Origin of the sequence: Plantibacter sp. CFBP 8798 (assembly GCF_014841195.1) — a bacterium.
Classification (GTDB): Bacteria; Actinomycetota; Actinomycetes; order Actinomycetales; family Microbacteriaceae; genus Plantibacter; species Plantibacter auratus.
On the sequence record NZ_JACYTS010000004.1, the window covers coordinates 284,309 to 497,612 of the forward strand.

Genomic DNA, 213,304 nt, shown 5'->3' on the forward strand with positions numbered 1-213,304 from the left:
GTGGTGCTCGGCGTCTCGAAGGACTCCGTCGAGAAGCTCAAGGCCTTCCAGGAGGAGGACGGGCTCACGTTCCCGCTCCTCAGCGACCCGGAGCTGACGGTCCACCAGGCGTACGGAGCCTACGGTGAGAAGAACTCGTACGGACGTATCGTCACGGGGGTCCTCCGCTCGACGTTCGTCATCGACGAGACGGGCACCCTCACCCTCGCCCGGTACAACGTCAAGGCCACCGGCCACGTGAAGAGCCTCCGCAAGGCCCTCGGCCTCGACGCCTGACGCGTCGCTGCTGGACCATCACGACCGACGCGTTGCGCTCAGATCTCGCGTCGGGTCACGGCGGCGACCGCGGGCGTGAACAGGAGCCCGAGGACGGCCAGCGACGGCAGCAGCAGGAACCACCCGATCGCGGGTTGCGCGAAGACCCCTTGGAACGCGCCGACGGCGACGGCGATCTGCACGAGCTGCCAGGTGACCGCTCCCCCGCGGATCCAGCTCCGTCCGCGGATCGCGCCGAGCGCGAGCGCCGTGACGAACGCCGTGGCGATGAGCAGGATCACGAAGATCGCCAGCGCGCTCGTGAACGAGGCCGGCGTCGCCGCGACCAGCTCGAAGAGGAACCAGGCCGAGAGACCGATCATGAGCAGCGCCTCGGCGACGAGCAGGACGATGAAGGCCAACACCGCCGGACGACGACGCTCCTCCGGGTTCGGAGCGGAGGCGGCGTTTCGATCGGTACTCACAGGGTTCACCCAAACTTGACTATTGATTTGCTCTTACCGATATGAAACCATGTTTGAGGCCGACATGAGGTCCACGAGGGTGTGGACAGATCCCGAATCCCGGACGATCATCCCCCTCGCATTTCGGCTTTCGCTTCCCGAGACCCCTCACTCGGTTGAAGAAATCTCACCATGCAATAAAAGGAGCTCCCCTATGGATTGGCGCGATAAAGCTGCCTGCCTGACCGTCGACCCGGAATTGTTCTTCCCGGTCGGGAACACCGGTCCGGCGGTCGATCAGATCGACAAGGCGAAGGCCGTGTGCGCCACCTGCAGTGTCACGGAGCTGTGCCTCCAGTACGCGCTCGAGACCGGCCAGGACTCCGGCGTGTGGGGCGGCCTCAGCGAAGACGAGCGTCGCGCCCTCAAGCGTCGCGCTGCTCGCGCTCGCCGCGCCTCCTAGTCGCAGACGAGAACCCCGGGTGCCGAACGGCCCCGGGGTTCTCGCATGTCTGCGGCCGTTCGTGACCGACCAGGACCTCAGCTCTTGGCGACCCAGCGCATCGGGATCGCGATCGTGACCTCGGTTCCGCTCCCCATGAGCGTGTGCCAGTCGATGGTCCCGCCCAATTCACCCTGGATGAGCGTCCGCACGATCTGGGTGCCGAGACCGGACCCGACCTTCCCCTCCGGGAGCCCCACGCCGTTGTCGCGGACCTGCACGCTCAGCAGCTCGTCCGTGCGGTCGGCCGTGATCTCCACGTCGCCGTCGCGGCCGTTCAGTCCGTGCTCCACCGCGTTGGTGACGAGTTCGGTGAGCGCGAGGGCGAGTGGCGTCGCGTACTCGCTCGGGAGCACGCCGAACGAGCCGGAGGACTTCGGGCGGACCGTGGTGTTGTGCGAGCTCGCCACTTCGGCGATGAGCAGGAGCACGCGCTCGAAGACCTCGTCGAAGTCGACGTTCTGATTGAGCCCCTCGGACAGCGTGTCGTGCACGACCGCGATGGCGGCCACGCGCCGCATGGCCTGCGTGAGGGCGTCGTGGGCGTCCTCCGAGTGCGTCCGCCTGGCCTGGATCCGCAGGAGCGACGCGACCGTCTGGAGGTTGTTCTTCACCCGGTGGTGGATCTCGCGGATCGTCGCGTCCTTGGTGATGAGTTCCTGCTCCTGGTGACGCAGTTCGCTGACGTCGCGGCAGAGCACGATCGCGCCGACCCGCTCACCGCGGCTCCGCAACGGGATCGCCCGGAGGGAGACCGTCACGCCCTTGTCCTCGATGTCGGTCCGCCACGGCGCCCGACCGGTGACGACGAGTGGCAGGGACTCGTCGACGGTGACGGTCCCCGTCCCGGAGAGCAGATGGGTCGTGACGTCCGCGAGCGACTCGCCCTCGAGTTCTTCGGCGAATCCGATCCGGTTGAAGGCCGAGAGCGCGTTGGGGCTGGCGAAGGTGACGGTGCCGTCGACATCGAGACGGATCAGGCCGTCGCTCGCGCGCGGCGCACCCCGGCGCGGTCCGGTCGGCGCTCCGAGATCCGGGAAGTCGCCGACCGCGATCATCTCGAACAGGTCGCTCGCGCAGTCGTTGAACGTGAGTTCCTGGCGGCTGGGCGTCCGAGCCTCACCGAGATTGGTGTGGCGGGTGATGACCGCGATCGGTCCGTCGGCATTGGTCGTCTCGGTCGGAGATATCCGCCGGGCGACGGGTACGGCACGAACCCTGGTCGGGGTCTCTTCGTACCAGTCCGGTGCTGACGACTCGATGATCCGTCCACTCTCGAAACAGTCGGTGACCTGCTTGCGCCATTCCTGCTTGATGGATTGCCCGACGAAGTCGCGATAGAAGAGTGTCGCGGCACTCGACGGACGCGAATGCGCGACCGCTATGAAACTGCCGGAATCGGTCGGTACCCAGATGACGATATCGGCGAACGCCAGATCCGCGAGGAGTTGGCTGTCCGCGAGCAGCATGTGCAGCCACTCCACGTCGGCCGCACTGGAGCGGCCCTGGGCGAGAACGAGATCACTGAGCGTCGACACGATTCCAGTCTAGGCTCGGCCGGCCGACACCGAGTGCGCCGAGCGTGCCCTGACGACCACTGTCAGGCAGGCGTGGAACGGCGACGGGGCTCAGCGGCCCGTGGGGGGCCGCTGAGCGCCGTCGCCGGACGTGATGGGTCAGTTGGCTGCGCGGTAGGCGTCCTGGACCGCCTGAGGGATGCGTCCGCGCGACGACACGGCGTGCCCGTTCTTCGCGGCCCACTCGCGGATCGCGGCGAGGTTCTCGGCGCTGTTGCGGGTGCTGGTGCTCGAGGTGCGGCGCCCACGCTTGACCGGGCGTCCGGCTCCGATGTAGGGCTTCAGCGACTCGCGGAGGTTCTTCGCATTGTCTGCCCCGAGATCGATCTCGTATTCGGTTCCGTCGATCGCGAACCGGACGGTCTCTCCTGCACCGGAAGCGAGTTCGCTGCCGTCGAGATCGTCGATGTATGTGGTGATGACTTTCTGAGCCATGGGGGGTCCTCCTGAAGATATCCGTGGTGGGTCCGACGGTTATCCGATCATATCGAACACCACCAAGCGAATTTGAATACCGACACGATACCGAAGTAATTCATCACCCAACGGATAGCGATGCTTCGGAGAAGAATGCAGATGCATATATCGGCGGGCCAATGCATATTCGGTTGATCGCCCAATTGTATTGAGTGAATCTGTCGAGACTATTCCGCTCGGCGTGACCGACTCCGCGCACGACGCCCGCGTGCTCCACCCGCCGAGCGCCGCGAGCGGTCGCGCACCGGCGCCGGCTCCTGGTCCAGGAGGGTGGACACGAACCGCCGCAACGCGACGGGCAGCGCCCCGCGCGGGGCCTGGTCGCGGAGGCTCCTCCCCGCGATCACCGCGGCGTCCACCACCCGCTGGTCCTCCGGCAGGAGCGCGGCCGCCTCGATCCCGCCGAAACGGGAGAGCGTGGACGCCAATTGACCGGCCGGGCCGGTACCGAGCGCGACGCCACGCATCCGGTTCACCACCACCGAGATGCGCGACGGGTCGACGAGTTCGACGAGTTCCGCGTGGCCGCGGAGCAGCCTCGTGACCCCGACCGGGTCTGCCGCACCGACCTCGACCACCCGGTCTGCGGACCCGAGGACGGCGAACGCCGCCCCGTTCCGTCTGGGCGCGAACAGGTCGCTCGAGATCTCCTCGTCCGCCTCCAGGCAGAACGCCGTGTCGATCACGATGTCGTCCATCCACGCCCGGCACCGTTCGATGGTCGTCGCGACGCGTTCGGTCGACAGTTCCGTCCAGCGTGCCGCGCGCGAGATGCCGGTCAGGACCCGGAACGCGCCGGACGGCGACGGATGGACGACCGCGATCCGCTCGAGCTGCTCGATGTCGAGCGCCCCACTTCCGGCCAGTCGGCAGGCCGCGGCGAACCCGGGTGCCTCGTCGAGGAGGCCGAGCATGGCCGCGACGGATGACCCGTAGGTGTCCGCATCGATGAGGACGACCCGGCGGCCGCGCGCAGCGAGCTCACTGGCGATGCCTGCGGCGACGGTGGTCGTGCCGGGCGACCCGGCCGCACCCCACACGGCGATGACCCGCCCTGCGGCCTGGGCGACCGGACGAGGGCTGTCGCCGCCGAGGTCGAGCGGCGCGATGCTCCGATCGAGCTCCTCGGGATCGACCGGCAGGAGGACGATGTCGACGAGACCGAGCCCAGCCGCATGGCGCCGTTCGGACTCGCCGGACGCGAGCGCCACGACCCTCGTGCCCACGCGGTCCGCGAGGTCGATGAGTTCGGCGCGCAGGCGGTCGGCCCCGGGTGACACGAGCAGCACGTCGACGGGCGTACCGGCGCCGACGCGATCCTCGAGTTCGGCGCCGTCGTGACAGCGCCAGGCGACGCGGTGTCCGAGGTCGAGCATCGTCGCGAGGATCTCACCCTCGACCCGTGGATCGAGGGCGAGTCCGACGCGCAGCATCAGCGTTCGCCGGGCTCGGTGGGGACCACGGACAGTAGGTGCGCCGCCGCCGTCGCCGAGAGCACCGTCGCGACGGCGGAGCGCGGGACCGCGAGCTCGAGGGCGACCGAACCACGACCCGACAGGAGCCCTTCGTCCTCGCCGACCCGGACGACGGTCGCGGCCGAGACCAGCACCTCCGGGACACCGTACCCGTCGCCGTCCGGCGCGGCCGCCCAGAGGTCGACGACGGTCCCCGGCACGATGTCGGCGCCGAGCCGCCCGGCCGGTTCGACGACGAGCGTGGTCACGCCGACGGCGCTCGCCTCGCCGAGCGCGTCGAGCGGCACGAGCTCCCCCGCTGCGATCGTCCGCGTGACGACGATCCCCGGCGGCGGTGCCGCTCCAGCTCCGAGGTACCCGCCCTCGACCGACCCCAGACGTGCGTCGATCACCTGGAGTGAGGAGCGGTCGAGCCGCGTTCCGGGCGTCAGCGTCTCGGACGCCGCATACACCGGGGTCGTCCGACTCGAGGTCGTGACGAGCCACCACACTCCCAGGATCGACGCGACCACCAGCATGAGGCCCACCAGGAAGCGTGGGTCCACCCAGATGCGCGACCGGGACACCTGCCGTCCGCCGACACCATGACGCAGTCCGGCGAGACGGTCGGTCATCCGCTCCCCGCCGTCGATTCGCGCTCCTCCCGACTCCGATCCGTGTCCCCGCTCGATTCCCCGCACCGTCTCCTCCTTCATGGGCACCCCGTGCGCCGCCTCCGGTCCCATGCTGCCCGGGCTCCGGACATCGCGCCGAAGTTATCCACAGCCCGGCGGACGCCGCCCGCGCGAGAGGATAATCGAGGAATGGAATCGCAGCGCGATGCGGCCCCGCTCGGTCGCTTCCTCACCGTCGCCGATACGGCCGAGGTCTTGAACGTCTCGGCCCAGCACGTGGCCGAGCTCATCTCGAGCGGTGAGCTGCCCGCCATCCGGATCGGGCGCAGCGGACCGTGGCGCATCGAGTTCCCGGCACTCGAAGCCTTCATCAGCGGTCAGTACGAGGAGGCACGTCGTGCAGGCCTCTGGCACCAGGCCCAGCTCACCGAACTCGCCGAGTTCACCGGCGCCCCGATGCTCCGGCCCGTGCCGCCCCTCGGCTGAGCCCCGGTTCCGGCAAGCGTCCGACGCGCCGCCTCAGGCGGCACGCTCGACGACGACGACCTCAGCGAGCACGATGACGCGGATCTGCTCGATGCTCCGGCTGCGGCGCGGCGACCCTGGCTCGTGGACGGCCAGATCCAGATGGTCGCGGCCCACCCGGTCGACCGTGCCCGTCCAGCTCCCCGTCCGGGTCCGCACGATCACTGCTGCACGGCGTCGGCACAGATCACGGAGCAGGAACGAGACGGTGAGGCGGTCGAGCAGTCGCGGTTCGCGGACCGCGACGTCGTCGAGACTCCAATCGATCTGCGTCTGCGTCATGGCGATCGCCGCGATCGCATCGAGCGGGACGACCACCTCTCGGCCGCCCGGGGTACCGGAATCGGCCTGCAACCAGTCCTTCCCGATGCTCCGGACCCGCAGCCGCCAGGTCGTCCCGTCGACGAGTTCGACGACGAGCGGGCCTGGTGCGTCGGCGTCGCCGCAGAGGGCGACCAGCCGCTCGCGGAGGATGAGACGCCCACGCCGAAGCCGCTCGGCCTCGATGCGGACGGCGTCGTCGTCGACGGCGAGCTCGTCGTCGAGCTGACCGGCGAGATCGTCGAACAGGCTGTCCCAACGCATACGCCGACGGTAGTGCGCAGAGGGCGGCGACGTCCTGCGTTCTCCACAGACCCCTGGTCCTGGACACCAGGGAACTGACATGATGAGTGTGACATGTCAGATTCTGGTCGCCCGACTCGTGGCGACCGCTCACCCCTCGGAGGCCCCATGAGCACCGTTGCCCGGCACGACGACGACGAGCCCGAAGCACGCACGGCTCGCCTCCGGCCGGCGCCTCCGCTCCCCGAGCGACGCACGCCGGAGATGCGGGCGGCGGCGCGCACCGGCGCTGACGACTACTTCGCGCCGCAGCCGGCGCCCCGAGCCGAACTCCCTGATCCGCGACCACTGCTCGAGAACCTCACGCGGAGCGTGATCGAGGTGATCGCCGGAGCCCGCGACCTCACACAGCTCGCGCGGTGGATCACCGCCGACGTGCACACCGTCCTGCTGAAGCGCGTGATCCTCGCCGAACGGGCACGACGCGTCCGCGGTGTCCCGGGCACCGTCCCGGTCGTCTCCATCGGCACCGTGACCGTCTCCGAGCCACGCGACGGCGTCGTCGAGTCCGTGGTCATCGTCCACGGACGAGCACGGTCCCGAGCCGTGGCCATCCGGCTGGAGGGCTTGGACGGCCGCTGGCGGGCGACCTCGGTGAGCGTGCTCTGACCGCCGCTGCACATCCGCCCGCAACCGACAGACGGGAGCCCTCCGAACCGACGTCACCATGGTCCGGAGGGCTCCCGTTCGTTCCGGCGTGGGCCTACTTCTTCTTGCCCTGCTTCCGACGGTCCGAACGGTTGCTCGGAGCAGCCGCAGGCACCTCGGACTGCTGACCGAAAGCCCCGCGCGACGCCTTCGCGGCCGGGGCGGCCTTCGTCGCCGCAGCCGCATCGCCGGCGGGACGGTTCGTCTGCTGGAGCCGCTGTGCGCGTTCGGTGGCCGCCTTCTCGATCTGCCCGCGCTGGTTGCGGACCTCGACCCCACCCTGCTCACTCGGAGCGGAGTAACTGAGCTTCTCGGTGTCGGGGGTCTCCTGTGTCAGGCCCTTGGCCGTGATCGCCGGTGCAGCGGTGCCCGCATCGACCTCGCCGGCGACCTCGACCTCGAGGTTGAAGAGGAAGCCGACGCTCTCCTCGCGGATCTGCCCCATCATCTGCTGGAACATCGCGTAGCCCTCGCGCTGGTACTCGACCAGCGGGTCGCGCTGCGCCATGGCCCGCAGACCGATGCCGTCCTTCAGGTAGTCCATCTCGTACAGGTGGTCGCGCCAGCGACGGTCGATCACCTGGAGGACGACGCGGCGCTCGAGTTCGCGCATCGCCGGGGCACCGAGCGACTCCTCGCGGTTGGTGTACGCGAGCTTGGCGTCGGAGAGGATCTCGCGGCGCATGAAGTCGCGGTTGATCCGCCCCTTCGTCCCCGCCTCCTGGACGACCTCGTCGATCGTCAGGCCGACGGGGTAGAGCGTCTTCAGTTCGGCCCAGAGTGCGTCGAAGTCCCAGTCGTCGCCGTTGCCCTCGCCGGTGTGCTCGTCGAGGACGTCGTCGACGACGCTCTCCAGGAACTGCTGTGCGCGATCGTGGAGGTCGTCGCCCTCGAGGATGTGGCGGCGGTCGGAGTAGATCGCCTCGCGCTGCCGGTTGAGGACGTCGTCGTACTTGAGCACGTTCTTGCGGATCTCCGCGTTCCGCGCCTCGACCTGCGACTGGGCGCTGCGGATCGCGCGGCTGACGATCTTCGACTCGATCGCGAGGTCGTCCGGCACGTTCTGGCGCCCCATGAGGCTCTCCGCGGCTCCGGCGTTGAAGAGGCGCATGAGGTCGTCGGTGAGGGACAGGTAGAACCGGCTCTCGCCGGGGTCGCCCTGACGGCCGGAGCGACCGCGCAGCTGGTTGTCGATGCGGCGCGACTCGTGGCGCTCGGTACCGAGGACGTAGAGTCCGCCGGCGTCGATGACCTTGTCGGCCTCCTCCTTGACCGCGGCCTTCACCTCGGTGAAGACCTCGTCCCACGCGGCCTCGTACTCCTCGGGGGTGTCGATCGGGCTGAGACCCTTGGCGTTCATCTCCGCGACGGCGAGGAACTCGGCGTTGCCGCCGAGCATGATGTCGGTTCCACGACCGGCCATGTTGGTGGCGACGGTGACCGAGCCGAGTCGACCGGCCTGGGCGATGATCGCGGCCTCACGCGCGTGGTTCTTCGCGTTGAGGACCTCGTGCTTGACGCCCTTCTTGGCGAGGAGCCTCGACAGGTACTCGCTCTTCTCGACGCTCGTCGTGCCGACGAGGACCGGCTGGCCCTGCTCGTGGCGCTCGACGATGTCCTCGACGACCTGCGCGAACTTCGCCTCCTCGTTCTTGTACACGAGGTCCGACTGGTCGATGCGCTGCATGGGGCGGTTGGTCGGGATCGGGACGACGCCGAGCTTGTACGTCGACATGAACTCCGCCGCCTCGGTCTCGGCCGTACCGGTCATACCGGACAGCTTCTCGTAGAGACGGAAGTAGTTCTGGAGCGTCACGGTCGCGAGGGTCTGGTTCTCGGCCTGGACGGCCACGCCCTCCTTGGCCTCGATCGCCTGGTGGATGCCCTCGTTGTAGCGACGTCCGACCAGGATGCGCCCGGTGTGCTCGTCGACGATCAGCACCTCGCCGTTCATCACGACGTAGTCCTTGTCCTTCTTGAAGAGCGCGCGGGCCTTGATCGCGTTGTTCAGGAAGGAGATGAGCGGGGTGTTGGCGGACTCGTAGAGGTTGTCGATGCCGAGGTAGTCCTCGACCTTCTCGATGCCGGGCTCGAGCACGCCGACGGTGCGCTTCTTCTCGTCGACCTCGAAGTCCTCACCGGGCTCGAGTCGCACCGCGAGCCGGGCGAACTCCTGGAACCAGCGGTTCGCCTCGCCGGAGGCCTTCCCGGAGATGATGAGCGGGGTCCGTGCCTCGTCGATGAGGATGGAGTCGACCTCGTCGACCACGGCGAAGAAGTGACCGCGCTGGACCATGTCCTTGGCCTGCCACGCCATGTTGTCGCGGAGGTAGTCGAACCCGAACTGGTTGTTCGTGCCGTAGGTGATGTCGGCCGCATACTGCTCGCGGCGCTGCTCCGGCGTCTGACCCTCGACGATCACGCCGGTCGTCATGCCGAGCGCGCGGAAGACGCGCCCCATGATCTCCGACTGGTACGACGCGAGGTAGTCGTTCACTGTGACGATGTGCACGCCCTTGCCGGCGATGGCGTTGAGGTAGGCCGGGAGGGTCGCGACGAGCGTCTTGCCCTCACCGGTCTTCATCTCGGCGATGTTGCCGAGGTGCAGCGCGGCGCCACCCATGATCTGGACGTCGAAGTGGCGCATGCCGATCGTGCGGCGTGCAGCTTCGCGCACCGCGGCGAAGGCTTCGGGAAGGAGGTCGTCGAGGGTCTCGCCGTTCTCGAAGCGCTCGCGCAGCTCGACGGTCTCGCTCTTCAGCTCCTCGTCGCTCAACTCCGTGAAGTCGTCCTCGAGGGCATTGACCGCCTTCGTGAGGCTGGTCAGCTTCCGGAGGATGCGACCTTCGCCGACGCGAAGGATCTTCTCAAGTGGTGAGGCCACGAATTGCTCTCCATTACGTGTTCCTGATCTCCGTCCTGGTCGACTGACCGGGACGGACGGGGTGCACCAGAACGGGGCAGTCCTCTGAACATGTTAGCGGGGAGTCCCTTGAGTGGACGCTGTGTATCGAGGGGCGGACGGATGTCGACGGAGCGCCGCCGCAGCGCGGGACGGACGGGTCACTAGGCTGGCGACACCTACGGCGTAGGTATTTCATGGAGGTTCGATGTCGGTCAAGCACGGTCTGCTCGCGATCCTCGCGCTCGGCGACGACTACGGGTACCGTCTGCGCGGTGAGTTCGACCGGCGGACGACACCCGACACACCGCTCAACGTCGGCCAGGCCTATGCGACCCTCGATCGTCTCGAGCGGGACAAGCTCGTCGAGCGGGCCGCCGTGGATGCGCAGGGGCATGTCTTCTACCGCATCACCGCCGACGGGCGCGACGTCCTCGAACGCTGGTGGGCGACACCCGTCACGGCGAGCGCTTCGCGAGACGAACTCCCGAACAAGGTCGCCCTCGCGGCGTCACTCGACGGCGTCGACGTGTTCGGGGTCATCGCCGTCCAACGCGCGTGGGCGCTCGATCTCGTGCAGCAGCTCGACGAGGATCTGTCGACGCTCCCCGCGACGCCGCAGGGTGACATCGCGTGGATCGGGCTCGAAGCCAGACGGCGACGCTCCCTGGCCGAGCTCGACTGGCTCGAGGTGACCTCGGCACGCCTGCGGGTACACGACGCCGTCTTCGACGTCGCCACCGACATGCCACGACGCGGCCGCCCGGCGAACCGGGCGACCGCGTCGGTCGGGGTGCAGGACGCTAGTTCGAGCCGTCCTCGAGGCTGATCACGCCGTAGTCCCAGCCCTTGCGGCGGTACACGACGCTCGCCCGCTCCGACGAGGCGTCGATGAACAGGAAGAAGTCGTGGCCGACGAGTTCCATGCGGTCAACGGCGTCCTCGACGCTCATCCACTCCGCGGGGAACTCCTTCGTGCGGATGACGACGGGCGAGTACGCCTCCTGCTCCTCGTCCTCGTGGGTCAGCGTCGCGACGCTGCCGGTCGCGACCTGCTCGAGCAGCTCCGGCGCGGCAGGAGTGATGTCGACGCCGCTGAACCCCTCGCTGCTGGCGGCGTGCAGGGAGGTGCGGTGCTTGCCGCGGTGCTCCTTCTTGCGGTCCTTCGAGCGGCGGACGCGCTCGAGCATCCGCGCGATCGCGAGATCGAAGGCCACGTACTTGTCGGAGCCGGTCGACTCCGCACGGACCAATGGTCCGGGGCCGACGAGCGTCAGCTCGACGCGGTCCTCGCCCTTGCGTCCGTTGGCGTCGTGATGGCGGGACACCTTGATGTCGAGCGACTGCGCCTGCTCGACCAGATGGGCGACCTTCTCCGCCTTCTCGGTCGCGTACTCGCGGAACCGATCGGTGATGCCGAGTCCAAGTCCGACGATGTTGATATCCACGTTCGACCTCCTCATCCGGCTGACCACCCGGTCCCGGGCGGTCCTTTCACGCCGTTCTGCAACCGTAGTGCCCGAGCCTGCGGAAGTCATCAGCGGTGTTCAGGGAACGTTCATCTTCCGGCCTCGTGACCCACCGTCCGTTCACGGTCCGACCCTGGCGAGGGCCACGACGCCGACGACGAGGCCACCGCCGTCGTGCATCGCCCGGACCGCTTCCCCGACGGTCGCGCCCGTCGTGACGACGTCCTCCACGAGCAGGAAGCGGCGCCCGTCGAGCCGCCGTGGCGCGACCAGGGCCTCGGCGAGGTTCTCCAGACGCTCCGCCCGGCCGAAGTCCCGCTGGTCGGCGGGCTCCCGCGCCCATCGCAGCGGGCGCGACGGTCTGGCGCCGAGCCGGCGCACGAGCTGCTCCACCGGGTGGAAGCCCCGATCGCGGGCGGCGCGTCGTCTGGCCGGGATCGTCGCGATCTCCGGCGAGACGCCGCCCATCGCCCGGCTCGCCTCGAGCATGGCGGACCGGAACGCCGGTTCGAGTGCGGCGGCCAGCGGTCGGACGAGGCCGGTCCGGGCATCCTCCTTGTAGGCGAGGAGGATGGCGCCGACGAACTCGTCGTAGCGACGGGCGGCGAGACCGGGGGTACCGTCCGCACCGTTCCACCGCACGAAGTGGGCGTCGTCGTCGGGGGCCGCCGGTCGGACCAGACGCCTGCGGCAGTCGTCGCACAGCCCGCGGTCCGGCGCACCGCATCCGGCGCACGTGACCGGGACCACGAGGGCCCATGCGTCCAGGCAGGCCTCGCGGGCATGAGCGAGGGGCGTGCTTCGACTCGACGAGGATCGCATCATCCGATGGTCGCGCCCACGCGGCGCGTCCGGTGGCGCATCGTCCGAGACGCAGACGGCCCCGGCACTCCGAACGCGCTGTGGAGCGCGTTCACTCAGTCGGGTGATCCCAGCTGGGTCGCGATGAACCGGACGTCGCTGCCCGCCTCCTGCCAGCTCGACCCACGGGGCAACAGCAGCCGACCGTCACTCGTGAGGGCCCGCAGTTGCGTCGGTCCGTTGCCCCCGACCAGGTTCGTGACGTCCGCGAGCTTCGGCACGGGCGCGGAGCGGCCGCCGATCTGCTGCGTGACGATCGTCGTCGCGTCACCGCCGCCCAGCAGGACGGCGACGGTGATGTCGTCGACCCAGGTGACGGTCGTCGCCTCCGTGGACATGACGCGGAGCTCGACGGGATCGCCGAGTCGCAACGGCGCGTTCCGGTCACCGCGGATGATCGCGGCGGCCACGAGCCGCGACTGCGTCCCGTCCCGGAGCAGCGCGACGAGGCGCGTACCCTCCCGGGACACCTGGATCGAATCGATCGTGGACGCGCCGGTCCAACTCGTCGCGACCTGCACCGTGCCACCCGCGGCGTCGTGCGCGAGCAGCGCGGACGGCGCCGCCGCCGGCACGGTCCAGGTGAAGCCGAACGGGTCCATCGTCGGCGGAAGGAGTCCCGGGCGGTTGTCGACGAGCCGGATGTCGCCGTCGGCCTGGATCACCGTGACACCGGCGGCGGAACGGACCGCGGCCTGGTCATGGTCGGCGGACAACACGGCCGCGTCGGCCCCGGCCGCCACGACCGCCGTCGAGATCCCCGGCACGGCCTCGAGCCGGTTCTCCGAGGCGAAGCCGAACTCGTCCCCGCGCTGGACGAGCGCCCGGGGGTCGACCCGCGGTGCGGCGAGCGACAGCGGCGAGACCGTCTGCGTGGAATTGCCGACGACGGTGATCGCGACGTTCGAGACGGCGGCCACCCCGCCGACGCTGCCGGACAGCTGCACGAGGCTGCTGCTCAGCTGGAGCTGCATCCGCTGGAGCGTGACGGCGTCCGCCTGCAGGGCCGGTTTGGTCAGGTCCACGCGCGCGGTCCCGGCCTCGACCGGAACGGCGTCGCTCGTGAGCGAGGTCCCCTCGGGGAACGCCGTCGCCACCGCGCCCTTCAGCCACTCCGCCGGTCCGTCGAGCAGCGCCCCCACGATCCTCGTCGCGGTCGACGCCCGCGAGGGGAACCAACGTTGGTCGGGGACGAGTCGGGTGAAACTCGGGTCGAAGTAGCTCAGTGAGTAGGCCGCGAAGACGTCGGCGAAGGTCGATGACTCGAGGACGATGCCCGGCGGAGCGGCCGCGATCCGCCACTCCCCCCGCACCTGCTCGAAGGAGTAGGTCCAGCTCAGTGGCGACGAGTTCCCCGATTCGCGGTACTCACCCCGGTCGTCGACCGCCGCGACGGGGCTGACGGTGAGTTGCACCGTGTCGGCGACCGGGGCGAACGTGCGGCCGCCCTGGTCGATGGTCACTCCGGCGTCGGGATCCCAGTCGGACCGGAGCGCGGGTGCGAGGAACTCGCGCGCGATCTCGTAGTTGTTCTGCGGGCTCGCGGCGGCGTCGATGAAGCCCCGGAGGATCTGCTCCGGCGTCGCCCCCTCGGCGGGGCCCGGCGCGATGAAGTTGACGTCGACGTCGCCGCCGTCCCCCTCGACCGTTCCGCCGTCCTGCACGGAACCGCCCCGCGGGATGCCCACGCAGGCGCTGAGCACCACCACGAGGAGCATCGGCAGCGCCGCCGCAGCGATCCGACGTACTGCGGATCGTCGTCTCGGCGCTCGTGCGGGGACGTCAACCACGAGCATCCTCCTTGTCGTCGTCGGCCGATCGCACGGTCGGGAGTGAGCGGGTCGTCGGCGCGGTGAGCTCGTCGACGATGGACTCGATCGCATCGTCGGGCGGCAGGCTGATGGGCGAGCGGACGATCTCCGTCCCGGGTTCGCGTGGGATGGTGAGGCGGAAGGACGAGCCGGCGGCGGGCTCCGACCAGACCTCCAGCCACCCCTCGTGCAGGACCGCGTCCTCGAGGGAGATCGCGAGTCCGAGCCCGGTGCCGCCGATGGTGCGCTTGCGGGACGGGTCCGCGCGCCAGAAGCGGTCGAACACGCGCTCGGTGGCCTCACGCGTCATGCCCTGGCCGTAGTCGCGCACCGCGATCGCGACCGAGGACTCGTTGCTGTCCACCGACACCACGATCGGTTTGCCCTCGCCGTGCTCGATGGCGTTGCCGACGAGGTTGCGCACGATCCGCCGGATCCGCCTCGGGTCCATCGGGACCGCCGAGTAGCCACCCGGTGCGACGATCCGGAGGTCCGAACCGGTCGGCTCCGCGAGCGGTCGGAGCTCCTCCACGACCTCCTCCGCGAGATGGACGAGACTCGTCGGTTCCAGTTCGAGTTCGATGCTCCCGGCGTCGTAGCGGCTGATCTCCAGCAGATCGGCCAGCAGGATCTCGAACCGCCCGACCTGATCGTGGAGGAGCTCGGCCGTCCGCTCGGTGGCCGGTGGGAAGGAGTCGCGCTGGTCGTAGAGCACGTCGCCGGCCAGGCGGATGGTCGTCAGAGGTGTGCGCAGCTCGTGTGAGACGTCCGACACGAACCGCTGCTGCACGAGCGAGAGGTCCGCGAGTTCCTTGATCTGCTTCTGCATGCTGGCGGCCATCCCGTTGAAGGAGCGGGCGAGGATGGCGAGCTCGTCCTCGCCCTTCTCGGGCATCCGCACGTCCAGGTCGCCGCCGGCCAGACGCTGACTCGTCTCGGCGGCGAACCGGATCGGTGTCGCGACGAAGCGGACGATGAACCACGCGGCACCACCGACGAGGATCATGAGGCCGACGCCCGCGAGGAAGAGGGTCCGTTGGACGAAACCGAGCGTCTGCTCCGAGTCGCTCAGGTCGTAACCCAGGTAGATCTCGTATGACCCCGCGGTCGGCATCGACACCATGGAACCGACGACGATGCCGGCGGTGGTCGAGCCGTCGGCGGCCGTGAGGGTCACCGACTGCCACTGGAGGGTGTCCGGGTCGGCCCGGACCGCCTCGCTGAGCGCGTCCGAGATGACGCCCCCTCCCAGCCCCGGCGACTCGAAGCCCGGAGGCGTGACCTGACTGGGGTCCTGCCCGGGCGCCCGGTAGGCGGCGATGAGACTGCTGCCGGAGGTCGTCTGGAGATCGGTCCGGACGGTCCCCATGAGCTGCTGGAGGGCGACGCGCTCGCTGGCGTCGGACGCGTCGAGGATGCTCTGCGCGGACGCGATGGCACGACCGGAGCCGCCGAGCGCCTGCTGCAGTCGGGATTGGAAGAGATCGTTGCCGATGCTGAACGAGAGGTAGGCACCGGTCAGGAGGATGGCGAGTCCCGAGAGGCCGACCGTGATGGCGACCGTCCGGAACTGCAGCGAGCGCCGCCACTGCGAGCGCACCTGCTGCGGCCACCTCCGCCATAGCCGCCAGTCGGCCGCCCAGCCGGCGAGTCGGGAGGCCATGTCGGATCAGCCGGTGACCGCGCCGGCGCGGTATCCGACGCCACGCACCGTCATGACGATCTTCGGGTTGTCGGGGTCTTCCTCGACCTTCGCGCGGAGCCGCTGCACGTGGACGTTCACGAGTCGGGTGTCGGCCTTGTAGTGGTATCCCCAGACCTGTTCGAGCAGCATCTCGCGGGTGAACACCTGCTGGGGTTTGCTCGCCAGTGCGAGGAGGAGGTCGAACTCCAGCGGCGTGAGCCCGATGACCCCGTCGGCGCGACGGACCTCGTGGCCCGCGACGTCCACGGTGAGGTCGCCGATGCGGAGGGTCTCCGCGAGGTCGGCGGCCGGCGCGCGCAGCCGCGTGCGGATCCGGGCGACGAGCTCCTTCGGGTTGAACGGCTTCACCATGTAGTCGTCGGCGCCGGACTCGAGCCCCTTCACCACGTCCGCGGTGTCGGACTTCGCGGTCAGCATGATGACCGGGACACCGGACTCCTGACGGATCAGGCGGCACACCTCGATCCCGTCGATCCCCGGGAGCATGAGGTCGAGGAGGACGAGGTCGGGCTTGGTGTCGCGGAACGCCTGGAGCGCGCCGCCCCCGTCCGCGCAGAACGACGGCTCGAAGCCCTCGGTGCGCAGCACGATGCCGATCATCTCGGCGAGTGCGGTGTCGTCATCGACGACGAGAATGCGTGCGTTCATAGCTCCGTCTCGGGTGTGACCGGCCGGCCGCGCTGCCTGACCGGTGTCCTTACGTCTCGCCTCAGCGTAGTCGAAGTGTCCAGGAGAACCGCCGAACCGCCGGTCGCGGGCAGGCTCGGTGTGACAACATGGAGGGGTTCGAGACGGCGAGGGGGTGTTGCTGATGGACACGGAACAGCGAGCCGGGGGCGAGATGGGCGATCAGGATCCGAACCCGTGGGCGACCCCGCAGGGGCCACGACAGCCGGTGGCGCCGGAGCAGGCGACACCGCAGCCGCTGCCACCGCAGCAGGGGTATCCACAGCAGCCCGGGTATCCGCCACAGCAGGGATACGGCCAGCAGCTCGGGTATCCGGCGCAGGCGACGTACCCACAGCAGGGATACGGCCAGCATCCGTATCCGCAGCAGGTCCCGCCCCAGTACACCCAGCCGTACCCCCAGGCTCAGCAGCCCGGGTACGGGACCCCTCCTTCGGCTCCGACCGCCGCCTATGACGCGAACCCGTACGCGACCGGTGCGTCCTGGGCCCCGGGTCCCCAGCAGGGATGGGCACCGCCGCCGAAGCCGGGGCTCATCCCGCTCCGGCCGCTGTCCTTCAGCGACCTGTTCGGCGCCCCCTTCCTCGTCCTGCGACGCAACCCGAAGGCGACGTTCGGGAGCGCCCTCCTCCTGCAGGGTCTCACCGCCGTCCTCTCCCTCGTCATCGTCGGCGTCGTCACCTGGCTCTCGTTGAGCCGGCTGTCGCAGGCGGCCCCCGGCGAGGAGGACGCCATCAGCGCCGGGGCGATCACGGCCATCATCCTGTCCTTCCTGATCCCGGTGGCGGTCTCGATCGCCGGCAGCGCGATCCTGCAGGGCATCATCGCGCAAGAGGTCGCTCGCGGCACCCTCGGCGAGAAGTTGCCGCTCGGCGTGCTCTGGCGACGCACGAAGGCGCGGTTCCTGCCGCTCATCGGTTACACCTTCCTCCTGATCGGTGTCGTGACGGTGTTCATCGCCGTCGCGGTGGGCCTCGGATTCGTGCTGACCGGTCTCGGCGGGACCGCGGGCGTGGCCCTGACGGTGGTCATGGGCATCGGCGCACTGCTCGTCCTGATCGCCGCTTCCGTGTGGCTCGGGACGAAGTTCTCCCTCACACCGAGCATCATCGTCCTCGAGAACGGCAAGGTCTTCGCCTCGCTCGCTCGCTCCTGGCGCCTGACCGACGGCTATTTCTGGCGGACCTTCGGCGTCCAGTTCCTCGTCTCCTCGGTCGTCAGTGTCGCGTCGCAGGTCGTCGCGACCCCGATCAGCCTGCTCGCGAGCCTCGTCCCCGTGCTGTTCGTCGGGGTGGACTCGGAGGCGACCATGATCGTCGCCACCATCGCCGCGCAGGGCCTGTCCCTGCTCGTCTCCGTCATCATCGGTGCGATCACGGTCGTCGTCATCAGTGCCACGTCGGCGGTGATCTATGTGGACCTGCGGATGCGCAAGGAGGGGCTCGACCTCGACCTCGCGCGGTTCGTCGAGGCGCGCGCCGGCGGTCGCGAGACGGTCGACAACCCCTTCGACGTCGCGGCCGCCGGAGGCAAAGCGACCCGATGAGCCCGCTGTTCCTCGCGTCGCGCCTCGACGTCCCGCTCGTCCCGGATGCACCGGGCGCCCGGGACCTCCTGCAGCGTGAGCTGTCGAAGCCCGAGTACCAGACAGCGCAACCGTCGTTGTGGGACATCGTGTCGAAGGCGTTCTGGGACTGGGTGAACTCCCTCCGGGTGCCGGGTGAGGGCCCCTTCACCGGCCTGTTCCCGATCATCGCGATGACCGTGGTCGTCGTCGGGATCGTCATCGCGTTCATCGTGTGGGGCGTCCCCCGCCTCAACCGGCGGAGCGCCCGCCAGCTCGACCTCTTCGGCGAACGCGACGATCGGACCGCCGAGCGGTTGCGCCAGGACGCGAGGACCGCCGCCGCGGCCGGCGACTGGACCCTCGCGCTCCAGGAGCTGTATCGGGCGATCGCTCGTGGACTGTCCGAGCGGACGATCGTCGTGGTCACCCCTGGCACGACGGCGCACGGTTTCGCCGCCCGGGCGGCGGCCGCGTTCCCGCAGGACGGGCGCGCGCTCGCGGAGGCCGCGGACGTCTTCGACGCCGTCCGCTACCTCGAGGCGAGGGGTACCGAGGCACAGTACCGGGAGCTCGAAGCGCTCGACTCGCGGCTCTCTGTCGCCGCGCCGCAGCTCCTCGCCGACCCCGAGGAGCTGGTCCGGTGACGCTCACGACGAAGCCCACGGGGCATGGGCAGCCCGAGCCCGACGTCGCCACACCACGGCTGCGGACCCGGCTGCGACGGAACCGGTTCTGGATCATCGCGGCGGTCTTCGCCATTGGGATCGCCCTCGTGCTCATGTTCGCGACGCGAGGCGCGTCGATCGACGCGGCCCTGCTCAGCCCGGGCAACCAGACCCCGAACGGCGGACGCGCGCTCGCGCAGGTGCTCCGCCAGGAGGGCGTCACCGTGACGGAGACCACCACGCTCGACGCGACGCTCGAGGCGGTCGAGGACACCGACAGCACCGTCCTCCTGTTCGATCCCAGCGGACTGCTCGACGCCTCGCAGCTCGAGCGGTTGAGCGACGCCGACGCCGGACTCGTCGTCGTCACCCCGCGAGCCGCGGCGCTCCGCACCCTGTTCCCCGGCGTCTCGTTCGCGGGCAGCTCGGACACCGCCGACGTCCTGTCGTCCGACTGCGGCGACCCCACCGCCGAGCGGGCCGGGACGGTCACCGGTGGGTGGACGCTGTACACGACCACCGACGCCGACGCCGAGGGCTGCTTCACCGCCGACAGCGGCGGGAGCGCGGTCGTGACGCAGACGGACGGTGCACGGGTGCTACTCGGCTCCGCCGACGCCCCGACGAACGACGTCGTCGACCGTGCGGGGAACGCCGCCCTCGCGCTCGGCCTGCTCGGCTCCACCGAGCAGTTGGTCTGGTACCTGCCGAGCCTCGCCGACGTTCCGGTCACCGGTCCCCCGAGCCTCGACGAGCTGACGCCGAGCTGGGTCGCCGGAGTCACCGGCACCGTCGTCATCACGGCGATCCTGGCCATGTTCTGGCGCGGGCGACGCTTCGGCCCGCTCGTCATCGAGGACCTGCCCGTCGCGGTCCGCGCAAGCGAGACGATGGAGGGGCGCGCACGCCTCTACCAGCGGTCCGGCAACCGTCAGCGGGCGCTCGACGCGCTGCGGATCGGCACCGTGTCCCGCCTCGCGGTCGCCGCAGGCCTCTCGCGCCACGCCTCCGTCGTCGAGGTCGCCGACACGGTCGCCGGACTCGCCGGACTCGACCCTCGGCACGTGCGGTCCGTCCTGCTCGACGCCGTACCGACGAGCGACGCCGACCTCGTCTCCCTGTCCGATCACCTGCTTGATCTCGAAGCCGCCGTCGCGCGCGCCACGGACCTCACCGGAAGGAACCATCCATGACCGACGCCCCCGTGCCAGGATCCACCGCACCGAACCCCGACGACCTCCGGCGAGCACTCGCCCAGGTCCGCGTCGAGGTCGGCAAGGCCGTCGTGGGTCAGGACGCCGCCGTCACCGGGCTCGTCATCGCGCTCCTCGCCAAGGGCCACGCGCTCCTCGAGGGTGTGCCCGGCGTCGCGAAGACGCTCCTCGTCCGATCGCTCAGCCACGCGCTGAGTCTGGACACGAAGCGCGTGCAGTTCACGCCCGACCTCATGCCCGGCGACGTCACCGGCTCGCTCGTCTACGACGCCAAGACCGGCGAGTTCGAGTTCCGCGAGGGCCCGGTGTTCACGAACATCCTGCTCGCCGACGAGATCAACCGCACACCCCCGAAGACCCAGTCCGCCCTGCTGGAGGCGATGGAGGAGCGCCAGGTCAGCGTCGACGGCCGTTCGCTCCCACTCCCGGACCCGTTCATCGTCGCCGCCACGCAGAACCCGATCGAGTACGAGGGCACCTACACGCTCCCCGAGGCGCAGCTCGACCGCTTCCTGCTGAAGCTCGTCCTCGACGTGCCCGAGCGCGACGTCGAGGTGGAGGTACTCCGACGGCATTCCGCCGGGTTCAGCCCGCGCGACCTCACGGCCGCGGGTGTCAGGCCGGTCATGGGCGCGGCCGATCTGCGGGCGGCGCAGCTCGAGGTCGGACGCGTGGGTGCCAGCGCCGACGTCCTCGCCTACATCGTCGACCTCGCGCGCGCCACTCGGCGCAGCCCGTCCGTCCGGCTCGGGGTCAGCCCCCGAGGGACGACCGCCCTCCTCGCGTCGGCGAAGGCCTGGGCCTGGCTGAGCGGCTACCAGTCGATCACCCCCGACCACGTGCAGACGATGGTCCTCCCGGTGTGGCGCCACCGCATGCAGCTGCGGCCCGAGGCCGAGCTCGAGGGCGTCTCGGTCGACGCGATCCTGCGTTCGATCATGCAGCAGGTGCAGGTGCCCATCTAGATGGCCGTCACCGGGAGGTTCGTCGCGCTCGTCGCGTTCGGCATCGTGCCGATCGTGGTGCTCGGCGTGCTCACGGGCGACGCAGCTCCGGCGTTCATCGCATGGCTCGTGCTCGCCGCCGCGCTCGGAACGGTCGACCTCGTGGTCGCCGGTTCGCCTCGGGACATCGTCTTGCAACGGCAGCTGCCGTCCCGGGTCCGGCTCGGTGACTCGGCGACGAGCACTCTCTTCCTCACCAACCGCGGAGGTCGCCGCGTCCGGGCGCTGGTACGCGACGCCTGGCAGCCGTCCGCCGGCGCGCCCGCCGAGCGACTCCGCGTCGACCTCCCGCCCGGTGAGCGGCGGAGCGTCAGCCTGGTGCTCACGCCGTTCCGTCGGGGCGAGCGACGGGTGTCCCAGGTCACGGTGCGGTCGTTCGGTCCGCTCGGTCTCCTGGCTCGACAGGCGACGCTGAACAGCGCCGGGCACCTCCGAGTCCTGCCGGCGTTCAACTCCCGGAAGCACCTCCCGAGCCGGATCGCACGCCTCCGCGAGCTCGACGGCGCGACGAGCGTCATGGTCCGCGGTCAGGGCACCGAGTTCGACTCCCTCCGCGAATACGTGCGAGGTGATGACGTCCGTTCGATCGACTGGCGTGCCACGGCACGACGCGGCGACGTCATGATCCGCACCTGGCGGCCAGAGCGCGACCGCCGGGTCGTCATCGTCACCGACACCGGCCGCACCTCCGCCGCGCGCATCGCCGACGAGCCGCGCATCGACACCGCGTTCGAAGCCGCGCTCCTCCTGGCCGCGCTCGCCACGAGAGCAGGCGACCGCATCGACTATCTCGCCTACGACCGTCGCGTGCGTGGTCGCGTCCAGGGGGCGACCGGCGCCGAACTCCTCTCCAGGATGGTCGATGCGATGGCGCTCGTCGACCCGGAACTCATCGAGACCGACTGGGACGCTGTCCCCGGCCAGGTCAGGCAGATCACGAACCAGCGCGCCCTCGTCGTCCTGCAGACCTCGATCGACGCCCCCGGGGCCGCGCGCGGGCTCCTCGCCGTCCTCCCCCAGCTCACGCAGCGCCACACGGTCGTCGTGACGAGCGTCGTCGACCCGGCGACCCTCGAGGCCACGCGCGACCGCGGCGACCGCGAGACCGTCTACCGCGCCGCTGCGGCCGAACGCGCCCTGCTGGACATCGAACGCGTGTCGGCGGCGATCAGACAGCTCGGGGCCGACGTCGTCACCGGTTCGCCGGAGACCCTCCCCCCGGCGCTCGCCGACGCCTACATCGCGCTCAAGGCCTCCGGTCGGCTCTAGCCCGATCCGTCGCCGATCGAGCGGCTTCCTCCGAGTGCCGGCCGGAACCGGATCGACGGATCAGCGGCCCTTGCGCTTCTTGCGGCGTTCCCGCGCGAGTTCCTCCTGCTTGGCCTTGCGCGCGGCGAGCTGGGCGCCTCGGCTCGTCCCGGCGGCGGTGCCCTGGGTCGAACCGGCCTTCGGCTTCTTCCGTCGTCTCGCGGCCTGCTGCGGTGCAGGAGCGGCGGCCTGCTCGGTCGGGGCGGACCGTCGCGAGCTGTTGGCCGTGCGTCCGCGCACGATGCCGATGAACTCCTCCACGGCTTCGTCCTCGCGGTCCTGCGGCCAGACCAGCACGACCGGGATCGAAGGAAGATCGGCGATCGGACGGTACTCCACGTCCTTCCGCTGGTGCAGTCGCGCGACCGACTGCGGGACCACGACGATCCCGACCTCGGACGCGGCCAGTTCGACCGCTGCCTCCGGGTCGTCGGTCAACGGGGCCGCCGGGGCGTCGAACCCGAGCACGGCGGCACGTTCGGCCCACTCGAGGACGAGCGGCGTCATGATCAGCTGCTCGTCGGCGAGCGCGGCCATCCCGACCGTGTCCTCGGCTCCGAGTGCAGCGCCCTTGGCGAAGACGACGACGGGGAGTTCCTCGAACAGGGCGATCGTGTTCAGCCCGTCCTGGTCGATCGGGACCCGGGCGAGCACGACGTCCGCCGCACCGGAGGCCAGGACCGCTCGCTGCTCGTCGAGGTCCACTCGGATCAGGCGGAGTTCGTCGTCCGGACGGCGCTCGCTCCAGATGCGCGCCCACTTCCCCGGGTTCACGCCGCGCGCGTAGGCGACGGTCAGCGCCGGCGGGACGATCTCCGGCACCGTGTCGGCACCGATCCCGTCGTCGCCGACCTCGATCCCGTCGACCTGGTCGTCCTGCCTGTCCATCGAAGCCTCCACTGCTCGGCTTGCCACACTACTGCAGCTCAGTCGACGGGTGATCCGGCCGGTTGGGCGAGGACACCGCAGCGAGGTACGCTGAGCGGATGGGTGCGAGCGAACAGATCATGAAACCGGCGACCGCGGCGAAGAAGCTCGGGGTCTACCTGCCGGCGACCCCGGCGTCGTTCCAGGAGGAGCCGATCACGCGGTCGGCGTTCCTCGAACTGCAGGCGAACCCGGCGGACTGGCTCGTCGAGCTCCGCAAGAACGGACCGCACCCGCGGGACGTCGTCGCCCGCAAGCTGGGTGTGTCGACCTCCGGTCTGGCTCGCGCCGAGATCACCGAGGCGTTGACCACCGAACAGATTCAGGAGCTCCTCCGCACGCTGCCCGCCTGGCTCGTGCAGGAGCGCGCCGTCCACGCCGAGGTGAACGCCGAGAACGCCCGGGTCAACGCCAGGAACGCCGAGCGCCGCGCACGATCCGAAGCCGGCGAGTAGCCGTCAGCCGGCGACGATCCGCTTCGCGCCAGCCTCGAACTCAGCCAGATCACCCCGCTCGCCCGAGCGGTACGCGCGGCCGCCCCACCAGCACATGTACGTCAGGAATGCGGCGAGCGCTCCCCCGCCGATGATCATCTTGACCGCCCACGGCCACGGTGCCGGCGTCACGAAGCCCTCGACGAGCCCGGAGACGAAGAGCACGATGACCAGCCCGATGGCGATCGTGAACAGTGCTCGGCCTTCTTCCGCAAGCGCCTGGCCCCTCGTCCGTGGGCCCGGTGCCACCCAGGCCCAGAAGATGCGCAGACCCGCCGCGGCCGCGACGAACACCGCCGTGAGCTCGAGCATGCCGTGCGGGAGGATGTACTCGAAGAACACGTCGCCCTTGCCGTAGGCGAACATGACCCCCGCGGCCTGCCCGACCCCCTGGGCGTTGGTGACGATGATGTACGGGACCCAGACACCGCTGATGCCGAACGCGACGCATTGCGCTGCGATCCACGCGTTGTTCGTCCACACCTGGCCGGCGAAGCTCGCGGCCGGGTTGTTGGAGTAGTAGGCGACGAAGTCGTCCTCGACGTACTGCTTGAGCTGGGCGTCGGTACCGAGGTTCGCGAGGACCTGTGGGTTGCCGGCGATCCACACGGCGTACAGGGTCGCGATGACGACCGTCGCGACCGCGACCGCGAGGGTCACCCATCGGACCCGGTAGAGCGCGGCCGGCAGCGCCAGGACGAAGAACCGCGGGACACTCGACAACACGTTCGCGCTGGCCCCGGTGAACCGGAGGCGCGCCCGCGAGAGCGACACCGAGAGGCGGTCGCCGACGAGGGTCGATCCGGCCGTCGTCTTGATCGCGGAGAGCTGGGTCGCTCCGGCCTGGTAGCGGTCGATCAGCTCGTCGGCCTCCGGCCCGCTGAAGAACCGCTGCTTGCCGAGCGCGTCGAGGCGGTCCCATTCCTGGCGGTGGGCTGCGGAGTAGGCGTCGAGGTCCATCGCAGCCATGCTACGCGGTGGTGGCGCTCCATGGCCGGTCCCCCGCGCATCTGCTTGAATGGAGCACATGTCCGAACCGGCCCGGGTCCCGCTGCACGAGACGACGCTGGACGACGGCACCGAGCTGATCACCGGCGAGGCGGTCGCCCTCGACGTGCGGCCCACCGGATTCATCCTGCGCGCGGCGGGCGCCATCATCGACTACGTGGTGTCGATCCTCGTGTTCGTCGGCCTCATGCTCGCGATGTTCTCCTGGATCCTGTCCGGGGTCGCCATGGACACCGCGATGTTCACCGCCATCGTGCTCGGCCTGACGGTGCTCTGCCTCGTCGTCCTGCCTGCGGCGGTCGAGATCGCCACCCGCGGACGGTCGCTCGGCAGACTGGTCGTCGGTGCCCGCATCGTCCGAGACGACGGGGGTGCACCCGGCTTCCGGCACGCGTTCATCCGTGCCCTCACCGGGTACTTCGAGATCTACGCCACAGCCGGCGGCATCGCCGCACTCACCGGCCTGCTCAGTGCTCGCTCGAAGCGTCTGGGCGACGTGCTCGCCGGGACCTACAGTCAACGTGAGCGTCTGCCGCGGGTGGTGGAGCCCGTCGCGATGATCCCACCGCAGCTCGCCGCTTGGGCCGGCGGTGCCGACGTGGCCCGGCTGCCCGATCCGCTGGCGCGGCGCGTCACCCAGTTCCTCAAGCAGGCCGGATCGCTCACCCCGGCCACGAGGACCCGATTGGCGGCCGAACTCGCGGCAGAGGTGTCCCGATTCGTGTCGCCGCTGCCGATCGCTCCGCCGGAGGCGTTCCTCGTCGGGGTCTCCGTCATCCGCCGGGAACGCGAGTACCAGGCCCAGCTCGCGGCCCGTCAGCGCCTGTCGCTCCTCCAGCCGGTACTCAGCGGTCAGCCGCACCGGTTCCCCGACCGCTGAGGCGGGGAACCGGCGGCACCGCCTAGTAGCGGTAGTGGTCGACCTTGTACGGGCCCTCGACCGGCACGCCGATGTAGTCGGCCTGCTCGCCCGTAAGCGTCGTCAGCTGCACGCCGAGCGCGTCGAGGTGCAGGCGTGCGACCTTCTCGTCGAGGTGCTTCGGCAGCACGTACACGCCGATCGGGTACTCCTCGATCCGCGTCCAGAGCTCGAGCTGTGCGAGCACCTGGTTCGTGAACGAGTTGCTCATCACGAACGAGGGGTGCCCCGTCGCGTTCCCGAGGTTCATGAGTCGTCCCTCGCTGAGCACGAGGACGCTGCGCCCGGTGGGGAGGCGCCACTCGTGGACCTGGGGCTTGATCTCGATCTTCTCGGCGCCCTCGAGCGCCTCGAGGGAGGCCATGTCGATCTCGTTGTCGAAGTGCCCGACGTTCGAGACGATCGCGAGGTGCTTGAGCGCGAGGATGTGGTCGAGGGTGACGACGTTGAAGTTGCCGGTGCACGTCACGATGATGTCGACCTGGTCGGCGACGCTCTCGAGGGTCGCGACCTGGAAGCCGTCCATCGACGCCTGGAGGGCGCAGATCGGGTCGACCTCGGAGACGATGACCCGAGCGCCCTGCCCGCGGAGGGCCTCGGCAGCACCCTTGCCGACGTCGCCGTAGCCGGCGACGAAGACGACCTTGCCACCGATGAGCACGTCGGTCGCGCGGTTGAGGCCGTCCGGCAGCGAGTGCCGGATGCCGTACTTGTTGTCGAACTTGCTCTTCGTGACCGAGTCGTTCACGTTGATCGCGGGGAACAGCAGCTCACCCTGCTTGGCCAGCTCGTAGAGGCGGTGGACACCGGTGGTGGTCTCCTCGGTCACGCCGAGGATGTCGGCGGCGACCTTCGTCCAACGGTCGCTGCTGCCGGCGAGCGAGCGACGGAGCACGTCGAGGACGATGCTGTACTCGTGGCTGTCGGCGTCGGTCGTGTCGGGGACCGCTCCGGCCAGCTCGAACCGACGGCCCTGGTGGACGAGCATGCTCGCGTCGCCACCGTCGTCGAGGATGAGGTTGGGGCCGGTCCACTCGGCTCCGGCCATGGCCGCTTCGGTCGACCAGTCGAAGATCTGCTCGGTGCACCACCAGTACTCTTCGAGCGTCTCGCCCTTCCAGGCGAAGACCGGCACACCGGCCGGTTCCTCGACGGTCCCGTGCGGACCGACGGCGACGGCGGCCGCCGCCTCGTCCTGGGTCGAGAAGATGTTGCAGCTCGCCCAGCGCACCTGGGCACCGAGCGCGACGAGCGTCTCGATGAGCACCGCGGTCTGCACCGTCATGTGCAGCGAACCGGCGATACGGGCGCCGGCGAGCGGCTGGCTCGCGCCGAACTCCTCGCGGAGGGCCATCAGGCCGGGCATCTCGTTCTCGGCGAGGCGGAGTTGGTGTCGGCCGGCCTCGGCGAGCGACAGGTCGGCCACCTTGTAGGGCAGGGTGGTCGTGGGGGCAGACGGTGCGGAAGAACTCATGACGCCATTCTCGCAGACCGTCACGCGTCGTGGACCTTCATGTCGGCCCCGAGATCGGCACGGCGCGGTGGGATGCCGCTGGTCAGGAGCCGTAGCCGACGTCGCCGAGGACGCTGTGCTTCACGACGCTCCAGCCCTGCGGCACGCTCAGCCGCACGGCGTGGATGGAGCACAGGTCGTAGCTGTGCGGGCTCTTCTCGATGCTCAGCGGTCCGAGGACGGCCATCGAGTCACGGTAGTCGTAGGTCAGCGTCGCCACGGGCTCGCGCGAGCAGCCGACCTTCGAACACATCCTGTCCACCATTTGCCCCAGCGTAGCCCGCGGGCGACGGCGGCACCGTCCGGCTCGCCGGTCGAGCGGGTCTGAACCGGGCCGCCGACGACACCTAGACTGGACGCATGGCGCAGGCTGACGAGGAGACGCGAGGCGCCCTCTCGCGCCGCCGATCACGGCACGGTCGCAACGGTCGTTCGAGCGTCGTCGGACCGGACGTTCCACCGATCGACACCCGGATCGACCAGTTCGACCTGACGGTCGCCACCACCGCCGACTACCTCCGCGGAGCCTGGCCCGCCGAACTCGCCGACGTCCGGTTCGAGGTCGGCGCGATGCCCGCGCAGAACTCCGGGACGGACGGCGTCGACCGTTGGTTCGTCGACCGAGCACGCCGACGGATCATCCTGTACCGGTTGCCCATCCAGCGGATGAGCAAGCTCCACCGGAACGACGAGCTGCATCAGCGCATGATGGTGGAGAGCTGCGTGTTCCGCGCCGTCGCCGAGCTCCTCGGCAAGGACCCCTGGGACCTCGGGCCGGAACGCTACCGGTTCCTCTGACCCGAGGCCGCCGCGGTCAGCGCGGGTAGACGCTGATCGGTGCCGCCAGTGGGTTCGGCGGTGTGACCGGCAGCGACGTGAGCCGCCCCGCCGCAGCGAGACTGATCGAGGCGTGGAGGCCGTCGGCCCCGGCGAGGACGTAGCTCTGACCGGCGCCGACGCCGATCGTCACCGCCGCTCCGGCTCCGACCTTCGTCGTGGTCTCCTTGCCGTCAGCCCCCGTCAGCGTGAGTTCGGCCTCGGAGCCAGACGGGTTGAAGACGTGGAGCTTCTGCCCCGGCCCGGTGGGGACCGTGAAGGCTGCGGTGTCATCGAGAGCGGGTGTCGCTCCGAACCAGGCGAAGTCCTCGAGCGTTCCGCCGCGCGAGTTCGTCCTGGCCGCCGCGACCACGGGTCGGGTCGAGGTGACCTCCAGCGAGAACTCACCGGCCGGGAGTTCGGCGAGCGCGATCTCACCGGGAACTCCCGGCTGGATGGTCGCGTCGATGACGATCGGCTCGTCTTTCGCGTTCTCTCGGGTGGCGGTGATGACGACGTCGGCGGGCTCGGATCCCGGCGCGAACAGTCTGAGGGCCGTCGCCCGGTCGTCGACGGACGCCGTGTCGGAGCTCGCCCCGGCGGCCGCCGGGGCCGTGACGACGACGCCCGGGATCACGAGGTCGGTCGACGGCGACGCGGTCGGCCCCTGGACTTCGACACCACCGGGGGTCAGGACGCGGACCGTGCTCTGCTGGAGCGCGGCCACCACCTGGCCGCCCTCGCTCGTCACGTGCACGACCGGGGTCGGCTCGTTGGGTGCGAGGCCGGTGAGGGCGATCACGCGCTGCGTGCCGGTGGCGACGACGATCCCGGCGGCACCCGGAGCGTCGATCCGCCCGGCGGCACCGAAGACCTCGAGGGTCACGTTCGCGTCGACGGCCGACGGGTTGCTCAGGAGGATCAGGGTGGTACGACCGATGTCGCTCGAACCACCGACGAGCCAGCTCTCGGCCGATGCCGGCGTGCAGGCGGCGGCCGCCAGACCGGCGACCTCGGCTTCGGCGGCGATCTGCGACTGCGCGCCACTCAGGGGCGTCACCGTGCCGTCGGTCGCGCCGGGGACGGTGATCACCGTGGGTCCGCCGTCCGCCGCACCGCTCGTGTTGTCGGGTGCTGCCAGCTCACTCGTCGTGGGCGTCACCCCGTTCGCTCCGAAGTCGACACTCGCCGGGCCGAAGGAGCCGGCTGCCGTGGCGGCCGTCGCGTCCTGGGCCAGGGCGAGCAGCGGCCCCGGGCACACGACCGACTGATCGCCGGCCACCGGGGTGACTCGGATGTCCTGAGGGGCGATCTCGACCGTCGGGAGGGGCAGCTGCCCAGCCGCTGCGATCGTGACCGCGGCGATCCCGATCCCGACGAGGCCGGTGACGATCCGACCGGAGGTGATGGCGACTCCGCGCTTACTGGGCATGCGGCTGCTCCGTTCCCGGGGTGTCCCGGCGGGTGGTGTCGGGATCCGGCGTCGTCTCGGTGGAGTCGCTCGGATCCGGATCGGGCACGGCGACATCGCCCGTGGCGACCGCCGGTTCGTCGGGGACCTCGTCGGCTGTGGTGTTCGTGTCGGCGTCGGCGTCTGGAGTCGACCCGGTCACGTCGCGGTCCGTGTCGACGGTGTCGTCCGCGACCGGCACGGTTTCATCGCGAGCGACGGTGTCGTCGGCCGACCCGGTGTCGACGGTCGATGCACGGTCGTCGACGGACTCGGCGTCATCGGCTGGTTCGGCAGTTACCGCCGCGGGCGCGGGCGCCTCGGCGGAGGCCTGACCCCGACGCCACCAGCGCGGCTTGGGCGGGCGGGTCGACGCGTCGGCGGTGTCGGCCGACTCGGATCCCTCCGCCTCGTCGTCGAGATCGGCGGTCGGTTCCTCGTCGTCATAGGTGCCGGTCGCGTCGTCGTCGATCACCGCGACCGTCGCCCCGGAGGCGGCCGCCTTACGAGCGGCACGGCCCTTCAGCTTCGCCGGCTTCCTGGATCCCGCGCGGTACCCGTCGCGGGACGCACCGTTGGGGATGCTCAGGAGCAGGGTGATGAGGAACACGACGCCCAGGCCGACACCGATGAGGGTGCCGAGCACGTTGGACGTGGGGAGCTCGGGGCCGGTGCCGACGTCCGCGACGGTGCGCCAGAGCGTCCCGCTCGTCGTGTCGCCGACGGCGACCAGCGCTGCGTTGGCGTCGAGCGCACTCGTCGCGCGGCCGGCGGTCTGACCCGCCACCGTCTGCTCCTCGCCGTCTGCGACCGGCGACAGCAGCACGAAGGCGATGCCGTGCTCGACGAGGGTCTCCGTCGGGTCCAGTCCGCTCTGCGACGCGAGGTTGCCGGCGAGCTCGGCGACGACGCGGTCGTCCGAGGACACGCCTGGGGCCGTCTGGGCGATCGTCGACTGGCCGTCGAGTGTCTCCCCCTGGCCACGGATGACGACCGCGGTGATGGTCCCGTCGTCGCCGGGCGTGATGACGAGGGTGCCGAGCCGAGGATCGGTCTGCGTCGCGGCCGTCACGTAGGCGGGCAACTGGCGACCGGAGCTCTCGCGGACCACCGAGGTGCCGAGGGGCTGGGCGAGGGCGAGCGGGAGGGCGATCACCGCGGCGGCGAGGACCATGACGAGCGCCGGGACAGCCCGGAACCGCGGGATGCGGTCGAGGCCGAGGGTCGCAGCGCCCACGATCCCGAGCCAGTAGAGGCTGATCGCCGCGCCGGCCCAGACGGGGACGGCCGTTCCGGCGGCGGAGGCGAGGAGGAGATGCGTGGCGAACACCGCCGACACGAGTCCGAGGAACGCCGCGATCAGCAACGGGACGGCCCGTCTGGAGCCCGGGAGGAACAGGGCCAGCAGAGCGACGATCGCGAGTGGCGCGAGCAGCGCGGGTACCACGATGGCGGGAGTCGCACCCGGCAGCCCGAGCGCTGCGCCGAGCTGGCTCCATCCACCCAGGCTGCCGCCGGGGAAGCCGAGGGACAGTTGCCAGCCGGACGCCGCGGACCCGGGCGTCGCGACGCCCGGGTCGGCGAGGAGTCCGAGCCAGTTGTCGCGATGGAGCCCCTGCTGCCAGATGAGCGGGGCGAACAGCGCGATGGCGGGGATCGGGACGAGTCCGACCCTGGCGACACCTCGACCGGCGAAGACCATCGCCACGACCCAGATGACGAGCAACGCCGGGGCGAGGGACGGCGAGCTCGCTGTGATCGCTGCGAACAGGAAGGCGCTCGTGCCGGCTGCGGCCCACGACCGGGACGCGACCACACCCGCGTAGAAGAGCCAGGGCAGCAGGACATGGACGATGACGGCGGCGGGACGACCGTCGGCGAGCGCGGTCAGGAGCGTCGGGGCGAGCGCCCAGAGCAGCGCCGCCACCGCACGAGGACCGCTGCGCTCCGTGAGCCGGGTGGCGGCGAACCAGGCGCCGAGCGCCGAGAGCGGCAGCGCGAGCAGGAAGAGCAGGACCAGGGAGAACGAAGGCTGCCAGAAGGTGATGGTCCCGAGCACCGCGAGGACCGCACTGAACGGGTCGGCGGCACCGACGAAGCCGAGGCCGACGTCGCGCCACCCGAAGCCGATGTGCTGCCAGAGTTCGCCGACGGTCGCCGAGAGCGGGAGGAGTCCCCCACCGGTGAGGTACGTGGCTCCGAGGAGCGGAGCGAGGATCGCCGCTCCGATGACCGCCGTCGCGAGGACGACCCAGGCGCCTCCGCCGGAGAAGAAGCGGAGGTCGCGTTCCTCACCGATGAAGCCGATCTGCGTCGCCTCCCGCGCGAGCGCGCGTTTGCGTCGGACCTCGTCGAGTCGCATCCGCAAGCCGGCGATGCTCGACCAGCCCAAGGTGCGGTTCTTCGCGAGCTGGCGCCGGGCACTCCCGACCTTCGTTCCGGAGAACGCGACGGCGAACGCCGCCGAGAGCTCGCCCAGCACGAGCTCGGGTTGCTTCTTCACGAAGTGGCCGATGACCCGCAGGATGGCGAGGGGCACGAGGCTGAGCCAGTGCACGGGGACCATGATCCCGGGTGCATAGACGAGACGCCGGTGGAGCTGTGCGGCGCGGGCCTGGCGATGGCGACGACGACGCGCGCCGAGCCGGTTCGACCAGGAGGGCCCGGCGATGCCTTCGCCGGCGGAGGCGACCCGCGCCGTCGGCACGACCGCGACCAGGTAGCCCGCGAGGCGGGTCCTGATGCAGAAGTCGAGGGCGTCGTCCGCCACGAGGGCCTGGTCGAAGCCGCCCAACTGGTCCCACAGCTGATGGCGCACGAGCATGCCGGCCGGACCGACCGCCATCACGTCGTTCATCGTGTCGTGCTGGGCCTGGTCGAGCTCGTCCTCGACCACCGGGACCGCCGCCCCGAGGGTGGTGATGGTCTCACCGTAGCGACGGAGGAACGACGCGTCGTCCCAGTCGAGGATCTTCGGGCCGGCCACACCGACGGACGGCGAGACCTCGAGGGCGCCCAACAGGGCCGCGAGCGCCGTCGGCTCGGGAGCCGTGTCCTCGGAGAGCAACCAGAGCATCTGCTCGGCGTCCTCCGGCTGATCGGTGACGCGGACGCCGGCGGCCACAGCTTGCGCGAAGCTGAGGTCCTCGGTCGAGGTCACGAGCTTCATGCCGGGGACGCGACCGAGTTCCTCGATCGTCGCCTCACTCGCGCGGGTGGCGACGGCGATGATCCCGTCCGCCGGACGGGTCTGGGCACGGAGGGCGTCGAGCGTGCGTGCGAGCGGCTCTGAGCCGTCGCGCACCACGAGAATCGCCGTTACTCGGGGAGACATCGGATTCAGACTAAGCGGGTCCGGCCGGAAGAGCGGGAACCGAGCGGGCGCGCCCCGAATCGGGGGTGTTCCGGTGAGTCGGGAGCGGTTCGGTCAGCGTCCGGCGACGGGTCAGACGGCGCGTTTGCGGAGTTTGCGACGCTCGCGTTCGGACAGGCCGCCCCAGATGCCGAAGCGCTCGTCGTTCGCGAGTGCGTACTCGAGGCACTGCGACTTGACGTCGCAGCTGGTGCAGATCCGCTTCGCGTCGCGCGTGGAGCCACCCTTCTCGGGGAAGAACGCCTCAGGGTCGGTCTGCGCGCACAGCGCGTCGGTCTGCCAGGAGAGCTGGGTGTCGTCCTCGCCCTCGGCAGCGGGCTGACGGACGCCGGGGACTCCGAGATTGACCGGATCGACGAACCAGTCGTCGGGTACTCCGGCACGATACTCAGGAATCGCCATACCGTCTCCCCACCTAGTCGTACCCTGCGCCACGCGGCGCGATACATAATTACACCCTTGTAGTTATGGTCGAGTCAAGTCGCACATCGTAAAGCCTCAATCACGAGGTGAGGGTTCGCGACGCGCCGGGTGTGACCCGAACTGGGTGTCGGGGCCTGCCTGGGCGGATCATGCGGTCGCGCGACGTCAGTCGGCGGCGCGCCTGGCCCGCCATGCGCTCTCCACCATCTGGCGCAGATCGTGTCGCATCCGCCAGTCGAGATCGCGAGCTGCGAGCGCACCGGACGCGACGATCCGCGCGGGGTCGCCCGCCCTCCGCGGCATGATCTCGGGGGTGAAGTCGATCCCGGTCACCTCCGCCATCGCGGTCATGATCTCGCCGACGCTCGACCCGTCGCCGCTCCCGAGGTTGTAGGCGGCCTCGAGGGACTCACCCGCATCGAGCCGCTTGGCTGCGGCGACGTGCGCGGCCGCGAGATCCGCGACGTGCAGGTAGTCGCGGACGCAGGTGCCGTCCGGCGTCGGGTAGTCGTCACCGTTGATGCGGGGGGTGCGTCCGGCGAGAAGCGCGTCGAAGACGAGTGGGAAGAGGTTGTGCGGGCTCGTGTCGTAGACCTCGTCCGTCCCGGAACCGACGACGTTGAAGTACCGCAGCGAGGTGTGACGCAGCCCGGTGGCGACACCCTGGTCGCGGAGCAGCCACTCGCCGATGAGCTTGGACTCGCCGTAGGGCGACTCGGGCGCTTTCGGGGTGTCCTCGGTGACCAGGTCGACGTCCGTCGTCCCGTACACCGCGGCGCTCGACGAGAAGACGATGCGCTCCACCCGGTGCTCCTCCATCGCGGCGAGCAGCATCGCGGTGGCCGTGACGTTCTGGGCGTAGGTGTGGAGCGGGCGCTGCACGGAGACACCCGCGTACTTGTACCCGGCGACATGGACGACACCGCTCAGCTCGAACTCGGAGAAGGTGCGCTCGAGGACCGAGCCGTCGAGCAGGGTTCCGCGGACGAACGGCACCCCGGCCGGGACGAAGCGCTCGTGCCCGCTCGACAGGTCGTCGAGGACGACGACGTCGATCCCCTCCGCCTGGAAGGCCCGAACCACATGGGCTCCGATGTATCCGGCTCCGCCCGTCACCAGCCACGCCACGATGCTTCCTCCAGGGAGTCCTCCACCTGCCGTGCTGCAGACGGAGTGACCAGACTACTGGAGGCGCGTGCCCCGTGCGGCGGGGCGGACGGGGACGCGGCGATAGCCGTCCGTCAGGACGGCACGGATGGTCGCGGCGGAGGCGACGACCGCGACGAGGACGATGAGGAAGCCGACGACGAGTGCGATGATGGACATGTCTGAAACTCTAGGAATAGCGAAAAACTGCCACCAGTGGCAGGATGGACGCAAAGCAGCACATTCCTGCCAAATCGATCATCCGGAGGTCCCATGCTGTCGAAGGTCGCCCTGCTCGCCATTCCGGGGCTGCAACCGTTCGAGTTCAGCGTCGTCTGCGAGGTCTTCGGCATCGACCGGTCGGACCAGGGCGGTCCCGCCTTCGACCTCCGCATCGTCACGAAGGACCCAGGTCCGGTCCGGATGAACCTGAGCGACGACGGTGCGCGGGGCTTCGACATGATCGTCGACGACGACCTGTCCTTCGCGGCCGAGGCGGACCTCGTGGTGATCACCGGTCGTGGCGGATCGCGTGGCGGAGCGGTCGACGAGGCCTACCTCGGCGTCCTCCGAGCGGCGGAGGCGCGGGGTGCCTGGGTCCTCAGCGTGTGCAGCGGGTCGTTCGTCCTCGGTCAGGCGGGGCTGCTCGACGGTCGCCGCAGCACGACCCACTGGATGTACACCAGCGAGCAGCAGACCATGTTCCCGGGAACCACCGTCGACCCCGACGTGCTGTTCGTCGAGGACCGCAAGGTCATCACGGGCGCGGGGACCGCTGCCGGCATCGACGCGTGTCTGCACCTGGTACGACAGGAGTACGGCGCGGCGAGCGCCAACGTCATCGCCCGCCGGATGGTCGTCCCGCCACAGCGCGACGGCGGTCAGGCCCAGTACGTCCTCTCCCCCGTCGCGGCGCAGCAGTGCGAGTCGCTCGCCCCGGTCGTCGACTGGATGCTCGACCACCTCGCCGAGGACCTGCCCATCGGGCGTCTCGCGCGGCAGGCGCACATGTCCGAGCGGACCTTCGCGCGCCGCTTCCGCTCGGAGCTCGGCAGCACGCCGGCCGCTTGGTTGAACCGGCAACGCCTGTTCCGAGCGCAGGAGATGCTCGAACGCACCGACCACGGTGTCGAGCGGATCGCTGCGGACACCGGGTTCGGCACCGCGGCGGTCCTCCGTCATCACTTCGACCGCGTCCTCGGCACCACGCCCGCCGCCTACCGGCGGAGTTTCGGGATGCGGGAGAGCGCCTGAGCTGCGTGGACCGGACCAGTCGGCCGGGCGGTCAGCCCTGGGTCGTCGCGAGGAAGAGGGTCCCGGTCCCGGAGAAGCGCAGTTCCGCCTCGTCGGGCGTGATGAAGGCGTAGCCACCTCGAGCGAGCTCCACCGACGAGGTGGCTCCGGTGATCCGCACCGAACCGTCGGTCACGATCGCGATGCCGGGTCCGGGGAGGTGGAACGAGGGATCCTGCTCGGACGGCTCTGCGGGCAGATCCACCCGCAGCAGCTCGAAGTCCGGCACGTCCGGGACGAAGAGGCTGCGTCCCCCACCCAGGTCCGTCGGGGTCAGCCACGGCACCGGCCGCGGCTCGAACTCCAGGACCTCGAGCAGCTCGGGCACGTCGACGTGCTTCGGCGTGAGCCCGCCGCGCAGGACGTTGTCGCTCGCGGCCATGAGCTCGACGCCGATCCCCCTGAGGTAGGCGTGGATGTTGCCGGCGGGGAGGTAGAGCGCTTCGCCGGCTCGCAACGTGACGAGGTTGAGGAGCAGGGCGACCGCGATGCCGGGATCGCCCGGATACTCCTCCGCGAGCCGCCCGACCAGGGCCCGCTCGGCGTCGAATGCACCCGACCCGGGAGCCACGGCGGACGCGACGAGGGCGTCGAGCAGCCCGCCGGGGAGCTGTTCGAGCAGGATCCGCACGGTGTCGCGGAGCCCGTCGGGGGCGGCCAGCATCCCGCGGAGCATCGTGATGCGCGCTGCCGCAGCCGGATCGGGTGCCGAGGCCACCAGCTCGACGAGCAGCGCATCGGTCGCGGCGAGTTCGCGGAAGCCGCAGAGCGCCTCGAAGCCGTCCCGGAGCGCGACGATGAGTTCCGGCTTGTGGAGCGCGTCCTTGTAGTTGCGGTGCGGAGCGTCGAGCGGCACACCTCGCGCGTTCTCGGCGGCGAAGCCCGCGGCGGCCCGGTGCAGGTCGGGGTGGGCCTGCAGCGAGAGCGGATGGGCCGCTGCGAGGACCTTGAGGAGGAACGGCAGCGAGCCGTGCCCGCCGAGCGCGGCGGGATCGGCGGCGAGCCAGCTTTCGAGATCAGCGTGCCCTCCCACCCTCGGCGGATCCGCGATCGGCGTCGGAGCCCCGGGGTGTGCGCCGAGCCAGAGTTCCGCCTCCGGGCGTCCCGAGGGCTCGGACCCGAGCACCTCCGCGATCGCCGTCGACGACCCCCACGCGTAGTCACGAGGAGTGGCACGGAGCGGCACGAACATGGTGGGGCCCTTTCGACGGACGAGGGTGACGCGCCAGCCGGACTCTGGGGCCGCTTGGCGTCGTCCTACAAGCCGTGCGACGCGGTCGCCCGGCACCGTGCACCAAACTACCAAGCCGTTGTCCGCGCCGAGCACACCTGCCTAGGCTGGCCGGGACGCCGATCCGGCGCCAGCGGACGCAATGGAGCAACGGACCATGATCTTCGAACCCCTCGCCAGCGACTTCTACGGCTTCGAGAGCCTCCTGACGGCTCCCGAGCAGGAGGCCATCGCCCGCCTCCGAGCCTGGGCCGAGACCGAGGCGAAGCCGATCGTGAACGAGTACTGGGAGCGGGCCGAGTTCCCGACGCACCTCATCACCCCGCTCCTCGAGCTCGACGTCGCCAGGTGGGCCTGGCCGGAGACGACGCCGTTCGAGAACAGCGCCGTGTTCCGCGGCCTCGCCTCGATGGAGCTCTCCCGGATCGACGCGTCGATCTCCACCTTCGTCGGCGTGCAGGACGGTCTCACCATGGGATCGATCAGTGAGTGCGGCTCGCAGGAGCAGCAGGACGAGTGGCTCCCGAAGCTCGCCTCGGGCGAGGTCCTCGGTGCGTTCGGCCTCACCGAGCCGCAGTCGGGGTCGGACAGCGCACAGGGGCTTCGCACCACGGCCACGAGGGACGGCGACGACTGGATCCTGTCCGGCTCCAAACGGTGGATCGGCAACGCGACCTTCAGTGACATCACGATCATCTGGGCGAAGGACACGGCCGACGGTCAGGTGAAGGGCTTCATCGTGCCGACCGACTCCCCCGGCTACTCCGCGACCAAGATCGAGGGCAAGATCAGCCTGCGCATGGTGCAGAACGCCGACATCACCCTCGAGGACGTCCGGGTCCCCGAGCGCCTCCGGCTGCAGCACGCGAACTCCTTCCGCGACACGGCGAAGGTCCTGCGGCTCACCCGCGCCGGCGTCGCCTGGTCGAGTGTCGGCGTCGCTGTCGGCGCGTACGAGGCGGCGGTCGCCTACGCCAAGGAGCGCGTGCAGTTCGGCAAGCCGATCGCGGGCCACCAGCTGATCCAGGACCTCCTCTCGAAGTGCCTCGGGAACATCACGGCATCGATGGCGATGTGCGTCCGGGTCTCGCAGATGCTCGACGAGGGCACCCAGCGCGACGAGCACTCCGCGCTCGCCAAGGCGTTCTGCACCGCGCGGATGCGCGAGACGGTCGCCTGGGCACGGGAGATCATGGGCGGGAACGGCATCGTGCTGGACTACCACGCCGCCCGGTTCTTCGCGGATGCCGAAGCCCTCTACAGCTATGAGGGCACGCGGGAGATGAACGCGCTCATCGTCGGGCGGGCCATCACCGGCACTGCGGCGTTCGTCTGACCACCGCGCTCGACGAGGGCCTGGGTGGCGGCCGCAGCCGCTACCCTGGGGGCACGATGCTGTCCACCGAACCCGCCCCGCCCCGCCCGCCGGCAGCGCTGACGACACGCGCGCTCGTCGTCAGGCACGTCGCCGTGTTCGCGACGTTCGCGGTCCTCGCCGGGACGTTCTGGACGAACCTCTTCACCATCTGGGGGTACACGGCGGTGGCCCTGGTCTCAGGCGGCGCCGCGCTCGCGTGCCTGATGGTCGTCCGCCCGAAGTGGCGGCGCACCCGGGTGCCGTGGTCACTCGTCGGGTACGGGGCGCTGTCGATCGTCTCGCTCGCCTGGTCCGCTTACCCCAGCGGCACAGCCGCGACCCTGCTCGGTGCGGCGCTCTGCACCATCCTCGGCGTGACCCTCGCCGGCTGCTTCACCTGGCCCGAGGTCATCCGGGTCCTCGGACGTGCCGTGACGTGGGTGCTGTCACTCTCCCTCCTCTTCGAGTTCGTCGTCGCGGCGATCATCCGGCACCCGGTGCTCCCCAACTTCTACGCCGGTGACGCGGCGGACCCGCCGTTGCTCGACTACTGGTCGCGGGACCTCCTGTTCTCCGGAGGACGCATCCAGGGCATCTCGGGGAACGCCAACCTCCTCGCCGTGGTGGCGCTGCTCGGGATCATCGTCTTCGGGCTCCGGCTGGCGGCGCGACGCGACGAGCCCGGCGCAGCCAGGCTGGCCGGCCCCGAACGTCGCTGGACCCTGCTCATCCGCCTCGGTCTCTCCGTCGTGATGTTCCTCCTGAGCTTCTCGACCACCATCCTGCTCGCCGCCGTGGTGACGGCGGTGGTCCTCGCCGCTGCACTCGCGATCCGTCGGGCACCTCGCCCGGAGGCGAGGACACCGGTGTACCTCGGCTTCCTCGGCATCGGGGTCGTCGGCGCGGTGGGAGCGGTCGTCTTCCGGACGCAACTCCTCGGCCTCCTCGGGAAGAGCCCGGACCTCACCGGTCGACTCGACATCTGGGCGACCGTCTGGCGCCTCATCGAACAGCGGCCGGTCTTCGGTTGGGGCTTCTCGAGCCCGTGGGCACCGTGGGAGCCGCTCTTCACCGACCTCGTCATCCGACGCGGCGTCCGACAGCTCCAGGCGCACAACGCCTGGCTCGACGTCTGGTTCCAACTCGGCATCGTCGGCCTCGTGCTCTTCGCCGCGGTCGTCCTGTCCATGTTGACCCGCACCTGGTTCCTGGCCGTCGACCGTCCGCGCGTCGACCTCGACGCACATCGGCCGTACACGGCTCTCTCGCTCGCTCCCGTCCTCATCGCGGTCTCTCTCGTCGTGCAGTCGGTCGCGGAGAGTCGACTGCTCATCGAATCCGGCTGGGTCCTCCTCGTGCTCCTCGTCGTGAAGACGAAGCAGGAACCTGCCTGGCCGATCCCCACCGTCGCAGCCTCGTCCGACCTCGCACTCGCGCACCGCCGCGACGTCGTCGACGGATGAGCCCGGCGTGAGACCGGCGGACTTCGACGCGTTCTCCGTCGCCGCGCGCGTCCTGTCGTCTGCGCCGTTGGCCGCCGCGTTCGCCACCATCGCCGTCGCGACCGCCTTCGGTGAGCACCTCGTCACGAGCCTGATCGGTGTCGCCGGGTTCAGCGCGATGCTCGTGGGCCTCGCGACGATCGGTACGGGCATCCTCCTCGCACGCCTCCCCATCATCGAGTGGCGTGGCCTCCTGCCGATATCAGTCCTGCTGTTCCTCGCCTGGAGCGCGCTGTCGCTGGTGTGGAGCGCCACGCCGCTCGCGACCGTGCCCGCTATCGGCGGACAGCTCGCGTGGGCCTTCATCGCCATCGTGATCGCGCTGACCCGCGACACCATCCAGATCGTCCGGGCGACGGGCACCGCCTTCCGAGCGCTCCTCGGCACCTCACTGGCACTCGAGGTCGTGAGCGGCGTCCTCATCGACACCCCGCTGCCGTTCCTCGGGATCAGCGGGAACCTCGCCTTCGGTGGCCCGTTGGAGGGGGTCTTCGGAAGCCGGAGCGCTCTCGGCATCACGGCTCTGCTCGGTCTTGTCACCTTCGTCGTCGAATGGCGGACCCGTTCCGTGCGTCATGGGGTGACGATCGGGTCCATCGCCCTCGCCTCCGGGCTCATCCTCGGCACCCGCTCGCCGAGCATCGCGCTCCTCGCCGCGACCCTCGGCATCGCGACCGCCGTGCTCTACGTCTTCCGGCAACTCCGTCCGGAACTGCGCCGCACCTGGCAGTTCGTCCTCCTCACCGTCCTCGCGCTCGTCGGCCTCATCGGGTACTTCTTCCGATCCGAGGTGTTCCGCGTCCTCGGTCTCGGACTCGAGATCGAGCAGCGTTACGCACTCTGGCAGGAGACCCTGCGACGCCTGGCCCCGAGCGAGATCAACGGCTGGGGATGGACGGGTGGCTGGGTCTCCGATGCGGTCCCGTACCGGTTCATCGACGCGGGCCTCGGCCGCGCGAACGACTCGGCACTGAACGCCTACCTGGACGTTTACCTGCAGCTCGGACTGATCGGGCTCGCCCTGTTCCTCCTCCTCGGCGGCCTGGCGCTCGTGCGGACCTGGCTCATCGCGACCAATCGGCGCAGCGTCGTGCACGTCTGGGCTGCGCTCATCGTCGTGACCCTGCTCGCATCGGGCGCCGCGGAGAGCAGCCTGCTGCTGAGCGGCGGCTGGCTGCTCCTCGTGGTCTGCGCGGTCATCGGTGCCGGCGGGCTGAGCTGGCGGCACAGGCTCCCCGAACGCTGAACCCGGCCCGCGCGGATCCGGATCACCGTGCATCGGTTCCCGGGGCGACGACCGCTCGCACCGTCTGCGCGAGGATCTTCAGATCGATCGCGGCCGACCGGTTCTCCACGTAGTACAGGTCGAGGTCGACCGAGTCGTCCCAGGAGAGGTTGGACCGCCCGCTGACCTGCCACAGCCCGCTCATACCCGGCTTCGCCAGGAGTCGTCGCTGGGCGAGCAGATCGTAGCGTTCGACCTCCCATCCACGGTGCGGCCGCGGGCCGACGAGGCTCATCGAACCGCCCAGGACGTTCAACAACTGCGGGAGCTCGTCGAGCGAATACTTCCGGAGGATCCGTCCGACCGGGGTCACGAGCGGGTTGTCCGGAGCCTTCGAGAGCAGTTCGTCCGCATGCTGCTGCACGGCGAGGGCCGCGCCGGTGTCGGCGTCTGCGGCCATCGAGCGGAACTTCAGGATCTGGAAGGGGCGGCCGCGCAGGCCGACGCGCTCCTGCCGGTACAGCACGGTCCCCCGACTCGTCGTCTTCACCGCGAGCGCGACCGCGAGCATGACCGGGGCCAGCAGCAGGAGCAGCGTCGCGGAACCGACGACGTCGAACGCCCGCTTCGCCGCCGCCTCGAGCCGGGACAACTCCAGGTGGTCGACGTGGATGAGCGGGATGCCTGCCACCGCCTGGAGGTACAGGCGGGTCGAGGCCACCCCCGTGAGCGTCGGCGCGATGATGAACTTCACCCCGCGCTCGCTGAGGTCCCAACCGAGGCGGCGGAGCTCGGTGGGGGTGAGTTCGACGGGGCCGACGAGGATCACCGTGTCCGCTTGGACCTCCTCGGCGGCATCGACGATCGACGGTCGTCCGCTGAGGACCGGGGCATCCACGATGCGGTCGTCGTCGACGATGCCCGGGGTCGCGACACCGACCACCCGATGCCCGGCCCAGTCGCCCCTGCGCATGCGCTCGGCGACGTGCACCGCGTGGTCTCGGTCACCCACGAGCAGCGTGCGGTAGACGAGTGCGCTTCCGCGTCGCCGCGCACGGAGGTGTCGACGGGCGCCCCATCGGACCGCCAGCAGGAGGGCGACTCCGAGCGGCATGGCGGTGAGCAGGAACCCGCGTCCGATCTCGAGCTTGAGGAGGTAGGACGCCATCGCCACCGTGCCGAAGACCGTCGTCGTCACGACCACGACCCGTCGATACGGCGTCCAACCGTCCGCCAGGACCCGCGGGTGGCGCGATCGGGCCGCGGCCAGGGGCGACCACCACGCGACGGCGAGCGCGAGGGTGACCGCCGGGTATCCGAGGTGTAGGCGTCCGAACGGCCCCGCGACCTCCACGGTCCCGCGCCAGTACGCGTCCCACCACAGGAGCTGGGTCACGGTGAGCGCCAGGGTGACGGCCAGGAGGTCGAGGACGAGGACCATGCGCGAGCACCGTCGCTCCCAGCAGCGGCGGGCTTCGACGAAGGGCATGACGGTGGCCTCCCTGGGGATGTTCTGGTGTGCATCGGATCGAGCAGCGGCGCGCACGGGTCGCGGCGGGCGAGGTCGATCGCCGGAGCGCGAGACGACCCGGCGACAATCGAGCATAATGTATTTGACCAACTGAAGTATCCGATTCCAGCACAGCGCTCGGTGTCGATCCGGACGGAGTACCCATGCCCTACCTCGAGACCATGCGACAGCGCACCGAAGCCTCCTTCGTCGAGCTGCATCGCGGTGTCACCGAACTCCACTACACACAGTTCCCCGATCACCGGAACTCGGGCGACTCGGCCATCGCGCTCGGACAGGCCAGGTTCTGGCGCGCACACGACATCGCGGTCCGCACCACCTCGAGCGCCGGCAGCATGCCGGAGCGGGTCCGGGACTCGTCGATCCCGGTCCTCATCCAGGGCGGCGGCAATCTCGGAGGCCTCTACCCGGTGCTGAGCGAGGCTCGCTACGAACTCGCAGAGCGTCTCCCGGTCGACACGTTGCTCATCCAGGCACCGCAGTCGGTCGTGTTCCCCGCGGATGCAGACCGCCGGGCGTTCTCCCGACGGTTCGCCGCCCGGCCCAAGCTGCGGGTCGCCGTCCGCGACCAGACCTCCTACGACCTCCTCCGCGACGAGGTCGACGACCTCAGCCTCTCGCCGGACGCGGTGCACCTCCTCGGCCCGATCAGCGCCCCCGAACCGACCCAGCGGCGCATCGTCATCGCCCGGACCGACGGCGAGAGCGCGGGTGGGCTCGTGGGCTCCGAGAGCGCCGACTGGCCGGCCGACCCGTTGGACCTCCGGGCGCACGAGTGGCTCGGCTGGCGGGCGGCGAAGCACCCGGTGTTGAAACCCCTCATGGAGCGCGACCATGCCGCGTGGATGCGGCGAGCCGAACGTCGATTCGACGCCGCCGTCCGGCTGATCGGCCGCGGCGAGGTGGTCGTCACCGATCGCCTCCACGCCATGCTCATCGGGCTGCAGATGGGCCGCCGGGTCGTCGCGCTCGACAACAACAACCGCAAGCTGTCGAACTACGCGGAGACCTGGTTCGGTGACCTCCAGCCGAGGTTGCGCTTCGAGCACACGATCCGTCCGTGACCTCCGGGCAGCCTTCCGCGCACCTGACGCGGCGGGACGCGGCCAGAGCCCGCGCGGAGGCCGGCGCCCACCGTGCCGTGCGGCGCCGGCAGCTGACGCGACGGACGCCCGTTATCGGCGGGCGGGAACGTGACCGCCCGCTCGTCGGCGGTTCGCTCCTCATGATCGCCTCGCTCCTCGCGCTCGCATGGGTGGCAGCCGACCAACCAGGACTGCCCGGGCACTTCGCGAACGACGAGGGCACGATCATCAGCGTGAACCGGGGGACGTTCACCGAGGCCGACTCGTCGTTCCAGCTCATCGCCGCGGTCTACCGCTGGATGGGCCTGGCCGAGCTGCCGACGCTCGCCGCCCTCGTCGGTGTCGCGAGCTACCTGCTCGTCCTGACGGTGGCGATCTCACGCACTCGGACGACGACGGCCGAGTGGGTGGACTGGGCCATCATCATCAGCTGCGTCGCGCTCGCCGCCGTCTACCACGGCGCGTACACGAAGGACCTGCTGACCGTGGGCGCGGTACTCGCCCTCATCGCCCACCGCGGACGAGGTCTGTCGGCCGAGCTGGTGCCGGTGGTCGCGATGCTGCTGTACGCCCAGGGCTTCCGCACGTACTGGTTCCTCGTGGCCGGCCTCTACCTCGCGCTCCGTCTCGCGCTGCGGGCGCGGCGCGGCTGGACGGCCACCGTGGCGGTCGTCCTCGTGCTCTACGCCGGGCTCTCCGTCGTCTTCCCGCTGATCGTCGGTGTCGACCTCGACCATTACCGCCTGACGGTGAACGAGCACCGCTCCGCGGAATCGGTCAACACCCTGATCGTGCAGTTCTTCCCCGGTGCCGGCCCCGTGTCCGGGTTCGTCAACAGTGTCCTCACCTTCGCCTCGTTCATCATCCCGATCCCCCTGATGCTCCGCGGCGGGGCGATCTACCTCGTCGTGGCGCTCGTCCTGCTCGCCATCTGGGGATCACTCATCGCCGCGATCGGGTCGGCGAGGTTCCGAGCACCCTGCGGCTCGTCGGTCCTCACGGCGTTCCAGAACCGGTTGTTCGCGGCGATCCTCGCGTTCCTGATCGTGCAGTCGATCTTCGAGCCGGACTACGGCTCGTTCCTCCGGCATCTCACACCGATGCTGATCGTCGCCGTGTGCCTCCTCCTGAGCCTGCGGCCCGGAGCGGCGGGAGCCTCAGCCCGGTGGGGGCCGCCATCCGCCGCATCCCGAGGGGGTCAGCGACCCGTGGACACGACGGATGCTGCCGCGACGCGCACGTCGGCCGCGACGCGCGCCCAGGAGAACGGACCCGCTGCAGCGAGCACACCGGCCGCGGAGAGCGCCTGGTAACGATCGGCGTCGGCGAGGATCTCCTCCAACGCGTCGGCGAGCGCGGTCGACGTCACCGCCGTGGCCACGATGCCCGATCCTGACGCGATCGCCTGCTCGGCGAGGCCGCCGACCGGCGTCACGACGGAGGGCACCCCGAGCGCCATCGCGTAGGCGAGCACCCCGGACTGGCTGGCCTCGGTGTACGGCAGGAGGGCGATGTCGAACCCGCCGACCACCTGCGCGATCTCCTCCTGGCCGACCCAGCGGTTCTCGAGCTCGTCGTCCTCGTGTCGGAGGAGGCCGAGGGCGTCGTCGGTCCCGGACCCGACGACCCGCAACCGGACCCGAATCCCGCGGCGGCGCAATTCGGTGATCGCTTCCACCCCCAGACCGAGCCCCTTGTACGCCGAAAGCCGACCGAAGCATCCGACGACCGGAACACCCTCCCGGTACGTCGACCGGACCACGGCACGGCCCGCGTCGACCCGGTACGCGGCGTGGACGGTCTCGTGGACGCGGTCCGCGCGGAACTCACCACGGGACGTGAGTGCGGCGGCGACCGGGGCGGAGAACACGATCGCTCCGTCCGCCGCCCGACGCTCGGCACGACGCAGGAGGTGCTCGAGCCGCGAGAAGTCCCCGGGGTGCATCGTCGCGTCATGGACGCAGAGCAGACTCCGACGACCGCCGAAGCGGAACACGGGCGCGACCGCCCCCTGCCAGAGCTGCTCCATGGCGATGACGACGACGTCGATGCGATGCCGCCGGAGGAACCGGTCGAGCCGGAACGCCGCCCCGAGCAGACGCGGGAGACCGAGCACCGCGCCGCGCTTGTCGCGATACGTGCGGATCGTGAAGGACGGCACACCGAGTGCCACGAACCGGTCGGCCACCTCGGCGTCGAGGGAATAGGACACGACGACATCGCAGCCGTCCTCCTGCAGCGCCTGAGCCAGTTCCTGGGCGAAGAGCGGGCCCGCACCGGTGCGGCCCCACTGCACGACAGCGACCCGCATCAGGCCACCTGCGGTATCCGGTACGCCTCGGCGAGGGCCGCGCGTTGGCGGGCCGGGGTGTGATCCTTGAGGCGTTCCGACCAGCGGGAGACGTTCCGCTCAGCCCAGGCGGCGAACGCCTGTGGTCCGGCCAGCCGACTGGCGACCATCGCCTCGAGCCCGCCCTCGAGGGTGAGGGCGTCCGGGACCACTCCGAACGCGGCGATCGGCCGGACGAGCGTCGGCACGCCGGCCTGCACGGCTTCCAGAACGGCGAGGGGAAAGCCCTCCCACGCAGCGGTGTGGAGGTAGACGTCGCTCTGGACGAGGCGCGAGCCCACCTCGGCGTGCGGGATCCATCCGGTGACGTCGACGCCAGCCCTCTCCAGCCGGGTGACGTCCTCGACGCGGCCGCCGCCCATCCACACGGGAGCCACCTCGACCCCGCTCGCCCGGATCGACGCGATGGCTTCGGCGAACCGCATCGGATCCTTCTGGGGAGCAATGCGTCCGAGACTCGCGACCCGCAGCGGCCGGTGCTGACCCGGGTCGTCTCGGCGGTCATCGGGCAGCGGAACCGCGACCACGTTCGGCACGTGGACGACGCGCGGCCGGAGGGGCCCGCGACGTTCCGCGGCTTCGGCCTCGCCCTCGGAACAAGCAGCGATGGTCTCGACGTTGAACGAGAGCAGCCACTCGACGGCCCGGAACATGCGGCGGCTCCAGACGGAGAGGTCGGCGCGCTCGAACGCGTAACAGTGCGGGGTGTAGACGATGCGGGTCCGCGGCGAACTCCGCAGGGCGACCCGCGCGTACGCGCCGGCGAAACTCGAGTGGGCGTGCACGATATCCGCTCCGGTACGACGGCGCACCCGGCGGATCGCTCGCACGGCAGCGAGCCGTCGCCGCTCGAGCGCGGTCACGGACGCGAAGCAGTCGGACAGCGTGTCGTCGACCGGGGCGCCGTCCGGGATCTGCGCGAGCAGGTGATGTTCGACGCCCGGCGGTGAATTCCGCACGTAGGCCTCGATCGCCACGGGGATCCCACCCGCGTAGCAATCGGTGACATGGAGCACGGTCGTCATGTCTGCCGCTCGTCGAACGGGAGGAGCGGGTGGACGACGACGATCAGGCTCATATCTCATATGTTGTATGTTAGACGACGGCAAAGTTGGTCACCTCGCCCATGCCAGATCCGGAGGACCGTGTACTCGATCGTCATTCCCTGCCGAAACGGCTCGGAGACCCTCGCCACGCAACTCGAAGCCCTGCTCGCCCAAGGCTCGTCCGTCGACATCGAGATCATCGTCGCCGACAACGGCTCCGTCGACGGCACCGCAGCACTCGTCCGCCGGTTCAGTGAGAAGGACGGGCGCGTTCGCCTCGTCGACGCGAGCGGCAGGCCGGGTATCAACCACGCTCGCAACACCGGCATCCGGGCATCACGGGGTTCAGCGGTGCTCCTCTGCGATGCCGACGACGTCGTCCAGGCCGGCTGGATCGAGGCTCACCGGCGCGCGCTGGAAGTCGGTGCGGACTGCGTCGGCGGCGCGCTCGAGCGGACCCTCCCGGACGGCACACCTGCGGGAAGACAGGAGGCCGTCAGCACCGTGCACGGCTTCCATCCATGGCCGCCGGGAGCGAACTGTGGGTTTCAACGACGGGTGTTCGACCGGCTCGGTGGATTCGACGAGACCCTGCTCGGCGGCGGCGACGAGACGGACTTCTTCTGGCGGGCGGCGGCGGCTGGTCACCCGACCACCGCGGTCCCTGAGGCCGTGGTCGAGTACCGACTTCGCGGTGACCTTCGAGCCGTGGCTCGGCAGTTCTTCGGCTACGGCCGGGGAACGGTGCGGTTGTTCCGACGACACCGTGGGCTGGGCATGCCGAGGTCCTTCGGCTGGGAGCTCCCCATCGTCCTCGTCGTCGGAGCGCTCCAGGTCATCAGCCCGAGCCGCGACGGCACGCGCCGTCGACGTGGTGTCGAGCGGCTCTCGTCGAGGGCAGGGCGCGCATTCGAGAGCCTGCAATCGAGGACGTGGTACCTGTGATCACGACGATCGTGGCATCCGACGACGACGAGGGTCCCGCCGACGCCACGACAACGCTCACCGACCGAGACGCGGATCGACCACCGTGCGGGTGAGCGGACGATGATCCACCTCGCTTGGGCGATCGTCGAGCGGATCCTTCCCCGGGTGGCGTCGGCGCTCGTCATGCTCGTCCTGGCCGCCCGCCTCACGCCGTCCCTCGTCGGCATGTACACGTGGATGGTCCTCGCCCTCACGCTCGTCCAGACCGTCGGCGACACGGCCGCCCGGCAGACCGCCGTCGTCCACGGAGGCACCGAGGCCGGGGACCGGTTCGTCCTCCGGTTCCGGGTCTGGTCCGCGCTGATCGGAGGCGCCACGCTCGCCGTGACCGTCGGAGCCCTGCTCCTGACCCATCACGCGGAGGACCGATGGCAGGCGATCGCCCTCGCGCCGTTCGTCCTCGTCCCGGCGGCTTCGGCCGTGGGCATCGACGCCCTGGTCCGCCTGCAGCGAGCCCGGAGGTGGAAGGAGATCGCATCGCATCAGGCGTGGTCGTCGACAGCCTCCCTGCTCTGCAGCGTGCCGACCCTCCTGGCGACGGGATCGCTGCTAGCCAGCGCCCTGCAGGCGATGCTCGCGGAGGCGGGGTTCGCCCTGCTCAACCGGCGACGTGCTGCGCGGCTCCCCCGCGCGTCCACCACCGATGCGCGTTCCCGCGAACCGACCGTGAACGTCCTCGGCGACTACCTGCACACGGCGCTGTTCTCGCTCCTCGGTTGGGGACAGGGGCAGACCGATCGCCTCTCGATCGGGGCTCTCGCCGGCGGGGCACGCCTCGGCCAGTACGCGTTCGCCATGTCGCTGTCACGGAGCATCGGCGATGCGGCGGCGCTGGCCACGATCAACGTCCTCCGGCCGGTCCTCGCCGAAGCGGCACGCGACGGCCGGGGGTCCGAGATCGTCGCGGTCACGGAGGCTTCGCTCCGACGATCGCTGGCCCTGGCGGTCGTGGCCGCCGTGGCGACGAGCATCGGGGCTGAGCTGGTCGTGGACCCCGTCCTCGCAGACGACTGGGACCCCGCCCTCGCACTCGTGCCGGTCCTCGCCCTGTCGGTCGCTCCCTCGGTCGTCGCCTGGTCGGTCACGGCGGTCCTCCAGGCCGAGAGCCGGATGCGCTGGGCGAGTCCGATCAAAGCGGTCGGCGTGCTGCTGTCCCTCCCGGTCGGCATCGTCGCCCTCCACGACCTGCAGCTCGCGGCCTGGCTCGTGAACGCCCGGGAACTCGCCGTGATGGCGCTGCTCCTCCTCGCCGCGCGCCACCGAGCCCCGTGGCGGGGCGGCCTCCTCGCCCTCGGCGTCGTCGTGGTCGGCGCGGCCGTATGGCAGGTGACGCGAGGCTAGGCCGGCTGCAGCAGATCCCTGACGATGTCCAGCGCCCCCTGGCTCGCATACCGCTGGTACTCGCCGCGGGGAGCACGCAGCATGACGGGGAGGATCCGTCGCCACCGGGCCGGAGCGAGATCGGCCCGGAACCGCTCGAAGGCCGCTTTGGCGACGACGGACGAGGGATCGGCGCGCGGCGCGGGCTCACGGGCATCGTCGAGCCAGGAAGCGAGACCGGCGACGCGATCTGCGATGTCGCGGTTGCGCTGGCGCCCCGGCTGCATCAGTCTCGAGATCTTGTACGCCAGCGTCGGCTCGACGATCCCGATCTGGTTCGCGCCGTGCTGCCGGTAGTCGACGAGCGGTTCGTCCAGGAACTCGATCGGTCCTCGTGCTGCGGCCACGATCGCCAACCACTCGTCGTGCACCCACGGAGCGGGGAACGGCGCTGCCGCGTCGAAGACCGCACGTCGGAACATCGCGGTCGCGCCAGTGACGAGGTTGCGACGCAAGAGCACGCCGAACGCGTCGCCCGCGCGGATACGGTCGCGCTCGACCGGCCCGATCGACAGCGAGGCGAACAGGGTGGTGCCGAGCGGGGTACCGTCGGCTCCGACGAGCCTGGCGTCCGAGCACACCAGTTGGAGCTCCGGACGCGCGTCGAAGGCGGCAAGGGCACGCTCGACGCGGTCGGGCCGCCATACGTCGTCCTGATCGGACAGGACGACCAGTTCCCCGACGGTCGCACGGATGGCGCTCTCGAAGTTGCGCGTCACGCCGAGCGCGGTCGGGTTCCGCAGGAAGCGGACCGGGATCGGCGACGCCTCGGCGAAGCGCTCGACGATGGCCGACGTCCCGTCGGTCGACCCGTCGTCGCTGATCACGATCTCGCCGGGCAGCACGGTCTGTCGGGCGATGCTCGCCAGCTGCTCGCCGAGGAACGCCTCACCGTTGTAGGTGCAGAGGGCGACGGAGACCCGTGCATCGACTGGTGCTGCTGGCATTGACCCGCTCCTCACCGCTCGCCGGACCGCCCACCAGCCTATCCCCACCGTCCCGCTGGTATCCTCGGGCCTTATGCCCCGCGTAGCCGTCGACCTCCTCTCCTACACCGGGACGAAGGGCGGCATGGAGACCTACGCCCGCGAGCTCTATCGGGAGATCGGCCGCCAGGGCAGCGAGTTCGAGTTCGTCGGACTCGCCAGCCGAGAGGGATACCGGCTCGACCGCTCCTGGTTCCCCGGCGAGATGGTGGACACCGGGATCAGCGGCGAGAACCGGTTCATCTGGGCCTACGGCGAGCTGTTCCAGGTGGCCCGCCAGGCGAAGCGACACGGAGCGGATCTCATCCACTCCCCCGCCACGCTCGGGCCGGCGCGCTCGTCGATGCCGTCGGTCGTCACCATGCACGACATGCTGTACTGGAGCAATCCGGAGCTCATGACGACGCCGCTGTACACCGCTCCCGTAAAGCTCATGGAGCGCCTCACCTCCAGGAACGCCACCAGGGTCCTCACCATCAGCGAGGTCTCACGTGCCGAGATCGAGAAGTACCTGCACGTCCCGCGGGCCCGGATCGACCTCGTGCCCCTGGCCGGCACCATGCCGACGATCGACGGCGACCGCGACCCGGATCAGGAGCATCCGTTCGTCCTCGCGACCGGAAACCGCCGCCCGCACAAGAACTGGGCGAGCCTCATCCGCGCCCTGCCGTTGCTGGCCGAGCACGAACGCCCGCGGCTCGTGATCACCGGCAGCCACGGAGAGGATCCCCTGCAGGCGGTCGTCGAGGAGACCGGCATGCAGGACTGGGTCGAGCTCAAGGGCTGGCTCACGAGCGAGGAGCTCGGAGAGCTCTACCGCCGGGCGACGATCATGGCGATGCCGTCCTTCGTCGACGGCTTCAGCCTCCCGGCGCTCGAATCCATGATGGTCGGCCTCCCCGTTATGATGAGCGACATCCCCGTCTACCACGAGGTGTGCGGCGACGCGGCCCTCTACCTGGACCCCACGTCACTCGACAGCATCGCGTCGGTCATGCGCACCGCCGTGACCCGGCCCGATGAGATGCGACGACTGGCCGCGGCCGGTCTTGAACAGGCGGAGCGGTTCTCCTGGGAGCGCACGGCGACCCAGACGCTCGAGACGTTCCGGCGGGCACTGACCGTCTAGCGCGGCGCCGTCCCCGGTCCCAGCGGCCAGGAACCGAGCCCGGAGCCGACCGTCGTCGACTGACCCACTCGACGGTCGGTCGAGCGGGTCAGTGGACGACGGGAGTCGCCTACTCCGACTGGGGCTGGATGATCGGGATCGACTCGGTGTCTGCCGGCCCGAGCGCGATGGTCGGCATCGACACGGTGATGAGCGAGCCGTCGGCACGGCGGCTGCCCTCGATGTCGCTCGCGCTCGGCTCGCCGACGAGGTGCGGACCCTGGTTGTCGAGCGGAACGGTGACCGTCGTGCCGGCCTCGACGAGGACGTTGCCGCCGCCGACGACGAAGGAGGCGGAATCGCCCTCCTCGACGGTGAACCGCATCTCGGTGCGCCGGACGGAGATGCGCACCCGCGTGCCCTTGACGGTGAGCCGGAAGGTGATGCCCTGCCAGTCGACCGGCAGTCGCGGCGAGAAGGAGATCACGCCGCCGTGGTCGCGCATCCCGGCGAAGCCGAGCACGAGCGCGCTCCACACCCCACCGGTGGAGGCGACGTGCACACCGTCCGGGGTGTTGCGGTGCAGGTTGGCGAGGTCGACGAACAGCGCCGACCAGAAGTACTTGAGTGCGAGCCGCTGGTACCCGACCTCGGCGGCGATGATCGACTGCACGACCGCCGACAGGGTCGAGTCGCCCGTCGTCAGCGGGTCGTAGTAGTCGAAGTCGGCGAGCTTCTCCTCGTCGGTGAAGTGGTCGCCCTGCAGGAGCAGCGCGAGCACGACGTCCGCCTGCTTGAGCACCTGGAACCGGTAGATGACGAGCGGGTGGAAGTGCAGGAGCAGCGGGAGGTGCTCGGGAGGGGTGTGGTCGAGGTCCCACAGCTCCTTCTCGAGGAACTGGGCGTCCTGCGGGTGGATGCCGAGCCGCTTGTCGAAGGGGATGTGCATGTGCTCGGCGGCGCGCTGCCACTCACGGACCTCGGCGTCGTCGAGCGACAGCCGCGTGACCAGGCGTTCGAAGGAGGCCGGATCGTCCTCGCGGAGGCGCTCGACGGCCTCGACGGCCGACAGCAGGTTGGCCCGCGCCATGACGTTCGTGTAGAGGTTGTCGTTCACGACGGTCGTGTACTCGTCGGGCCCCGTGACCCCGTAGATGTGGAACGAGTCCTTGCCGTTCGCGCGCCAGAAGCCCAGGTCGGCCCACATGCGCGCCGTCTCGACGAAGATGTCGACGGCTCCGCGGGCGAGGAAGTCCTCATCCCCCGTCGCCGCGACGTACTGCCGCAGCGCATAGGAGATGTCGGCGTCGATGTGGTACTGCGCCGTGCCGGCCGCGTAGTACGCGGACGACTCGAGCCCGTTGATCGTGCGCCACGGGAACAGGGCGCCGTGCTGGTTGAGCTCGGTCGCGCGGGAGCGGGCGGCGTCGAGCATGTTCTGACGGAACCGGAGGGCGTTCCGCGCGACGAGCGGCGCCGTGTAGCTGAGGAACGGGAGGACGTAGACCTCGGTGTCCCAGAAGTAGTGGCCGCCGTACCCGGAGCCGGACACGCCCTTCGCCGCGACACCGCCACCGTCCGTGCGTGCGGACGCCTGCGCCAGCTGGAAGAGGTTCCAGCGCGTCGCCTGCTGGATTGCCGGCTGTCCGTGGACCTCGACGTCGGAGCGCGCCCAGAAGTCCTCGAGCCACAGCTCCTGGTTGCGGATCGCCGATTCGATGCCGTTCTCCGCGGAACGGTCGAGCGTGCGGGCACAACGGTCGGCGAGTTCTTTCGGAGGGACGGCGTTGGAGGTGTGGTAGCTGATGATCTTGGTGAGCTTCGTGGGCACGCCCGCGCGGCCGCGGATCGTGTACACGTGCTTCGCCAGGTCGGCCTCGATGTGCGTCGAGACCTCGTACTCGTTCTCGGTCTCGATCATGTGGTCGGCGCCGGCCACGATCGTCATCCCGGAGTTCGTCGTCTGGTAGCCGAGCATGGCGCGCGGACCGTCGATGAGTTTGAACCGCGGCTGCAGCACTCGCTCGGTGAGGGACTCCGCCTTGCGCGGGTCGCCCATCCCCGGCTCGGGTGCGTTCGTGAGGTAGTCGTCCTGACGGTCCTGCCGGTTGATGATCTGACTGGAGAGCACGAGCGACGCGTCCGCATCGAGCAACGTGACCTCGTAGTCGAGGACCGCGAGATGGCGGTCGGTGAAGGACACCATGCGACGGGAGCGGATGTGGACCCGCTTGCCCGAGGGCGTCCGCCATTCGAGTTCACGGCTGAGGACACCGGTTTTGAAGTCGAGGCGACGCTCGAAGCTCAGGAGGTCGGCGTCGTTGAGGATCAACGGCTCGTCGTCGACGTAGAGGCGGACGACCTTCGTGTCGGGCGCGTTGACGATCGTCTGACCGACGCGCGCGAAGCCGAACGCCTCCTCGGCGTGACGGATCGGCCAGGTCTCGTGGAACCCGTTGATGAACGTGCCGTGGACGTGGCCGTCGCGGCCCTCCTCGACATTGCCGCGGAACCCGAGGTAGCCGTTGCCGAGCGCGAACAGGGTCTCGGTCGTGCCCTCGTCGTCCGCGTCGACGTGGGTCTCGACGAGCGCCCAGTCGTCGAGCGGGAACCGGTGACGGTCAAGCGGGTCGCTGGTGATGTGGTTCATGCCTGGTCCTCGGAGGAGTCGTGGGGTGCCGTGGGGGTGTGGGAGTCGGCCGGATCGTCCGGCCCGGCTGTTCGCGAGGTCGACCGCAGCGGTTCGACGAGGTCGGCGAGGTCGTCGACCACGACGTCGGCTCCCGCATCGATGAGCGCCTGGTGCCCGATGCCGCGGTCGACGCCGAGTACGAGGCCGAAGTCGCCACGTCGACCGGCCTCGACCCCGGAGTGCGCGTCCTCGACGACGACGCATTCAGACGGCGCGTAACCGAGCAGACGACCGGCCTCGACGTAGGTGTCCGGAGCGGGCTTGCCGGCGATCCCCTCGCGCGCGGCGACGACGCCGTCCATCACGACCGGGAACCGCTCACGGAGTCCTGCCGCTCGGAGGACGACCTCGGCGTTCTTGGAACTGGACACCACGGCGACCTGGAGGCCTGCCTGCTCGACGGTGTCGAGGAAGGTCAACGATCCCGGGTACGCTGCGATGCCGTCGGCTTCCAGGACGGCCGAGAAGACCGAGTTCTTCCGGTTGCCGAGGCCACACACGGTCTCGAGCTCGGGGGCGTCGGACGGCGAGCCCTCGGGAAGCGTGATGCCACGCGACGCGAGCATCGCGCGCACCCCGTCGTACCGCGGCTTGCCGTCGATGTACTGGAAGTAGTCGGCGTCGGTGTACGGCTCAGTGATCCCGCGGGCGACGAGCTCGTCGGTGAAGAGCTTCGCCCAGGCATGCATGTGGATCTCTGCGGTCGGGGTGATGACGCCGTCGAGGTCGAACAGCACCGCCTTGCATCCGAGGAGGCGCGAGGCCGCCTCGGGGAGGCTCAGGACGTCGTTCGATGGCGCGTTGATCGGCTGGTTCACGGTGCACGGTCCTCGTCGGTCGGGGGAAGAGGTGGACAGTGGGGCGGAAGCTGCTGCGGACCGGTGGGGCGACCGCGCAGACCCAGCCTAGGAGAGTTTGGCCACCACGTCGTACACGCGGTCGATACCGGCGTGGACCGGGAAGTGGTGGTTGCCCACGAAGAGCCCGTCCTCGTGGATCTTGTCGGCGGCGGGGAGTTCAGCCGGGACCTTCGCGTCGAGGTACTTCATGACCGGGTTCTTCGTGAAGTTGCCCGCCACGATGGGCCGTGATTCGATCCCCTCGGCAGCGAACGCCCGCACGACCTCCTTGCGTCGGCCGGCGAGCGCGCCCTCGAGCACGAGGGAGAAGCCGAACCAGCTGCTCTCGCCCTGCTCGCGCTGGATGCGCACGGAGTCGAGGTCGGCGAAGCGTTCCGTCCAGTACGCGGCGTTCTCCCGACGACCGGCGATGAGCGATGGGACCTTCTGGATCTGCTCGATGCCGATCGCGCCGGACATCTCGAGCGGACGGACGTTGTAGCCGGGAAGGACGAAGCGGAAGAGGTCGTCCCACTCGTCGCCCGACTTGTCGTGCACGGCGTTCTGCTCGGGGAGTCCGCGCGTCCAGCCGTGGGCCCGCAGCGAGATGAGCATCTGCGCCGTGGCCTCGTCGTCCGTCAGGATCATCCCGCCCTCCATCGTCGAGATGTGGTGGGAGAAGAAGGCGCTGAACGTGCCCATCGCTCCGACCGTTCCGGCGAACCGACCGTCGTCCTTCGCGCCGAGCGACTCGCAGTTGTCCTCCAGCAGGAGGAGACCGTGACGTTCGGCGAGTGCCGTGAGCGCCGCGAAGTCGTTCGGGTTGCCGAGGAGGTTGACCGCGAAGATCGCCTTGGTGCGAGGGGTGATGGCGGCCTCGGCGAGCGACAGGTCCAGGTTGAGCGTGTCGACGTCGATGTCGACGAAGCTCGGGATGAGGCCGTACTGCTGGAGCGGATAGTAGGTGGTGGCCCAGGAGACGGCGGGCACCAGGACCTCGTCACCGGCCTGCAGGTCGACCCGGTCGTCGAGGACGGCCGCCGCGATCGCGAGCAGGTTCGCGCTGGAGCCCGAGTTGACCATGACGCCGAAATTGGCGCCGAACGCGCTGGCGAAGTCGCGCTCGAACTGCGCGACGAGCGGCCCCATGGTGAAGCGGCCGCTGTCGACGACGCGCTGGATGGCGGCGTATTCCGCGGCATCCCAGGAGGACGTGGCGAGGGGGAAACCGGAGTCGAAGGTGTCGTCGGTCATGCTGTCTGTGGCTCCTGAGCTGCGAGGTAGGCGTGGTAGCTCGCGGCGACGCCGGCCGCGAGCGGGGTGGTGGGGTTCCAGCCGAGCGCGCGGGCGGCGGCCGAATCGAGCAGGCGCTGGTGCACGCCGGAGGGCTTGGTGGCGTCGTACCGGAAACGACCGGTGAAGCCGGCGGCGCGACCGGCTGCTTCGTAGTACTCGGTGATGCTGTGGTCGACACCCGGCCCGAGGTTGAGCGTGACGGGCCAGGCGTCGAGCGAGCCGAGCTGTATGACGAGCCACGCCGCGAGGTCGGGCGTGTAGGTGAACTCCCGTCGGGCGGTGCCGTCGCCCCAGACCTCGACCTCGTCGGAGCCGCCGGTCACTGCGGCATGGACCTTGCCGAGCGCCGCGGCGATGAGGTGCGCCTGACCGTGGGTGTAGTCGTCGCCCGGGCCGTAGAGGTTCGACGGCACTGCAGCGCGATAGGCCAAGCCATACTGACGACTGGCGTACTCGCAGAGCTTCGTTCCGGCGATCTTCGCGAGTGCATATCCCTCGTTCGCGCCCTCCAGCGTGCCGCTGAGGAGCGCGCCCTCACCGATCGGCTGTGGGAGCCCCTCGGGGTAGATCGCCGCGCTCGACACGTAGAGCAGCTCGGGGACACCGGCGTCGATCGCGCCTCGGATGACCGAGGTGTCGATCAGGAGGTTGTCGAGCAGGAAGTCGGTGGGGCGCTGCAGCTTCGCCTGGATGCCGGCGACCTTCGCTGCGGTGTGCACGATCGCGTCCGGCGCCGTCCGACCGATGAGGGCCGCGACGGCGGCGCGATCGGTGAGGTCGGCGTCCGCGCGCGTCGCCACGATCAATTCGTCGGCGGCGCGGAGCGTGGGCCAGACCTCGGCGATGCTCGAACCGAGCATGCCGGCACCACCGGTGAGGAGGACGCGCACCGCGCTTAGACCTCCGCGGTGTCGATGTAGGGCTTGCCCGACGCCTCGAGCTCGGCGACGTCGGAGTCGACCATGATCTGCGCGAGCCTCGGCGGGAGCACCTTCGGCGTCCAGCCGAGGACGGACTCGGCCTTCGCGTAGTCGCCGATCAGCGCGTCGACCTCGGTGGGGCGGAGGTAGCGCTCGTCGAACTTGACGTACTGCTCCCAGTCGAGGTCGAGCCGCTCGAAGGAGAACTGCAGGAAGTCCTTGACCGTGTACGCCGTGTTGGTGGCGAGCACGAAGTCGGTCGGCTCGTCGGCCTGCAGCATCCGCCACATGCCCTCGACGTAGTCGGGCGCGTAGCCCCAGTCGCGGACGGCGTCGAGGTTGCCCATGTAGAGGAAGTCCTGCCGACCGGCGGCGATCCGCGCAGCGGCGCGCGTGATCTTGCGGGTCACGAAGGTGCCACCCCGTCGCGGCGACTCGTGGTTGAACAGGATGCCGTTGACCGCGAACATGCCGTAGGCCTCGCGGTAGTTCCGGGTGATCCAGTAGGAGTAGACCTTCGCGACGCCGTAGGGCGAACGCGGGTAGAAGGGGGTCTCCTCGTTCTGCGGCGGCGGCGTCGCACCGAACATCTCGGAGCTCGAGGCCTGGTAGAAGCGGCAGTGCAGACCGATCTGGCGGATGGCCTCGAGCAACCGGACCGTCCCGATGCCGGTCGTGTCGCCCGTGTACTCCGGCTCGTCGAAGCTGACCCGCACGTGCGACTGCGCGGCGAGGTTGTAGACCTCGTCGGGCTGGATCTCCGCGAGCAGCGTCGCCAGGCGCGAGCCGTCGGCCAGGTCGGCGAAGTGCAGCTGGAGCCTGGGCGAACCGTCGTGGGTCGCCTCGGGGTCGTAGATGTGGTCGATCCGCCCGGTGTTGAAGGTCGACGCGCGGCGGATGAAGCCGTGCACCTCGTAGCCCTTCGCGAGGAGGAGCTCGGCGAGGTAGCTGCCGTCCTGACCGGTGATACCGGTGATGACGGCTTTCTTGATGGGGGTCTGGGTCACGGGGTGCTGCTCCGTCATGGGGTCCGCTCCGGATCGCTTCGCGCTGATCCTCGGTGAATGGTTCGTTCCTCTGCTGAGGCACATCGACCCGCCCGAGCTTACCCGAGTGACCCTCGGCCCCCGCTATGCTCGGCTCTCGTGCCCCTGCTTGCCGTCGATCTCCTGTCGTTCACCGGGACGAAGGGCGGCATGGAGACCTACACCCGCGAGCTCTACCGCGCCGTCGGTCCGCAGGCGGCTGAGTTCGACCTCGTCGGTCTCGCCAGCACGGAGGCGATGCAGGGGGATCTCTCCTGGTTCCCGGGCGAGGTCATCGCCACCGGGATCAGCGGCGAGCACCGCTTCGCCTGGGCGGCCGGGGAGCTCTGGCGCATCGCCGGGATCGCGAAACGGAACCGCGCGGACATCATCCACGCACCTGCGACGCTCGGACCGGCACGCACCGCGCTCCCGCTCGTGGTCACCATGCACGACCTGCTGTACTGGAGCCACCCGGAGCTCATGTCGACACCGTTCTACACGGGGCCGGTGAAATGGATGGAACGTCAGGTCGCTCGGGCGGCCTCCCGCATCATCACGATCAGCGAGGTCTCGAAGGCGGAGATCGTCAAGTACCTCGGGACGTCGCCCGAGGCGGTCGACGTCATCCCCCTGGCCGCGTCAGCTCCGTGGACGGCAACCCGAGAGCCGGATCGCGACGACCCCTTCATCCTCGCCACGGGCAACCGCCGCCCGCACAAGAACTACGACGGCCTCATCCGAGCGCTCGCCCTCGTCGAGGAACGCGTCCGCCCCCGACTCGTCGTGACCGGCAGCCACGGGCTCGACGATCCGCTGCGCGCCGTCGTGGCCGAACTCGGCCTGGAGCGGTTCGTGGAGCTTCGGTCCTGGTTGTCCCCGGAGGAGCTGGGTGAGCTCTATCGCACGACGACCGCCCTGGCCGTGCCCTCGTTCGCCGAAGGCTTCAGCCTGCCGCCGCTCGAGGCCATGCTCAGCGGCGTTCCGGTGCTCGTGAGCGACATCGACGTCCATCGGGAGGTCTGCGGTGATGCGGCGTTGTTCGTCGACCCCCACGACCTCGCCTCGATCGCATCCGGTCTCCGCACCCTGGCGACCGACACCGCCGAGGTGACGCGCCTCACCGAGCGCGGACGGGCGAGAGCCGCCGCCTTCAGCTGGGCGTCGACCGCCGAGCGCACGCTCGACGTGTTCCGTGCCACGCTCGACCCGACGGCGTCGCGACCCCGGTGAACCCGATCGGGCCCTCGCGGCCCGGCGATCTCGGCAGCCGGACGAAGCTTGCTAGCGTAGCCGGGTGACGCTCGACATCATGATGCCCTTCTACGGCCGCTTCGACCACTTCCAGGCGGCGGTGGAGAGTGTGCTCGCGCAGTCCGACTCCGATTGGACGCTGACGATCGTCGACGACGTCTACCCGGATCTCGCTCCGGGTGAGTGGGCCGTCGCCCTCGGCGACCCGCGCATCACCTACCTCCGGAACGAGGTGAACCTGCGGCCGTCGAAGAACTACCGCAAGTGCGTGTCCCTCATGACCGGCGAGTTCTCCGTCATCATGGGTTGCGACGACGTGATGCTGCCGAACTACGTCCGTCGCGTGCGTGAACTCGTCGCCGGCCACCCCGACGCCTCGATCATCCAGCCCGGCGTGTCCGTCATCGACGAGCACGGCACGCCGTCCAGTCCACTCGCCGATCGGATCAAGGCGAAGTACCGGTTCTCCGGGACAGGGGCTCGCGAATACCGGGGTGAGCAGCTCGCCACGAGCCTGCTCCGCGGCAACTGGACCTACTTCCCGTCGCTCGTCTGGCGGGTCGAGGCGCTCCGCAAGCACCAGTTCCGGCTCGACCTCGACGTCGTGCAGGATCTCGCGATGCTCCTCGAGATCACGAAGGACGGCGGGAGCCTCGTCCTCGACGACGAGATCTGCTTCGCCTACCGCAGGCACTCCCAGAGCGTGTCCGCGGTCACCGGGCCGGACGGATCGAAGTTCCGGCAGGAACGGACGCTGTTCGCCGAGGCGCGACGGGATCTCACGGCGATGGGGTGGAATCGCGCGGCGCGAGCCGCCGCGAACCACTGGACGTCGCGTGCCAACGCGCTCAGCGAGCTGCCTGCAGCGTTGCGGTCCCGCAACGCCGCAGGGCGTCGTGCCCTGCTCGAGCACGTGTTCGCCAGGGTCTGACCACCCCACCTCCCGAGCGCTCCGCCCTCCGATTGCTAGGATTCCGCACATGACGACCTCCCTCGCCGGCACCCTCATCGTCATGCCAGCACTCAACGAAGAAGCCTCCGTGGCTGCGGTCGTCCGCGAGGTCCAGGAGAAGCTGCCCGGTGTGGCGGTGCTCGTCGTCAACGACGGCTCAACCGATGCGACCGCCACCGAGGCGCGTGCAGCCGGAGCGATCGTCGCCGAGCTGCCGTTCAACCTCGGGGTCGGCGGCGCGATGCGTGCAGGGTTCAAGTACGCGCTCGCCCACGGATACCGCAACGTCGTGCAAGTCGACTCGGACGGTCAGCACGACCCCGCCGGTGTCGTCCGGCTCGTCGAAGAGCTGCAGTCCGCCGACCTCGTGCTCGGCGCACGCTTCGCGGGCGAGGGCGATTACGAGGTCCGGGGTCCCCGGAGGTGGGCGATGGTCGTGCTGTCCGGCGTCCTGAGCGGCGTTGCGAGGACGAAGCTCACCGACACGACCAGCGGATTCCGTGCCACGGGTCCTCGCGCGGTGCGCCTCTTCGCCGAGCACTACCCGGCCGAGTACCTCGGTGACACGATCGAGTCGCTCGTCATCGCCGCGCGCGCCGGCTGCGTCATCCGGCAGGTGCCCGTCGCGATGCGTCCACGCGCCGGCGGTACTCCTTCGCACAATCCGTTCAAGGCTGCCCGCTACCTCGCCCGGGCCGGCCTCGCGCTCGTCTTCGCGCTGATCCGACCACCCGTCGCGCTCCACGAAGGGGTGGTGACGGCGTGATCCCCATCGGCACCTACATCCTCGGCATCGTCGCGGCCCTGTTCACGCTCGGCCTCGTCGTCGAGATGCTCCGCCGGCGCCAGCTCCGCGAGCGCCACGCGATCTGGTGGCTGATCGCCGGCCTGCTGGCACTCGTCATCGGCGTCTTCCCGCAGGTCCTCGTCTGGGCCGCCGGCGTGATCGGCGTCGAGATCCCGACGAACCTGGTCTTCTTCGTCAGCATCCTCATCCTCTTCCTCGTGAGCATCCAGCACAGCTCGGAGCTCACGACACTCGAGAACCGCAGCCGCACCCTCGCCGAAGAGGTCGCGCTGCAGGACCTGCGCATCCGCGCACTGGAGCAGCGGCTGGCCGACACACATCGAGGCGACCGCTCCTCCTGAGGCCGGGCCGGCACCGATCCTCGTCGTGCGGCCGATCGCTCAGGCCGTCGGCGGTACCGGCGGGGCGTCCGCTCCGGCGACGTCCGCTCTCGGCTGGCGGAACAGAGCCGCGCCCTGCAGCAGGAGTCCCGCGACCGGGCCGACGGTCAGCGCCAGGATCGTCCGCTCGTGCAGGCCGAGGGGAAGGAGCAGCATCCCCACCGTCACGACGGCGGCGAGGATCCAGCCGCCGGCGAACGCTCCGTGCTGCGCGCGGGACAGGGTCGCGGCACCGGTCACGCAGAGCACGCCGACGAGGCCGGCGGTCGCGACGAGCAGGCCGATCGTGCCGCCCGCCAGAACGTCGGAGCGTCCGAAGAGGACCGAGAGCGCCCAGGGGCCGAGCCACCAGGCGAGGAGCGCGAGCAGTCCTGCACCGACGAGGACCAGCGCGGAGAGTCTGGCGACCCAGCCGAGGACCGCGTCGGCATGGGATCGGAACACCACCACGAGATAGCTCTGCAACGCGAGGACGACGATGACGATCGGTGCGCGGGTGAGGGTGATCGCGTACGTCAGCGAGCCGAACGCGTCCGGCGACACGGTGTCGCCCGTGGCCTGGATCATCAGCGGGAGACCGCTGACCATGACACCGGTCGCCGCGGCCGCGACGACGGTGCGCAGCACGTTCCAGCTGAGTTCCCGCGGACCGACGTCGACGGCGAACCGCCCGACGACCCCGCGGCGGATGAACAGCCAGAGGACGACCGGGGTGACGGCGAACGGCACGGCGACGCCCCAGGCGAGGACGGCGGTGTCGGTCGTGACCAGGAGCAGGCCGCCGACGAGGGCGAACCGGAGGACGCCGTCGATGACGGTCATCGCGGCCGCTGCGGCCCAGAACGACAGCCCGTACAGCACGCCCGAGACGGCTGCCACCACCAGGTAGGCGGAGACGCCGAGGATGAGCGGTGGCACGAGCGCCCAACCGTCGACGGGGAACACCGCGCCGACCCAGATCCAGGCCGAACCGGCGAGGATCGCCGCCACCCCGACCACCGCCACAAGGGTGAAGTTCCGCACCACCGGGACTCGTCGGGTCTCGCCGGGCGCCGCCCCGGATCGGTCGACCGGGTGCGTCGCGCGGGCGATCTCCTGCTGCGCGCCCGACAACGCGCTGACGAGGAGGTAGAGCGCCGACCAGAAGACCGCGAACGAGGCGTAGGCGGCGGTCCCGAGCGCCACCCCGGTGACGATCTGGAGCAGGTACCCCGCTCCCCCACCGACGGCGGTGGCCAGCAGGATCAGGACGGCGCCGTTCGGCCCGCGACGCGCGACCTCGGGAGGCACGTCCCTATTCCTGGACGTCGGCACCACGCTGGGCGGCGATCCACTCCTGCAGTGCGGCGACGCCTCGGGTGACGTCCCAGGCGGGGGCCCAGTCGAGACCCGCGAGCGAGTCCTCGATGCTGCACTCGGCGTGCCGGACGTCGCCGTCGCGGTACATGCCGTTGACCACCGGAGCCGGAGCGTCGTGGTAGGCGGCGATCGCCTGGGCCAGCTCGAGGATCGTGGTGCCGACACCGGACCCGATGTCGAACCGCGAAACGTCCGCCGAGGGCCCGGCCGTGATGACGGCTCGGAAGGACTCGGCGATGTCGTCGATGAACACGAAGTCACGGACGATCCGGCCGTCTTCGTAGACCTGGATGGTGCCGCCGTCCATCGAGAGCTGGGAGAACAGGGATACGATGCCCGTGTAGGAGTTGATGAGCGACTGGCCGGGACCGTACACGTTCTGCAGTCGCAGGACCGTCAGCTTCGCGTCGTGGGCGGCCGTCCATGCCGACAGGATGTGCTCCTGCGCGAGCTTGGTCGCTCCGTAGACGCTCGTGGGCGCCGGCATCGTCACCGCGGCACGGCTCGGCAACGGCTTCGCCGCCGGGAAGTCCCACTCGCCCCGCTCGAACTGGGCGTGCGAACGCTGTCCTGGCTCGAAGACGGTGCCGTCCTCCCGCTGCCACTGCCCCTCGCCGTAGACCGCGCGACTCGACGACAGGACGAAGTGCCCGGGGACCTGCCCGGCGCGCCCCAGGGCGTCCAGCATCTCCGTCGTGCCGACCACGTTCGCCTCGGCGTGACTCGTCGCCGCGTGGAGCGACTGCGCCGTCCCGGTCTCAGCGGCAAGGTGCACGATGACGTCGGGCCGGACGTCGGCGAGGAGCGCGTCCCACGCCGCGGCGTCCGTGACGTCGCCGACGACGAGTTCAGCCGCCTCGTGGAGGTCTGCCGGGCGCTCGGCGCTCGGGTGCACCTGCGGGTGCAGCTTGTCGATGACGACCCACCGCTCCGCGGCCGCAGCCAGCTTGTGCGAGAGCGCGCAGCCGATGAAGCCGGCGCCTCCCGTCACGAGAACGGTCCCGAGGGTTGATGCAGTCACGAAGCGGTGTCCTTAGCTGTAGGCGAGTCGACATTCGATGGTACTGGACGAGCCCGCGACGAGAGGAAGGCGATGCCTCGTCCCGGCCCGCGGTCCTTCAACGCCATCGCCCGCTTCTCCACGAGGTGCCAGCTCAACCAGGCGCACCCTGCGGTGACGACGATCGTGAGCGCGACCCACGCCCAGTAGCCGAGCAGATGCCAGCCGAGGAACGCGGTGAACTGCTGCACGAGGAAACCGTAGACGTACATGCCGTAGGAGTAGTCGTTCTTCGCGCCGATCCACTGGACGCGCTTGGGCAGCCGGGCCGCGAGCCAGAGGACGAAGTACGCGTAGGCCGGATACCCCAGGAAGAACCATCCGCCGGTGAACAGGGTGACGACCATCACGACGCCGCACGCCGCACCGATCCAGTCGTTCAGCGGAATCCTCCGCGAGTACATGGCCAGCGTCGACCCGATGAGGAAGACGAGGGTCAGGGTGACCTTGAACCGATCGGAGAAGTAGGGCAGGTACACCTGAACGCCGAGCGGGAACAGCGTGTGGGCGATCAAGAGGAGGTAGAAGACGCCTGCGAGCGCGGGTACGACCCACTTCGCCCGACGGAGTGCACCGGTGACGAGCAGGATCGCGATGAGCAGATAGCAGGACCACTCGTAGACGAGCGTCCACAGGGAACCGTTGAACACGCTCTGACCGCCCAGCGACTGCCCGTACGGTGTCGTCTGCGCGAAGATGTCGTAGATCCCGTACTGCCGCATGACCAGATCGGCGTTGAGGACGATGTAGCTGATCGGTTGCCCGCCGACGTAGGACTGGAGCGTGTTGCCGCTCAGCACCCAGACGACGGGTCCGATGACGACGGCGCCGACGATCAGGACCGTCCAGAACGCGGGGAAGATCCGCAGCGCACGACGCCACAGGAACTGCACGATGTCTGCGGACGCGCCGCTCTTGGCGATCAGGTAGCCACTGACCGCGAAGAACCCCGCGACCGCGATGCCGCCGATGGTGTCCTGACCTCGGCTGAGGTGCAGCAACGGGTCCTCACCCCAGCCCCCGGTCGGGAAGGCGTGGGAGAAGATGACGGCGGACGCGAGCACCAGGCGGATGATGCCGAGCGAGTTGCGGTGGCCGGCGAGTCCGTCGCTCAACGAGACCCGCGGGCCGCGTCGTCCGCGAGCCTGGGCCGGCTGATCGAACGGTACGTTCGTCGTCGACGTCATGCGGTCCGATCGGTCGTGCGGGAGGGTCGCCCCAGAATACCGCGCTCCTGTCGGGTTACCCGGCGTTCCACGCACGCGCCAGTAGACTGACCGGCGAACGAACGGCGGTGACGCCCCGCATTCTGATTGGACCACTTCGCGCATGGCAGCTCTCGCTCCCACAGACCGTCCGACGCGATGGGAGCGACGGCGGTGGCTCACCTTCCTCGTGGCGTTCGTCGCGATCCTCGCGCCCACGGCCCTCTGGGCACTCGCCTCGCCGATCGGTTCGATCCCAGACGAGCCGTCGCATGCGATCCGGGCCGCCGCAGTCGCTCGCGGCCAATTGGTCTCGGAGCCCTGGGACAAGAACCCGACGCTGGCCGAGGCGACGGTCCCGGAGAACATCGCCAACGCGCACGACCTCGTGTGCTTCGCCTTCGACGCCGAGAAGACCGCCGACTGCCAGGACGCCGTCCGGGACCGCGATCAGGACCTGGTCGCCACCGGGAGCTCGGCCGGCCTCAACTCGCCCGTGTTCTACGCCCTGGTGGGCTGGCCGTCCCTGTTCCTCGAGGGTGACGCGGCGTTCTACGGCATGCGTCTCGCGGGTGCAGCCCTCTGCTCGCTCGCGTTGGCGATCATGGTGATGCAGCTCACCCTGCTCGCGCGGTTCCGTTGGGCGGTCGTCGGCGGGATCGTCGCCATCACCCCGATGGTGCTGTACCTGGGCGGCTCCATCAACCCGAACGGACTCGAAGCCGCAGCGGCAGGCGGTCTCTTCGCGACCCTGCTCGCCACGTTCCGCGGCAGGCAACTCGGCCGACGGCTCTGGGAGCAGGCTGGTCTCGCCCTCCTCACGGCATCATTCCTCCTGACCGGTCGCAGCATCTCGCTCCTGTGGGTGCTCGTGATCGCCATCGTCGCGATGCTGCTCGGGAGCAGGGAGCGGACGCTCGAGCTGCTGCGGAAGCCTGCTGCGTGGGCGCTCATCGGCGGGCTGGCCGTCGTCGGGCTCCTGACCGTGCTCTGGTATGTCTTCCCGCCGGTGTACGGTGCCGAGACCGAACCCGGGAAGCCGAGCATCGTGGGCCTGGCCTTCGTCTTCGTCTTCACCCTCCTGCAGACCGTCGACTTCGTGTTCGGCATGATCGGCTTCTTCGGGTGGGTCGACACGGGTGCGCCGTCGCTGACCATCGCCGCGTGGATCGGCGCGATCCTGCTTCTGCTCGCGACCTCGGTCCTGTGGGGACGCAAGGGCACCCGCTGGGCCGTCTGGGTTCTGCTCGCCGTCACCGTCCTGGTCCCCGCGATCACGCAGATCGGCGTGTACACGCAGTACGGCTTCATCTGGCAGGGCCGGTACATGCTCGCGATCCTGGTCTGTCTACTGATCGTCGCCGGGCTCGCCCTCGACGACGCCGGGATCGGCGCTGACGCGAAGCTGTCGCGATTCGTGACGGGCGGCTACGTCCTCCTGGCGGCAGGACAGCTCCTAGCGTTCTTCATGGTGCTGCGCCGCTACATCGTCGGAGCGAACGGGAGCCTCTCGGCCATGCTCTTCGACGACGGCTGGGAACCGCCGTTCGGCTGGAACAGCCTCGTCGTGCTCTTCACGCTCGTCATGATCGTGTGGGTGCTGCTCGCGCGGCGAGTGTTCCGCGCGGCTCCGGTCGTGGAGCCATCGCACGCCGTCGAGCAGGACAGCCGCCCCCGTCTCGACGCGTGAGCCGACGTCTCCCGACGGTTGAAGCTTCGGGAACAGCCGCGGTCAGATCGCGTGCGTGCGCTGACGGTTCCGAGCGCGTCGCGACCACCCTGCGGCGGCCATGACGACTCCCCCGAGGCCCACCAGGAGGAGCCCGAGCGGTGATGCCTCGACACCGGTGTCGGGAAGGCGGGGTACACCGTCGTCCGACCCGGCATCCGGCAACGCCGCCGACGCTGGCCCGGCCTCGACCGTGAACGTGTGGGCGACCGGGCTCGAGATGCCGCCCTCCTGCTCCTCTGTCACGCTGACCTCGTGATCTCCAGGACCGACCGCGGTATCGAACCGCAATTGGAAGACCCCCTCGGCGTTCGGTGTCGCCTCGGCGGTCTGCGGGACGCCGTCCAGGACCGCGCGGATGATCGACCCCTGGGCCCCGACCCCGGCGACCTCGACGGGAGCTTCGCTCAACGGGAAGACGTACTCGTCGACGGGTGAGAGGATCCGAGGTGGGAAGTACAGCGAGAACGACAGGAACGCGGGCTCGGACGTCTCGCTTCCGACGGTCTGCGTCGCGCTGAAGTCGTACTCGTTCGACGGGAACAGGGGCGGGATGAACGGGACCGACCAGGTTCCGTCGGGCTGGACGACGGCCGTCCTCGTGCCTCCGCCGTCGAGCGCGATCGTCGCCCCCGGAACACCGGTGCCGAGAATGCCGTACAGAACGCCGGGTATGCGTTCGCCGTCGTCAGGAGAGGTGAACACGGGCGGCTGCAGCACTGCGGCCGGGGCCACCTCCTCCGATGCCACCGGCGGCACCTCGACGGCGGATCGAGACGTCGCGGACACCGGCGAGAGACCGCCCGGTGCGAGCACAGCCGCCATCGCGAGAACGAGCACGACGGCTCCGTACCGTTGCTTCCTGAGCAGCAGCGATCTGCGGGAACTCCCCATCGACATCGTCGTCCCCCCGAGTTGTCCGATGGCTGATACTAGCGTGACCCCTTGCCCGACGGGTCGAACGCTGCCGCAAGCAGGACGAGGTCCTCCTCCTGATAGCCGGCGGCCTGCGCGCCGCGCAGGTTCAGGCCGTGCACCCTGGCCGGATTGCCGTACGCCTTCGCGAAATCCGGGACATCCCGCGTGACGACCGACCCCATTCCCACCATGGCACCCCGGCCGATCTCCCGACGCTGGTGCACGAGGGTGCCGAGACCGATGTTGGCGCCGTCGCCCACGCGGACATGGCCTGCGAGACGCGCGCCCCCGGCGATGGTGACGTCGGCGCCGATCTGACAGTCGTGCGCGAGGTAGGACTGGTTCATGATGAAGGCGCGATCGCCGATGACCGTGGCCGCCTGCCATCCCTGATGGATCTGGCTGTACTCGCGGATCACCGTGTGGTCACCGATGTGGACCCCAAGCGGCTCGTCGGGGCCATCCGACCCGCTGTCCGCCATGTGCGGGAAGGCCCGGACCTCAGGGAGGGCTCCGATCACGGCGCCGGTTCCGATCCAATTTCCGTTGCCGATCGAGACAGGCCCGGTGATCACGACGAACGGGCCGATGACGTTGCCCTCCCCCATCGTGACCTCGCCGCTGATGATGGCCGTCGGGTGGAGAGTGTTCATGCCCACAGCATAGAAGGACGCGCGTCGCTCACAGCCGACGCATAGCGGGTATCGTATCCCTTTGGGGGACGTCCCCCGTGCACGTAAGAACGAGGCGACATGATTCCAATCACCACGGTCCGATTCGGCGAAGCCGAGGAGCGTCGGGTGCTCGACGTCATTCGATCCGGCGTCATCGCACAGGGACCCGTGGTCGCCGAGTTCGAAGCCCGGTTCGCCGCGCTCCACGATGCCCGACATGCGGTCGCGGTCAACAACGGGACGACGGCACTCGTCGCCGCGCTGCAGGTACTGGACCTGGAGCCCGGCGACGAAGTCATCACCTCCCCGTTCACGTTCGTCGCGACGGTCAACGCCATCCTGCAGGCGGGCGCGACCGTGCGGTTCGCCGACATCAACGACACGGACTTCGCACTCGACCCGGTCTCCGTGGCGCGCCTCGTCAACGACCGCACGCGGGTGATCATGCCGGTGCACCTGTACGGCCAGATGGCGGACATGGAGCCCATCGAGCGCCTGGCGGCTGCGCACGGGCTCCGCTTGGTCGAGGATTCGGCGCAATCGCACGGCGCACGGTACCGGGGACGAGCAGCCGGCAGCTACGGGATGGGCACGTTCTCCTTCTACGCCACCAAGAACATCACGACCGCTGAAGGCGGCATGATCACCACCGACGACGACGACATCGCCGCGCGCCTCCGCATCCTCCGCAATCAGGGGATGCGGGCGAGGTACGAATACGTCATGGCGGGCAACAACTACCGCCTCACCGACCTCCATGCGGCGCTCGCCCTCCCACAGCTGGAACGCTACTCCGAGACCGTCGCACAGCGACGTCGGAACGCGGCGGCCCTGACCGGCGGCCTCCAGAACGTGCGCGGAATCGTCACGCCCGCGACCTTCGCCGATCGCGACCATGTCTGGCACCAGTACACGATCCGGGTGACGAGCGAGTCCGCAGTCACGCGGGACGCGTTCGTCGGTGCGCTGGCCGAACGAGGTGTCGGCAGCGGCATCTACTACCCCGGCCTGATCATCGATGCCGAGGCATACCAGGGCCGGCCCGACGTCATCGCCGACGCGACCCCGGTCGCAGCTCGTGTCGCGTCGGAGGTCCTCTCCCTCCCGGTCCACACGGAGCTGTCCGAGGAGGACATCACGACGATCGTCGAAGCGGTCCGTGCCGTCGCCGGAGGTGGACGATGAGCGCCCGGAAGCGGTTCGCGGTCGTGGGTGCGGGGATGATGGGCAGCAACCACGCCAGAGTCGTGGCGCAATCCGATCTCGCCGATCTCGCCGTCCTCGTCGACCCGCGCGAGGACGTCGGTCGCCGCCTCGCCGAGCAATACGGCGCGCACTGGTCTCCCGAGCTGCCGGACCTCCAGCAGATCGACGGCGTGATCGTCGCCGCCGCCACCGAGGCCCACGAACCCCTGGCGATGCAGGTGCTGGAGAGCGGTACGCCGCTGCTGATCGAGAAGCCGATCGCCGCCGACATCGGGCAGTCACGCGACATCCTCGCCGCCGCCGATGCAGCTGACCTCCCCTTCATGTGCGGTCTGCTCGAGCGGTTCAATCCGGCGGTGCTGACGGCCCGATCGTTCATCGAGTCACCCGTCCACCTGTCGGCGACACGCCACTCGCCCTACGCACCGCGCATCCGCACCGGTGTGGCGTGGGACCTCCTCGTGCACGACGTCGACCTGTCGATCGTGCTGGCGGGCGGGCAGACCACCTCCGTGGCCTCCTCGCTCGGGTTCTTCCACGAGCGCTCCGAGCGCGGAGCGGAGGATGTGGCCGAGACGGTCCTGGGGTTCGACACCGGCGCGATCGCGCACATCTCCGCGAGCCGCATGGGCCAGAAGAAGATCCGGCAGGTCTCCGTCTACGAGCGCGAGCGGCTCATCGAGATCGACCTCCTCCGCCGGGACGTGACGGTCTACCATCACATCTCCGAGGACCTCGTCGGCGGCGCCAACCGGGGCTACCGCCAGCAGACCGTCATCGAGATCCCGGAGATGGTCACGAGCATCGAGCCCCTCACGGCACAATTCGCCCACTTCTGCCGGATCATCGACGGCGTCGAGGACGCGGCCACCGAGCGCAGGAGCCTGTTGCCCCCGCACGAGGTCATCGCCCAGGTGCTCGACAGCGCCCTGGCGCGGGCGTGACCACTCCCCGACCAGGACGGCTCCGCAAGCTGGTCTGGAACAGCGGCGTCCGATACCTCCTCGTCGGAGGCTCGGCGTTCCTCGTCGACCTCGGTCTGCTCGCGCTGTTCTACACGGTCCTCGGGTGGCCGCTCCCGGTCGCGACGGTCGTGGCCTTCCTCTTGAGTTTCGTCTACACCTACTCCATGCAGCGCGTGTTCGCGTTCGGGTCTCAAGCCCCGCAGGGCGGTGCGCTCGTGAAGTACGCCATCCTCGTCGTCTTCAACACGATCGCGACCGCCGCGATCGTGTCACTGATCGACACCACGTTCGCCGGATGGATCGGCGGCAAGGTCGTCGCGACCGTCGCGACGACGATCTGGAACTATTTCGCCTACCGGTACTGGGTGTTCGCCCATCGCCCTGACACCCCCGCCGGCCCCGCCGGCCTCCAGGAGGAGTGACCGTGTTCAACGGAGCAACCATCGCAGCCGTCGTCCCCGCCTACCGCGAGGAGAAGATGATCTCGACGGTCATCGACACGATGCCCGACTTCGTCGACCACATCGTCATCGTCGACGACTGCAGCCCGGACGACACGAGCGGCGTCGTCAGCCGCTCAGCCGATCCCCGCGTCGCCCTCATCCGCCACGAGGTCAACCAGGGTGTCGGTGGCGCCATCATCACCGGACACCGCCGCGCCATGGAACTCGGGTCGGACGTGAACGTGATCATGGCCGGCGACGCGCAGATGGACCCCGAATACCTTCCCGAGCTCTTGACGAAGGTCACGACCGACGGCTACGGCTTCGCGAAGGCGAACCGGTTCTTCTCGCCCGAGTCCTTCCACGGCATGCCCGGCTACCGTGTGTTCGGGAACATCGTCCTCTCGTTCATGACCAAACTGGCCTCCGGGTACTGGCACCTCTTCGACCCGCAGAACGGCTACACCGCGGTGCGGACCTCCGAGCTGCGTCGGGTCCCCCTCGACCACGTCTCGCGCCGGTACAGCTTCGAGAACGACTTCCTGATCCACCTCAACATCCTGCAGGTACCCGCGGTCGACGTGCCCATCCCCGCCGTCTACGGTGACGAGGTCTCGAGCATCAAGCTCAGCCGCGTCGTCCCGGAGCTCCTCAGCCTGCTCACGCAGGGGTTCTGGCGCCGCATCTGGTACCGCTACGTCCTGTGGTCCTTCTCACCGATCGCGCTGCTCCTGAGTCTCGGACTCGTGCTCTTCGTGTTCGGTCTCGCCGTCGCCATCTGGGTGTGCTTCCAGGTCGCCGCGTCGGTGGTCGCGACTGCCGCGACGGTGATGCTCGCCGCGCTCCCCCTCATGATCGGGACGCAGATGCTCATCAGTGCTCTGCAGCTGGACATCCAGGCCAGCCCGCAGACACCGACGCACCCTCCGTACGACTCGGTGTGACGGATCCTCCCCGGGTCTCAGTCAGAACCCGGGACGACCTCGAAGATGTAGAAGGTCGACGGGCCCTGGTGCACCGTCCGCATGAGCTGCACACACGGCTGCTCGATGAGGAACTCCGACAGGACGTAGCTGACGTGTTCCTGCGCGAACGAATTGCAGGAGTCGAAGGTCAGACGGATCTGATCGTCGGTCGGGTTGAACGGTGACGGCGGGCCTTCGCCGACGCCCCAGCTGACGTTGCCGAGCCGGTTCCAGGCGTTCTCGGAGGCGCGATTCGGGTCGATCATCCGCCACATCTTCGTGGGAGGGAAACTCTGCACGCCGTTGAAGGAGGTCAGGCCCGATTGCACGAGGGTGACCCCCAGCAGACCGGAGTTTCCGGCGCCGACCCAGGCCCCCGGACGCGCAGCGTCGATCTCCTTCATCGTCTTCACGAGGGTCGTACCGTTCAGGTCGTAGACACCGACGTAGACGGGATTCGCGTTCCCGCCGACGAGCAGTGACACCAGTGCGAACGCCGCCGCGCCGACCGCCACCGGACCACGCACGAACCACCAGACGGTGGCGACGGACAGGAGGACGATCCCGATCCAGAGCGTCCCGGCGGTCAGGATGTTGTCGTACCGGAGCACATACCACGCGATGGCCGCGGTCGTCGCAGCGGCGAGCCCGGTCGTCGACACCGGCACCCAGAGCGGCAGACGTCGTTCCCCGGCCCGCCGACGTTCGTCGAGTCGCACGATGAGCAGGACCGTCAACACCATGGCGATCATGCCGACAGCGAGGCGGATCCGGCTCACGGGAGAGCGGTCGAGCAAGAGGAGGTGCGCTATCGCGTCCCATCCGGGCACGAACATGAATGCCGCGATGAGGACGAGGAGGATGAGCATCGAGGCTGACGCCCAATCGAGCGGGAGCTTCCGGCGGATCTGACCGACGATGAGCCACAGGATCGGCAGAGCGAGGAACACACCGGCCAGGATGAAGGTCGATGCTTCCGAGGCGTTCATGCCGAAGGGCACCCCTTCGGCCTCGCCGAGCCAGCGTGTGAAGGGTCCGGAGAACAGGGAGAGGAGTTCTTTGGGACCGGCGACCCCGGTGCTCTGGAGCCGCTCGCCCGGATAGACCGTCGAGGTGAACCCTTGGATGGTGCCCCAACGGGTGGCGACCCAGAGTCCGAGGACACCGGCCGCCCCGGCACCGGCGACGAAGATCGGCCACAGCGACCGTAAGCGGCTTCCGATACCGGAGATCGAGGAGCTGCTCCGCGTCACGACGAACCCGATGCAGAAGGCGAGGGCGACCAGTGTCGCTGGGATGATGAACGGGACGTAGACGCCCATCCCGACCGGTACGGCGGTGTATCCGACGAGCAGCGGGAGCATGATCCTCGGGAGCAGTCGACGTGTCCGGAGAAGCCAGACGACCGCGGCCATGAGGAGGAACGCCCAGGCCACCGGCCAGAAGGTGATGGGGAGATACCACCATTGGAAGAACGGCGCGAAGAAGAAGCCGACCGACAACAGGACGGAGGTCAGCGGCCGACGCGGCAGGAGCGTGATGGCGAACAGATAGACCGCAGCGAGCATGGCGAACGCGGGGAGCCACCACCGGACGGCCATCGCGTTGTCCAGCGGGAGGACGCTGAAACCCAGCAGGTGGGGCCGGAACGCCATCGACCAGTCACCGCTCGGAAGATCGTTCTGCACGGTGGAGTCCATGCCACCGGGGAAGTTCTCGTTCACGACCGGGAGGCCCTGCTCCACTTGCGAGATCACCCACGAGGTCTGAACAGACCACTCATCGCTTCTGATGTTCCGCGGCTCACCGGCCAGGAGGTTCGGATCAGCCGCAGAGTTCACCGACTGGTTGAGGATGCCGCTCGAACTCCCAGTGATACCCGCTGCGACGAGCGCGATGAAGACGACGAGGAGCGCGACAAGCGGCACCATGAGCGTCCGTCGGTTCGGCAGCCCCTCGGTCGTGGGCTCCATAGCGTCGGCGAAGCGCCGTTGCCAGGTACTGATGACGGTCGGGGCACGCATTCTCCCCACCCTACCGGGGACGCGACCCGGCACCTGCCGGCTACGCGTTCGGGCCGACCGGGAACTGATCCGACAGTGTGTACGGCACGTCCAACCAAGCACCGACGACGCCTCCGAGCTCCGCGAACCGAGCCATCGAGGAGATACCGCGTTTGGTGCCTCCCTCGAGCAGGTAGATCGTGCCGTTCGGCGTCCGGACGAACTTACCCGCGTCGATACCCGGAGTCAGGAGAGCGCACGTGATGGGCGACAACGCCGTGAACCGGATGGGGTACAGGCTCTTCAGGGAGGGGTCGAGCTTGTGGATCGTCCCGGCGGCTGCAAGGTAGTCCTGACCGTTGCAGGTGATCCCGAAGCCGAGCGGTGCCGGGTCGACGGTGTAGGCGTCGAGGTGGGCCTGAGCGACGAACGAGGTCCCGGTGAAGCCGAGCGCCGTGGTGTAGTCGAAGCTCGAGACCGGAACGCGGTTCTGGGCACCGTCGATGAGGTACACCGTGTTCGAGCTCTCGGTGCGCACCAAGGAGCCCGGGGTCAGGACTGGTGCGCCTGAGGCCAGTTGACCGATGACCGGTGGCGGCAGCGTGATGATGGACGGGTTGGCGTTGTTCACCATCGCGACCAGTGCGTTCCACGAGGTGTACGTTCGCAGCTTCCCACCGGTCAGCAGGTAGACGGCAGATGTCGCCCCCTTGACGTTGGCCCCGTCTCCGATCGTGCCCAGCGCCGGATAGCTGTCGATGAACGACTGAGTGGCGGGAACCGTCGCGAGGGACGGACCGCCCTGCCAGGAGTACCGACCGGCCGCCGTCACGATCTGCGGCGTCGTCGTTGCGGTCGACACGACCGCACCGGTGAACGCACCGCCCGCTCCGAGCTTCGCGACGTTCCGCGGCCAGAGAGCGCTCGCCGACCGGCCAGGGAGCCCCAGGGTGGGTGCCGTACCGGCTCCGATCGTGTAGGTCTTCCCGCTCACAACGTAGTTGTACACGCCCTGCCCTCGGGAGTTCAGATAGATCGAGTCGCGTACGATCGGCGCACCGTCCGGAAGATTGGCAATGCCGTCCTCGGTGAGCACGATGATCGGCGCGGGGATCCCCGCCGCCGCCTGCGCGGTCGCATCCGAGATCTCGCGCTTCGTGCCGAGCGTGACATAGTACCGAGCCCCTGCGGTGGTCGCGAAGACCGGAGTGACCACGGCTGCGGAACTCACGAAGAGGGACGTCTGCGCATCCGTCAACTGGGTGTAGCCACCCGCATTGCACGAACCGCCGTAGTCGACGACCATCCCGCAGCTTGAGAACCCGACCTTGATCCCGGCATCGATGAAGTAGATGCCGCCACTGGCCGAGCGGATGATCCGCGTCGCGTTGCCCGCCGTCGGATAGCGGTCGAGCGTGGACCGGGAGACCGTCGCGATCCCGCCGAGGGACGAATAGGCGGCGAGCGTGGTGGTGTCGGTGATGTAGTACTTCTGGGTGTCGGTGACGACGTAGATCGCTGCGGAGTCGGCCGTCTTCATGAGGCTGGATCCGCCGGTCGTCGACCCGTACCAGTCGGTGTAGAGCCGCCAGAAGTTCCGGTTCCCGTAGGCGCCGCACGCATCGCCGGTGCCGTACAGGTTGGCGAGCGCGGAGGCGTTCGGTTGGTAGGGCGTGTAGTTGTACAAGCCGGCCGTCGCGGCGTTCTGGATGAAGACGTTGCTCGACCCGCAGGCAGCGTTCGGATTGAACCGGACCGCATTCACCCGGCCGGCGACGTGGTTCCACCGCGTCGGGTTGGCCTGGTAGTTCTTGAACTGCAGCGCCGCGGCGTAGACCTGGTTGAAGAACCCGTAGTAGTTCGTGTCGCAGTCCGCGGTGTCCGGGCATCCGTAGCCCATCGCGCTCCGGTACTGCCGAGCGGATGGCCAGTCATCGGTGATGAGGCTCTGTTCCTTCTCGAGCATGACGATGAGGACCTTCTGGCTGATCCCGCACGCCGCGCCGACCTTGGCGATGATCGTCGCGGCAGACTCGAGCGCTGATCCTGCGTAGGCCGCACAGCGTCCTGCGACGGCGGCGCGACTCGGTGTCGCCTGCCCGTAGTCCTTCAGACAGGTGTAGCCCGAACGACACGACGGGCGTGCTGAGTTGAGGAACCCCTGCACCTGCCCGGCCGTCATCGCTCCACCGTCGTAGAACAGCGCATCACTGATGATGTTGCCCGCCTGGAAGTCGCTCGCGACTGCCGCCGAAGCGGGCTGTGCGACCACCGGCGCGACGGTGAAGAGACCGGCGAGGAGCGCGATCGAAGCAAGGACAGCTGGGATCCGTAAACGCATCACGGCACCTCCACAGTGAGAGCAGACGAAGTGAGAGTGCCGGCGGCGGCCGACGTGTAGCTGAGGGTGACCGACCAGGTCCCCGACGGGAGTTGCGCGATCGGGACCGACACCGTACCGCAGCTCGTCGTGCTCGAGTCCGCGATCCCTTCGGAGGCGACGGAGACCGGTTCACCCAGACCGGTGAAGGTGAAGGTGCAGACCCCTCCGTTTTCGAGGAGCCCCTGGACGTAGCCGGCTGCGGAGACCTGCGTGCCGTCGACATCGACGCCGGCGAAGCTCATGACGGCGTCCGCCGGGTCCGGTTCAGGTGTCGCGTCACCCTTGTCCGTCGGCTCGACGCCAGGCGCGATGCTGGTCGATGAACCCGTCGGATCGGGAGTGTCGCCTCCGAACGTGCATCCGGCGAGGCCGAAGACGACGAGAATGCCCGCGGCGACCGCGGCTCCCCCTGACATCCGTGTCGGCATGCTCTTCCTCGTTCCTCGACAGCTACTACCCCCGTTCAGGGTAGCGGTACCGTCGACACCACCGCGACACCTGGGCGGTATCGGTGCGGCGACGGGCGCGACCAGGGGATCAGTCACGCAACGAGACGAGCAGCTCCTCGTAGGTGGCGCGGACGCCGTCGTCGAGGTCGACGATCGACGGCGCTCCGAATTCCTCGGTGTACCGGCTCACATCGAGCACGACGCGGTCGACGAAGGTCGGGGGCGCCGGTCGGTCCTCGATCGGAAAGTCGATGCCCGTGACCCGACGGAGCGAGTCGAAGACCTCGTTGATCGAGTAGCCCGCCCCGCTGCCGATGTTGTAGAGGTCGTGTCGGCGATCACGTCCGACGATCGCGGTGATCATGCGCACCGCGTCCTCGACGTAGATGTAGTCACGGACCATCGAGCCGTCGCCGAGCCGGACCGTGGTCTCCCCCATCGCCACCTGTCGCAACGCGATCGGGATGAGACCCTGTTTCTTGTGGGGGTGCTGCCTGGTGCCGTACGGGTTGGAGATCCGCAGGCTCGTGGAGTCGAGCCCGTGCATGGTCCGGAAGTAGTGCAGGTAGTGTTCGATCGTCAACTTGCCGATGCCGTACGGCGAAACCGGGAGCGCACGGTCGGTCTCGCCGTAGCTCTCCTTGCCCTGCGGCCCGTAGATCGCTCCACCGGTCGAGGCGAAGTAGAAGTGCCCCACACCGGCTGCGGCCGACGATTCGAGCAGTTCCACCGTTTGCGCGACGTTCGTCCGGATGTCGAGCGTCGGATCCGCCTCGGCGGTCGCGGGATTCGTCGTCGACAGGAAGTGGAAGACGTGGTCTTTGCCGCGAACCGCGGAGTCGAGGTCGGTGCGACTGAGGAACTCCCCGCGCAATAGCTCGACACCGGAGGAGCGGTAGCTCGGCTCCCCGCTGCTGAAGCGGTCGAACGCGGACACGTCGTGCCCGTCTGCGACCAGGGCGTCCACCAGGTGGGACCCGATGAAGCCGTTGGCGCCGATGACGAGTGCTTTAGCCACGCATTGCCCGTTCGAACGCCTCGACGAACTGGCGGCCGCTGTCCTGCCACGTCGTGTTCTCGAGCGACTCCGACATCGCGATGGATCGCGCGACCGCGTCGGGACGATCGACGACCTCCACGAGCCGCTTCGCGATCGCACCGGGAGCGGGCTGCACGTATTCGATAAAGGGGTTGTCCGAGACCAGACGGTTGTTCGGGGCGTCGTTGACCACCGGGGCCACGCCACTCGCCATCAATTCCAGCGGGAGGAGCGACATGTTCGAGAGCGAGAGGACCAGGCCAGCGGCGCACCGGTTGTAGATGGCGTTCAACTCGGAGATCTCGAGGCCGGAGAGGTTGTTGTACTCGAACGGGATGTCCCAGTCCGAGACGTCCCATCCGGCCATGTTGATGATGTACTCCGGCCGCTGCTTGGCGAACTCGGTCAGCGCGATGACGCCGAGCTCGAAGGCGCGGCGTGGCGTGACCGGGCGCGCGTAGAAGAAGATCTCCTTGCGCGGCTCGCGGTTCGTCACGGAGTAGTACTTCCGCTCGACGGAGAAGTCGAAGTGATCGGTCGGCATGCCGTACTCGTCATGCAGCTTCGTCGAGAGCCAGCCGCCGGCGGTGATGCCGTGGAAGCCGAACTTGTAGGTGTTCTCGGCCAGGATCGCCTCGGTCCCCGCAGCGTAGAACGAGGGTTCGAAGTCCTGGACGAAGTAGAACCGCCTCGCGTTCGAGGGATCGGTGTACGCGGGGTAAGCGGTCTCCCACCCGGTCGCGAACAGCGCGTCGTGCCCGGGGCCGACGCCGCGCTTCGGGTCGTAGTTGTGGAAACTCGCCTTGACGTCCGGGTAGGCGTGCGACTGCGTGAGCATGCGACGCATGTCGCGCACATCGACCACGACCCCGATGCTGTTGTAGAAGTGGATGCTGCAGGTGTGACCTGCCTGCTCAGCGAAGTCGATGAACCGGAAGAGGTTCTGGTGACCGCCGCTGGTGGCGCTCGGGGGCGACATGATCCACGCGATGTGCGACTTCCGGTCGGTGACGACGACGGGATCCAGCAGCTGCGGGCCGGGCTCGGTCCAGTCGACGGCGATGGCGTCGTCGATGATGACCGGCAGGTAGATCGTCTTGCCCTTGACCCGGGCGCGCAGGTTCATCTGCACTCGGCGGACGAAATGCCGTGGGCCCTCGTGCCGGAGCACATGGAGGCTGACCTTGAGGTAACGCAGGAGGGATCTCATGATTCTTTCTCTGTCACCTAGACAGGGTACGGCCAGTAGCCGGGCTGGTGCATGCGGTGCTCCCAGCGACCCCACGCGGTCGCGACCTCGTAGTGTCGGACGCGGGCGTCGCGTGTCTTCGATTCGTAGTGGTAGAGCTCGGCGTGGGGCGTCCAGAGGATGTCGTATCCCTGCTGCAACACCTTGAGGCACAGGTCGACGTCGTTGAAGGCACCCGGGAGAAGCGTGGTCATACCCCCGACCTCGAGATACACGGAGCGCCGCATCATGGCGCACGCTGCGGTGATGCCCACCACCTCGCGCTCGACCCGATAGCCGTCGGTCGGCCCGGCGGTGCCCCGTGGAAGGTTCATTCCGACGTGGATGGTGTCGCCACGCCAGTAGTGGTGACCGGCGTGCTGGATGGTGTCGTCCTCGTAGTAGAGCATGCAGCCGGACATCCCGGCGTTCGGCAATTGGGCGAGCGCGAGCATGGCCTCGAGCCAGTCAGGCGTGAGCACGCGGACGTCGTCGTTCAGGATCAGGACGTACTCACCGACGGCGTTGAGGACGCCGAGGTTGATCTTGCCCGAGAAGTTGAAGGACTCGGTCCAGGTGACGAGGTGCAGTCGGTCGCCGGCGAGCTCCGCGACGCGGTCGATGACCCCGGCATCCGCCACGTCGTCGACGACGACGACGAACTCGTAGTTCCCGTAGGTGCTCCGCTCGACGATGCTCTCGATCGCGTCGACGAGGTAACTGCGCGTCGACCCGGGGAGGTACTGACCACGCGTCGGGATGACGATCGAGATGAGCGGTTCACCCTGCACGGGGCGCACGGTGTCGTGCACCCCGTCGCGTCCGATGGAGCGGACGGTCCCGCCTCCGGTGGCGCTGAGGTGCTGCTCCAGAGCGCGGCGCGCCGGCTCGACGCTGGACTCGTCGAGGGCGCCGAGCTTGGCCTCCGCGTCGACGACGACTGCCGGGGTGGCCAGATGACGGATGGACAGCCCCGCACGAGTTGCTCGCAGCGCCAGGTCGTAGGCGGTCGCGTCGGCGAAGCCCTCGCGCGGGCCTCCCAGCCGACGGAGGGACCCGGTCCGGAAGACGACGAGGTCGCCCCAGAAGTACTGGTTCCGGAGGCGTTCCGGTGCTGGGTCCGGCTTCAGGACGTCGGAACGACCGGCCTCGGTGACGAAGCCCTCGTCCGTGTACAGGACCTCGGTTTCGGGATGGGCGATGAAGGTCTTCGCGATGTCGGCGGCGGCACCGGGCGCGAACACGAGCGGCCGGGAGACGACGGCGACCAGCGGCGTCGACACGAGATCGATCGCGGCACCGACGACCGAGGCATCGTCTGATTCGAGGGCGACGATTTCACCGGCGTCGGCCGGGAACGAATCGCGGAGTCGGGCGAGAGCGCCGTCGGGCAACCCGGCGGCCAGGATGGTCAGGGTTTCGGGCGTGACAGCTGGCACCGTCAGCTCCGGCCTCGCGACACGATCCGGAGCGGAGCGAGTACGGCACGTCCGGCCTTCCAGGTGCGCGTCGTGTGGAGGGCCGCCACCTGTTGCCGAAGCCCCTCGTTCTCGCGCTCCAAGGCCTCGAACTGCTCGCGCGTCGGGTTGTTGTAGACGGAGACCCGGGCGAGTTCGGCTTCGAGACCGAGGATGCGGTCGACGAGTTCGAGCACGCGACGCTCCTCGACGATCCGTTCAGGTGTCGGACGGTCAGCTGACATGGTGATGGGCCTCGCTCTGCGTCTGCCGGATGAACTGGTCGAGTGTAACACCGGGGCTCCGAGGGGCCCTCTGGGCGCACTCAGGAACGCCTGAGGCCGTGCACCACTCGGCGGAGCGGGGCCGTCACCCGCCAGGAGGTGCTGTCGAGCACGGCCGCACGATCGCGCTCGGCCTGTGCGACGCGGTCTTCGGTGACCGCGAGTCGAGCTTCGGCCTCGGTGACCGCCTCGGCTGCCAGGTGAAGACGGTTGCGGTAGTCGAGGTCCTCCTCGTATCGGACCGCCACTGCACGGCCGAGGTGGTGGTAGTCGGCTCGGACGCGCTCGGCGTCCGTGCGTGCAGCACGGAAGAACGCGCTCACCGACTCCGGCAGCTCGTCACCGACGCCGATGACCCCGAGTCCGTGGCCGTGCTCGAACTGGAAGCTCGTGTCGGGGAACCGCTCGACGAGTTCCGCCCACAGTCGGTGGACCCCGAAGCCGTTCTCGAACTCGAAGGTGTCGTGGAACATGACGACGCCGCGATTGGACAGCTTCGGTGCGTACGTCTCCCAATCCTCCACCGCGTCCTCGTAACCGTGCCGACCGTCGATGTGCAGGAGGTCGACCGATCCGTCCGGGATGTGGTCGGCGCTGTCGCTGAAGTAGCCACGGAGCAGAGTCGCCACCTCCGCGTACTCCTCGTCACGGATGGTCCGGACGGACTGGTACACGTCCTCGCCGTAGAAGCCCGCCTGATCGTCCCCCTCCCAACTGTCCAAGGCGGTGCAGGCGGTTCCGAGGCCGAGGCGCGTCACCGCGTCGCAGACGGTGAAGAAGGAGAAGCCGTTGTGCGTCCCGAGTTCGACATAGCTGGCGGGACGCAAGGCGTCCACGATCCAGAAGGCGAACGGCGCGTGCTCCAACCAGGCGGACTGGACGATGTGGTTCGGCATCCAGTAGGAGGCCGGGCTGATCCACGGGGACCCGATCACCGGGTCTCCGACGACGGGTCGGGTTTCGTCGGCATGGCTCATGAGGCTCCTTCTCGGGGGTGGGTCGTGCCGTCGGCGCGATGTCCAGGAAAGCTAAGGTAGATTGACGTGGTTCACGTCGTCGAATCATCTCCCGAATGCACAATCGAGGCTCAATGCAGTATCTCAGGGATCTGGCTTCCGCCAGGGAACTCCTGGCGAATCTCACCCTCCGAGACATCCGCGGGCAGTACAAGCGGACCATCTTCGGACGACTGTGGTCACTCGCCAGCCCGCTCGCCTCGATGCTCGTGTACACCTTCGTGTTCGCCTTCATCTTCCGCGTCCAGCCGAGCCCCGGCGACCCCAGCGGGGTCAACGTCTTCGCCATCTGGCTCCTGTGCGGACTGCTGCCGTGGACCTTCTTCTCCACGGCCCTGAGCACGAGTATGGGTTCGATCGTCGGTGGCGCAGGGCTCATCACGAAGGTCTACTTCCCGCGGATGGTGCTCCCGATCTCGTCGGTGCTGACGGTCGGGTACAACTGGCTGTTCGAGATGGCCGTCCTGACCATCGCACTCCTCATCGTCGGATCGTTCGTCCTCCCCTGGCTTCCCCTCGTCGTCCTGATGATGGCGCTGCTCGCTGTGTTCGCCACCGGCGTGGGTCTCATCCTCGCCGTGGCGAACGTCTACTTCCGGGACACGCAATACCTGTTGGGCATCGTGCTGCAGATTTGGATGTACCTGACGCCGATCGTGTACCCGTCCACCCTGGTCAGCGATGCGTCGAAGAACGTCGGAGGGCTGTTCGGAACACCGATCACCGTCTGGGACATCTACGAGCTGAACCCGATGCTGCACTTCGTCGACGTGTTCAGGAACCTCATGTACGACAACCGTTTCCCCGACCCTGCCGACGTCCTCGCATGCGTGGCCTGGGCCGTCGTCGCCCTCTTGGTCGGCATGTGGGTGTTCGCACGGAAAGAGAAGAGACTGGCGGAGATCCTATGACCGACATCGCAGTCCACGTCGACGACGTGAGCAAGAAGTTCCGCCTGTACCACGAGCGGAACCAGAGCCTGAAGTCGGCGATCATGCGTCGCAAGATCTCCGTGCACGAGGACTTCTGGGCCCTCCGCGACATCAGCTTCGACGTCCCGACCGGCTCGACGTTCGGGCTCATCGGCAGCAACGGTTCGGGCAAGTCGACCCTGTTGAAGTGCCTGGCCAAGATCCTCTACCCGGAGACCGGCACCATCACCGCCAACGGCAAGGTCGCCGCGCTCCTCGAGGTGGGTTCCGGGTTCCACCCGGAACTCTCCGGACGCGAGAACGTCTTCCTGAACGGTTCCATCCTCGGCATGAGCCGCAAGGAGATCCAGGGCAAGTTCGACGAGATCGTCTCCTTCTCGGGTGTCGAGCAGTTCATCGACCAGCCCGTCAAGAACTACTCCTCGGGCATGTACGTGCGTCTGGGGTTCGCAGTCGCGATCAACGTCGACCCGGACATCCTGGTCGTCGACGAGGTCCTGGCCGTCGGCGACGCGGAGTTCCAGCAGAAGTGCTTCCAGAAGTTCGAGGATTTCAAGGCTGCGGGCAAGACGGTGATCCTGGTGAGCCACTCCATGGGTTCCGTGAAGTCCATGTGCGACCACGCCGCCTGGATCAACAAGGGGAACCTCGAACTCGTCGGCGAGGCGGATTCCGTGATCGCGGCGTACGAACAGTCCTACCCCCACCAGCCGTAGGCGGCCAGGCAGCACAGATGCCCCTCGGGTACGCTACGGGTGTCCCCCGAAGAAAGGACCCCGATGTCGACGGCAACCGACCATCGCCCGTCCGGAGCTGACTCCGACACCCTCGCCCACGTGATTCTCCAGCTCAGAGACGAGTTGATCGCCCAGGCCGGCCATGCGGCCGCGCTACAAGCCGCTCTGGATCGCGAGCGCGAGACCCGGATCGCGGGTGAGGCGAGCGCCGCGCTGGAACTCGAGCAACTCCGCCGCCGTCATGCGGAGGATCTCGCGGCCGTCGAGGCAGCCCGTGTCCAGGCGTTGTCCGATCTCAGCCATCAGTTCACCGGATCCGCCACCTGGGGTGTGGGTAAGGCGCTGCTGGCGCCGGCCCGGCTCGTCAAGCGATTGGGCAATCGCACCTGATGACCGAGGCCCACGCAGACGTCCGTCCGTTGATCTCCTTCATCGTCGTCGAGGGCGTCGCCGACCCCGACGCGCTCGATGCGACGCTCGGATCCCTCGCCGCGCAGCTCTCGAGCGATTGGGAGGTACTCGTCGTCGGCGCCGCAGAGCACCGCTCGTCGGACGACCCCCGCGTCCGCTCACTGCGGACCGAGCCGGGCGCCTCCGCGATCGCATCGATGAACCTCGCTCTGCGGACCGCGACCGGGTCGTTCGTGACGCTCGTCCGACCGGGCGACTCACTCCGTGACGACGCCGTCGTGCGGATCGCCGCGGCCCTCGCGTCCTGCCCGGACGCCGACTTCCTGTATTCCGACGAACACGTCCGGGTCGGCGACGACACGACCACCACCGAGTTCACGAAGCCGGAGTGGTCTCCTGAGCGTCTGCTCGGTCAGCCCTACGCCCTCCGTCTCGCGGTCGTCTCCCGCTCCCTCGCCGACCGTATCGGCGACTTCGAGGAGCGCTTCGAACAAGCGGCACCTCAGGACTTCGTGCTCCGCGCGACCGAGCAGGCCCAGCGGGTCGTCCACGTTCCACACGCCCTGTACCGCGTGGCCGGTGGTGGACGGACCCTCTCCGACACCACCGATCCGGTCGGCTGGGAGTTCGGTCGACAGGCCGTGCAGGCGGCACTGGATCGCCGCGGTATCGCGGCCTCCGCCGTGCTCGGTCCCCTACCGGGCACGTTCGGGGTGCATCGACACCCCGGCGACCCCCGCCACGTCAGTATCGTGATCCCGACCCGGGGCACGTCTGGCACGGTCTTCGGATCGGAACGCGTGTTCGTGCTGGAAGCCGTGCGGTCGGTGCTGGCTGCGCCGACGATCCACCACTTCGAAGTCGTCATCGTGCACGACCTCGACACGCCGGCGCCGGTGCTCGACGCACTCGTCGGTCTCTCGCCCGATGCCGTCCGGCTCGTGCCCTTCGACGGACCGTTCAACTTCAGCCGGAAGTGCAACGTCGGTTTCCTGGCGGCGCACGGCGAGATCGTCGTCTTCCTCAACGACGACACCGAGCTCATCACCCCAGACGCGATCGACCGCCTGATCGCACCGCTGCGCGAACCCGACGTCGGCATGACGGGCGCGAAACTCCGATACGAGGACGACTCACTGCAGCATGCAGGGCACCGGTACAACGACAACGAGTTCACCCACGCCTTCCTCGGCGCGACCGACGATGATCGTGGGTTCGGGGCCCTCCAGGTGAACCGTGAGGTCTCCGGTCTCACAGCCGCCTGCGTCGCCCTCCGGAGTGAGGTCTTCGAGGAGGTGGGCGGATTCTTCGAGGGTCTGCCGATCAACTTCAACGACGTCGACCTGTCGCTCAAGCTCCGTTCCGTGGGCTACCGTCTGCTCTGGCTTGCAGGCGTCGAGTTCTCGCACTTCGAGTCGAAGTCCCGGGCACCCGAGTTCTCACGGAACGAGGTCGAGATCCTGCTGGCGCGCTGGGTGGCTTTCGGTCGCGACCCCTACACGCCGGTCGTCTGACCGCCCACCCTCGGCTCCGCGTCGTTCTCGACCCCGACGTCGCCCGGCCGACGGGCTCGACGGACGACGCGTACGCCGATCCACCAGAGCAGCAGCAGGCCGATCGTCGCGAGAGAGATCGCCGCGCCTGCGGCGAGGCCTGGGGCACGATAGACCAGTTCAACGTCGTGGTCACCCGGCGGGACGGCGATCGCAGCGCCCGCGTGTTCAGCATCGAGCAACGGCACGGACGTCCCGTCGATCGTCGCGCTCCATCCTGGACGGCGGAGTGAATCGTCGAAGACGACCCAGCCGGCCTCGATCCCGGACGTCTCGACCCGGATGTCCCCCGTGACCCCGGTGTCTTCGACCCGGGTGACGGCCGATTCTGCGGGGACGGCGTCATCGTCCATAGCAGGCTCCGCAGTCCCTGGCGGGAGATCGGACGGGTGTTCGAGCACCACGGTCGAACCGGGGAGGTCCGGGTCCGCGAGCATCGACACCCGCCGCTCCGGGTCCGTCTCGACGACCGCGTTCGACGCCCATCGGACACGCTGCAGCGCACGGGCTCGCTCCAGGATGGTCGCATCGCCCGTGTGCACGACGTTCAGGTCGTCGTCGGCCGGAGCGGTCGTCGACATCGCCGGGACCGTCGGGTCGCCACCGGCCGCGAGGAGCGAGGACCGGCCGCGATCGATGGAGAAGACCGCGTACCACGCCCTGCCCGCGGCGATCTCGTCACCGTCGACGGCGATGTTCTGAGAGCCACTCAGCATCGGCTGCCAGGTCGAGGTCGTCGTGATCGACTCACCCGAGGTTGCATCGACGATATCGGTCGTGAGCTCGACGTCGTCGACCGGCGCGGCCGAGCCGTCGAACTGGACCGTCACGGCACGCACGGGGCCCGTCCTGACTCCGGAACGGATGGGCGCCGATCCATCGAACTCGAGGCTTCCGCCGCCGGCGAGTTCCTCGGTGACGACGCCGGGAACGGCGACTCCTGGCCCGAGGAGGGCGAACCGGACCCCGAGCCGGTCGAGGACTGACGAACGCAGTGAGGAGCCCAGCTGCGCCGACGGCAGGGTCGAGTAGGTGGGCGTGAGCAGCATGTCGGGGTCGATCTCGGTGAGAAGGTCCTTCCACTGGGAGGTCTGGTAAGCGTGACCGTCCACCGAGCGGAGCCCGTACATCGCGTTCGTGCCCGGGAAGCCCGCCTGATCGACGCTGACGTAGCGTTCATCGCCGAGGTGGTCCGCCAGGTAGTCGAGCGCCGGGGTCGCCGGGTACACGGTCGTCGTCGGCGAAATCGGCCACCAGGTGTCGGCGAGCGTGAGCGCCGGCGCAGCGACGAGCACCGGGACGACGACGAGTGCCGACAGCCGCAGTGGCCTCAGCCGGCCGAACCGGGCGACGAGCGCGATGATGACCGCGACCGAGCCGATCCACGCGGCGGTGACGGAGGCGTCTCGGATATAGCTGCGGTACTCGCTCGGCACGAGCGCCATCGCGTCGCGGAGGACGAAGACGCCGCCCACGATGATCGCGAGGACCACCACAGTGGCCGACGTCCGACGGGCCCACCTGGTGCGTCGGGACTCGACCGGAGTCGTCGGGTCGACGCGCGAGGTCGATGCGGTCGACGCCCCGTCGAGCAACCGCCCGCCGACGGCGGCGAACCCGAGCGCCGCCGCCACGGCCGCGAAGAACCCGAACATCACGCGCAGGCGCCCGATCGGGTTGTTCGAGAAGATCGGCAGGTGTTGGGCGGCAGCGAGGACGGGGCCGCCGATGTAGATCAGGACACCGCACAGAGCGAGCCCGCCGACGAAGTACCACAGGACGGGGCGCCGCCCGCCACGCCCCGGAACCAGAAGGATCGCTGCGAGGACGAGCAGGGCCGCCACGACACCGACGTACGAGAGGCGTTCGATGGGCGATCCGTCGCCCCAGGTGGCGCCGGTCGCTTCGAACCCGACGAACTGCGCCACGACGGCCGAGGCCAGGTCAGTCACCTGCAGATGATCGGCCGGCGTCTGCTCTCGGACCGAGAAGTCGAGGACGCTCGACGCGTTGATCGCGAAGGGGACGAGGGTGACGGCGGCGAGCAGACCGCCGAGGACGACCCCCGTCGCGCTCACGAGCGCCGCGCGGAGCAGTCCCCGCAGTCTGCGGTCGGCTACCAGCGAGCGCACGATGACGTACGTGCCGCCCGCGTAGAGCGCATACCCGACAACCGCCGGGAACCCTCCGAGGAACATCGCCGCAAGCGTGGCACCGACCGGCACCGCGTCTCGGAGCCGCCTGGCCACTGCGGCGCGGTCCAGGGCCCAGAACAGCAGCGGGATGAACGCCGCCACGCGCGTCTGCGGCCAGTTCGTCCAGGCGATCATGAAACCCGAACTCACGAAGACGAGGCTGCCGATCGCCCAGGCGGCGTTCGGAGCACCGAGCCGGCGGAGCAGCAGCGACATCCCGAGCGTCGAGACGGCGATCTCGATCAGCTTCGTCACGCCCGGTGCGTACTCCAACGGCACCACCCACCAGGCGATCGAGATCGGCGAGTAGACACCGGAGTTGGGCAGCGCGCCGAGCTCCGTGCCGCCGCCGACCCAGGGATTCCACGCCGCGAACACCCCATCCTTCGCTGCCTGCACGATCGACCAGGCCTGCGGGGTGACGGTGTCGACCGTGTCGCCGATCATGCCGTTGGTCACGGCGAGGGAGTGACCGAACGCGGAGGTCCAGGGTGGGAGGACGCGGAGGACGTCGGTTCCGAGGAAGGTCCCACTCCCGATCAGTGGACCACCGATCGACAGGAGGGTGAAGACGACGAGCGCGCCCCAGGCCACGATGGACACGGTCACACGAAGCCACCGGATCACCAGGCTCCCGCGAGCGTCACGGTCGTCGTCTCGGTCCACGGCGGGAGCCGTACTCACATCGATCGTCCTGCTCCTTCACACCGGGTCGGCTCGGGTAGCCCCGTCAAGTATGCCAGCCAGGCGCGGTGCCGCTCGGTGGGCCGGGTTCCGCCGACCTCGGGGATAATGGGAGGGTTGTGTCCGGAGCCACCCGAGAAGGTCGTATGAAACTCATTGTTCAGATCCCCTGCCTGAACGAAGAGGAGACCCTTCCGTCGGTCTTGCGGTCCATCCCCACCGTCATCCCGGGAATCGACGAGATCGAGATCCTCGTCATCGACGACGGGTCGACCGATCGCACGGTCGAGATCGCTCGGGCGCACGGGGTGGACCACATCGTCCAGCACACCCGGAACATGGGTCTCGCGCGGTCCTTCCGCGACGGCGTCGACTACGCGCTGCTGCACGGCGCCGACATCGTCGTGAACACCGACGGCGACAACCAGTACCCCCAGGACCGCATCGGCGATCTCGTCCAGCCCATCCTCCGCGGTGACGCCGACATCGTCGTCGCCGACCGCCAGACCGCGCTGATCGAGCACTTCTCGCCGTTCAAGAAGTCCATGCAACGCTTCGGCAGCTTCGTCGTGAACAAGGCGGCGGGCACCGACCTCCCCGATGCGGCGAGCGGCTTCCGGGCGTACTCGAAGTACTCGTTGATCCGACTGAACGTCGTCACCCGGTTCAGCTACTGCATGGAGACGATCATCCAGGCCGGCTACAAGCGTCTCGCGATCACCAGCATCCCGGTCACGACCAACGCGAAGACCCGCGAGTCCAGGCTCTTCCGGAACATCGGCGAGCACATGTACCAGTCCGGCGTCGCGATCACCCGTGCCTACCTCATGTACCGGCCATACGTCGTGTTCGCCGGTCTCGGAGCCCTGCTCGCGGTCGCCGGACTGATCCCGTTCCTGCGGTACGCCGTCCTCATGTGGATCGACGACGGCGGGAACCACCTGCAGTCGCTGCTCGTCGGTGCCACGCTGCTGATGGGATCGCTCCTGTCCTTCGCGATCGGGGTCGTGGCGGATCTCACCCGGATCAACCGGACCCTCAGCGAGGAGACACTGGACTACCTCAAGCTGCAACGCTACGGCGACTGAGGGCGGTTCACCGAGCGCGTTCGGCGAGCACCTCGTGCAGCACGGCCGAGTATCGAGCGCCCGCCGTCTCCAGGGAGTACTCGGTCGCCCGTTCCCGGGCACCCCGCCGGAGGTGCGCTCGGAGTGGAGCATCGGCGAGCAGCCGACCGAGCACCTCGGTCAGACGGTCTGCGTCGTCCGGCGGCACGATCAAGCCGCTCACCCCGTCGACGACGGCCTCGTTCAGCCCGGGGAGGTCGGAGACGACGATGCAGGCTCCGGCGGCGAACGCGTCCAGGATGACCACCGGCAGGCCGTCCTGATCCCCTGAGGCGGAGAGCACCGAGGGGAACACCACCACATCGGCCCTCGCGAAGGCGGCATCGAGCGCGTCCCGATCCAACTGGCCGTGGAACGTGACCGGAAGGCCCTCGGCCTGCGCCTCGGACGCTCCGCGGAGTGGACCGTCACCGCCGACCTCGAGGGTCCACGCGGGACTGGCCGGGAGCCCACGGAGTGCGCTCAGGAGCACGTGCAGCCCCTTCTTCTCCACGAGCCGCCCGACGAAGAGGATGCGCAGGGGGCGGTCGTCCTCCGGAAGCGGCACGATGTCGGGTCGCGAGTCGGCTCGGGCGTCGACCGCAGGCAGCCGGGTGCCCATCGGGAGCACCCTGGCGTGCTCGGCGGGGACCCCGAGCTCCACGGCTCGCGCCAACATGTCCCGGTTCATGACCGTCACCCGGTCCGCGTTCCCGAGGACCCAGCGCTTCACCCGGCGCATCGGCGCCGAATCGAGCGCGTAGATGTCGCCGCCAGGCGAGGTGAGGAGCTTCGGCACCCGAGCGGCGGCGATACGCGCGATGATCCCCTGCGGCACGATCCAGTGCACGTGGAGCACATCGGGCTTGAATCGCCGCACCGCCCGGCGGGTCGCGACGAGCTGACCGAGCAGGAAGAACGGCAGTTGCAGCCACCGCGTCCGGCGGGCGCGAAGGTTCTCGAGGATGGCGCCGTCCGCCAGATCCTCCCATCTCGTCGGGAAGAAGCGGTAGCGCCGGACGAGGATCGGTCCGTCCTGCTCCTCGGCCACGGAACCGGGCACCCTCGGCACGAGGGCGAGCACCTCGAACTGCTCCGCCTCCTCGATCGCGAGGTCGCGGACGAACGACGGCGTCCCGTCCTCGGGGATCGCCGGCCAGGTGGACGCCAGCACGAGGAGTCTGGGCTTCGGCATCGGGTGACTCCTTCACGGGTCGCTGCGGGATAATGGGCACATCCCATGAAGATCCTCACCAAGTATAGGAAGCCGCTCCAGGTCGGCTTCGCGGCCGTGGTCGTCGCCTGCATCGCCTGGACCGTGGTCGCGAACTGGTCCTCGTTCTCGACGAGCGTGGGACGGATGGATCCGTGGTGGCTCGTCGGGTCCGCGCTCGCCGGGTTCGCCGGGGTGGCCCTGTCCATGCTCGCGTGGCGGGCCATCGTGATCGCGTTCGGCCGCCGCATCTCGGTCCGCGAAGCCGGCTACGTGGTCTTCGTCTCGCAGATCGGCAAGTACATCCCGGGCGGGGTCTGGCCGATCGTCGCCGGAAGCCAGCTCGGACGTCGCGCGGGCCTGCCGACGGCCACGACGGTCGTGACGCTCACGGCACAGCTGGGAGTCAGTCTCGTCACCGGCTCGACCCTCGCGGTCGGAGCGCTCTTCGGGTTCCCCGCCCTCCGGCAATACGCGCCGCTCCTGATCGCCCTCGTCGCCATCGGCGTGATCGCGCTGCTGCCCCCGGTCATGCGACTCGTGCTGGGATGGATGTTCACCCTGATGCGGCGTCGGGACGAGCTCCCGCAACTCCGCAGTCTGCCCCTCCTCTCCGCCGTCGGCTGGTCGCTGGCCAGCTGGGGCGCGTTCGGGGTCCACCTCTGGTGCATCGTGTCCGCGCTGGGCACTGTCGACCCGGCGGCGATCCTGCCGGCGGTCTTCGGTTACTCGCTCGCCTGGGTGGCCGGCTTCCTGGCGGTCATCGCACCGGCGGGCGCGGGCGTCCGGGAGGCGATCCTGGCCCTGGTGCTCGCGAACACCGTCGCCGCCGGTTCGATCCTCGGTATCGTGCTCGTCAGCCGCTTCCTGCTCATCATCGTCGACGTCGCCGTCTGCGTCTACGCGGTCGTACGAGGTCGTGTGACTGCGGTCGTCGTCCATCCGGAGTCGGCCGATGCAGCAGACCTGGACCCACCGGCGGAGGCTGGAACGCCGACACCCGACCCACGCTGAGCGCAGGTCGGGTGCAGGGAGCGAACCGATTCAGCTCTGCTGTGCCAGCAGCGTCTGCAGGTACCGGCCGTAGCCGCTCTTCACCAGCGGCGCGGCGAGGGCGGCGAGCTGCTCGTCGTCGATCCACCCGGCGCGCCAGGCGATCTCCTCGATGCAGCCCACCTTGAAGCCCTGGCGGTCCTCGATGACGCGCACGTACTCGGACGCCTGCATCATCGACTCGAAGGTGCCGGTGTCGAGCCAGGCGGTACCGCGGTCGAGCACCTGGACCTGCAGCGCGCCCTGCTCGAGGTAGCGCTCGTTGACCGTGGAGATCTCGAGCTCGCCTCGCGCGGAGGGCTCGATCGTCTTGGCGATCTCGACGATCGAGTTGTCGTAGAAGTAGAGCCCGGGGACCGCGTAGTTGCTCTTCGGCTTGGCCGGCTTCTCCTCGATGGAGAGCGCCTTGAAGTCGTCGTCGAACTCCACGACGCCGTAAGCCTTCGGGTCTGCCACCTGGTACGCGAAGATGAGCGCACCGTCGATGTCGTTGTGGCTGCGGAGGGCGGAACCGAGGCCGGTGCCGTGGAAGATGTTGTCACCCAGGACCAGGGCGACGCTCTCGTCGCCGATGAACTCCTCACCGATGATGAAGGCCTGTGCCAGGCCGTCTGGCGAGGGCTGCACCGCGTACTCGAGCCGGATCCCGAGGTCGTCACCGTTGCCGAGGAGTGCACGGAACTGCTCGTTGTACTCAGGGGTGGTGATGATGAGGATCTCCTTGATCCCCGCCATCATGAGCGTCGACAGGGGGTAGTAGATCATCGGCTTGTCGTAGATCGGCATGAGCTGCTTCGAGATGCCCTTGGTGATCGGCCAGAGCCGCGTGCCGGATCCACCGGCGAGAATGATGCCGCGCATCGTCAGTTCCCCTTCAAGGTCGCGTAGAACGCCCGGGCGTCGTCCCAGGTCGGCAGGAGGCCGGCGGCGGCCGCCTCGTCGAGGCCGGGGGCCTCGGTGTCCTTCGGTGAGAGCAGCGGCGTACCGGCCTCGGGCGGGATGACGAGACCGACCCGCTCGTCGAGCGGGTTGATGCCGTGCTCACGGTCGGGACGGTAGACGTCGGTCACGAGGTAGCTGACGGTGGCGTCGTCGGTGAGCGCCACGAAGCAGTGACCGAGGCCCTCGGAGATGAAGATGGCCTTGCGGTCGGTGTCGTCGAGCAGCACCGAGTCCCACTGGCCGAAGGTCGCTGAGCCCACGCGGATGTCGATGACGTAGTCGAGGACGGCGCCGCGCGTGGCCGTGACGTACTTCGCCTGGCCGATCGGGATGTCCGCGAAGTGGATGCCGCGCACCGAGCCGCGCTTCGACACCGAGGTGTTCGACTGCGCGAGCTTGATGGACCGGCCGGAGGCCTCTTCGAGCTTGTCGAAGCGGTACCACTCGAGGAAGACACCTCGGTCGTCGCCGAACTGCTTCGGCGTGATCTCATAGCTGTCGGGGACGTTCAGTTCGCGGATCTGCACCCGGGGAGTCTACCAAGACGGTGCCCTGCGGCGGGATGCCGCGGTCCGGTTCCCGGTCGCCTCAGGCATAATCGAGTGTCCGCGCACAGAACGGCCCGCCATGATCCCCCTGCTCCGCCGCCTCTGGGACGGCGTCGCCGCGTACGCGGTGAAGTTCGGCGTCGTCGGACTCATCGGCTTCGGCCTCGACGTCCTCGTGTTCAACCTGCTGCGGGTCGGCGTCTTCGGGCATGACCACCTCGCGCAGTCCCCCATCGGCGCCAAGGTCATCAGTGTCTCGGTCGCGATCGTCTTCAACTGGATCGGCAACCGGTACTGGACCTTCCGCGAGCACCGCCGGAAGAACTTCGTCCTGGAGCTCGGCGAGTACGTCATCGTGTCGCTCGGCGGCATGGCGATCGCCGTGGGGTGCCTGTACATCAGTCACTATGCGCTCGGCTTCACCTCGCTGCTCGCCGACAACATCGCGTCGAACGTGATCGGGCTGGGCCTCGGAACCCTCTTCCGGTTCTTCCTCTACCGGTTCTGGGTGTACGGGCACCACCGGGCGGACGGTCTGGCCAACCTCGCCCGTGTGGAGGAGGCCCAGCGGACCCTGTTCGAGGAGCCGCCGACCGACGCCACCCGGTCAGCGACCTCCACGACCGAGCCGGGTACGATGAACGGGCCACTCCCGAGAGGACCCCTATCTTGACGTACCTGATCACCGGCGCTTCCGGCATGCTCGGCCACGACCTGCAGGAGGCCCTGACGGGTCGTGAGGTCACCGCCCTCGGTCGCGCCGAGCTCGACGTGACCGACCTCGAGGCGGTCCGCGCCGCTGTCGCGGGTCACACCGCCGTCATCAACGCCGCCGCCTACACGAAGGTCGACGACGCCGAATCGCACGAGGCCGATGCAGCCGCCGTGAACGCCATCGGCGCCCGCAACCTCGCGGTCGCCGCCCGGGAGGCCGGCGCGAAGCTCGTCCAGGTGTCCACCGACTACGTCTTCGACGGCTCCGCCACCTCGCCGTACCAGGAGGACCACCCGCTGGCCCCGATCAGCGCCTACGGCCGCACGAAGGCCGACGGCGAGCGAGCCGTCCTCGCCGAGCACCCGAACGGCGGCTACATCGTCCGCACGGCCTGGCTGTACGGCAAGAACGGACCGAACTTCGCCGCCACCATGGCGAAGCTGGCTGGGAACGGCGTCGACCCGGCCGTCGTCACCGACCAGCTGGGGCAGCCCACATGGACCGCCGACCTCGCCGCGCAGATCGTCGCGCTGCTCGACGCCGACGCGCCCGCCGGGATCTACCACGGCACCAACGCCGGGCAGGCCTCCTGGTACGAGTTCGCCCAGGCGGTCTTCGCTGCGGTCGGCGCAGACCCCGCACGGGTCTCCCCCACCGACAGCTCGGCGTTCGTCCGCCCCGCGCCGCGCCCTGCCTACTCGGTGCTCGGCCACGACGCCTGGGCCACCGCCGGACTCGCGCCGATGCGCGACTGGCGGGAGGCCTTCGAGGCAGCGACGCAGCACGGCGTCGTCACGGCACCGTGACCACCCTCCGCGTCGTCGTCGACCAGATCGTCGCACCGGTCGCCGGTGGAGTCGGTCGCTACTCCGAGGAACTCACCCGGGAGCTCATCGCGAGTGCCCCGGCCGGATGCGACGTCGAGGGCATCGTCTCGGCGGTGCCGAAGGAGAAGATCGACCTCCTCGAGTCCAAGCTCCCCGGGCTGGCGACGCTGCATCGCACCACGCTGCCGCGACGCGAGCTCAGTGCCGCCTGGCAGCTCGGCATCGTGGCACCGGGGACGGCGAACGGCATGGTGCACGCCCCGGGCCTGCTCGCCCCACTCAACCGCCACGACCGCATCAACGACGGCAACCAGATCGTCGTCACCATCCACGACACACTCGCCTGGTCGCACCCCTCGTCCCTGACGCCGATGTCGGTGGCCTGGCAGAAGGCGATGGTCAAGCGGGCGCGGAAGCACGCGGACGCCATCGTGGTCCCGACGCATGCGGTCGCCGACGAACTGCGCGACATCGTCGATCTCGGCGACCGCGTCCGCGTCATCGGCGGTGCCGCCGCGACCGCGCTCACCATCCCGACCGACGCCGACGGCCGTGCACGGACGCTCGACCTCCCATCCGAATACCTCGTGTCGGTCGGTTCGCTCGACCCCCGCCGCGGCATCACGGAGCTCATCACCGGCCTCGGCCGCCCCGGCGCCCCCGACCTCCCGCTGCTCATCGTCGGCACCGACAGCTGGGGCGACGTCACCCTCGCGCAGGTGGCCGATGAGGCCGGTCTGCCGGAGGGGCGGGTGCGTGCACTCGGATTCCTCGACGACGCCGACCTCGCCGTCGTCCTCGACCGCGCGACCGCCTTCGTCTACCCGAGTCTCGCCGAAGGGTTCGGGCTCCCGCTCGTCGAGGCGTTCCGCTTCGGCACGCCCGTCATCCACTCCGACGTGCCGGCGCTCGTCGAGGTCGGCGGTGGAGCCGGCGTCGTGGTCGAGTCCGGTGCCAAGGGGTACGCCGATCGACTCATCGCCACCATCAACGACGTCATCGGGGACAGCGAACGCCTCTCGCGCCTGCGCATCCTCGGCATGGACCGCGAGCAGGCCTTCAGCTGGCGCGACTCCGCCGAACGCGTCTGGCAGCTCCACGCGGAGATCTGAGCCGGCCGGGATGATGACGATCAGCGTCGATTCACGCCGCTGAATCCGCCCGTTCGTAACGTGGGCGGACGGCCGATCCGACACTCGTAGGGTTGATGGGTGACCTCTTCGACCGCTCGCGAGCGCTACACGCTCGGCCACCATCCCAGCGTCCTGCGTACCCATTCCTGGCGCACCGCCGAGAACTCCGCTGCACACCTGCTCCCCCATCTGCACGCGGGCCTCCAGGTCCTGGACCTCGGCAGCGGGCCAGGCACGATCACGCTCGACCTCGCCCGCCTCGTGGCGCCCGGCACGGTCATCGGCGTCGACGCCTCGGACCAGGTCACCGCCGACGCCCGAGCCCGTGCCGCCGCCGCCGGCGTCGGGAACGTCAGCTTCACGGTCGGTGACGCCTATGCACTCGACCTCCCTGACGACAGCGTCGACGTCGCCCACGTGCACCAGCTCCTCCAGCATGTGGCCGACCCGGTCGCCGTGATCCGCGAACTGCGACGGGTGGTCCGACCGGGCGGCATCATCGCCCTCCGCGAGATCGTCTACGGCGGGGCGGTCTGGTACCCGCTGTCCGCCGGCCTCAGCCGGTGGATGGAGATCTACCAGGAGCTCGCCAGGGCGAACGGCGGTGAACCGGATGCCGGGAGCCGGCTGAAGTCGTGGGCGATGGAAGCCGGGCTGACGGAGCTGCGCAGCACGGCGAGCGTCTGGTCGTTCGAATCCCCTGCGGACCGCGAGTGGTGGGGCGGCGCGTGGTCGGAGCGGGCGCAGACCTCCAGCTTCGCGACCCAGGCGCTCGAGACCGGGATCGCGGACGACGACGACCTGGTCCTCATCTCGACGGCGTGGCGGGACTGGGTCGACGCGGCCGACGGATGGTTCGCCGTTCCGCACGGCGAGATCATCGCGACCGTGCGCTGAGCCCTTCGACAGGCTCAGGGACCGGGAAAGTCGGCTCAGGGATCTGGGCTCAGCCGGCGTCGGGCTCCGGGCTCGGCGACGGCGGGAACAGCTGGTCCTGCACCATCTGGTGGATGAGCGTGTAGTCAGGCTCTTCCGGATCGATCGTCGGCGGGACGAACTGCAGGGAGTTGATCGGCAGCTCGCGCGTCTTCAGCGCGAGGTTCACGAAGTAACCGAGCATGCCCTGCGGCACATCGGTCTTGACGACGTCTCCTCCCGCGGCTGCCACGTCCTGGAAGCGCGCGAGGACGTTCGCCGGGTTGAACTGTTTGAGCATCGCCGTCTGCAGGATGTGCTGGCGCTCCATGCGGTCGTAGTCGCTCGTCGAGTGCCGCGACCGGGCGTACATGAGCGCCGTCCAGCCGTCCATGTGCTGCTGACCGGGCTCGATCCACGCCGTGACGTTCTCGAGGTCGGCGTCGCCGTCCATCGGGAGCCGTTCCTTGACGTCGATGTCGACGCCACCGAGCGTGTCGATCAGCGTGGCGAAGCCGTACATGTCGATGAGGACGTACCACTGGATGTGCAGCCCGGTGATGCCCTCCGCGGCCTGCTTCATCGCCTCGATGCCGGGCTCACTCGCCTCGGCCGTCGCCTTGGGGAACAGTTCGGGGTTCTTCAGCTCGATCTCGGTGTAGATCGAGTTGAGCTGACAGACGTCGACATCGCAGGAGTCGTCGTAGCCGTCCGGGTAGAGGGACGCCATCTCGCTGCCCTCGGGGAACGGGATGTCGACGAGGTCGCGCGGCATGGACATCGTCGTCGCCTGCCCGGTCTCCGCGTTGATGCTGACGACCGACATGCTGTCCGGCCGCATCCCGTCGCGGTCGGGGCCGGCGTCACCACCGAGCAGCAGGATGTTGTAGTAGCCGTCCACCGGCGGCTCCGACGGACCGGTGTTGCCGAAGATGGAGGAGATCGAGCCGCGGGTCGCGCCGGCGACGACCGCTCCGTACCCGGCCCCACCGGCCACCAGCACCATGGCGAGGGTGGTGAACAGCGCGACGCCGAGCCTGGCGTTCGGCGAGGCCTTGACGAGACGGACGAGCCGCAAGGTGTCGAGCGTCAGCACGACCCAGAGGATCGCGTAGGCGACGAGGAGGACCTGGGCGACGGTCAGCGCGATCGGGTTCGTCGCGAGGGTGAAGAGCACTTCGCGGGCGAGGAACATGAGGGCTACGCCGACGACGACGAGCAGCCAGAGGAAGAGGGTGAACCCGAGGCCGAACCGACCGAGCTTCCGGTTCCCGGCGAGCACCTGTGCGGAGCCGGGGATCAGCAGGTTGAGCAGGACGAGCCACCAGGCGCGCTTGGTCATCACCTCGCGTGAACGGGTGTCTGGGTACCGCATCGGCTTCGCGGCGGTGGCTGCACTCGTCATAGCTGCGCTTTGAGGTTCCGGTTCTTCTCCTCGACCGAGTCGGCGAGGGCCTCGGCGTAGGCGACGAGCGCGTGGTGCAAGGCGTCGTCGGCCGTGGCGAGGATCTTGACGGCGATCAGCGCGGCGTTCTTCGCGCCACCGATCGACACGGTCGCGACCGGCACGCCAGCGGGCATCTGCACGATCGACAGGAGCGAGTCGAGGCCGTCGAGGCGGGAGAGCGGCACCGGGACGCCGACGACCGGGAGCGTGGTGACGGAGGCGAGCATCCCGGGAAGGTGCGCCGCTCCACCGGCACCGGCGATGACGACCTTGACGCCACGGCCGTAGGCGGTTTTGCCGTAGGCGATCATCTTCTCGGGCGTGCGGTGGGCCGACAGCACCTCGACCTCGAACGGCACGCCGAAGTCGCGGAGCACCTGCGCCGCGTCGCTCATGACGTTCCAGTCGGAGTCCGAGCCCATCACGACGCCGACGAGCGGCGGGGCGTCAAGGGACGGGGCGGAGTTCTCGGGCATGAGCACCATCGTAGATCGCGGTGCCTGAAGATCGGCTCAGGACGCACCGCAGCTGGCGGACAAGCCCTCGCCCAGGAGCCCCCAGTCCGGGGACGCCTCGGTACCGCGCAGCGCACGGGTCGACCGGTGTCTGGGACAATCGGCGGATGAGCACGTCGACCGCGGACGGATCCGCAGCACGCCACGAGCCGCCCAGCCAGCGCGAGCTGCGGCGGTGGCGCGGGTACCTCGCCGACGAACGCGCCGAGGCCGCCGTCTACCGGGATCTCGCCGGGCGGCGGAGCGGTGAGGAGCGCGACATCCTGCTCGCGCTCGCGGAGGCCGAGAAACGCCACGAGTCGCACTGGATCGCGCTGCTCGGGGAGGACGTCGGCAAGCCGCAACGCGGTGACCTGCGGACCAGGCTGCTCGGCTGGCTCGCGAGGCGGTTCGGATCCGTCTTCGTCCTGGCGCTCGTCCAGCGCGCCGAGTCGCGCTCGCCCTACGCGACCGAACGGGCGGCCACCGAGCGCATGGCCGCCGACGAGCAGATCCACGAGGAGGTCGTCCGGGGCCTGGCCGCCCGAGGACGCAACCGCCTGTCCGGAACGTTCCGGGCGGCCGTGTTCGGAGCGAACGACGGCCTCGTCTCGAACCTCGCGCTCGTCATCGGCATGAGCGCCACCGGCGTCGGCAACGGCGTCGTCCTCGCTGCCGGGCTCGCGGGCCTCCTGGCGGGCGCGCTGTCGATGGGGGCCGGCGAGTACGTCTCGGTGCGGTCGCAGCGGGAACTGCTCGAGGCGTCCAGCCCCAACCCCGCGGCCGACGACGCCCTCCCCCACCTCGACGTCGACGCGAACGAACTCGCGCTCGTCTACCGGGCACGCGGCATGGAGGTCGATGAAGCCGAGGCCCACGCAGCGGACGTCCTGGCCCGCGTCGGCGCCGGCACCTACCAGCGCGAGGCCCGGACGGCGATGGAGCACGAGGCCATCGGGACCGGGCTCGGTGCCGCGCTCTCGAGCTTCTGCTTCTTCGCGTCGGGCGCCGTCATCCCGGTCCTGCCCTACCTGTTCGGACTGCAGGATGTCGCTGCATTGCTGGTCGCCGCGCTCCTGGTCGGGGTGGCCCTGCTCGGCACCGGCGCCGTCGTCGGGCTGCTCTCCGGGGGGCCACCGCTTCGCCGGGCACTGCGACAACTCGTGATCGGGTACGGCGCTGCTGCGGCGACCTACCTGCTCGGCCTGCTCTTCGGCGCGAACGTCGGCTGACCCGGCCGTCGGTCGTCCGCCGCGCGACATCGGGAGCCGATGCGAACACGTCATCTGCCGTCCACGAGTGCGTCACCGGCGTTCCCTACGCTGAGCCCGCCGTCCGTCGACCCGGAGGGTGGAGGAGGGCGCGTGAGGCAGCTGCGGGGCCGGACCGGCGCGTCTCCCCTCCTCGGAGCGGTTCCGCGCACGCAGCCCGACATCCAGTTGCTCCGCGCGATCGCCGTCCTGTCCGTCGTGGTCTTCCACCTGTCGTCGACGCTCTTGCCCGGCGGGTACGTCGGCGTCGACGTGTTCTTCGTCGTCAGCGGATATCTGATCACGAGCCACCTCGCACGCCAGGCCGACGAGACGGGCCGCGTCGACCTCCCGGCGTTCTGGGCCCGCAGGATCCGGCGACTCCTGCCGGCCGCCCTGCTCGTCCTCGCCGTCACCGCCGTGCTCATCTGGCGGCTGGCCCCGCCGAGCGCCTGGACGCAGTTCTTCACCGAGACCGTGGCGAGCGCGACCTCTTGGGAGAACTGGTTCCTGGCCGGGAGCTCCGTGGACTATCTCGCACAGGGCAGCGCCGCGTCACCGGTCCAGCACTTCTGGTCGCTCTCCGTCGAAGAGCAGTTCTACCTCGGCTGGCCACTCGTCGTCCTGCTGTGCGTGTGGCTCACCCGGCGTCGACCGTCGGACCTCCGCCGCACCCTCGGTGTTGCGCTCGGGATCATCGGGGCCACCTCACTCCTGTGCTCGATCCTGTACACGGCGGCGGACCCGGCTCCGGCGTACTTCGCCACGCCGACCCGTGCCTGGGAGTTCGCGGCCGGCGGTCTGCTCGCGCTCCTCGGGCCGGTCGTGGTCGTGCACCGCACCCGGTGGCGAACGGTCTCCGGCGTCCTCGGCGTCGTCCTCCTGGCGGTCGCCCTGGTCGCCTTCACCGAGCGGACGGCGTTCCCCGGGATCGCCGCCGCCCTCCCGGTCCTCGGGACGCTCCTCGTGATCGTCGGTGGGTCGTCGACCCACCGATGGTCCGTGACGACCCTTGCGCGCACACGTGCGTCGCTCCTCCTCGGCGATCTCTCCTATTCGCTGTACCTGTGGCACTGGCCGCTCATCGTGGTCGCGCCGTGGGTGCTCGGCGTGCCCATCGCGCTCGACGACCCGCTCGGGTGGGCTGTCGCTACGGCACTCCTGGTCATCGCCGTGGTCCTCGCCGCGCTGACGAAACGGTTCGTCGAGGACCCTGTCCGACGAACCCCCGTCCTCGCGCACGCACGCTCCGCACGGACCGTCCTGCTGGCGGGCGTGGCGACCGCACTCGTGCTCTGCATCCCGACGGCGGGGTTGCTGACCGTCGCTACCGAGCAACGCACCCTCGCGAGCACCGTGGACGCCTACGTCGCGGACGGCGAGCCGTGTTTCGGTGCCGATGCGGCCATGTCGGGCTGCATCAATCCGGCGTTGGCGGACGAACTCCTGCCGCCGCTGTCGGTGCGGACCGAGGACACCGGCGACACCTTCCGGTGTTCCGCGGCGGCCGACGCACCGGACTTCCCCGGCTGCACATTCGGTTCCGAGCGCCCGGACGCCACGCGGGTCGCGCTCACCGGGAACTCGCACGCCACGATGCTCATCCCCGGACTCGTCGACCAGCTCGAGGCACGCAACTGGCGACTCGACGTGTACGTCGGCAAGGGCTGCGAGTGGCGGGCACCGGCACCCGACGACTCGGCGGCCTGTGACGCCCGGCGGACGCTCATGCAGGAGGCGTTCACGGGTGAGCAGCCGTACGACATCATCCTGGTGACTTCCAAGAGTCCGGACGAGACCTCGGTGGCCGAACAGTCTGCGATCCGCAGCGCGACGCTCGCGGCGTGGAGACCGGTGCTCGAGCAAGGGACGTCGATCGTGGTGCTGCGGGACAATCCCCGCGTGCCGACCGAGGCCGCGGCGTGCGTCGACCGCACGAGCGCCGCCGAGCTCATCGCGGGGGCGTGCGCCTTCCCCGTGGCCGAGGCGTACCCGACGTTCGACCTGAACACCGCCACGGCGGCGATGACCGACGGCGCCGTGCCGGTCGTGGATCTCGGCGAGCTGTACTGCGCCGCCGGGACCTGTCCGCTCGCCGTCGGGAACGTGCTCGTCTATCGCGATCTGCACCACATCACGGCCACCTGGTCGCGGACCCTGGGCCCGTTCCTCGTCGACCGGATCCGAGCCGCCACCTCCCGAGGGTGACCAGTCCCCGATCGGGTGGAGTGCCAGCGCGGTGCGCTGACGCGAGCGTGTCGAACCCGGCGTCGGCGCGGTGCGCTGACGCGAGCGCGGCGGAACCGGCACGACCGCGGGGCACACGCGTGAGCGCGCCCCTCCGGAGACCCGCGCTCGCGTCCCCGACCCGCGGTGACGTCAGCGCACCGCGCCGGCGACCACCCAGGAGAGCTCGAGCGCGGGAACGGTCAGGCGGAGGTGGGCTCGTACTGCCGGCGGTCGCCGACGACGCCCGCGAAACGGAACGGCGCACCGGTCTCGCGAGGGCGGTCGGAGTCGTGGACGTCGGCCGACGCAGCGTCCTCGAGGAGCTGCAGGTAGCGGGCGTCGTCGACGACCGTCCGCGCATCGAGCTGGGCACGGTTCGCGTCGCTCCGCAGAGCCGAGCGGTAGCCCGGACGCACGATGCCGCTGAAGCACTCCGCGACCGCACCCGAGCCGTAGCTGAGAAACGCGATGCGCCGACCGGTGAGGTCGTCGTCGCCGTCGAGCAGCGCGAGCAGCGCGAGGTACACGGAGGCCGTGTAGCTGTTCCCGATCCGGCGGTTGTACCCGGTCGTCGGCTCGATCTGTGCGTCCAACTCCTCCTGGGTGCGCTCGGAGCCGAGCGACTTGGCCAGGTGCCGGTGCGCCTTGATCGCCATCTTCGTGAACGGCTGGTGGTAGCAGAAGTGGTCGACCTCGGAGAAGTCCGCGCCGCCGCGTGACCGGTAGTCCGCCCAGGCCCCCTCGATGGCGTCCTGGTAGGCGGAGATGGACAGCTTGCCGTCGACGATCGCCGTCGCGCTGTGGTTCGGGCGCCAGAAGTCCATGACGTCCTGCGTGTAGACGCCGGTCGCGGTCTCGAGCTCGAGGATTGCCGGATCGGCGGCAACGAGCATGGCGACGGCCCCGGCGCCCTGCGTCGGCTCGGCGTTGGAGTGCAGTTCGTACCGCGCGATGTCGCTCGCGATCACGAGCACGGTCTCCTCGGGGTTCCGCGCGACGAGCGCAGCCGCGAACTGCAGCGCCGCGGTGGCCGAGTAGCAGGCTTGCTTGAGCTCGACCACGCGGACCGCCTGCGGCAGGCCGAGCAGCCGGTGCACGTAGACGCCCGCGGACTTCGACTGGTCGATGCCGGACTCGGTGGCGAACAGGACGGTCCGCAGGCGGTCGCTGCCGTGCCGTTCGATGATTGGTGCGGCAGCGGCGGCCGCCATCGTGACGATGTCCTCGTCGGCGGCCGGGACGCTCATCTCGCTCTGGCCGAGACCGATGTAGTACTTGGCGGGTTCGACACCGAAGCGCCCGGCGAGCTCGGCGAGATCGATGCGGTTCGCCCCGGTCGCGAAGGCGATGTCGTCGATGCCGACGGCGGGGCTGCTGGTCTGGTTGGTGTTCACGTGCGGGGTGCTCCGTTCGAGCGTCGACGATGCACCGGTCCCCCGGTGCGGTGGGAGGGTCAGGCGGGCGCGCCGGCTGCGGTCTGCGCGCTGCGTTCGAGCTTCAGATGGGCGGCCATGAGCTCGCCGGGGTTGGTCTGCGCGGCGAGGAGTGACAGCTCGCCACACCAGACCGCGGCGGCGCACAGGACGGCGAGTCGCCGGGCGTTGGCGCCGGGTTCACGATCCTCGCGGCACCCGAGGCGGGTGAGGTTCTCCTCGACGAAGCCGAGCCCCTTGCCGTTGCCGACCGTGCCGACGATGAGGTTCGGCAGGGTGCAGGAGAAGTACAGGTCGCCGTCGTGCACCTCGGCGTGTGTGACGCCCTGCGAGCCCTCGACGATGTTCGCCGCGTCCTGGCCGGTCGCCAGGTAGAACGCGAGCAGCATGTTGGCGTAGTGGGCGTTCGCGCTGCGCAGGCCGCCGGCGAGGATCGTCCCGACGAGGTTCTTGCGCACGTTCAGCTGCACGATCTGCTCGGGCGTCGTGTGCAGGAACCGCTCGACGATCGCCCGCGGGATCGTCATCTCGGTGACGACGTTCTTGCCGCGACCCAGGATGCCGTTGACCGCGGTCGCTTTCTTGTCGGAGCAGAAGTTGCCGGAGATCGAGCCGTAGCGGAGCATCGGCCAACGCTCCATGATGTACGGCATGAGACGGTCCGCCGCGAGCGTGACCATGTTGTGGCCGGACGCGTCACCGGTGCGGAACTCGAGGCGCAGGAAGAGCAGGTTGCCGGCGATCTGCGAGTTGATCTCGATGAGTTCGGCGAAGTGACTCGACTGGGCGACGACGGCCTGCAGCTCGGGCAGGCTGCGCTCGATCTCGCGGAGTGCCTGCAGGGCGTCGCCGGCCGAGTCGACCTCGAACAGGACGGAGCGGCTCATCCGCTCGTCGACGAGCGTCGCGCGGATGCCGCCGGGGACCATGGAGGAGATGCGGGCGCCCCGACGGACCGACGGCCAGAGCGGGCTCTCATAGGTCGCGAGCGGGACCTCCTGCTCGCCCTCCATGACGTTGCCGCTCAGATGGAGCGGGCCGATCCACTTGAGTGGGACCGGTGCGACGCCGTCGGGTTCGTTGCTCATGCGTGGGGTTCCGTTCCGCCCCGGAGGACGTCGTGCTGCTCGGCGAAGGCACGAGCGTAGGTGGATCTGATGGATTCGACCGCGTCGTCGTCGGTGCGGCTGATCTCCGACGGTCCCCACGGGCTGTGGGCGGCGTCGATGAGTCCGGTCGGCGGGTGCACCGTGAGCGGGAGCCGCTCGATGCCGTGGGCCGACCAGTCGTCCTCGAGGGCGGCGGTGGAGACGGACTGCCCGATGAATGCGATGCCGCAGTCGCCACCACCGGCACCGGAGGACTTGGCCGCCCCGCCGAGGCGCTCGGCGGCGTCGCAGAGTTGCGCGAGCGCGGCGGTCTCGATGTCGACACCGGCGTCGCGTCCGAGACCGGCGAGCGTCGCGCGCGCGGAGCGGACGGCGCCGAGCACGAGGGCCGGGTCCTCGTCGTTCAAGCCGATCGTGAGAGCGTCGACGGCGGCGCGACTGGCCGCGAGGAACGAGGTGTAGTGGGCGGTCTCCGCCCACTTGCGGGACTGCAGTTCGTCGACGAGACGCGTGGTCGAGGCGGGCTCGCCGGTCCAGCCGACGAGGAGCCGGAGCGAGGTCGGCGGCGACAGGCGCTCGAGCCCCAGCTCGGCCCAGGGGTCGCGGAGGGCGGCGAGCACCCCTTCTCGGTGGCGCACCTCCCGCAGCCGGGCCCGATCGGGTGAGGTGTAGCGGAGCCAGCCGCCGAACATGCTCGCCGCGAGGTCGCCCCCGGAGGCTGCCGGCGCGACGTCGATGGTGGCGAGGATCGCGAGCTTGAGCATCTGCGTGCGGGTGAGGTCGAGCTGGTAGAACTCGTCGAGGGCGCGGATGGTGGCGGTCGTCACGGCCGCGCTCGAGCCGAGGCCGAACTTCCGGCCGCTCGCGTCGTCGAGCTCGCTCGTGATGGACAGCGCGGAGAACCGCTGCGCGACGCCGAGCTCGGCGACGAGGGTCTCCATCGTGCTCACGGCGGAGAGGACGTGGTCGAGCGGGCGTTCCTCGTGCTCGACGACGACCCCGTTGCGGTTGCGACGCCAGATGATGGGCGCTCGGCCGTACTGGTCGGAGAAGATGCGGCCCTCGTGCTCGCTCGCCTCGAGTCGGACGGTGACGCACCGGTCGACCGCGACGAGGATGGAGGGGTGCCCTGGTTCGACGACGGCGTACTCGCCGGCCACGAAGAGCTTGCCGGGCGCCTTGATCTCGATCATCGCGCTCCTTCCGTTGTCTGCTCGCCCGCCGATCCGCCGGGCTCCGAGGTGATGAGCCTCGCGCCCCGTCCAGCTCTGGCGGGGATGACGCCGATGTCGGGCTGCGCCTCGAGGATCCGAGTCGCGAGCTCGTCGACCGCGTCGGCTCGACACAGGATCTTCACGTTCGGGCCGGCGTCCATCGTCGCATAGCATTCGAGGCCGTCGCCTCTGAGGTTTGCGACGAGATCGAGCAGTTCCACGCTCGCCGGTCCCCAATACCTGACCGGCGGCTCGGCGCCGAGCATCGTGGCGTGCATCCGCATCGCGTTCCGCTCGGCGATCGTGCCCACCGCGGTGAAGTCGGCGCGGGTGATCGCGGCGAGCATCTCCTCGAGTTCGACGGGGGTGCGTTCGACCCAGGCGGGGTAGTACGGGGAGGTGTCGACCGTGCGCCGCATGCCGTCGCGACTGGAGACCGACTTGGCCCGGGCATCGAGGACGGTGAGGACCATGCCGAGCTCGAGCCCGGAGGCCGGCACCCCCTCGGCGAAGGAACTCTCGTCGTCATGACCGGCATGCCAAACCGCGAGCCCGTCGAAGATCGAGCGGGAGGCCGAGCCCGAGCCGCGGCGCGCGAGCCGGGAGAGGGCGCGGCGGTCGAGGTCGAGTCCGAACGCGGTCGATGCGGCGAGCGCCAGCGCAGCGAAGCCCGAAGCCGAGGAGGCGAGGCCGGCGCCCGTGGGGATCTCGTTGTGGGAGTCGACGGCGACGCGCTCGTCCCGGCCTGCGAGCGCGCGCACGAGGTCGATGAAGCGCGTGACGCGGGAGCGGGCGGTGCCCTCGAGGGGTCGTCCACCGAGGAGCACGACGTCGTCGTGTGCGTCGGTCAGTCGCACCGTCGTCGTCGTGGGCGCTGCGTCGAGGGTCAGTGAGAGGCTTCCGGTCCACGGGAGGATGAGCGCCTCGTCCCGCTTGCCCCAGTACTTGACGAGGGCGATGTTGGGGTTGGCGAGCGCGGTCGCACTGCCCTCCTCCGAGGCGGTCGTCGCGAGCTGTTGCGGGGTCAGGGTCACGCGTAGTCCTCCGCGTCGATCGTCCAGGTGCCGAGTGCTCCGGCCTCGAGCAGGGCTTGCGAGATGCGTCGGGCTGACGCGGGGTCTGCGGCGAGGGTGATGATGCATCCGCCCTGCCCGCCGCCCGTGAGCTTCGCGCCGAGGGCGCCGTTTCCCGCGGCGACCGCGATGAGCGCGGTGATGGCGGGGTGGCCGGCGCCGAGTTCGTCGAGGACGACCTGCGCCGCGTCCATGCGGGTCCCGAGGTCGTCGCGGCGGTCCGCGGCGAGGTCGGCGACGCCCGCCACGGTCCCGCGTTCGAGCTCGGCCAGGAGCGCGCGACCACGCTCGGGGTGCAGCTCGACGAAGGCGCGGACGTCGGCGACCGCCTTCCGGGTCGACCCGCGCGCACCGGTGTCGGCCACGACGAAGCTGCCGCCGAAGCGGATCGGCGGATGCTCGACGCGGCCGGCGGTGAAGAGGATGGGTGTCGAGGAGCTCGTGGCCCGGGCGTCGAGACCGCTGGGCGTCCCGTGGGCGACGCGTTCGCCGCGCTGCACGAGCTCGAACCGGTCGGCGTCGTCGAGCGCCACGCCGTGCAGGTCGGCGACTGCGTCGACGATCGCGTTGGCGGCCGCGGCACTCGAACCGAGGCCTCTGCCGATCGGGAGCGTCCCGCGGACGACGACCTCGACACCGGCCGGTGCCGCACCGACGTGCGCGAGGGTCTCGAGGACGGTGGTCCCGAGCGGATCGGAGGCGTCGAGCGGGCCGAGCGAGATCTCGGTGTCGAGCACCGAGGCTCCGTCGATGCGTCGGGCGGTCGCCTCGACCCGGAGCGACGGGATGGGCAGGGCGACGGCTGGAGACCCGTACACGACGGCGTGCTCGCCCAGCAGGATCGCCTTGGCGTGCGCGAAGCCGCGACCGGTCGCAGCCGTGTGCTCTGTCGTCATCTCACCATTCTGGTCCGAAAAACATGCAGCTGGCTGCACATCGGTCGTCCGGTCGCGATCCGATCCACCACGGGGCCGGCTCGTGAGCCGTCCCGCAGCGCATCCGGGCGCTGCACGATGGGCCGTCGACGGGAGCTGCCGGAGCGCTCACGGCGTGTCCCATGCGTACCGGAAACACCCAGCCTACGCCGAACGGCCCGGTTCGGCTCGTTACGGTTGAGTGGGCGGGACGGCCCGGTTAGTATCGGAACACCTCCATTCATGCAGACGACGGCCGCCGCACCCAGCGCCCGCGTCGACACGGACCCTCCCTCCAGCGACGTAGATCCGGTCCCGTCATCTCACCGTCTCCGGGCCGTCCAGCGCCCGCATTCCGAGGGGTACCCCGTCGTGATCTCGTCTTCCGTTCCACCGCGCCCGCGCCCGCGCACCGCCGCACCATCGCCCCTGCCAGACCTCGTCGATCGCCAGACCGACAAGAGCGACTGCGGCGTCGGCTTCATCACCCGCAAGGACGGCGTGCAGAGCCACGACGTCATCGCACTCGGCGACACCGCCCTGTGCGCCATCCCCCACCGCGGCGGCATGTCCTCCGAGGGCGTCGGCGACGGAGCGGGCGTGCAGATCGACCTCTCGGTCGACTTCTTCAGCTCCCTCGTCGGCAAGCCGCTCGTCGCCGGGCGGTTCGGCGTCGCGAACGTCTTCCTCCCGGTCGACCACGGTCGGATCGGCGACGCCGAGGCGCTCATCGAACGCTCGCTCGGCGAGGCCGGCTTCACCGTGCTGCTCGCCCGTGCCGTGCCGACGGTCGACGCCGTCCTGCGCCCGAAGGCCGTGCAGTACCAACTGCCGATCCGGCAGTGGATCTTCGAGCCCTCGGACGACGCCTCCACGGAGGACCTCGACCAGCGCGCACACGCAGCCCTGCTCGCGATCGAGGCGACCGCCTACACGGACCTCACCCTCGACGGCCTGTACCCGCTGTCGCTCAGCACGCGCACCCAGGTCCTCAAGGGACGCCTCAACTCCGGCGAGGTCATCCCCTACTTCGCCGACCTGGCCGACCCCCTGCACCGGGTCAGGACCCTCGCCTTCCACACCCGGTTCTCGACGAACACCGCTCCCCACCCGTCGATGGCGCAACCCTTCCGCCTCATGGCGCACAACGGCGAGCTCAACACCGACCGCAAGAACCGTCTGTCCGAGACGGCGCTGGCTGCATCGCGAGGCCGGAAGATCATCCGGGCCAGGGGCCAATCGGACAGCTCGCGCCTCGACCAGACGCTGCACAGCCGCGTGGTCGAGGACGGACTCGAACTGCTCGAGGCGGTCGTGTCCGTCATGCCCCCGGCCTGGGAGAACGATCGCACCCTGAGCCGCGAGGTTCGGGCGATGCTCGAGTACTTCTCGCTCGTCGAGGAGAAGAACGACGGCCCGGCCGCGCTCATCTTCAACGACGGCACGACCGTCGGCGCCCGGCTCGACCGGCTCGGCCTGCGCCCGCTGCGCAGCGTCGAGACGGCCGACTACCTCTGCGTCACGTCCGAAGCCGGGCAGCTGCCGTTCCCGGACGACGAGGTGGTCCACCGCGGTCGCATCGAGGCCGGCGGCATGCTCGCCTACGACCACCGCACGGGCACGCGCCTCCGCACGGGCGAGGCGCTCGAGCTCCTCGCGGCGCGCAAGGACTACCCGGCGATGCTCGCCGCATCGGCCACCGACCTCGATGCGCTCGAGGACCGGGGCGTCCCGGTGTCGGCACCGACGGCCTCGGCGGACGACGCGTTCGCCTACCGCGGTGGGCTGAGCCAGGTGCAGCGTTACGTCGCGTACTCCCTCAACCAGGAGAGCTTCCGGTTCATGACGGACCCGATGCTCGCCTCGGGCAAGGAGCGGATCTCGGCGATGGGCTACGGCAACGCCATCAACGCCCTGTCCGACCAGGAGGGCGGCCTGGCGAAGTACTTCTCCCAGCGCTTCGCCCAGGTGACCAACCCGCCGCTCGACAGCATCCGTGAGGCGGACGGCATGACCCTCCGGGTCGCACTCGGCCCGAAGCCCGGCAGCGGCACGGTCGGCACGAAGCAGCTCGTCCTCCGCTCCCCCATCATCAGCGAGGACGAACTGCGGTGCCTCAGCGCTCAGCACGAGTCACCGGCCGCGTGGTTCGACATCCTCTACCGGCCCGAGGTGGACGCGCAGGCGAACGCCGACGCGATCGAGGCCGCCGTGGAGCGCGTGGCCGCAGCGGTCGCCGGGTTCGCCGCAGAGAACGGCGGCATCGCGATCCTCAGCGACCGCGGCGTCCACGCGGAGGGTGCCGCCCTGCCGCTCCTCCTCGTCGTGGCGGCCGTCAACCAGCGACTCATCGACGACGGCCTCCGGCTCCGCGTGTCGCTCGTGGTCGACAGCGGCCAGCTGCCGTCCTCGCACCACGTCGCCTCCGCCCTCGGCTTCGGTGCGTCGGCGGTCCACCCGCTCGCGGTCCGCCTCCGCGCCGAGCAGCAGCACCCCGACGAGGTGGAAGCAGCGTTCCGCCGGTTCGCCTACGCCGCCGAGAAGTCGCTCCTGAAGACCATGGGCCGGGTCGGCCTCTGCACCGTCGAGAGCTACATCGGCGGCGAGTTCTTCGAGCCGAACTACCTCGACACGAGCGACCCCGTGCTCGCGCGCGCCTTCCCGCACCTCCGCGCCCCCGTCGGCGGCGTCGGCTTCGCCGGGATCGCCCGGACGGCGAGCGCCTGGCACCAGCGCGCCCTGACGACGTCGAGCGACGCGGACGTCCCGCTCCTCGGCCTGTTCAAGGAACGCGCCGAGGGCGCCGGCCACTCCTACGGGACGACCGCGGTCCGCGGCTTCGTCGACCTCACCGAGGAGCCCGTGCAGCTGCCGCGAGCGGACACCGCGGCCGTCGACCGCGACGGCGGCACGCTCGGCAACGACCCGCTGCGCCTCCACACCATCGGGAACCTGGAGGACGCGTTCGGGATCGACGACGACGCCTACCAGCACACCTCCTTCGACGCCCTCGACGACGACGAGATCGACGCCTTCACCATCACGCCCGGCTACCGCTCCTTCGTCCAGTCGATGACGACCGAGCGGCGCCGTCGCCCGGCGGCCCTCCGCGACGTGCTCGTGCTGCCGGAGGACATCACCCGGCTGACCACCCCGGAGGAGTTCGCGCGCGAGCTCGACCGGCTCGGCCCCGTCGGCAACTCCTCGATCGTCGTCCGCGGCCTGCGTGTGACGCGGACCGAGCAGGGGCGGCACCGGCTGCAGCTCACGGGACCGCTCGCGGGCGACCTCACACGGGTCTCGGCGCTCGGCGAGTACTACGTCCACCGTTTCGGCGGCGAGGTGACGGGGCACTGGATCTCCGGTGGCGACCTCATCGTGGAGGCGACGGGGTCCGCCGACGACTACTTCTCGATGCTCGTCGAGGGTGCCGAGAGCATCTCGACCGACCTCGTCCAGCCGGCGAGCGAGATCACCCGATCCCTCGCGTCCGGGGCGATGAGCCACGGCGCCCTCGTGGCGACCGCGCACGAGGCGGTCGCGCACGGCACCAACATGGTCGGCGGGATGTCGAACAGTGGCGAGGGCGGCGAACACCTGTCCCGCTACGGCACCATCCGCGGCTCGCGCATCAAGCAGTTCGCCTCCGGGCGCTTCGGTGTCTGGGCCGGTTACCTCGCCGACCCGATGCTGCAGGAGCTCGAGATCAAGATCGGCCAGGGTGCCAAGCCCGGCGAGGGCGGTCAGCTCCCGGCTCCCAAGGTGACGGTGGACATCGCCGCCGCCCGAGGTGGCACGCCCGGCATCGAGCTCGTCTCGCCGCCGCCGCACCACGACACCTACTCGATCGAGGACCTCGCGCAGCTCATCCACGACTGCAAGGCCGCACGGGTCCGCGTCGTCGTCAAGCTCGTCTCCTCCGAGGGCATCGGCACGATCGCCGTCGGCGTCGCTAAGGCCGGTGCCGACGTCATCAACGTGGCCGGCAACACCGGTGGGACCGGCGCAGCCGCCGTGACAAGCCTCAAGTACGCCGGACGCAGCGCCGAGATCGGCATCGCCGAGGTCCACCAGGCCCTCAGCGCGAACGGTCTGCGATCGAAGGTCACCCTGCGCTGCTCCGGCGCGCACCAGACCGGTCGCGACGTCGTCATCTCCGCCCTGCTCGGCGGCGACAGCTTCGAGTTCGGGACCACTGCGCTCATGATGCTCAAGTGCGTCATGGCGAAGAACTGCAACGTGAAGTGCCCGGCTGGTCTCACGACCAACCCGGAGACCTTCGACGGCGACCCGCGTGCGCTGGCGCAGTACCTCCTGAACATCGCGCACGACGTCCGCGAGCGGCTCGCCATCCTCGGCCTCCGCTCGCTTCGCGAAGCCCGCGGTCGCACCGACCTCCTCCACCTCGTCGACCACCCGGCGGCCGTCGCGGACCTCGACCTGCGTGCCATGCTCGCGGTCGTCCCCGAGGTCGTCGTCACCGACCCGGTGTACCTGGAGAAGGACTTCACGCTCGACGACGCCCTCATCGAGCGGGTACGGGCAGGACTCTTCGACGACGGCCGGACGACGCTCGACCTGGGCGCCGAGGACGCCGACGGCGGGATCCGACTCGGCAACCGCTGGCGTTCCGTGGGCGGGCAGCTCGCGATCGACCTCGAGCGCATCCTCAACCACGAGCTCGACGACGACCAGGCGGCGGCGATCCCCTCCGTCGTCACCGACGACCGCGGCCACCGTTCGCTCGCCGCCGACACCGTGACCATCCGCACCGAGCACTCCGCGGGGCAGTCGTACGCGGCGTTCTGCGTCGACGGCCTGCACTGGCGACACACCGGCACCTGCAACGACGGCGTCGGGAAGAGCGCATCCGGCGGCACCATCGCGATCCTCTCCCCCGGCGGCGGCAGCTCGGAGGACGGCGGCAACGTCCTCATCGGCAACTTCGCGCTCTTCGGGGCGACCGGTGGCCGCACCTTCGTCCAGGGCGAGGCCGGCGACCGCTTCGCCGTCCGCAACTCGGGCGCCACGGCGGTCGTCGAGGGCGTCGGCGACTACGCCTGCGAGTACATGACCAACGGCGCCGTGTTGAACCTCGGCGGCTTCGGGATCGGCTTCGGCAACGGGATGAGCGGTGGCTTCGTCTACCAGTACGACCCGCGGGGCGACCTGCCGAGCAAGGTCAGCGCGGACTCCCTCCTCCTCGGATCGATCACCGAGGGCGAGCAGGCGGCGTTCCACGAGGCCGCCGTGCTCCTGCTGCTGGAGTGGCACGTCGAGGCGACCGGCTCGCCGCTCGCTTCCCGGTTGCTCGCCGAGTGGGACACGGCCAGGCACCAGTTCGTGTTCGGCATGCCGCGCGCGCTGCTGCTCTATCAGGACAGCGACGCGATCCTCGCGGCCAAGAGCCGGAAGGAACTCCTCGACGAGCTCGGCGCGGCCCTCGCGGCACAGCAGCTGCGCACTTTCAAGCTCGACTACCGCGACCGCCGGCCGGTCCGCGGCGGTCGCGCCCCCGGACTCGGCGAGCCCGCGGCCGACCCGCAGGACGTCTACGCGCTCCTCACGAGTTACACGGTGCTGAAGCTCGCCCAGGAGGTCGCGATGTCCCGCACGCCCGGCGTCGACGACCCGTCGCACCCGCTCGTGCAGGCGAGTGTCCGCACGCTCATCCTCACCGAGGACTTCTTCGTCATGCAGCGGGTGCAGCGGGCGGCTCGAGAGCTGCTCGAACGGTACGACGACGAGGCGCTGGCCGCCATGATCGCCGCGAAGCGCCTCCACGACTACACGGAGGCCCTGCGCCTGCGGAACGTGCTGTCGATCGACCACCCGGGCACCACGGGGTGGATCATGCACCAGCACGCCAAGAACCGGGCCCGATCCGCAGCGACCGGTGGCACCGAAGCACTCCTTGCATCGGCCGCTCTGGCCGAACTGACCCTGGCGGGTTCCCGATGAACGCGCCCGAACTGGAGGGGACGATGACCTCGACCCAGGCCCCGGCGGCCACCAGCACACCGAGCCCGGTGCTCTTCGAGGCGCTCGCCGCGCTCGGCAGCAGCGCAGACGACCCGTTCATCCCGGCTGACGCGCCCTTCAGCCCCGAGCAGCGGGTCTGGCTCGCCGGATTCCTGGCGGGGGTCCGCTCCAGCGCGATCGATGTCACCGACGCCGGTGGCCGGACACCGCAGCTCGCCCTGCACGTGCTCGTCGGGACGCAGACGGGCACTGCGGAGGCCATCGCGGAGGATCTCGGCCGAGCCGCCTCCGGCTACGGTGTGGCGGTGACGACGATCGGACTCGACGACGTCGAGGTGGACCGGCTCCCGGCGATGGGACACGTCGTCGTCATCACCTCCACCTACGGCGAAGGTGAGATGCCCGACAACGCCGAACTGTTCTGGGAGACGCTCCAGGCGAGCACCGCACCACGCCTCGACGACCTGAAGTTCTCCGTGCTCGCGCTCGGAGACTCCGGATACGACGGGTTCTGCCAGGCGGGCAAACTCATCGACACGCGCCTGGAGCAGCTCGGCGCGGAACGCATCCTCGCCCGCGTGGACTGCGACGTCGACTACGAGGAGCCAGCCGCGGCGTGGACCACGCAGGCCCTGTCGCTCTTCGGCGCCCTCGCCCCGACGGACGCCGATGCCGCATCCGCTCCCGCGCCGGCCGCCAAACCGGCGAAGAAGCCCGGCCGCACGCGTTCACCGTGGACCCGCAAGACGCCGTACGGCGCGACCCTCGCCGTCAACCGCGTCCTCTCCGGGCCGGCCTCGTCGAAGGAGATCCGGCACTACGAGTTCGACCTTGGCGACAGCGGCATCGAGTACGCGGCGGGCGACGCCCTCGGCGTCATGCCGAGCAATGACCCGGCGCTCGTCGATGCCATCATCGCCGAACTGGATGCGACCGCGGACGAGTCGGTCGACGGCTCGACCCTGGCGGACCGGCTCACCCACGGGTTCGAAATCCGGACCCCTTCGAAGGACCTCGTGGCCGAGCTCGCCGACCGCGCGCCCGACTCGGAACTCGCCGGCATCCTGGCGCTCGCCCAGGCGGAGACGCTCGACTCCTGGCTGCGCGAACGGGACATCCTGGACCTCCTGCGCTCCACGTCCGTGCGGTTCGACGCCGAGTCGCTGCTCGACGTCCTGCGTCCCCTCCAGCACCGCGCCTACTCGATCTCGTCCAGCCCGCTGGCTGCCGACGGGCGGGTGCACCTCACCGTGGCGAGCGTCCGCTACGCCGTCGGTGACCGGGCCCACGGGGGCGTCGCGTCGACGCACCTCGCCGACCGGGTCGCCGAGGGCGGGACGAGCGGGATCTTCGTTTCGGCCAACGCCGGCTTCCGGGTGCCGTCGGACGACGATGCGCCGCTCATCATGGTCGGCCCGGGAACCGGGATCGCGCCGTTCCGCTCGTTCCTGCAAGAGCGCCGCGAGCGCGGGGCCACCGGTCGGAACTGGCTGTTCTTCGGCGACCAGCACCGGGCGCACGACTTCATCTACGAGGACGAACTGGGTGAGCTGCTCACCGGAGGGGTGCTGGACCGTCTGGACCTCGCGTTCTCCCGCGACCAGCGCGAGAAGGTGTACGTCCAGACCCGGATGCGCGAGAACGGCAAGGAGCTCTACGCCTGGCTCGAAGAGGGCGGCCACTTCGCCGTCTGCGGTGACGCCTCACGGATGGCGAAGGACGTCGACCAGGCGTTGCACGAGCTCATCGCCGAGCACGGTGGGCGTTCGACGGAGGCCGCGGCCGAGTACGTGCACGCGCTGAAGCGCGAGAAGCGCTACATCCGCGACGTGTACTGAGCCACACCTCGACCGGTCCCCGAGCACCCCACGCGGTCCCTGAGCTTGTCGAAGGGCGGTCAGGCGTTCTCGGCGCCGAGCAGCGCTGCGGCGGCACGTGCCTCGTACACGACGTCGTCGAGGTCGTCGCCAGCGACGTTGACGTGGCCGACCTTGCGCCCGGGGCGCGGGTCCTTCCCGTAGTTGTGCACCTTCGCCACCGGGTGCGCACCGAGGACCTGCGGGTAGCGGTCGTCGAGCGTCCCCTCGGCAGGCCCGCCGAGCACGTTCACCATGACGGTCCAATCGCGGTGGCAGCCCGTCGAGCCGAGGGGCAGGTCGAGGACGGCGCGCAGGTGCTGCTCGAACTGGCTCGTGACGCTGCCGTCCTGCGTCCAGTGCCCGCTGTTGTGCGGACGCATGGCGAGTTCGTTGATGAGCAGGCGGTCGTCGTCGGTCTCGAACAGTTCGACGGCCAGGACGCCCGTCACCCCGAGCGCGGTCGCGACGGTCACGGCGATCTCCTCCGCGGTGTCGGCGAGCCGGCCCGCCGAGCCGGGCGCCGGAGCGATGACCTCGCTGCACACCCCACCGAGCTGCACGGTCTCGACGACGCGCCACGGCACCACCTCGCCGGACGGGCGCCGGGCGACGAGCTGGGCGAGCTCGCGCCGGAACGACACCAGCTCCTCGACGAGCAGTGCTCCGCCGTTGGCATCCTCGGAGAGCGCCGTGAACCAGTCGTCGACCTCGTTCGGTCCGTGGACGACGCGGACGCCCTTGCCGTCGTAGCCACCACGTGGCGTCTTCACGACGCCCTTCCCGCCGTGCTCGGCGAGGAAGGCCGCAAGCTCCTCCTGATCGTGCACGCGCGCCCAGTCGGGCACCGGCAGTCCGAGCTCCGTCAGGCGTTCGCGCATGAGCAGCTTGTCCTGGGCGACGGCGAGCGCGTCCGGTCCCGGGTGCACCTGTACACCGGCGTCGACGAGTGCCCGCAGGACGTGCTGCGGCACGTGCTCGTGGTCGAAGGTGATGACGTCGACCGTTTCGGCGAAGGCGAGCACGGTGTCCGCGTCGCGGTAGTCGCCCACCTCGACGGTGGCGAGTCGGGCGGACATGCCATCCTGCTCGGCGAGCACGCGGATGTCGAGTCCGAGGTTCACGGCCGCGGGCACCATCATCCTGGCCAGCTGACCGCCGCCGATCACTCCGACGCGAATGCTCATGGGTTCACTCCAGCTCTCCGGCGACCGGCCGGCGGGTCTCGTTTCGGCAGGCGGGACGGGCGGATCCGGAGGCGGATCGGCGGGTGCCCCGACTCGAACATCGTACCGGCCGGGCGCGCCCCGCACGGGTCAGCGTCGGACCGGTGGCTGCTGCGTCGGGTTCGGTGCTGCCGGGTAGGGCGCGGCGATGCTCTGGTTCTCCGCGACGAGCTCGTGGAGGGCGTTCTGGACGAGGACCGCGCCGGGCACGTCCCTCAGGACGACCGGCACCTCGCCACCGCTCGTCACTCGGACGTTGCCGCTCCCGAAGGCGCTCTGCACCCAGCTCTTGTGCACCGTGATGCCGTAGCCGCGGGCGTGGTAGAGCTCCTGGCGCGTCCGCACGAAGAACCCGCGACGGACGATCAGTCGCCGGGTCGTGATCACGTAGCGGACGGACAGCCAGGCGATGAACGGCAGGACGCAGGCGACCAGCACGATCACCCCGCCGCCGATCAGGACGGCCCAGTTCTGCCACTCGAGGTCGAACGAGCCGAAGAAGTACGCACCGGCGCCGCTCACCGCGATGAGCAGGAGGGCGGGGAGCAGGAGCCGCCGGGCATGCGGACGCAGGCGTGCGACCACACGTTCGGTCGCCGCCGCGGGAGGAGCCGGCCTGCCCGGCCCCGTCATACCGGGATCAGCCATACTCCCATTCTTAGCAGTCGCGGGAACCCGCCGCCTGCTCCCACCCCGCCCGTCGGCGATCCCGAACATCCGTGCATCGGCCGCCCGGCTAGCATGAAGGCGTGAAACCGGCCGAGAGCACCGCACCGACGGCGCAGCACCCCGGCGTGGTCGGGTCGTTCCTCGAGGGGATCGGCATCCTCTTCGGCGGGTTCCGCCTCTGGGGCACCTCGCCGAAGCGCATGCTGCTCGGCATGGTCCCCGCCGCGATCGTGGGCGTCGTGTTCATCGCGTTGCTCGTCCTCCTCGGCGTCAATGCCGCCACGATCGTCGACTGGGCGACACCGTTCGCCGACACCTGGGACGAGCCGTACCGCTCGTCCATCCGGGTGGCCGCCGCGGTGGCGTTGGTGGCCGTCGCCGTCGTGGTGATGCTGTACGCCTACGCCGCAGCGACGCTCCTCGTCGGCGATCCCTTCTACGAGCGGATCTGGGCCGACGTCGAACGCACCCTCGGCGACGCTCCTCCGGAGTCGGGTGAGTCCGCCTGGCGCGGACTCCTCACCGGTGTCACCCGGGCACTTGGCCTGCTCCTGCTCACCATCCCGACGGCGGCCGTCCTCTTCCTCCTCGGCTTCGTCCCGGTGATCGGCCAGACGGTGGTCCCGGTGCTCGGGCTCGCCGTGAGCGGTTGGTTCCTCGCCCTCGAACTGACGGGCTACGCGTTCGACGCGAGGGGGTTGTCGTTGCGCGACCGCCGCCAGGTCCTCGCCAGGAGACGCGCCCGCACCCTGGGCTTCGGGATGACGGTCGCGGTCCTCTTCCTCGTGCCGGTCCTGTCCGTGCTGGTCATGCCGGCAGCCGTCTCCGGCGCGACGGTGCTCGCACGCCGGTCCCTCAGCGAACAGGCGGGAACGCTCAGCGCACGTGCGTGACGTCGCCGGCCGCCACCGCGACCGGCGCACCACCGTCGGTCGGTCGGACGACGAGCCGCCCGTCCGCGTCGATCCGCTCGGCCGTGCCGGTCAGGACGTCGCCGCCGGGGAGCTCCACCCGCACCGAGCTGTCCAACGTCACGCATCGCTCGGTGACCGCCGCTCGGAGCCCACTGGCCTCGGCGTCACCGGACGCGGCCAGGTAGGCGTCGTACAGGGCGCCGAACGCACGCAGGTAGCCGACGAGGACGGTGTCCGGGTCAGGATCGGCGAGCCCGGCGAGCGCGAGCGAGGTGGACCGGTCGGTCGGCAGTTCCTCGGCACGCTGACGGAGGTTGACACCGGTCCCGAGGATCACCGCGTCCCCGCTCGGCAGCAGCTCGGCGAGGATGCCGGACACCTTCCGACCGCCGATGAGCACGTCGTTCGGCCACTTCACGTCGGCGGGCACCCCGAGCTCCCGGAGCGATTCCGCGAGCGCCGCACCCGCGAGGAGCGGGAGCCAGCCGTAAGCCTGCAGCGGGAGCGGATCACCCGACGGAGTGACCGGCCGGAGCAGGACCGAGACGGCGAGTGACGTGCCGGGTGGCACCGTCCACACGCGACCGAGGCGGCCTCGTCCCCCGCGCTGGTCGTCGGTGAGGACCACCGAGCGGTCGGGCCACGCGTCGCCGCCGTCCTCGCGCACCCGTCGGGCGAGTTCGTCGTTGGTGGAGCCGGCGTGGGCGAGGATCTCGAGGCGTGGCACGAGGGCGGCGGTGAGGGGCAGATCCATGGCACAACCCTACTGAGGCCGGTCGTCGGCGCCTGCGTCGCCCGCCGGCACGCTTGGACGATGCCGACAACGGATCGGCGCGCCGCTTGTACCCGATCGTCAACGGGTCGGCCGTGGTACCACCGGGTAAGGTGAAAGCGTGACCGACGAAACCACCTCCGGCCCTGACCTGTACACGACGGCCGGGAAGCTCGCCGACCTCAAGAACCGCTATCACGAGGCCGTGACGGCGAGCGGCGAAGCCGCCATCGAGAAGCAGCACAAGAAGGGCAAGCTCACCGCGCGGGAGCGCATCGAGCAGCTGCTCGACCACGGCAGCTTCGTCGAACTCGACGAGTTCGTGCGGCACCGCACGACCGCCTTCGGCATGGACCGCTCGCGGCCGTACGGCGATGCCGTCGTCACCGGCACCGGCACCATCCACGGCCGCCAGGTCGCCGTGTACTCGCAGGACTTCACCATCTTCGGCGGTTCGCTCGGCGAGGTCGCCGGCGACAAGATCATCAAGATCATGGACCTCGCGTTGAAGACGGGCGTCCCGATCATCGGCATGCTCGACTCCGGCGGCGCGCGCATCCAGGAGGGCGTCGTCGCGCTCGGCAAGTACGGCGAGATCTTCCGACGCAACACGCAGGCCTCCGGGGTCATCCCGCAGATCTCCATCATCATGGGTCCGGCGGCCGGCGGCGCCGTCTACTCCCCCGCGCTCACCGACTTCGTCATCATGGTCGACAAGACGAGCCAGATGTTTGTCACAGGCCCCGACGTGATCAAGACCGTCACGGGCGAGGACGTCGGCATGGAGGAGCTGGGCGGCGGGTACACGCACAACACCCGCTCGGGCGTCGCCCACTACCTTGCGAGCGACGAGCCGGACGCCCTCGACTACGCCCGCACCCTCGTCGGCTTCCTGCCCGACAACAACCTGTCCGAGGCCACGGTCTTCGACGTCGAGGTGGAGCTCGAGACGACGGACGAGGACCGCCGACTCAACACCCTCATCCCCGACTCGCCGAACCAGCCCTACGACGTGAAGACCGTCATCGAGCACGTCGTCGACGACGCCGACTTCCTCGAGGTCCAGCCGCTCTTCGCCCCGAACATCGTCATCGGTTTCGCGCGCGTCGAGGGACGGTCGGTCGGCGTCATCGCCAACCAGCCCTCCCAGATGGCCGGGACGCTCAACATCGAAGCGGGCGAGAAGGCGAGTCGGTTCGTCCGGTTCTGCGACGCGTTCAGCATCCCGATCCTCACCCTGGTCGACGTCCCCGGTTACCTGCCCGGCACCGACCAGGAGTGGACCGGCGTCATCCGCCGCGGCGCGAAGCTCCTCTACGCCTACGCCGAGGCCACGGTGCCCCTGGTGACCGTCATCCTGCGGAAGGCCTACGGCGGCGCCTACATCGTCATGGGCTCGAAGCAGCTCGGGGCCGACATCAACCTCGCCTGGCCCACGGCCGAGATCGCGGTCATGGGTGGGCAGGGTGCCGTCAACATCCTGTACCGCGGCGAGATCAAGCGGGCCGAGGAGGCCGGCGAGGACGTCGCCGCCGTGCGCACGCGCCTCGCGAACGAGTACACCTACAACGTGGCGAGCCCGTTCCTGGCCGCCGAGCGCGGCGAGCTGGACGGCGTCATCGAGCCGGCGGCCACGCGGGTCTCGGTCATCAAGGCGCTCCGCGCGCTCCGGACGAAGCGTGCGAGCCTGCCCGCCAAGAAGCACGGGAACATCCCGCTGTGAGCACCGGCACCGAGCCGAGCACGACCGAGCCGTCGTCGATCGATCTCCGGATCGAGCGCGGTACCCCGACCGACGAGGAGCTCGCGGCACTCACCGCGGTGCTGAGCGTGGCGATCGCCGAACAGGCGCTGCGCGACGCCGACACCGCCCCGGCACCTCGCGTCCCGTCGACGTGGGAGCGGACGAGGCGGAACCTCCGCATGGGGATCACCGTGGGCCCAGGACACTGGCGCGCGTTCACGGGCTGAGCCGTCTCGACGGAGGACTCACGCCGGTTGCCCCTCCTGGCGCGCGGTGCTGTCCCCCATTCGTGTCCTCCATAGTGCCGACTGTTGGGGGTACCCCTGATGGAGGATCATCATTCTCGAAAGTTGCGTCTCATCGAGACCACTTCACCAGCTCCTGCTCCATCTAGGGTAAGCGGGCAGGAGTTCGGGGGCGGGTCAGAGCGGTATTCGGGTTACCGCTCTGACCCACGAACGTCACGGAGGGCCAGCATCGGGTGCTGGCCCTCCTTTCGTTCGTCCGGGACCAGGCACTTCGACAGGCTCAGTCGCCGGGAGCGGTTCGCTCGGATTCGTTCGTCCGGGACCAGGCACTTCGACAGGCTCAGTCGCCGGGAGCGGTTCGCTCGGATGCGTCCGGCTCATGCGCTCGTCGAAGGGCGCATGAGGAACCTCCCGCTCCGGTGATCCTCTCCCGGTCCGGGAGCAACCTCCTCCGGCCCCTGAGCCTGTCGAAGGGCACACGGAGAACCTCCCGCTCCGGTGATCCTCTCCCGGTCCCTGAGCAACCTTCTCCGGTCCCTGAGCTTGTCGAAGGGCACACGAGGAGACGTCCACACCCGGACCGACTGCCGACGGCATGGCCTGGGTGCACCTCTTCACCACCGCACCGATCGCCCAGGGGCTCATCGAGCGCGTCGAGGCGGCCGCGGCGGAGTCACGCTCGGCTGGCGACACCTGCACCTGCGCCCAGCTGCAGGCCGACGCCCTCGCGGCGCTCGCGCTCACCGGTGTCACGCCCGACGACGTGGCGTCGAGCCCAGTGCTCCCGCACCCCATCGAGGTCCAGGAACACATCAAGCCGACCGTGCAGATCACCGTCCCGGCGCTCAGTATGGCCGGCGTCAGCGACGCACCGGCCATGCTGGACGGGTACGGCCCCATCGACCCGGAGACCGCCGCACGCATCGCGGTGAACGCACCCAGCTTCACCCGGATCCTCGTCCAGCCAGAGACGGGTGCGGTGCTCTCCGTCGGGCGCAGCCAGTACCGGGTCCCGGCCGACCTGCAACGCGCGGTCCGCCTCCGGGACGGCACCTGTCGGGCACCAGGCTGCGGGAGACGGGCCAGGGCTTGCGATCTCGACCATTCGGTCGCGTGGGAGGACGGCGGCACCACAGATGTCGGCAACCTCGCGTGTCTCTGCCGACATCACCACCGGATGAAGCACCTCCCCGGGTGGAACCTCGACCTCGGGCCCGGCGGGGTTCTTGACTGGACGACACCCGACGGGAAACTCCATCGGATAGAACCGGACCCCGCGCCGTTCTGACCGCTGCCTGTCCCTGAGCTGCGTCGCACTGAGCTTGTCGACGTGTCGAAGGGGTTCTCGTGGGCACTTCGACAGGCTCAGTGACCGGGAGAGGTTCACCGGGAACGATTCGGTCCCTGAGCCTGTCGAAGGGCACTCAGGTCGCGCCGGTTCTGTGGACGGCGGCGTTCCACCCGGAGTAGCTCCGGTCCCTGAGCAATGCCGCACTGAGCCTGTCGAAGGGTGTTGCACCGTCGAAGCGGTTCAGTCCTCGTCGGACACGCCGACCGCACCCACGCCGGCACGGGAGCCGTCGCGCGGGATCTCGAGCCAGACGTCGAGTTCCTCGTCGTCGTCGTCCGGACCCGCAGCGACGCCCGGTTCGCGCTGCACCGCGCGCAGGCCGACCACGGTCACCGCGACGCGCTCGTCGTCCGGGACGCTCCGCACGATGAGGCGGGTGGCGTGCGAGGCGGCGAGCGTTTCGGCGATCTGCTCGTGGATCGCGTCGAGGACGCCGGCGTCCAGCTCCTCGAGGCCACCTTCGTCCAGCATGTTCACGATCGCTCCGCGCCGCCGGGCCGCGAGCACCTCGGACCGGACCGGGTCGCTCAGGAGGTGACGCCCGCGGATCTCGTCGCGGAGACTGGCCTCCAGCGTGCGGCACTCCGTACGATCGGCCACGGAGAGCCTGCCGCCGTTGGCGATGATCGTGCGGAGCATCGGGGTCGCCAGGCGGCCCGTCTGACTGAGGCGTCGCCGCCGCTCGTGCACGTGCGCGTACTGCGCCGCCTGCCAGTCCGAGGTCGCATGCTCCGCCTGCGTGAGGCGCTCGGCGTCATGCTGCGCCCCGGCGATCGATCGGGTGAGCACACTCGCGAGGACGACCCAGATGAGGCTGCCCGTGACACCCATCCCGAGCGCCAGTCCCGGACCCGCCCAGAGGAGCGACTGGACCGTGAGGAAGACGATCCCGATGTAGGCGACCGCCTCCCGCTGCCGGACCACGGTGATCGTCATCAGTGTCCCGATCGACGCGACGTGCCAGGTGGCGTACCCGTTGTTCCGCGTGGGGTCGAGCTGGCTGGTCACGAGCAACGGGACGATGATCGCGGTCGCGAGGTTGATGCTCGCGAGCCACGACGGCATGCGCGTCGTGCCCATCGGCCAGAGACTCAGGACGCTCGCGACGGCGTAGACGAGCATCGCGATGAGGACCGGGACGACGTCGCGGGGTGTCTCGAGCGTCAGCGCCGCACGAAGCAGGTGGTACGCCGAGAACAGGGCGGCGAGGATGACGAGGGCGTACCGCGGTGCCGGGGTCACGAGCCGTGCTCCGGTGACCACTCGATGCGGATCACGGCACCCTCACCCGGACGGGAGATCACCGTCGAGCGTCCGCCGACCGCGGCGACGCGCTCGACGATCGAGACCTTCAGCCCGAGCCGCTCCTCGGCGACCTGCTCGGGGCAGAACCCGACGCCGTCGTCGCCGACGATGACGCAGACGCCGCCGGAGACGGTGCCCTCGATCGACAGGCTCCGTGCCGCTCCCGAACCCGCGTGCTCGACGCTGTTGACCATCGCCTGCACCGTCGCCCAGTAGACCGCGTTGGCGACGGTGACGGGCAGCACCCGGCCGGAGGCCCCCTCGACCGTGACGGAGAACGGTTCACCGAGCATCGACGCGGCCGCACGCAGCCGTTCGATGAGCTCGGCGAGCCCGGTGACCTCGTCCTCGTTCGTCATCGGCGCTCCGACGCCCTCGAGTTGCTCGATCGCGACCCGCGCCATCATGACGGCGAGCGCCTCCGACTTCGGGGTCAGCGCCCGATCCGCGGCGAGCAGGGACGCGAGGACGCTGTCGTGGACGATCGAGTCGACCTCCACGCGCTCCACCTCCGTGGCGTGCTGCTTGACGGCCGCGTCGTAGGTGGCGAGGGCGGCCGCCCTCGCGGTGTCGACCCGACCGGCCAGCACGCGGAACAGCCCGACGAGCACGACGATGAGCCCACCGATGATCGTCGCGTAGGACGCGTCGAGCGCCCCGATCTCGAAGGACGCGGGCGCGAAGTCCGCGTCGATCACGCGGTTGACCCCGTACATGACCGAGGTCACCACGAGGTACACGATGGCACCCCGCAACTGCAGCGGGATGCAGGCGAACGCGACGGCGATCGTGCAGAGGTACCAGATCCACGGTTCCTGGTTGATGTCCGCCGACGCCTGCGCGTTCACTGCGGGCCAGATGAGGAGGGCCACGAAGAACACGGCGGCGAAGACGCCGGAGGCGATGCGGTGGTGCCACAGGAAGAAGCAGCAGATGATGGCGCCGAACATCGTCCCGAAGACGAGGGAGACGTAGACCACGCCGAACCAGCCGGTGATCTGGACACCCTGCCCGAGCGTGGTGAACGCGGTCTGCAGTCCGAAGACGAGTCCGATGATCGCGACCGAACGGCCGAGGAGGCGTTCGAAGTTCGCGGTGTTCAGCATCCGGCGCTGAACCTGGGCATCTTTCGTGGTCGCGGGGATCGCGGGATGCCTGGTCGGTGCCCGGAAGCTAGGAGACATCCGTCCCGCCTTGATCGAGGCCGGGGAGGATCCCGTCCTCGACCGCTCGGCGGAGCAGGTCGACCTTCGTCGGTGCCGGGCGACCCACCTCGACGTACTTCACCCGGATGCGGTCGATGTGTTCGCGGGCCGTGGAGTAGGCGATGCCGAGCTGCATGGCGACGGTCTTCAGCGGCAGGCCGGACGCGTAGAGGTGCAGGACGTCGCGCTCACGACGGCCCAGCTGCGCCCGGGCGAAGTCGCTGTCGGCGTCGATCGCGCTCGCCCACTCGATGTTGTTGAGGGCCTCGCCACGGGCCACCGTGCCGATGGCGGCGATGACCGTGTCCGTCGGTGACGACTTGGGGATGACCCCGGACGCTCCGGCGGCCAGCGCCTCGCGCACCAGTGCGACCCGATCCGCGATGGAGTGGATGAGGACGTGCGCCCCCACGGCCTGCACCGCCTGGATGTTCGAGGTCGGCGTGCTGCCGTCGGAGAGCGAGAGGTCGAGCACGACCACGTCGGGCACCACGCCGTTCAACGCGGCGATGCACTCGACGGCGGTCGGGGCACTGGCCACGACCTGATACCCGGCGTGCGCGCACACCGCTTCGATCCCGAGCCTGACGGACTCGTGATCATCAATGATTGCGACGGTCACCACGGCACCATCGTAGCGAGTGACGGACCCGCCGGGCGCGACGGCCGGATCGCGAGTCGCCTCCGTCGGCACGGGCCTGCTCAAGCCGTTCGCGAGAAGCCCGCGACGGCCTCGAGGTGATGCGTGTTGGGGAAGAGGTCGTAGGCCGCGAGGTGGTCGAGCTCGTACCCCTGCTCGGCAAGGAGGGCGACGTCGCGGGACAGCGCGATGGGGTCGCACGCGACGTAGACGATCGACGCGGGCCGCAGCTCGCCGAGCATGGCGACGATCTCCGCGCCGGCACCCGAGCGGGGCGGGTCGAGCACGACGGTCGCGGTGGCGTACCGGGACCGCTCGATCCGGCTGCCCGTCGCGATCTCCGACCGCAGGAAGGCGTCGACCTTCGCGGTGACGGCCTGTGCGCCCACCCACTCGGACAGGTTCTCGCCCGCGTACTCGGTGGCGCGTTCGTCACTCTCCACGGTCGTGATGCGGGTGGTGGAGCCGAAGCGGTCCCCCACGCCCGCGGCCAGGAGGCCGACGCCGCCGTAGAGGTCGAGGTTCGCGGCGCGCGGGTCGAAGCGCGCGTCGTCGATGGCCGCCGACACGGCCTGCTGGAGGGTCGTCGCTGCCTGACGGTGGACCTGCCAGAATCCGTTCGCGTCGACGATGAACTCGCGCTCGCCGACGAGCTCGCGGATCGGGTCTGCCGCGGGACGGACCGGCTTCGGTCCCCCGCGTCGACCGCGCCCGCCACCGCGTCGGCGGTCGCCGCCTCCCGCCTCGTCCGCACGCGTCAGGACGCGGACCGCCCCGGTCGAGGAGGCGACGATGTCGATGGAGGTGGTGCCGTGCGGCAGCTCCTCGAGCTTGGCCGCTTCGGCCACCGCTTCGATCGCGAGCGGCAGGTCGTCGACGGGGACGACGTGGTGGGACCTCGAGGCGTAGGGGCCGATGTTGCCGTGCTGGTCGACGTGCAGGGAGACCCGCGTCCGCCACCGGGTGCCGTCGGCCGTCTCGCCGTCGACCGCGGCGACCGTGAACTCGGGAGCGACGCCGGCGAACCGCTCGAGCCCTTCCGAGAGGACCTGGTGCTTCAACGCGCGCTGGTGGGCGAGCTCGATGTGTCCGAACTCCGCTCCCCCGGCCCGCTCGCTCGGCTCGCGGTCGACGGAGGCCTCGGCCCAGACGTGCGGACGGCGGTGCTCGGACGGCGTGAGGACCTCCAGGGTCTCCGCCCGCCAGAAGCGCTTCTCGTTCTCGTCGACGATGCGCGCCCGCACGCGCTCACCGGGGAGCGTGTCGGGGACGAAGACCACCCGGCCTTCGTGCCGGGCGACGAAGACACCCCCGTGGGCTACGTTGGTGATGTCCAGTTCCACGGTGCGTGCAGTCGTCGTGCTCATGCGTCGAGCATGTCACACGGGCGGCTGCGGGGAGTCCACCGTCCACTGCAGAAGGAACCGTCATGCGCCTCACGCTCGCCTCCACGTCACCGGCCAGACTCGCCCTGCTGCGGTCGAGTGGCATCGAGCCGATCGTCGTCCCGTCGTCGGTCGACGAGGAACAGGCCGTCGACGATGCGACCCGCGCCGCGGGTGCCCCCCTCGCCCCGGACGAGGTCGTGGCCCTCCTCGCCCGCGCGAAGGCGGAGGCCGCTCTGGCCGTCGTGCGCGAACGTGGCGACGCGGCCGACCTCATCCTCGGCGGCGACTCGGTGTTCGTCCTCGACGGCGTCGTCCACGGCAAGCCCCACACCCCCGAGCGCGCCCGCGAACGCTGGCACGCCCAGCGCGGCCGGACGGGGACCCTGTACTCCGGTCACTGGCTCATCGACTGCACCGGTGCCTCGCCGGTCGGGATCGGTGCGGTCGCGAGCGCCGAGGTGTCCTTCGCCGACGACCTCGACGACGCCGAGATCGACGCCTACATCGCATCGGGCGAGCCCCTGGCGGTGGCGGGGGCGTTCACGATCGACAGTCTGGGTGCCGCCTTCATCACCCGCATCGAGGGCGATCCGTCGACCGTCGTCGGCCTCTCACTCCCGACCCTGCGGCGTCTCGTCCGCACGCTGGGACACGACTGGCACGAGCTCCGCAACCGGCGCGGCGCCCTCTGACACCTCAGCCCTTGTAGAGGCGACACGTCGTTCCTGCGACTTTTTTGTGCGTGTGAGCCAAAGGCTCACCCGGGCCTCCCGGTAGGCTCGTGGACTGTGCCACGTATAACCAAGGTCCTCATCGCCAACCGTGGCGAGATCGCCGTCCGCGTCATCCGAGCCGCGAAGGACAGCGGGATCGCCTCCGTCGCCGTCTACGCCGACCAGGATCGCGACGCCATGCACGCCCGTCTCGCTGACGAGGCCTACGCCCTCGACGGGACGACGAGCGCGGAGACGTACCTCGTCATCGACAAGCTCCTGTCCATCGCCCGACGGTCCGGCGCCGACGCCGTCCACCCGGGCTACGGCTTCCTCGCCGAGAACGCTGACTTCGCGCGTGCCGTCATGGCCGCCGGGCTGATCTGGATCGGACCGTCGCCCGAGGCCATCGAGCGGCTCGGCGACAAGGTCTCGGCCCGCCACGTGGCCGAGAAGGTGGGCGCTCCGCTCGCCCCCGGCACGCTCAACCCCGTCTCGGGTGCCGAGGAGGTGCTCGACTTCGTCGACATCCACGGCCTGCCCGTCGCCATCAAGGCTGCCTTCGGCGGCGGCGGTCGCGGCCTCAAGGTCGCCCGTGAGCGCGAGGAGGTCGCCGAGCTCTTCGAGTCCGCCACCCGCGAGGCCATCGCAGCGTTCGGACGGGGCGAGTGCTTCGTCGAGAAGTACCTCGACCAGCCGCGCCATGTCGAGACACAGTGCCTCGCCGATGCGCACGGCAACGTGGTCGTCGTCTCCACCCGCGACTGCTCGCTGCAGCGTCGCCACCAGAAGCTCGTCGAAGAGGCACCGGCACCCTTCCTCACCGACGACCAGGTGACGGAGCTCTACCGCGCGTCGAAGGCGATCCTCAAGGAGGTCGGCTACCTCGGTGCCGGCACCTGCGAGTTCCTCATCGGCAAGGACGGCACCGTCTCCTTCCTCGAGGTCAACACCCGCCTGCAGGTCGAGCACCCGGTCTCCGAGGAGATCACCGGCATCGACCTCGTCCGTGAGCAGTTCCGTCTCGCCGAGGGCGGCGTCCTCGACTACGACGACCCGCAGCCGAGCGGCCACTCCTTCGAGTTCCGCATCAACGGCGAGGACCCGGGCCGCGGATTCCTCCCGCAGCCGGGCCCGATCCACGTCTTCAAGACCTTCGGTGGCCCCGGTGTCCGGCTCGACTCCGGCGTCACGGCCGGCGACACGATCTCGGGGGCGTTCGACTCGCTCCTCGGCAAGATCATCGTCACGGGACGCACGCGCGAGGAGGCGCTCGAGCGCAGTCGTCGCGCGCTCGACGAATTCGAGGTCGCCGGCCTCCCCACCGTCATCCCCTTCCACCGCAAGATCGTCCGCGACCCCGCGTTCACCGCGGAGGACGGTACCTTCGGTGTCTACACCCGATGGATCGAGACGGAGTTCGTCAACGACATCGAACCCTGGGACGGATCCATCGATGCACAGCAGGCACCCGCTGCCCGCTCGACGGTGGTCGTCGAGGTCGGCGGCAAGCGGCTCGAGGTCAGCCTTCCGGGCGGACAGCTGGGGCTGAACGTCGGTGCACCGGTCGCCGCTCCCGCCCCACACCGCCGCGGTGGTGCAGCGGTGGTCTCTGGTGCGACGGGTGATTCGGTCTCGGCGCCCATGCAGGCGACCATCGTGAAGCTCGCGGTCGCCGAGGGCGATGTCGTCGTGAAGGGCGACCTCGTCGTCGTCCTCGAGGCGATGAAGATGGAACAGCCCATCACGGCGCACAAGGACGGCACGGTCGGCGCGATCGACGCGACGGTCGGTGCCACGGTCTCCTCGGGTCACCAGCTCCTCACCATCAGCTGACCCGACCGGCGCCTTCGGGCGTCGCATCGGACCCGGCGACGATACGCTGAACAGGTGTCAGCAGCCGACCTCCTCGAAGATGCGTTGGATCGTGTGGCGGACTTCGACGCCGCCGGTGCGATCGCGCTGCTCGAGGCAGAGCCGCACGCGGCGTCCGATCCCCGCGTCCTCGCCCTCCTGTCCTACGCCCGGTTCACCACCGCCGACTTCGCGGGTTGTCGCCGGGACGCGGTGGACGCGCTCGCCGCCTCGACGGACTCCGACCGGACGACACGCCTGCTCGCGCTCGGGGCAGCCGGGCTGGCCCTCGGATCGGACCGCTCGTCCGGCTCGGAGCTGGAGGGGTGCTTCGCGGAGGCGGACGCCCTCGTCGACGACGGCGGCGACCTCGAACCGACCCTGGCCTGGCTCGTCGGGTATCTGCTGGTCGAGGGTGCCGTCGTCAACGTCCTGATCCACGCCGCCCGGCGCTTCGCCGACGCGTTCGCCGACGACATCGCCGCCACCCCGGGCCGTTTGTACCGGACACTCGTCGACGGGGTCCTCGCCCGCCTCCTGCTCAACGAGGGACGCGTCGCCGAGGCAGAGGCCGCCGCGCTCGCGATGTTCGAGCGGGCCGGGAGCGGACCGACCGCACTGTACGCGGAGGCCGTGCAGTGCCTCGTCGCAGGGAACCGTGCCGAGCAGGGGGCGACCAGGACGCTCGCACGCCGCGTCCGTCAGGCCATCCCCGAGCCCACGGGCGCCTTCCAGACGACGTGTTACCTCCTCGTCGGCTACGGTCTCGCCGCCCTCGCGGACGACCACGGAGCCGCAGCCCTCGCGCGGAGCGCCTCGGGGAACGACTTCAGCGGCCTGTCCGTCCAGGACCGCGCCCTCGCGATCGAGCTGCTCGTCTCGAGCGCCTTCCTCGACCGCGACATCGTCGAATCGGAACGCCTCATCGGCTTCATCGCCGCCGACGTCGACCGCAGGGTCCCCGGGCCGGCCATCCTCCGGATGCAGTGCAAGCTCGAACTCCTCCGTGGGCGACCCGCCGAGGCGCTGGCGCTCGCGCGCACGGCGACCACCCGCGCGTTGGTCGACGGCCGCATGCTGGAAGCCGGGATCGGCGAGATCCTCGCGACGCGTGCCCTCATCGCCATGTCCGACCGGACGCAGGCCGTCCGTGAGCTGGCCGCGCTCGCCGAGCAGGCGGTCCTCGGCGGGCACACCGCCGCGACCCGCTCCGCCGCCCGGGAGCTGAAGGCGATCGGCCGACGTCTCGCGCCGGTCGCCGGATCCGGTTGGGACGGACTGTCACCGCGTGAACGCGAGGTCGCCCTGCTCTCCGCAGAGGGCAACTCGACGGCGGAGATCGCGTCCGTTCTCCAGCTCTCCTCGCGCACGGTCGACGCGCACGTCACCCGAGTGCTCGCCGCGTTCGGGATCGTGTCCCGCCGCCAGCTCCCCTCACGGCTCCCGGCCACACTGCCGTTGACTGCCGTCCCCGTCCCGACCGCGCCGCTGACGCCCCGACAGCGGGACCTCACCGAACTCGTCGCGGACGGCCTGTCGAACGACGAGATCGCGACGGCCCTCGGCATCTCCCGCAAGACCGTGGAGAAGCATCTGAGCGCCGTTTTCCAGGCCTGGGGCGTGCGCTCGCGGGTCGCCGTCGCACGCATCGTGCTCGCGAACCGCGATCGGTGAACTCCGGCGTCTCAGCGGCGGTTCGACGAGGACGACGCCTATTCGACGATGTGCATGGCGCGCGCAGCGTCGGTGATCGACCCGGTGAGTGACGGGTAGACCGTGAAGGCACGTGCCACCTGGTCGACGTTCAGCCGTTGCTCGACCGCGAGGGCGAGCGGGAAGATGAGCTCGCTGGCCTTCGGGGCGACGATGACCCCGCCGATGACCGTCCCGCTGCCGGTCCGCGCGAACAGCTTGACGAAACCGTCCTTGATGCCCATCATCTTGGCGCGCGGGTTCTGGGCGAGGGGCAGCTTATAGATCTCACCCTGGGCGATGCCGTCCTCGATCTGCTTCTGGGTCCAGCCGACGGTCGCGATCTCGGGCTGCGTGAAGATGTTCGCGGCGACGTTGCGGATCTCGGTCGGGTTCACCGCGTCGCCCATCGCGTGCAGCATCGAGGTGCGACCCTGCATCGACGCGACGGACGCGAGCGGCAGGAAGGTCGTGCAGTCACCGGCGGCGTAGATGTTGGGGACACTCGTGCGCGCCACTCGGTTCACGCGGATGTGACCGGAATCGGTCAGCTGCACGCCGGCCTCCTCGAGACCGATCCCGGCGGTGTTGGGCACCGAACCGACCGCCATGAGGCAGTGCGAACCCTCGACCGTGCGACCGTCGGAGAGCGTGGCGACGACGCCGGTCTCGGTTCTGGTGACGGAGTCGGCCCGCGACTTCGACAGGACCGTCATGCCGTTGCGCTTGAAGACGTTCTCGATGACCGCCGCCGCATCGGCGTCCTCACCGGGCAGCACCTGGTCGCGGCTCGAGATGAGCGTGACCTTGGAGCCGAGCGCCGTGTAGGCGGAGGCGAACTCGGCGCCGGTGACGCCCGAGCCGACGACGATGAGGTGCTCGGGGACGGAGGTGAGGTTGTAGAGCTGCGTCCAGGTGAGGATGCGCTCGCCGTCCGGCAGCGCGGAGGGCAACTGGCGCGGGCTCGCGCCGACGGAGACGACGACGGTGTCAGCCTCGATGCGGTCGAAGTCGGTGCCGCCGGACAGGTCGGTCGAGACGATGACCTCGTTCGGTCCGTCGAGCCGCCCCTGACCGTTGACGATGCGGACACCGGCACGGATGAGACTCGCCCGCATGTCCTCGGACTGCTGGCGGGCCAATCCGAGCAGTCGCTTGTTGACGGCGGCGAGGTTCACGGCGACCTCGGGACGGCTGGGCTTCCCGGTGGTCTCCGAGCGGACGAAGAACTGGACGCCGAGGTCGGCCGCCTCGCCGATGGCCCCGACCGCGTCGGCCGTGGCGATGAGGCTCTTGGACGGGACGACGTCGGTGATGACCGCCGCGCCGCCGACGCCCGTGCGCTCCACGAGCGTGACGTCGGCCCCGAGCTGTGCCCCGGCGAGGGCCGCCTCGTACCCGCCGGGTCCGCCTCCGATGATCGCCACTCGCTGCTTGCGTTCGAACTCGTAGGCCATGCGTCCATTCTCGCGCGCCACCAGGGGCGGGACCAAACCCGTTCGGGCCTGCGGCGGTGGGCATCGTGCGCGGATGAGCGGGGTCGGCACGGTTGGGCGGCGGCCCCGCCCCTGTCTAGAGTGAGAGGATGTCCGAAACCTCTGCGAACCCACTCGATCTGTCCGATGTCGATCCCTTCGAGATCGCCCGCGAAGCCGCCGGCCAGATCGCTGAGAAGACCGGCGTGGAACGCCACGACATCGCACTCACCCTCGGCAGCGGCTGGGGCAAGGCGGCCGACCTGATCGGCGAGACGACGGCGACGATCCCGGCCTCCGAGATCGTCGGCTTCTCGAAGCCGGCGCTCGAGGGCCACGTGGGCACCCTGCGCTCGGTCCTGCTCCCGAGCGGGAAGCGTGCGCTCGTCATCGGCGCCAGGACGCACTACTACGAGAACCACGGTGTCCGGCGTGTCGTGCACAGCGTGCGGACGGCCGCTGCGGCCGGCGCGGGCATCATGGTGCTGACGAACGGCGCAGGCGGCATCAAGGACCACTGGACGCCCGGCACACCGGTACTGATCAGCGACCACATCAACCTCACGGCCGACTCGCCGCTCGAGGGCGCGACGTTCATCGACCTCACCGACCTCTACGCCAAGCGGCTGCGGGACATCGCGCACAGCGTCGCTCCGGAGCTCGACGAAGGCGTCTACACGCAGTTCCGCGGACCGCACTACGAGACCCCGGCCGAAGTCCAAATGGCGAAGGCGATCGGCGGCCACATCGTCGGCATGTCGACCGCGCTCGAGGCGATCGCCGCACGTCAGGCCGGCATGGAGGTCCTCGGGATGTCGCTCATCACGAACCTCGCCGCCGGCATCCAGCAGACGCCGCTCAGCCACGCCGAGGTCATCGAAGCCGGCCAGGCGGCCGAGCCGGTGATCAGCAAGCTCCTAGCGCAGATCGTCGCGGCCCTGTGAGCGAGGCGACGAGCCTGCTCGCGACCGCCGAGGCCTGGCTCGCCCAGGATCCCGACGACGAGACCCGGGCCGAACTGGCAGGCCTCGTCGAACGCGCCCGGGTGTCCGACGACGTGGCCGTCGCCGAGCTGCACGACCGCTTCGACACCCGACTGCAATTCGGCACTGCCGGGCTCCGCGGTCGCATCGAGGCCGGCTCCAACCGGATGAACCGGGTCCTCGTGTCGCAGGCCGCGGCCGGGCTCGCCGCCTACCTGATCGAGCAGGCGCCGGAAGGGGTGACGCCGAGCGTCGTCATCGGATACGACGGCCGGAAGAACTCCGCCGTGTTCGCCAGCGACACCGCCGAGCTGATGGCCGGTGCCGGTGTCCGCGCCATCCTGCTCCCACGGCTCCTGCCGACGCCCGTCCTCGCGTTCGCCGTGCGGTTCTTCGACGCCTCCGCCGGAGTCATGGTGACCGCGAGTCACAATCCGCCCGCCGACAACGGCTACAAGGTGTACCTGGGCGGTGAGCACCACGGGTCCCAGATCGTCTCCCCCGCCGACGCGGCCATCGCGGCCCACATCGAGCGCATCGCCGAGACGGCGCTCGTCCAGGACCTCCCGCGCAGCGACGGGTTCGAGATCGCGGGCGAGGACGTCGTCGACGCCTATGTCGCCGAGACCGCGGCGGTCGCACCCGCCCCGGCGGGCGGCCAGCTGCGCGTCGTCTACACGGCCATGCACGGCGTGGGTTGGGAGACGACCCGACGCGTCCTCGAGACCGCCGGGTACCCGGCACCGGAACTCGTCACCGAGCAGATCGATCCCGATCCCACCTTCCGGACCGTCAGCTTCCCGAACCCGGAGGAGCCGGGCGCACTCGACCTGTCCTTCGCGACGGCGCGAGCAGTCGGTGCCGACCTCATCATCGCCAACGACCCCGATGCCGACCGCCTGGCGATCGCGGTCCCCGACGACGCGGCGCCGTCGGGGTTCCGTCGACTCACCGGCAACGAGGTCGGTCTCCTCCTCGGCTGGCGGGCCGCCCAGGCCGCCAGTGCCGCACTCGACGGCGACGCGGCACCCGAGGGCACGCTCGCGTGCTCGATCGTCTCCTCCCCCGCCCTGCGCATCGTCGCCGAGGCGCACGGCCTCGAGTTCCGGGAGACGCTCACCGGGTTCAAGTGGATCTCCCGGACGCCGGGCATGCTCTTCGGCTTCGAGGAGGCCCTCGGCTACCTCGTGAACCCCGGGACCGTGCGCGACAAGGACGGCATCTCGGCCGCCGTCGCGTTCCTCGGTCTCGCGACGGCGTCGGCGCAGGCGGGCGAGAGCGTCGCGGGGCTCCTCGACCGGTTCGCGGACACCTTCGGTTCCTTCGGCAGCGACCAGATCTCCATCCGCTACGCGGAGCTCAGCCGCATCGGCGAGGTCATGTCCGGGCTGCGGGCGCTCCCGCCGACGGAGCTCGCGGGAGCTCAGGTGACCCGGATCGACGACCTCGCCGACGGCTTCGAGGCGCTCCCGCCGAGCGACGTCCTGCGCGTCTGGCTCGACGACGGCACCCGGGTCATGATCCGGCCGAGCGGCACCGAGCCGAAGCTCAAGGTGTACGTCGACGTCCAGTCCGCCGACGGCGACGCCGCCGAGCGGGCGGCGACGGTCACCGCGCGGCTCGCCGCGCTGCGGACGGATCTCACGGCGCTCGTCTCCTAGCCCCTCGACGGGCTGAGCGGCCTGGCGGTGTGCGGCCCGGAGATCGGGCCGCACCGGTCAGCCGATGGCGCGTTCGAGCTTCTCGGTGAGTTCGGCGAGGTCGAAGTAGTTGTCGATGACGACGATGTCGGCGAAGGTCTTGCCGATGCGCTCGACGAGCTCCGGCGAGGTCAGGATCACCTGGGCGTCGGCCGCGGTCGTGCCGAGGCTCTCGATGTCACCGGCGACGACATCGGCCTCGAGGTCGAGGCGTTCGAGCGCGCGTTCGGCGTTGAGCTTGAGGATCGCGGAGGAGCCGACCCCCGAACCGCAGACGGCGACGATCTTCATGCCTGGTCTCCGATGCTCAGGGGGGACGCACCGAACACGGCGCGCACCTCGTCGAGCGTCGTGGCCGCTGCGAGCCGCGGGATGGCGGTCTCGTCGTTGAAGACATTGGCGATCTCCGCCACCCAGCCCACGTGCGACTCGGCGGTGGTAACGGCGAGGCCGAGGACCACCGAGACGGGGTCGTTGTGGGGGTGTCCGAACCGCACCGGAGCAGCCAGGGTCACGACGACGAGGGCGTCGTCGTGGACGTCGGCACCCGGTCGGGCGTGCGCGAGCGCCAGGCCCGGCGCGATCACGACATATGCGCCGAACTCCTCGACGACGTCGATCATCCGCTGGGTGTATGCGGCGTCCGTCGCATGGGTGTCGGACAGCAGCGCTCCGGCTACGCGGATCGCCTCGCGCCAGTCGTCGGCTTCGACGTGGAGCGCGACGCTTGCTTCGGACAGTTCTGGGAGTGGCATCGCTTCAATCAGAGGATCGGTCGACCCGAATGGATCGGAACCATCGTAACGCTCCGAGGCTGGAAGCCTGCCGCGCAGGTGCCGCCCAGGCGGTCGCCGGAACAGCACCTGCCGGCATCGTCAGTCCTCGTCGTCGTCGAGGAACTCGTCGAACGCCTCGCTGATGCGGTCCGCCAGAGCCTCACGGATCTCCAGCGGCTGGAACGTCGCGGCGGCGGCGTTCAGCTGGAAGGTCTCCAGGTCGGTGAGGTCGTAGTCGAACGCCTCGGAGAGGAGCGCGAGCTCCTTCGTCAGGCTCGTGTCGCTCATCGTGCGGTTGTCGACGTTCACCGTGACGGCGAAGTCGAGCTGGTAGAGGAGGTCGAACGGGTGGTCCTCGAGCTCCTCGCCCCAGGCCGCGATGGCTCCGGTCTGCAGGTTCGACTGCGGGCTGAGCTCCAACGGGATCTTGCGGTCGCGGACCCACTCCGCGACGGGACCGAGCGTGGCGTAGAGGGACTCGGCGTCGTCGCGCTCGATGAAGATGTCCTCCGCGATGCGGACACCGTGGCCGAGTCGCAGCGCACGGCCGTCGAGCATGGCGCTCCGGATCGACTCGATGCCGTCGGCCTCCCCCGCGTGGACGGTGACCGGGAACAGCTCGGCCGCGAGGTAGTCGAACGCCAGCCGGTGCTTGCTGGCGGGGAAGCCCGCCTCGGCGCCGGCGATGTCGAACCCGACCACGCCGCGCTCACGATGGCGCACGGCGAGCTCAGCGATCTCGAGCGCGCGGTCGGCATGCCGCATGGCCGTGACGAGCTGGCCGATCTGGATGTCGGAGCCGGAGTGGGCCGCGTCCTTGATGCCGAGCTCGATGCCCTCCTGGACGGCCTCGACGACCGCGTCGAGGCTGAGACCCCGGGTGAGGTGCTGTTCGGGAGCCCAGCGCACCTCGCCGTAGATGACGCCGTCCGCAGCGAGGTCCTGGACGAACTCGCGCGCGATGCGGACGAGCCCCTCCTCGGTCTGCATGACCGCGGTGCTGAGGTCGAAGGTCTTCAGGTACTCGACGAGCGAGCCGGCGTTGCACTGCGTGTAGAACCAGTCGGCCAGGCCGTCGGGGTCCGACACAGGGACGTCGACACCGTTCGCTTCGCCCAGCTCGATGATCGTGGCGGGCCGCACACCACCGTCGAGGTGGTCGTGGAGCGAGATCTTCGGGAGCGCGCGGAGGTCGACGCCGGAGAGGGGGGATTCGTCTGCAGAGGTCACGGGGTTCACTGTACCGCTCAGCCCTCCGTCGAGGTGAGGCACTTCGTCACTCCCCATCGCCCTCAACGACCAACCGCCTCAACTCAGCCGGGGCCGCCGAGGCGCACCCGGATGCGCTCCGCGAGCATCGACGGTCGGCGGAGGTCGTCGGCGGTCAAGCGCATCACCGTCCATCCCTCATGTGCCAAGTCCTCCGTGCGCGCGATGTCCTTCCGCCATTGCGACCGGTCGGTCCGGTGATGGTCTCCCTCGTACTCGAGGACCAGACGCTGGTCACGGAACACCACATCGCCCCGGACCACTCGCCCGGAGCCGTGGAGGACGATCTCGGCGTTGCGCTCCGCCTTCGGGAGCGCCGACGCCTCGAGGATCAACCGGAGCTCGGTCTCCTTCGGCGACTGGCAGCGGTCATGCAACCGCGGGATCGCCGACCGAAGGGCGACGACGCCACGACGCGACGGATACTCCTCGACGGCCTGACGGAGCCGATCGAGCGACGTCCGAGGATCCAGGAACCAGAGCAGGGCGTCGCCGGCGGCGATCAAGGCCGGGAGCGGCACCACCGTCGCGAGGTCGCACCAGGTCCGCTCGACACTGGTGACCGGGAGTCCGTCGAGATCGACGACGTCTCCCGGACCGAGGGTGCCGCGATGTCCCACCACGCCGCGCCCCTCTCGCGCCCGGACGCCAGCAGGGGACATGACATGCAGCGGGACGTCCGGGCTCGTCGACCTGGGCGTCGGCATGCCGTGCAGAGCAGCGGCCGTCTGATGGCTGAAGGCTCCTCCGATCGGGAGAACACTCAGGTATGCGACCGCTTGGTGGTACAGGTCAGTCGGGTAGCCCGGCGGCGTTCGGATCCCGTGGAAGGGAGCACCAAGCGCGGGGTTCCGGAGCTGGCGGGGAGTGAACCCGGCGCGCACTGCCGACTGAGCGGGCTTCGGCCCGGCCATGATCGGGATCGAGGATCGGAAGGTCATCCCTCGATCGTGCCGCCGGCAGGAGGTTCCCCCGTCGTTCTCCACAGGTCGCGTACTCGGGTGAGGCAACTCGTCGTCCGGAACGGCGATGGACGACGAGTTGCCTCATCTCAACGGGCTCAGGCCTCGATGCGGGCCCGGACGATGGGGCCGCGCGGGGGCGCGGTGTCCTCGATCGTGTAGGCGCCGTCGAGGGCCTCGAGCGCCCGCGGGAAGCGTGCCGCATCGTCGGCACTCAGCGTGAAGAGCGGCTGTCCGGCCCGGACCTCGTCGCCCGGCTTCGCGTGCAGGTCGATGCCCGCCGCGTGGATGACCGGGTCCTGCTGCCTGGCCCGACCGGCACCGAGGCGCCAGGCCGCGATGCCGAACGGCAGTGCCTCCTGCGTCGCCAGCACGCCGTCGCGCGACGCCGTGACGACGTGGGTCTCCTTGGCGACCGGCAGCGGTGCGTCCGGGTCGCCGTCCTGTGCGCGGATCATGCGCTTCCAGACGTCCATGGCCCGACCGTCCGCGAGGGCGCCCTCGACGTCAGCGTCCGGCTGCCCGGCGAGCGTCAGCATCTCCCGCGCCAGGGCGAGCGTCAGCTCGACGACGTCCGCCGGACCACCACCCGCGAGGACCTCGACGGACTCGCGGACCTCGTTCGCGTTGCCGATCGCGAGGCCGAGCGGGACGTTCATGTCCGTCAACAGTGCTGTCGTCGCCACACCGGCGTCCGTCCCGAGCGCGACCATCGTGCGCGCCAGTTCCTCGGCGCGCTCGTAGTCCTGCATGAAGGCGCCGGAGCCGAACTTGACGTCGAGGACGAGCGCCCCGGTGCCTTCGGCGATCTTCTTCGACATGATGCTCGACGCGATGAGCGGGATCGCCTCGACCGTGCCCGTCGTGTCGCGCAGGGCGTACAGACGCTTGTCGGCCGGGGCGAGACCGGAGCCGGCGGCGCAGATGACCGCGCCGACATCCGCCAGCTGCGCCATCATCTCGTCGTTCGTCAACGCCGCACGCCAGCCGGGGATGCTCTCGAGCTTGTCGAGCGTCCCACCCGTGTGCCCGAGCCCGCGGCCCGACAGCTGCGGCACCGCGACGCCGAAGACGGCGACGAGCGGGGCGAGCGGCAGGGTGATCTTGTCGCCGACGCCGCCGGTCGAGTGCTTATCAGAGGTCGGCTTGTCGAGCGACGCGAAACTCATCCGCTCGCCACTCGCGATCATCGCCATCGTGAGGTCGCGGATCTCGCGCCGCTCCATGCCGTTCAGCAGGATCGCCATCGCCAGCGCCGACATCTGCTCGTCGGCGACGTAGCCGCGGGTGAAGGCGTCGATCAGCCAGTCGATCTGCGGCGTCGACAGCTCTCCGCGGTCGCGCTTCGTGCGGATGAGGTCGACGACGTCGAATGCTTCTACGGAACTCATGCGTGGTACTCCTCGAGTTGACGTGGTCCGAAGGCGTCCGGCAGGACCTCGTCGATGGTGCGGATGCCGGAGACGGTGTCGAGCAGCATGCCCGCCGTCGAGTGCTCGTACAGCAGCTGTCGGCATCGGCCGCACGGCATGAGGCGTTCGCCCTTGCCGTCGACGCAGGCGAACGCCACGAGGCGTCCTCCGCCCGACATGTGGAGGGCGGAGACGAGCGCGCACTCCGCGCACAGTGTCAGGCCGTAGCTGGCGTTCTCGACGTTGCAGCCGGAGATGATCCGGCCGTCGTCGACGAGGGCAGCCGCGCCGACCGGGAACCGGCTGTAGGGCACGTAGGCGTGACCCATCGCCTCCCGGGCCGCGGTGTGCAGCGCCTCCCAGTCGACGTGTGGCGTGGTCGTCGTGTCGCTCACGGTCAGCCCTTCACGTAGGGCTTGCCGGCGGCTGCCGGTCCGCGGGAGATGCCGACGAGTCCGGCGACTGCGAAGATCGTCACCACGTACGGCAGCATGAGCATGAACGCGCTCGGCACGGGGGAGCCGATGGCACTCAACGCGAACTGCAGGTTCTGCGTGAAGCCGAACAGCAGCGCGGCGAGCGTCGCCTTGAGCGGGTCCCAGCGTCCGAAGATGACCGCTGCGAGCGCGATGTAGCCGGCACCCGCCGTCATCTCCTTGTTAAACGCACCGACCGAGCCGAGGGTGAAGTACGCCCCACCGAGGCCGACGATCGCGCCCGCGAGCGCGACGTTCCAGAACCGCGTCCGGTTCACGTTGATGCCGACGGTGTCGGCCGCCTGCGGGTGCTCACCCACGGCGCGGAGGCGGAGGCCCCAGCGCGTGTAGAACAGGCAGAAGAAGACCACGGCCACGGCGATGTACATCAGGTAGATGATGATCGTCTGGCGGAACAGCACAGGCCCGATGAGCGGGATCTCGCTGAGGATCGGGATGTTGATCCGGGGGAACTTCGGCGGGCTGTTGAAGAGCGCCTCGTTCTTCGTGAGCACCTGCGAGTACAGGAAGCTCGTGAGTCCGACGACGAGGACGTTGAGCACCACACCGACGATGACCTGGTCGACGAGGTATTTGATCGAGAACGCCGCGAGCAGGAAGCTCACGAGCGTGCCGGCGATCATCGCCGCGACGAGCCCGAGGAAGGCGTTCCCCGTCACCGAGGCGACGAAGGCGGACGAGAACGCGCCGGCGAGCAGCTGGCCCTCGATCGCGATGTTCACGACGCCGACCCGCTCGGAGATGACGCCGCCGAGCGCGCCGAAGATGAGCGGGACGCTCAGGGCGACCGTGCCGAGCAGGAGCCCGGTGATCGGGATCGCCTTGCCCGCGGCAGCCCACGACAGGAACCCGACCATGAACAGCACACCGAACACGGTGATGAGCCAGAGCGGGACCTTCTTGCCCGTCGTGACGAGGTACGCGCTCAGTGCCGTGATGGCGGCCAGGAGGATCGTGACGACGATGCCGGTGACCGTGGACGGGAGCACGACCGTCGGCAGCTGGATGACGTCGCCGTCGCTGGAGAGCCGGAACGTGCTGTTGCCGTCGCGGTGCCAGATGACGAACAACAGGAACGCGATGACGGTGAAGATCCCGAACGCGATCGGGGCCTTCCAGCTCCGGACGACGACCGTCTCGAGGACGATCGGGGCGTCGGGAGCCGGCTGCGGCGTCTGCTTGTCGAGCGTGAATCCACTCATGCGGACACCTCCTTCTTGGCGGAGCGACGCGTTCGGCGCGTCGAACCGTCGGGCTTCGGCAGGAAGAAGATCGCCCGCACGAGCGGCGGAGCCGCGATGAACAGCACGATGAGTGCCTGGAGGACGAGCACGATGTCGATCGGCACGTTGACGCCCTGGGTGGCCTGCATGGAGTACCCACCGGCCTTGAGCGCACCGAACAGGATGCCGGCGATGAGGATGCCGCCCGGCCGGCTACGTCCGAGGAGCGCGACGGTGATGGCGTCGAAGCCGATGCCGGCGTCGATGCCGTTGTCGAACCCGGAGGTCACCGTTCCGAGCACCTGCGAGACGCCGGCGAGACCGATCAGTCCACCGGAGAGCAGCATGGCGTACACGTAGGTGTTCTTCACGTCGATACCCGCGACGCGCGCTGCGTTCGGGTTCTCACCGACCGCCCGGAAGCGGAACCCGATCGAGGACCGGCTGAACAACCACCACACGAACACGACCGCGAGGATCGCGATCAGGAAGCCGGCGTGCAGGTTGTAGCGGTCACCGAGGAGCTTGGGCAGGACGGCGTTCTCCGCCATCGCCGCGCTCTTCGGCACGTTCGACCCGGGAGCCTGCAGCAGCCCCTGCGTGGAGAGCATGAAGGTGATGAGGTAGAACGCGACGTAGTTGAGCATGATCGTGATGATCACCTCGTGCGCGCCGGTGCGGGCCTTCAGGACGCCGACGATGCCGCCCCAGAACGCGCCACCGATGATGCCAGCGGCGATCGCGACGAGCAGGTGCACCACGGGCGGGAGGTCGAGCGTGAAGCCGACCCATCCGGCGCAGGCGGCGGCGATGAGCATCTGACCGCGCCCACCGATGTTGAACATGCCGACCCGGAACGCCAGGCCGACACCGAGTCCGGCGAGGATCAGCGGGGTCGCGAAGGTCAGCGTCTCCGTCAGCGGGCGGATGCCGTTCAGGAAGTCGGGGCGCTTGAAGTTGTAGATCGACCCCTGGAAGAGCGCGCCGTACGCACCGGTCGCCGACTGCCAGACCGCCGCGATCGTGTCGCCCGGGCGCGCGAAGAAGTACCCGGCGGCGGTGTGGACCTTCGGATCGGTCAGCGCGATGAGGATCGCACCGACGACCATCGCCAGGACGACGGCGAGGATCGAGATGACGATGCTCGAGTTGAGGATCTCGGCGAGCACCTTGTTCGAGCGCGGCTGGGTCGTGTCGGGCTTCGCCTCGCCCGGTGCCACCGGCTGGACCGTTCCGGGCGGGGTGTGGGACGTCTCGCTCATGCTGCTGCTCCTGCCGGGAGTTCGCCGGCCATCATGAGGCCGAGGACCTCTCTGGGGGTCGATGCCGGGACGATCCCGACGATGCCGCCGCGGTACATGACGGCGATGCGGTCGGCGAGCGCGACGACCTCGTCGAGCTCGGTCGACACGACGATGACGGGGATGCCGGCGTCGCGCGTGGCGACGATGCGCTTGTGCACGAACTCGATCGAGCCGACGTCGATCCCGCGGGTCGGCTGTGCGGCGACGAACAGCCGCAGCTCACGGCTGAGCTCACGGGCGAGGACGACCTTCTGCTGGTTGCCGCCCGACAGGGAGCCGGCCGGCGACTCGATGCCCTGCGACCGGACGTCGAACTCCTGCGACTTTTCGCGTGCGAACTCGTCGCGGAATCCGCGCTGGACGTTGCCGCCCTTCACGAAGGGTGCACCCGTCGATCGGTCCAGCATGAGGTTCTCGGCGATGGTGAACTGTTTGACGAGCCCGTCCTCGGATCGGTCCTCCGGCACGAAGCCGACGCCGGCGTCGAGCACCTTGCGCGGGGTGGACCCGACGAGTTCGACACCGTCGAGCTTGATGCTGCCCTTGGTGTGCGGCTGCAGCCCGAGGATCGCCTCGGTGAGCTCGGTCTGCCCGTTCCCCTGGACGCCGGCGATGGCGAGCACCTCGCCCTCGCGCACCTCGAAGCTGACGCCGTTGACGACGAGCTGGCCGAGGTGGTCGACGACGGACAGGTCGTGCACGGTGAAGGTGGTGTCGCCGAGGTTCGGCGCCTCCTTGTGGACCGTGAGTTCGACGGGACGCCCGACCATGAGGGACGCCAGCTCGGCGTTCGTCGCGGTGGGCGAGGCCTCGCCGACGACCTTGCCGAGTCGGATGACGGTGATGCGGTCGGCGACTTCGCGGACCTCACGCAACTTGTGGGTGATGAAGACGATGGACGTGCCCTCGTCCTTCAGCTGCTTCATGATCGCCATGAGCTCGTCCGTCTCCTGTGGGGTGAGCACGGCGGTGGGCTCGTCGAAGACGAGGACGTTGGCGTTGCGGGAGAGCGCCTTGACGATCTCGACGCGCTGCTGCACTCCGACCGGGAGGTCGCCGACGATGGCGTCCGGGTCGAGGCTGAAGCCGAACCGCTCGGAGATGTCGATGACGAGCTTGCGGGCCGCTGCGACGTCGAGGCGGCCACCGCCCTTGGTCTGCTCGTGGCCGAGCATGACGTTCTCGGCGACGGTGAAGACGGGGATGAGCATGAAGTGCTGGTGCACCATGCCGATGCCGGCGCCCATGGCGTCGCCAGGGCCCTGGAAGTGCTGGACGACGTCGTCCAGGAGGATCTCGCCCTCGTCGGCCTGATAGAGGCCGTAGAGGACGTTCATGAGGGTGGATTTGCCGGCACCGTTCTCGCCGAGGAGACAGAGGATCTCCCCCGGTTCGACGGTGAGGTCGATGTGGTCGTTGGCGGTGAGTGCACCGAACCGTTTGGTGATGCCGCGGAGCTCGAGCTTCATGGGTCCCAATCTAGTCACGTGTCGGATGTCGGCACAGGCGGTCGGGATCGCCGTCCGGCCGTGCCGCGAACAAAGCGGGGGGAGGTCGCGGATCGCGACCTCCCCCCGGAGTCCCGGGCGAGGGCCCGGGTGAAGAGGGACTACTTGACGGGCGAGGAGACCGAGGTCGCCTTGATGGAACCGTCGATGATGCCAGCCTTGATCGTGTCGAGCTCGTCGGCCAGGGTCGGGGAGACCTTGGACTCGAAGTCGTGGAACGGCGCGAGGCCGACGCCCTCGTTCTCGAGGGTGCCGATGTACGCAGCTGCGTCGAACTTGCCGCCACCGGCCTCGGTCACGGTGTCGGCGACGCCGGCCTTCATGCCCTTGAGGATGGAGGTCAGGAACAGGCCCTTGTTCTCGGAGTTGGTCTCGTACAGGTCGGCGTCGACACCGATCATGGCGATGTCCTTACCGGTCTCCTGGATCTCGGCGATCGCGCTCAGGAAGATCGGGCCACCGACCGGAAGGAGCACGTCGGCGTTCTGGTCGATGAGTGTGCGGGCGAGCTGCTTGGCGGTGTCGTTCGCCTCGAAGCCACCGGTGAAGGAACCGGTCTGAGCGGCGACGTCCCAACCGACGACCTGGACGCTCTTGCCCTTCTGCTCGTTGTAGTACGCGACGCCCTCGGCGAAGCCGTCCATGAAGATCTGGACGGACGGGAAGGGCTGGCCGCCGAAGGTGCCGACGACGCCGGTCTTCGAGTAGTCGGCCGCTGCGTAGCCCGCGAGGAACGCGGCCTGGACGGTGTCGAACAGGATCGGCTTGATGTTCGGGGCGTCGACCTTGCCGTCGAAGTCGTTGTCGGCCGCGTCGTCGATGATCGCGTAGTCGACGTCCGGGTTCGCGAGTGCCGCGTCGACCGTGTCGGCGGAGAGGGCGAAGCCGACGCTGACGATGAGCGAGCAGCCCTGGTCGGCCAGGCTCTGCAGGTTCGGCTTGTAGTCGTCGGCCTTGTCGGACTGGACGGTGATCGGCTCGACGCCGAGCTCCTTCGCCGCCTCGGTCAGACCCTCGTAGCCGAGCTGGTTGAACGACTTGTCGGTGAAGCCACCGGCGTCGGAGACCATGCACGGGAGGAAGTCGGATGCGGCACCGGTCGAGTCGCCGTCGCCGGTGCTGGGAGCCGATGCGCAGCCGGCGAGCAGTGCCATGAGACCGACGCCGGCGATTGCGCCCGCAGCGGCCTTCCGAGTTGAGATTGCCAAGGTAGCCTCCAAGATGCAGCCCCGCGGGTCACGGGGCGTATGGGGTTACGTTACCCAATACGACGACTGCCGGACGGACGATCCCGGCTTCGCGACCGAAGCGTTACAGAACGGTGGCACCGGCGTCATGCGCCGGAAACACGCGGATGCGCAGACGCGCATCGCCGGGCCGTGATGCTGCGCACGTGAGCGCGGAGCGACCCCGCCGACGGTCGCCTTGCGCTCCGGGTACCTGCGGTTCCCACCTGGGCACCGAGCGCGGCTCGGTGCCCAGGCAGAACCGACCGGGATCCCGGTCAGCGGCGGTCGAGCATCAGGGTGTCGCCGCTCCAGCGCCGACGGAGCCATCGGTCGTGGCTCGCGATGACGACCGCGCCCGGGTAGTCGCCGAGGGCGTCCTCGAGCTCCGTCGCAAGCGTGAGCGACAGGTGGTTCGTCGGCTCGTCCAGGAGGAACAGGTGCGGAGGCCGCGCGATGATCAGCGCCAGGGCCAGACGGCGCTGCTGCCCGACGGAGAGCTGGCCGATCGGGCGGTCGAGGTCGCGAAGCCCCAGGAGCCCGAGACCCGCGAGCGGGGTGCGCGCTGCACGGGCCTCGCCGAGCGCCCGGTCGTAGACCTCCCGAGGTGATCGCTCCGCATCCGGGAACGCGACGTCCTGCTCGAGGAGCCCCACGCGGAGCCCCTTCCGTCGGAGGACGGTCCCCGCATCGAGGTGCAGCGACCCGGCGAGCACCGCCAGGAGCGTCGACTTCCCCGAGCCGTTCGCCCCGGTGACCAGCACCCGCGACCGGGGCGCCAGCTGCAGGCGTTCGAGGTGCAGCCGGCCGTCCACGCGGGCGTCGGCGAGGTCGAGCAGCTGCTCCCCCTCGTCGAGGACCGTCGATCCGCTCGGGATCCCGGCGAACGAGAGCTGGCGAGGCGGGCGCCGCACCTGCTCGCGCTCGAGGACCTCGAGTCGGAGCTGCGCGTTCCGCACCCGCCGACTGATCTGCTGCTCGACGCGGTCGCCGCGCATGCCGAAGGCCATGCGGTTGTTGTCGCGGATGCCCCGATCGTGGTTGATCCGCGGGGCGACGTCGTGCACCGCGGACGCGAGGCGGCGCAGTTCGGCCTGCTCCTCTCCATGACGCGCCGACCAGCGATCGAGTTCCGCTGCCTTCCAGTCGAGGTACTCGCTGAACGGCCCGCCGAACTCCACGACGGGTGACGCCTCGCCGACAGGGACGGGGCGGGACGGATCGATGTCGACGAGCCCCGTCGCCACCTCGTCGAGGAAGGCGCGGTCATGGCTCGCGAAGAGCACCGGACCCGGCCACTCCGACAGGTGGCCGCGGAGGAACGCGACCGCCTCGTCGTCCAGATGGTTGGTCGGCTCGTCGAGCAGCAGTGCGGTCGGTCTCGCGACGAGGAGCGCGGCGAGGGCGAAGCGGGATCGCTGTCCCCCGCTCACCTCACCGAGTCGTCGCGACCGTTCGATCGCGGCGATGCCGAGGCCGTCGACGACCGCGTCCAACCGGGCGTCCGCCGTCCAGACGTCGGCGCGTTCCGCCGCATCGAGCGCGGCGGCGTACCGCTGCTCGGCGGAACCGTCACCGGCGGAACCCGTCTCACCGAGCGCCGCCGCCGACGTCTCGAGCTCCTGCTCGACGGCCCGGACCTCGCCGAGCGCCTGCTCCAGCAACTCGCCGACCGTCGTGTCCTCCGGGAGCTCGAGTTCCTGCATGAGGATGCCGGTGCGCACCGGGCGGACGGCCTCGCCGTCGTCCGGCTCGTCGATCCCGGCGAGGATGCGAAGCAGCGTGGACTTCCCCGCGCCGTTCTCGCCGATCAGGCCGAGACGATCCCCGGCCGACACGACGAGGTCGACGTCGCGCAACACGACGCGGTCGCCGTAGGAGCGGGTGACGCCGTCGGCGCGGAGCTGCTGGATGTCGATGGATCGCCCGAACCTCGAAGCGGCGCGACGGTGGACTGGTGTTGCGTGGGTCATGGGTGCTCGCATGGAGGCCCCTTTCGAGATGGGGCACGCCGCGTACGGTCGTCATCCGACACGTCAGGAGCGAGCGCTGGGCTCGAACTCCTGGGCGGACCTGGAAGCGTCTGGCGTACCTCGATGGATTCCCGCCGGGCACATCACGTTCGTGATGATCTGCCGCAGGCGCGGGACGTCGATTCGCTCAGTTCTTCACAGTGATCTCAGGCTATCCGTCGGTTGTCGGCCGCCGCAAGCCCTGCACGTCACCGGTCCCGATTAGGCTGGTCGTCATGCGTGCTCCGTCGGTCCCCTCGCCCGCGCGGCGTCGCCGTGCGCATCGATCGACCGCGGCCTCGCTGCTCGCCGCGCTCGGTATCGGTGCGCTCGTGGCGCTCGGCGCACTGCCGACCACGCCGGCGACCGCGGCCGCCGCGAGCTCGCAGCTGAGCCGGACGCAGACGACGCCGACGCCCAGCCCGAGTCCCTCGCCGACCACGCCCTCGACGGCGACCCCGAAGCCGACGAAGCCTGCGACGCCGGCTCCCAGCAAGCCTGCCCAGCCGGCGCCGCCCACGGTCCGCGGCACGGACTTCGACCCGGGCGAGATCATCAGCGACGCGAACTTCTACGACGCGAACGCCATGAGCGAGGCGGACGTCCAGGCGTTCTTCGCCTCCCAGCCCTGTACCCCGAAAGACGGCGTGCCGTGCCTGGCGGACTTCCGTGCCAGCACCGAGTCCGTCCCGGCGGCCGAGCCCGGGCACTGCGAGGCCTACCGCGGCGCCGTGAACGAGTCGGCGGCGAGGATCGTCGCGAAGGTCGCCCACGCGTGCGGGATCAACCCCAAGGTGCTGCTCGTCCTCATGCAGAAGGAGCAGTCGCTCATCACCGGGCCGAGCGAGTACGGCTACGCGCGCGCCATGGGTTGGGGCTGCCCCGACACCGGCCCGAACTTCAGCGCGAGCTGCGACGCGGACTACTTCGGGTTCCAGAACCAGGTCTACCGTTCCGCATGGCAGTTCCGGCAGTACACGCTGTACCCGCTCAACGTGCCCGGTGAGTCCTATCAGCGGGCGTATCACCTGGGATCGGTCTACATCCAGTACAGCCCCGACGCGGCCTGCGGCGGTACCCAGGTCGACATCCGCAACCAGGCGACGGCGAACCTCTACCTCTACACGCCGTACCAACCGAACGCCGCGGCCCTCGCGAACGTCTCGGGCACTGGCGACGCCTGCAGTGCCTACGGCAACCGCAACTTCTGGCGGCTCTACACGGAGTGGTTCGGCCCCGCGGTCTGATCGCCCGGTTCGCTCTACCAAGGATGGGCGAACGAACGGGTCATTCGCCGATGAGCAGCGCGACGCGGTCGTCGAGGTAGGCGTCGAGCGGGGTGAGCCCGAGGTCGTGCCCGGCCCAGCGGAGCATGACCGTGTCGTCGACGAGTCGCAGCGGGCCTGAACCTTCCCGGAGTGACGCCTCGTCCAGCGCGAGCTCGACGACCTCGAAGTTCACGACGTCGCCCTCGGCGAACGGGCCGCGGTGGGCCGCCTGCTGCGCGATCCGACGGTGCTCGACCTCCGAGGAGCGGTGGTTGAACCACTTCGGCTCCACGGCCCGAGTGGATTCGGCGGCGGTGAAGAGGCGACCGTCGGCCGAGAGCAGGACGACCCCGAGGCGCCACGCCCGGCCGATCGGCCGCAGCGCGGGTGCCCGCTTCACGAGCGGGAGTCCGCGGGGTGTGTAGACCTCCGCCAGGGCCTCGTCACGCACGCCTGCGGCTTGGAGACGCGCGCCCGCCTGCAGGAGCAGCTCGCGCAGCGCGGTCACCGTCGGTCGCCGATCAGAGGACGTCGTCGCGACCGGACAACTTGAGGGCGTCCACGACGCTCTTCACCCGCTGCGCGTTGGCGCTCGTGGTGACGAGCAGGGCGTCCGGGGTGTCGACGACGACGATGTCCTGCACGCCGATGAGGCTGATGACCCGACCGGTCTGGCTGACGACGATGCCGCTGGAGGCGTCCGACAGCACCCGCGCGTTCTCGCCGAGGATGGCGAGGTCGGACTTGCGCCCCCCGGAGTTGAGCTTGGCGAGCGAGGCGAAGTCGCCCACGTCGTCCCAGTCGAAGTGCGCCGGCACGACGGCCATGCGACCGGCGGCCGCGGCGGGCTCAGCCACGGAGTAGTCGATCGCGATCTTCTCGAGCGCCGGCCAGACGCGGTCGACGACCGGGCCACGGGCCGCCGCGTCGTCCCAGACCTCGGCGAGTTCGAGGAGGCCCGCGAGGAGTTCGGGCTTCTGCCGACCGATCTCCTCGAGGAGGACGTCGGCCCGCGAGATGAACATCCCGGCGTTCCAGAGGTGCTCGCCGCTCGAGACGTACCGCTTGGCCGTGGCGAGGTCGGGCTTCTCGACGAAGGAGTCGACCAGCATGACCCCTTCGGCCCCGCGGATGCCGAGGTCGCGGGCGCTCTTGATGTAGCCGAAGCCGATGGCGGGCTCCGTGGGCTGGATGCCGATCGTGACGATGTAGCGCTCCTCGGCGGCCGTGACGGCCTGGGCGACCGCGGCGCGGAACAGGCGGTCGCCGCGGATCACGTGGTCGGCGGCGAACGAGCCGACGATGACGTCGGGTTCGCGACGGACGAGGATCGCTGCGGCGAGCCCGATCGCGGCGGTCGAGTCGCGCGGCTCGCTCTCGAGGACCACGTTGGCGTCGGCGAGGTCGGGCAGCTGCTGTTCGACGGCCGCGCGGTGCGCACGCCCGGTGACGACCATGATGCGCTGGTCGCCGGCGATCGGCGCGAGGCGGTCCCAGGTGGCGCGCAACAGCGTGCTGCCGGAGCCGGTGAGGTCGTGCAGGAACTTGGGTGCGTCGGCTCGCGAGAGCGGCCAGAGACGACTGCCGATGCCGCCGGCCGGGATCACTGCGTAGAAGCGTTCGAGGGGCGTGGTCATCCCCCGAGCGTACCGCCAGGCTCCAGCCTGAGGACGACGGCACGGAAGCGTCATCTGACGGGTTTACGATGAGCGCCAGATCGAGCACGAGAAAGAACGGTACGAGCATGGCTGGACGCAACGTCCTCGGGATCCCGATCCCGTCCTTCGGCAGCAAGCAGGCTCCCCCGGTCCCCGTCGGTCCGCCGGACGCAGCGGACCTGGACGGCCGCAACAGCATCGTCAACGCCTGCATCTACCGCCACGGTTCCCGCAGCTCGACGCTCACCTCACTCGAGGACACCTTCCGCGCGCTCCATGAGACCCCGGACGGCGTCGCGTGGATCGGGCTCTACCGGCCCGACGCCGGCGAGCTCGGCGTCCTGGCTGCGGAGTTCGGTCTCCACCCGCTCGCCGTCGAGGACGCCATCACCGCGCACCAGCGGCCGAAGATCGAGCGGTACGACGATGTCCTGTTCGTCGTCCTCCGGGCCGCCAACTACGTCGACGAGACCGAGACCGTCGAGTTCGGCGAGCTGCACGTCTTCGTCGGTCCGAACTTCGTCATCACCCTCCGGCACGCCGAGTCCCCCGACCTGTCGCACGTCCGGGCGCGGATGGAGCAGGAGCACGAACTCCTCGCCTACGGTCCGCAGGCGATCCTGTACGCCATCATCGACGCCGTCGTCGACGGCTACGGTCCGGTGGTCGCCGGGCTCTCGAACGACATCGACGAGATCGAGGAGCAGGTCTTCGTCGGCGAGTCCCAGGTGTCCCGCCGTATCTACCAACTCTCCCGCGAGGTCATCGCCTTCGAGCGGGCGACGCACCCGCTCAGCGACGTGATGCTGTCGCTCGAGCAGGGCAGCGCGAAGTACGGGGTCGCCGACGAACTGCAACGTGGCCTCCGCGACGTCGCCGACCACCTCACGAGCGTCAACCAGCGGATCGACGCCTACCGGGAGCTGTTGCGCGACATCCTGACCGTGAACAGCACCCTCGTCGGGCAACGCCAGAACGAGGAGATGGCGAAGATGACCGAGGCGAGCCTCAAGCAGGGCGACGAGGTGAAGAAGATCTCCTCCTGGGCCGCCATCCTGTTCGGCCCCAGTCTCATCGCGGGGATCTACGGCATGAACTTCACCCACATGCCGGAGTTGTCGTGGTGGTTCGGCTACCCGATGGCGCTCGCGCTCATGGCCACCACGAGCGTCATTCTCTACAAGGTGTTCAAGCGACGGAACTGGTTGTGAACACCCGGTGTCGCCCGGTCGTCGCGCAGATGTCCGGCCTCTCTCGACGTCGAGACAGTTAGGCCAGCCTTAGCGGCGGGACCGCGCATCCCACGCCTACACTTGGTCCAGCGCGCCGATTCGACGCACGGCAGGCAACAACCCCCGCACGGCAGAACGATCTGCCGCAGATAGCGACTATCAGGGAGGACCTCGTGACCGCGAGTCTCACGCGAACGTCACCGTTGGAATCCACGACATCCAAACGCCCGGCCGGCACCCTGTACCGGGGCCGTGAGGGCATGTGGTCGTGGGTGCTCCACCGGATCACCGGCGTCGCCATCTTCTTCTTCCTCCTCGTGCACGTCCTCGACACCGCGCTGGTGCGGGTCTCCCCCGAGGCGTACAACGCCGTCATCGGCACGTACAAGAACCCCATCATGGGGCTCGGCGAGGTCGCGCTCGTCGCCGCCATCGCCTACCACGCGTACAACGGCATCCGCATCATCCTCATCGACTTCTGGTCGAAGGGCACCAAGTACCAGCGGCCCATGTTCTGGATCGTCATCGGTCTCTGGGTCGTGACGATGCTCGGCTTCACGCCGCGCCACCTGATCAACGTGTTCAGCGAGATGGGCCACTGATGACGACGATCGCCGCTCCCCGCACCCCCGCTCGTCCCGCGCGCCGTAAGGGCGTCAACTGGGAGAAGTGGGGCTGGATCTACATGCGCGTCTCCGGCGTGATCCTGCTGGTCCTCATCTTCGGCCACCTGTTCGTCAACCTCATGGTCGGCGACGGCATCAAGGCCATCGACTTCGCCTTCGTCGGCGGCAAGCTGTCGAACCCCTTCTGGCAGTGGTGGGACGTCGCCATGCTGTGGCTCGCACTGATCCACGGCGGAAACGGCATGCGCACCATCGTCAACGACTACGCCACGGGTCGCACGATCCGCGGTGTCCTCAAGGTCGCGATCCTCGCCGCCGTCACCATCCTCATCATCCTCGGGACCCTGGTCGTCTTCACCTTCGACCCGTGCCCCGCCGGCGCACCTGCAGACCTGCTCGCGTCGTTCTGCCCCGCCAACTGAGCAACCGAGACCGAGCAACGGAAACCGTGACTACAGAAACCACCGAGTCCACCGTCATCGACGGCATCCACTACCACCAGTTCGACATCGTGATCGTCGGTGCCGGCGGTGCCGGCATGCGCGCCGCGATCGAGGCCGGCCCCGGAGCGAAGACGGCCGTCATCTCCAAGCTCTACCCGACGCGGTCCCACACGGGAGCGGCGCAGGGCGGTATGGCCGCTGCGCTCGCGAACGTCGAGGAGGACAGCTGGGAATGGCACACCTTCGACACCATCAAGGGAGGCGACTACCTCGTCGACCAGGATGCGGCGGAGATCCTCGCGAAGGAGGCCATCGACGCGGTCATCGACCTCGAGAACATGGGTCTGCCGTTCAACCGCACCCCCGAGGGCAAGATCGACCAGCGTCGCTTCGGCGGCCACACCCGCGACCACGGCAAGGCGCCGGTCCGCCGTGCCTGCTACGCGGCCGACCGCACGGGCCACATGATCCTGCAGACGCTGTTCCAGAACTGCGTCCGCCTCGGCATCAACTTCTTCAACGAGTACTACGCGCTCGACCTGATCATGACGAACGTCGACGGCGTCGACAAGCCGTCCGGTGTGGTCGCGTACGAGCTCTCCACCGGCGAGATCCACGTCTTCCAGGCGAAGGCGGTCATCTTCGCCACCGGTGGCTTCGGCAAGATCTACAAGACGACCTCGAACGCCCACACCCTCACGGGCGACGGCGTCGGGATCATCTGGCGCAAGGGTCTCCCGCTCGAGGACATGGAGTTCTTCCAGTTCCACCCCACCGGCCTCGCCGGTCTCGGCATCCTCCTCACCGAGGGAGCGCGAGGTGAGGGTGCGATCCTCCGGAACGCGAGCGGTGAACGCTTCATGGAGCGGTACGCCCCGACCATCAAGGACCTCGCCCCGCGAGACATCGTCGCGCGCTGCATGGTCCAGGAGGTCGCGGAAGGCCGCGGTGCCGGGCCGAACAAGGACTACGTCTACCTCGACTGCACCCACCTCGGTGCCGAGGTCCTCGAGACCAAGCTGCCCGACATCACCGAGTTCGCGCGCACCTACCTCGGCGTCGACCCGGTGACGGAGCCCGTCCCGGTCATGCCGACCGCGCACTACGCCATGGGCGGCATCCCGACGAACGTCAAGGCCGAGGTCCTGAGCGACAACAACACCGTCGTCCCCGGCCTGTACGCGGCCGGCGAATGCGCGTGCGTGTCCGTCCACGGCTCGAACCGGCTCGGCACGAACTCGCTCCTCGACATCAACGTGTTCGGCAAGCGCGCCGGCAACAACGCCGTCGAGTACGTCCAGGGCGTCGACTTCACGCCACTGCCCGAGAACCCCGCCGGCTTCGTCTCCGGCCTCATCGAGCAGATGCGGAACTCCAACGGCACCGAGCGGATCTCCACGATCCGCAAGGAGCTGCAGGAGGAGATGGACCGTAACGCCCAGGTGTTCCGGACCGACGAGTCCCTCGCCGGCGTCACCGCCACCATCCACAACCTGCGCGAGCGGTACCAGAACATCGCCGTCCAGGACAAGGGCAAGCGCTTCAACACGGACCTCCTCGAGGCGATCGAGCTGGGCTTCCTGCTCGACCTCGCCGAGGTCGTCGTCTACTCCGCTCGCAACCGTCAGGAGAGCCGTGGCGGTCACATGCGCGACGACTACCCGAAGCGCGACGACGAGAACTACATGAAGCACACGATGGCGTACCTGTCCGGCGACCCGCACTCGTCCGACGCGGCCGACCACATCCGACTCGACTGGAAGCCCGTGGTCATCACGCGGTACCAGCCGATGGAGAGGAAGTACTAGCGATGAGCACTGCAACGCTCGAGAACCCGCCGGCCGCGGCACCGGAGGAGATCCAGTCCTTCACGGTCACCCTGATCATCCGTCGATTCGACCCGGACGTGGACGCCGAGCCGCGCTGGGAGGACTTCGACGTCGAGATGTTCCCGACGGATCGCATCCTGGACGCGCTCCACAAGATCAAGTGGGAGCAGGACGGGACCCTCACGTTCCGTCGCTCCTGCGCGCACGGCATCTGCGGCTCCGACGCCATGCGGATCAACGGCCGGAACCGCCTCGCCTGCAAGACGCTGATCAAGGACCTCGACATCTCGAAGCCGATCTACGTCGAGGCGATCAAGGGCCTGCCGCTCGAGAAGGACCTCGTCGTCGACATGGACCCCTTCTTCGCGTCGTTCCGCGAGGTGCAGCCGTTCCTCATGCCCGGCAAGCCTGCGGAGAAGAACAAGGAGCGCGTGCAGTCGGTCGCCGAGCGCGCCCGCTTCGACGACACCACGAAGTGCATCCTGTGCGCCGCGTGCACCTCGTCGTGCCCCGTGTTCTGGACCGACGGCCAGTACTTCGGCCCGGCGGCGATCGTGAACGCGCACCGCTTCATCTTCGACTCCCGCGACGACGCGTCGCAGGTCCGCCTGGACATCCTCAACGACCAGGAGGGCGTGTGGCGCTGCCGCACCACCTTCAACTGCACCGAGGCGTGCCCCCGCGGCATCCAGGTCACGCAGGCGATCGCCGAGGTCAAGCAGGCCATGATCTCCGGCAAGGTCTCCTAGCCCACACCCGGTTCATCCGTCCGGCCCAGCGCACTGCGCTGGGCCGGACGTGTTCGTGCAGGGCGACCTGTTCGTCGAGCGACGTCAGGCCAGCGCGGCAGCTCTGGCTTCAGCCGGTGACGCGGCGCTCAGGGCGTCCATGGCCATGGCACGAGCCGCCTCGAGCGTGTAGCGTCGCAACTCGCTCCGGACGTCGCCGAGCGCGGACGGGGTGACCGAGAGACTCGTCGCCCCGAGGCCGACGAGCACGACCGCGAGGGCCGGGTCCGCTGCCGCCTCCCCGCAGACGCCGATCGAGCGCCCGGAGGCGAGACCGGCGTCGCCGACGAGCTTGACGAGCCGCAGCACGGCGGGGTGCCACGGGTCCTGATACGAGCCGAGCGGCCCGAGGAGACGGTCCGCCGCGAGCGTGTACTGCGTCAGATCGTTGGTGCCGATGCTCACGAAGTCCGCGACCCCGAGGATCTGCGCGGCGAGCAGCGCACTCGACGGCACCTCGATCATCGTCCCGACCGTGCGGAGCCCGAGCCGTTTCGCGAGGGTCACGAACGCCGCGGCCTCGGGGAGGTCGGCGATCATCGGGGCCATCACCCAGAGGTCCGCCTCGTGGGCGTCCTGTGCGAGCGCGAGCGCCGTGAGCTGGTCTCGGAGCACCTCGTCACGTGCGCGGAGCGCCCGGATGCCCCGCACCCCGAGCGCCGGGTTGGCCTCGGCCTCGTCCGGTCGGAGGAAGGCGAGCGGCTTGTCGGCTCCGGCGTCGAACACCCGGACGACGACCCGCTTGCCCGGGAACGCCGCGAGCAACTCGCCGTAGCGGTCAGCCTGTTCGGCGACGCCCGGCGCCTCCGCGCGGTCCAGGAAGAGCAGCTCGGTGCGGAACAGCCCGACCCCCTCGGCGCCGAGGGCCAGGGCACCGGCCGCACCGGTGACGGACCCGAGGTTCGCGAGCAGGGGCACCGGGGTGCCGTCAGCGAGTTCGCCCGGTGAGCGCGGTGAGACCCGCACGCGCTCGGCCGCGGTGGACCTGGCGGACCGCACCTCGCGTTTCGTCGGCGACCCGGTGACGACCCCGGCTCCGGCGTCGACGAGGACGATCTCACCGTCCTCGAACTGCTCGGCTCCTGCCACGCCCACGACGGCGATGAGTGACTGCTCGCGCGCGAGGATGGCCGTGTGCGAGGTCGCCGAGCCGCCACTCGTGACGAGTGCCAGCACCCGCTCGAGATCGAGGAGCGCGGCGTCTGCCGGAGCGAGGTCCGTGGCGACGAGGACGAACGGCTCGTCCGACTCGGGAGGTCCGGGGACAGGTCGGCCCAGTAACCGCGCGATGACCCGTTGCGAGACGTCACCGACGTCGGTCGCGCGCGCCGCCATCGGCTCCCCCAGGTTGAAGAGGACCTGCTGGACCGTCGCCAGGGCCTCGAACACGGCGCGCTCCGCGGAACGCCCCGCCGCGATGCGCGTTGCGACGTCCTCCGCGAGCGCCGGGTCGTCCGCCATGACCGCCTGCGCTTCGAGCACGTCCTGCGCATGTCCGCCGGCTCGTCGAGCCCGGTCCTCGAGGTCGGCCCGCGTCGCGCTGAGCGCCGCGACGGCCCGCGCCTGTTCGAGCGTGACGTCCCCGCCGAACGGGTCGGCGCTCGGTTCGGGCAGCGGTTCCGGCATGCGGAGCACGGGACCGGCGACGACGCCGCGTCCGACGCCGGTGCCGGTGAACGTGCGTTGCCCCTCCGCCTCGCGCATGGTTCGACCCTAGTGCACCGCCTCTCCCCCGGTCCGGCCCGCTTGTAGGCTGGTCCGGTGACCAATCCGCGTGCGCCGAGGAAGGACTCCGCCGACGCGCCGGACGCCGGTACGACCCCCAGGGTGCGGCTCCAACAGACGCCACCGCCACTCGTGTTCCAATGGATCCAGAACAGCGAGAACCCGTTCATCCGACGGCTCGCGCCCCGCGCGGCGAGAGCGGAGCGCGCCACGACGTGGGTCATGCGGCTGAAGCCCTATCGCGTCATCCATCGGTATCTCGCCATGGACGGCAACCTCCTGGCCGCCGGGATCAGCTTCCAGGCCGTCTTCGCCGTGTTCGCCGCGGTCTACGTCGGATTCGCCATCACCGGCATCTGGCTCGGCAACAACGCCGAGGTCTTCCAGGCGCTGGTGGAGATCATCAACCGCGCCGTCCCCGGCCTCATCGGCACCGACGGCGAAGGCATCATCGCCGAGGAGCAGTTGTCGAGTGCCTCGCTGCTCGGCTGGACCGGGGTCATCGCCGCCGTCGGTCTCATCTGGACGGCGATCGGCTGGCTGTACTACACCCGGCAGGCGGTCAGGTCGATCTTCGCGCTACCGAAGGTCGCGGCCAGCTTCTTCCTGCTCAAGGTCGTCGACCTCGTGCTGGCACTCGCCTTCGGCGTCCTCCTCCTCGTCTCCGCGACGCTGTCGGTCGCCAGCACACAGGCACTCAGTTGGCTGCTGTCACTGGTCGGCTTGGAGGGCACCTTCTGGGTGACCGTCGGCAGCCGGGTCGTCGGGCTGGTCGTCGCGGTGGTCGTGAACCTCGTCACCCTCGGCGCCATGTACCGCGTGCTCAGCCGGATCCGGATCCCGTGGCGCAACCTCTTCGGAGGCGCGCTCCTCGGCAGCCTGGTGCTCTCACTCCTGAGCGTCGCGAGCAGTGCGGTGATCGCCGGGGCCTCCCGGAACCCGTTGCTCGCGACCTTCGCGGTGTTCATCGGCCTCATGCTGTGGTTCAACCTCGTGAGCCGCGTCATCCTCGCCTCCGCCGCCTGGATCGCCGTGGGGCTCGACGACCAGGGCATCAGTGTGCGCACGACGACGCCGGAGGAGCAGGCGGCCGAAGAGCTGGCGGCCAGGACGCTGATCGCCGAGGCGGAACTGCGGGAGGCTCGCGAATCCCTCCGGCGCGCCAAGGGCCCGGCGGTCTGGTTCGCCCGCCGGCGCGTCCGGCACGCCGAGGAGGCCTCGGCCGACCTCATCCGAGAGCACGGCGAAGCCCCCGAGTCGCCAGCGGCGGACGCGTCGGACCCACCTCATCGCCGACGCCAGGGCGGACGCCGGGGCCAGGGCGTTGTCGGCCCCCGCGACTAAGCTGGAGGCATGTCTGCACCCCTCCGCATCGCCAGTGTCAACGTCAACGGAGTCCGCGCGGCCTTCCGCAAGGGGATGGGCGACTGGCTCGAAGACCGCGGGGTCGACATCCTCGCCCTGCAGGAGGTCCGCGCTGCGACGAGCGACCTCGAGACGCTCTTCGGACCGGAGTGGAACATCCTGCACGATGCCGCGACCGCCAAGGGGCGTGCCGGAGTCGCGATCGTCAGCCGTCGCTCGGCGGGCATCCACCGCGTCGCCCTCGGAGCCGATGACTTCGACAGTGCGGGTCGGTGGATCGAGGCCGACTTCGACATCGACGGCACCCTCGTCACGGTCGTGAGCACCTACGTGCACTCCGGCGAGGTCGACACCCCCAAGCAGGTCGAGAAGTTCCGTTTCCTCGAGGCGATGCTCGAGCGGCTGCCGGCACTGCGCGAGCACAACCCGCTGTCCCTCGTCGTCGGCGACCTCAACGTCGGCCACACCGAGCTCGACATCAAGAACTGGAAGGGCAACGTCAAGCGTGCCGGCTTCCTGCCCGCGGAGCGGTCCTACTTCGACCGCTACCTCGGCCCGGCTGGTGAGACCGTGACGGGCGTCGACGGCGTGACCGGCACCGGCCTCGGCTGGGTCGACATCGGGCGCCAGTCCGCCGGCCAGGTCCCCGGTCCCTACACCTGGTGGTCCCAGCGCGGCCAGGCCTTCGACACCGACACCGGCTGGCGCATCGACTACCAGCTCGCCACCCCCGAGCTCGCGGCCCTCGCGTCCGGCTATACGATCGACCGCGCCGCGGCGTACGACCAGCGATGGTCCGATCACGCCCCCGTCGTCGTCGACTACGCCGTCTGACCCTCCGGCATCACGCCACCCCACCACTCCGTGCCCCGGCTCCGGCCGCTCATCCCTCTGCGAGAACCCACATGACCAAGCCACGCCTGTACTCCGGCATGCAGCCCTCCGCCGACTCGCTCCACCTCGGCAACTACATCGGTGCCCTCCTGCAGTGGAAGCAGATGCAGCAGGAGCACGACGCCTTCTTCAGCATCGTCGACCTGCACGCGATCACGGTGCCGCAGGACCCCGCCGAGCTCCGCGAGAAGACCCGTCGCACGGCCGCCCAGTACATCGCCGCAGGCATCGACCCCTCCGCGTCGACCCTGTACGTCCAGTCGCACGTCCCGGCGCACGCACAGCTCGCCTGGGTGCTCAACACGATCACCGGCATGGGCGAGGCCGCGCGCATGACGCAGTTCAAGGACAAGTCGGCCAAGCACGGGCGCGACGCCTCGTCGGTCGGGCTCTTCGCCTACCCGATCCTCATGGCGGCGGACATCCTGCTCTACCAGACCGACATCGTGCCGGTCGGCGACGACCAGCGGCAGCACATCGAGCTCACGCGCGACCTCGCCGAGCGGTTCAACGCCCGCTTCGGCGACACCTTCGTCGTCCCGAAGGCGCAGATCCAGAAGGACTCCGCACGCATCTACGACCTCCAGAACCCGACGTCGAAGATGTCGAAATCCGCCGAGACACCGGCGGGGATCATCTGGTTGCTCGACGAGCCGAAGGTCACGCAGAAGAAGATCATGCGTGCGGTCACCGACAACGACGGCGTCATCGCCTTCGACGCACAGGAGAAGCCCGGTGTCTCGAACCTGTTGAGCATCTACTCCGCGATCACCGGCTCCCCCATCGAGGCCGTCGTCGGCGAGTTCGAGGGTCGTGGCTACGGCGACCTCAAGAAGGGCCTCGCCGAGGTCGTCGTGGGCGAACTCGAGCCGGTCCGTGCGCGCGCGCTCGAGCTCCTCGACGACCCCGCCGAGCTCGACCGCCTGCTCGCGGTCAACGCCGCGCGCGCGACCGAGGTCGCCGAGCAGACCCTCGCCGAGGTCTACGACCGCGTCGGACTCCTCCGCCCCGCCTGATCCCGCGGTCCGTTCGCAACTCCTGCTCGTCACTGTCCGCAAGCCCGCACACACCGCACTCACCGCGCGGCCCGTGGAGTACCCACGCGGTGAGCAGGAGTTGTGCGTACGTCCCCGATCAGACCGGTGATCGCTGCCGCGACGAGCCCGGGCTCATGCACCACGTGCTGGTAGAGCGGTCGCAACGTCATCAGCCCGCGCGAGGCGGCTCTGAGGTCGCGGGTGCGGTCGGAGACGGCGTGCGCCCACCCCTCATGATGGGCTCGACTGTCGACCTCGATCAACAATGACTCAGCCACCAGGAGATCACCGCGTCCCCCCTCCGCCAGACGGGGCTGCACTTCGTACGACAGACCGAGGCTGCGGACGATCAAGCGCAGGAGTGTCTCCGGACCTGACTCGGCGCGTCCATCGATCAACGCCATGAGCGCACGAAAGCGTTCGGGCACCAGGGCGAAGACTCGTCGGAGGTCGGGCTCATCCACCAACCCGAGATGGACCGCGCTGTCGAGCGTCGCGAGTGCCATCCGCGGCGACTGGCACCGGATGGACTGGGCCAGTGCGTCGATGATCGACACGTCGCAGTCGAACGTGCCGCACGGCTGATCAAGCGGTCGCCAGTGGAGAGTGAACTCCCGTCGATCACTGGTAGCCAGCCGTCGGTCCTCCGCCCGCGGTCCGCGAAGTCGTGAGGCGCTGCGGTCCACATGCACATGGACCCGGGTGGCGTCGAACACGAACACACCACGGGCGGCCAGGGTGGACAGGCACGCTCGCCTCCCCCCGATGCGCACTGCGGCACGGATGTCATCGTGTACTCCGGGGAGCGCGTATCGATCGCGCCGCACGCGAACGATCGTTCCGTCACGCACCGCCTGGGTGATCTCACGCGGTCGCATACCTTCCTCGAGAAGCGTCGAGCGGGTGAGGATCGTGTGACCAGAAGCTGCACTGTCCATCCATCGAGGTTCGGGGCACCGATCGAGCGGTCGGTCTCACGCGGCTGCGTCGTCGTCGGTCGAGGACTACGGGAGCACTGTGGAGGAGGGTCACGGTCAGGGCGTCACCGTCGCGCGCGGTGCACAACTCCTGCTGGCCACTGGCCAACGCTCAGGATCGACCCCAGGGAGGCGCCGCAGCAGCGAGGAGCAGGAGTTATGCGCATGTGGGACACCCATCTCGACGAGATGGGGTCGGAGCGAGTCTCGCGGGAGGCAGCGAGTTCGCGCAGAACTCCTGCGCCTGACCGGCCCGGTCGGCGCGGGCAGGCGGAATGGCGCGGTTGCTCCCGAGTCGGTCCTCAAGCTGCAGGAGTTGTGCGCAGGTGCACCCTGCGGGAAGCGGCACGAGGACGGACGACAGAACGGCCCGCCCTCCGCGAGGAGGACGGGCCGTTCCGGTCGGTCGGGACTACTGCACGTCGTCGTCGACCCAGTCGAAGGTCTTCGTGACGGCCTTCTTCCAGTTGCGGTAGAGGCGGTCGCGCTCCGCGGAGTCCATGTTGGGCTCCCAGCGCTTGTCCTCCTGCCAGTTCTTCGCGAGGTCGTCGAGGTCGGACCAGAAGCCGACGGCGAGACCGGCCGCGTAGGCAGCGCCGAGCGCCGTGGTCTCGGCGACGACCGGTCGGATGACCGGCACACCGAGGATGTCGGCCTGGAACTGCATGAGCGTGTCGTTGGCGGTCATGCCGCCGTCGACCTTGAGCTCCGTCAGCGGGACACCCGAGTCGGCGTTGACGGCGTCGATGACCTCGGCCGTCTGGAACGCGGTCGACTCGAGGGCGGCCCGGGCGATGTGGCCCTTGTTGACGTACCGGGTGAGCCCGACGAGCGCACCGCGGGCGTCCGGACGCCAGTACGGCGCGAACAGCCCGGAGAACGCCGGCACGAAGTACGCGCCACCGTTGTCCTCGACGGTCTTGGCGAGCGCCTCGACCTCGGGAGCGGAGGAGAACATGCCGAGGTTGTCGCGCAGCCACTGGACGAGCGAACCGGTCACGGCGATCGAACCCTCGAGCGCGTAGTGCGGCTTCGCGTCGCCGAGCTTGTAGCCGAGCGTCGTCAGCAGACCGTTCTCGGAGTGGACGATCTCCTCACCGGTGTTGAAGATGATGAAGTTACCGGTGCCGTAGGTGTTCTTGGCCTCGCCCTGCTGGAAGGCGGCCTGCCCGAAGGTCGCCGCCTGCTGGTCGCCGAGGATGCCGGCGATCGGCGTCTCGCGGAGGAGGCTGTCGTCGGACGCGTGGCCGTAGATCTCGGAGGAGCTCTTGATCTCCGGGAGCATCGACTTCGGGACGCCGAACGCCTTGAGGATCTCGTCGTCCCACTGCAGGGTCTCGAGGTCCATGAAGAGCGTGCGCGAGGCGTTGGTGACGTCGGTGACGTGCACGCCGCCGTTGACACCACCGGTGAGGTTCCAGATGACCCAGCTGTCGGTCGTGCCGAAGAGGAGGTCGCCTGCCTCGGCCTTCTCGCGAGCACCCTCGACGTTCTCGAGGATCCAGACGATCTTCGTGCCGGAGAAGTAGGTCGCCAGCGGCAGGCCGACGGTCTTCTTGAAGCGCTCGACGCCGCCGTCCGCAGCGAGGCGGTTCACGATGTCCTGGGTGCGCGTGTCCTGCCAGACGATCGCGTTGTAGACGGGCTGACCGGTGGTCTTGTCCCAGACGACGGCGGTCTCGCGCTGGTTCGTGATGCCGATGGCCGCGATGGCGTGCCGGGTGATGTTGGCCTTGCTGAGCGCCTGGCCGATGACCTCGCGGGTGTTGTTCCAGATCTGGTTCGGGTTGTGCTCGACCCAGCCGGCCTTCGGGAAGATCTGCTCGTGCTCGAGCTGGCCCGTTGAGACGATCGATCCGCTCTTGTCGAAGACGATGGCCCGGGAACTCGTCGTCCCCTGGTCGATTGCGATGACGTAGTCCGCCATTGGATACTCCTTCGTTGCGTGCGTTGCGAGGTGAGGCACCGGAACCGGTACCCCGGGGTGCCGCGGCGGTGATCGTGTCCGGTCACCGCCGCAGCGTCAGGTCAGACGGCCGGGAGCAGCACCATCGAGGCGAGGGCCGCGAGGACACCACCGAGCAGGGGGCCGACGACCGGCACCCAGGCGTAGGACCAGTCGCTCTTGCCCTTGCCCTTGATGGGGAGGAGGGCGTGGGCGATGCGCGGACCGAGGTCACGTGCCGGGTTGATCGCGTAGCCCGTCGGGCCACCGAGGGAGGCACCGATACCGACGACGAGCAGGGCGACGGGAAGGGCGCCCAGGGCTGCGAGTCCCCCGGGGACGCCCTCGATGACCACCGCGTCGGGGCCGGTCTTGCCGAAGGACATCACGACGAAGACGAGGACGAAGGTCGCGATGACCTCGGTCACGAGGTTCCAGCCGTAGCTGCGGATCTCCGGACCGGTCGAGAAGACACCGAGCTTCTTGCCCGGGTCCTCCTCCTGGTCGAAGTGCTGCTTGAAGGCGAAGTACGTCAGCACGGCACCGATGAAGGCACCGACCATCTGCGCCGCCCAGTAGACGAGCGCCGTACCGAAGTCGATCGACCCCGTGGTGAGGAAGCCGATCGTGACGGCGGGGTTCAGGTGTCCGCCGGAGGCGTAGGACACCGTGACACCGGCGAAGACCGCGAGGCCCCAACCGAAGTTGATGAGCAGCCAGCCGCCACCGAGGCCCTTGGATTTCGTGAGGATCGCCGTGGCGACCACACCGGTACCGAGGAGGACGAGCATCGCCGTCCCCACGGTCTCGGAGAGGAAGATGGTTCCGAGGTTCATGTCTTCATTGACCTTTCATAGGTGTGGCCGTGTGGGGGCCGACGCCGAGGCGCGAGCCCCCGCTGGGCGAGGTTGCACTGACCAGTTGCTTGTAAGGTAGCCAGCTCCTGTTGCACAGGACAAGGGTCTTGCCTGCACATTCGTGCATTATGAGAACGCCGGGGCCTCCTTGGCGGCGTCGACCCGGAGGTCGACCTGGTGGGCGTCGCGCAGGCGGTCGAGCGCTGCGGTGATCTGCGCCGTCCGCTCGGCGTCGTCCCACCCGAGGACACCGCCGACGACGCGGGCGATCTCGTCGACGAGGCCGGCGGTCAGCGATCCGGTGAAGGCGAGGCTCGTGCGACGGTGCAGCACGTCGGAGAGGTGCACGACCTGCTCCTGCTCGACCAGGTACTCCAGCTCCTGCACGCTGTAGTCGGCAGCGCCCTGCAAGCGGTCGTCGCCGTGCTCCGACAGGTGCTCGAGGAGTGCGGCGGCCTTCGTGCCGTACCGGCCCAGCAGCTGCTCGGCACGCTTGGCACCGGTGCCGTCCTCGTGCCCGGCGACCCAGGTGCGCGTCGCCGAGTCGGTGCGCGGGAAGCCGGCGCCGCCGCCGATCGCGAGGCCGAGGGTCTCCACGGGGCGCGGCGCCCCGATGGTGTTGAGCACGTCCGTGCTGAGGTGCTCGGCGAGGGCCCGGAAGGTGGTCCACTTGCCACCGACGAGGCTGAAGACGGTGGTGGACGGACGTGCAGCGGCGGCCCGGCGCTCGATCCGGTAGTCGCGCGACACGAAGCCGGGGGCCTCGTCGTCGTGCTTCGGGAGCGGGCGGATGCCGGAGAACCGGTAGACGATCTGCTCGCGCGAGGTCGCGATGGTCGGGAAGACGTGCTTCACGAGGTCGAAGAAGTAGTCGACCTCCTCCTCGGTGCAGACGCTCGGGGTGCTCGGGTCGGCGTCGATGTCGGTCGTGCCGACCATGACCTTGCCCTTGAGCGGGTAGATGAGGACGATGCGGCCGTCCTCGTGCTCGAAGAAGATCTCGCGCCCCTTGGTGGCCGCGTAGAGCTCCGGGTTGTCGAGGACGATGTGCGAGCCCTTCGTGCCGCCCATGTAGGTCGTCGGCTCGCCGAGGCCGGCGTTCGTGAGGTCGGTCCAGGGGCCGGAGGTGTTGACCACGACGTCGCTCGTCACGGTGAAGGTCTGGCCGGTGACGGTGTCGCGGAGCTCGACGCCGTCGGCTCCCATGCCGACCGCCTCGACGTAGTTGACGGCGCGGGCGTGCGGGCCGGCGGCGAGGCCGTCCATGAGGACGTCGAGTGCGAGACGCTCCGGGTCGTGCATGGAGGCGTCGTAGTAGGTCGCCGTGTACTTGAGGCCCGGGTTCATCTTCGGCAGGTCGGCGAGGGACTTCTTCCGGCCGTGGAAGCGGTGACGCGGCACGCTACCGCCGTCACGGGAGAAGGAGTCGTACGCGGTGAGGCCGACCTTGATGAGCAGCGCGCCACGCTCCTGCGGCTTGCCCTGCTTGTGGGTGAGGAAGCGCAGCGGTGCGGAGAGGATGCCGGAGAAGGTCGAGAAGATCGGGACCGTGGTCTCGAGCGGCTTCACGTAGTGCGGGGCGATCTTGATGAGCCCGTTGCGCTCCTGCACCGACTCCTGGACGAGGCGGAACTCGCCGTTCTCGAGGTACCGGATGCCGCCGTGGATCATGTGGCTCGACGCGGCGGAGGCGCCGGAGGCCCAGTCGTTGCGTTCCACGAGCGTGACGTCGACGCCCTGGAGCGCGAGGTCGCGGAAGGTCGCGATGCCGTTGATGCCGCCGCCGATGATGAGCACCGACGCCTGCGGGCGGTCGATGACGGACTGGACGGTGGAACGGGGAGCTGACGACTTGAGGGACATGAGATGCCTCGCTTCTTCGCGGTTGGTACGCGACGCTGCCGGGATTGCGCGCCGCTGAATGATGTGACTGAATACATCGTGACACCCGCTGCAACTCTGAACAGCCCTAGTGAACAAACGTGCAAGGAGACCCGATGTCGCTCGCAGACGCGCTCAGCCAGCCGGACCGGACGGCCGAGGCGCTCCGTGCCGCACAGCTGTATTACGTGCAGGACCTCACCATGGAGGCCATCGCCCAAGAGCTCCACACCTCCCGGTCGTCGGTCTCCCGCCTGCTCGGATATGCGCGGGAAAGCGGGCTCGTCGACATCCAGGTGCGCTCCCCGCACGACATGCCGTCGCGGCTCGAGGCGGAGTTCCGCGACCGCTTCGGCGTGACCGCCCACATCGTCCCGGTCCCCGACCACACGAGCGACATCGACCGCCTGGAGCGGGTCGCCCTCTCGGCTGCACGTTTTCTCGGCTCGGTGTTCGACTCGAACATGACGCTCGGCCTGGCATGGGGCTCGACCGTGAGTGCGGTGGCGAGGCACCTCACCCCCAAGCGGACCCACAACTCGCAGATCGTCCAGCTGAACGGTGCGGCCAACACGCGCACCTCGGGCATCCTCTACGCGAGTGAGATCCTGCATCGGTACGCGGACGCCTACGGGGCCTACGCGCAGCAGTTCGCGGTGCCCGCCTTCTTCGACGACCCGTCGACCAAGCTGGCCCTCTGGCGGGAACGCAGCATCCGACGCGTGCTCGAGATCCAACGCCGCATGGACGTCGCGCTGTTCGGTCTCGGCTCGCAGCTCTCGGGGGTGCCCAGCCACGTCTACGTCGGCGGCTACCTCGACGACAGCGACTTCGAGGCGCTCGCGAGCGCCGGCGCGGTCGGGGACGTCGCGACCGTGTTCTTCCGCGCCGACGGTTCCTGGCGCGACATCCCCTTCAACAATCGTGCGTCCGGGCCCGACCTCGACGTGCTGCGCGGCGTCTCCCGTCGGATCTGCGTGGTCGCCGGAGCCGCCAAGGTGCCCCCGCTCCTCGGGGCGTTGGCGGGCGGGCTCATCTCCGACCTCGTGGTCGACGAGGGAACGGCCCGCGCGGCGATCGACCAGCACGACGCCCAGCGCTGACCCCGGCCGCATCAGGCGCCGCAACCGGGCGTCATCCGAACCGGGAATAGGGCACCCACTCAGCCCGTTGACCTAGAATCGACAACACGTAACGTGCTCCGGGGTCGGTGAGAGTCCGAACCGGCGGTGATAGTCCGCGACCCGTGTCTCGCGCAAGCGAGGCCCGGTTGACCTGGTGGAACTCCAGGACCGACGGTTATGAACGCGTCTGCTCGCAGGCGGCGTTCGAGTCCGGATGGAAGGAAGCACGGGTGTCGGCCGATGGTCGACGCCGGCGAGCACCTGCCCGCGACCCCGGAACTCGTGTCAGTACCGACCGAGATGACGGACAGATGAGCGCAGGAACCGAGGCACCGCAGGCGAGTGTCCGCGAGGAGCAGGCCATGCTGCGCGCGCTCGAACTCGCCGCCAACGGCCCCGCCCGCGGGGTCAACCCCCGCGTCGGCTGCGTCATCCTCGACGCTGACGGCACCGTGATCGCCGAGGGCTGGCACCGTGGAGCCGGCACCCCGCATGCGGAGGTCGACGCCCTGTCCCGCCTCGCTCCCGGAGCGGCCCGCGGCGCGACGGCCGTCGTCACCCTGGAACCCTGCAACCACACGGGCCGGACCGGACCGTGTGCCGTCGCCCTCCTCGAGGCCGCTGTCGAGCGCGTCGTGTTCGCCGTGGACGACCCCGGCCACCACTCCGGAGGTGGAGCCGAACGACTCCGCGACGGCGGCGTCACCGTCGTCGGCGGTGTGCTCGCCGGACCGGCGGAGGACCTCCTCGGTGACTGGCTCACCACCGCCCGCCTCGGCCGTCCGCTCGTCACGGTGAAGTGGGCCTCGAGTCTCGACGGGCGGATCGCCGCGAGCGACGGCACGAGCCGCTGGATCACCGGCGACGCCGCGCGCGACGACGTCCACCGTCGACGGGCCGCCCACGATGCGATCCTCGTCGGCACGGGGACGGTCCTCGCCGACGATCCGAGCCTCACCGCTCGCGACGACCGCGGCGACCTCCTGCCCGAGCAGCCATTGCCCGTCGTCATGGGCGGTCGCCAGATCCCCCTGGACGCCGCCGTCCACCGCCACCCCCGGCCGGTCGTCGTCCACCACGGGCATGATCCGGCTGCGCTGTTAGCCGAGCTCCGCGCCGTGGGCGTCCGGAGCGTCTTCATCGAGGGCGGCCCGACCATCGCCACGGCGTTCCTCCGCGCAGGACTCGCCGACACGGTCCTCACCTACCTCGCCCCGGTGCTCCTCGGCGGCCCTCGCCTCGCGATCGGCGACCTCGGTGTCGACACCATCGGCGAAGCGATCCGCCTCACCACCGTCGGCGTCGAACCACTCGGCGACGACCTCCTCGTCATCACGACACCCGACCGCAGCGCCTCCGCCTCGGCCGCCCGCCACCTCACCGCCTGACCCCCAGAGAACGGACCACCCATGTTCACGGGCATCATCGAAGAACTTGGCACGATCGTCGCCATCGACCACGGCGAGGACTCGGCACGGTTCACCGTCAGCGGCCCGCTCGCCCTCGAGGGCACCAGGCACGGGGACTCCATCGCCGTGAGCGGTGTCTGCCTCACCGTCGTCGAGCAGACCGGCGAGACGTTCACGGCCGACGTCATGGCCCAGACCCTCGCGATGAGCTCCCTCGACGGCGTCACGGTCGGATCTCCGGTCAACCTCGAACGCGCGGCCCGCGTCGGCGACCGCCTCGGTGGCCACATCGTCCAAGGTCACGTCGACGGCACCGGCACCGTCCTGGCCACGGTGCCCGGCGAGGCCTGGCGCGTCGTGCGCGTCTCGCTCCCCGCGGCACTCGCGCCGCTCGTCGTCGACAAGGGATCGATCACCGTCGACGGCGTCTCGCTCACCGTCAGCGCCATCAGCGCACCGGACGCACCGGAAGCCTGGTTCGAGGTGTCCCTCATCCCCGAGACGCTGGCCGCGACGACGCTCGGTGAGCGGGTCCCCGGCGATCGTGTGAACCTCGAGACCGACATCCTCGCCCGGCACGTCGAGCGCATGCTCGCATTCAGCCGTCTCGAGTCGGCATTCCCCAGCAGCATCGGCCAGGATCCGCAGTCCGCGGACCCGGTCGGCACCACCGCCACCGGAAGGGGCAACGCATGAGCATCGCCAGCATCCCGGAGGCCCTCGCGGCACTCCGCCAGGGCCGACCGGTCATCGTGGCCGACGACGAAGGGCGAGAGAACGAGGGCGACGTGATCCTCGCCGCGGAGTCCGCCACCCAGGAGTGGATCGCGTGGACGGTCCGACACTCCTCCGGATTCATCTGTGCACCGATGACGAACGAGATCGCCGACCGACTGGCCCTCCCGCCGATGGTCGCGCTCAACGAGGACCCCAGAGGCACCGCGTACACCGTCACGGTCGACGCGGCCGACCGGCTCAGCACCGGCATCAGCGCCGCCGACCGCGCCCACACCCTGCGCGTGCTCGCCGACCCGGCGTCCGTGCCCGCCAGTCTCTCGCGCCCCGGACACATCGTCCCGTTGCGCGCCGTCGACGGCGGGGTGCGTGAGCGCGACGGCCACACGGAGGCGGCCGTCGACCTCATGAAGCTCGCGGGGCTGGTCCCCGTCGGGGCGATCTCCGAGATCGTCGCCGACGACGGCGAGATGATGCGCCTGCCCGGCCTCATCGCGCTCGGGGAGCGGGAGGGCGTGCTCGTCACGACGATCGCCGCACTCATCGCCTTCCTCGAGGAGAACCCCGATGCGGCTGCGGTCTGCGCCGAGGAACGCGCCGCCCAGGCGGCCATCCCCGAATCGTCGAACGTGTCGTTCGAGGTGGAGACGACCGTCCCGACGACGCACGGCTCGTTCCGGTTGCGCGCCTACCGCGACCGCAGGACCGGTGCCGACCACGTCGCCATCATCGCCGGCGACCCGCAGGCCACCGGTGCGCTCGTGCGCGTCCACTCCGAGTGCCTGACCGGCGAGGCGTTCGGCTCGCTCAAGTGCGAGTGCGGTCCTCAGCTCGACAGTGCTCTGGACACCATCCAGCGCCACGGCGGTGTCGTCGTCTACCTGCGCGGGCACGAAGGGCGCGGCATCGGCCTCGTCAACAAGCTGCGCGCCTACCGGTTGCAGGAGGACGGTCTCGACACCCTCGACGCCAACCTCGCGCTCGGGTTGCCGGCCGACGCCCGCGACTACACGGCGGCGAGCGCGATCCTGACGGACCTCGGCATCACCTCCGTGCGCCTGCTCTCGAACAACCCGGAGAAGGAGCGACAGCTCACGAACCACGGCATCGCCGTGAGCGAGCGCGTCCCGCTGGTGGTCGGCGTCGGCCTGTTCAACGAGGGCTACCTCGAGACGAAGCGCGACCGCATGGGCCACAGCATCGGGTTCGAGCTCGCACCGGAACCGCACCCCCACCAGTAGTCCACCGCCGCCCTCGATTCCCTCGAGGAGCGAGAACACCACCAACCCCCTCGACGCGCTCGAGGGTAGAAGACAGGAGACCGCATGAGCGGCGAAGGATCCCCCACCATCAGCGTCGACGGCACCGGCCTCGACATCGTCGTCATCGCCGGCACCTGGCACGAGACCATCACCGACGGTCTCATCGCCGGAGCAGTCAAGGCCCTCGATGCGAGCGGCGCCAACCACCGCCTCGTGCGGGTCCCCGGGAGTTTCGAACTCCCGGTCGTCGCCAAGGCCGCCCTCGAGGCCGGGGCCGACGCGGTCGTCGCGCTCGGGGTCATCATCCGTGGCGGCACGCCGCACTTCGAGTACGTCTCCGACGCCGCGACGAGTGGCCTCACGCAGGTCAGCATCCAGACGGGCAAGCCCGTCGGCTTCGGCGTCCTCACCCTCGACGACGAGAAGCAGGGGCTCGACCGCGCAGGGCTGCCCGGGTCGAAGGAGGACAAGGGGGCGGAGGCCGCCGATGCCGCCGTCGCGACCGCGATCGTCCTCCGCGAGCTGCGCGGCTGACCCGAGCAGAGGCGCATCACGCGGCATTCCGGTATCGGTATACGCCCTTCCGGGCAACCGAATACCGGAATGCCGTACTTCGGCGTACAGTGTCATGGTCCTGCCACAAGCGGGCGAACCTCTGATCCTGCCGTCGTCGGCGGGCGTGCGCGACCGGTGCTGATGCTTCGACGGCGTCCATTCCCGAACCGAAACGCGCACGCATGTCTCTCGAAGCAACCCCAGTCACCAAGGCCCCGGTCAATCCGCGCTCCCGAGTCGTCCTCGCCAGCCTCATCGGCACGACGATCGAGTTCTACGACTTCTACGTCTACGCGACGGCCGCCGTCCTCGTCTTCCCGCACCTCTTCTTCCCGAGTGAGGACCCGACCGCGGGTCTCCTCGCCTCCTTCGCCGTGTTCGGCGCCGCGATGGTGGCCCGCCCCGTCGGTGCCGTCATCTTCGGGCACCTCGGCGACAAACGCGGTCGGAAGGCGACCCTCGTCGGCGCCCTCCTCACCATGGGGATCGCGACCTTCCTCATCGGTCTGCTGCCGACCTACCAGCTCGTCGGCTGGGTCGCCCCGCTGCTCCTCGTGATCCTCCGCATCGGTCAGGGCTTCGCGCTCGGCGGCGAATGGTCGGGCGCCGCCCTCGTCGCGACGGAGAACGCGCCGACCGGCAAGCGTGCCCTGTTCGGCACGTTCCCGCAGCTCGGTGCGCCGATCGGCTTCATCATCGCCAACGGACTGTTCCTGATCATCGCGGCGATCCTCCCGAGCGACGACCCGTCCATGCCGTCCGAGGCGTTCCTCGAGTGGGGCTGGCGCATCCCGTTCCTCTTCTCCGTCGTCATGGTCATCGTCGGCCTCTGGGTCCGTCTCCGTCTCGTCGAGAGCAACGCGTTCACGAACGCGAAGGAGCAGGGCAAGGTGCAGCGGTCGCCGCTCGCGAGCGTCGTCAAGCTGCACTGGCGCAAGCTGCTCCTCGGCACCTTCTTCATGCTCGCCACCTACGTGCTCTTCTACCTGATGACGACGTTCTCCCTGAGCTACGGCCGTGCGCCACTCGACGCCCCGGTCGCCGGGCTCGGCTACAGCTACACGACCTTCGTGCTCATGCTCATCGCCGGCGTGGTCTTCTTCGGGATCTTCACGCTCGTGTCCGGTCCCTTCGCCGACAAGTACGGACGCCGCAAGACGCTCATCGTCGTGACGAGCGCGATCCTCGTGTTCGGTCTCGTCTGGGTCCCGTTGCTCGGCGCCGGGTTCACCGGGGTCATGATCTGGCTCATCATCGGATTCAGCCTCATGGGGTTCACCTTCGGACCGATGGGCGCCCTGCTGCCCGAGCTGTTCCCGACGAACGTGCGGTACACCGGGTCCGGGATCTCCTACAACGTGTCGTCGATCCTCGGTGCCGCGGTCGCACCGTTCATCGCCGTCGCGCTGTGGAGCGCCGGCGGCGGCAGCCCGTTCTGGGTCGGCGTCTACCTCTCGGCGATGGCCCTGATCACGCTCGTCGCCCTCATCGTCTCCAAGGAGACCAAGGACGTCGACATCGACGCCTGATCGAGGCGACCACCGAGGGCCGGTGCGTGGAGGACGTCTCCGCACACCGGCCCTCGGTGCGTCCGCGCTCGGTGCGTCGGCTTCGGGCTCGGCGCGTGCGACCGTCGCCTAGAGTTGAACCACGGTGCGCCGTCGCCATGGACGTCTCGGAGCCGCGCACCGCACCTCGGAGGAAGAGCACCATGAGCACCCCAGCGCGCCCGGCACGCAGCCGCAACCCGTTCAGCCGACCGAAGGACGACGGTCCCCGCGCGAGCCTCAAGCAGCTCATGCCGTACATCTTCGAGCACCGCTCGATCCTCATCGTCGTCATCATCCTGAGCGTCATCGGAGCGGCCGCGTCACTCGCCCAGCCGCTCATCGTCAGCCAGGTGATCGGGGTCGTCGAGGCGGGCCGGTCGCTCGGCAACCTGGCGTGGCTCCTCGTCGGGCTCGTCGTGGTCTCCGGCGTCATCAGCGGGTACCAGCACTACCTCCTCCAGCGCGCCGGCACCGGGGTCGTGTACTCCTCCCGGCGCCAGCTGATCGCGCGCATCTTCCGGCTGCCGATCAGCCAGTTCGACACGCGCCGCACCGGCGACCTCGTCTCGCGGGTCGGCAGTGATACGACCATGCTCTACGCCGTCCTGACGCAGGGCTTCGTAGACGCCGTCGGCGGTGCCATCACCTTCCTCGGCGCACTCATCGCGATGGCGATCATCGACCCCGTCCTGCTGGGTCTCACCCTCCTCGTCGTCATCGTCTCGGTCGTCGTGGTCGTCGCCCTGAGCGGACGCATCCGCGTCGCCAGCCGCGAGCAGCAGACCAAGGTGGGCGAGCTCGCCGCCGCGGTCGAGCGCGCCATCAGCTCCATCCGCACCGTCCGGGCGTCCAACGCGACCGACCGCGAGATCGACGCGGTGGACGGCGTGGCCAAGGAGGTCTACGGCGTCGGCGTGCGGATCGCGAAGATCTCCTCGCTGGTCGTCCCGGTCGCCGGCATCGCCATGCAGACCTCGTTCCTGGTCGTCCTGGGCGTCGGTGGGTTCCGGGTCGCGTCCGGGGCCATCACCATCGCGAGTCTCGTCGCGTTCATCCTCTTCCTGTTCATGATGATCATGCCGCTCGGCCAGGCCTTCGGCGCGATCACGAGCGTCAACCAGGCGCTCGGAGCGCTCGGCCGGATCCAGGAGATCCTCGACCTGCCCGACGAGGGCGATGACGACGCGGCCATCGCCGCGCGGGTCGGGCGTCCCGGGACCGCCTCAGCGTCCGCGCCGGCGATCGAGTTCGACGGGGTCGAGTTCGCCTACCCGGACGCGGCGGTCATCGAGCGCGAACGGGCCGCAGCGGAGGCGCTCGCGACCGAGGCGCTGAGTGAGGGCAGCAGCGCGCCGGAGGTCGTCGCCGCCGATGCCGCCCGACTCACCGAGGCGCAGTCCGCGCTCGGTCGGCAGGTGCTCCGTGGAGTGTCCTTCGCGGCGATGCAGGGCAGGCGTACGGCGCTCGTCGGACCGTCCGGCGCCGGCAAGAGCACCATCCTCGGGCTCATCGAACGGTTCTACGACCCGACGGCCGGTGCCATCCGCCTGGGCGGCGTCGACATCCGCACGATCCCCCGCGCCGACCTCCGGGACCAGATCGGGTACGTGGAGCAGGACGCCCCGGTCCTCGCCGGCACGCTGCGCGACAACCTGCTGCTGTCGTCACCGGATGCGAGCGACGCCGACTGCGAGCGCGTGCTGCACGCGGTCAACCTCGGCGGGGTCCTCGACCGCAACCCGCTCGGTCTCGCCGCCCCGGTCGGCGAGGACGGCATCATGTTGTCGGGTGGCGAGCGGCAACGCCTCGCGATCGCGCGCGCCATCCTCGCTGCTCCCCCGATCCTGTTGTTGGACGAGTCGACCTCGAGCCTCGACGGCGTCAACGAGCAGATGATGCGCGAGGCCATCGACGCGGTCGCGACGGGACGCACACTCATCGTAATCGCGCACCGGCTCTCGACCGTCGTCGACAGCGATCAGATCGTCGTCCTCGAGGAGGGTCGGGTGGTCGGCGTCGGCACCCACAGCGACCTCGTGACCGAGGTCCCGCTCTACCGCGAACTCGCCAAGCACCAGCTCCTCGTGTGACGCTCCGCTCGCCCGACCGTCGTCGGGCGAGCGGACACATCAGGACCGGAGGCGGTAGCGCAGGGCGGCGAGTTCCGCACGGAGGGCGGCCGGGACCCGGTTGCCGAAGGTGTCGAAGAAGGACTCGGTGAGGTCGCACTCGACGAGCCAGGACTCGCGATCGACGGCGAACAGGGCGTCGAGGTCGGCCTCGGGCACGTCGATGCCGTCGAGGTTCAGCTCGTCGAGGACGGGCAACCGGCCGATCGCCGACTCCCGTGCGTCGACCTCGTGCTCGAGCCGCCGCACGATCCACTCGATGACCCGCGAGTTCTCGCCGAAGCCAGGCCACAGGAAGGAGCCGTCGGCGTCCTTCCGGAACCAGTTGACCTGGAAGATCCGCGGCGCCTTGCCGTGCTCGAGTGCACCGCCGACCCGCAACCAGTGACTCCAGTAGTCCGCCATGTTGTAGCCGCAGAACGGGAGCATCGCGAAGGGGTCGCGACGGAGCTCCCCGACCGTGCCCTCAGCGGCGGCGGTCTGCTCGGAGGAGATGGTCGCACCCATGAACACGCCGTGCTCCCAGCTGCTGGCCTCGACCACGAGCGGGACGTTCGTGGCACGACGCCCGCCGAAGAGGATCGCGTCGAGCGGGACGCCGTCGGCCGCGTCCCAGTCGTCGGCGATCGACGGGCACTGCGCCGCCGCGACGGTGAACCGCGAGTTCGGGTGGGCCGCCGGGCGCCCCGACTCGGGCGTCCAGTCCCGCCCCTGCCAGTCGACGAGGTGGGCGGGCGGCTCGGGGGTCAGTCCCTCCCACCAGACGTCTCCGTCGTCGCGGAGCGCGACGTTGGTGAAGATCGTGTTGCCCCACAGGGTGTCGACGGCTGTCGCATTCGTGCCGGCGCCCGTGCCGGGTGCGACCCCGAAAAAGCCTGCTTCCGGGTTGATGGCGTACAGACGTCCGTCGTCGCCGGGCCGGATCCATGCGATGTCGTCGCCGAGGGTCTCGACCGTCCACCCGGGGATCGTCGGCCGCAGCATCGCGAGGTTCGTCTTGCCACAGGCCGAGGGGAACGCGGCGGCGATGTGGAACGCCCGGCCTTCCGGCGAGACGACCCGGACCAGCAGCATGTGCTCGGCCAGCCAGCCCTCGTCGCGTCCGATGACCGAGGCGATCCGCAGCGCGAAGCACTTCTTCGCGAGGAGTGCGTTACCGCCGTAGCCGGAACCGAACGACCACACTTCGCGCGTCTCCGGGAACTGGACGATGTACTTGGTGTCGTTGCACGGCCAGACCACGTCGGCCTGCCCCGCTTCGAGCGGAGCGCCGACCGAGTGGACGGTCCGGACCCACGGCTGTCCGTCGGCGATGAGCTCGAGGACGCGGTCGCCCATCCGCGTCATGATGCCCATGCTGAGGACCGCGTACGCCGAGTCGGTGATCTGCACGCCGAGCTGCGAGAGCGGCCCGCCGACCGCGCCCATCGAGAACGGCACGACGTACATCGTGCGGCCGCGCATGCTGCCGGCGAAGACCCCGTGCAATTCGTCGCGCATCGCCACGGGATCGCGCCAGTTGTTCGTCGGGCCGGCGTCCTCCTCCTGCTCGGAGCAGATGAAGGTGCGGTCCTCGACGCGCGCGACGTCGCGCGGATCGCTGCGGGCGAGGAAACTGTTCGGCCGCCACTCCGGGTTGAGCTTGATCAGCTTCCCCTCCTCGACGAGCTGGTGGGTGAGCCGGTGCGACTCGCTCGCGGAGCCGTCGACCCAGTGGATCGCGGACGGCTCCAGGAGGGCCGCCAGGTCGTCGACCCAGGCGTGCAGCTCGTCGAGGCCGGTCCGCTTCGGGCGCGGCACCGCTCGGAGCCCCACGCGGGCGGCGGGAGCGGGTGCGGTGTCGGGAATCAGTGCTGCGATGGACATGCGTTCCTCCGGCGTTGGTGGGACGGTCAAGAAGTGGTCGTAGAGCCACCATGCGCCCATTTCGATCGATCTTCACGGTCTTCCACCCTTCAAGAATCACTGTTCTTTCGATACGGTGAAGGAATGACGCCGACTCCCGCATCGAACGCCGCTGCCGAGCTCCTCACGCTCGGCCATCGGATCCGGCACTTCCGGACCCGGCGAGGCCTCACCCTCGACGACCTCGGCGAACGGGTCGGGCTGGCGGCGAGCCAGCTCTCCCTCATCGAGAACGGGAAGCGCGAGCCGAAGCTGTCGGTGCTGCAGGAGCTGACGACCGCGCTCGGGGTCGACCTGACCGACCTCCTGTCGAAGGAGGCACCGAACCCCCGCGCAGCGCTGGAGATCGAGCTGGACCGCCTCCAGCGCAGTGCGCTCTACGGCGAGTTGACCCTGCCGATCGTCAAGCCGTCGAAGGGCATCCCCGACGAGGCCCTCCGCGCACTCGTGGGCCTGCACCGCGAACTGCAGCGGCACGCGAGCGAGGCGATCGCGACCCCGGAGGAGGCACGGCGTGCCAACACCGAGTTGCGGGAGTGGATGCGGGAGCGCGACAACCACCTGCCCGAGATCGAGGAACTCGCGGAGTCGCGCGTGCTGCGCGCGGGGCACAGCACCGGCGCACTCACCCACCGCACGGTGAGCATCATGGCGGAACAGCTCGGCTTCGACCTCATCTACGTCAACGACCTGCCGCACTCCGCCCGCAGCGTCACCGATCTCGAGAACGGGCGCATCTACCTGCCACCGGCCTCGATCCCCGGCGGACACGGCCTGCGATCCATGGCCCTGCAGGCGATGGCGCACCGCCTGCTCGGGCACCAGCGTCCGACGAGCTACGCGGAGTTCCTCCGGCAACGGCTCGAGATCAACTACTTCGCGGCGGCGGCGCTCATGCCGCAGACGGCCGCCGTGTCGTTCCTGCAGCAGGCCAAGCGCGATCGCAACCTGGCCGTCGAGGACTTCCGCGACGCCTTCGGGGTCACCCATGAGGCCGCGGCGCTGCGCCTGACCAACCTGGCGACCGCCCGGCTCGACATGCGCCTGCACTTCCTGCGAGTCTCCGAGGACGGGGCGATCTCGAAGGCCTATGAGAACGATGCGCTGCCGCTGCCCGTCGACGTGACGGGCGCGGTGGAGGGCCAGATCGTGTGCCGGAAGTGGAGCGCGCGGAACGCCTTCGCGCGGACGAACCGCACCACGGAGCTCTACCAGTACACCGACACCCCGGCCGGTACCTTCTGGTGCGCGACGCAGACCGGCACGACCGAGGCCGGGGAGTTCTCGATCTCGGTCGGCGTGCCCTGGGGCGAGGCGAAGTGGTTCCGCGGACGGGAGACCACGACGCGTGCGGTCTCCACCTGCCCGGACCCGACCTGCTGCCGTCGACCGCCGTCGGACCTCGCCGACAAGTGGCGGGAGCAGGCCTGGCCGAGCGCCCGCTTGCACACCCACATCCTCTCCCCGCTGCCGAGCGGCACCTTCCCCGGCGTCGACGACTCCGAGGTCTACGACTTCCTCGAGCGTCACGCGGCGGGCTGATCGCTGGGGGCGGCGACGCCGTCGTGTGTTCCCGGGGTGCTGCAGAACGCCCAGGCCGGGAGGTGCCCCTGGCGGATCAGCGAACCGACGGTCGCCGCCAGCGGGTGGTCCAGCTCCGCGTCGACCAGCTCGGCGAGGAAGGCGGTCGCGCGCGTGCTCTGGCCGAGCGCCCACGACAGCCAGGCGAGCATGGCGAGCGGCGCGACGCGTGCCGACGCCGACGCTCGCGCCGCGACACCGAGGAGCAGGCTGCTCGCCGCACGGATGCGCTGGACGTCGGGATGCGGTCCGTCGCCGACCAGCAGGTGGGCGACCCGGTGGAACACCTCCGGGTCGTCCGTCCCGACCGGCGGATGCCCGTACGCGCGTTCGGCGTCGTCGAGTTCCTCGCCCAGCTCGCGCCCGAACGCCCACTGCATGAGGGCGAGATCGCTCGCCCACGGGCGTGACAGGCTCAGCAACAGGTAGGCCACTTCCCGAGGGGTCATCGCATCGACGCCGCGGTCGAGCGCGTCCTCGAAGACCGCAGGAAGGCCGTCGAGTCGTTCCACGGCGTCTCCGACGTCGATCCGCCAGGTCGTGCGCGCGTGATCGGCGGCCGCGTCGAGCATGGAGGCCAGTCGAGCGCAGAGCACCCGGTACTCGAGGTCGACGGCTGCGAACGTCGCCACGTCCACCCGCGGGACCTCGGTCGTGACGAGCTCCCACGGGAGCGGTGGGACCGGCGGGACCGCCGCCGAGGCCACGATCCCCGGCGAGCGCCCTCCGGCGGGGAGTGCAGGGTCGAGGTAGGAGCCCCAGCCGTCAGCGGCCGAGCAGAGCGCGTCTTTGACCATGAACCCCTGTGCGCTCGCCAGCTCGAGGACAGCGTCGGCGATGGTCCTGCCCGGCGGCTCCGCCCCTGCTCCGAACGCGTCGTCCGTGTAGACCACGGGCACGATGGCGTCGACACCCGGGGCCCGGCAGGCGAATCCGAGGGCGCGCTCCGCGGCGGCGTCCGCCACCTGCCGGTCGACGTCCGTTCCGGCCGGCAGGTGCACCTGGAGTGCGCCGCGGCTGTGACGGCCCGCGAACAGGACGACGACGAGACTCGATCTCGGAGTGCTTCCGACGAGTCCGGGGATGAGGGCGAGGAGGTCTTCGGCCGCATTGGCCTGCACGATGTGGGTCATGGAGCAAGCCTTGATCGAACCCGGGTCCGACTGTCCGGCAGGCGTCACGCATGTGGAGCGGATGCTGTCGCGGCCGCACTGTGCAGCGCGGTCACCGCGGAGTAGAGTGTGCTCGTCAGACTCCGCAACACGGGGGTCGTTGCTCGAAAAAAGGGCGATAGCGCGGCCAGCACCGGCGAGACACACACGGAATCCCATCCGTCCACGTTCTCGAAGGTCTCCCATGTCCGAACACGCTTCGTCGACCGTTCTCACGTCGATCCGCTCCTCCACCGTCTCCGCCCGGGTGGCACAGGCACTCAGCCGCCATGTCTCCGAGGTGTTCGGCGTCATGGGCAACGGCAACGCGCACCTCCTCGACGCCCTCGCCTCGACCACGACCCGCTTCACCGCCATGCGGCACGAGGCCGGCGGTGTCGCCGCAGCCGACGCCTACGCCCGCGCGGGCGGCGGTCTCGCTGCCGCGACCGCGACCTACGGAGCCGGATTCACCAACACCCTGACACCCCTCGCGGAGGCGGTGATGGCCCAGATCCCGCTGGTCCTCGTCGTGGGTGACGCCCCGACCACCGGTACCCGCCCCTGGGACGTCGACCAGTTCCAGGTCGCCGCCGGGCTCGGTGCCCCGACCTTCACCGTCGGTCGTGACGACGCCACCGCGACCACGCTGCGGGCCATCGAGCACGCCGTCCACCGCCGGACCGCGGTCGTGCTCGCGATCCCCTACGACCTCGCCGCCGTGGCGTCCGACGAGCCGCTGCGGGCGGACGGGACACCACACCACCCGGCGCTCGTCCGGCCGTCCCGCGTGGAGCCCGTCGCACGGCGCCTGGACACCGCCGCCGCCGCCCTGCGCAGCGCACACCGTCCGCTCATCCTGGCCGGGCGTGGAGCCTGGCTGGCCGACGCCGGACCCGTCCTCGGCGAGCTCGCCGAGCGGCTCGACGCCCACACCGCCACCACGGCGCTCGGACGCGGGCTCTTCGGTTCCAGCCCCCGTGATCTCGGGGTGGCCGGCGGCTTCGCGACGGAGCACGCCGCGACACGCATCGCCGAAGCGGACGTCGTGCTCGTCGTCGGCGCCGGCCTCAACCAGTTCACGATGCGGTTCGGCGAGGCCTTCTCCGCCGACGCGCACGTCATCCAGGTCGACCTCGCCGACGCCCCGACGAACGCCAGGGTCGACGAGCTCATCCACGGTGACGCGGCCCTCGCAGCCGCAGGTCTCCTGGAACGGCTCTCCGACGGCGCGGGGTCCGGATGGGTCGCGTCGGCCGGCCGCGCCCGCCCAGCACCGCACCTCGACCGCGACCTGGGTGACGGTTCGACCGGCGACGGGCTGTGCGCGGACGGGCGCCTCGACCCACGAAGCCTCGCGCACCGACTGGACGAGCTGCTCCCGGCCGACCGCACGGTCGTGCAGGACGGCGGCCACTTCATCGGCTGGGCGCCGATGTACTTCGACATCCCCTCCCCCGATCGCCTCGTCATGGTCGGGACGGCGTACCAGTCGATCGGACTCGGGTTCCCGAGCGCCGTCGGTGCCGCGGCGGCCGGGCACACGGGCACCACCGTCCTGTGCACCGGCGACGGCGGCGGCCTCATGGCGCTCCCCGACCTCGACACCGTCATCCGCACGGTGCCGAGCGGCGTGATCGTGGTCTTCAACGACGCGGCCTACGGAGCCGAGGTCCACCAGTACGGCTCGCGTGGACTCGACCAGACCCCGATGCTCATCGACGAGGTCGACTTCGCCGCCCTCGCGCGCGCCCTGGGGGGCCAGGGCGTGACGGTCGACACGCTCGCGGACCTCGACGGACTCACCGACTGGGTCCACGCCGGGGCACAAGGCGTCCTCCTGCTCGACTGCCGCATCTCCACGAGCGTCGTCGCCCCGTACCTCTCCGAGATGATGCAGCAGGGACCACGACCGGTCGCCGTCGACTGAGCCTGTGCGGCGCCACCGCGGGTATCGTTGACGGGTGCTTCCTCAGCCTGCCCCGACCGCACCCACCTACGTCATGTCGACGGACGGTATCCGGGTAGCGACATACCTCCACGAACCGGCTCCGGGCACAGGCGACCTCGGCACGATCATCGCAGTGCACGGCTTCGCCTCGAGCGCCGGACTCAACTGGGACCTCGCCGGGTGGACACGCACGCTCACGCGCGCCGGGTACCGCCTGCTGACCCTCGACCAACGCGGTCACGGAGCCTCGGACAAACCGACGGATCCGGCCGCATACCGCCTCGACATCCTCGTCGACGACGTCCTGTCCGTCCTCGACGGCTACGGCGTCGACGAGCCGCACTACCTCGGGTACTCGCTGGGCTCCCGGGTGGGTTGGCGGCTGGGCGTCCGGCACCCCGACCGCGTGCGCTCCCTCAGCCTCGGCGGCCTCCCCGAGGGCGACTCGCTCCGCGACTTCGACCTGGAGGCGGCCCGTCACCACGTGAGGACCGGGACGACGATCGCCCACGCCCTCACCGACACGTACGTGACGATGGCCGAGGGCGTCCCGGGCAACGACGTTGAGGCGCTCATCGCCCTGGTGGACGGCCTCCGTGGAGGACCGCAGCCGAGCACGGCCGAGGTGCCGCCACTGCCCATGTTGCTCGTGACCGGAGACGACGACGCGGTCGCCGCCGGGAGTCGGCGGCTCGCCGAAGCCGCCAGTGCCCGCTACGTGGGGCTGCCCGGCCGCGAACACTTCAACGCGGTCTCGTCGCGGGCGTTCAAGGACGCCGTGCTGGCGTTCCTCGCTGAGCAGGGGTAACCGGTCGCGACCGCCTCGGTCAGGCCGCGTGCCGGTGCTCGACACGACCCTTCGCGAGCTTCGACGGCCACCAGATGGCGCTCCCGATGTCGTGGCTGAGGGCTGGGACGAGCAGCGTCCGGACGATGATCGTGTCGAGGAGGACCCCGAACGCCACGATGAACGCGATCTGCGCGAGGAACAGGATCGGGATGACGCCCAGCGCCGCGAACGTGGCCGCGAGCACGAGTCCGGCCGAGGTGATCACGCCACCCGTGATCGCCAGCCCCCGCAGCACGCCGGCCCTCGTTCCGACCCGCAGCGACTCCTCGCGGACCCTCGTCATGAGGAAGATGTTGTAGTCGATCCCGAGCGCCACGAGGAAGACGAAGCCGTAGAGCGGCACACTCGGATCCGCGCCCGGGAACCCGAGCACGTGGTTGAACACGAGCGCGGAGACCCCGAGGGCCGCCCCGAAGGACACCACCACGCTGAGGATCAGCAGCACCGGGGCGAGCACCGAGCGGAGCAGCAGCATGAGGATGAGGAGGATGACGGCGAGCACCACCGGGATGATGAGGTTCCGGTCGTGGATGGACGCGTCGTTCGAGTCGATGGCGGTCGCCGTGACGCCGCCGACCGGTGTGTGGGTGCCGACCTCGGCGTCGAGGGTCGAGCGCAGTTGTCGCACGCTCTCCTCCGCCGTCGTCGAGTCCGGTGCCGCGTCGAGCGTCGCCTGGAGCAGGATGCGGCCGTCGTCGACCGTCGGTTCGGCGGACGCCACCGGGGTCCCCGGCGGCCCCGCGGCGGGAGCCGTGAACACCGCCTCCCCGTCGCTCACCGTCGCATCCGCGGCGCCCGTCGCGGAGTCGCTCGACAGCACCTGGACGCTGTCGAGACCGTCGGCCTTCTCGAGGATCCCGATGACCTGCGCGGCATCGCCCTCCTGCGTGAGGACGTACACGGGGCTCGCCGAACCGGCCGGGAAGTGCTCACCGAGGGCGGCCTGACCGTCGCGGGCCTCGGACGTGCCGAGGATGAGGTCGCTCTGGGCGACGCCGTCCGCCTTGAGCTGGACGACCCCGAGGCTCGCGACCAGGAGGAGCAGGGTGCTCCCGATCCAGACGACGCGGGCGTGACGGGAGATGAGGCGGGCGATCCCACCCCACAGGCCAGTGGTCGGCACGGCGGTGTCGTCGGTCGACGAGGCGCGCACCCGGTGCTCGCTCCCGACCTTCGGGCGCAACGGCCAGAACGAGGTGCGACCGCAGGCCAGCAGGAGCGCCGGCAGGAAGGTGAGCGCCGCGAGGACCGAGAAGACGATCCCGATCGAGGCGACCGGTCCGAGCGCCTTGTTCGAGTTCAGGTCGCTGAGCAACAGGCAGAGCAGACCGGCGATGACGGTGCCGCCCGACGCGACGATCGGCTCGAACGATCCGCGGAGCGCAGCCCACGTCGCATCCCACCGCCGCTCGTGGTCGCGGAGGGCCTCCCGGTACCGCGAGACGTAGAGCAGCGAGTAGTCGGTCGCCGCACCGATCACGAGGATGAAGAGGATGCCCTGGACCTGGCCGTTCAGCAGGACGACGCCGGCCTTCGCGAGCCACCACACGGTGAGGAGTGCGGTGCAGAGGGCGAACAGCGAGGTGCCGAGCACGAGGAACGGGAGGACCGGCGAGCGGTACACGACGATGAGGATGAGGAAGACGGCGCCGAGCGCGGTCAGGAGGAGGATGCCGTCGATGCCGGCGAAGGCGTCGGTGAGGTCGGCGGTGAACCCTGCCGGGCCGGTGACGAAGACGTCGAGGCCGGCCGGGGCGGCTTCGGCGAGCTGCGCACGGAGGGCCTCGACGACGTCGCCGACCTCCGCGTCGCCGCTGATCGGGACGAAGACCTCGACCGCGTCGCCGTCCTCGGAGGGGATGGCCGGAGAGACGCCGTCGGCGACGCCCTCGGTGGAGGACAGGGCTGAGAGCTCGTCGTCGATCGCCGCCCGGTCCTCGTCGGTGATCCCGCCGTCGCGGACGAACAGCACGAGGGCCGGGATGTCGTCACCCTCCCGGAACCCGTCGAGTGCCGTCTGCACCCCGGTCGCGTCAGCGCTCGCGGGGAGGAAGCTCGTCTGGTCGTTGGTCGCGACCTCGCTCACCTTCCCGAAGTACGGACCGCCGACGCCGGCGGCCGTGAGCCAGAGGAGGATGAGGACCGCGGGGAGCACGACCCGCAGCCACCGCGGCGCACCCGCCCGATCCCGCTGCTGCGTCCGGGTGTCCGCGTCCGTCTGCGTTCCGCCGTGTCGTCCGTGCGTCATGCGCGCGCCCCGTTCTCGCCCTGCTCGAAAGAATATGCAGCTAGCTTACTATCTGCGTCGGGTGCCCGGCGACGGAGTTCAGGCGGGGACGACGACTCCCCCGGCTTCAGCGATCTCGGCGAGCGCCGCATCCCCGGCGGCCCGGTCGACGGGCGCGACGAGACCTGCGAGCACGCGGACCTGCAGGCCGTGCTCGATGGCGTCGAGCGCACTCCGGCGGACGCAGTAGTCGGTCGCGAGACCCACGACGTCGACCTCCGTGATGCCGGCATCCGTGAGGACCTCGTCGAGGCTCAGACCCTCGGGCGTCACGCCCTCGAAGATCGAGTATCCGTGGTCACCCTGGCCCTTGCGGATGTGGGTGTCGACGCTCTTGGTGTCGAGCGCGTGGTGGTACTCGGCGCCTGCACTCCCCGCGACGCAGTGCACCGGCCAGTTCGTCACGTAGTCGGGCTCACCCGTCGCGAAGTGACCGTCGTTGTCACCCTCGGGATCGTGCCAGTCGCGTGAGGCGAACACGTGCGCGTACTCGTCCCCGTGCTCGGCCAACAGCTGCGTGACCCCCGCGGCGACGACCTCGCCGCCGTCCACGCCGAGCGCACCGGCCTCGGTGAAATCGTTCTGTACGTCGATGATGAAGAGCGCGCGCGCCACGATGCCTCCGGGTTGTCGTCGTCCCGCCTCGGTGGAGGTGGGTTCCATCGAGGGTAACGCCGGGGAACCGACCGGGTCAGGTGGTTGCGCAGTCAGGGTTCAGAGCCGACGTGCGCGCTCCTTGCGGCGGTCGAAGAACTGGAGACCGATGTTCACACCCATGACGACGGTGCCGAGGAGCATGGCGACGAGCCCGGCGATCCGGAACCCGACCGGCAGCTCCAGGAGCAACGCGAAGACGACCCCGAGCACGATGAGCGCGGCACCCGCGGAGAACAACACCAGATACTTCATGCCCCAACGGTACCGGCTGAGCGGCGACCCCGGGACGGGACCGCGACCTAGGCTGGAGCCATGACCCGTCTCCCCCGTCGCGCGCACCTACTCATCGCCGCGGGCGCCGCCCTCCTGCTCGCGGTCACCGCCGCCGGCTGCTCCACGTTCCCGAGCGGTGCGAGCTCCGACACCGGACCGACCCACTCAGCGGGTGGCTTCCCCACGGACGTCGTCTTCGACTACCAGCTGGGTGGCGGCTACGAACCGGCGGCAGGGGTGGGCGGCGTCGCCCGCGACAGCACCGACTCCCCCGACCCCGACCGGTACTCCATCTGCTACGTCAACGGGTTCCAGAGCCAACCGGCCGATCGCGACGCCTGGCTGGCCGAGCCGGACCTCGTCCTCACCGACGACGCCGGTGAACCGGTCATCGACGAGAACTGGCCCGATGAACTCATCTTCGACCTCTCCACCGACGACCGTCGCGCGCGCATCGCCGAGCGGGTCGGTGCGAGCATCACCCGCTGCGCGGAGGCCGGCTTCGACGCCGTCGAGATCGACAACCTCGACTCGTACACCCGGTCCGACGGTCGACTCACCGTGGAGGACGCGATCGCCCTCGCCACCCGGTACGCCGACCTCGCCCACGACGCGGGCCTCCTCATCGGGCAGAAGAACGCCGCCGAGCTGGGCACGCGAGGGCGGGACGACGTCGGGTTCGACTTCGCCGTCGCGGAGGAGTGCCACCGCTTCGACGAGTGCGCCACCTACACCGAGGTGTACGGAGGCGCCGTGCTGGACATCGAGTACACCGACGACCTGCGCGGCACCTTCGACGAGGTGTGCGCTGATCCGCAGGTCCCGTTCTCCACGATCCTGCGCGACCGCGACCTCCGGACGGCTGGCGACCCCGCCCACGTCTTCGACGCCTGCACTCGGTAGGCTCCGGCAGGAGATCCGCCCGGGGCGGGAGCTTCCGCGGCGAAGCATCCTGCTGCGGGGTGGACCCCGGCGCCCAGGGATCTCCAGCAGGTGTCGGTAGCGTGGAGGCATGATCCGGACCCACGACGCATGAACCTGGAGCAGCTGGAGGCGGTCGTCGCGGTCGTCGACTACGGATCGTACGCCGCAGCGGCCGACGTCCTCCGGATCTCGCAGCCCTCGCTCACGAGACGCATCCAACGCTGCGAGACGGACCTCGGGCTTGCGCTCTTCACCCGGGTCGGTCGGCGCATGCAGGTCACCGACGCCGGCCGGTCCGTGCTCGGCCCGGCGAGGCGGATGCTGCAGGAGGCGAACGGGCTCCGCGCGCTCGCCGACGCCCAGCAGGCGCTCACCGCCGGCACGCTCCGCATCGGCGCGCTCCCCTCGCTCGTCGCGACCCACGTCCCGGAGCTCGTCGCCCGGTTCCATGCCGCGCACCCCGACGTCCGCATCGAGGTCACGGGCGCCGTCGACTCCGCCGAACTGCTCGAGGCCGTCGACCTCGGGCGCATCGACCTCGGCGTGGCCGATGTGGCCACCGCCGGCCCCGGTGTCGAGGTGCGGCTCCTGGAGGAACAGCGGTTCGCGATCGTCCTCCCCGGCCTCAGGACCGTCGCCGAGCGCGAGGCCGAGCACACGCCGCCGACCATCACCGGCGACGAGCTGGCCGCGCACACCCTGGTGACCCTGCCGCGCGGGACGTCGATGCGCGCCGTGACCGACGAGGCCTACGCCCGCTTCGGCGTGCAGCCACCGCGGGTCATCGTGACCACCCAGCGCGACGCGCTCACGCGGTTCGCGACCGCCGGCGTCGGGCTGACCGTGGTGCCCGAGCGTCTCGCCGACTGGGCCGCGGCGAACGGCGCCCGGGTCCGCCGGTTCCCGGCACCGGTCACGAGGAGCATCGGCCTGCTCGTGCGCCACGACAGCGTCGGGACACCCGCCGTGAGTGCCTTCCTCCGTTTGGCGGAGCGGGTCCCACCCGGGGACTGAGGACGACCCGCGTCAGCCGCAGAGGTCCGCGGCGGCGTTGCGGGACTCGACTTCGACGGGCGCCGGCGCGGCAGGCGGGGTCAGTGAGGCGAAGTCGTCGCCGATGACGAGCACGACGTCCTCCTCGTCCGGTCCCGGTTCACCGCTCACGACGACCGTGATCCCCAACTCCTGGGCGAGCGAGGCGGCCGTCGCCCGAGCCACGTCCGAGTCGCGCGCGAGCAGGAGTGTGACCGGCGTGTCCGTCTCCGCGTCGCCGATCGACGCGACGGTGTAGCCGAGGGCGGTCAGTCGGTCGGCGGTCGCCGTCGCGACCCCGTTCGTCTGCGAGCCGTTGAGGACGCTGACCGCCTCGACCCGCACCGGTTCGACCGGGGCGACCGGCTCGGCGGGGGACGCATCAGCGGTTCCCGCGATCGGCACCGGGACATCGGTGGCGAGGCTCGAGAAGACGATCGCGGCGTCATCGCTCGGGACGACCCGGTTGGCGTCCGACGGCGCCTCGGTCCACGGCATGGTCAGGAAGGTGATGGCCGACGCCGGCACCTGCGAGACCCGGTGCGCGAGCGAGGTCAGGCTCGCGAGGTCGCCGAGCGCGGTGTCGACGGTGAGCGAGGAGGTGACCGCGTCCAGGAAGCGGATGAGGCGGTCCGGCCGGGTGAGCACCTCGGCACTCAGCGCCCGCTGCACGATCGCGGACATCACCATCTGCTGGTTGCCGAGGCGCGAGATGTCGCTGCCGTCACCCACCGCATGCCGGGTGCGGGCGAGCGCGAGCGCCTGCGTCCCGTCGATGACCTGTGCTCCAGCGGGCAGCGCGAGGTTCGAATAGGGGTCCTCCATGTCCGACGGCAGACACACCGCCAGCCCGTCCATGCCGTTGACGATCGCCTGGAAGCCGCTGAAGTCGAGCTCGACGAAGTGGTCGATCGGCACACCGGTCATCGCCTGCACCGCGGCGACCGAACAGGCGGCCCCCGAGTTCAAGGCCGCGTTCACCATCCCGTAGTCGTCGGGCGTCCCTCGCCCGGTGTCCGTGCACATCGACAGGTCGGTCAGCGTGTCACGCGGGATCTGCATCGCGTCGATCCGGGTGTTGCCCTCGGACACGTGCACGAGCACCATCGCGTCGCTGCGCTTGGTGCCGGTGTCCTCGCCGTAGTCGCCGACCGCGAGGTCACGGCTGTCAGAGCCGAGGAGGAGGACGTTGACCGCCGGGTCCGGTGCGCCCGGCTGCGCGGGCTCGGTCGGACGTCCGGTCGGGGCGGCGATGGCCTCGGAGCTGAGGTTGCCCTGCAGTCGCAGTGCCAGCGCACCGACACCCCCGAGGAGTGCGAGCACGAGGCCGCCTGCGATGCCGACGATGAGGCGCCGACGGCGGACCCGTGCACTCACCCCACCGCCGTGACGGCGAGCGTGGGCGGCACGTGGGCGGACGGATGCCTCGGGGAGATCGGGGAGATCGGGTCTGCGCATCGTCCCAGTGCACCAAGCGTCGACGCGGCGGACAAGCAGCCTGCCCGGTGCGACTCATACGCGGCGCGCATGCGTCGGAGGGTCAGCTCACGGGCGAGGCTGCCTCCGAGCCACGCAGTCCGGGAACCGCACGTTTACCGAACTGGCCGGTGACGACCAGGATGAGCGTCGTCGCTGCGAGGAGGATCCAGCCCGGCCAGCCGAGCAGGGTGCCGAACACACTGTCGGTGTCCTGCATCGACGTCGGGCTGGCGAACAGCAGCAGTGCCCCGACGGCGGCGTTCACCGCGCCGTGGGCGATCACCGCCGGCCAGACCGAGGCGGAGCGGAGACGCAACCAGCCGATGAGGACACCGAGCAGCATGCACCAGCCCACCATGAGGAGCAGGCCGAGGACGTCGGTCCGCTGGTAGTTGTAGCCGAGGAGGATGAGCGGTGCGTGCCACACGCCCCAGATCACCCCGGAGAGGAGGAGGGCGGGCCAGGTGCCGAGCGGCAGGAGGTTCGGCAGCAACCAGCCGCGCCAGCCGAGTTCCTCCCCGAACGCGGACAGCGATGCCACCAGGACGCCGAGGGGCAGGGTGAGGAGCTGGACCAGGGCGACCGTGGTGAGGTCGTCCCGCCCGAGCTCGCCGGCGCCCGAGGCGGTCATGATGGCGGCGAGACCGGACAGGCCGACGAGGTCGAGCTCGATGAGCCCCATGGCCTGCCCGAGCAACATGGAGCAGAACGCGAGGACGGGGAACCCGACGAGCGCCGCCGCGCAGAGCCCGAGGGTCCGGCCGAGGGGACGCAGCGGCGCGAGTCCGAGCAGCCGCGGGATGCTCCTCGGGCGGGCGACAAACAGCACCACGACGAGCGCGGCGATGGTCGGGGTGTACATCATGCCGAGGGCGATGAGCTGGAACCAGGGGTTCGCGAGTCCCTCACCCGACAGCCACAGCGGTGCGGCGATGAGCCAGGCGAGGCCCACGGCGAGCACGGTGAAGACCGTGACGGCGACCCACGGGACCCTGGGGGGCAGGATCGGGGCCAGCTCGCGGTTGCGCCGGCGCTGGCGGTCCGCCGCAGACTCCGGCTGCTGCGCGAGCACGGCGCGCCCGGCGGCACCGATCACCGGAGCCGCGGCTGGTGCCGGTGCTGGTGCCGGCGATCCGTCGGCGAGCGGCGTCCGGATCGGTCCAGGCGCGGGCTGTCCGATCGGCGCCCAGCCGCCCTCGATCGGTGTCTCGTCCGGTCGCTGCATGTGATCCCCCGTGGTCGCGAACAGCTTCCCACGCTACGGAGCGACGGCGCGGGGCGCATCCGCCGCCCGGGGGATCACGCGGTGAGGTGACAGCCGCAGGACTCCCGAAGGAGGAGCCCGACGGGGACGACGGTGCTGCGCTCGTGCTCACCGTCCGCGTCACCGAAACGGGCGAGCGCCCGGGTGGCGGCCAGGCGGCCCAGTCGTGCCGGGTCCTGTTCGATGACGCTGACCGCCGGATCGAGCTGGTCGGCCATCGGGAAGTCGCCGAAGCCGAGCGAGGCGATCCCCCGCGAGCGCAGCGCTGGAACGAGCGCCATCGTCACCCGCGCGTTGGCCGAGAACAGGGCCGTCGGCGGGGAGGCGAGGGCGAGGAGACCGTCGACAACGGCGGCGGCCGGTTCGCGGTCCGTCGCGTCGAGGCTGACGAGGGCGTCGTCGAGGTCGATCCCGCTCTCGGCGAGCGCCGAACGGTAGCCCTCGAGTCGGCGACGGGTGCTCGGCGGGTGTGCCGAGTCGGCGATGAAGGCGACCCGGGTGTGCCCATGCTCGAGCAGGTGCCTCGTCGCGAGGTAGGCGCCGCGGTGGTCGTCCTCGACGAAGCTGTCGGCGTCGAGCCCACCGGGGGCCCGGTCGACGAACACGATGGGTGTGTGCTCGGCCCACGGCGCGAGCCACGACTGGTCCTCCGCGACGGGCGCGAGGACGAGCCCCATGAGCTGTGACCGGAGCAGCGAGTCGAGCACGGCACGCTCGCGCGCCGGGTCGTCGCCGATGCTCGTGACGAGGGTGGTGATGCCCGAGACGGAGCAGACCTCCTCGACGGCTCGGACGACCGCGGCGAAGAAGGGGTCGACGACGTCCGGGACCGCGACGCCGACGGAGGAGGACCGCCCGGCGCGGAAGGTGCGCGCCAGGACGTTCGGGACGTAGTTCAGTTCCCGCATGGCCGATTCGACCCGCGACCGCGTCTCCGGGAGCACGTGCGGGTCGTCGTTGAACACGCGGGAGACCGTCTTCGAGCTCACCCCGGCGAGGGACGCCACGTCCTGCATCGTGGCCATGGCTGCTCCTCGGGTGGTTCCGCCTTGGTGGCGTGGTCGGATCGGGCTGGTTCGCGGGCGGCGACCGAGGACGCCGCCCGCGATCCGTCAGCGACCGGCGAGCGCGGTCTCGATGACCTGCTCGAGCTCACGGAGGCGAGGCAGCGCACGGTTGGTGAGCAGTTCCTCACGCTTCGCCGACGAGATCGAAAGGCTATCCTTCCACAGCGAACGACCGGCCATCGCGCCGCCGGCACCGTTCTCGACCGCGGTGCGGACCTGGCCGACGAAGGTCTCGTGGTCGACGCCGGCGGACAGCACGGCCCACGGCACACCGGCGGCGGCCTCGGTCACGGCTGCGGCGGCCTCTGCGGAGCCCGGGTACTGGAGCTTCAGGACCTTGGAACCGGCGGCGACGGAGATCTCCGCGGCGCCGCGCACGAGCTCGGGGAAGATCTCGGCGTAGGCCTCGTCGCTCTCGCCGTCGAGCTGGTAGACGAGGATCTCGACGATGAGCAGCACGCCCTCGGCGGTGCACTCCTCCACGAGGCGGGCGATCTCGTCGATGACGACCTGCTCGGCCTCTCGCTGGTCGGAGCGCAGGTAGAAGAGCATCTTGGCGGCGTCGCCACCGAGTTCGCGGACCCGACGGGCGTCCATGCCGGGCACGTACTTCGTCCGGCGCAGACCGTTCTCGGTGTCGAAGCCCGAGGAGTCCATGCCGACGACGAGACCGGTCGTGCGGGAGAGAGTGCGCTCGTCGACGACGAGCGGGAGGGCGACCTCCGGGTCGAGGAGGATGGCGGGTGCGTGGTTGCCGAGGAACCGGACGAGGTCGCTCTTGGCCTCGGCGAGTTCGTCACGGCTGATGCCGGCCGCGCCGTTCGGGGCGTCGGTCATGACGGCCTTCATGCCGTTGCGCTGGTCGCCGGCGACGATGAGCATGCCGCCGCCCGGGGTGCTGATCGTGGCCATGGCACGGCGTTCGAGCGTCGTCAGCTCGTTGGTCCTGGTGGCTACTGCGTTCATGAGGTGCTCCTTGTGCTTCGGATGGGGTCTGATCCCGGCAGCGGTCGCGCCGGGGAGGATCGGTCTGGGTCGTCGGGTGGTCGGTCGGTCAGGGGTGTGGTCGGGAGATGGCTGGTTCGAGGAGGGCCCCGGCGAAGACGGCTGCGCCGTATGCCGTGTCCTGGGACCGGTGCGACACCTGCACGCCGGGCAGGACGGCGGCTCGGGCGCGTTGCACGGACCGCATGCTGGCCCAGCCGCCGGTGAGCAGCGCCGAGGTGGCGGGTGCGACCTCGCGGTCCATCGCCGCGATGAGCACGGCGAGTTCGTCGTTGCCGTGCTGGAGCACCGCTTCGAAGATCTCTGCCGGTCCCGCCCCGTCGGCACGGACCGTGAGTTTGAGGACGCCGTCGTCGTTCCGGGCGCCCGCGACCGAGATGTCGCCGTCGCCGAGCAGCCCGCCCGCCGGGAGCGCCATGACCTCGTCGTCCAGGCGGTCGCGCCCTGCGCGGTCGGTCACCCCGACGAGCTGGAGGGTGCGACGCATGAGCAGGCCGGTCTTGACGCCGGCGACGAGCACCCAGGTGCCCGGCACGACGTGACGGACGCAGTTGATGAACACCTCGGCGAGGCGCTCCCGGGCGGCGAACGGGAGTGGTTCGTCGAGGCGTCGCAGCAGGACCTCGGCCGTGCCCATCGACACGTGGTACCGCTCGGCGGGGAACGAGCCGGTGGAGACGGCCGACACGAGGTGGTCGTGGCCGGCGACGGTCAGGGCCGCACCGGAGAAGACCGGCGGCACCCACGGGCTGCTCGCGGCGCCGAGCGGGGCACCGGCGTCGGTGAACGGCGGGAGGAACGTCGCGTCGACGCCGAGGTGGTCGAGCAGTTCGGGCCACGGCTCCCCCGTGTCCTGATCGAGCAGGCCGGTGCGCGACGAGAGCGAGTACTCGGCGGCCTCCTCGCCGCCGAGGGCCGAGACGAGGTACTCCGGCAGGTTGAGCCACCGCGTTCCGGCGAGGTCGAGTCCGGCGTCGCGGAGGTGGAGGAGCTTGATGACCGAGACCTGCACGCCGAGCGGCAGGCCGGTCCGACCGGCGAACTGCTCGGCGATGTCGGCCGGGAGGGCCGCGAGCTGTTCGGCGCCGCGCGGATCGAACCAGGCGATGGCGGGCGCGACGGGCCGGCCGACGGCGTCGAGGACGATCCCGGACTCCCCCATGCCGGAGACGGCGAGGGCCCGGACCCGCGCGGCCGGCCCGAACCGGTCGACGAGTTCCGCACCGACGTGGTCGAGGAGCTCCCGGACGGTGGCGATGAGGGACGCCGCCTCCATCACGGTCGTGCCGCCTGGACCGGCGAGCCACGGGGTGGGCAGCTGGTGGATGAGGACTTCGGCGCCGTCGGCGTCCGTCACGAGGATCTTGACGCCGGTGCTGCCGAGGTCGAGGCCGGCGACGAGTCGATCCGAGGCCACGGAGGTGACGGCGGTCGAGTCGAGGTTCGCAGCAGGGTGCACAGCGGTGTCCGTTCAGGTTCCGACGTCCGTGTCGGCTTCCGACGATGACTCCATGTCATCGATGTCATGGCGAGCATACCTCGTTCATGTCATCGATGACATACCCCAGCGTGAATTCTTCGGAAACCGGGAACCGGATGCTGGCGGAGGCCGGTGGGCTCAGTCGCCGAAGTCGTCCGCCGCCGGCTCGAACACGATCTCGAGATCGACCTCGAACGACTCCCCGGGCTCCACGATCCGGCCCGCCTTCCCGCGATCCGGACCGGCGGCGTGACTCGGCCAGCAGGTGCCGGGTTCGATGCCGAGGGCGTACGACCCCGCGGCTGTGCTCCGCCACACCGTGAGGAACGGCAACTGCTCCGGCCGGAAGCGGACCGTGACCGTGCCGGCCTCGCCCGACAGGGTCGCGATGGACCAGCCGTCGGGCCCGGCGACCGCGTCGAGGGCGTCGACCTGCTCGTCGGCAGCCGGTTCGGGCTCGCCGATCACCCGCCGCCAGCCACCGGGGTCCGGGCGTTCGGACCCCGCCCCGCCGGGGACGTCGGCCTCGGCCGCCACGACGGCACCGCCGTGCAGCACCGGCCAGCCGAGGTTCACGTGGTAGAGCAGGCGCACCGGCTCGGCGACGAACCCCTCGTTCCGGACGACGTCGTGCAGACGGATCCGCGCGACGCCGACCTCGGCTCGGATGCTACGGGTCACCGTGAGGTTCTGTTGGAAGACGGCGCCCTCGCGGAGCAGGCCGTCGACGAGGAGCTCGTACCGGCCCGCCGCGGTCCATCGCCCCTCGCGACGGGTCACGGTCGCCGGGATGCGATGCGCCCGACCGTGCATCCCGCCGTCCGCCTCCGCGGCCACGCCGACCGCGGTGAGCCCGCAGGTCGTCAGCAGACCGCCCTGCCAGCGACGGGCCCAGCTCTCGGCCTGCGGAGCGGTCGTCGGCGCGACGAAGGACACGACCTCGCCGTTCCAGGAGGCCTCGCCGAGGTCGAGGAACTGGTCGACCTCGACCGTGACCTCGAGTCCGCCGAGGTGTCGCAGTTCGATCTGACGACGGCCCGTGGACGGCCCGTCGTCGACGCGGACCGCACGCGGAGCCCACGCACGCTCGACGGCACCGGATCGGGCTTCGACGAAGCGTCGACGCCGGGCGCCCCACACGGCGTCGCGGTCGGCCTGGTCGTCGGGCGTCTGTTCGGGCGGCGTCGTCGTCATGGCGGGTCCTCGGGTCGGTGTGGTCGGTTCGGCGGGTGGGGCTGGCTCAGAGGGCGGTGTAGCCGCCGTCGATGACGAGGCTCTGGCCCGTGAGGTACGAGGAGGCGTCGGACGCGAGCAGCAGGACGAGCCCGTGGAGGTCCTCAGGCTGGCCCATCCGGCCCGCCGGGATGCCCGCGGTCCACTCGGCGGCGAGGTCGGGGTTCGCCTCGGTGAACTCGCGGGTCATGTCCGAGAGGAAGTACCCGGGGGCGATCGCGTTGACCCGGACGCCGGAGGGTGCCCACTCGACCGCGAGTGACGACGCGAGGTGACTGACCGCCGCCTTCGAGGCGTTGTACGAGGCCTGGAACTGCGGCTGGTTCACGATGAACGCCGACATCGACGAGATGAAGACGGCCGAGGCGGGCCGACCCGCCGCGATGGCACGACGGGCGAAGGACTGCGCGGCGAAGAAGGTGCCGTCGAGGTTCACGGCGAGCACCTTCCGCCAGGTGTCCGCCGGCACGTCGACGCTGTCGCCCCAGATGGTGATGCCCGCCGCGGTCACGAGCAGCGACGGCGCGCCGAGCTCGGCCTCGGCAGCGGCGAAGGCGGCCTCGACGGCGGTGGCGTCGGTGACGTCGACCGCATGCGCCGAGGTGCGGACGCCGTACTCGGACGCCAACCGCTCGGCCGACTCGTGGACGGTCGGCAGGAGGTCGAGCAGCGCCACCTGGACGCCTTGCGCGGCGATCGCCGTGGCGATCGAGTAGCCGAGCCCGCGGGCCCCGCCGGTGATGACGGCCGTGCGGCCGTGGAGGTCAGAGAACATGTGCGGTCCTTCGATCGGGGCGGGCTGGTGGAGGTGTCGTCGGGCGACGCGAGTCGCTCAGATCTCCTGGTCGGTGGGCAGGATGACGAGGTCGCGGATGGTGACGTGTCGGGGTCTGGTGAGCATGAAGAGCACGGCGTCGGCGACGTCCTCGGAACGGATGCCGGTGCGTGCGGCGATCTGGTCCTCCACGCCTGAGGCCCCCTCGGCGATCCCCCACAGTTCGTTGAGCACGACGCCGGGGGCGACCGCGCCCATCCGCACCCCGGATCCGACGAGGTTCCGCCGGGTGGTGTGGACGAACGACTGCATGGCGTGTTTCGTCGCGGAGTAGACGGGCTCCCAGTGGATGTCCTGGTGCCCGGACACCGAGCTCGTCACCAGCACGTCGCCCGCGCCCTGTTCGACGAGGTGCGGCAGCGCTGCGCGAACCGTCGCCATCGCCCCGAGGACGTTGACGCCGACGAGCTCCTCGATCGCGGTCATCGGGGTGTCAAGGACGTCACCGCCGACGTAGAGGCCCGCGTTGGCGAGGACGATGTCGAGGCGTCCGAAGGCGGCGAGCGCCAGGGCGACGGCCTGCTCGGACACGGCGGGGTCGGCGAGGTCACCCGCCAGGAAGACGCTCGGTGTCGGCAGGGCGTCGGCGACGCCCGAGAGTCGCTCGGTGGAGCGTCCCACGAGCACCGTGCGCACCCCGGCGGCGGCGAGCGCCTGGGCGTACGAGCGGCCGATGCCCGAGGACGCTCCGGTGATGATCGCGACCTGCCCGGTGAGGTCGATGGTGCTGGTCGACACGCTCATGTCGTGGTCCTTCCGTGCGCCGCCCCGGCGCGGTCGGTGGTGGATTCCTGCGCGGCGAGCGCGGCTCGACGCAGCAGTTCGTCGGGTCTCGTGTCGATGCGGGCGACGGCCTCGTCGCTCAGGTACACCGGCCCGCCGGCGGCGAGCGCTCCGAGGAGCACCTGGGCGACCTTCACGGCCATCTCGGTGATGCGGAGTACCTCGGCCGCGCTCGATCCGAGGGCGAACATCCCGTGGTTCTGCAGGTACACGACCTTCGGTACCCGGCCGGTCGTTGCGAGCTGCTCGCGCAGCAGGCGGCGGACCGTGCGGGCGAGCTCGAGACCGGGGTCGACGTACGGCACGAGCAGCGGATCGGTACCGAGGACCACGATCTGGTCGGGGAAGAGCGACCCGCGGGTCAGGGCGTCGGCCGACGGCGAGCACAACAGCGCGTTGACCGGCACGGGATGGGTGTGGCCGACCGCGACGACGCCGGGCAGGTCGAGGCAGACGGCGTGGAGGATCGCCTCCACCGAGGGGCGCCGACCGTTCCCGGCGAGCGCCGCGGCATCGAACAGCGCGGCCACCTCGGCGTCCCCGCCCGTGTGCGAGTCGACGAGGTCGAGCACCGGTCCGATCGCGAGACGGACCGCGTCCTCGGTGGTCGCCACGGCCAGGGACGCGCCGCTCGCCTTCACGAGCATCGCCCGAGCACCGTCCTCGGTCAGCAGCAGGGAGGTGTTGCCCTCCGCCAGGAGCGCCCACGCCCGATCGGGACGCCCGAGGTCGCGCGAGAAGAGGACGAAGCGGTCGAGGAGGTCCGTTTCGGTCTCCGGTTGGTCGATGCGGTCGGTCATGTCGGTGTCCGCTCATGGTCGTGGTCGTCGTGGTCGTCCTGGCCGTGCCGGTAGACCGTGTCGAGTGACGGCGCGTGGCCGGCCGCGACGAGTTGCACGGCCAGATTGCCGAGCGCCGAGGCCTCCGCAGGACCAGCGGTGACGGGAAGACCGGTCCGTGCCGCCGTGCGGGCGCACAGGAGCCGGTTGCGCGATCCGCCGCCGACGATGCGGACCGAACGGATCGTCTCCCCGGTGATCGCCTCGCAGGCCCGGACCGTCTCGGCGTAGGCGACTGCGAGACTCTCGACCACGCTGCGCACGACGTCACTCCGTCCGCCCGGTGGACGCTGTCCGGTCTCCCGGCAGAGGGTCACGATCCGTTCCGGCATGTCACCCGGGACGAGCAGCCGGGGGTCGGCGACGTCGAACACGGCGGGCGCGACGTCCGTGGCTGCGTCTCGTTCCAGCTCCGACACGGCCGCCACGAGTTCGACGAGGTCGACCGCGCTGCCGTCCTCCGCGGACCAGGCGCGGGCGCACTCCGTGAGCAGCCACATCCCAGCCAGGTTGCGGAGGAGCAGTGAGGATCCGGCGACACCGGCCTCGTTCGTGAAGCCGGCGGCCCGCGCGCGCTCGGTGAGCACCGGCGCCGGCAGACACACCCCGACGAGGGACCAGCTGCCACTCGAGACGAGGAGCTCCGCGCCGTCCGGGCGGGCGAAGGCGAGGGCTGACGCGGTGTCGTGCTCCGCGACGCGGTGGACGGGGATCGGCATGCTCGACCCGAGACGCGCGGTGACCTCCGGCGTCGTCGGGCCGGCGACCGTCCCCGGCGCGACCACCGGCGGGAAGTCGAAGCCGTCGAGACCCCAGCGACGGATGAGCTCCGCCGCCCAGTCGCCGGTGCCCTGATCGAGCAGCTGCGTCGTCGAGGCGATCGTGCGCTCCGCTCCGACGACGCCCGTGAGCAGCCACACCCAGAGGTCCGGGACGAGCAACACGGTCGGGCGATCGCCGTCGGCTCGGCGCGCGTCGAGCTCCTCGGCGCGGGACCGCAGCTGGTACGAGGTGTTGATGGTCTGCTCCAGCACGCCGGTCACCGCGTAGGCCGTCGCGGCGTCGACCAGCTCGGCGGCACGGGCCGGTCCATCGGCGTCGGCGCCGCGGTGATGCAGCACGGTCGGGAACGCCGTACCGGTGCCGACCCCCACGAGTGCGATGTCGACGCCCCAGCTGTCGACCCCGATCCCGTCGAGCACGCCGCCGGCGGCCGCTGAGATCCGGACGGCTTCCGCGAGCCCGACGATGGTCTCCTCGAACAGGCGCTCCGCATCCCACCGGAGTCGACCGTCCTGCGTGATCGGGCCGTTCGGGAACCGGTGTACCTCGGTGAGTTCCAAGCGGCCGTCGGCCCAGCGCCCGAGCATGACGCGACCGCTCGACGCGCCGAGGTCCACGGCGGCGTGGAAGCGTGGAACGGCCTGATCGATCATGGCGTCGTCGCTTCGTCGCGTGGCGGCGTGGCCGGTTCGCTCAGCGGCGTCGTCGGGTCGGGGTTCTGGACGGCGACCGGTGTGGTGAGCGCTTCGAGGGAGGTGAGGATGGTCGTCGCGCTCGACACGGCGAGTGCACCCCAGGCGGCGGCCGAAGCGACCGCTGCCGCCGGGTCGTCCCGTCCGTCCTCGCCGTGGAGTCCGACGAGGAATCCGGCCAACGAGGCGTCGCCGGCACCGGCCGTGTTCACGACCGTGGCTGCGACGTGCGCGTGCCACAGCCCAGCCGCGGTGCGGAGGAGCGCCCCGTCGGCCCCCATGCTCACGTAGACGAGGTCGCAGCCGGCACGGTGCAGTTCGTCGGCGGCGGAGGCGACATCGCCGATCGTCAGCAGCTCACGGCCGGTGAGCTCGGCGAGCTCGTGCGCGTTCGGCTTGAGCAGGTGGACGAGGTCGAGGTTCGCGACGGCGGTCTCGAGCGCCGCACCGGCAGTGTCGACGGCCACGCGCGCTCCCCGGTCACCCGCCTGACGGAGCAACTGGAGGATGTCGACGAGGCCGGTGCCACCCTGGACCGTCGGGATCGTGCCGGAGAGGACGAGCCAGTCCGCGCCGATCCGGTCGATCTCGGCCCCGGCGGTCGCGACGACGGCGGCCCAGTCCTCGGCGCGCAGCGGGATCGCCGGTTCGTTGACCTTGGTCGTCCCGGTCGCGGCGTCCAGGATGGTCGTGTTCACCCGCGTCCGACCGTCGGTCGGGACCACGGCGAGCAACGTCCGGAGTGCCGGGTCGTCGGCGAGGATCCGTCCGTCCGCACCCATCGGCACCACCGCACGGACCGCGAGCCGAGAGAGGGTGACCGCCCGCGCGACGTTGACGCCCTTGCCGCTCAGCTCGGTGGACACGCCCACCGCCCGGTTGACGTCGCCGAGTCGCAGCCCGTCGACGCGGTAGGTCTGGTCGATCGCGGCCGCCGGCGTGACCGTGACGATGCCGCTCATGCGTCCACCCCGACCGTCTCGACGCGGACGCCGGTCGCGAGGAGGGTGTCGAGGGTCGGTTCGTCGACGCCCCGATGCACCACCGCCACCTCGAGACGAGCGGCCGGGACGGAGGCCGCGAGGCCGTCTGCGCCGAACGTCGCCGGGTCGCCCAGGAGGATCGTCGTGGAGGCCAGCTCGACCGCCGACGCGACGACCGCCGCCTCCTCCGGCGAGGCGTGGAGCAGTCGGCCGTCCGCGGAGACACCGAGCGCCTCGACGACCGCGACGTCGAGGCGGAGACCGGCGAGCTGCTCGCGCGCCCAGGCGCCGGTGAGGACGCCGCGCCCGTCCGCCGTCCCGCCGACGAGGTGGACGACGGCCGATTCATCGGCAGCGGCCGCGGCCAACGCCACCGGCACCGAGCCGGTCACGATGACGGTCCCGGCGGTCGTGGCGAGACCCGCGGCGAGCGCCTCGCAGGCCGAGCCCGCGCCGAGGAAGACCGCTGAACCCGGGTCGACCAGGGTCAGCGCTTGCGCCGCGAGCGCACCGGACACCCCGGAGTCCTGGCCCGGGTCGAGGTCGGTACGCACCGCCCCGCCGTGCGCGCGTCGGAGGCGTCCGTCGAGTTCGAGGACGCGGAGGTCGCGCCGGATCGTCTCCTCGGTCACGCCGAGGTCCACTGCGAGCACGCCGACCTAGACCCGCCCGTCCTGGTCGAGTCGGGTGAGGATCTCCCGACGCCGGTCGTCCACCGGGCTGGACGTGGCCGTCCCGCGCCCGCCGACGGACGCGCTCATCGTTCCACCCCGGCACGGTCGTCGCGTTCGGACGCCGGACCGTCGGGGCTCGACTCCTCGGCCCGCCGTCGCCACCAGGGGCCGATGGCCTCGACGAGCTCGTCGAACGCGGTTCCGACCCCGGCCCAGTACGCAGCCGAGGCGTCCGTTGGCAGGACGGCGGGTGCGTGTCGGACGACGTCGCGCTGGGCCTGTTCCACCGACGGCAGGAGTCCGGCGGCGACCCCGGCGACGATCGCGGCGCCGAGAGCTCCGGCCTCCTCGGAGTCGACGACCGTCACGGGTGCTCGTAGCGCGTTGGCCACGAGTTGCACGTACAGCGGTGACCGCGCGAGGCCGCCGCCGAGGACGATCGGCTCGTCCCACCGGAACCGTTCGCCGAGCGCACGGGTGTGCCAGCGGTGCATGAGCACGATGCCCTCGAGGGCTCCGCGCAGGACGTGTGCCCGGGTGTGCCAGTCGCGGACGCCGGTGAGGGTGGCCGAGGCTTCGGCACCGAGCGGCGAGTCCGATTGGAAGGGCAGGACGAGCGGCACCTGCTCCTCCGGAGGGAGTGCTGCGGCCTCGGCGATCAGCGCGTCGCGGCCGGTGGCGTCGGTCACGCCCAGGAGCCGCAGCGTCCAGTCGAAGGAGGGCGATGCCGTCGCCGAGGTCGACATCGCGATCCGCAGGTCCGGGGTGATCGAGAGGCGGGACTGCCACCGCGGGTCCACGTCGGGCTGGGTCGTCGTCACGCCGTTGGTGCTGAACGAGCCGGCCACGAGGGCGAGCCGCCCGGGGACGAGCGCTCCCATGCCGATCGACGAGGCCTGCACGTCGTGGAGCCCCGAGACGACCGGTGTCCCGGCGACGAGGCCCGTGACCGCGGCGGCCTCCGGCAGCACCGACCCGACGATCGTGCCGCTCGGGTTGATCGGCGGCAGCAGGCGGAGCAGTTCGGCGGGCAGGCCGTAGGCGTCGAGGACCTCGGCGCTCCAGGTGGCGGTCCCGACGTCCAGGAAGGAGGCGCAGGCGTCGGAGTAGTCGGTGGAGATCTCGCCCGTGAGCCGCAGGCGGATCACGTCCTTGCAGAAGAGCATCGCGTCTGCCTGCTCGACACGCTCCGCGTCGTGGCGGAGCAACCAGCGGAGGAGGTTGCCGGCGGCGCCCGGCGTCGGCAGCTGTCCGGAGCGTTCGAGCACCACGCGCAGCCGGTCGGGATCGGAGGCGAGTTCGGCGGCCTCGACGTGCGCCCGGGAGTCCATCGCCGTGATGGCCGGGCCGACCGGCGCTCCCGCTGCGGTCACGAGGTGCAGGCCGTCGCCGTGGCCGGTGATCCCGACCGCGGCGACCAGGTTCGGGTCGACACCCGAGGTCGCCATCACCTCCGACACCGCATCGGCGACCGCAGCCCACAGGGCGTCCTGCGACCGCTCGGCGTGCCGGGCGACCGGGCGGTCGACGGGGCTCGCGCGCCGAGCGACCGCGACCGGCAGCAACCGCTCGTCGTGCAGGACGGCCTTGACGGCGGTCTGCCCGACGTCGATCCCGAGCAGGAACCGCGACCCCGACTCGTGGGGTGCGCTGTGCGGCCCGTGCTCAGCCATCGGCGGCCTTCCGTTCGTCGTCATCGTCGTCGTCGGGTACGCCCGATCATGTTGATCTTCGCACCGATCCCAACGAATCGGAAGGGATATCGGACAGATTCGGATACGCTGGCCAGACCGGACGGAGCAGTCATGTACCCAGCAGAGCGTCACGCCGCGATCCTCGCGGGTGCCCGCGACGGCGACGGCGCCCTGTCGGTCGCCGAGCTGAGCAGCCGACTCGGCGTCACACCGGAGACCATCCGTCGCGACCTCGCCGTCCTCGAGCGACAGGGGCTCATCCGCCGCCACCACGGTGGCGCGGTCCTCGCCCGGCGACCCGCTTTCGAGCCCAGCCTCCAACGACGCCGCGAGGGCGAGCGCATCGAGCGCGCCGCCGTCGCCCGGCTCGTCGTCGAGCAGCTCCCCGAGGAAGGGGTCGTCCTCCTCGACTCCGGTGCGATGACCCTCGAGGTCGCCGCGCTCCTCCCCCACACCAGCCGACTCCTCGTGGTGACGAACAGCCTGCCGATCGTCGCCCTGCTCGGTGGCCGGCCGCGACTCACCGTGCTCGCCCTGCCCGGGCCGGTCCGCGCCGTCACCCAGGCGACCGTCGGTGCGTGGACCGTCGAACGGCTGTCGGGGCTCCACGCAGACGTCGCCGTCCTCGGCGCCAACGGGGTGGGGCTCACCTCGGGCGCCACGACGACCCTGCCCGAGGAGGCCGAGGTGAAGCGGGCGATGCTCGGCATCGCCCGACGACGCATCCTCGCCGTCACCGCCGCGAAGTTCGGCACCACCTCGTTCCACCGAGCCGCGGGACTCGACGAGTTCGACCAGATCGTGACCGACGACGGGCTCGACCCGGACACCGTCGACGCGCTCGCCGAAAGCGGTCCCGAACTGCTGCTGGCCACCACCTGACCAACCCCACCGGCACCGGGCCGATCGTCCCACGTGCACCCCGAGAGGAACAACCATGACGCTCGTCTCCACCGCCGCGCTCCTCGACGCACAGCGCGCCGTGCTCGCCTTCAACGTCGTCCAACTCGAACACGGCGAGGCCATCCTCCGCGGCGCGGAGCTCGCGGGCCGCGGCGTCATCCTGCAGGTCTCCGAGAACGCGGCGAAGTACCACGGCGGCCTCGCGCCGATCGGGCTCGCGAGCCTGGAGCTCGCACGCGAGACCGGCACCGCGACCGCCGTACACCTCGACCACGCCGAGGACGAGGCGCTCGTCGAGGAGGCGGTACGGCTCGGATTCACCTCGGTCATGTTCGATGCGGCGACCCTCCCCGACGAGGAGAACCGCGAGCGCACCGCAGCGGTCGCCCGCGCGGCTCAGGCGCAGGGCGTGTGGGTCGAGGCGGAACTCGGGGCGATCGGCGGCAAGGGCGGCGCACACACGCCCGGCGTCCGGACCGACCCCGGTGAGGCCGCGGCGTTCGTCGCGGGCACCCGCGTCGACGGCCTGGCGGTCGCGGTCGGCAGCTCGCACGCGATGACCTCGCGGAGCGCGACCCTCGACTTCGGCCTCATCCGCGAACTCGCGGCAGCCGTCCCCGTCCCGCTGGTCCTGCACGGTTCGAGCGGCGTGAGCGACGAGGACCTCGTGCGGGCGGTGGACGCGGGCATGCGCAAGATCAACATCTCGACCCACATCAACGGCGTCTTCACCCGAGCCGTCCGTGAGCGCCTCGACGCGGACCCGTCACTCGTCGACCCGCGGAAGTACCTCGGCCCGGCACGCGACGCCGTCGCCGCCGAGGTCGCGCGGCTCCTCACCCTCGTCGCATAGGACTCGTCGCCGACCCGACCGTCGGTCGATCGAGTCGTTCACAACCAGTGGACGATGTCCGGGTCCAGGCAGACCCCGCCGAGGCCCTCGGTGGTGGTGACGCCGTCCGCGAACCGGATCACCACGGCCCGTCCCTCCATACGCACGTACTCGGCCCGGAGCCCGAGTCGGAACGGGACGTCGGTCGACGCGGTGACCGCACGGCTCGCGCGTTCGGGGACCGTGATGACCAGGCGGTGGGCTCGCCCCGCTGCATCGACGACCTCGGCCTCGATCCGTCCCGGAGCATCGTCGGACAGCCGGCGCACCGCGGTCGCCGCGACGATCACCTGGGTCATGTCGCGATTCTCGCACCCCGTGGAGGGTGGCGTCGAGGCGGAGCTGCCGGACGCAGCGCGACGGCGCCGGAGCCCGAAGCTCCGACGCCGTCGCGGTCTGGTGGTGCGGGGTGGCCTGAGGGCCTAGCCGCACTTGGACTGGTAGACGGCATCCTTCGCGTCGCCGTCGACGTTGTCCTTGGTGATGATGGTGAAGCCGGTCTCGATCTTGGCCTCGACCTTGTCACCGTTCAATGCGGCGATCGCCTGGGCGACGCCGTCCTTGCCGATGGTGGCCGGCTCCTGAGCGACGAGCGCCTGGACGGTGCCCTCCTTCAGCTGCTTGACCTGGGCGGGACCCGCGTCGAACCCGACGATGGTGACCGAGTCCTCCTTGCCGGCCTGCTTGACACCGGTCGCGGAACCTTCGGCCGCGAACAGGTTCGCTGCGAAGATGCCCACGATGTCGGGGTCCTTCTGGAGCGCCGCGGTCACGATCTCGGCAGCCGTGGACGGCTCGTTGTGGCTGTACTGCACGCCGAGGTCGGTGAACTTGTCATCGCCCTTCACCGCTTCCTGGAAGCCCTCGGCACGGGCGTCCGTGGTCGAGATGCCGGGGTCGACCGAGACCACGAGGACCTTGCCGCCCTCGGGGTGCGCTTCCTTGATCGCGTCGAACGCCGCAGCGCCGCCGCCCTTGTTGTCGCTCGAGATCTGCGAGACCGCGAACGACGGGTCGTCGACGGTGGTGTCGACGAGGACGACCTTGATGCCCGCGTCGGCCGCAGCCTTCAGCGGTGCCTCCATGGCCTTCACGTCGGTCGGAGCGACGAGGATCGCGTCCGGCTTCGAGGCGACGACCGAGTCGACGAGCGGCTTCTGCAGCGTCGGGTCGAACTTCTCCGGACCCTGGGTCGTGACCGTCGCGCCGGCATCCTTCGCCGCCGATTCGATACCGCACTGCATCGAGATGTAGAACTCGTCGCCTGCGACGCCCTGGATGAACGCGATCTTGTAGCCGTCGGAACCTGCGCCTGCGCTGCTGCCGCCCGAGCTCGCGCCACCGGAACAACCGGTGAGCATGAGGCCTGCCGACGCGCCGAGCGCGAGGACTCCGAGAACTGACTTCTTCCACTTCATTGTGATTACCCGTTTCTCTTGAACTGCTGGACTACTGGGATGGTGCGGGGGGTGTTGATCTGTGTAAGGGGTTATTTCTTCTTCCTGCTGACGAGGGCTCGCCAGAAGCTCGTGGATCCACCGCGGGCTGCGGAGGAACGGCGGACCTGGTCGACGTAGACGGCCAGGATGAGGACGGCGCCGACCGCGACCTGCTGCCAGAAGGGCTGCACGCCGGTGATGACGAATCCGTTCTGGAGGACGGCGGGGATGAACAGACCGACGACGGTGCCGAAGATCGTCCCGTAGCCACCGAAGAGCGAGGTGCCACCGATGACGACCGCGGCGATGACGTTCAGGTTCGTCTGCGACTGACCGGCGATCGCGGTGGTGCCGAACTGCGACAGCGACAGGATGCCGGCGAGACCCGCGAGGCCTCCGGAGATCGCGTAGATGCGGATGAGGTGACGGTCGACCTTCACGCCGACGCGTCGTGCCGCCTCCTCGCTCGAGCCGACCGCGTAGGTGTACAGGCCGAACTTCGTCTTGTGGAGGACGAGCGCACCGATGATGACGACGACGAGGGCGATGACCGAGATGATCGGAACCGCGCCGAAGATGTTGCCGTACCCGATCGAGTCGGTGAGGACCGACGGCACCTCGCGGATGTCGACACCGCCGGTGAGGATCTGGGCGAGGCCGAGCGCCATGCCGAGGCTACCGAGGGTGACGATCAGCGGCGGCACCTTCGCCTTGGAGATGAGGATGCCGTTGAACGTGCCCCAGAGGATGCCGACGCCGATCGAGACGATGATGCCGACGATCGCGGTCCCCCAGTCGTCGCCGCCCATGGCCCGCATCGTCGTCGCAGACACGACGCCCGAGAAGACGAGGACGGATCCGATCGAGAGGTCGATGCCGGAGGTGATGATGACGTAGGTCATGCCGACGCCGAGCACCGCGAGGATCGAGGCGTTCTGCACGACGAGCCGCAGGTTGGACAGCTGCGCGAAGGTGTCGGGCGCGATCGCGGAGAAGATCGCGATGACGACGAGGAGGACGATGAAGATCTGGAAGGCCTGGGCCTTGAAGAGCTTCCTGATCGGGGTCTCCCGATCCTTGGCCGTCTCGATGGCGGTCGTCTCCGGCCCCATCTCGGCCTGCTTCACCGCGCTCATGCGACGTTCCTCGTGCTGGCACCGGTCATGAGACCGACGAGTTCTTCCATGTTCGTGTCCTTCGTGTCGACCGTCGCCGCGCGGTGGCCGAGCCGCAGCACCTGCACGCGGTCGGACACCTCCATGACGTGCGGCATCGAGTGGCTGATGAAGACGACCGCGATGCCCTTGTCGCGCACCCGGCGGATCGTCTCGAGCACGTTCTTCGTCTGGCGGACGCCGAGGGCGGCCGTCGGTTCGTCGAGGAAGACGACCTTGTTGGCCCAGTGCACCGCGCGGGCGATGGCGATCGCCTGGCGCTGCCCACCGGACATCGCGCCCACCGGGTCGGTGAGTGAGCGGACGGTCGCGCCGAGTTCGTCGAAGGCGTGCCGCGACTGCTTGCTCATCTCCTTGACGTTCATGAGGCCGAGCAGCCCGCCGAGGCCGGGCCGCATGATCTCGCGGCCGAGGTAGACGTTCTGGACGGGGTCGAGGTGGGGCGCGAGGGCGAGGTCCTGGTAGACCGTCTCGATGCCGAGCGCGCTCGACTGCATGGGCGAGGTGAGGGTGATCGGTTCGCCTTCGAACTTGATCACGCCGCTGTCGACCGCGAGGTTGCCGGAGAGGGCTTTGACCAAGGTGGACTTGCCCGCTCCGTTGTCGCCGATGAGGGCGGTGACCTCGCCGGGGTAGACCTCGAAGTCCGCTTCGTCGAGGGCGCGGACGTGCCCGAACTGCCGGGTGAGGCCTCTGGCCTCCAAGACGGGAGTCGTCATGTCGTTCTCGTTCCTTTCCAGCCGGCCCCGATGGACGGGTCCGGCGTGTGGTGGCTGTCGTACCGCCGTTCGGGGCGGTGGTGTGTGGTGAGCTGCTGCGTGATCGTGGGTCCTGCGTCGAGGGGTGGCGTCATCGGATGCCTCCCGATGCGAGGGTCGCCGGCCAGCCCACACCGGGGCCGGCGGCGAGCACGGTGCCGGAACCACTGACGGTCCAGGGCCCGAACCCGGCCGGGACGGCGAAGACCTCTCCGGCGGAGAACTCGACGGCCTCGGCGCCGGTCTCAGAGACCAGTGCGCCAGCGCCGGTGAGTGCGAGGGCGACCGAGAAGCCGGCGTCCACGGGTGCGCTGCCGTCGGTGCCGGGCGCCACAGCGAAGAGCTGGAAGTAGCGGTCGGCGGCCGCGGGCAACAGCGACACCGGCGCGTCCGTCCGGGCATCGAGGTCGTGCAGCACGACGAGGTGTTCGATCTCGGACTGCGGGAGTGCCGTCGTCGACACCGCGCCCATCACGGTCTCGAATCCGAGGCCGAGGTGGGACTCGTCGCGGGTCGAGGTCGTGACGGACCACTCGAGGAGGATGGAGAGGTCGGTCGGTTCCTGCACCTCCGCGAGGAAGATACCGCCGTCGATCGCGTGGGCCGTGCCGGCCGGGACGAGGATGCCCATGCCGCGCTCGACGACGATCCGGTTCATGTGCGACAGCATCCACTCGCTGTCCTGGGCGTCGCGACGGCGGTCGAGCTCGTCGGGGTCGACGTCCTCGCTCCATCCGAGGTGGACGGCCGAACCGGGCTCGGCGTCGAGGATGAACCAGGCCTCCGTCTTGCCGTAGGCGCAGTCGAGGTGGGAGGCGGCGAACGCCCGGTCCGGGTGGACGTGGACGGGGAGGCGTTGACGGGCGTCGAGCAGCTTGACGAGGATGCCGGTGTCGGCGGCGTCGGTGCCGTGGTCCTGTCCCGCGCCGGTCCACTGCTCCGGGTCAGCCGCGACGAGGTCACGGAGGAGGACGCCGTCGACGGTGCGGGCGAGGCCGATGGCGCCGCCGGGTTCCTGGTCGGCGCGGCTCACGGTCGCTCCGAGCCACTCCTCCGGCTGGAACTCGCTCTGCTGCTCGATGCCGCGCAGGCCGGCGATGCGGTCGCCGCCGCGGTAGAAGTGCTCGATGAGGTTCGGCGCGAGTCGCGTCGGCTGGGCGAGCGTCGTGGGCTGGGTCGTGCTCATGCTGCTGGTCCTCCGACCATGCTCGTGGTGGACGCGGTGCGCGCGTCCACGGTGTGACGCTGTGCCGGGCCGGGGATCTCTCCGGAACCACGCGACACCAGCGAGGTCGGGACGACCCACTCGCGCGGCTCGTCGGCCGGTGATTCGCGCAGTTCGAGGAGTCGCTCGATCGCGGCGGTACCGATGACGAACGGATCCTGGTTGATACAGCTGACGGCCGGTCGCAGGACGTCGGCGAGGGTGAAGTCGCCGAACGCGATGTGCGCCGTCCCCTCCCGCCCGATGCGGTGCAGGGAGGTCGTCAGACCGATCGCCGCCTTCGCGTTCGACGCGAAGAAGGCGGTGGGCGGGTCCTCGAGTCCGAGCAGGCGCTCCGTCTCGGCGGCGTAATCGAGCGAGCCGTCGATGGTCCAGGAGACGAGCGACGGGTCGAGGTCGATGCCGGCCTCGGCGAGGACGTCGGTGTAGCCCTGGTAGCGCCGACGGATGGTGAGGAAGCGTTCGTCCCGGTCGTAGAAGGCGATGCGGGTGTGGCCGAGCTCGACGAACTGGCGGATCGCGAGCTGGGTGGCGGCGTAGTCGTCGACCACGACACTGTCGAAGGCGGCGAGCGGACGGTCGACGGCCACGACTGGCGTCACGTTACGGAACGCCTCGAGGTAGGGCAGCTCCGCGGCGACCGGGGCGATGATGACGCCGGCGACCTGGTGGCCGGCGATGAACCCGGTCAGCTGGTCGCGCTCGCGCCCCTCGTCGAGCCCGGTGCTCGCCACGAGGACGCTGAGGCCCTCCTTGAGCGCACGGGCCTCGATGGCGCTCACGAGCGAGGCGAAGAACGGGTCGGCGAGCGAATCGATGAGGACGCCGATCGCGCCACCGGTGCCGGACTTCAGAGAACGGGCGGCCGTGTTGGGCACGTACCCGAGGCGATCGATCGCCTCGAGCACGCGGCTTCGGGTCTCGGGGTGCACGGACGGTTCGCCGTTCACCACCCGCGAGACGGTCTTGATGCTGACGCCGGACTGCGCAGCCACATCCTTGATCCCGGGCGGCCGCATCAGCGGGTCCCCCTGACGGGAAGCGGAACGGGTCGGACGTCGCAGCCGGTCCGGAGCGACGGGACGTGCGCATGTGTCCGGATCGGACTGGTCGCGGTGATCGCGGGGTTGCAGGTGCCCATGGGCTCCACCTCCTGACAGCGTTGTCATCGGTCGGGGTGGTGCAGCTGCAGAACCCCGTCGTTCCTTCGTGCGCCTATACTGACCGCAAACCGACAACGTTGTCAAGCAACGTTGTCTGAAAGAGATCAAATTCATTTGGAACTCGCATCGAAGAGGCGTTCAGACCCCTCGGATGCGGGTCGCCACCCCGGAATCATCGAGGAGTCAGCGTGATCGTCGTCGTCGCAGGAGCAGCCGGAAGCGGCAAGACCACCCTCGGACGTGAGCTCGCCCGGGCCCTCCGACTCCCGCTCCTCGACCTCGACACCATCACCAATCCGTTGCTCGACGGTATCGGTGCGGTGACCGATCCCCACGGCGCCGAACCACTCCACTGGAACGACGCGAAGCTGCGCCCGACCATGCGCCCTGCGCGGTACGCGGCCCTGCGGGCGGTCCTCGCCGACCAACGCGACAGTGGCGTCGGCGCGGTACTCGTCGCACCCTTCACCGCGGAGCTCCGTGGCGGCGCCGAATGGGACGCGCTCGTCGAGGCGGCCGGGGTCGTCCCCAAGGTCGTCTGGCTGCACGCCGATGCCGCCACGCTCGCGGCTCGCCGCGCCGAACGCGGTGCCGAGCGGGACACACACATCGTCGACCCGTCCACCGACACCCCACCCGCCATCGAGCACCTGTCGATCGAAGCCGCGTTGTCAACCTCGCAGCAGCTCGCCGCCGTCCAACGCGCGCTCGGTCTGGGACGGACCATCGAAGCCTCCGCCCCGATCTTCGACCAGGTCTTCGCCGCCGGGCTCTTCGACCTCGACGGGACCCTCATCGACTCGACGCCGGCCGTGAACCGGTCGTGGGCGCAACTCGCCCGCGAGTACGGACTCGAGGGCGACCTGCTCGCCGCGGGACACGGTCAGCCCGCTGCCCAGGTGCTCGCCGCGATCTTCCCGCCCGAGCAGGTCGCCGAAGCACTCGCGCGGATCATCGAGATCGAGGCCGACGAGGTCGCCGACGTCATCGCGCTCCCGGGGGCGGCGGAAGCGCTCGCGGCGCTGGGTGACGACGCGAAGGCGATCGTCACGAGCGGCACAAGGCTCATCGCCGGCAATCGGATCGCCGCCGCCGGGCTCGTGCGGCCGGAGATCGTCGTGACCTTCGACGACGTCACGAAGGGCAAGCCGGACCCCGAACCGTTCCTGCTCGGCCGCACCCGGCTGGGCTTGGAGTCGCAGCCGTGCGTCGTGTTCGAGGACGCACCGGCCGGGCTCGCCGCAGCGCGCGCCGCCGGCTGCTGGACGGTCGGCATCGCGGGGACGCACGAGGCGCACGAACTCGATGCGGACCTCGTGATCGACGGCCTCTTCCAACTCCGGCTCGAGCCGGTCGCCGAGGGTGGGTTCCGACTCGTCCCGGCTTCGCTCGGCTGAGCAGCACCCCGATCCGGGCGCCTGTCGACGAGCCTCCGGACACTCTTCGATCGCGACGACTCCCCCGCGACGACGGCTCGTTCTTCGCCGCTGCCTCGGGCGGTTGCGATCCCCTCCCTTGTCTTGTATCTGAAATAACACTGCTAACATATCGACTGCTATGTCGACCGTCGAAAACGCCCCCTCTCACCAATCCGTCCGCTTGTTCTCCGCGCTCGCGATAGCCGTGTCGTGGTTCATCCTGTGGTGCCTGACCCCGGGTATCACCGACCGAGGCCCCGTGCGTCTCGTGGTGCAGGAGGACACCGTCGTGGTGTTCCTCGAGTCCCTGATCGCCGGCCTCCTGGTGATCGCCATCGCCATCCTGCAGCGCACCCACACCCGTGAACTCTTCGCACCGTCCCCGCAGCGGTTCCTGTACATCGTCCCGGTCGCGCTCGCACTCGCGTTGCCGTTGCACTACGAGCTCGAGTTCCCCGTGCTGCTCTACATCTTCTGGATGACCGTCTCAGTGTTCTGGCAGGACTACCTGACCTTCGGACTCCTGCAACGCCATCTCGCCGCGCGCTTGCCGTCGCGCATGGTCATCCCCGTCGTCGCCGTTCTGTTCGCCCTCGGACACGTCATCCTGCTCCCCGACAAGTTCGGGCTCGTGCCGAACCCGTTCCCGGCACTGAGCATGCTCGCGCTCGGCCTCCTGCTCGCGTGGCTCCGTCACCGGTTCACGACGATGCACCTCATCCTGACGCTGCACCTGTCGTTCTACTTCGTCTTCGCGTGAGGTCCGGCCGCCCCTCCGAACGCGACCATCGGCGAGCACCTCGACCGACTTGACGACCGCGTCATCGCCGGTCCCTGAGCTTGTCGAAGGGCACCCCGAGTAGGCGCCAAGTGTCGGATAAATACGCAGATCAGAGGCTGATTCGGTGCGCGTTCGAATGTCAGTGGTCCGTGTTTTGATGGATCCATGACCAGCACCGCACCGAACCCGCTCGCCGCCGCCGCGGCCGGGTTCGATGCGGTGTGGCAGGGCGCGCTCGATGCGATCCGTCCAGGCTCCGGTGTCGCGGAGCAGCTCGAGAACATGAACGACGAGGCGGTCCTCCGGGTCCTCGACGAACTCGGTGCCGTGCAGCACGCGGTCGAGGTCCTCGCTGCCCGCGTCGTCGGGGCAGTCGCCCTGCGGCCGTCGCCCAGTGGCCGCGATGGCACCCTGGTGCGCGCCGCCGGTTACGCCAACCCGGGCGTCATGGTGTCCGAGCGGTGGCGGGTGGCACGCGCCCGCGGCGCAGCGATCGCGGAGGTCGGTGCCGCGATCACGCAGCCGCGCGGTTTGCTCGGCGAGTTGGAGGCGTGCCCGTTCCCGGCGGTCGCTGCCGCCCTCGAACCGGCATCTGAACCCCGCGACGACGCCGAACCGATCCGCGATCTCGACGCCACAACCGCCCAGGCCGACGGACCCAGCGGGTCATCCTCGTCGGCCACCACGGATGGTGACGCATCCGCTGCCCTCGGCAGCCCGTCGGCACCCCTCAGCGTCGATGGTGCCGCGGTC

At 69.8% G+C, this 213,304-nt stretch carries 185 protein-coding genes, 1 pseudogene and 1 riboswitch (1 of these 187 only partly in view); of the genes and pseudogenes, 81 read left to right on the forward strand and 105 right to left on the reverse strand.

Going from position 1 to position 213,304, the window contains the following annotated elements:
• Positions 1 to 276, forward strand: partial view of a thioredoxin-dependent thiol peroxidase gene (gene bcp / locus IFU30_RS18950; RefSeq protein ID WP_192006726.1) — the 3' portion only. It extends 204 nt beyond the left edge of the window; the window shows 276 of its 480 coding nt (coding positions 205-480); its start codon lies beyond the left edge, outside the window; its stop codon occupies positions 274 to 276.
• Positions 277 to 314: 38 nt separating this feature from the next.
• On the opposite strand, the gene IFU30_RS18955 is transcribed toward bcp, so the two are convergent.
• Positions 315 to 740, reverse strand: a complete 426-nt coding sequence (locus IFU30_RS18955) for a hypothetical protein (protein ID WP_137243338.1) — start codon at positions 738 to 740, stop codon at positions 315 to 317.
• Between the two features lie 193 nt (positions 741 to 933).
• Here IFU30_RS18955 and IFU30_RS18960 point away from each other — a divergent pair, with 193 nt between their 5' ends.
• The gene (locus tag IFU30_RS18960; RefSeq protein WP_056012627.1) at positions 934 to 1,182 is read left to right on the forward strand and encodes a WhiB family transcriptional regulator; all 249 of its coding nucleotides are present in this window, start codon (positions 934 to 936) and stop codon (positions 1,180 to 1,182) included.
• Positions 1,183 to 1,259: 77 nt separating this feature from the next.
• Here the strand turns inward: IFU30_RS18960 and IFU30_RS18965 are convergent, their stop codons facing one another.
• The 4 genes from IFU30_RS18965 to IFU30_RS18980 all read right to left on the reverse strand — a co-directional run bounded on the left by IFU30_RS18965 (position 1,260) and on the right by IFU30_RS18980 (position 5,364).
• Positions 1,260 to 2,759, reverse strand: coding sequence for a sensor histidine kinase (locus IFU30_RS18965; protein WP_079002802.1), 1,500 nt, complete (start codon positions 2,757 to 2,759; stop codon positions 1,260 to 1,262).
• Positions 2,760 to 2,897: 138 nt separating this feature from the next.
• Positions 2,898 to 3,233 (reverse strand): histone-like nucleoid-structuring protein Lsr2, encoded by a 336-nt coding sequence (locus IFU30_RS18970; RefSeq protein ID WP_085513359.1) that lies wholly within the window; start codon positions 3,231 to 3,233, stop codon positions 2,898 to 2,900.
• A gap of 209 nt (positions 3,234 to 3,442) precedes the next feature.
• The gene (locus IFU30_RS18975; RefSeq protein ID WP_192006728.1) at positions 3,443 to 4,708 is read right to left on the reverse strand and encodes an AAA family ATPase; all 1,266 of its coding nucleotides are present in this window, start codon (positions 4,706 to 4,708) and stop codon (positions 3,443 to 3,445) included.
• Entirely contained in the window at positions 4,708 to 5,364 is a 657-nt protein-coding gene (locus IFU30_RS18980; protein WP_139382579.1) for a hypothetical protein, read from the reverse strand. Before IFU30_RS18980 ends, IFU30_RS18975 begins: the two co-directional genes overlap by 1 nt.
• Before the next feature lie 189 nt (positions 5,365 to 5,553).
• Here IFU30_RS18980 and IFU30_RS18985 point away from each other — a divergent pair, with 189 nt between their 5' ends.
• The gene (locus tag IFU30_RS18985) at positions 5,554 to 5,850 is read left to right on the forward strand and encodes a helix-turn-helix domain-containing protein (protein ID WP_079707250.1); all 297 of its coding nucleotides are present in this window, start codon (positions 5,554 to 5,556) and stop codon (positions 5,848 to 5,850) included.
• A gap of 33 nt (positions 5,851 to 5,883) precedes the next feature.
• Here IFU30_RS18985 and IFU30_RS18990 read toward each other — a convergent pair whose 3' ends face one another.
• Positions 5,884 to 6,474 (reverse strand): hypothetical protein, encoded by a 591-nt coding sequence (locus IFU30_RS18990; RefSeq protein WP_192006730.1) that lies wholly within the window; start codon positions 6,472 to 6,474, stop codon positions 5,884 to 5,886.
• Between the two features lie 147 nt (positions 6,475 to 6,621).
• Here IFU30_RS18990 and IFU30_RS18995 point away from each other — a divergent pair, with 147 nt between their 5' ends.
• A complete protein-coding gene (locus tag IFU30_RS18995; protein ID WP_249404928.1) occupies positions 6,622 to 7,122 on the forward strand; it encodes an Rv3235 family protein in 501 nt (166 codons plus the stop codon).
• 94 nt (positions 7,123 to 7,216) lie between these two features.
• On the opposite strand, the gene secA is transcribed toward IFU30_RS18995, so the two are convergent.
• Complete coding sequence (secA, locus tag IFU30_RS19000) at positions 7,217 to 10,045, reverse strand: preprotein translocase subunit SecA (RefSeq protein ID WP_192006733.1); 2,829 nt, start codon at positions 10,043 to 10,045, stop codon at positions 7,217 to 7,219.
• Positions 10,046 to 10,271: 226 nt separating this feature from the next.
• Here secA and IFU30_RS19005 point away from each other — a divergent pair, with 226 nt between their 5' ends.
• Positions 10,272 to 10,892: a PadR family transcriptional regulator gene (locus IFU30_RS19005; protein ID WP_192006734.1), complete on the forward strand. Its 621-nt coding sequence runs from the start codon at positions 10,272 to 10,274 to the stop codon at positions 10,890 to 10,892.
• Here IFU30_RS19005 and hpf read toward each other — a convergent pair.
• From hpf to mtrA, 5 genes are all read right to left on the reverse strand, one after another.
• A complete protein-coding gene (gene hpf, locus IFU30_RS19010) occupies positions 10,867 to 11,511 on the reverse strand; it encodes a ribosome hibernation-promoting factor, HPF/YfiA family (protein ID WP_064295235.1) in 645 nt (214 codons plus the stop codon). The two genes, IFU30_RS19005 and hpf, sit on opposite strands and share 26 nt — an antisense overlap.
• Positions 11,512 to 11,652: 141 nt before the next feature.
• Complete coding sequence (locus IFU30_RS19015; protein WP_206757122.1) at positions 11,653 to 12,282, reverse strand: ComF family protein; 630 nt, start codon at positions 12,280 to 12,282, stop codon at positions 11,653 to 11,655.
• Between the two features lie 167 nt (positions 12,283 to 12,449).
• Entirely contained in the window at positions 12,450 to 14,183 is a 1,734-nt protein-coding gene (locus tag IFU30_RS19020; protein ID WP_192006737.1) for an LpqB family beta-propeller domain-containing protein, read from the reverse strand.
• Positions 14,176 to 15,867 carry an MtrAB system histidine kinase MtrB gene (gene mtrB, locus IFU30_RS19025; RefSeq protein WP_079707256.1) on the reverse strand — a complete coding sequence of 564 codons (1,692 nt, stop codon included), beginning with the start codon at positions 15,865 to 15,867 and terminating at the stop codon, positions 14,176 to 14,178. Before mtrB ends, IFU30_RS19020 begins: the two co-directional genes overlap by 8 nt.
• A gap of 6 nt (positions 15,868 to 15,873) precedes the next feature.
• The gene (mtrA, locus tag IFU30_RS19030) at positions 15,874 to 16,557 is read right to left on the reverse strand and encodes an MtrAB system response regulator MtrA (RefSeq protein ID WP_064295232.1); all 684 of its coding nucleotides are present in this window, start codon (positions 16,555 to 16,557) and stop codon (positions 15,874 to 15,876) included.
• 163 nt (positions 16,558 to 16,720) lie between these two features.
• On the opposite strand from mtrA, the gene IFU30_RS19035 reads away from it, so the two are divergent.
• The 5 genes from IFU30_RS19035 to IFU30_RS19055 are packed head-to-tail and all read left to right on the forward strand — an operon-like array spanning position 16,721 to position 22,315.
• Complete coding sequence (locus IFU30_RS19035; RefSeq protein WP_192006738.1) at positions 16,721 to 18,142, forward strand: hypothetical protein; 1,422 nt, start codon at positions 16,721 to 16,723, stop codon at positions 18,140 to 18,142.
• A complete protein-coding gene (locus tag IFU30_RS19040; protein ID WP_192006740.1) occupies positions 18,139 to 18,807 on the forward strand; it encodes a DUF4129 domain-containing protein in 669 nt (222 codons plus the stop codon). The genes IFU30_RS19035 and IFU30_RS19040 overlap by 4 nt, the downstream gene beginning before the upstream one ends.
• The gene (locus IFU30_RS19045; RefSeq protein ID WP_192006741.1) at positions 18,804 to 20,021 is read left to right on the forward strand and encodes a DUF4350 domain-containing protein; all 1,218 of its coding nucleotides are present in this window, start codon (positions 18,804 to 18,806) and stop codon (positions 20,019 to 20,021) included. The genes IFU30_RS19040 and IFU30_RS19045 overlap by 4 nt, the downstream gene beginning before the upstream one ends.
• Positions 20,018 to 21,007, forward strand: coding sequence for an AAA family ATPase (locus IFU30_RS19050; protein WP_079707257.1), 990 nt, complete (start codon positions 20,018 to 20,020; stop codon positions 21,005 to 21,007). Before IFU30_RS19045 ends, IFU30_RS19050 begins: the two co-directional genes overlap by 4 nt.
• A complete protein-coding gene (locus IFU30_RS19055) occupies positions 21,008 to 22,315 on the forward strand; it encodes a DUF58 domain-containing protein (protein ID WP_159879343.1) in 1,308 nt (435 codons plus the stop codon). It begins immediately after the preceding gene.
• A gap of 60 nt (positions 22,316 to 22,375) precedes the next feature.
• Here the strand turns inward: IFU30_RS19055 and IFU30_RS19060 are convergent, their stop codons facing one another.
• Entirely contained in the window at positions 22,376 to 23,242 is an 867-nt protein-coding gene (locus IFU30_RS19060; RefSeq protein WP_192006743.1) for a LysR family substrate-binding domain-containing protein, read from the reverse strand.
• Between the two features lie 98 nt (positions 23,243 to 23,340).
• Between IFU30_RS19060 and IFU30_RS19065 the strand changes: the two genes are divergently transcribed.
• Positions 23,341 to 23,736 carry a DUF5997 family protein gene (locus IFU30_RS19065; RefSeq protein ID WP_056012681.1) on the forward strand — a complete coding sequence of 132 codons (396 nt, stop codon included), beginning with the start codon at positions 23,341 to 23,343 and terminating at the stop codon, positions 23,734 to 23,736.
• Positions 23,737 to 23,739: 3 nt separating this feature from the next.
• Here the strand turns inward: IFU30_RS19065 and IFU30_RS19070 are convergent, their stop codons facing one another.
• Positions 23,740 to 24,735: a stage II sporulation protein M gene (locus tag IFU30_RS19070; RefSeq protein ID WP_192006746.1), complete on the reverse strand. Its 996-nt coding sequence runs from the start codon at positions 24,733 to 24,735 to the stop codon at positions 23,740 to 23,742.
• 67 nt (positions 24,736 to 24,802) lie between these two features.
• Between IFU30_RS19070 and IFU30_RS19075 the strand changes: the two genes are divergently transcribed.
• The gene (locus IFU30_RS19075) at positions 24,803 to 25,663 is read left to right on the forward strand and encodes an RDD family protein (RefSeq protein ID WP_085513390.1); all 861 of its coding nucleotides are present in this window, start codon (positions 24,803 to 24,805) and stop codon (positions 25,661 to 25,663) included.
• A gap of 22 nt (positions 25,664 to 25,685) precedes the next feature.
• On the opposite strand, the gene ahcY is transcribed toward IFU30_RS19075, so the two are convergent.
• On the reverse strand, positions 25,686 to 27,176 hold the full coding sequence (gene ahcY / locus IFU30_RS19080) for an adenosylhomocysteinase (protein ID WP_192006748.1): 1,491 nt from the start codon (positions 27,174 to 27,176) through the stop codon (positions 25,686 to 25,688).
• A gap of 82 nt (positions 27,177 to 27,258) precedes the next feature.
• Positions 27,259 to 27,468, reverse strand: coding sequence for a DUF3499 family protein (locus tag IFU30_RS19085; protein WP_369808449.1), 210 nt, complete (start codon positions 27,466 to 27,468; stop codon positions 27,259 to 27,261).
• A 107-nt stretch (positions 27,469 to 27,575) separates the two neighbouring features.
• Between IFU30_RS19085 and IFU30_RS19090 the strand changes: the two genes are divergently transcribed.
• Complete coding sequence (locus IFU30_RS19090) at positions 27,576 to 28,013, forward strand: metallopeptidase family protein (protein ID WP_064295223.1); 438 nt, start codon at positions 27,576 to 27,578, stop codon at positions 28,011 to 28,013.
• A 16-nt stretch (positions 28,014 to 28,029) separates the two neighbouring features.
• Here IFU30_RS19090 and IFU30_RS19095 read toward each other — a convergent pair whose 3' ends face one another.
• The 5 genes from IFU30_RS19095 to IFU30_RS19115 all read right to left on the reverse strand — a co-directional run bounded on the left by IFU30_RS19095 (position 28,030) and on the right by IFU30_RS19115 (position 34,603).
• Complete coding sequence (locus IFU30_RS19095) at positions 28,030 to 29,463, reverse strand: DUF5719 family protein (RefSeq protein WP_192006749.1); 1,434 nt, start codon at positions 29,461 to 29,463, stop codon at positions 28,030 to 28,032.
• Positions 29,453 to 32,815: a glycosyltransferase gene (locus tag IFU30_RS19100; protein WP_192006750.1), complete on the reverse strand. Its 3,363-nt coding sequence runs from the start codon at positions 32,813 to 32,815 to the stop codon at positions 29,453 to 29,455. The genes IFU30_RS19095 and IFU30_RS19100 overlap by 11 nt, the downstream gene beginning before the upstream one ends.
• A 111-nt stretch (positions 32,816 to 32,926) precedes the next feature.
• Positions 32,927 to 33,256, reverse strand: coding sequence for a WhiB family transcriptional regulator (locus tag IFU30_RS19105; RefSeq protein ID WP_079002812.1), 330 nt, complete (start codon positions 33,254 to 33,256; stop codon positions 32,927 to 32,929).
• A gap of 186 nt (positions 33,257 to 33,442) precedes the next feature.
• Positions 33,443 to 34,405: a UDP-glucose 4-epimerase GalE gene (galE, locus tag IFU30_RS19110; RefSeq protein ID WP_159879353.1), complete on the reverse strand. Its 963-nt coding sequence runs from the start codon at positions 34,403 to 34,405 to the stop codon at positions 33,443 to 33,445.
• A 54-nt stretch (positions 34,406 to 34,459) separates the two neighbouring features.
• The gene (locus IFU30_RS19115) at positions 34,460 to 34,603 is read right to left on the reverse strand and encodes a hypothetical protein (RefSeq protein WP_159879355.1); all 144 of its coding nucleotides are present in this window, start codon (positions 34,601 to 34,603) and stop codon (positions 34,460 to 34,462) included.
• 93 nt (positions 34,604 to 34,696) lie between these two features.
• On the opposite strand from IFU30_RS19115, the gene IFU30_RS19120 reads away from it, so the two are divergent.
• Complete coding sequence (locus tag IFU30_RS19120; protein ID WP_192006752.1) at positions 34,697 to 35,677, forward strand: GlxA family transcriptional regulator; 981 nt, start codon at positions 34,697 to 34,699, stop codon at positions 35,675 to 35,677.
• Between the two features lie 31 nt (positions 35,678 to 35,708).
• Here the strand turns inward: IFU30_RS19120 and manA are convergent, their stop codons facing one another.
• Positions 35,709 to 36,908 (reverse strand): mannose-6-phosphate isomerase, class I, encoded by a 1,200-nt coding sequence (manA, locus tag IFU30_RS19125; RefSeq protein ID WP_192006754.1) that lies wholly within the window; start codon positions 36,906 to 36,908, stop codon positions 35,709 to 35,711.
• Between the two features lie 196 nt (positions 36,909 to 37,104).
• Between manA and IFU30_RS19130 the strand changes: the two genes are divergently transcribed.
• Genes IFU30_RS19130 through IFU30_RS19140 form a run of 3 tightly spaced genes read left to right on the forward strand, consistent with a single transcriptional unit; the run spans position 37,105 to position 41,052 of the window.
• Positions 37,105 to 38,283, forward strand: a complete 1,179-nt coding sequence (locus IFU30_RS19130; protein WP_192006756.1) for an acyl-CoA dehydrogenase family protein — start codon at positions 37,105 to 37,107, stop codon at positions 38,281 to 38,283.
• 56 nt (positions 38,284 to 38,339) lie between these two features.
• The gene (locus tag IFU30_RS19135) at positions 38,340 to 39,767 is read left to right on the forward strand and encodes an O-antigen ligase family protein (RefSeq protein ID WP_192006758.1); all 1,428 of its coding nucleotides are present in this window, start codon (positions 38,340 to 38,342) and stop codon (positions 39,765 to 39,767) included.
• Positions 39,768 to 39,774: 7 nt separating this feature from the next.
• Entirely contained in the window at positions 39,775 to 41,052 is a 1,278-nt protein-coding gene (locus IFU30_RS19140) for an O-antigen ligase family protein (protein ID WP_192006760.1), read from the forward strand.
• 22 nt (positions 41,053 to 41,074) lie between these two features.
• On the opposite strand, the gene IFU30_RS19145 is transcribed toward IFU30_RS19140, so the two are convergent.
• On the reverse strand, positions 41,075 to 42,520 hold the full coding sequence (locus IFU30_RS19145; protein WP_192006762.1) for a sugar transferase: 1,446 nt from the start codon (positions 42,518 to 42,520) through the stop codon (positions 41,075 to 41,077).
• Positions 42,521 to 42,705: 185 nt separating this feature from the next.
• On the opposite strand from IFU30_RS19145, the gene IFU30_RS19150 reads away from it, so the two are divergent.
• Together IFU30_RS19150 and IFU30_RS19155 are read left to right on the forward strand one after the other, a co-directional pair.
• Positions 42,706 to 43,626 carry a polysaccharide pyruvyl transferase family protein gene (locus IFU30_RS19150; protein ID WP_124769658.1) on the forward strand — a complete coding sequence of 307 codons (921 nt, stop codon included), beginning with the start codon at positions 42,706 to 42,708 and terminating at the stop codon, positions 43,624 to 43,626.
• The gene (locus IFU30_RS19155; RefSeq protein ID WP_124769659.1) at positions 43,623 to 44,960 is read left to right on the forward strand and encodes a hypothetical protein; all 1,338 of its coding nucleotides are present in this window, start codon (positions 43,623 to 43,625) and stop codon (positions 44,958 to 44,960) included. Before IFU30_RS19150 ends, IFU30_RS19155 begins: the two co-directional genes overlap by 4 nt.
• Here the strand turns inward: IFU30_RS19155 and IFU30_RS19160 are convergent.
• Positions 44,846 to 45,958, reverse strand: a complete 1,113-nt coding sequence (locus IFU30_RS19160; protein WP_124769660.1) for a glycosyltransferase family 4 protein — start codon at positions 45,956 to 45,958, stop codon at positions 44,846 to 44,848. The genes IFU30_RS19155 and IFU30_RS19160 overlap by 115 nt on opposite strands.
• Entirely contained in the window at positions 45,958 to 47,022 is a 1,065-nt protein-coding gene (locus tag IFU30_RS19165; protein ID WP_192006764.1) for a glycosyltransferase family 4 protein, read from the reverse strand. Before IFU30_RS19165 ends, IFU30_RS19160 begins: the two co-directional genes overlap by 1 nt.
• A gap of 120 nt (positions 47,023 to 47,142) precedes the next feature.
• Between IFU30_RS19165 and IFU30_RS19170 the strand changes: the two genes are divergently transcribed.
• Both IFU30_RS19170 and IFU30_RS19175 read left to right on the forward strand, forming a co-directional pair.
• Positions 47,143 to 47,988, forward strand: a complete 846-nt coding sequence (locus IFU30_RS19170; RefSeq protein WP_192006766.1) for a glycosyltransferase — start codon at positions 47,143 to 47,145, stop codon at positions 47,986 to 47,988.
• Positions 47,989 to 48,090: 102 nt separating this feature from the next.
• Positions 48,091 to 49,371, forward strand: coding sequence for a lipopolysaccharide biosynthesis protein (locus IFU30_RS19175; RefSeq protein WP_192006768.1), 1,281 nt, complete (start codon positions 48,091 to 48,093; stop codon positions 49,369 to 49,371).
• On the opposite strand, the gene IFU30_RS19180 is transcribed toward IFU30_RS19175, so the two are convergent.
• Positions 49,368 to 50,357, reverse strand: a complete 990-nt coding sequence (locus IFU30_RS19180) for a glycosyltransferase family 2 protein (protein ID WP_192006770.1) — start codon at positions 50,355 to 50,357, stop codon at positions 49,368 to 49,370. The genes IFU30_RS19175 and IFU30_RS19180 overlap by 4 nt on opposite strands.
• Positions 50,358 to 50,430: 73 nt before the next feature.
• Here IFU30_RS19180 and IFU30_RS19185 point away from each other — a divergent pair, with 73 nt between their 5' ends.
• Entirely contained in the window at positions 50,431 to 51,525 is a 1,095-nt protein-coding gene (locus tag IFU30_RS19185) for a glycosyltransferase family 4 protein (RefSeq protein ID WP_192006772.1), read from the forward strand.
• Between the two features lie 109 nt (positions 51,526 to 51,634).
• Here IFU30_RS19185 and IFU30_RS19190 read toward each other — a convergent pair whose 3' ends face one another.
• From IFU30_RS19190 to gmd, 5 genes are all read right to left on the reverse strand, one after another.
• Positions 51,635 to 54,154 (reverse strand): glycoside hydrolase family 65 protein, encoded by a 2,520-nt coding sequence (locus IFU30_RS19190; RefSeq protein WP_124769666.1) that lies wholly within the window; start codon positions 54,152 to 54,154, stop codon positions 51,635 to 51,637.
• Positions 54,151 to 54,978, reverse strand: coding sequence for an HAD family hydrolase (locus IFU30_RS19195; protein WP_192006872.1), 828 nt, complete (start codon positions 54,976 to 54,978; stop codon positions 54,151 to 54,153). The genes IFU30_RS19190 and IFU30_RS19195 overlap by 4 nt, the downstream gene beginning before the upstream one ends.
• A gap of 123 nt (positions 54,979 to 55,101) precedes the next feature.
• Positions 55,102 to 56,289 carry a DegT/DnrJ/EryC1/StrS family aminotransferase gene (locus IFU30_RS19200; RefSeq protein WP_192006774.1) on the reverse strand — a complete coding sequence of 396 codons (1,188 nt, stop codon included), beginning with the start codon at positions 56,287 to 56,289 and terminating at the stop codon, positions 55,102 to 55,104.
• Positions 56,286 to 57,221, reverse strand: coding sequence for an NAD-dependent epimerase/dehydratase family protein (locus IFU30_RS19205; protein WP_192006776.1), 936 nt, complete (start codon positions 57,219 to 57,221; stop codon positions 56,286 to 56,288). Before IFU30_RS19205 ends, IFU30_RS19200 begins: the two co-directional genes overlap by 4 nt.
• 5 nt (positions 57,222 to 57,226) lie before the next feature.
• On the reverse strand, positions 57,227 to 58,276 hold the full coding sequence (gmd, locus tag IFU30_RS19210) for a GDP-mannose 4,6-dehydratase (RefSeq protein WP_197977662.1): 1,050 nt from the start codon (positions 58,274 to 58,276) through the stop codon (positions 57,227 to 57,229).
• Positions 58,277 to 58,396: 120 nt separating this feature from the next.
• Between gmd and IFU30_RS19215 the strand changes: the two genes are divergently transcribed.
• The 4 genes from IFU30_RS19215 to IFU30_RS19230 all read left to right on the forward strand — a co-directional run bounded on the left by IFU30_RS19215 (position 58,397) and on the right by IFU30_RS19230 (position 61,631).
• On the forward strand, positions 58,397 to 59,509 hold the full coding sequence (locus tag IFU30_RS19215; RefSeq protein WP_192006778.1) for a glycosyltransferase: 1,113 nt from the start codon (positions 58,397 to 58,399) through the stop codon (positions 59,507 to 59,509).
• A 64-nt stretch (positions 59,510 to 59,573) separates the two neighbouring features.
• Positions 59,574 to 60,461: a glycosyltransferase gene (locus tag IFU30_RS19220; RefSeq protein ID WP_192006780.1), complete on the forward strand. Its 888-nt coding sequence runs from the start codon at positions 59,574 to 59,576 to the stop codon at positions 60,459 to 60,461.
• A 49-nt stretch (positions 60,462 to 60,510) separates the two neighbouring features.
• Positions 60,511 to 61,248: a glycosyltransferase family 2 protein gene (locus tag IFU30_RS19225; RefSeq protein WP_192006782.1), complete on the forward strand. Its 738-nt coding sequence runs from the start codon at positions 60,511 to 60,513 to the stop codon at positions 61,246 to 61,248.
• Entirely contained in the window at positions 61,245 to 61,631 is a 387-nt protein-coding gene (locus tag IFU30_RS19230) for a DUF2304 domain-containing protein (RefSeq protein WP_342450899.1), read from the forward strand. The genes IFU30_RS19225 and IFU30_RS19230 overlap by 4 nt, the downstream gene beginning before the upstream one ends.
• Positions 61,632 to 61,670: 39 nt before the next feature.
• On the opposite strand, the gene IFU30_RS19235 is transcribed toward IFU30_RS19230, so the two are convergent.
• Genes IFU30_RS19235 through IFU30_RS19245 form a run of 3 tightly spaced genes read right to left on the reverse strand, consistent with a single transcriptional unit; the run spans position 61,671 to position 65,276 of the window.
• Positions 61,671 to 62,960: a hypothetical protein gene (locus IFU30_RS19235; RefSeq protein ID WP_192006783.1), complete on the reverse strand. Its 1,290-nt coding sequence runs from the start codon at positions 62,958 to 62,960 to the stop codon at positions 61,671 to 61,673.
• A gap of 4 nt (positions 62,961 to 62,964) precedes the next feature.
• Positions 62,965 to 64,050, reverse strand: a complete 1,086-nt coding sequence (locus tag IFU30_RS19240; protein WP_192006784.1) for an NAD-dependent epimerase/dehydratase family protein — start codon at positions 64,048 to 64,050, stop codon at positions 62,965 to 62,967.
• A complete protein-coding gene (locus IFU30_RS19245) occupies positions 64,047 to 65,276 on the reverse strand; it encodes an acyltransferase family protein (protein ID WP_192006785.1) in 1,230 nt (409 codons plus the stop codon). The genes IFU30_RS19240 and IFU30_RS19245 overlap by 4 nt, the downstream gene beginning before the upstream one ends.
• 142 nt (positions 65,277 to 65,418) lie before the next feature.
• Here IFU30_RS19245 and IFU30_RS19250 point away from each other — a divergent pair, with 142 nt between their 5' ends.
• Positions 65,419 to 66,984: a DUF2142 domain-containing protein gene (locus IFU30_RS19250; protein ID WP_192006786.1), complete on the forward strand. Its 1,566-nt coding sequence runs from the start codon at positions 65,419 to 65,421 to the stop codon at positions 66,982 to 66,984.
• 42 nt (positions 66,985 to 67,026) lie between these two features.
• Here IFU30_RS19250 and IFU30_RS19255 read toward each other — a convergent pair whose 3' ends face one another.
• The gene (locus IFU30_RS19255; protein WP_192006787.1) at positions 67,027 to 67,863 is read right to left on the reverse strand and encodes an LPXTG cell wall anchor domain-containing protein; all 837 of its coding nucleotides are present in this window, start codon (positions 67,861 to 67,863) and stop codon (positions 67,027 to 67,029) included.
• 92 nt (positions 67,864 to 67,955) lie between these two features.
• Positions 67,956 to 68,594 carry an acyl-ACP--UDP-N- acetylglucosamine O-acyltransferase gene (locus tag IFU30_RS19260; protein ID WP_192006788.1) on the reverse strand — a complete coding sequence of 213 codons (639 nt, stop codon included), beginning with the start codon at positions 68,592 to 68,594 and terminating at the stop codon, positions 67,956 to 67,958.
• Positions 68,595 to 68,693: 99 nt separating this feature from the next.
• Here IFU30_RS19260 and IFU30_RS19265 point away from each other — a divergent pair, with 99 nt between their 5' ends.
• From IFU30_RS19265 to IFU30_RS19280, 4 genes are read left to right on the forward strand one after another with little or no spacing between them, the layout of a single operon-like run.
• The gene (locus IFU30_RS19265; protein WP_192006789.1) at positions 68,694 to 69,800 is read left to right on the forward strand and encodes a DegT/DnrJ/EryC1/StrS family aminotransferase; all 1,107 of its coding nucleotides are present in this window, start codon (positions 68,694 to 68,696) and stop codon (positions 69,798 to 69,800) included.
• Entirely contained in the window at positions 69,797 to 70,765 is a 969-nt protein-coding gene (locus tag IFU30_RS19270; protein ID WP_192006790.1) for a Gfo/Idh/MocA family protein, read from the forward strand. Before IFU30_RS19265 ends, IFU30_RS19270 begins: the two co-directional genes overlap by 4 nt.
• Positions 70,762 to 71,208 (forward strand): GtrA family protein, encoded by a 447-nt coding sequence (locus IFU30_RS19275; RefSeq protein WP_192006791.1) that lies wholly within the window; start codon positions 70,762 to 70,764, stop codon positions 71,206 to 71,208. The genes IFU30_RS19270 and IFU30_RS19275 overlap by 4 nt, the downstream gene beginning before the upstream one ends.
• Before the next feature lie 2 nt (positions 71,209 to 71,210).
• Positions 71,211 to 72,173, forward strand: coding sequence for a glycosyltransferase (locus IFU30_RS19280; RefSeq protein ID WP_192006792.1), 963 nt, complete (start codon positions 71,211 to 71,213; stop codon positions 72,171 to 72,173).
• 17 nt (positions 72,174 to 72,190) lie between these two features.
• Here IFU30_RS19280 and IFU30_RS19285 read toward each other — a convergent pair whose 3' ends face one another.
• The 8 genes from IFU30_RS19285 to IFU30_RS19320 form a co-directional block, all read right to left on the reverse strand.
• Positions 72,191 to 74,218, reverse strand: coding sequence for a DUF7657 domain-containing protein (locus tag IFU30_RS19285; protein WP_192006793.1), 2,028 nt, complete (start codon positions 74,216 to 74,218; stop codon positions 72,191 to 72,193).
• A 40-nt stretch (positions 74,219 to 74,258) separates the two neighbouring features.
• Positions 74,259 to 76,538 carry a hypothetical protein gene (locus IFU30_RS19290; protein ID WP_192006794.1) on the reverse strand — a complete coding sequence of 760 codons (2,280 nt, stop codon included), beginning with the start codon at positions 76,536 to 76,538 and terminating at the stop codon, positions 74,259 to 74,261.
• Positions 76,538 to 77,008: a hypothetical protein gene (locus IFU30_RS19295; RefSeq protein ID WP_192006795.1), complete on the reverse strand. Its 471-nt coding sequence runs from the start codon at positions 77,006 to 77,008 to the stop codon at positions 76,538 to 76,540. The genes IFU30_RS19290 and IFU30_RS19295 overlap by 1 nt, the downstream gene beginning before the upstream one ends.
• A 109-nt stretch (positions 77,009 to 77,117) precedes the next feature.
• Complete coding sequence (locus IFU30_RS19300; protein ID WP_192006796.1) at positions 77,118 to 78,047, reverse strand: NAD-dependent epimerase/dehydratase family protein; 930 nt, start codon at positions 78,045 to 78,047, stop codon at positions 77,118 to 77,120.
• A complete protein-coding gene (locus tag IFU30_RS19305; protein ID WP_175117702.1) occupies positions 78,040 to 79,278 on the reverse strand; it encodes a glycosyltransferase in 1,239 nt (412 codons plus the stop codon). The genes IFU30_RS19300 and IFU30_RS19305 overlap by 8 nt, the downstream gene beginning before the upstream one ends.
• A gap of 17 nt (positions 79,279 to 79,295) precedes the next feature.
• Positions 79,296 to 80,735, reverse strand: a complete 1,440-nt coding sequence (locus IFU30_RS19310) for a glycosyltransferase (protein ID WP_192006797.1) — start codon at positions 80,733 to 80,735, stop codon at positions 79,296 to 79,298.
• Positions 80,736 to 80,737: 2 nt separating this feature from the next.
• A complete protein-coding gene (locus IFU30_RS19315; RefSeq protein ID WP_175117700.1) occupies positions 80,738 to 80,998 on the reverse strand; it encodes a hypothetical protein in 261 nt (86 codons plus the stop codon).
• 80 nt (positions 80,999 to 81,078) lie between these two features.
• On the reverse strand, positions 81,079 to 82,014 hold the full coding sequence (locus tag IFU30_RS19320) for a class I SAM-dependent methyltransferase (RefSeq protein WP_249404930.1): 936 nt from the start codon (positions 82,012 to 82,014) through the stop codon (positions 81,079 to 81,081).
• Positions 82,015 to 82,127: 113 nt separating this feature from the next.
• On the opposite strand from IFU30_RS19320, the gene IFU30_RS19325 reads away from it, so the two are divergent.
• The 4 genes from IFU30_RS19325 (at position 82,128) to IFU30_RS19340 (ending at position 85,647) form a co-directional block, all read left to right on the forward strand.
• Positions 82,128 to 82,964 carry an ABC transporter permease gene (locus tag IFU30_RS19325; RefSeq protein WP_192006798.1) on the forward strand — a complete coding sequence of 279 codons (837 nt, stop codon included), beginning with the start codon at positions 82,128 to 82,130 and terminating at the stop codon, positions 82,962 to 82,964.
• On the forward strand, positions 82,961 to 83,701 hold the full coding sequence (locus IFU30_RS19330) for an ABC transporter ATP-binding protein (protein ID WP_175117697.1): 741 nt from the start codon (positions 82,961 to 82,963) through the stop codon (positions 83,699 to 83,701). Before IFU30_RS19325 ends, IFU30_RS19330 begins: the two co-directional genes overlap by 4 nt.
• Before the next feature lie 63 nt (positions 83,702 to 83,764).
• Complete coding sequence (locus IFU30_RS19335) at positions 83,765 to 84,112, forward strand: hypothetical protein (protein WP_192006799.1); 348 nt, start codon at positions 83,765 to 83,767, stop codon at positions 84,110 to 84,112.
• Complete coding sequence (locus IFU30_RS19340) at positions 84,112 to 85,647, forward strand: glycosyltransferase family 2 protein (RefSeq protein WP_192006800.1); 1,536 nt, start codon at positions 84,112 to 84,114, stop codon at positions 85,645 to 85,647. The genes IFU30_RS19335 and IFU30_RS19340 overlap by 1 nt, the downstream gene beginning before the upstream one ends.
• Here the strand turns inward: IFU30_RS19340 and IFU30_RS19345 are convergent.
• Positions 85,629 to 88,490, reverse strand: a complete 2,862-nt coding sequence (locus tag IFU30_RS19345) for a hypothetical protein (protein WP_192006801.1) — start codon at positions 88,488 to 88,490, stop codon at positions 85,629 to 85,631. The genes IFU30_RS19340 and IFU30_RS19345 overlap by 19 nt on opposite strands.
• Before the next feature lie 221 nt (positions 88,491 to 88,711).
• On the opposite strand from IFU30_RS19345, the gene IFU30_RS19350 reads away from it, so the two are divergent.
• A complete protein-coding gene (locus IFU30_RS19350; protein ID WP_192006802.1) occupies positions 88,712 to 89,653 on the forward strand; it encodes a glycosyltransferase family 2 protein in 942 nt (313 codons plus the stop codon).
• A gap of 7 nt (positions 89,654 to 89,660) precedes the next feature.
• Here the strand turns inward: IFU30_RS19350 and IFU30_RS19355 are convergent, their stop codons facing one another.
• A complete protein-coding gene (locus IFU30_RS19355; RefSeq protein ID WP_192006803.1) occupies positions 89,661 to 90,866 on the reverse strand; it encodes a glycosyltransferase in 1,206 nt (401 codons plus the stop codon).
• Between the two features lie 45 nt (positions 90,867 to 90,911).
• On the opposite strand from IFU30_RS19355, the gene IFU30_RS19360 reads away from it, so the two are divergent.
• Positions 90,912 to 91,898: a lysylphosphatidylglycerol synthase transmembrane domain-containing protein gene (locus IFU30_RS19360; RefSeq protein WP_192006804.1), complete on the forward strand. Its 987-nt coding sequence runs from the start codon at positions 90,912 to 90,914 to the stop codon at positions 91,896 to 91,898.
• Positions 91,899 to 91,928: 30 nt separating this feature from the next.
• Here the strand turns inward: IFU30_RS19360 and rfbA are convergent, their stop codons facing one another.
• Positions 91,929 to 92,798 (reverse strand): glucose-1-phosphate thymidylyltransferase RfbA, encoded by an 870-nt coding sequence (gene rfbA / locus IFU30_RS19365; RefSeq protein ID WP_192006805.1) that lies wholly within the window; start codon positions 92,796 to 92,798, stop codon positions 91,929 to 91,931.
• A gap of 2 nt (positions 92,799 to 92,800) precedes the next feature.
• Positions 92,801 to 93,406, reverse strand: coding sequence for a dTDP-4-dehydrorhamnose 3,5-epimerase family protein (locus tag IFU30_RS19370; RefSeq protein WP_192006806.1), 606 nt, complete (start codon positions 93,404 to 93,406; stop codon positions 92,801 to 92,803).
• Between the two features lie 100 nt (positions 93,407 to 93,506).
• Between IFU30_RS19370 and IFU30_RS19375 the strand changes: the two genes are divergently transcribed.
• From IFU30_RS19375 to IFU30_RS19390, 4 genes are all read left to right on the forward strand, one after another.
• A complete protein-coding gene (locus IFU30_RS19375) occupies positions 93,507 to 94,100 on the forward strand; it encodes a GtrA family protein (RefSeq protein WP_192006807.1) in 594 nt (197 codons plus the stop codon).
• A complete protein-coding gene (gene rfbD, locus IFU30_RS19380; protein WP_197977663.1) occupies positions 94,097 to 94,948 on the forward strand; it encodes a dTDP-4-dehydrorhamnose reductase in 852 nt (283 codons plus the stop codon). Before IFU30_RS19375 ends, rfbD begins: the two co-directional genes overlap by 4 nt.
• Positions 94,945 to 96,081, forward strand: a complete 1,137-nt coding sequence (locus IFU30_RS19385) for a glycosyltransferase (RefSeq protein WP_192006808.1) — start codon at positions 94,945 to 94,947, stop codon at positions 96,079 to 96,081. Before rfbD ends, IFU30_RS19385 begins: the two co-directional genes overlap by 4 nt.
• Before the next feature lie 99 nt (positions 96,082 to 96,180).
• Positions 96,181 to 96,999, forward strand: coding sequence for a methyltransferase domain-containing protein (locus IFU30_RS19390; protein WP_192006809.1), 819 nt, complete (start codon positions 96,181 to 96,183; stop codon positions 96,997 to 96,999).
• A gap of 49 nt (positions 97,000 to 97,048) precedes the next feature.
• Here the strand turns inward: IFU30_RS19390 and IFU30_RS19395 are convergent, their stop codons facing one another.
• Both IFU30_RS19395 and purE read right to left on the reverse strand, forming a co-directional pair.
• Positions 97,049 to 98,422: an LCP family protein gene (locus tag IFU30_RS19395; protein WP_249404931.1), complete on the reverse strand. Its 1,374-nt coding sequence runs from the start codon at positions 98,420 to 98,422 to the stop codon at positions 97,049 to 97,051.
• Positions 98,419 to 98,940: a 5-(carboxyamino)imidazole ribonucleotide mutase gene (gene purE / locus IFU30_RS19400; protein WP_426738734.1), complete on the reverse strand. Its 522-nt coding sequence runs from the start codon at positions 98,938 to 98,940 to the stop codon at positions 98,419 to 98,421. Before purE ends, IFU30_RS19395 begins: the two co-directional genes overlap by 4 nt.
• Positions 98,941 to 99,086: 146 nt before the next feature.
• Between purE and IFU30_RS19405 the strand changes: the two genes are divergently transcribed.
• The gene (locus tag IFU30_RS19405) at positions 99,087 to 100,190 is read left to right on the forward strand and encodes a VIT1/CCC1 transporter family protein (protein WP_192006811.1); all 1,104 of its coding nucleotides are present in this window, start codon (positions 99,087 to 99,089) and stop codon (positions 100,188 to 100,190) included.
• Between the two features lie 132 nt (positions 100,191 to 100,322).
• Entirely contained in the window at positions 100,323 to 102,416 is a 2,094-nt protein-coding gene (locus IFU30_RS19410) for an acyltransferase family protein (protein WP_192006812.1), read from the forward strand.
• A 221-nt stretch (positions 102,417 to 102,637) separates the two neighbouring features.
• Here IFU30_RS19410 and IFU30_RS19415 read toward each other — a convergent pair whose 3' ends face one another.
• From IFU30_RS19415 to mvk, 5 genes are read right to left on the reverse strand one after another with little or no spacing between them, the layout of a single operon-like run.
• The gene (locus tag IFU30_RS19415) at positions 102,638 to 103,831 is read right to left on the reverse strand and encodes a hydroxymethylglutaryl-CoA synthase (RefSeq protein WP_192006813.1); all 1,194 of its coding nucleotides are present in this window, start codon (positions 103,829 to 103,831) and stop codon (positions 102,638 to 102,640) included.
• Positions 103,832 to 103,890: 59 nt separating this feature from the next.
• Positions 103,891 to 104,958, reverse strand: coding sequence for a hydroxymethylglutaryl-CoA reductase (locus tag IFU30_RS19420; protein WP_079002857.1), 1,068 nt, complete (start codon positions 104,956 to 104,958; stop codon positions 103,891 to 103,893).
• On the reverse strand, positions 104,955 to 106,172 hold the full coding sequence (locus IFU30_RS19425; RefSeq protein ID WP_071262515.1) for a phosphomevalonate kinase: 1,218 nt from the start codon (positions 106,170 to 106,172) through the stop codon (positions 104,955 to 104,957). The genes IFU30_RS19420 and IFU30_RS19425 overlap by 4 nt, the downstream gene beginning before the upstream one ends.
• A complete protein-coding gene (gene mvaD / locus IFU30_RS19430; RefSeq protein ID WP_342450900.1) occupies positions 106,169 to 107,227 on the reverse strand; it encodes a diphosphomevalonate decarboxylase in 1,059 nt (352 codons plus the stop codon). The genes IFU30_RS19425 and mvaD overlap by 4 nt, the downstream gene beginning before the upstream one ends.
• Entirely contained in the window at positions 107,224 to 108,162 is a 939-nt protein-coding gene (gene mvk / locus IFU30_RS19435; RefSeq protein ID WP_192006815.1) for a mevalonate kinase, read from the reverse strand. Before mvk ends, mvaD begins: the two co-directional genes overlap by 4 nt.
• Before the next feature lie 390 nt (positions 108,163 to 108,552).
• On the opposite strand from mvk, the gene IFU30_RS19440 reads away from it, so the two are divergent.
• Positions 108,553 to 114,141, forward strand: coding sequence for a glutamate synthase-related protein (locus IFU30_RS19440; RefSeq protein ID WP_342450901.1), 5,589 nt, complete (start codon positions 108,553 to 108,555; stop codon positions 114,139 to 114,141).
• 23 nt (positions 114,142 to 114,164) lie between these two features.
• Positions 114,165 to 116,000 (forward strand): sulfite reductase subunit alpha, encoded by a 1,836-nt coding sequence (locus tag IFU30_RS19445; RefSeq protein ID WP_192006817.1) that lies wholly within the window; start codon positions 114,165 to 114,167, stop codon positions 115,998 to 116,000.
• Positions 116,001 to 116,059: 59 nt separating this feature from the next.
• Here IFU30_RS19445 and IFU30_RS19450 read toward each other — a convergent pair whose 3' ends face one another.
• On the reverse strand, positions 116,060 to 117,205 hold the full coding sequence (locus IFU30_RS19450) for a 5-(carboxyamino)imidazole ribonucleotide synthase (protein WP_192006818.1): 1,146 nt from the start codon (positions 117,203 to 117,205) through the stop codon (positions 116,060 to 116,062).
• A 129-nt stretch (positions 117,206 to 117,334) separates the two neighbouring features.
• Positions 117,335 to 117,892 (reverse strand): PH domain-containing protein, encoded by a 558-nt coding sequence (locus IFU30_RS19455; RefSeq protein ID WP_192006819.1) that lies wholly within the window; start codon positions 117,890 to 117,892, stop codon positions 117,335 to 117,337.
• Between the two features lie 101 nt (positions 117,893 to 117,993).
• On the opposite strand from IFU30_RS19455, the gene IFU30_RS19460 reads away from it, so the two are divergent.
• Positions 117,994 to 118,806 carry an EI24 domain-containing protein gene (locus tag IFU30_RS19460; RefSeq protein WP_192006820.1) on the forward strand — a complete coding sequence of 271 codons (813 nt, stop codon included), beginning with the start codon at positions 117,994 to 117,996 and terminating at the stop codon, positions 118,804 to 118,806.
• On the opposite strand, the gene IFU30_RS19465 is transcribed toward IFU30_RS19460, so the two are convergent.
• Complete coding sequence (locus IFU30_RS19465) at positions 118,790 to 119,581, reverse strand: biotin--[acetyl-CoA-carboxylase] ligase (protein WP_192006821.1); 792 nt, start codon at positions 119,579 to 119,581, stop codon at positions 118,790 to 118,792. The genes IFU30_RS19460 and IFU30_RS19465 overlap by 17 nt on opposite strands.
• Before the next feature lie 139 nt (positions 119,582 to 119,720).
• Between IFU30_RS19465 and IFU30_RS19470 the strand changes: the two genes are divergently transcribed.
• The 4 genes and pseudogenes from IFU30_RS19470 (at position 119,721) to IFU30_RS20775 (ending at position 122,879) form a co-directional block, all read left to right on the forward strand.
• Positions 119,721 to 121,322, forward strand: a complete 1,602-nt coding sequence (locus tag IFU30_RS19470; RefSeq protein WP_071262519.1) for an acyl-CoA carboxylase subunit beta — start codon at positions 119,721 to 119,723, stop codon at positions 121,320 to 121,322.
• Positions 121,319 to 121,570, forward strand: a complete 252-nt coding sequence (locus tag IFU30_RS19475) for an acyl-CoA carboxylase subunit epsilon (protein ID WP_192006822.1) — start codon at positions 121,319 to 121,321, stop codon at positions 121,568 to 121,570. The genes IFU30_RS19470 and IFU30_RS19475 overlap by 4 nt, the downstream gene beginning before the upstream one ends.
• A gap of 610 nt (positions 121,571 to 122,180) precedes the next feature.
• Positions 122,181 to 122,627, forward strand: a pseudogene (locus IFU30_RS20770) (DUF222 domain-containing protein); the annotation flags it as partial.
• Positions 122,613 to 122,879, forward strand: coding sequence for an HNH endonuclease signature motif containing protein (locus IFU30_RS20775; RefSeq protein ID WP_274605453.1), 267 nt, complete (start codon positions 122,613 to 122,615; stop codon positions 122,877 to 122,879). The pseudogene IFU30_RS20770 and the gene IFU30_RS20775, both read left to right, overlap by 15 nt.
• Before the next feature lie 243 nt (positions 122,880 to 123,122).
• Here IFU30_RS20775 and IFU30_RS19485 read toward each other — a convergent pair whose 3' ends face one another.
• The 4 genes from IFU30_RS19485 to IFU30_RS19500 form a co-directional block, all read right to left on the reverse strand.
• On the reverse strand, positions 123,123 to 124,184 hold the full coding sequence (locus IFU30_RS19485) for a hypothetical protein (protein WP_192006824.1): 1,062 nt from the start codon (positions 124,182 to 124,184) through the stop codon (positions 123,123 to 123,125).
• Complete coding sequence (locus IFU30_RS19490; protein WP_079707319.1) at positions 124,181 to 125,353, reverse strand: sensor histidine kinase; 1,173 nt, start codon at positions 125,351 to 125,353, stop codon at positions 124,181 to 124,183. Before IFU30_RS19490 ends, IFU30_RS19485 begins: the two co-directional genes overlap by 4 nt.
• 67 nt (positions 125,354 to 125,420) lie before the next feature.
• Positions 125,421 to 126,077, reverse strand: a complete 657-nt coding sequence (locus IFU30_RS19495) for a response regulator transcription factor (protein WP_079707415.1) — start codon at positions 126,075 to 126,077, stop codon at positions 125,421 to 125,423.
• A 77-nt stretch (positions 126,078 to 126,154) separates the two neighbouring features.
• Complete coding sequence (locus IFU30_RS19500; RefSeq protein ID WP_159879445.1) at positions 126,155 to 127,459, reverse strand: class I SAM-dependent RNA methyltransferase; 1,305 nt, start codon at positions 127,457 to 127,459, stop codon at positions 126,155 to 126,157.
• A gap of 62 nt (positions 127,460 to 127,521) precedes the next feature.
• Between IFU30_RS19500 and IFU30_RS19505 the strand changes: the two genes are divergently transcribed.
• From IFU30_RS19505 to IFU30_RS20990, 3 genes are all read left to right on the forward strand, one after another.
• Complete coding sequence (locus IFU30_RS19505) at positions 127,522 to 128,172, forward strand: Maf family protein (protein ID WP_079002868.1); 651 nt, start codon at positions 127,522 to 127,524, stop codon at positions 128,170 to 128,172.
• Positions 128,173 to 128,268: 96 nt separating this feature from the next.
• Positions 128,269 to 130,029, forward strand: coding sequence for an ATP-binding protein (locus IFU30_RS19510; RefSeq protein WP_079707321.1), 1,761 nt, complete (start codon positions 128,269 to 128,271; stop codon positions 130,027 to 130,029).
• A 54-nt stretch (positions 130,030 to 130,083) separates the two neighbouring features.
• Positions 130,084 to 131,721: a LuxR C-terminal-related transcriptional regulator gene (locus tag IFU30_RS20990; protein ID WP_192006825.1), complete on the forward strand. Its 1,638-nt coding sequence runs from the start codon at positions 130,084 to 130,086 to the stop codon at positions 131,719 to 131,721.
• A gap of 38 nt (positions 131,722 to 131,759) precedes the next feature.
• On the opposite strand, the gene IFU30_RS19520 is transcribed toward IFU30_RS20990, so the two are convergent.
• Positions 131,760 to 133,196: an NAD(P)H-quinone dehydrogenase gene (locus IFU30_RS19520; protein ID WP_079707323.1), complete on the reverse strand. Its 1,437-nt coding sequence runs from the start codon at positions 133,194 to 133,196 to the stop codon at positions 131,760 to 131,762.
• Positions 133,197 to 133,324: 128 nt separating this feature from the next.
• Here IFU30_RS19520 and IFU30_RS19525 point away from each other — a divergent pair, with 128 nt between their 5' ends.
• Positions 133,325 to 134,158 carry a purine-nucleoside phosphorylase gene (locus IFU30_RS19525; RefSeq protein ID WP_079707324.1) on the forward strand — a complete coding sequence of 278 codons (834 nt, stop codon included), beginning with the start codon at positions 133,325 to 133,327 and terminating at the stop codon, positions 134,156 to 134,158.
• On the forward strand, positions 134,155 to 135,858 hold the full coding sequence (locus IFU30_RS19530) for a phospho-sugar mutase (RefSeq protein WP_192006826.1): 1,704 nt from the start codon (positions 134,155 to 134,157) through the stop codon (positions 135,856 to 135,858). Before IFU30_RS19525 ends, IFU30_RS19530 begins: the two co-directional genes overlap by 4 nt.
• Before the next feature lie 57 nt (positions 135,859 to 135,915).
• On the opposite strand, the gene IFU30_RS19535 is transcribed toward IFU30_RS19530, so the two are convergent.
• The 11 genes from IFU30_RS19535 to IFU30_RS19585 form a co-directional block, all read right to left on the reverse strand.
• On the reverse strand, positions 135,916 to 136,188 hold the full coding sequence (locus tag IFU30_RS19535) for a PTS sugar transporter subunit IIB (protein WP_064294838.1): 273 nt from the start codon (positions 136,186 to 136,188) through the stop codon (positions 135,916 to 135,918).
• A complete protein-coding gene (locus IFU30_RS19540; protein WP_192006827.1) occupies positions 136,185 to 136,652 on the reverse strand; it encodes a PTS sugar transporter subunit IIA in 468 nt (155 codons plus the stop codon). The genes IFU30_RS19535 and IFU30_RS19540 overlap by 4 nt, the downstream gene beginning before the upstream one ends.
• 120 nt (positions 136,653 to 136,772) lie before the next feature.
• Positions 136,773 to 137,960, reverse strand: coding sequence for an adenosine deaminase (locus IFU30_RS19545; RefSeq protein ID WP_124769708.1), 1,188 nt, complete (start codon positions 137,958 to 137,960; stop codon positions 136,773 to 136,775).
• Positions 137,961 to 137,986: 26 nt separating this feature from the next.
• Entirely contained in the window at positions 137,987 to 138,565 is a 579-nt protein-coding gene (locus tag IFU30_RS19550) for a DUF559 domain-containing protein (RefSeq protein WP_192006828.1), read from the reverse strand.
• A 437-nt stretch (positions 138,566 to 139,002) separates the two neighbouring features.
• The gene (locus tag IFU30_RS19555) at positions 139,003 to 140,295 is read right to left on the reverse strand and encodes a thymidine phosphorylase (protein WP_079707328.1); all 1,293 of its coding nucleotides are present in this window, start codon (positions 140,293 to 140,295) and stop codon (positions 139,003 to 139,005) included.
• Positions 140,292 to 140,711 (reverse strand): cytidine deaminase, encoded by a 420-nt coding sequence (locus tag IFU30_RS19560; protein WP_191941486.1) that lies wholly within the window; start codon positions 140,709 to 140,711, stop codon positions 140,292 to 140,294. Before IFU30_RS19560 ends, IFU30_RS19555 begins: the two co-directional genes overlap by 4 nt.
• A gap of 2 nt (positions 140,712 to 140,713) precedes the next feature.
• Positions 140,714 to 142,015 (reverse strand): ABC transporter permease, encoded by a 1,302-nt coding sequence (locus IFU30_RS19565; RefSeq protein WP_079707330.1) that lies wholly within the window; start codon positions 142,013 to 142,015, stop codon positions 140,714 to 140,716.
• Positions 142,012 to 143,298, reverse strand: a complete 1,287-nt coding sequence (locus IFU30_RS19570; RefSeq protein ID WP_137243428.1) for an ABC transporter permease — start codon at positions 143,296 to 143,298, stop codon at positions 142,012 to 142,014. Before IFU30_RS19570 ends, IFU30_RS19565 begins: the two co-directional genes overlap by 4 nt.
• Positions 143,295 to 144,809, reverse strand: a complete 1,515-nt coding sequence (locus tag IFU30_RS19575) for an ABC transporter ATP-binding protein (RefSeq protein WP_192006829.1) — start codon at positions 144,807 to 144,809, stop codon at positions 143,295 to 143,297. Before IFU30_RS19575 ends, IFU30_RS19570 begins: the two co-directional genes overlap by 4 nt.
• A gap of 140 nt (positions 144,810 to 144,949) precedes the next feature.
• Positions 144,950 to 146,056: a BMP family lipoprotein gene (locus tag IFU30_RS19580; protein ID WP_124769713.1), complete on the reverse strand. Its 1,107-nt coding sequence runs from the start codon at positions 146,054 to 146,056 to the stop codon at positions 144,950 to 144,952.
• A 296-nt stretch (positions 146,057 to 146,352) separates the two neighbouring features.
• Entirely contained in the window at positions 146,353 to 148,047 is a 1,695-nt protein-coding gene (locus IFU30_RS19585; protein WP_192006830.1) for an ABC-F family ATP-binding cassette domain-containing protein, read from the reverse strand.
• Positions 148,048 to 148,322: 275 nt separating this feature from the next.
• On the opposite strand from IFU30_RS19585, the gene IFU30_RS19590 reads away from it, so the two are divergent.
• Positions 148,323 to 149,333 carry a hypothetical protein gene (locus tag IFU30_RS19590; RefSeq protein WP_192006831.1) on the forward strand — a complete coding sequence of 337 codons (1,011 nt, stop codon included), beginning with the start codon at positions 148,323 to 148,325 and terminating at the stop codon, positions 149,331 to 149,333.
• 40 nt (positions 149,334 to 149,373) lie between these two features.
• On the opposite strand, the gene IFU30_RS19595 is transcribed toward IFU30_RS19590, so the two are convergent.
• The gene (locus IFU30_RS19595) at positions 149,374 to 149,862 is read right to left on the reverse strand and encodes a hypothetical protein (RefSeq protein ID WP_079707335.1); all 489 of its coding nucleotides are present in this window, start codon (positions 149,860 to 149,862) and stop codon (positions 149,374 to 149,376) included.
• A 13-nt stretch (positions 149,863 to 149,875) separates the two neighbouring features.
• The gene (locus IFU30_RS19600) at positions 149,876 to 150,991 is read right to left on the reverse strand and encodes a mannose-1-phosphate guanylyltransferase (protein WP_064294827.1); all 1,116 of its coding nucleotides are present in this window, start codon (positions 150,989 to 150,991) and stop codon (positions 149,876 to 149,878) included.
• 107 nt (positions 150,992 to 151,098) lie between these two features.
• Here IFU30_RS19600 and corA point away from each other — a divergent pair, with 107 nt between their 5' ends.
• The 5 genes from corA (at position 151,099) to IFU30_RS19625 (ending at position 155,891) form a co-directional block, all read left to right on the forward strand.
• On the forward strand, positions 151,099 to 152,223 hold the full coding sequence (gene corA, locus IFU30_RS19605; protein WP_071262530.1) for a magnesium/cobalt transporter CorA: 1,125 nt from the start codon (positions 151,099 to 151,101) through the stop codon (positions 152,221 to 152,223).
• A 194-nt stretch (positions 152,224 to 152,417) separates the two neighbouring features.
• Positions 152,418 to 152,846 carry a succinate dehydrogenase, cytochrome b556 subunit gene (sdhC, locus tag IFU30_RS19610; protein ID WP_255376691.1) on the forward strand — a complete coding sequence of 143 codons (429 nt, stop codon included), beginning with the start codon at positions 152,418 to 152,420 and terminating at the stop codon, positions 152,844 to 152,846.
• Positions 152,846 to 153,292, forward strand: coding sequence for a succinate dehydrogenase hydrophobic membrane anchor subunit (locus IFU30_RS19615; protein WP_064294824.1), 447 nt, complete (start codon positions 152,846 to 152,848; stop codon positions 153,290 to 153,292). Before sdhC ends, IFU30_RS19615 begins: the two co-directional genes overlap by 1 nt.
• Before the next feature lie 26 nt (positions 153,293 to 153,318).
• Positions 153,319 to 155,121, forward strand: coding sequence for a succinate dehydrogenase flavoprotein subunit (gene sdhA / locus IFU30_RS19620; RefSeq protein ID WP_086474106.1), 1,803 nt, complete (start codon positions 153,319 to 153,321; stop codon positions 155,119 to 155,121).
• 2 nt (positions 155,122 to 155,123) lie between these two features.
• Positions 155,124 to 155,891, forward strand: a complete 768-nt coding sequence (locus IFU30_RS19625) for a succinate dehydrogenase iron-sulfur subunit (protein ID WP_064294822.1) — start codon at positions 155,124 to 155,126, stop codon at positions 155,889 to 155,891.
• A gap of 84 nt (positions 155,892 to 155,975) precedes the next feature.
• Here IFU30_RS19625 and ptsP read toward each other — a convergent pair whose 3' ends face one another.
• Positions 155,976 to 157,634: a phosphoenolpyruvate--protein phosphotransferase gene (gene ptsP, locus IFU30_RS19630; protein ID WP_192006832.1), complete on the reverse strand. Its 1,659-nt coding sequence runs from the start codon at positions 157,632 to 157,634 to the stop codon at positions 155,976 to 155,978.
• 57 nt (positions 157,635 to 157,691) lie between these two features.
• Between ptsP and IFU30_RS19635 the strand changes: the two genes are divergently transcribed.
• The 3 genes from IFU30_RS19635 (at position 157,692) to trpS (ending at position 160,930) form a co-directional block, all read left to right on the forward strand.
• Positions 157,692 to 158,999, forward strand: a complete 1,308-nt coding sequence (locus IFU30_RS19635; protein ID WP_192006833.1) for a YhjD/YihY/BrkB family envelope integrity protein — start codon at positions 157,692 to 157,694, stop codon at positions 158,997 to 158,999.
• A 9-nt stretch (positions 159,000 to 159,008) separates the two neighbouring features.
• Positions 159,009 to 159,854, forward strand: a complete 846-nt coding sequence (locus tag IFU30_RS19640; protein ID WP_079707339.1) for an exodeoxyribonuclease III — start codon at positions 159,009 to 159,011, stop codon at positions 159,852 to 159,854.
• A gap of 71 nt (positions 159,855 to 159,925) precedes the next feature.
• Positions 159,926 to 160,930: a tryptophan--tRNA ligase gene (trpS, locus tag IFU30_RS19645; protein WP_079002883.1), complete on the forward strand. Its 1,005-nt coding sequence runs from the start codon at positions 159,926 to 159,928 to the stop codon at positions 160,928 to 160,930.
• Between the two features lie 59 nt (positions 160,931 to 160,989).
• Here the strand turns inward: trpS and IFU30_RS19650 are convergent, their stop codons facing one another.
• The 4 genes from IFU30_RS19650 to IFU30_RS19665 all read right to left on the reverse strand — a co-directional run bounded on the left by IFU30_RS19650 (position 160,990) and on the right by IFU30_RS19665 (position 166,593).
• Positions 160,990 to 161,889, reverse strand: a complete 900-nt coding sequence (locus IFU30_RS19650; RefSeq protein WP_192006834.1) for a hypothetical protein — start codon at positions 161,887 to 161,889, stop codon at positions 160,990 to 160,992.
• 451 nt (positions 161,890 to 162,340) lie between these two features.
• The gene (gene glpK, locus IFU30_RS19655) at positions 162,341 to 163,855 is read right to left on the reverse strand and encodes a glycerol kinase GlpK (RefSeq protein ID WP_079707342.1); all 1,515 of its coding nucleotides are present in this window, start codon (positions 163,853 to 163,855) and stop codon (positions 162,341 to 162,343) included.
• Positions 163,856 to 163,956: 101 nt separating this feature from the next.
• Entirely contained in the window at positions 163,957 to 164,709 is a 753-nt protein-coding gene (locus tag IFU30_RS19660) for an MIP/aquaporin family protein (RefSeq protein ID WP_079002885.1), read from the reverse strand.
• Between the two features lie 147 nt (positions 164,710 to 164,856).
• A complete protein-coding gene (locus tag IFU30_RS19665) occupies positions 164,857 to 166,593 on the reverse strand; it encodes a glycerol-3-phosphate dehydrogenase/oxidase (protein ID WP_124769721.1) in 1,737 nt (578 codons plus the stop codon).
• Positions 166,594 to 166,727: 134 nt separating this feature from the next.
• Here IFU30_RS19665 and IFU30_RS19670 point away from each other — a divergent pair, with 134 nt between their 5' ends.
• From IFU30_RS19670 to IFU30_RS19700, 7 genes are all read left to right on the forward strand, one after another.
• Positions 166,728 to 167,714: a sugar-binding transcriptional regulator gene (locus IFU30_RS19670; protein WP_064294816.1), complete on the forward strand. Its 987-nt coding sequence runs from the start codon at positions 166,728 to 166,730 to the stop codon at positions 167,712 to 167,714.
• A gap of 90 nt (positions 167,715 to 167,804) precedes the next feature.
• A riboswitch (FMN riboswitch) is annotated at positions 167,805 to 167,966 on the forward strand.
• An 80-nt stretch (positions 167,967 to 168,046) separates the two neighbouring features.
• The gene (gene ribD / locus IFU30_RS19675) at positions 168,047 to 169,123 is read left to right on the forward strand and encodes a bifunctional diaminohydroxyphosphoribosylaminopyrimidine deaminase/5-amino-6-(5-phosphoribosylamino)uracil reductase RibD (RefSeq protein WP_249404933.1); all 1,077 of its coding nucleotides are present in this window, start codon (positions 168,047 to 168,049) and stop codon (positions 169,121 to 169,123) included.
• 21 nt (positions 169,124 to 169,144) lie between these two features.
• Positions 169,145 to 169,840: a riboflavin synthase gene (locus IFU30_RS19680; protein WP_192006835.1), complete on the forward strand. Its 696-nt coding sequence runs from the start codon at positions 169,145 to 169,147 to the stop codon at positions 169,838 to 169,840.
• A complete protein-coding gene (ribA, locus tag IFU30_RS19685) occupies positions 169,837 to 171,120 on the forward strand; it encodes a GTP cyclohydrolase II (RefSeq protein ID WP_192006836.1) in 1,284 nt (427 codons plus the stop codon). Before IFU30_RS19680 ends, ribA begins: the two co-directional genes overlap by 4 nt.
• 84 nt (positions 171,121 to 171,204) lie before the next feature.
• Positions 171,205 to 171,675: a 6,7-dimethyl-8-ribityllumazine synthase gene (gene ribH, locus IFU30_RS19690; RefSeq protein WP_079707346.1), complete on the forward strand. Its 471-nt coding sequence runs from the start codon at positions 171,205 to 171,207 to the stop codon at positions 171,673 to 171,675.
• Between the two features lie 203 nt (positions 171,676 to 171,878).
• Positions 171,879 to 173,225, forward strand: a complete 1,347-nt coding sequence (locus IFU30_RS19695; protein ID WP_079707347.1) for an MFS transporter — start codon at positions 171,879 to 171,881, stop codon at positions 173,223 to 173,225.
• Between the two features lie 182 nt (positions 173,226 to 173,407).
• Positions 173,408 to 175,336, forward strand: a complete 1,929-nt coding sequence (locus IFU30_RS19700) for an ABC transporter ATP-binding protein (protein WP_192006837.1) — start codon at positions 173,408 to 173,410, stop codon at positions 175,334 to 175,336.
• Positions 175,337 to 175,375: 39 nt separating this feature from the next.
• Here the strand turns inward: IFU30_RS19700 and IFU30_RS19705 are convergent, their stop codons facing one another.
• On the reverse strand, positions 175,376 to 177,241 hold the full coding sequence (locus IFU30_RS19705) for a phosphoenolpyruvate carboxykinase (GTP) (RefSeq protein ID WP_192006838.1): 1,866 nt from the start codon (positions 177,239 to 177,241) through the stop codon (positions 175,376 to 175,378).
• Positions 177,242 to 177,364: 123 nt separating this feature from the next.
• On the opposite strand from IFU30_RS19705, the gene IFU30_RS19710 reads away from it, so the two are divergent.
• Positions 177,365 to 178,822 carry a helix-turn-helix transcriptional regulator gene (locus IFU30_RS19710; protein ID WP_124769726.1) on the forward strand — a complete coding sequence of 486 codons (1,458 nt, stop codon included), beginning with the start codon at positions 177,365 to 177,367 and terminating at the stop codon, positions 178,820 to 178,822.
• Here IFU30_RS19710 and IFU30_RS19715 read toward each other — a convergent pair.
• Positions 178,807 to 179,994 carry a DUF4192 family protein gene (locus IFU30_RS19715; RefSeq protein ID WP_192006839.1) on the reverse strand — a complete coding sequence of 396 codons (1,188 nt, stop codon included), beginning with the start codon at positions 179,992 to 179,994 and terminating at the stop codon, positions 178,807 to 178,809. The genes IFU30_RS19710 and IFU30_RS19715 overlap by 16 nt on opposite strands.
• Positions 179,995 to 180,217: 223 nt before the next feature.
• On the opposite strand from IFU30_RS19715, the gene IFU30_RS19720 reads away from it, so the two are divergent.
• Both IFU30_RS19720 and IFU30_RS19725 read left to right on the forward strand, forming a co-directional pair.
• Positions 180,218 to 181,942 (forward strand): thiamine pyrophosphate-binding protein, encoded by a 1,725-nt coding sequence (locus tag IFU30_RS19720; RefSeq protein ID WP_192006840.1) that lies wholly within the window; start codon positions 180,218 to 180,220, stop codon positions 181,940 to 181,942.
• 34 nt (positions 181,943 to 181,976) lie between these two features.
• Entirely contained in the window at positions 181,977 to 182,771 is a 795-nt protein-coding gene (locus tag IFU30_RS19725) for an alpha/beta fold hydrolase (protein WP_342450902.1), read from the forward strand.
• Between the two features lie 19 nt (positions 182,772 to 182,790).
• Here IFU30_RS19725 and IFU30_RS19730 read toward each other — a convergent pair whose 3' ends face one another.
• The 3 genes from IFU30_RS19730 to IFU30_RS19740 form a co-directional block, all read right to left on the reverse strand.
• Positions 182,791 to 185,061 (reverse strand): MMPL family transporter, encoded by a 2,271-nt coding sequence (locus IFU30_RS19730; RefSeq protein ID WP_192006841.1) that lies wholly within the window; start codon positions 185,059 to 185,061, stop codon positions 182,791 to 182,793.
• Between the two features lie 78 nt (positions 185,062 to 185,139).
• A complete protein-coding gene (locus IFU30_RS19735; protein ID WP_192006842.1) occupies positions 185,140 to 185,715 on the reverse strand; it encodes an isochorismatase family protein in 576 nt (191 codons plus the stop codon).
• 99 nt (positions 185,716 to 185,814) lie between these two features.
• Positions 185,815 to 186,009: a hypothetical protein gene (locus tag IFU30_RS19740; protein WP_079707354.1), complete on the reverse strand. Its 195-nt coding sequence runs from the start codon at positions 186,007 to 186,009 to the stop codon at positions 185,815 to 185,817.
• 60 nt (positions 186,010 to 186,069) lie between these two features.
• Between IFU30_RS19740 and IFU30_RS19745 the strand changes: the two genes are divergently transcribed.
• Together IFU30_RS19745 and IFU30_RS19750 are read left to right on the forward strand one after the other, a co-directional pair.
• Complete coding sequence (locus tag IFU30_RS19745) at positions 186,070 to 186,933, forward strand: endo alpha-1,4 polygalactosaminidase (protein WP_192006843.1); 864 nt, start codon at positions 186,070 to 186,072, stop codon at positions 186,931 to 186,933.
• A 129-nt stretch (positions 186,934 to 187,062) separates the two neighbouring features.
• Positions 187,063 to 187,968 carry a LysR family transcriptional regulator gene (locus tag IFU30_RS19750; protein WP_192006844.1) on the forward strand — a complete coding sequence of 302 codons (906 nt, stop codon included), beginning with the start codon at positions 187,063 to 187,065 and terminating at the stop codon, positions 187,966 to 187,968.
• Positions 187,969 to 187,980: 12 nt separating this feature from the next.
• On the opposite strand, the gene IFU30_RS19755 is transcribed toward IFU30_RS19750, so the two are convergent.
• The 13 genes from IFU30_RS19755 to IFU30_RS19815 all read right to left on the reverse strand — a co-directional run bounded on the left by IFU30_RS19755 (position 187,981) and on the right by IFU30_RS19815 (position 202,776).
• Entirely contained in the window at positions 187,981 to 189,444 is a 1,464-nt protein-coding gene (locus IFU30_RS19755; protein WP_192006845.1) for an LCP family protein, read from the reverse strand.
• A gap of 82 nt (positions 189,445 to 189,526) precedes the next feature.
• Positions 189,527 to 190,690, reverse strand: coding sequence for a CPBP family intramembrane glutamic endopeptidase (locus IFU30_RS19760; protein WP_192006846.1), 1,164 nt, complete (start codon positions 190,688 to 190,690; stop codon positions 189,527 to 189,529).
• A gap of 74 nt (positions 190,691 to 190,764) precedes the next feature.
• Positions 190,765 to 191,754: a LacI family DNA-binding transcriptional regulator gene (locus tag IFU30_RS19765; protein WP_191941509.1), complete on the reverse strand. Its 990-nt coding sequence runs from the start codon at positions 191,752 to 191,754 to the stop codon at positions 190,765 to 190,767.
• A gap of 87 nt (positions 191,755 to 191,841) precedes the next feature.
• The gene (locus IFU30_RS19770; RefSeq protein ID WP_197479028.1) at positions 191,842 to 192,762 is read right to left on the reverse strand and encodes a hypothetical protein; all 921 of its coding nucleotides are present in this window, start codon (positions 192,760 to 192,762) and stop codon (positions 191,842 to 191,844) included.
• 88 nt (positions 192,763 to 192,850) lie between these two features.
• Entirely contained in the window at positions 192,851 to 194,260 is a 1,410-nt protein-coding gene (locus IFU30_RS19775; protein ID WP_197977666.1) for an FGGY family carbohydrate kinase, read from the reverse strand.
• Positions 194,261 to 194,419: 159 nt separating this feature from the next.
• Positions 194,420 to 195,475, reverse strand: coding sequence for a DUF4432 family protein (locus tag IFU30_RS19780; protein WP_192006847.1), 1,056 nt, complete (start codon positions 195,473 to 195,475; stop codon positions 194,420 to 194,422).
• Between the two features lie 46 nt (positions 195,476 to 195,521).
• Positions 195,522 to 196,289 (reverse strand): SDR family oxidoreductase, encoded by a 768-nt coding sequence (locus IFU30_RS19785; protein WP_079707361.1) that lies wholly within the window; start codon positions 196,287 to 196,289, stop codon positions 195,522 to 195,524.
• Positions 196,290 to 196,346: 57 nt separating this feature from the next.
• Positions 196,347 to 197,093 carry an SDR family oxidoreductase gene (locus tag IFU30_RS19790; protein ID WP_192006848.1) on the reverse strand — a complete coding sequence of 249 codons (747 nt, stop codon included), beginning with the start codon at positions 197,091 to 197,093 and terminating at the stop codon, positions 196,347 to 196,349.
• Positions 197,090 to 197,932 carry a class II aldolase/adducin family protein gene (locus tag IFU30_RS19795; protein WP_192006849.1) on the reverse strand — a complete coding sequence of 281 codons (843 nt, stop codon included), beginning with the start codon at positions 197,930 to 197,932 and terminating at the stop codon, positions 197,090 to 197,092. The genes IFU30_RS19790 and IFU30_RS19795 overlap by 4 nt, the downstream gene beginning before the upstream one ends.
• On the reverse strand, positions 197,929 to 199,407 hold the full coding sequence (locus IFU30_RS19800) for a rhamnulokinase (protein ID WP_192006850.1): 1,479 nt from the start codon (positions 199,405 to 199,407) through the stop codon (positions 197,929 to 197,931). Before IFU30_RS19800 ends, IFU30_RS19795 begins: the two co-directional genes overlap by 4 nt.
• Positions 199,404 to 200,408 (reverse strand): 1-phosphofructokinase family hexose kinase, encoded by a 1,005-nt coding sequence (locus IFU30_RS19805; protein ID WP_192006851.1) that lies wholly within the window; start codon positions 200,406 to 200,408, stop codon positions 199,404 to 199,406. Before IFU30_RS19805 ends, IFU30_RS19800 begins: the two co-directional genes overlap by 4 nt.
• A complete protein-coding gene (locus IFU30_RS19810) occupies positions 200,405 to 201,082 on the reverse strand; it encodes a DeoR family transcriptional regulator (protein ID WP_192006882.1) in 678 nt (225 codons plus the stop codon). The genes IFU30_RS19805 and IFU30_RS19810 overlap by 4 nt, the downstream gene beginning before the upstream one ends.
• 104 nt (positions 201,083 to 201,186) lie before the next feature.
• Positions 201,187 to 202,776 (reverse strand): FGGY-family carbohydrate kinase, encoded by a 1,590-nt coding sequence (locus tag IFU30_RS19815; protein WP_192006852.1) that lies wholly within the window; start codon positions 202,774 to 202,776, stop codon positions 201,187 to 201,189.
• 132 nt (positions 202,777 to 202,908) lie between these two features.
• Here IFU30_RS19815 and IFU30_RS19820 point away from each other — a divergent pair, with 132 nt between their 5' ends.
• Positions 202,909 to 203,679 (forward strand): DeoR/GlpR family DNA-binding transcription regulator, encoded by a 771-nt coding sequence (locus IFU30_RS19820; protein ID WP_192006853.1) that lies wholly within the window; start codon positions 202,909 to 202,911, stop codon positions 203,677 to 203,679.
• A gap of 55 nt (positions 203,680 to 203,734) precedes the next feature.
• Complete coding sequence (locus IFU30_RS19825; RefSeq protein WP_192006854.1) at positions 203,735 to 204,553, forward strand: class II fructose-bisphosphate aldolase; 819 nt, start codon at positions 203,735 to 203,737, stop codon at positions 204,551 to 204,553.
• A gap of 38 nt (positions 204,554 to 204,591) precedes the next feature.
• Here IFU30_RS19825 and IFU30_RS19830 read toward each other — a convergent pair whose 3' ends face one another.
• The 6 genes from IFU30_RS19830 to IFU30_RS19855 form a co-directional block, all read right to left on the reverse strand.
• On the reverse strand, positions 204,592 to 204,891 hold the full coding sequence (locus tag IFU30_RS19830) for a hypothetical protein (RefSeq protein ID WP_192006855.1): 300 nt from the start codon (positions 204,889 to 204,891) through the stop codon (positions 204,592 to 204,594).
• Positions 204,892 to 205,014: 123 nt separating this feature from the next.
• Positions 205,015 to 206,010, reverse strand: coding sequence for an ABC transporter substrate-binding protein (locus IFU30_RS19835; RefSeq protein WP_056013014.1), 996 nt, complete (start codon positions 206,008 to 206,010; stop codon positions 205,015 to 205,017).
• A gap of 71 nt (positions 206,011 to 206,081) precedes the next feature.
• Positions 206,082 to 207,167 (reverse strand): ABC transporter permease, encoded by a 1,086-nt coding sequence (locus IFU30_RS19840; protein WP_079707371.1) that lies wholly within the window; start codon positions 207,165 to 207,167, stop codon positions 206,082 to 206,084.
• Positions 207,164 to 207,925, reverse strand: a complete 762-nt coding sequence (locus tag IFU30_RS19845; RefSeq protein WP_079707372.1) for an ATP-binding cassette domain-containing protein — start codon at positions 207,923 to 207,925, stop codon at positions 207,164 to 207,166. Before IFU30_RS19845 ends, IFU30_RS19840 begins: the two co-directional genes overlap by 4 nt.
• Before the next feature lie 130 nt (positions 207,926 to 208,055).
• Positions 208,056 to 209,150 carry a class I mannose-6-phosphate isomerase gene (locus IFU30_RS19850; RefSeq protein ID WP_192006856.1) on the reverse strand — a complete coding sequence of 365 codons (1,095 nt, stop codon included), beginning with the start codon at positions 209,148 to 209,150 and terminating at the stop codon, positions 208,056 to 208,058.
• Positions 209,147 to 210,184, reverse strand: a complete 1,038-nt coding sequence (locus tag IFU30_RS19855; protein WP_159879498.1) for a LacI family DNA-binding transcriptional regulator — start codon at positions 210,182 to 210,184, stop codon at positions 209,147 to 209,149. The genes IFU30_RS19850 and IFU30_RS19855 overlap by 4 nt, the downstream gene beginning before the upstream one ends.
• A 356-nt stretch (positions 210,185 to 210,540) precedes the next feature.
• Here IFU30_RS19855 and IFU30_RS20995 point away from each other — a divergent pair, with 356 nt between their 5' ends.
• The 3 genes from IFU30_RS20995 to IFU30_RS19870 form a co-directional block, all read left to right on the forward strand.
• Positions 210,541 to 211,749 carry an HAD-IA family hydrolase gene (locus tag IFU30_RS20995; RefSeq protein ID WP_192006857.1) on the forward strand — a complete coding sequence of 403 codons (1,209 nt, stop codon included), beginning with the start codon at positions 210,541 to 210,543 and terminating at the stop codon, positions 211,747 to 211,749.
• 160 nt (positions 211,750 to 211,909) lie between these two features.
• Positions 211,910 to 212,530: a CPBP family glutamic-type intramembrane protease gene (locus IFU30_RS19865; protein WP_192006858.1), complete on the forward strand. Its 621-nt coding sequence runs from the start codon at positions 211,910 to 211,912 to the stop codon at positions 212,528 to 212,530.
• A 186-nt stretch (positions 212,531 to 212,716) separates the two neighbouring features.
• The coding region (locus IFU30_RS19870) for a hypothetical protein (RefSeq protein ID WP_192006859.1) at positions 212,717 to 213,304 on the forward strand (588 nt) is incomplete at its 3' end.

Excerpts from the sequence above, each read along its gene's own strand:
- IFU30_RS18960 (WP_056012627.1), top strand. The coding sequence starts at position 934 with ATGGATTGGCGCGATAAAGCTGCCTGCCTGACCGTCGACCCGGAATTG.
- IFU30_RS18970 (WP_085513359.1), bottom strand. The coding sequence starts at position 3,233 with ATGGCTCAGAAAGTCATCACCACATACATCGACGATCTCGACGGCAGC.
- IFU30_RS18975 (WP_192006728.1), bottom strand. The coding sequence starts at position 4,708 with ATGCTGCGCGTCGGACTCGCCCTCGATCCACGGGTCGAGGGTGAGATC.
- IFU30_RS18980 (WP_139382579.1), bottom strand. The coding sequence starts at position 5,364 with ATGACCGACCGTCTCGCCGGACTGCGTCATGGTGTCGGCGGACGGCAG.
- IFU30_RS18985 (WP_079707250.1), top strand. The coding sequence starts at position 5,554 with ATGGAATCGCAGCGCGATGCGGCCCCGCTCGGTCGCTTCCTCACCGTC.
- IFU30_RS18990 (WP_192006730.1), bottom strand. The coding sequence starts at position 6,474 with ATGCGTTGGGACAGCCTGTTCGACGATCTCGCCGGTCAGCTCGACGAC.
- IFU30_RS18995 (WP_249404928.1), top strand. The coding sequence starts at position 6,622 with ATGAGCACCGTTGCCCGGCACGACGACGACGAGCCCGAAGCACGCACG.
- IFU30_RS19005 (WP_192006734.1), top strand. The coding sequence starts at position 10,272 with ATGTCGGTCAAGCACGGTCTGCTCGCGATCCTCGCGCTCGGCGACGAC.
- mtrB (WP_079707256.1), bottom strand. The coding sequence starts at position 15,867 with ATGGCCTCCCGACTCGCCGGCTGGGCGGCCGACTGGCGGCTATGGCGG.
- mtrA (WP_064295232.1), bottom strand. The coding sequence starts at position 16,557 with ATGAACGCACGCATTCTCGTCGTCGATGACGACACCGCACTCGCCGAG.
- IFU30_RS19035 (WP_192006738.1), top strand. The coding sequence starts at position 16,721 with ATGGACACGGAACAGCGAGCCGGGGGCGAGATGGGCGATCAGGATCCG.
- IFU30_RS19040 (WP_192006740.1), top strand. The coding sequence starts at position 18,139 with ATGAGCCCGCTGTTCCTCGCGTCGCGCCTCGACGTCCCGCTCGTCCCG.
- IFU30_RS19050 (WP_079707257.1), top strand. The coding sequence starts at position 20,018 with ATGACCGACGCCCCCGTGCCAGGATCCACCGCACCGAACCCCGACGAC.
- IFU30_RS19055 (WP_159879343.1), top strand. The coding sequence starts at position 21,008 with ATGGCCGTCACCGGGAGGTTCGTCGCGCTCGTCGCGTTCGGCATCGTG.
- IFU30_RS19060 (WP_192006743.1), bottom strand. The coding sequence starts at position 23,242 with ATGGACAGGCAGGACGACCAGGTCGACGGGATCGAGGTCGGCGACGAC.
- IFU30_RS19065 (WP_056012681.1), top strand. The coding sequence starts at position 23,341 with ATGGGTGCGAGCGAACAGATCATGAAACCGGCGACCGCGGCGAAGAAG.
- IFU30_RS19070 (WP_192006746.1), bottom strand. The coding sequence starts at position 24,735 with ATGGACCTCGACGCCTACTCCGCAGCCCACCGCCAGGAATGGGACCGC.
- IFU30_RS19075 (WP_085513390.1), top strand. The coding sequence starts at position 24,803 with ATGTCCGAACCGGCCCGGGTCCCGCTGCACGAGACGACGCTGGACGAC.
- ahcY (WP_192006748.1), bottom strand. The coding sequence starts at position 27,176 with ATGAGTTCTTCCGCACCGTCTGCCCCCACGACCACCCTGCCCTACAAG.
- IFU30_RS19085 (WP_369808449.1), bottom strand. The coding sequence starts at position 27,468 with ATGTGTTCGAAGGTCGGCTGCTCGCGCGAGCCCGTGGCGACGCTGACC.
- IFU30_RS19090 (WP_064295223.1), top strand. The coding sequence starts at position 27,576 with ATGGCGCAGGCTGACGAGGAGACGCGAGGCGCCCTCTCGCGCCGCCGA.
- IFU30_RS19095 (WP_192006749.1), bottom strand. The coding sequence starts at position 29,463 with ATGCCCAGTAAGCGCGGAGTCGCCATCACCTCCGGTCGGATCGTCACC.
- IFU30_RS19100 (WP_192006750.1), bottom strand. The coding sequence starts at position 32,815 with ATGTCTCCCCGAGTAACGGCGATTCTCGTGGTGCGCGACGGCTCAGAG.
- IFU30_RS19105 (WP_079002812.1), bottom strand. The coding sequence starts at position 33,256 with ATGGCGATTCCTGAGTATCGTGCCGGAGTACCCGACGACTGGTTCGTC.
- IFU30_RS19115 (WP_159879355.1), bottom strand. The coding sequence starts at position 34,603 with ATGTCCATCATCGCACTCGTCGTCGGCTTCCTCATCGTCCTCGTCGCG.
- IFU30_RS19120 (WP_192006752.1), top strand. The coding sequence starts at position 34,697 with ATGCTGTCGAAGGTCGCCCTGCTCGCCATTCCGGGGCTGCAACCGTTC.
- manA (WP_192006754.1), bottom strand. The coding sequence starts at position 36,908 with ATGTTCGTGCCGCTCCGTGCCACTCCTCGTGACTACGCGTGGGGGTCG.
- IFU30_RS19130 (WP_192006756.1), top strand. The coding sequence starts at position 37,105 with ATGATCTTCGAACCCCTCGCCAGCGACTTCTACGGCTTCGAGAGCCTC.
- IFU30_RS19135 (WP_192006758.1), top strand. The coding sequence starts at position 38,340 with ATGCTGTCCACCGAACCCGCCCCGCCCCGCCCGCCGGCAGCGCTGACG.
- IFU30_RS19145 (WP_192006762.1), bottom strand. The coding sequence starts at position 42,520 with ATGCCCTTCGTCGAAGCCCGCCGCTGCTGGGAGCGACGGTGCTCGCGC.
- IFU30_RS19150 (WP_124769658.1), top strand. The coding sequence starts at position 42,706 with ATGCCCTACCTCGAGACCATGCGACAGCGCACCGAAGCCTCCTTCGTC.
- IFU30_RS19160 (WP_124769660.1), bottom strand. The coding sequence starts at position 45,958 with ATGCGGGTCGCTGTCGTGCAGTGGGGCCGCACCGGTGCGGGCCCGCTC.
- IFU30_RS19165 (WP_192006764.1), bottom strand. The coding sequence starts at position 47,022 with ATGACGACCGTGCTCCATGTCACCGATTGCTACGCGGGTGGGATCCCC.
- IFU30_RS19175 (WP_192006768.1), top strand. The coding sequence starts at position 48,091 with ATGATCCACCTCGCTTGGGCGATCGTCGAGCGGATCCTTCCCCGGGTG.
- IFU30_RS19180 (WP_192006770.1), bottom strand. The coding sequence starts at position 50,357 with ATGCCAGCAGCACCAGTCGATGCACGGGTCTCCGTCGCCCTCTGCACC.
- IFU30_RS19185 (WP_192006772.1), top strand. The coding sequence starts at position 50,431 with ATGCCCCGCGTAGCCGTCGACCTCCTCTCCTACACCGGGACGAAGGGC.
- IFU30_RS19190 (WP_124769666.1), bottom strand. The coding sequence starts at position 54,154 with ATGAACCACATCACCAGCGACCCGCTTGACCGTCACCGGTTCCCGCTC.
- IFU30_RS19200 (WP_192006774.1), bottom strand. The coding sequence starts at position 56,289 with ATGACCGACGACACCTTCGACTCCGGTTTCCCCCTCGCCACGTCCTCC.
- gmd (WP_197977662.1), bottom strand. The coding sequence starts at position 58,276 with ATGACGGAGCAGCACCCCGTGACCCAGACCCCCATCAAGAAAGCCGTC.
- IFU30_RS19225 (WP_192006782.1), top strand. The coding sequence starts at position 60,511 with ATGACGACCTCCCTCGCCGGCACCCTCATCGTCATGCCAGCACTCAAC.
- IFU30_RS19245 (WP_192006785.1), bottom strand. The coding sequence starts at position 65,276 with ATGACGTCGACGACGAACGTACCGTTCGATCAGCCGGCCCAGGCTCGC.
- IFU30_RS19250 (WP_192006786.1), top strand. The coding sequence starts at position 65,419 with ATGGCAGCTCTCGCTCCCACAGACCGTCCGACGCGATGGGAGCGACGG.
- IFU30_RS19260 (WP_192006788.1), bottom strand. The coding sequence starts at position 68,594 with ATGAACACTCTCCACCCGACGGCCATCATCAGCGGCGAGGTCACGATG.
- IFU30_RS19265 (WP_192006789.1), top strand. The coding sequence starts at position 68,694 with ATGATTCCAATCACCACGGTCCGATTCGGCGAAGCCGAGGAGCGTCGG.
- IFU30_RS19270 (WP_192006790.1), top strand. The coding sequence starts at position 69,797 with ATGAGCGCCCGGAAGCGGTTCGCGGTCGTGGGTGCGGGGATGATGGGC.
- IFU30_RS19285 (WP_192006793.1), bottom strand. The coding sequence starts at position 74,218 with ATGCGTGCCCCGACCGTCATCAGTACCTGGCAACGGCGCTTCGCCGAC.
- IFU30_RS19290 (WP_192006794.1), bottom strand. The coding sequence starts at position 76,538 with ATGCGTTTACGGATCCCAGCTGTCCTTGCTTCGATCGCGCTCCTCGCC.
- IFU30_RS19295 (WP_192006795.1), bottom strand. The coding sequence starts at position 77,008 with ATGCCGACACGGATGTCAGGGGGAGCCGCGGTCGCCGCGGGCATTCTC.
- IFU30_RS19305 (WP_175117702.1), bottom strand. The coding sequence starts at position 79,278 with ATGAGATCCCTCCTGCGTTACCTCAAGGTCAGCCTCCATGTGCTCCGG.
- IFU30_RS19315 (WP_175117700.1), bottom strand. The coding sequence starts at position 80,998 with ATGTCAGCTGACCGTCCGACACCTGAACGGATCGTCGAGGAGCGTCGC.
- IFU30_RS19320 (WP_249404930.1), bottom strand. The coding sequence starts at position 82,014 with ATGAGCCATGCCGACGAAACCCGACCCGTCGTCGGAGACCCGGTGATC.
- IFU30_RS19325 (WP_192006798.1), top strand. The coding sequence starts at position 82,128 with ATGCAGTATCTCAGGGATCTGGCTTCCGCCAGGGAACTCCTGGCGAAT.
- IFU30_RS19330 (WP_175117697.1), top strand. The coding sequence starts at position 82,961 with ATGACCGACATCGCAGTCCACGTCGACGACGTGAGCAAGAAGTTCCGC.
- IFU30_RS19335 (WP_192006799.1), top strand. The coding sequence starts at position 83,765 with ATGTCGACGGCAACCGACCATCGCCCGTCCGGAGCTGACTCCGACACC.
- IFU30_RS19340 (WP_192006800.1), top strand. The coding sequence starts at position 84,112 with ATGACCGAGGCCCACGCAGACGTCCGTCCGTTGATCTCCTTCATCGTC.
- IFU30_RS19350 (WP_192006802.1), top strand. The coding sequence starts at position 88,712 with ATGAAACTCATTGTTCAGATCCCCTGCCTGAACGAAGAGGAGACCCTT.
- IFU30_RS19355 (WP_192006803.1), bottom strand. The coding sequence starts at position 90,866 with ATGCCGAAGCCCAGACTCCTCGTGCTGGCGTCCACCTGGCCGGCGATC.
- IFU30_RS19360 (WP_192006804.1), top strand. The coding sequence starts at position 90,912 with ATGAAGATCCTCACCAAGTATAGGAAGCCGCTCCAGGTCGGCTTCGCG.
- rfbA (WP_192006805.1), bottom strand. The coding sequence starts at position 92,798 with ATGCGCGGCATCATTCTCGCCGGTGGATCCGGCACGCGGCTCTGGCCG.
- IFU30_RS19375 (WP_192006807.1), top strand. The coding sequence starts at position 93,507 with ATGATCCCCCTGCTCCGCCGCCTCTGGGACGGCGTCGCCGCGTACGCG.
- IFU30_RS19395 (WP_249404931.1), bottom strand. The coding sequence starts at position 98,422 with ATGACGAGTGCAGCCACCGCCGCGAAGCCGATGCGGTACCCAGACACC.
- purE (WP_426738734.1), bottom strand. The coding sequence starts at position 98,940 with ATGCCCGAGAACTCCGCCCCGTCCCTTGACGCCCCGCCGCTCGTCGGC.
- IFU30_RS19405 (WP_192006811.1), top strand. The coding sequence starts at position 99,087 with ATGAGCACGTCGACCGCGGACGGATCCGCAGCACGCCACGAGCCGCCC.
- IFU30_RS19420 (WP_079002857.1), bottom strand. The coding sequence starts at position 104,958 with ATGAGCAACGAACCCGACGGCGTCGCACCGGTCCCACTCAAGTGGATC.
- IFU30_RS19425 (WP_071262515.1), bottom strand. The coding sequence starts at position 106,172 with ATGATCGAGATCAAGGCGCCCGGCAAGCTCTTCGTGGCCGGCGAGTAC.
- mvk (WP_192006815.1), bottom strand. The coding sequence starts at position 108,162 with ATGACGACAGAGCACACGGCTGCGACCGGTCGCGGCTTCGCGCACGCC.
- IFU30_RS19445 (WP_192006817.1), top strand. The coding sequence starts at position 114,165 with ATGACCTCGACCCAGGCCCCGGCGGCCACCAGCACACCGAGCCCGGTG.
- IFU30_RS19450 (WP_192006818.1), bottom strand. The coding sequence starts at position 117,205 with ATGAGCATTCGCGTCGGAGTGATCGGCGGCGGTCAGCTGGCCAGGATG.
- IFU30_RS19455 (WP_192006819.1), bottom strand. The coding sequence starts at position 117,892 with ATGGCTGATCCCGGTATGACGGGGCCGGGCAGGCCGGCTCCTCCCGCG.
- IFU30_RS19465 (WP_192006821.1), bottom strand. The coding sequence starts at position 119,581 with ATGGATCTGCCCCTCACCGCCGCCCTCGTGCCACGCCTCGAGATCCTC.
- IFU30_RS19490 (WP_079707319.1), bottom strand. The coding sequence starts at position 125,353 with ATGCTGAACACCGCGAACTTCGAACGCCTCCTCGGCCGTTCGGTCGCG.
- IFU30_RS19500 (WP_159879445.1), bottom strand. The coding sequence starts at position 127,459 with ATGAGCACGACGACTGCACGCACCGTGGAACTGGACATCACCAACGTA.
- IFU30_RS19505 (WP_079002868.1), top strand. The coding sequence starts at position 127,522 with ATGCGCCTCACGCTCGCCTCCACGTCACCGGCCAGACTCGCCCTGCTG.
- IFU30_RS19520 (WP_079707323.1), bottom strand. The coding sequence starts at position 133,196 with ATGGCCTACGAGTTCGAACGCAAGCAGCGAGTGGCGATCATCGGAGGC.
- IFU30_RS19525 (WP_079707324.1), top strand. The coding sequence starts at position 133,325 with ATGTCCGAAACCTCTGCGAACCCACTCGATCTGTCCGATGTCGATCCC.
- IFU30_RS19535 (WP_064294838.1), bottom strand. The coding sequence starts at position 136,188 with ATGAAGATCGTCGCCGTCTGCGGTTCGGGGGTCGGCTCCTCCGCGATC.
- IFU30_RS19540 (WP_192006827.1), bottom strand. The coding sequence starts at position 136,652 with ATGCCACTCCCAGAACTGTCCGAAGCAAGCGTCGCGCTCCACGTCGAA.
- IFU30_RS19545 (WP_124769708.1), bottom strand. The coding sequence starts at position 137,960 with ATGGGGAGTGACGAAGTGCCTCACCTCGACGGAGGGCTGAGCGGTACA.
- IFU30_RS19555 (WP_079707328.1), bottom strand. The coding sequence starts at position 140,295 with ATGAGTTCCGTAGAAGCATTCGACGTCGTCGACCTCATCCGCACGAAG.
- IFU30_RS19565 (WP_079707330.1), bottom strand. The coding sequence starts at position 142,015 with ATGAGTGGATTCACGCTCGACAAGCAGACGCCGCAGCCGGCTCCCGAC.
- IFU30_RS19570 (WP_137243428.1), bottom strand. The coding sequence starts at position 143,298 with ATGAGCGAGACGTCCCACACCCCGCCCGGAACGGTCCAGCCGGTGGCA.
- IFU30_RS19575 (WP_192006829.1), bottom strand. The coding sequence starts at position 144,809 with ATGAAGCTCGAGCTCCGCGGCATCACCAAACGGTTCGGTGCACTCACC.
- IFU30_RS19585 (WP_192006830.1), bottom strand. The coding sequence starts at position 148,047 with ATGACCCACGCAACACCAGTCCACCGTCGCGCCGCTTCGAGGTTCGGG.
- IFU30_RS19590 (WP_192006831.1), top strand. The coding sequence starts at position 148,323 with ATGCGTGCTCCGTCGGTCCCCTCGCCCGCGCGGCGTCGCCGTGCGCAT.
- IFU30_RS19600 (WP_064294827.1), bottom strand. The coding sequence starts at position 150,991 with ATGACCACGCCCCTCGAACGCTTCTACGCAGTGATCCCGGCCGGCGGC.
- corA (WP_071262530.1), top strand. The coding sequence starts at position 151,099 with ATGGCTGGACGCAACGTCCTCGGGATCCCGATCCCGTCCTTCGGCAGC.
- IFU30_RS19615 (WP_064294824.1), top strand. The coding sequence starts at position 152,846 with ATGACGACGATCGCCGCTCCCCGCACCCCCGCTCGTCCCGCGCGCCGT.
- IFU30_RS19625 (WP_064294822.1), top strand. The coding sequence starts at position 155,124 with ATGAGCACTGCAACGCTCGAGAACCCGCCGGCCGCGGCACCGGAGGAG.
- ptsP (WP_192006832.1), bottom strand. The coding sequence starts at position 157,634 with ATGCGCGAGGCGGAGGGGCAACGCACGTTCACCGGCACCGGCGTCGGA.
- IFU30_RS19640 (WP_079707339.1), top strand. The coding sequence starts at position 159,009 with ATGTCTGCACCCCTCCGCATCGCCAGTGTCAACGTCAACGGAGTCCGC.
- trpS (WP_079002883.1), top strand. The coding sequence starts at position 159,926 with ATGACCAAGCCACGCCTGTACTCCGGCATGCAGCCCTCCGCCGACTCG.
- IFU30_RS19650 (WP_192006834.1), bottom strand. The coding sequence starts at position 161,889 with ATGGACAGTGCAGCTTCTGGTCACACGATCCTCACCCGCTCGACGCTT.
- glpK (WP_079707342.1), bottom strand. The coding sequence starts at position 163,855 with ATGGCGGACTACGTCATCGCAATCGACCAGGGGACGACGAGTTCCCGG.
- IFU30_RS19660 (WP_079002885.1), bottom strand. The coding sequence starts at position 164,709 with ATGAACCTCGGAACCATCTTCCTCTCCGAGACCGTGGGGACGGCGATG.
- IFU30_RS19665 (WP_124769721.1), bottom strand. The coding sequence starts at position 166,593 with ATGTCCCTCAAGTCGTCAGCTCCCCGTTCCACCGTCCAGTCCGTCATC.
- IFU30_RS19670 (WP_064294816.1), top strand. The coding sequence starts at position 166,728 with ATGTCGCTCGCAGACGCGCTCAGCCAGCCGGACCGGACGGCCGAGGCG.
- ribD (WP_249404933.1), top strand. The coding sequence starts at position 168,047 with ATGAGCGCAGGAACCGAGGCACCGCAGGCGAGTGTCCGCGAGGAGCAG.
- IFU30_RS19680 (WP_192006835.1), top strand. The coding sequence starts at position 169,145 with ATGTTCACGGGCATCATCGAAGAACTTGGCACGATCGTCGCCATCGAC.
- ribA (WP_192006836.1), top strand. The coding sequence starts at position 169,837 with ATGAGCATCGCCAGCATCCCGGAGGCCCTCGCGGCACTCCGCCAGGGC.
- ribH (WP_079707346.1), top strand. The coding sequence starts at position 171,205 with ATGAGCGGCGAAGGATCCCCCACCATCAGCGTCGACGGCACCGGCCTC.
- IFU30_RS19695 (WP_079707347.1), top strand. The coding sequence starts at position 171,879 with ATGTCTCTCGAAGCAACCCCAGTCACCAAGGCCCCGGTCAATCCGCGC.
- IFU30_RS19700 (WP_192006837.1), top strand. The coding sequence starts at position 173,408 with ATGAGCACCCCAGCGCGCCCGGCACGCAGCCGCAACCCGTTCAGCCGA.
- IFU30_RS19705 (WP_192006838.1), bottom strand. The coding sequence starts at position 177,241 with ATGTCCATCGCAGCACTGATTCCCGACACCGCACCCGCTCCCGCCGCC.
- IFU30_RS19710 (WP_124769726.1), top strand. The coding sequence starts at position 177,365 with ATGACGCCGACTCCCGCATCGAACGCCGCTGCCGAGCTCCTCACGCTC.
- IFU30_RS19715 (WP_192006839.1), bottom strand. The coding sequence starts at position 179,994 with ATGACCCACATCGTGCAGGCCAATGCGGCCGAAGACCTCCTCGCCCTC.
- IFU30_RS19720 (WP_192006840.1), top strand. The coding sequence starts at position 180,218 with ATGTCCGAACACGCTTCGTCGACCGTTCTCACGTCGATCCGCTCCTCC.
- IFU30_RS19730 (WP_192006841.1), bottom strand. The coding sequence starts at position 185,061 with ATGACGCACGGACGACACGGCGGAACGCAGACGGACGCGGACACCCGG.
- IFU30_RS19740 (WP_079707354.1), bottom strand. The coding sequence starts at position 186,009 with ATGAAGTATCTGGTGTTGTTCTCCGCGGGTGCCGCGCTCATCGTGCTC.
- IFU30_RS19745 (WP_192006843.1), top strand. The coding sequence starts at position 186,070 with ATGACCCGTCTCCCCCGTCGCGCGCACCTACTCATCGCCGCGGGCGCC.
- IFU30_RS19750 (WP_192006844.1), top strand. The coding sequence starts at position 187,063 with ATGAACCTGGAGCAGCTGGAGGCGGTCGTCGCGGTCGTCGACTACGGA.
- IFU30_RS19755 (WP_192006845.1), bottom strand. The coding sequence starts at position 189,444 with ATGCGCAGACCCGATCTCCCCGATCTCCCCGAGGCATCCGTCCGCCCA.
- IFU30_RS19760 (WP_192006846.1), bottom strand. The coding sequence starts at position 190,690 with ATGCAGCGACCGGACGAGACACCGATCGAGGGCGGCTGGGCGCCGATC.
- IFU30_RS19765 (WP_191941509.1), bottom strand. The coding sequence starts at position 191,754 with ATGGCCACGATGCAGGACGTGGCGTCCCTCGCCGGGGTGAGCTCGAAG.
- IFU30_RS19770 (WP_197479028.1), bottom strand. The coding sequence starts at position 192,762 with ATGAACGCAGTAGCCACCAGGACCAACGAGCTGACGACGCTCGAACGC.
- IFU30_RS19780 (WP_192006847.1), bottom strand. The coding sequence starts at position 195,475 with ATGACGACGACGCCGCCCGAACAGACGCCCGACGACCAGGCCGACCGC.
- IFU30_RS19785 (WP_079707361.1), bottom strand. The coding sequence starts at position 196,289 with ATGTTCTCTGACCTCCACGGCCGCACGGCCGTCATCACCGGCGGGGCC.
- IFU30_RS19790 (WP_192006848.1), bottom strand. The coding sequence starts at position 197,093 with ATGAGCGTGTCGACCAGCACCATCGACCTCACCGGGCAGGTCGCGATC.
- IFU30_RS19795 (WP_192006849.1), bottom strand. The coding sequence starts at position 197,932 with ATGACCGACCGCATCGACCAACCGGAGACCGAAACGGACCTCCTCGAC.
- IFU30_RS19800 (WP_192006850.1), bottom strand. The coding sequence starts at position 199,407 with ATGATCGATCAGGCCGTTCCACGCTTCCACGCCGCCGTGGACCTCGGC.
- IFU30_RS19805 (WP_192006851.1), bottom strand. The coding sequence starts at position 200,408 with ATGAGCGGCATCGTCACGGTCACGCCGGCGGCCGCGATCGACCAGACC.
- IFU30_RS19815 (WP_192006852.1), bottom strand. The coding sequence starts at position 202,776 with ATGGCTGAGCACGGGCCGCACAGCGCACCCCACGAGTCGGGGTCGCGG.
- IFU30_RS19820 (WP_192006853.1), top strand. The coding sequence starts at position 202,909 with ATGTACCCAGCAGAGCGTCACGCCGCGATCCTCGCGGGTGCCCGCGAC.
- IFU30_RS19825 (WP_192006854.1), top strand. The coding sequence starts at position 203,735 with ATGACGCTCGTCTCCACCGCCGCGCTCCTCGACGCACAGCGCGCCGTG.
- IFU30_RS19830 (WP_192006855.1), bottom strand. The coding sequence starts at position 204,891 with ATGACCCAGGTGATCGTCGCGGCGACCGCGGTGCGCCGGCTGTCCGAC.
- IFU30_RS19835 (WP_056013014.1), bottom strand. The coding sequence starts at position 206,010 with ATGAAGTGGAAGAAGTCAGTTCTCGGAGTCCTCGCGCTCGGCGCGTCG.
- IFU30_RS19840 (WP_079707371.1), bottom strand. The coding sequence starts at position 207,167 with ATGAGCGCGGTGAAGCAGGCCGAGATGGGGCCGGAGACGACCGCCATC.
- IFU30_RS19845 (WP_079707372.1), bottom strand. The coding sequence starts at position 207,925 with ATGACGACTCCCGTCTTGGAGGCCAGAGGCCTCACCCGGCAGTTCGGG.
- IFU30_RS19850 (WP_192006856.1), bottom strand. The coding sequence starts at position 209,150 with ATGAGCACGACCCAGCCCACGACGCTCGCCCAGCCGACGCGACTCGCG.
- IFU30_RS19865 (WP_192006858.1), top strand. The coding sequence starts at position 211,910 with ATGTCGACCGTCGAAAACGCCCCCTCTCACCAATCCGTCCGCTTGTTC.